At 35.8% G+C, this 230,686-nt stretch carries 193 protein-coding genes, 5 tRNA genes, 1 pseudogene and 1 riboswitch (1 of these 200 running past the window's edge); of the genes and pseudogenes, 92 read left to right on the top strand and 107 right to left on the bottom strand.

Annotation, left to right across the window (positions count from 1 at the left end; translation table 11 throughout):
• The 7 genes from thrA to G9Q29_RS09225 all read right to left on the bottom strand — a co-directional run.
• Nucleotides 1-1,981, bottom strand: the 5' portion of a protein-coding gene (thrA, locus tag G9Q29_RS09255; RefSeq protein ID WP_166136099.1) for a bifunctional aspartate kinase/homoserine dehydrogenase I. Its footprint begins 434 nt before the window's first position; 1,981 of the gene's 2,415 nt are visible here — the first part of the coding sequence; it begins with the start codon at nucleotides 1,979-1,981; its stop codon lies beyond the left edge, outside the window.
• Nucleotides 1,982-2,000: 19 nt separating this feature from the next.
• Nucleotides 2,001-2,963, bottom strand: a complete 963-nt coding sequence (locus G9Q29_RS09250) for an alpha/beta fold hydrolase (protein WP_225872921.1) — start codon at nucleotides 2,961-2,963, stop codon at nucleotides 2,001-2,003.
• A 77-nt stretch (nucleotides 2,964-3,040) separates the two neighbouring features.
• Nucleotides 3,041-3,148, bottom strand: a riboswitch (SAM riboswitch).
• Between the two features lie 232 nt (nucleotides 3,149-3,380).
• The gene (locus tag G9Q29_RS09245; RefSeq protein ID WP_166136093.1) at nucleotides 3,381-3,590 is read right to left on the bottom strand and encodes a hypothetical protein; all 210 of its coding nucleotides are present in this window, start codon (nucleotides 3,588-3,590) and stop codon (nucleotides 3,381-3,383) included.
• A 488-nt stretch (nucleotides 3,591-4,078) separates the two neighbouring features.
• Nucleotides 4,079-5,287 (bottom strand): sterol desaturase family protein, encoded by a 1,209-nt coding sequence (locus tag G9Q29_RS09240; RefSeq protein ID WP_166136090.1) that lies wholly within the window; start codon nucleotides 5,285-5,287, stop codon nucleotides 4,079-4,081.
• An 18-nt stretch (nucleotides 5,288-5,305) separates the two neighbouring features.
• On the bottom strand, nucleotides 5,306-6,412 hold the full coding sequence (locus G9Q29_RS09235; RefSeq protein ID WP_166136087.1) for a homoserine dehydrogenase family protein: 1,107 nt from the start codon (nucleotides 6,410-6,412) through the stop codon (nucleotides 5,306-5,308).
• Nucleotides 6,399-7,400 carry an alpha/beta fold hydrolase gene (locus tag G9Q29_RS09230; protein WP_166136084.1) on the bottom strand — a complete coding sequence of 334 codons (1,002 nt, stop codon included), beginning with the start codon at nucleotides 7,398-7,400 and terminating at the stop codon, nucleotides 6,399-6,401. Before G9Q29_RS09230 ends, G9Q29_RS09235 begins: the two co-directional genes overlap by 14 nt.
• Before the next feature lie 92 nt (nucleotides 7,401-7,492).
• Nucleotides 7,493-8,785 (bottom strand): O-acetylhomoserine aminocarboxypropyltransferase/cysteine synthase family protein, encoded by a 1,293-nt coding sequence (locus G9Q29_RS09225; protein WP_166136081.1) that lies wholly within the window; start codon nucleotides 8,783-8,785, stop codon nucleotides 7,493-7,495.
• A 649-nt stretch (nucleotides 8,786-9,434) separates the two neighbouring features.
• On the opposite strand from G9Q29_RS09225, the gene metK reads away from it, so the two are divergent.
• On the top strand, nucleotides 9,435-10,685 hold the full coding sequence (metK, locus tag G9Q29_RS09220) for a methionine adenosyltransferase (RefSeq protein ID WP_166136078.1): 1,251 nt from the start codon (nucleotides 9,435-9,437) through the stop codon (nucleotides 10,683-10,685).
• Between the two features lie 77 nt (nucleotides 10,686-10,762).
• Here the strand turns inward: metK and G9Q29_RS09215 are convergent, their stop codons facing one another.
• The 3 genes from G9Q29_RS09215 to G9Q29_RS09205 are packed head-to-tail and all read right to left on the bottom strand — an operon-like array spanning nucleotide 10,763 to nucleotide 15,290.
• Nucleotides 10,763-13,513, bottom strand: coding sequence for a carboxypeptidase regulatory-like domain-containing protein (locus G9Q29_RS09215; RefSeq protein ID WP_166136075.1), 2,751 nt, complete (start codon nucleotides 13,511-13,513; stop codon nucleotides 10,763-10,765).
• A 33-nt stretch (nucleotides 13,514-13,546) separates the two neighbouring features.
• On the bottom strand, nucleotides 13,547-14,383 hold the full coding sequence (locus G9Q29_RS09210) for a GLPGLI family protein (RefSeq protein ID WP_166136072.1): 837 nt from the start codon (nucleotides 14,381-14,383) through the stop codon (nucleotides 13,547-13,549).
• A gap of 13 nt (nucleotides 14,384-14,396) precedes the next feature.
• Nucleotides 14,397-15,290 (bottom strand): GLPGLI family protein, encoded by an 894-nt coding sequence (locus G9Q29_RS09205; RefSeq protein WP_166136069.1) that lies wholly within the window; start codon nucleotides 15,288-15,290, stop codon nucleotides 14,397-14,399.
• 114 nt (nucleotides 15,291-15,404) lie between these two features.
• On the opposite strand from G9Q29_RS09205, the gene G9Q29_RS09200 reads away from it, so the two are divergent.
• Complete coding sequence (locus G9Q29_RS09200; protein WP_166136066.1) at nucleotides 15,405-16,196, top strand: hypothetical protein; 792 nt, start codon at nucleotides 15,405-15,407, stop codon at nucleotides 16,194-16,196.
• Nucleotides 16,196-16,810, top strand: coding sequence for a deoxynucleoside kinase (locus tag G9Q29_RS09195; RefSeq protein WP_166136063.1), 615 nt, complete (start codon nucleotides 16,196-16,198; stop codon nucleotides 16,808-16,810). Before G9Q29_RS09200 ends, G9Q29_RS09195 begins: the two co-directional genes overlap by 1 nt.
• Before the next feature lie 68 nt (nucleotides 16,811-16,878).
• Here G9Q29_RS09195 and G9Q29_RS09190 read toward each other — a convergent pair whose 3' ends face one another.
• The 7 genes from G9Q29_RS09190 to G9Q29_RS09160 all read right to left on the bottom strand — a co-directional run bounded on the left by G9Q29_RS09190 (nucleotide 16,879) and on the right by G9Q29_RS09160 (nucleotide 25,350).
• Nucleotides 16,879-17,070, bottom strand: coding sequence for a CsbD family protein (locus tag G9Q29_RS09190; protein WP_166136060.1), 192 nt, complete (start codon nucleotides 17,068-17,070; stop codon nucleotides 16,879-16,881).
• A gap of 31 nt (nucleotides 17,071-17,101) precedes the next feature.
• Nucleotides 17,102-17,569: a Dps family protein gene (locus G9Q29_RS09185; protein ID WP_166136057.1), complete on the bottom strand. Its 468-nt coding sequence runs from the start codon at nucleotides 17,567-17,569 to the stop codon at nucleotides 17,102-17,104.
• Between the two features lie 193 nt (nucleotides 17,570-17,762).
• On the bottom strand, nucleotides 17,763-20,309 hold the full coding sequence (locus tag G9Q29_RS09180; RefSeq protein ID WP_166136054.1) for a sodium-translocating pyrophosphatase: 2,547 nt from the start codon (nucleotides 20,307-20,309) through the stop codon (nucleotides 17,763-17,765).
• Between the two features lie 110 nt (nucleotides 20,310-20,419).
• A complete protein-coding gene (locus G9Q29_RS09175) occupies nucleotides 20,420-20,950 on the bottom strand; it encodes an inorganic diphosphatase (RefSeq protein ID WP_086453321.1) in 531 nt (176 codons plus the stop codon).
• Nucleotides 20,951-21,050: 100 nt separating this feature from the next.
• Nucleotides 21,051-21,659, bottom strand: a complete 609-nt coding sequence (locus G9Q29_RS09170; RefSeq protein WP_166136051.1) for a DNA-3-methyladenine glycosylase family protein — start codon at nucleotides 21,657-21,659, stop codon at nucleotides 21,051-21,053.
• 93 nt (nucleotides 21,660-21,752) lie between these two features.
• The gene (locus tag G9Q29_RS09165; RefSeq protein ID WP_166136048.1) at nucleotides 21,753-24,236 is read right to left on the bottom strand and encodes a DUF5686 and carboxypeptidase-like regulatory domain-containing protein; all 2,484 of its coding nucleotides are present in this window, start codon (nucleotides 24,234-24,236) and stop codon (nucleotides 21,753-21,755) included.
• Nucleotides 24,237-24,369: 133 nt separating this feature from the next.
• Nucleotides 24,370-25,350, bottom strand: coding sequence for a pyruvate dehydrogenase complex E1 component subunit beta (locus tag G9Q29_RS09160; protein ID WP_166136045.1), 981 nt, complete (start codon nucleotides 25,348-25,350; stop codon nucleotides 24,370-24,372).
• Between the two features lie 289 nt (nucleotides 25,351-25,639).
• Here G9Q29_RS09160 and G9Q29_RS09155 point away from each other — a divergent pair, with 289 nt between their 5' ends.
• The 5 genes from G9Q29_RS09155 (at nucleotide 25,640) to G9Q29_RS09135 (ending at nucleotide 30,437) form a co-directional block, all read left to right on the top strand.
• Entirely contained in the window at nucleotides 25,640-26,386 is a 747-nt protein-coding gene (locus tag G9Q29_RS09155; RefSeq protein WP_166136041.1) for an electron transfer flavoprotein subunit beta/FixA family protein, read from the top strand.
• Nucleotides 26,387-26,459: 73 nt separating this feature from the next.
• Nucleotides 26,460-27,425, top strand: a complete 966-nt coding sequence (locus G9Q29_RS09150) for an electron transfer flavoprotein subunit alpha/FixB family protein (protein ID WP_166136038.1) — start codon at nucleotides 26,460-26,462, stop codon at nucleotides 27,423-27,425.
• 146 nt (nucleotides 27,426-27,571) lie between these two features.
• A complete protein-coding gene (locus tag G9Q29_RS09145) occupies nucleotides 27,572-28,195 on the top strand; it encodes a bifunctional nuclease family protein (protein ID WP_166136035.1) in 624 nt (207 codons plus the stop codon).
• Between the two features lie 112 nt (nucleotides 28,196-28,307).
• On the top strand, nucleotides 28,308-29,591 hold the full coding sequence (locus tag G9Q29_RS09140; RefSeq protein WP_166136032.1) for a metal-dependent hydrolase family protein: 1,284 nt from the start codon (nucleotides 28,308-28,310) through the stop codon (nucleotides 29,589-29,591).
• A gap of 21 nt (nucleotides 29,592-29,612) precedes the next feature.
• Nucleotides 29,613-30,437 carry a thymidylate synthase gene (locus G9Q29_RS09135; protein ID WP_166136029.1) on the top strand — a complete coding sequence of 275 codons (825 nt, stop codon included), beginning with the start codon at nucleotides 29,613-29,615 and terminating at the stop codon, nucleotides 30,435-30,437.
• A 24-nt stretch (nucleotides 30,438-30,461) separates the two neighbouring features.
• Here G9Q29_RS09135 and G9Q29_RS09130 read toward each other — a convergent pair whose 3' ends face one another.
• Nucleotides 30,462-30,758, bottom strand: a complete 297-nt coding sequence (locus tag G9Q29_RS09130) for an isoamylase early set domain-containing protein (protein ID WP_166136026.1) — start codon at nucleotides 30,756-30,758, stop codon at nucleotides 30,462-30,464.
• Nucleotides 30,759-30,995: 237 nt separating this feature from the next.
• Here G9Q29_RS09130 and G9Q29_RS09125 point away from each other — a divergent pair, with 237 nt between their 5' ends.
• From G9Q29_RS09125 to porT, 4 genes are all read left to right on the top strand, one after another.
• On the top strand, nucleotides 30,996-31,328 hold the full coding sequence (locus G9Q29_RS09125) for a 2TM domain-containing protein (RefSeq protein ID WP_166136023.1): 333 nt from the start codon (nucleotides 30,996-30,998) through the stop codon (nucleotides 31,326-31,328).
• Between the two features lie 13 nt (nucleotides 31,329-31,341).
• A complete protein-coding gene (locus G9Q29_RS09120; RefSeq protein WP_166136020.1) occupies nucleotides 31,342-31,827 on the top strand; it encodes a dihydrofolate reductase in 486 nt (161 codons plus the stop codon).
• Between the two features lie 568 nt (nucleotides 31,828-32,395).
• Complete coding sequence (gene ubiE / locus G9Q29_RS09115; protein WP_166136017.1) at nucleotides 32,396-33,127, top strand: bifunctional demethylmenaquinone methyltransferase/2-methoxy-6-polyprenyl-1,4-benzoquinol methylase UbiE; 732 nt, start codon at nucleotides 32,396-32,398, stop codon at nucleotides 33,125-33,127.
• Nucleotide 33,128: 1 nt separating this feature from the next.
• Nucleotides 33,129-33,845: a type IX secretion/gliding motility protein PorT/SprT gene (gene porT, locus G9Q29_RS09110; protein WP_166136014.1), complete on the top strand. Its 717-nt coding sequence runs from the start codon at nucleotides 33,129-33,131 to the stop codon at nucleotides 33,843-33,845.
• A gap of 35 nt (nucleotides 33,846-33,880) precedes the next feature.
• Here porT and G9Q29_RS09105 read toward each other — a convergent pair whose 3' ends face one another.
• Entirely contained in the window at nucleotides 33,881-34,606 is a 726-nt protein-coding gene (locus G9Q29_RS09105) for a TrmH family RNA methyltransferase (protein ID WP_166136011.1), read from the bottom strand.
• Nucleotides 34,607-34,642: 36 nt separating this feature from the next.
• Here G9Q29_RS09105 and tamL point away from each other — a divergent pair, with 36 nt between their 5' ends.
• The 3 genes from tamL (at nucleotide 34,643) to accD (ending at nucleotide 39,263) form a co-directional block, all read left to right on the top strand.
• Nucleotides 34,643-37,210 (top strand): translocation and assembly module lipoprotein TamL, encoded by a 2,568-nt coding sequence (gene tamL, locus G9Q29_RS09100; protein ID WP_166136007.1) that lies wholly within the window; start codon nucleotides 34,643-34,645, stop codon nucleotides 37,208-37,210.
• Nucleotides 37,211-37,270: 60 nt separating this feature from the next.
• On the top strand, nucleotides 37,271-38,338 hold the full coding sequence (fbaA, locus tag G9Q29_RS09095; protein WP_166136004.1) for a class II fructose-bisphosphate aldolase: 1,068 nt from the start codon (nucleotides 37,271-37,273) through the stop codon (nucleotides 38,336-38,338).
• Between the two features lie 67 nt (nucleotides 38,339-38,405).
• Nucleotides 38,406-39,263, top strand: coding sequence for an acetyl-CoA carboxylase, carboxyltransferase subunit beta (gene accD, locus G9Q29_RS09090; protein ID WP_166136001.1), 858 nt, complete (start codon nucleotides 38,406-38,408; stop codon nucleotides 39,261-39,263).
• A 60-nt stretch (nucleotides 39,264-39,323) separates the two neighbouring features.
• On the opposite strand, the gene G9Q29_RS09085 is transcribed toward accD, so the two are convergent.
• Nucleotides 39,324-41,513: a TonB-dependent receptor plug domain-containing protein gene (locus G9Q29_RS09085; protein WP_166135998.1), complete on the bottom strand. Its 2,190-nt coding sequence runs from the start codon at nucleotides 41,511-41,513 to the stop codon at nucleotides 39,324-39,326.
• Nucleotides 41,514-41,567: 54 nt separating this feature from the next.
• Nucleotides 41,568-42,818, bottom strand: coding sequence for an ABC transporter permease (locus G9Q29_RS09080; RefSeq protein WP_166135995.1), 1,251 nt, complete (start codon nucleotides 42,816-42,818; stop codon nucleotides 41,568-41,570).
• A gap of 184 nt (nucleotides 42,819-43,002) precedes the next feature.
• Here G9Q29_RS09080 and purH point away from each other — a divergent pair, with 184 nt between their 5' ends.
• From purH to rodA, 6 genes are all read left to right on the top strand, one after another.
• Nucleotides 43,003-44,529 carry a bifunctional phosphoribosylaminoimidazolecarboxamide formyltransferase/IMP cyclohydrolase gene (gene purH, locus G9Q29_RS09075; RefSeq protein WP_166135992.1) on the top strand — a complete coding sequence of 509 codons (1,527 nt, stop codon included), beginning with the start codon at nucleotides 43,003-43,005 and terminating at the stop codon, nucleotides 44,527-44,529.
• A gap of 53 nt (nucleotides 44,530-44,582) precedes the next feature.
• Complete coding sequence (locus G9Q29_RS09070) at nucleotides 44,583-45,611, top strand: rod shape-determining protein (RefSeq protein WP_086454445.1); 1,029 nt, start codon at nucleotides 44,583-44,585, stop codon at nucleotides 45,609-45,611.
• An 87-nt stretch (nucleotides 45,612-45,698) separates the two neighbouring features.
• Nucleotides 45,699-46,523 (top strand): rod shape-determining protein MreC, encoded by an 825-nt coding sequence (mreC, locus tag G9Q29_RS09065; RefSeq protein ID WP_166135989.1) that lies wholly within the window; start codon nucleotides 45,699-45,701, stop codon nucleotides 46,521-46,523.
• Nucleotides 46,516-47,022: a rod shape-determining protein MreD gene (mreD, locus tag G9Q29_RS09060; protein ID WP_166135986.1), complete on the top strand. Its 507-nt coding sequence runs from the start codon at nucleotides 46,516-46,518 to the stop codon at nucleotides 47,020-47,022. The genes mreC and mreD overlap by 8 nt, the downstream gene beginning before the upstream one ends.
• A complete protein-coding gene (mrdA, locus tag G9Q29_RS09055; RefSeq protein WP_166135983.1) occupies nucleotides 47,019-48,977 on the top strand; it encodes a penicillin-binding protein 2 in 1,959 nt (652 codons plus the stop codon). Before mreD ends, mrdA begins: the two co-directional genes overlap by 4 nt.
• Entirely contained in the window at nucleotides 48,974-50,209 is a 1,236-nt protein-coding gene (gene rodA / locus G9Q29_RS09050; RefSeq protein WP_166135980.1) for a rod shape-determining protein RodA, read from the top strand. The genes mrdA and rodA overlap by 4 nt, the downstream gene beginning before the upstream one ends.
• 159 nt (nucleotides 50,210-50,368) lie before the next feature.
• Here rodA and G9Q29_RS09045 read toward each other — a convergent pair whose 3' ends face one another.
• From G9Q29_RS09045 to G9Q29_RS09035, 3 genes are all read right to left on the bottom strand, one after another.
• The gene (locus G9Q29_RS09045) at nucleotides 50,369-50,890 is read right to left on the bottom strand and encodes a hypothetical protein (RefSeq protein WP_166135977.1); all 522 of its coding nucleotides are present in this window, start codon (nucleotides 50,888-50,890) and stop codon (nucleotides 50,369-50,371) included.
• A 48-nt stretch (nucleotides 50,891-50,938) separates the two neighbouring features.
• Entirely contained in the window at nucleotides 50,939-51,820 is an 882-nt protein-coding gene (locus G9Q29_RS09040) for a DNA/RNA non-specific endonuclease (RefSeq protein WP_225872920.1), read from the bottom strand.
• Nucleotides 51,821-51,969: 149 nt separating this feature from the next.
• Nucleotides 51,970-54,147, bottom strand: coding sequence for a carboxy terminal-processing peptidase (locus tag G9Q29_RS09035; RefSeq protein WP_166135974.1), 2,178 nt, complete (start codon nucleotides 54,145-54,147; stop codon nucleotides 51,970-51,972).
• 206 nt (nucleotides 54,148-54,353) lie between these two features.
• On the opposite strand from G9Q29_RS09035, the gene surE reads away from it, so the two are divergent.
• The 5 genes from surE (at nucleotide 54,354) to G9Q29_RS09010 (ending at nucleotide 59,242) form a co-directional block, all read left to right on the top strand.
• Nucleotides 54,354-55,133: a 5'/3'-nucleotidase SurE gene (gene surE, locus G9Q29_RS09030; protein ID WP_166135971.1), complete on the top strand. Its 780-nt coding sequence runs from the start codon at nucleotides 54,354-54,356 to the stop codon at nucleotides 55,131-55,133.
• Nucleotides 55,093-55,398 (top strand): hypothetical protein, encoded by a 306-nt coding sequence (locus G9Q29_RS09025; protein ID WP_225872919.1) that lies wholly within the window; start codon nucleotides 55,093-55,095, stop codon nucleotides 55,396-55,398. The genes surE and G9Q29_RS09025 overlap by 41 nt, the downstream gene beginning before the upstream one ends.
• Before the next feature lie 54 nt (nucleotides 55,399-55,452).
• Complete coding sequence (gene lpxB, locus G9Q29_RS09020) at nucleotides 55,453-56,568, top strand: lipid-A-disaccharide synthase (protein ID WP_166135968.1); 1,116 nt, start codon at nucleotides 55,453-55,455, stop codon at nucleotides 56,566-56,568.
• Between the two features lie 25 nt (nucleotides 56,569-56,593).
• Nucleotides 56,594-57,118: a C40 family peptidase gene (locus tag G9Q29_RS09015; RefSeq protein ID WP_166135965.1), complete on the top strand. Its 525-nt coding sequence runs from the start codon at nucleotides 56,594-56,596 to the stop codon at nucleotides 57,116-57,118.
• A 93-nt stretch (nucleotides 57,119-57,211) separates the two neighbouring features.
• The gene (locus tag G9Q29_RS09010; protein ID WP_166135962.1) at nucleotides 57,212-59,242 is read left to right on the top strand and encodes a ComEC/Rec2 family competence protein; all 2,031 of its coding nucleotides are present in this window, start codon (nucleotides 57,212-57,214) and stop codon (nucleotides 59,240-59,242) included.
• 5 nt (nucleotides 59,243-59,247) lie between these two features.
• On the opposite strand, the gene G9Q29_RS09005 is transcribed toward G9Q29_RS09010, so the two are convergent.
• From G9Q29_RS09005 to G9Q29_RS08985, 5 genes are all read right to left on the bottom strand, one after another.
• Complete coding sequence (locus tag G9Q29_RS09005) at nucleotides 59,248-59,706, bottom strand: thioredoxin family protein (protein WP_166135959.1); 459 nt, start codon at nucleotides 59,704-59,706, stop codon at nucleotides 59,248-59,250.
• A 47-nt stretch (nucleotides 59,707-59,753) separates the two neighbouring features.
• Nucleotides 59,754-61,265, bottom strand: a complete 1,512-nt coding sequence (locus tag G9Q29_RS09000; RefSeq protein WP_166135956.1) for a peptide MFS transporter — start codon at nucleotides 61,263-61,265, stop codon at nucleotides 59,754-59,756.
• Between the two features lie 2 nt (nucleotides 61,266-61,267).
• Nucleotides 61,268-62,926, bottom strand: a complete 1,659-nt coding sequence (locus tag G9Q29_RS08995) for a peptide MFS transporter (RefSeq protein WP_166135953.1) — start codon at nucleotides 62,924-62,926, stop codon at nucleotides 61,268-61,270.
• Between the two features lie 88 nt (nucleotides 62,927-63,014).
• Complete coding sequence (locus G9Q29_RS08990) at nucleotides 63,015-64,721, bottom strand: peptide MFS transporter (protein ID WP_166135950.1); 1,707 nt, start codon at nucleotides 64,719-64,721, stop codon at nucleotides 63,015-63,017.
• Nucleotides 64,722-64,754: 33 nt separating this feature from the next.
• The gene (locus G9Q29_RS08985) at nucleotides 64,755-66,926 is read right to left on the bottom strand and encodes a S9 family peptidase (protein ID WP_166135947.1); all 2,172 of its coding nucleotides are present in this window, start codon (nucleotides 66,924-66,926) and stop codon (nucleotides 64,755-64,757) included.
• A gap of 179 nt (nucleotides 66,927-67,105) precedes the next feature.
• Here G9Q29_RS08985 and G9Q29_RS08980 point away from each other — a divergent pair, with 179 nt between their 5' ends.
• Nucleotides 67,106-68,422, top strand: coding sequence for a hydroxymethylglutaryl-CoA reductase, degradative (locus G9Q29_RS08980; RefSeq protein WP_166135944.1), 1,317 nt, complete (start codon nucleotides 67,106-67,108; stop codon nucleotides 68,420-68,422).
• Nucleotides 68,423-68,464: 42 nt separating this feature from the next.
• A complete protein-coding gene (locus G9Q29_RS08975; protein ID WP_166135941.1) occupies nucleotides 68,465-69,379 on the top strand; it encodes a GYDIA family GHMP kinase in 915 nt (304 codons plus the stop codon).
• Between the two features lie 55 nt (nucleotides 69,380-69,434).
• On the opposite strand, the gene G9Q29_RS08970 is transcribed toward G9Q29_RS08975, so the two are convergent.
• The 7 genes from G9Q29_RS08970 to G9Q29_RS08940 all read right to left on the bottom strand — a co-directional run bounded on the left by G9Q29_RS08970 (nucleotide 69,435) and on the right by G9Q29_RS08940 (nucleotide 76,422).
• Entirely contained in the window at nucleotides 69,435-69,986 is a 552-nt protein-coding gene (locus G9Q29_RS08970; protein WP_166135938.1) for a hypothetical protein, read from the bottom strand.
• A 192-nt stretch (nucleotides 69,987-70,178) separates the two neighbouring features.
• Nucleotides 70,179-72,275 (bottom strand): peptidylprolyl isomerase, encoded by a 2,097-nt coding sequence (locus G9Q29_RS08965; RefSeq protein WP_166135935.1) that lies wholly within the window; start codon nucleotides 72,273-72,275, stop codon nucleotides 70,179-70,181.
• Nucleotides 72,276-72,383: 108 nt separating this feature from the next.
• A complete protein-coding gene (locus G9Q29_RS08960) occupies nucleotides 72,384-73,643 on the bottom strand; it encodes a hemolysin family protein (protein ID WP_166135932.1) in 1,260 nt (419 codons plus the stop codon).
• A gap of 3 nt (nucleotides 73,644-73,646) precedes the next feature.
• Entirely contained in the window at nucleotides 73,647-73,844 is a 198-nt protein-coding gene (locus tag G9Q29_RS08955; RefSeq protein WP_166135929.1) for a hypothetical protein, read from the bottom strand.
• 11 nt (nucleotides 73,845-73,855) lie between these two features.
• Nucleotides 73,856-74,410 carry an LPS export ABC transporter periplasmic protein LptC gene (lptC, locus tag G9Q29_RS08950; RefSeq protein WP_166135927.1) on the bottom strand — a complete coding sequence of 185 codons (555 nt, stop codon included), beginning with the start codon at nucleotides 74,408-74,410 and terminating at the stop codon, nucleotides 73,856-73,858.
• Between the two features lie 33 nt (nucleotides 74,411-74,443).
• Nucleotides 74,444-75,694: a hypothetical protein gene (locus G9Q29_RS08945; RefSeq protein ID WP_166135924.1), complete on the bottom strand. Its 1,251-nt coding sequence runs from the start codon at nucleotides 75,692-75,694 to the stop codon at nucleotides 74,444-74,446.
• Nucleotides 75,691-76,422: a type III pantothenate kinase gene (locus tag G9Q29_RS08940; RefSeq protein WP_166135921.1), complete on the bottom strand. Its 732-nt coding sequence runs from the start codon at nucleotides 76,420-76,422 to the stop codon at nucleotides 75,691-75,693. Before G9Q29_RS08940 ends, G9Q29_RS08945 begins: the two co-directional genes overlap by 4 nt.
• A gap of 98 nt (nucleotides 76,423-76,520) precedes the next feature.
• Between G9Q29_RS08940 and G9Q29_RS08935 the strand changes: the two genes are divergently transcribed.
• From G9Q29_RS08935 to acs, 10 genes are all read left to right on the top strand, one after another.
• Nucleotides 76,521-76,593, top strand: a tRNA-Phe gene (locus G9Q29_RS08935).
• Between the two features lie 315 nt (nucleotides 76,594-76,908).
• Nucleotides 76,909-77,328, top strand: coding sequence for a transposase-like zinc-binding domain-containing protein (locus G9Q29_RS08930; RefSeq protein ID WP_166135918.1), 420 nt, complete (start codon nucleotides 76,909-76,911; stop codon nucleotides 77,326-77,328).
• 102 nt (nucleotides 77,329-77,430) lie between these two features.
• Nucleotides 77,431-78,810, top strand: a complete 1,380-nt coding sequence (locus G9Q29_RS08925; RefSeq protein ID WP_166135915.1) for a porin — start codon at nucleotides 77,431-77,433, stop codon at nucleotides 78,808-78,810.
• 21 nt (nucleotides 78,811-78,831) lie between these two features.
• Nucleotides 78,832-80,370 (top strand): MFS transporter, encoded by a 1,539-nt coding sequence (locus tag G9Q29_RS08920; RefSeq protein ID WP_166135912.1) that lies wholly within the window; start codon nucleotides 78,832-78,834, stop codon nucleotides 80,368-80,370.
• A gap of 11 nt (nucleotides 80,371-80,381) precedes the next feature.
• Entirely contained in the window at nucleotides 80,382-80,606 is a 225-nt protein-coding gene (locus G9Q29_RS08915; protein WP_166135909.1) for a DUF6814 family protein, read from the top strand.
• Nucleotides 80,607-80,741: 135 nt separating this feature from the next.
• Complete coding sequence (locus G9Q29_RS08910; RefSeq protein ID WP_166135906.1) at nucleotides 80,742-80,936, top strand: hypothetical protein; 195 nt, start codon at nucleotides 80,742-80,744, stop codon at nucleotides 80,934-80,936.
• On the top strand, nucleotides 80,929-83,634 hold the full coding sequence (locus G9Q29_RS08905; protein ID WP_166135903.1) for a sensor histidine kinase: 2,706 nt from the start codon (nucleotides 80,929-80,931) through the stop codon (nucleotides 83,632-83,634). Before G9Q29_RS08910 ends, G9Q29_RS08905 begins: the two co-directional genes overlap by 8 nt.
• A 3-nt stretch (nucleotides 83,635-83,637) precedes the next feature.
• The gene (locus G9Q29_RS08900; RefSeq protein WP_166135900.1) at nucleotides 83,638-84,000 is read left to right on the top strand and encodes a response regulator transcription factor; all 363 of its coding nucleotides are present in this window, start codon (nucleotides 83,638-83,640) and stop codon (nucleotides 83,998-84,000) included.
• 16 nt (nucleotides 84,001-84,016) lie between these two features.
• The gene (locus G9Q29_RS08895) at nucleotides 84,017-85,915 is read left to right on the top strand and encodes an acetate--CoA ligase (RefSeq protein ID WP_166135897.1); all 1,899 of its coding nucleotides are present in this window, start codon (nucleotides 84,017-84,019) and stop codon (nucleotides 85,913-85,915) included.
• A 15-nt stretch (nucleotides 85,916-85,930) separates the two neighbouring features.
• Nucleotides 85,931-87,838, top strand: coding sequence for an acetate--CoA ligase (gene acs, locus G9Q29_RS08890; RefSeq protein ID WP_166135894.1), 1,908 nt, complete (start codon nucleotides 85,931-85,933; stop codon nucleotides 87,836-87,838).
• Nucleotides 87,839-87,900: 62 nt separating this feature from the next.
• Here acs and G9Q29_RS08885 read toward each other — a convergent pair whose 3' ends face one another.
• The 4 genes from G9Q29_RS08885 to G9Q29_RS08870 form a co-directional block, all read right to left on the bottom strand.
• Nucleotides 87,901-90,789 (bottom strand): alpha-amylase family glycosyl hydrolase, encoded by a 2,889-nt coding sequence (locus tag G9Q29_RS08885; protein ID WP_166135891.1) that lies wholly within the window; start codon nucleotides 90,787-90,789, stop codon nucleotides 87,901-87,903.
• Between the two features lie 64 nt (nucleotides 90,790-90,853).
• Nucleotides 90,854-91,966 (bottom strand): SusE domain-containing protein, encoded by a 1,113-nt coding sequence (locus tag G9Q29_RS08880; RefSeq protein ID WP_166135888.1) that lies wholly within the window; start codon nucleotides 91,964-91,966, stop codon nucleotides 90,854-90,856.
• Nucleotides 91,967-91,987: 21 nt separating this feature from the next.
• A complete protein-coding gene (locus G9Q29_RS08875) occupies nucleotides 91,988-93,589 on the bottom strand; it encodes a RagB/SusD family nutrient uptake outer membrane protein (RefSeq protein ID WP_166135885.1) in 1,602 nt (533 codons plus the stop codon).
• 17 nt (nucleotides 93,590-93,606) lie between these two features.
• On the bottom strand, nucleotides 93,607-96,549 hold the full coding sequence (locus tag G9Q29_RS08870) for a SusC/RagA family TonB-linked outer membrane protein (RefSeq protein ID WP_166135882.1): 2,943 nt from the start codon (nucleotides 96,547-96,549) through the stop codon (nucleotides 93,607-93,609).
• A gap of 236 nt (nucleotides 96,550-96,785) precedes the next feature.
• Between G9Q29_RS08870 and G9Q29_RS08865 the strand changes: the two genes are divergently transcribed.
• The 9 genes from G9Q29_RS08865 (at nucleotide 96,786) to G9Q29_RS08825 (ending at nucleotide 109,125) form a co-directional block, all read left to right on the top strand.
• Nucleotides 96,786-97,808: a LacI family DNA-binding transcriptional regulator gene (locus G9Q29_RS08865; RefSeq protein WP_166135879.1), complete on the top strand. Its 1,023-nt coding sequence runs from the start codon at nucleotides 96,786-96,788 to the stop codon at nucleotides 97,806-97,808.
• Nucleotides 97,809-97,997: 189 nt separating this feature from the next.
• Nucleotides 97,998-99,527, top strand: a complete 1,530-nt coding sequence (locus tag G9Q29_RS08860; RefSeq protein WP_166135877.1) for an MFS transporter — start codon at nucleotides 97,998-98,000, stop codon at nucleotides 99,525-99,527.
• Nucleotides 99,520-100,176 (top strand): beta-phosphoglucomutase, encoded by a 657-nt coding sequence (gene pgmB / locus G9Q29_RS08855; RefSeq protein WP_166135874.1) that lies wholly within the window; start codon nucleotides 99,520-99,522, stop codon nucleotides 100,174-100,176. Before G9Q29_RS08860 ends, pgmB begins: the two co-directional genes overlap by 8 nt.
• Before the next feature lie 105 nt (nucleotides 100,177-100,281).
• Nucleotides 100,282-102,585, top strand: a complete 2,304-nt coding sequence (locus G9Q29_RS08850; RefSeq protein ID WP_166135871.1) for a glycoside hydrolase family 65 protein — start codon at nucleotides 100,282-100,284, stop codon at nucleotides 102,583-102,585.
• Nucleotides 102,586-102,765: 180 nt separating this feature from the next.
• Nucleotides 102,766-104,601 (top strand): glycoside hydrolase family 13 protein, encoded by a 1,836-nt coding sequence (locus tag G9Q29_RS08845; protein ID WP_166135868.1) that lies wholly within the window; start codon nucleotides 102,766-102,768, stop codon nucleotides 104,599-104,601.
• 87 nt (nucleotides 104,602-104,688) lie between these two features.
• Nucleotides 104,689-106,341 carry an alpha-amylase family glycosyl hydrolase gene (locus tag G9Q29_RS08840; RefSeq protein WP_166135865.1) on the top strand — a complete coding sequence of 551 codons (1,653 nt, stop codon included), beginning with the start codon at nucleotides 104,689-104,691 and terminating at the stop codon, nucleotides 106,339-106,341.
• A gap of 80 nt (nucleotides 106,342-106,421) precedes the next feature.
• Nucleotides 106,422-107,099 (top strand): glycerophosphodiester phosphodiesterase, encoded by a 678-nt coding sequence (locus G9Q29_RS08835; protein ID WP_166135862.1) that lies wholly within the window; start codon nucleotides 106,422-106,424, stop codon nucleotides 107,097-107,099.
• Nucleotides 107,096-108,304, top strand: a complete 1,209-nt coding sequence (locus G9Q29_RS08830; protein WP_166135859.1) for a BaiN/RdsA family NAD(P)/FAD-dependent oxidoreductase — start codon at nucleotides 107,096-107,098, stop codon at nucleotides 108,302-108,304. Before G9Q29_RS08835 ends, G9Q29_RS08830 begins: the two co-directional genes overlap by 4 nt.
• 83 nt (nucleotides 108,305-108,387) lie before the next feature.
• Nucleotides 108,388-109,125 (top strand): hypothetical protein, encoded by a 738-nt coding sequence (locus G9Q29_RS08825; RefSeq protein WP_166135856.1) that lies wholly within the window; start codon nucleotides 108,388-108,390, stop codon nucleotides 109,123-109,125.
• A gap of 60 nt (nucleotides 109,126-109,185) precedes the next feature.
• Here G9Q29_RS08825 and G9Q29_RS08820 read toward each other — a convergent pair whose 3' ends face one another.
• The gene (locus tag G9Q29_RS08820; RefSeq protein WP_166135853.1) at nucleotides 109,186-109,662 is read right to left on the bottom strand and encodes a TspO/MBR family protein; all 477 of its coding nucleotides are present in this window, start codon (nucleotides 109,660-109,662) and stop codon (nucleotides 109,186-109,188) included.
• Nucleotides 109,663-109,772: 110 nt separating this feature from the next.
• Between G9Q29_RS08820 and G9Q29_RS08815 the strand changes: the two genes are divergently transcribed.
• The 5 genes from G9Q29_RS08815 (at nucleotide 109,773) to G9Q29_RS08795 (ending at nucleotide 114,407) form a co-directional block, all read left to right on the top strand.
• On the top strand, nucleotides 109,773-110,876 hold the full coding sequence (locus G9Q29_RS08815) for a diphosphomevalonate/mevalonate 3,5-bisphosphate decarboxylase family protein (RefSeq protein ID WP_166135850.1): 1,104 nt from the start codon (nucleotides 109,773-109,775) through the stop codon (nucleotides 110,874-110,876).
• A gap of 43 nt (nucleotides 110,877-110,919) precedes the next feature.
• Nucleotides 110,920-111,114: a hypothetical protein gene (locus G9Q29_RS08810; RefSeq protein ID WP_166135847.1), complete on the top strand. Its 195-nt coding sequence runs from the start codon at nucleotides 110,920-110,922 to the stop codon at nucleotides 111,112-111,114.
• A gap of 52 nt (nucleotides 111,115-111,166) precedes the next feature.
• On the top strand, nucleotides 111,167-112,105 hold the full coding sequence (locus tag G9Q29_RS08805; protein ID WP_166135844.1) for a mevalonate kinase family protein: 939 nt from the start codon (nucleotides 111,167-111,169) through the stop codon (nucleotides 112,103-112,105).
• Between the two features lie 89 nt (nucleotides 112,106-112,194).
• Nucleotides 112,195-113,151, top strand: a complete 957-nt coding sequence (locus tag G9Q29_RS08800) for a geranylgeranylglycerol-phosphate geranylgeranyltransferase (RefSeq protein ID WP_166135841.1) — start codon at nucleotides 112,195-112,197, stop codon at nucleotides 113,149-113,151.
• Between the two features lie 347 nt (nucleotides 113,152-113,498).
• Complete coding sequence (locus G9Q29_RS08795) at nucleotides 113,499-114,407, top strand: pseudouridine synthase (RefSeq protein ID WP_166136257.1); 909 nt, start codon at nucleotides 113,499-113,501, stop codon at nucleotides 114,405-114,407.
• A 77-nt stretch (nucleotides 114,408-114,484) separates the two neighbouring features.
• Here the strand turns inward: G9Q29_RS08795 and G9Q29_RS08790 are convergent, their stop codons facing one another.
• Nucleotides 114,485-116,632 (bottom strand): M3 family metallopeptidase, encoded by a 2,148-nt coding sequence (locus tag G9Q29_RS08790; protein ID WP_166135838.1) that lies wholly within the window; start codon nucleotides 116,630-116,632, stop codon nucleotides 114,485-114,487.
• 180 nt (nucleotides 116,633-116,812) lie between these two features.
• Here G9Q29_RS08790 and G9Q29_RS08785 point away from each other — a divergent pair, with 180 nt between their 5' ends.
• Both G9Q29_RS08785 and G9Q29_RS08780 read left to right on the top strand, forming a co-directional pair.
• Nucleotides 116,813-118,582: a DUF885 domain-containing protein gene (locus tag G9Q29_RS08785; protein WP_166135835.1), complete on the top strand. Its 1,770-nt coding sequence runs from the start codon at nucleotides 116,813-116,815 to the stop codon at nucleotides 118,580-118,582.
• A gap of 13 nt (nucleotides 118,583-118,595) precedes the next feature.
• Nucleotides 118,596-119,288 (top strand): hypothetical protein, encoded by a 693-nt coding sequence (locus G9Q29_RS08780; protein WP_166135832.1) that lies wholly within the window; start codon nucleotides 118,596-118,598, stop codon nucleotides 119,286-119,288.
• A gap of 96 nt (nucleotides 119,289-119,384) precedes the next feature.
• Here the strand turns inward: G9Q29_RS08780 and G9Q29_RS08775 are convergent.
• Nucleotides 119,385-119,466, bottom strand: a tRNA-Leu gene (locus G9Q29_RS08775).
• A gap of 111 nt (nucleotides 119,467-119,577) precedes the next feature.
• Here G9Q29_RS08775 and G9Q29_RS08770 point away from each other — a divergent pair.
• The 6 genes and pseudogenes from G9Q29_RS08770 (at nucleotide 119,578) to G9Q29_RS08745 (ending at nucleotide 125,208) form a co-directional block, all read left to right on the top strand.
• The gene (locus G9Q29_RS08770) at nucleotides 119,578-120,966 is read left to right on the top strand and encodes a dipeptidase (RefSeq protein WP_166135829.1); all 1,389 of its coding nucleotides are present in this window, start codon (nucleotides 119,578-119,580) and stop codon (nucleotides 120,964-120,966) included.
• A 480-nt stretch (nucleotides 120,967-121,446) separates the two neighbouring features.
• Nucleotides 121,447-121,860, top strand: a complete 414-nt coding sequence (locus G9Q29_RS08765; RefSeq protein ID WP_166135826.1) for a toxin-antitoxin system YwqK family antitoxin — start codon at nucleotides 121,447-121,449, stop codon at nucleotides 121,858-121,860.
• A 6-nt stretch (nucleotides 121,861-121,866) separates the two neighbouring features.
• Entirely contained in the window at nucleotides 121,867-122,238 is a 372-nt protein-coding gene (locus tag G9Q29_RS08760; protein ID WP_166135823.1) for a BlaI/MecI/CopY family transcriptional regulator, read from the top strand.
• Entirely contained in the window at nucleotides 122,235-123,596 is a 1,362-nt protein-coding gene (locus tag G9Q29_RS08755; protein ID WP_166135820.1) for a M56 family metallopeptidase, read from the top strand. The genes G9Q29_RS08760 and G9Q29_RS08755 overlap by 4 nt, the downstream gene beginning before the upstream one ends.
• A 53-nt stretch (nucleotides 123,597-123,649) precedes the next feature.
• Nucleotides 123,650-123,748 (top strand): annotated as a pseudogene (locus G9Q29_RS14880) (BlaI/MecI/CopY family transcriptional regulator); the annotation flags it as partial.
• Nucleotides 123,745-125,208: a M56 family metallopeptidase gene (locus G9Q29_RS08745; protein ID WP_166135817.1), complete on the top strand. Its 1,464-nt coding sequence runs from the start codon at nucleotides 123,745-123,747 to the stop codon at nucleotides 125,206-125,208. The pseudogene G9Q29_RS14880 and the gene G9Q29_RS08745, both read left to right, overlap by 4 nt.
• 71 nt (nucleotides 125,209-125,279) lie before the next feature.
• Here the strand turns inward: G9Q29_RS08745 and G9Q29_RS08740 are convergent, their stop codons facing one another.
• The 4 genes from G9Q29_RS08740 to G9Q29_RS08725 all read right to left on the bottom strand — a co-directional run bounded on the left by G9Q29_RS08740 (nucleotide 125,280) and on the right by G9Q29_RS08725 (nucleotide 129,796).
• Complete coding sequence (locus G9Q29_RS08740) at nucleotides 125,280-126,056, bottom strand: hypothetical protein (protein ID WP_166135814.1); 777 nt, start codon at nucleotides 126,054-126,056, stop codon at nucleotides 125,280-125,282.
• A gap of 212 nt (nucleotides 126,057-126,268) precedes the next feature.
• The gene (locus tag G9Q29_RS08735) at nucleotides 126,269-126,811 is read right to left on the bottom strand and encodes a hypothetical protein (protein WP_166135811.1); all 543 of its coding nucleotides are present in this window, start codon (nucleotides 126,809-126,811) and stop codon (nucleotides 126,269-126,271) included.
• A 168-nt stretch (nucleotides 126,812-126,979) separates the two neighbouring features.
• Nucleotides 126,980-127,459 (bottom strand): hypothetical protein, encoded by a 480-nt coding sequence (locus tag G9Q29_RS08730; RefSeq protein ID WP_166135808.1) that lies wholly within the window; start codon nucleotides 127,457-127,459, stop codon nucleotides 126,980-126,982.
• Between the two features lie 966 nt (nucleotides 127,460-128,425).
• Nucleotides 128,426-129,796: a saccharopine dehydrogenase family protein gene (locus G9Q29_RS08725; protein WP_166135805.1), complete on the bottom strand. Its 1,371-nt coding sequence runs from the start codon at nucleotides 129,794-129,796 to the stop codon at nucleotides 128,426-128,428.
• 185 nt (nucleotides 129,797-129,981) lie between these two features.
• Here G9Q29_RS08725 and G9Q29_RS08720 point away from each other — a divergent pair, with 185 nt between their 5' ends.
• The 3 genes from G9Q29_RS08720 (at nucleotide 129,982) to G9Q29_RS08710 (ending at nucleotide 133,304) form a co-directional block, all read left to right on the top strand.
• On the top strand, nucleotides 129,982-130,383 hold the full coding sequence (locus tag G9Q29_RS08720) for a DUF423 domain-containing protein (protein WP_166135802.1): 402 nt from the start codon (nucleotides 129,982-129,984) through the stop codon (nucleotides 130,381-130,383).
• A gap of 64 nt (nucleotides 130,384-130,447) precedes the next feature.
• Nucleotides 130,448-132,049: a phosphoenolpyruvate carboxykinase (ATP) gene (gene pckA, locus G9Q29_RS08715; RefSeq protein WP_166135799.1), complete on the top strand. Its 1,602-nt coding sequence runs from the start codon at nucleotides 130,448-130,450 to the stop codon at nucleotides 132,047-132,049.
• A gap of 154 nt (nucleotides 132,050-132,203) precedes the next feature.
• A complete protein-coding gene (locus G9Q29_RS08710; protein WP_166135796.1) occupies nucleotides 132,204-133,304 on the top strand; it encodes a DUF4407 domain-containing protein in 1,101 nt (366 codons plus the stop codon).
• 91 nt (nucleotides 133,305-133,395) lie between these two features.
• On the opposite strand, the gene G9Q29_RS08705 is transcribed toward G9Q29_RS08710, so the two are convergent.
• The 14 genes from G9Q29_RS08705 to G9Q29_RS08640 all read right to left on the bottom strand — a co-directional run bounded on the left by G9Q29_RS08705 (nucleotide 133,396) and on the right by G9Q29_RS08640 (nucleotide 147,108).
• Nucleotides 133,396-134,103 carry a PH domain-containing protein gene (locus G9Q29_RS08705; RefSeq protein ID WP_166135794.1) on the bottom strand — a complete coding sequence of 236 codons (708 nt, stop codon included), beginning with the start codon at nucleotides 134,101-134,103 and terminating at the stop codon, nucleotides 133,396-133,398.
• Between the two features lie 158 nt (nucleotides 134,104-134,261).
• Nucleotides 134,262-135,305, bottom strand: a complete 1,044-nt coding sequence (locus tag G9Q29_RS08700; protein ID WP_166135791.1) for a response regulator — start codon at nucleotides 135,303-135,305, stop codon at nucleotides 134,262-134,264.
• 163 nt (nucleotides 135,306-135,468) lie between these two features.
• Nucleotides 135,469-136,176, bottom strand: coding sequence for a LytR/AlgR family response regulator transcription factor (locus G9Q29_RS08695; protein ID WP_166135788.1), 708 nt, complete (start codon nucleotides 136,174-136,176; stop codon nucleotides 135,469-135,471).
• A gap of 12 nt (nucleotides 136,177-136,188) precedes the next feature.
• Nucleotides 136,189-136,506 carry an Hpt domain-containing protein gene (locus tag G9Q29_RS08690; protein ID WP_166135785.1) on the bottom strand — a complete coding sequence of 106 codons (318 nt, stop codon included), beginning with the start codon at nucleotides 136,504-136,506 and terminating at the stop codon, nucleotides 136,189-136,191.
• Entirely contained in the window at nucleotides 136,493-137,527 is a 1,035-nt protein-coding gene (locus tag G9Q29_RS08685) for a sensor histidine kinase (protein WP_166135782.1), read from the bottom strand. The genes G9Q29_RS08690 and G9Q29_RS08685 overlap by 14 nt, the downstream gene beginning before the upstream one ends.
• The gene (locus tag G9Q29_RS08680; RefSeq protein ID WP_166135779.1) at nucleotides 137,527-138,660 is read right to left on the bottom strand and encodes an FIST signal transduction protein; all 1,134 of its coding nucleotides are present in this window, start codon (nucleotides 138,658-138,660) and stop codon (nucleotides 137,527-137,529) included. Before G9Q29_RS08680 ends, G9Q29_RS08685 begins: the two co-directional genes overlap by 1 nt.
• Before the next feature lie 4 nt (nucleotides 138,661-138,664).
• Nucleotides 138,665-141,349 (bottom strand): PAS domain S-box protein, encoded by a 2,685-nt coding sequence (locus G9Q29_RS08675; RefSeq protein WP_166135776.1) that lies wholly within the window; start codon nucleotides 141,347-141,349, stop codon nucleotides 138,665-138,667.
• Between the two features lie 6 nt (nucleotides 141,350-141,355).
• Entirely contained in the window at nucleotides 141,356-141,898 is a 543-nt protein-coding gene (locus G9Q29_RS08670) for a heme NO-binding domain-containing protein (protein ID WP_166135773.1), read from the bottom strand.
• 1 nt (nucleotide 141,899) lies between these two features.
• Nucleotides 141,900-142,310, bottom strand: a complete 411-nt coding sequence (locus G9Q29_RS08665) for a response regulator (protein WP_166136254.1) — start codon at nucleotides 142,308-142,310, stop codon at nucleotides 141,900-141,902.
• A 120-nt stretch (nucleotides 142,311-142,430) separates the two neighbouring features.
• On the bottom strand, nucleotides 142,431-142,787 hold the full coding sequence (locus G9Q29_RS08660; protein ID WP_166135770.1) for an MmcQ/YjbR family DNA-binding protein: 357 nt from the start codon (nucleotides 142,785-142,787) through the stop codon (nucleotides 142,431-142,433).
• A gap of 2 nt (nucleotides 142,788-142,789) precedes the next feature.
• Nucleotides 142,790-143,545, bottom strand: coding sequence for a cyclase family protein (locus G9Q29_RS08655; RefSeq protein WP_166135767.1), 756 nt, complete (start codon nucleotides 143,543-143,545; stop codon nucleotides 142,790-142,792).
• Nucleotides 143,546-143,627: 82 nt separating this feature from the next.
• Entirely contained in the window at nucleotides 143,628-144,761 is a 1,134-nt protein-coding gene (gene hemW, locus G9Q29_RS08650) for a radical SAM family heme chaperone HemW (RefSeq protein ID WP_166135764.1), read from the bottom strand.
• 50 nt (nucleotides 144,762-144,811) lie between these two features.
• Nucleotides 144,812-145,366 carry a crossover junction endodeoxyribonuclease RuvC gene (gene ruvC / locus G9Q29_RS08645; RefSeq protein WP_166135761.1) on the bottom strand — a complete coding sequence of 185 codons (555 nt, stop codon included), beginning with the start codon at nucleotides 145,364-145,366 and terminating at the stop codon, nucleotides 144,812-144,814.
• Nucleotides 145,366-147,108, bottom strand: a complete 1,743-nt coding sequence (locus G9Q29_RS08640) for a WG repeat-containing protein (protein WP_166135758.1) — start codon at nucleotides 147,106-147,108, stop codon at nucleotides 145,366-145,368. Before G9Q29_RS08640 ends, ruvC begins: the two co-directional genes overlap by 1 nt.
• Nucleotides 147,109-147,163: 55 nt before the next feature.
• Here G9Q29_RS08640 and G9Q29_RS08635 point away from each other — a divergent pair, with 55 nt between their 5' ends.
• Both G9Q29_RS08635 and G9Q29_RS08630 read left to right on the top strand, forming a co-directional pair.
• Nucleotides 147,164-148,132: a lysylphosphatidylglycerol synthase domain-containing protein gene (locus tag G9Q29_RS08635; protein WP_166135755.1), complete on the top strand. Its 969-nt coding sequence runs from the start codon at nucleotides 147,164-147,166 to the stop codon at nucleotides 148,130-148,132.
• A gap of 6 nt (nucleotides 148,133-148,138) precedes the next feature.
• Nucleotides 148,139-149,242 carry a glycosyltransferase family 2 protein gene (locus G9Q29_RS08630; protein WP_166135752.1) on the top strand — a complete coding sequence of 368 codons (1,104 nt, stop codon included), beginning with the start codon at nucleotides 148,139-148,141 and terminating at the stop codon, nucleotides 149,240-149,242.
• Between the two features lie 143 nt (nucleotides 149,243-149,385).
• Here G9Q29_RS08630 and G9Q29_RS08625 read toward each other — a convergent pair whose 3' ends face one another.
• Nucleotides 149,386-149,862 (bottom strand): hypothetical protein, encoded by a 477-nt coding sequence (locus G9Q29_RS08625; protein WP_166135750.1) that lies wholly within the window; start codon nucleotides 149,860-149,862, stop codon nucleotides 149,386-149,388.
• Nucleotides 149,863-149,904: 42 nt separating this feature from the next.
• Nucleotides 149,905-150,294: a hypothetical protein gene (locus G9Q29_RS08620; RefSeq protein ID WP_166135747.1), complete on the bottom strand. Its 390-nt coding sequence runs from the start codon at nucleotides 150,292-150,294 to the stop codon at nucleotides 149,905-149,907.
• A 51-nt stretch (nucleotides 150,295-150,345) separates the two neighbouring features.
• On the opposite strand from G9Q29_RS08620, the gene G9Q29_RS08615 reads away from it, so the two are divergent.
• On the top strand, nucleotides 150,346-150,846 hold the full coding sequence (locus G9Q29_RS08615) for a DUF456 domain-containing protein (RefSeq protein ID WP_166135745.1): 501 nt from the start codon (nucleotides 150,346-150,348) through the stop codon (nucleotides 150,844-150,846).
• Nucleotides 150,847-150,911: 65 nt separating this feature from the next.
• On the opposite strand, the gene G9Q29_RS08610 is transcribed toward G9Q29_RS08615, so the two are convergent.
• The 6 genes from G9Q29_RS08610 to dnaE all read right to left on the bottom strand — a co-directional run bounded on the left by G9Q29_RS08610 (nucleotide 150,912) and on the right by dnaE (nucleotide 158,801).
• A tRNA-Asp gene (locus G9Q29_RS08610) sits at nucleotides 150,912-150,988 on the bottom strand.
• Nucleotides 150,989-151,221: 233 nt separating this feature from the next.
• A tRNA-Asp gene (locus G9Q29_RS08605) sits at nucleotides 151,222-151,295 on the bottom strand.
• Nucleotides 151,296-151,381: 86 nt separating this feature from the next.
• Complete coding sequence (locus G9Q29_RS08600) at nucleotides 151,382-152,320, bottom strand: DUF58 domain-containing protein (RefSeq protein ID WP_166135742.1); 939 nt, start codon at nucleotides 152,318-152,320, stop codon at nucleotides 151,382-151,384.
• A 166-nt stretch (nucleotides 152,321-152,486) separates the two neighbouring features.
• The gene (gene trxA, locus G9Q29_RS08595) at nucleotides 152,487-152,804 is read right to left on the bottom strand and encodes a thioredoxin (RefSeq protein WP_024980008.1); all 318 of its coding nucleotides are present in this window, start codon (nucleotides 152,802-152,804) and stop codon (nucleotides 152,487-152,489) included.
• Nucleotides 152,805-153,137: 333 nt separating this feature from the next.
• A complete protein-coding gene (locus G9Q29_RS08590; protein WP_166135739.1) occupies nucleotides 153,138-154,049 on the bottom strand; it encodes an outer membrane beta-barrel protein in 912 nt (303 codons plus the stop codon).
• 207 nt (nucleotides 154,050-154,256) lie between these two features.
• Nucleotides 154,257-158,801, bottom strand: a complete 4,545-nt coding sequence (dnaE, locus tag G9Q29_RS08585; RefSeq protein ID WP_166135737.1) for a DNA polymerase III subunit alpha — start codon at nucleotides 158,799-158,801, stop codon at nucleotides 154,257-154,259.
• A 726-nt stretch (nucleotides 158,802-159,527) separates the two neighbouring features.
• Between dnaE and leuC the strand changes: the two genes are divergently transcribed.
• From leuC to leuB, 4 genes are all read left to right on the top strand, one after another.
• Nucleotides 159,528-160,922: a 3-isopropylmalate dehydratase large subunit gene (gene leuC, locus G9Q29_RS08580; protein WP_166135734.1), complete on the top strand. Its 1,395-nt coding sequence runs from the start codon at nucleotides 159,528-159,530 to the stop codon at nucleotides 160,920-160,922.
• A 121-nt stretch (nucleotides 160,923-161,043) separates the two neighbouring features.
• Complete coding sequence (leuD, locus tag G9Q29_RS08575; protein ID WP_166135731.1) at nucleotides 161,044-161,640, top strand: 3-isopropylmalate dehydratase small subunit; 597 nt, start codon at nucleotides 161,044-161,046, stop codon at nucleotides 161,638-161,640.
• Nucleotides 161,641-161,739: 99 nt separating this feature from the next.
• Nucleotides 161,740-163,317 carry an alpha-isopropylmalate synthase regulatory domain-containing protein gene (locus G9Q29_RS08570; RefSeq protein WP_166135728.1) on the top strand — a complete coding sequence of 526 codons (1,578 nt, stop codon included), beginning with the start codon at nucleotides 161,740-161,742 and terminating at the stop codon, nucleotides 163,315-163,317.
• Between the two features lie 72 nt (nucleotides 163,318-163,389).
• The gene (gene leuB / locus G9Q29_RS08565) at nucleotides 163,390-164,451 is read left to right on the top strand and encodes a 3-isopropylmalate dehydrogenase (RefSeq protein ID WP_166135725.1); all 1,062 of its coding nucleotides are present in this window, start codon (nucleotides 163,390-163,392) and stop codon (nucleotides 164,449-164,451) included.
• A gap of 145 nt (nucleotides 164,452-164,596) precedes the next feature.
• Here leuB and G9Q29_RS08560 read toward each other — a convergent pair whose 3' ends face one another.
• Together G9Q29_RS08560 and G9Q29_RS08555 are read right to left on the bottom strand one after the other, a co-directional pair.
• Nucleotides 164,597-164,947 (bottom strand): RNA recognition motif domain-containing protein, encoded by a 351-nt coding sequence (locus G9Q29_RS08560; RefSeq protein ID WP_166135722.1) that lies wholly within the window; start codon nucleotides 164,945-164,947, stop codon nucleotides 164,597-164,599.
• A 164-nt stretch (nucleotides 164,948-165,111) separates the two neighbouring features.
• Entirely contained in the window at nucleotides 165,112-165,579 is a 468-nt protein-coding gene (locus G9Q29_RS08555) for a DUF6252 family protein (protein ID WP_166135720.1), read from the bottom strand.
• Between the two features lie 199 nt (nucleotides 165,580-165,778).
• Between G9Q29_RS08555 and G9Q29_RS08550 the strand changes: the two genes are divergently transcribed.
• The 5 genes from G9Q29_RS08550 (at nucleotide 165,779) to G9Q29_RS08530 (ending at nucleotide 169,896) form a co-directional block, all read left to right on the top strand.
• Complete coding sequence (locus G9Q29_RS08550; RefSeq protein ID WP_166135717.1) at nucleotides 165,779-166,327, top strand: 30S ribosomal protein S16; 549 nt, start codon at nucleotides 165,779-165,781, stop codon at nucleotides 166,325-166,327.
• Between the two features lie 15 nt (nucleotides 166,328-166,342).
• Complete coding sequence (gene rimM / locus G9Q29_RS08545; RefSeq protein ID WP_166135714.1) at nucleotides 166,343-166,867, top strand: ribosome maturation factor RimM; 525 nt, start codon at nucleotides 166,343-166,345, stop codon at nucleotides 166,865-166,867.
• Nucleotides 166,868-166,958: 91 nt separating this feature from the next.
• On the top strand, nucleotides 166,959-167,672 hold the full coding sequence (locus G9Q29_RS08540; RefSeq protein ID WP_166135711.1) for a tRNA1(Val) (adenine(37)-N6)-methyltransferase: 714 nt from the start codon (nucleotides 166,959-166,961) through the stop codon (nucleotides 167,670-167,672).
• 167 nt (nucleotides 167,673-167,839) lie between these two features.
• Complete coding sequence (locus tag G9Q29_RS08535) at nucleotides 167,840-169,018, top strand: acyl-CoA dehydrogenase family protein (protein ID WP_166135708.1); 1,179 nt, start codon at nucleotides 167,840-167,842, stop codon at nucleotides 169,016-169,018.
• A 92-nt stretch (nucleotides 169,019-169,110) separates the two neighbouring features.
• Nucleotides 169,111-169,896: a DUF3050 domain-containing protein gene (locus G9Q29_RS08530; protein WP_166135705.1), complete on the top strand. Its 786-nt coding sequence runs from the start codon at nucleotides 169,111-169,113 to the stop codon at nucleotides 169,894-169,896.
• Between the two features lie 49 nt (nucleotides 169,897-169,945).
• Here the strand turns inward: G9Q29_RS08530 and G9Q29_RS08525 are convergent, their stop codons facing one another.
• The 15 genes from G9Q29_RS08525 to G9Q29_RS08455 all read right to left on the bottom strand — a co-directional run bounded on the left by G9Q29_RS08525 (nucleotide 169,946) and on the right by G9Q29_RS08455 (nucleotide 183,065).
• Nucleotides 169,946-170,962, bottom strand: coding sequence for a hypothetical protein (locus tag G9Q29_RS08525; RefSeq protein ID WP_166135702.1), 1,017 nt, complete (start codon nucleotides 170,960-170,962; stop codon nucleotides 169,946-169,948).
• Nucleotides 170,940-172,463 carry an FAD-dependent oxidoreductase gene (locus G9Q29_RS08520; RefSeq protein WP_225872918.1) on the bottom strand — a complete coding sequence of 508 codons (1,524 nt, stop codon included), beginning with the start codon at nucleotides 172,461-172,463 and terminating at the stop codon, nucleotides 170,940-170,942. Before G9Q29_RS08520 ends, G9Q29_RS08525 begins: the two co-directional genes overlap by 23 nt.
• 82 nt (nucleotides 172,464-172,545) lie before the next feature.
• On the bottom strand, nucleotides 172,546-174,063 hold the full coding sequence (locus G9Q29_RS08515) for a polyamine aminopropyltransferase (RefSeq protein ID WP_166135699.1): 1,518 nt from the start codon (nucleotides 174,061-174,063) through the stop codon (nucleotides 172,546-172,548).
• Complete coding sequence (locus G9Q29_RS08510; protein WP_166135696.1) at nucleotides 174,056-174,271, bottom strand: DUF350 domain-containing protein; 216 nt, start codon at nucleotides 174,269-174,271, stop codon at nucleotides 174,056-174,058. Before G9Q29_RS08510 ends, G9Q29_RS08515 begins: the two co-directional genes overlap by 8 nt.
• 18 nt (nucleotides 174,272-174,289) lie before the next feature.
• The gene (locus tag G9Q29_RS08505; protein ID WP_166135693.1) at nucleotides 174,290-174,472 is read right to left on the bottom strand and encodes a hypothetical protein; all 183 of its coding nucleotides are present in this window, start codon (nucleotides 174,470-174,472) and stop codon (nucleotides 174,290-174,292) included.
• Nucleotides 174,473-174,475: 3 nt separating this feature from the next.
• Nucleotides 174,476-175,690, bottom strand: coding sequence for a DUF4178 domain-containing protein (locus G9Q29_RS08500; RefSeq protein ID WP_166135690.1), 1,215 nt, complete (start codon nucleotides 175,688-175,690; stop codon nucleotides 174,476-174,478).
• Nucleotides 175,691-175,694: 4 nt separating this feature from the next.
• Entirely contained in the window at nucleotides 175,695-176,057 is a 363-nt protein-coding gene (locus tag G9Q29_RS08495) for an S-adenosylmethionine decarboxylase family protein (protein ID WP_166135687.1), read from the bottom strand.
• 122 nt (nucleotides 176,058-176,179) lie between these two features.
• Nucleotides 176,180-176,497 carry a 2Fe-2S iron-sulfur cluster-binding protein gene (locus tag G9Q29_RS08490; protein ID WP_166135684.1) on the bottom strand — a complete coding sequence of 106 codons (318 nt, stop codon included), beginning with the start codon at nucleotides 176,495-176,497 and terminating at the stop codon, nucleotides 176,180-176,182.
• A 191-nt stretch (nucleotides 176,498-176,688) separates the two neighbouring features.
• Entirely contained in the window at nucleotides 176,689-176,928 is a 240-nt protein-coding gene (locus tag G9Q29_RS08485; protein WP_166135681.1) for a NifU family protein, read from the bottom strand.
• A 69-nt stretch (nucleotides 176,929-176,997) separates the two neighbouring features.
• Nucleotides 176,998-178,125: an Mrp/NBP35 family ATP-binding protein gene (locus G9Q29_RS08480; protein WP_166135678.1), complete on the bottom strand. Its 1,128-nt coding sequence runs from the start codon at nucleotides 178,123-178,125 to the stop codon at nucleotides 176,998-177,000.
• A 165-nt stretch (nucleotides 178,126-178,290) separates the two neighbouring features.
• Nucleotides 178,291-178,623 (bottom strand): MGMT family protein, encoded by a 333-nt coding sequence (locus G9Q29_RS08475; RefSeq protein ID WP_166135675.1) that lies wholly within the window; start codon nucleotides 178,621-178,623, stop codon nucleotides 178,291-178,293.
• Between the two features lie 24 nt (nucleotides 178,624-178,647).
• A complete protein-coding gene (locus G9Q29_RS08470; protein WP_166135672.1) occupies nucleotides 178,648-179,283 on the bottom strand; it encodes a LysE family transporter in 636 nt (211 codons plus the stop codon).
• 40 nt (nucleotides 179,284-179,323) lie between these two features.
• A complete protein-coding gene (gene trmB, locus G9Q29_RS08465) occupies nucleotides 179,324-180,001 on the bottom strand; it encodes a tRNA (guanosine(46)-N7)-methyltransferase TrmB (protein ID WP_166135669.1) in 678 nt (225 codons plus the stop codon).
• Nucleotides 180,002-180,077: 76 nt separating this feature from the next.
• On the bottom strand, nucleotides 180,078-180,596 hold the full coding sequence (locus G9Q29_RS08460) for a nuclear transport factor 2 family protein (RefSeq protein ID WP_166135666.1): 519 nt from the start codon (nucleotides 180,594-180,596) through the stop codon (nucleotides 180,078-180,080).
• Between the two features lie 12 nt (nucleotides 180,597-180,608).
• Nucleotides 180,609-183,065: an AsmA family protein gene (locus G9Q29_RS08455; protein WP_166135663.1), complete on the bottom strand. Its 2,457-nt coding sequence runs from the start codon at nucleotides 183,063-183,065 to the stop codon at nucleotides 180,609-180,611.
• 425 nt (nucleotides 183,066-183,490) lie between these two features.
• On the opposite strand from G9Q29_RS08455, the gene G9Q29_RS08450 reads away from it, so the two are divergent.
• On the top strand, nucleotides 183,491-185,062 hold the full coding sequence (locus G9Q29_RS08450) for a L,D-transpeptidase family protein (protein ID WP_166135660.1): 1,572 nt from the start codon (nucleotides 183,491-183,493) through the stop codon (nucleotides 185,060-185,062).
• Between the two features lie 101 nt (nucleotides 185,063-185,163).
• Here the strand turns inward: G9Q29_RS08450 and G9Q29_RS08445 are convergent, their stop codons facing one another.
• The 8 genes from G9Q29_RS08445 to G9Q29_RS08410 form a co-directional block, all read right to left on the bottom strand.
• Nucleotides 185,164-185,478 (bottom strand): HPF/RaiA family ribosome-associated protein, encoded by a 315-nt coding sequence (locus G9Q29_RS08445; RefSeq protein ID WP_166135656.1) that lies wholly within the window; start codon nucleotides 185,476-185,478, stop codon nucleotides 185,164-185,166.
• A gap of 205 nt (nucleotides 185,479-185,683) precedes the next feature.
• On the bottom strand, nucleotides 185,684-187,786 hold the full coding sequence (locus G9Q29_RS08440; protein WP_225872922.1) for a prolyl oligopeptidase family serine peptidase: 2,103 nt from the start codon (nucleotides 187,784-187,786) through the stop codon (nucleotides 185,684-185,686).
• 152 nt (nucleotides 187,787-187,938) lie between these two features.
• Nucleotides 187,939-188,496, bottom strand: a complete 558-nt coding sequence (locus G9Q29_RS08435; protein ID WP_166135650.1) for a type 1 periplasmic binding fold superfamily protein — start codon at nucleotides 188,494-188,496, stop codon at nucleotides 187,939-187,941.
• Between the two features lie 20 nt (nucleotides 188,497-188,516).
• Nucleotides 188,517-190,901 carry a TonB-dependent receptor gene (locus tag G9Q29_RS08430; protein WP_166135647.1) on the bottom strand — a complete coding sequence of 795 codons (2,385 nt, stop codon included), beginning with the start codon at nucleotides 190,899-190,901 and terminating at the stop codon, nucleotides 188,517-188,519.
• A gap of 73 nt (nucleotides 190,902-190,974) precedes the next feature.
• Nucleotides 190,975-191,319, bottom strand: a complete 345-nt coding sequence (locus G9Q29_RS08425) for a hypothetical protein (protein ID WP_166135644.1) — start codon at nucleotides 191,317-191,319, stop codon at nucleotides 190,975-190,977.
• A gap of 143 nt (nucleotides 191,320-191,462) precedes the next feature.
• A complete protein-coding gene (locus G9Q29_RS08420) occupies nucleotides 191,463-192,458 on the bottom strand; it encodes an aspartate-semialdehyde dehydrogenase (RefSeq protein ID WP_166135641.1) in 996 nt (331 codons plus the stop codon).
• 1,248 nt (nucleotides 192,459-193,706) lie between these two features.
• Nucleotides 193,707-194,084 carry a large conductance mechanosensitive channel protein MscL gene (gene mscL, locus G9Q29_RS08415; RefSeq protein ID WP_166135638.1) on the bottom strand — a complete coding sequence of 126 codons (378 nt, stop codon included), beginning with the start codon at nucleotides 194,082-194,084 and terminating at the stop codon, nucleotides 193,707-193,709.
• Nucleotides 194,085-194,170: 86 nt separating this feature from the next.
• Nucleotides 194,171-196,615 carry a bifunctional UDP-N-acetylmuramoyl-tripeptide:D-alanyl-D-alanine ligase/alanine racemase gene (locus G9Q29_RS08410; protein ID WP_166135635.1) on the bottom strand — a complete coding sequence of 815 codons (2,445 nt, stop codon included), beginning with the start codon at nucleotides 196,613-196,615 and terminating at the stop codon, nucleotides 194,171-194,173.
• Between the two features lie 188 nt (nucleotides 196,616-196,803).
• On the opposite strand from G9Q29_RS08410, the gene G9Q29_RS08405 reads away from it, so the two are divergent.
• The gene (locus tag G9Q29_RS08405) at nucleotides 196,804-197,415 is read left to right on the top strand and encodes a hypothetical protein (protein ID WP_166135632.1); all 612 of its coding nucleotides are present in this window, start codon (nucleotides 196,804-196,806) and stop codon (nucleotides 197,413-197,415) included.
• On the opposite strand, the gene G9Q29_RS08400 is transcribed toward G9Q29_RS08405, so the two are convergent.
• A complete protein-coding gene (locus tag G9Q29_RS08400) occupies nucleotides 197,410-198,111 on the bottom strand; it encodes a porin family protein (RefSeq protein ID WP_166135629.1) in 702 nt (233 codons plus the stop codon). The two genes, G9Q29_RS08405 and G9Q29_RS08400, sit on opposite strands and share 6 nt — an antisense overlap.
• 298 nt (nucleotides 198,112-198,409) lie before the next feature.
• Here G9Q29_RS08400 and G9Q29_RS08395 point away from each other — a divergent pair, with 298 nt between their 5' ends.
• The 7 genes from G9Q29_RS08395 (at nucleotide 198,410) to G9Q29_RS08365 (ending at nucleotide 206,461) form a co-directional block, all read left to right on the top strand.
• Nucleotides 198,410-199,054, top strand: coding sequence for a hypothetical protein (locus G9Q29_RS08395; protein WP_166135626.1), 645 nt, complete (start codon nucleotides 198,410-198,412; stop codon nucleotides 199,052-199,054).
• 274 nt (nucleotides 199,055-199,328) lie between these two features.
• Nucleotides 199,329-199,742 (top strand): hypothetical protein, encoded by a 414-nt coding sequence (locus G9Q29_RS08390; RefSeq protein WP_166135623.1) that lies wholly within the window; start codon nucleotides 199,329-199,331, stop codon nucleotides 199,740-199,742.
• 55 nt (nucleotides 199,743-199,797) lie between these two features.
• On the top strand, nucleotides 199,798-199,974 hold the full coding sequence (locus G9Q29_RS08385) for a hypothetical protein (protein ID WP_166135620.1): 177 nt from the start codon (nucleotides 199,798-199,800) through the stop codon (nucleotides 199,972-199,974).
• 314 nt (nucleotides 199,975-200,288) lie between these two features.
• Complete coding sequence (locus G9Q29_RS08380) at nucleotides 200,289-201,071, top strand: hypothetical protein (RefSeq protein WP_166135616.1); 783 nt, start codon at nucleotides 200,289-200,291, stop codon at nucleotides 201,069-201,071.
• A gap of 38 nt (nucleotides 201,072-201,109) precedes the next feature.
• On the top strand, nucleotides 201,110-205,276 hold the full coding sequence (locus tag G9Q29_RS08375) for a hypothetical protein (protein WP_166135613.1): 4,167 nt from the start codon (nucleotides 201,110-201,112) through the stop codon (nucleotides 205,274-205,276).
• A gap of 2 nt (nucleotides 205,277-205,278) precedes the next feature.
• Entirely contained in the window at nucleotides 205,279-205,866 is a 588-nt protein-coding gene (locus G9Q29_RS08370) for a hypothetical protein (protein WP_166135610.1), read from the top strand.
• A gap of 7 nt (nucleotides 205,867-205,873) precedes the next feature.
• Nucleotides 205,874-206,461, top strand: coding sequence for a hypothetical protein (locus tag G9Q29_RS08365; RefSeq protein ID WP_166135607.1), 588 nt, complete (start codon nucleotides 205,874-205,876; stop codon nucleotides 206,459-206,461).
• 204 nt (nucleotides 206,462-206,665) lie between these two features.
• Here G9Q29_RS08365 and G9Q29_RS08360 read toward each other — a convergent pair.
• The 4 genes from G9Q29_RS08360 to G9Q29_RS08345 form a co-directional block, all read right to left on the bottom strand.
• Nucleotides 206,666-206,752 (bottom strand) — tRNA-Ser (locus tag G9Q29_RS08360).
• A 56-nt stretch (nucleotides 206,753-206,808) separates the two neighbouring features.
• The gene (locus G9Q29_RS08355; protein WP_166135605.1) at nucleotides 206,809-207,840 is read right to left on the bottom strand and encodes an asparaginase; all 1,032 of its coding nucleotides are present in this window, start codon (nucleotides 207,838-207,840) and stop codon (nucleotides 206,809-206,811) included.
• Nucleotides 207,830-208,966, bottom strand: a complete 1,137-nt coding sequence (locus G9Q29_RS08350; RefSeq protein WP_166135602.1) for a 1-acyl-sn-glycerol-3-phosphate acyltransferase — start codon at nucleotides 208,964-208,966, stop codon at nucleotides 207,830-207,832. Before G9Q29_RS08350 ends, G9Q29_RS08355 begins: the two co-directional genes overlap by 11 nt.
• A gap of 246 nt (nucleotides 208,967-209,212) precedes the next feature.
• Nucleotides 209,213-209,980, bottom strand: a complete 768-nt coding sequence (locus G9Q29_RS08345; RefSeq protein ID WP_166136248.1) for a TatD family hydrolase — start codon at nucleotides 209,978-209,980, stop codon at nucleotides 209,213-209,215.
• A gap of 166 nt (nucleotides 209,981-210,146) precedes the next feature.
• On the opposite strand from G9Q29_RS08345, the gene G9Q29_RS08340 reads away from it, so the two are divergent.
• Entirely contained in the window at nucleotides 210,147-210,650 is a 504-nt protein-coding gene (locus G9Q29_RS08340; protein ID WP_166135599.1) for a retropepsin-like aspartic protease, read from the top strand.
• Here the strand turns inward: G9Q29_RS08340 and G9Q29_RS08335 are convergent.
• From G9Q29_RS08335 to G9Q29_RS08325, 3 genes are all read right to left on the bottom strand, one after another.
• A complete protein-coding gene (locus G9Q29_RS08335; protein ID WP_166135595.1) occupies nucleotides 210,547-211,794 on the bottom strand; it encodes a TCR/Tet family MFS transporter in 1,248 nt (415 codons plus the stop codon). The two genes, G9Q29_RS08340 and G9Q29_RS08335, sit on opposite strands and share 104 nt — an antisense overlap.
• An 88-nt stretch (nucleotides 211,795-211,882) precedes the next feature.
• Entirely contained in the window at nucleotides 211,883-213,136 is a 1,254-nt protein-coding gene (odhB, locus tag G9Q29_RS08330; RefSeq protein ID WP_166135592.1) for a 2-oxoglutarate dehydrogenase complex dihydrolipoyllysine-residue succinyltransferase, read from the bottom strand.
• A 158-nt stretch (nucleotides 213,137-213,294) separates the two neighbouring features.
• A complete protein-coding gene (locus G9Q29_RS08325; protein WP_166135589.1) occupies nucleotides 213,295-216,066 on the bottom strand; it encodes a 2-oxoglutarate dehydrogenase E1 component in 2,772 nt (923 codons plus the stop codon).
• Nucleotides 216,067-216,186: 120 nt separating this feature from the next.
• On the opposite strand from G9Q29_RS08325, the gene G9Q29_RS08320 reads away from it, so the two are divergent.
• Nucleotides 216,187-216,729 carry a hypothetical protein gene (locus tag G9Q29_RS08320; RefSeq protein WP_166135586.1) on the top strand — a complete coding sequence of 181 codons (543 nt, stop codon included), beginning with the start codon at nucleotides 216,187-216,189 and terminating at the stop codon, nucleotides 216,727-216,729.
• 12 nt (nucleotides 216,730-216,741) lie between these two features.
• On the opposite strand, the gene G9Q29_RS08315 is transcribed toward G9Q29_RS08320, so the two are convergent.
• Nucleotides 216,742-217,095, bottom strand: a complete 354-nt coding sequence (locus G9Q29_RS08315; RefSeq protein ID WP_166135583.1) for a hypothetical protein — start codon at nucleotides 217,093-217,095, stop codon at nucleotides 216,742-216,744.
• A gap of 138 nt (nucleotides 217,096-217,233) precedes the next feature.
• A complete protein-coding gene (locus tag G9Q29_RS08310; protein ID WP_166135580.1) occupies nucleotides 217,234-218,208 on the bottom strand; it encodes a polyprenyl synthetase family protein in 975 nt (324 codons plus the stop codon).
• Between the two features lie 260 nt (nucleotides 218,209-218,468).
• Here G9Q29_RS08310 and G9Q29_RS08305 point away from each other — a divergent pair, with 260 nt between their 5' ends.
• From G9Q29_RS08305 to G9Q29_RS08280, 6 genes are all read left to right on the top strand, one after another.
• Nucleotides 218,469-218,990, top strand: coding sequence for a YceI family protein (locus G9Q29_RS08305; protein ID WP_166135577.1), 522 nt, complete (start codon nucleotides 218,469-218,471; stop codon nucleotides 218,988-218,990).
• Nucleotides 218,991-219,145: 155 nt separating this feature from the next.
• Nucleotides 219,146-219,742: a TetR/AcrR family transcriptional regulator gene (locus G9Q29_RS08300; protein ID WP_166135574.1), complete on the top strand. Its 597-nt coding sequence runs from the start codon at nucleotides 219,146-219,148 to the stop codon at nucleotides 219,740-219,742.
• A 2-nt stretch (nucleotides 219,743-219,744) separates the two neighbouring features.
• On the top strand, nucleotides 219,745-221,085 hold the full coding sequence (locus G9Q29_RS08295) for a TolC family protein (protein ID WP_166135571.1): 1,341 nt from the start codon (nucleotides 219,745-219,747) through the stop codon (nucleotides 221,083-221,085).
• A gap of 4 nt (nucleotides 221,086-221,089) precedes the next feature.
• A complete protein-coding gene (locus tag G9Q29_RS08290; RefSeq protein ID WP_166135567.1) occupies nucleotides 221,090-222,157 on the top strand; it encodes an efflux RND transporter periplasmic adaptor subunit in 1,068 nt (355 codons plus the stop codon).
• Between the two features lie 43 nt (nucleotides 222,158-222,200).
• Complete coding sequence (locus tag G9Q29_RS08285; protein ID WP_166135564.1) at nucleotides 222,201-225,353, top strand: efflux RND transporter permease subunit; 3,153 nt, start codon at nucleotides 222,201-222,203, stop codon at nucleotides 225,351-225,353.
• A gap of 342 nt (nucleotides 225,354-225,695) precedes the next feature.
• Nucleotides 225,696-226,343, top strand: coding sequence for a hypothetical protein (locus tag G9Q29_RS08280; protein ID WP_166135561.1), 648 nt, complete (start codon nucleotides 225,696-225,698; stop codon nucleotides 226,341-226,343).
• A 94-nt stretch (nucleotides 226,344-226,437) separates the two neighbouring features.
• Here the strand turns inward: G9Q29_RS08280 and G9Q29_RS08275 are convergent, their stop codons facing one another.
• From G9Q29_RS08275 to G9Q29_RS08265, 3 genes are all read right to left on the bottom strand, one after another.
• A complete protein-coding gene (locus G9Q29_RS08275; protein WP_225872917.1) occupies nucleotides 226,438-228,396 on the bottom strand; it encodes an OmpA family protein in 1,959 nt (652 codons plus the stop codon).
• A gap of 12 nt (nucleotides 228,397-228,408) precedes the next feature.
• Complete coding sequence (locus G9Q29_RS08270) at nucleotides 228,409-229,326, bottom strand: PorP/SprF family type IX secretion system membrane protein (RefSeq protein WP_166135558.1); 918 nt, start codon at nucleotides 229,324-229,326, stop codon at nucleotides 228,409-228,411.
• A 35-nt stretch (nucleotides 229,327-229,361) separates the two neighbouring features.
• Nucleotides 229,362-230,686 (bottom strand): T9SS type B sorting domain-containing protein (locus G9Q29_RS08265; protein ID WP_166135555.1); only part of this gene is annotated, 1,325 nt, incomplete at its 5' end.

Below are 230,686 nucleotides of genomic sequence, written 5' to 3'. Positions count from 1 at the left end.
TTCCGCATAAATCCTCTCTTGGATCTGGCTCGGTATATCCATTATCGATGGCTTCTTTTAAAATCTCGCTAAACGGTACGTCTTTGGCCGAAAAATTATTGAACAAATAACTCAATGTTCCTGAGAAAACTCCTTTAATCTTTGTGATGTTTTCGCCAGAAAGATGCAACAATTTAATAGTATCAATCAACGGTAATCCTGCTCCAACATTGGTTTCATAAAGATACGTCTTTTGGTTTTCTGCCAGAACTTTTCGTAATTTTTTATAAAAACTATAACTCAACGTATTGGCTACTTTGTTTGACGAAATCAAATCGAAACTATTTTCTACTAACGAAATATAATTCGTAACAAAATCAGCACTTGCCGTGTTATCGATCGCTATCAAATTCTCTAAATGGTGCTCATTTGCGTAGGCAATCACATCATCAATAGTATATGAGAATCCGTTGGTTTGAATTTCGTTTTTCCAGTTAGGTGTCACGCCGTTTTTATTCAAAAGTACATTTTTAGAATTTGCAATGGCAAATACATTCAACTTAATGTCTTTTCTTTTTTCGATGGCTGCAGCCGATTCTAAAATTTGATTAATCAAGGTACCGCCCACCAAACCGTGACCGAAAACAGCAATATTTATTTTCTTGGCTACACCAAAAATCTCTCCGTGAATTACATTCAAGGCTTTGTGAAGTTGTGATTTTTTAACAACCAAACTCACATTCTTGCCCGTCACCGTATTGTTGAAAAGAATCGGAACAATTTTATTCTTGATTAATGCGGTGTAAGGTTTGTGAAACGTGCTTAAATCTTGTCCGATAATAGAGATGACAGCTACATCATCAGCCACGGTTATTTTATTGACATCTTTCGAATAGAAATCATTTTCGAATTCCTTTTCCAATTCAATCATGGCAGTAGTAGCTTTGTCAGCAGCCACAACCAAACCTATTCCACGCTCTGATGAACCTTGCGAAATGATACTCACACTGATATTGTTGTCGCCCATTACTCTAAAAATTCGAGCATCGACACCTGTTTTACCAAGCAAACCTCTTCCTTCCAAATTGACCAAAGCCACATTTTCAAGAACCGAAAGCGTTTTAATTCCCTCCTTGTTAGAGTTGGAAGTAATTAAAGTCCCTTTGTTTTCATGATTGAAAGTATTTAAAATTCGGAGCGGAATGTTTTTTTCTAATAACGGAATGATAGTTTTGGCGTGCAAAATAGTAGCTCCAAAATTAGCAATCTCATTCGCCTCATTAAACGATAGATGATCAATTTTCTTCGCATCGACAACTAAATCTGGATTGGCAGTATAAATTCCGTCAACGTGTGTGTAATTTTGTAATTCTTCGGCATTTAAATAATTCGCAATCAACGAAGCAGTATAATTACTACCGTTTCTTCCTAGAGTTGTAGTATCATTGTTGGTCGTAGAACCAATAAAACCTGTGATTACACTTACTGTATTTTCAGTATTTTGCTTAAAAAAAGCAACCACATTTTTCTTCGAAAGTTGTTCTAAGGGTTGTGCATCACCAAATTTAGCATCGGTTTTTATCAATTCACGCGTATCGGTAAAACGAGCATGAATTCCTTTTTCTATCAAGATTGCCGTTAGTAATTTTGCCGAAAGCAATTCGCCTTTAGACAAAATTTGGTCTTTGATTTTTTTACTATAATCGCCAATCAGACTTACACCTTCAAACAATTTTTCTAAAATGGTAAACTCCTCAGACAAATCAACAGCATCATAAACGTCTTGCTGGTATTTTTTAAAATCTTCAAAAATTGGTTTGTAATCTCCGTTTTGAGAAGCAATGGTTAAAATTTGCTCCAATTCATCTGTAGCGTTACCGCGTGCCGAAACCACAATTGCAATTTTCTCGCCCTGATTTACTTTGTCTGTTATTATGGCAATAACTTTATTTAATCCGTCACCATTTGATAACGACTTACCTCCAAATTTTAATATTTTCATTGTGTTGTTTGTTTGTAGCTTAGAATAAATCCTGAAGCAAATTGTGTAATTGTTTGTATTCTATCAAAAAAGCATCGTGTCCGTGAATGGAAACTATTTCTTGATAACTGACTTTTTTATTTAATTTTTGAAGTTGCTCAAAAGTGGCTTTATTTTCACTGGCTGTAAAAAACAAATCCGAATTGATGGCTATGATGTGAATTTCTGCCGTTACAGCTTCGATTGTATCTTCAAATGATGACCGATTGCGAGTGACATCAATGGTTTTCAATAATTGATTCATCATTTTATAGGATGCCAATTGAAAACGCTGTTGCAATTTTTCGCCGTGATGCAACAACCAACTTTCAACATTAAAAATGGCTAACTCCTCATTAGTGGTTCGCTGAAATTTTGCCGCAAATGATTCTGGAGTTCGGTAACATAACATCGCGTGTGCGCGGGCATCCTGAATGGGTTTAGATGAGTTATTCAGAATTTGTTCTTGCAAAAAACAATTGGCAATAAGCCAGTCTGTAGCTTTCCAATCGGTCGCAATAGGAATTAATTTTTGGGTTATTATTGGTTCTAATGCAACCATTTCCCAAGCAATTCCACCACCTACAGAACCTCCGATAATCGCGTAAAGATTTGTAACCTCAAGCAATTGAAGGCCTTCAATAAAAATCCTGGCAATATCTCTAGTAGTGAAATCCGAATAATTTTCAATTACAGCTCCATCAAATCCATTTCCGGGAACGTTAAAAGCAAGTACGGTATATTTGGTAGTATCGATAGTTTTGTTGGCGCCAATTAGGTCATTCCACCAACCGTTAGCGCCCACAACCTGTGAGTTACCGGTTAGCGCATGATTGACCAAAACGATAGGAGCTGTATGTAATGGCAACCCAAAAACTTGATAACTTAAGTTGAGATTGGCATAAATTGCACCCGACTCCGTGGTGAAATTGTGTAATGTAATTGTTGTTGGTTTATTTTCCAATTTCAAATCTGTTATAATTAGGACTTGTGTTTGGAAATATTAGAAAGAAAGCTAGGTGTTATCTAGACAAATTCTTAGTGTTATCTTTCCACGATGGGCGTGGTAGAATGCAGCACCTTCTTCGATAAATCGAAGGGTTGCTAAGGCTTCATCGGGTCTAATCCCTCTGCCTTTCTTTATAACATTTCAATACTGTTGAGAACTTTCTGAGTGCAAATTAAAGATTAATTTTGGTAACCACCAAATTTAAATACGCAATCGATTTTTCTGTTTCGCAAAGTAAGTGACTTTGGTACAGACATAAAAACATAGGAAGTCCTGACAAGGTAACATAGAACAAAACCATTTTTTTACCTTGCCAAAACAACCTTTTTACCTACTGTGTTAGCTATTTTCTTAACCTGAATAGTCATTGCATTAGATAAATAACTCTTCATTCTCTTGAGAATACATTAAAAAAAGCAATGAATTTGGAACTAACTTTTGAGCAATTGAATCATTAGTTGCAAACTCAAAACGTGGGTGAATTAAAACATTCACAGCTTCAACTGCTTTAATTTTTTTGTTTCGAAAATTGAACTTTCGTAAAAAACGAAACGGATCTGATAAACTTCTTTTTGTTTTCATACTATTGGTTGTTAAAATGTTACTATTGTTTTTCTGTTAATAAATTTCATAAAGCAAAAAACCCTTTTAGATGCAAATCCAAAAGGGTTTTAAGTAGTTTGTACTTATTATTATCCTTGGGATTCACGAATAGGGAGCGCCAAATGCGGCTTTTGCAACGCAATGCATCGAAATTTGGACTGACTGTTTTTTGTAATTATTTAAAATGTATTGAATCATGTATTTTTTGTATGGTGTTCGAATTTCTCAAAAAAAAAGCTTCCTTGTTCAGGAAGCTTTCATATATAATTTTAAATTAAAATTATGCTATAAGCATCCCTCAGGAATTTTCCTGTGCGACTTTATGCGAAAAGCGGATTGAAATTTTCATTTTGTTTTGATTTGAAATTCAAATATGCAACTTATTTTTTAAATATCCTAATCCGTCACATTAATTTTTGTAACCTAAAAACTAACCTCAAGTAGAAGAGAAAAAACAATACGCTAAATTAGTTTGAAAACAATAATTCTCTAGATCGCGAATGAATAGTCTGGTAAAACAAAACACTTATGACTCCTAGCAATACAAAGACAACAATCAAATATGGGTTTGAAAAAAAAGAAAGTGCCACATAACTAGCAACAGCAATTCTTACGAATTCTAAATGGAAAATCCATTTCTTTTGTTCGAGCATCGCGCCAGTTATTATTACACTAAGAATGATAAATCCTGTCATTACAAACAGTGCTACACCCATTAAATACTCCGAAAATAGAATTGTGAAAAACAAAACTGTGACTGTTACAATTGTTTGTGACACGACCGCTCGAATTAGTTTCTGTGAGTACTGAATGTCTGGCGCTTTTTGAGAATACTTTCTTTCTAGTAGTTGCCGAATTCTACCGTCAATATCGCTTGGTCCGCCAAAAATTACTTTTACTTTTTGACGAAAAGTTTTTGCCATTCTAAAAGCAACTACTAATTCCAAAACGTAATGAAAATGTTGCCATAAAAAACTATAACTGCCCAACGATTTGGTCAACCCAAAATGAGGTTCTGTGATTTCTTCGGCATACGTTCCAAAAATTTTATCCCAAATAATTAACATGTCACCATAATTTTTATCCAGGTATTCTGGGTTGCTACTGTGATGCACTCTATGATGAGAAGGTGTGACGATGATATATTCTAACCATCCTAATTTCCCGATCAGCTGCGTGTGTGTAAAAAAAGGATATGTACCGTGAATCAATAACAAAATGGTGATCATTTCTGGACTAAAGCCTATGATTGGCAAAGCACACCAAAACAAACCTCGAGCAACCGCTTGAAAAACCGTAATCCTTGCCGCTACCGTATAATTAAAATCGTCACTTTGATGGTGCACAATATGAGATGCCCAAAAAAGATTAACGGTATGACCAATTCTATGATACCAATACCAAAGTAAATCAGTTGCTAAAAACAACAAGACCCAAGTTGTAGGAGTCGATTTTATCGAGAAAATGGAATAATTTGCGTTCAGCCACGTAAAGATAAAGAAAAAACTTCCTGTTGTTAAAAGATCTGCTATACGTTCTGCTATACCGACATTAAGATTTGCTACACTTTCATTAAACTGATGCAGTTTTTTGCTTTTGTTTTTACTTATAAAGTATTCCAAAAGCATGAATGATACAAAAAATGGAATTGCGAATGCAATAAAATTTACTTTCATCTGATTTAATTGTTTGTTCTAAAGCCAAATTGTTTCTTTTGTTTTTATTTTTTCGGAAACTTTAAGAATATCGCTAAGTAAACCTCTAGCAATGGTTTCTGCTTTTTTTCCTGAATGATCACCATTAACTACAATTGGTAAATCTCCGCGAGCTTCTGTATAAATTTCGAACACGGTTGAAGCTCCCTTTAATTGTCCAATAGCTGAGTAAATGGTTTCCGAAATCAATTTGACTTCCAATTTATTATCTGGAATCGAAATTTCTCCAATATATCGAAGCACTTCATACTGCTTTTGATCGTTTTTTTTCTCACGAAAGACCCCGTCAACTGCTTCCAAATCAAATGGGAATTTTGATTTAGCGGCCGCTCTCTCTGAACAAAATTGTAAAAGAGGATTTATTTTTACATCAGAAAGATTGACATTACAGCCTAACTCTCTGGCTAATAACAATACTTTTTTTGCAACGCTAACACCTGAAAACTCCTCTTTGCTCTCTTTTGGTAATAAACCATTTTTTTTAGCTTCTTGAACTATGGTCGAAAAAGAAACTTCTTCGGATCCAAACCTATTTAAAATATAGCTTAAGGATTCTGAAAAGACACCTTTAATTTTTGTGATTTTTTCTCCTGAATAATACAGGTCGTTTACTATTTGTAGAGCTGGAATAGCTGCTTCAAAATTCGTTTCGTACAAAAACGATTTATCAAATTTCTTTAGGTTTCTTCTAATTTCTCTGTAAAAATCTATATGCGCTATGTTTGCGTTTTTATTAGCCGCTACAATATCAAATCCATTCTGAATGATAGGGATATACTGCCTTACCAAATCAGCACTTGCGGTTGCGTCTACCACAATCACGTTTTCTAACTGTTTGCGCTTAGCATAATCAATGATATCATCGATTGTAAAAGGAATTGCTAATTGGTCAAAATTAGATTCCCAAGCGTTTTTTACTCCCTCTTTTTCAAAAAAAGCTAAAGACGAGTTCGTAATTATAGGAAAACGCAAATCAATGTTCTTTTTTTCTTGAAAGAATTGCTGACTTTCAAAAATCTGATTAATCAAAGCACTCCCGACGTTACCAATTCCAAAAAGGATTAAATTTATTCTAAGCGTTGACATATTTTTTCTCAGTTTGGTAGTTAAAAATAGGTTTCAAAATATCCGATAATTGATTGAACTCAACTAAATAGGCATCATGCCCATGAATGGATTGAATTTGATGATAAAAAACATTTTGTTTCTTGTTTATTAATTCTCGGTACGTTTTACGAGTTTCTTCTGCAACAAAAAAATAATCAGTATCAACAGTTACAAGATGGATATTAGCTTGAATTTCGCCTGTAACAGTCAAAAAATCTTTTCTATTTCTAGTAATATCATTCGTTTTCAGCAAATAATTCATCAATTTATAAGATGCTAAACGATACCTTTCTTTTAACTTGAAACCATGATTAAGTAACCAATTTTCGATTTGCATAATAGAAGTATCGTCCAATTTATTTCTTTGGAACCTTTTATTAACGTATTCAGGAGTTCGATACAATAATGTAGCATGTAAACGTGCATCAACAATTGGATCATCGGAATTATTAAGTATTTGGTCTTGAATCAAAACATTTGCAATTACCCAATCAGTAGCTTTCCAATCGGTAGCAATAGGTATCAAATTATCAATTTTATCTCCCTGCAAAACAGCCATCTCCCAAGCGATTGCGCCGCCAAGGCTACCTCCAATAACTGCGAATACGTGATCAACTTTTAAAAAAAATAAGCCTTCCCAAAAAATTCTCGCAATATCGCGAATACTGTAATCGCGGTAATTATCGAGGCGGTTAACCGATACGTCTTCAAATCCATTACCGGGGATGTTAAAAGCGATAATCGTAAAACAATCCGTATCAACAGGCTTATGTTCTCCAACTACTCCACTCCACCAACCATTTTCTCCAGTAACCGTTGAATTCCCTGTCAAGGAATGATTGACAACCACCACGGGAGCTGTACCCAGTGGCTGACCAAACACTTGATAATACAAGGGTAGATAAGCCTTTTGTTTCCCTATTTCCAAATCAAAATTAAAGAGATCTATTTTTTCTAAATTTTTCATTTTGAATACTTTTATACCGTTAATTTTTAAAAAAACTACCTCAGAAAAAAAATACAACTAAGGTAGTTTTATAGTCAAAAAACAACAAATTGTTAAGCTAGATGCGGCGCTTTAATGGTTTCAAAGACAGCTTTCAAATCAGCTTTCAAATCAATTATATCTTCTAAGCCTACAGAGAGTCGAATTAAATCTTTAGAAACTCCTGTAGCAATTTGCTCCTCTTCAGATAATTGCTGGTGTGTTGTACTTGCCGGATGAATAATTAATGATTTGGTGTCGCCAATATTAGCAAGAAGAGAGAATATTTTAGTTTCATCAGCTACTTTTTTAGCCGCTTCAAATCCTCCTTTTAAACCAAAAGTAACCACGCCACTCTGCCCCTTTGGTAAGTATTCCTGGGCTAAGAGATAGTACTTACTAGATTTTAATCCAGGATAATTCACCCAAGCTACTTCCTCTTGCTGCTCTAACCACTGGGCTAATTCTAAGGCATTTTGACTGTGTCTTGTGATTCGGATTTCTAAAGTTTCTAATCCTTGAATAATTTGAAAGGCATTAAACGGACTCAAAGCCGCCCCAAAATCGCGCAATCCTTCAATTCGAGCTTTGGCAATAAAAGCGGCATTCCCAAATGCTTCATGATATATTAGACCATGGTAACCTGCAGATGGTTCTGTAAATTCAGGGAATTTGCCATTACTCCAATCAAATTTTCCTGCATCGATGATAACTCCTCCTAAAGATGTTCCATTACCTGAAATATACTTTGTTAAGGAGTGGATTACAATATCTGCTCCATGTTCGATTGGATTTAACAAATAAGGTGACGCTACAGTGTTATCAACAATTAACGGCACTTTAAATGATTTGGCCTCTTTAGAAATTGCTTTAAGATTCAATACATCTAACTTTGGATTACCCAAACTTTCTACAAAAAAAGCTCTTGTATTCTCTTGAGCAGCGCTAGTAAAATTTTCGGGATTTGTGGGGTCTATGAAAGTTGTAGTAATACCTAGTCTTGGGAGAGTTACTTTCAATAAATTGTAAGTTCCACCATACAAACTATTCGATGCTACAATATGATCACCTGCTTTTAATAAGACCAACAAAGCTGTTGAAATCGCTGAGGCTCCTGAGGCCGTAACAACCGCTCCAATTCCTCCCTCTAAAGTTGCCAATCGTTGTTCCAAAATAGCATTCGTAGGATTGTTTAATCGAGTATAAATGTATCCCGCTTCAGAAAGTCCAAATAAATTGGCAGCATGGTCTGAATTATTAAAAACATAAGAACTTGTTTGATAAATAGGAACTGCTCTGGTTCCTGCGGTTGTTGTTACGTCGTGCCCTGCGTGTAGTGCATTAGTTGCAAATTTTTGTGTGCTCATAGTTTTAGTTTTTAAAGGTTGAAGTTTTGTTTTACTATTTTGATTTGTGATTTGACTGTATTTTTTTGGAATAAAAAAACCCTTTTGGATTCGTTTCCAAAAGGGTTCATAGTCAAACTATAATAAAGATTAAATCTTTTTCTTTTGGGAATAACGAAACTCGACGCACATACGCATCATACAACAAACCAACATTATATTTTCCAAACTTCGCATCTCTTAATTATTTATAACCCAAAAACAGTAATCGATCCAGCTTGTAATTTAAAGGAGCTATAAAACCCTTGTTTACAAGCGATTCAATTCAGTTAATTACTTTTTGACGAGGCAAAAGTGCAAACTATTTTTTAAACTACAAAGCAAAAATCAATTTATTTATATAAATTCTATAGAATTAGTAGAGTTAGTTAAAAACGTCATAATAAATTTAAAAAAAACAAAAGTTTAATTTGCAATTCAAAATGGTTTCATACCTTTGCACCCAAATACAAGAGGAAAAATTTGAACTGATTGCAACCTCTTCATAATGAAATCAATTCATTGTGAATACTGAATAATTTTCAGTAAAAAAATGCTAAAGCAGGAACTCTCCTTTAGACCTTTTCAGCAATTATTTTTTCTCGCTTAATTTTATAAAATAATAAAACTTATGGCCTATTTATTTACGTCAGAATCTGTGAGCGAAGGACATCCAGACAAAATTGCAGATCAAATTTCAGACGCATTAATTGATAACTTTCTAGCATTTGATGCTGAATCAAAAGTAGCTTGTGAAACTTTAGTAACTACTGGTCAAGTTATTTTGGCTGGAGAAGTTAAATCAAATACATACTTAGACGTGCAAAATATTGCACGCGAAGTCATTCGAAAAATTGGTTACACAAAAAGTGAGTACATGTTTGAAGCTAATTCATGCGGTATTCTTTCGGCTATTCATGAACAATCTGCTGATATCAATCAAGGTGTTGACAGAGCAAGCAAAGAAGAGCAAGGCGCTGGTGACCAAGGAATGATGTTTGGTTACGCAACAAACGAGACTGAAAATTACATGCCATTGGCACTTGATTTATCTCATAAATTATTGCAAGAATTAGCTGTTTTACGTCGTGAGAATAACGAAATAACGTATTTACGTCCTGATGCTAAATCACAAGTAACTTTAGAATACAGCGACGATAACAAACCAACTCGTATTGATGCGATTGTTATTTCGACACAACACGATGATTTTGATGAAGAAGCTGCTATGCTTGCTAAAATCAAAAAAGATATTATCGAGATATTGATCCCAAGAATCATTGCTAAAAATCCTGAGCATGCTCATTTGTTTAACGATGCTATTCAGTATCACATTAACCCAACAGGCAAATTCGTAATTGGAGGACCTCACGGAGATACTGGACTTACAGGAAGAAAAATCATTGTGGATACTTACGGAGGAAAAGGAGCTCACGGTGGTGGTGCTTTCTCTGGAAAAGATCCAAGTAAAGTAGACCGTTCTGCTGCTTATGCAACACGTCATATTGCTAAAAATTTAGTTGCAGCGGGTGTTGCTGATGAGATTTTGGTACAAGTATCATACGCAATTGGTGTAGCTAAACCAATGGGTATTTTTATTGATACTTATGGAACTTCAAAAGTGAATATGACCAATGGTGAAATCGCTAAAAAAGTAGAAGCTATTTTTGATATGCGTCCGTACTTCATCGAACAACGATTGAAATTAAGAAACCCAATTTACAGCGAGACTGCTGCATACGGACACATGGGACGTACTCCTGAAACCGTAACTAAGACTTTCTCTGCTCCTGGTGGATTAACAAAAACAGTTGAAGTAGAATTGTTTACTTGGGAAAAATTAGATTTTGTAGATCAAGTAAAAGCTGCTTTTGGTTTGTAAAAAAACAAAACATAGTTTATAAAAAAAGGGGATTTAGCTACAACTAAATCCCCTTTGCTTTTTAAGTTAAATGAAGCTTACAAATTGTACTTCACTATGAAAGTTACAAATCGAGGTAGGATGATATTTTCATTGGCATTAAAACCGTTTACACTAAATGAGTTGTTCAATCTTGAACGGGTGTTCAAAAGATTATTCGCCTGAATGCGGTATTCAAACTTTGCATCTTTCTTGATGTAGTTCAAACTAGCAGTCATGATTTTAAAATCGTTTGATACACCATTAGTTTCATTTTTAAATCGGTTAAAGGCATAATCCCAATTAACATTCAAACCATTCAAGAAATAATAATTCAGTTTTACGGTCGGTGTTTGAGTGGTGAATTTATTGGCTGCTTGCTCTGAAAAATTCACGCGGTAACCCAAATCTACGTTTGGATATTTTTTGAACTGCGTTGCAAAAGCCAAGTTGTAAGAGTGATTTACATTTTCGATTCCTTGAATGAATTCTTGAGTCACTCCACCTTGAACTCTTCTGTTTAAAACAAAATTGCGATTCCAACCTGCATTGGCTCCAGCAGTAACTTTGTAATACTTTTTGAAGCTTTTAGAGTAAAACAAATTTCCGTTTAAATTTTCGTTTTCAGCATCTAAATTCAAACGGTCAGAGGTTGAATAAATACTTTGGAAAGAAACTCCATTAACGACTGGATCTTTGGTAGTTGTATAACTGATGTTTGCAAAAATCGTAGTAAAATTATACAAGTTGTACTTTGAATAATTCAAACGGTGGCTTGTCACTAATGAATTTTCTAATTGCGCATTTCCTCGTGACAAGCTGTTAAAATTGGTAAAAATAAATCCTTCAACCAAAGCATTTACATCATTAAAGCCGTTACGCATGTTGAAATTGTAGGTTACATTTTCTGACTTCTTCAAGTCCCAACGTGCAAACATATCAGGCAATAATCTAGTGAAATTAAGTTTGAATGGCGATGCAAATTGCTCGTTTGAAGTATTGTATTGGTGCAAAGAAAAACCAGGATTGAAAGTAAACTTGCCTCTGATAAACTTATAATGCAAACCTATAAAAGCATCGTTAAATAAGTAACGCACATCATTATTATAAGCTGCTTGCTCTACCGGATTTACTGAATTATCTTGAAGAATTTGCAAAATACTCGAGTTGTACGATTGGTAAGCATTCGTATTTCCTGCAGTTACATTCAAGATACTTTTGTTCGAGATTTGATAAAAATAGTCAACTTTGGCATCAAGTTTATTGGTTTTTACGAAACGAGATTGCTGTATGTTTAGGGCATTTTCATTTACAAAAACTGCACTTGGATCGTTCGGGTTTGTTGAATTTGCATTTTGGTATGGATTTACCGAAAGCTGCGGATTGTAAAAAGGATCTTCATCCTCGTATTGATGTTGCATTTCTAATACCCAAGTCGATTTTGGATTTTGGGTATAAAACATATTCAAACTCTGATTGAACGATGCTGGCGCTTGTTTTTGAAAAGCAATTACGGTATTGTTATTAGTTACCGTATTCCCGTTTGAAGTAGAAGTGAAATTAGTTTGACTATTATCTACATCTTGCTGATCATTTTTTCTAAAAAAAGCATCATAATCCAATTGAAAGTTCTCGTTGGCTTTGTATTTTGAACCAAATTTAGAGATGAAGGCATTGTTACGAGACTCGGTATTGTTTTTTCTGTTTTCTAAAGTCGCAATATTGGTGGTGTTCGGTTCAAAAATTCCGCGTTCTGAATTGGTAATAGACTGGTTGAACGTTGCTGAATAAGCCGCAAAACCAGACAATGTCCATTTTTTAGAAACCGAATGATTAATATTGATAGTCCCAAATTTATCACTCGCTTTGGCCACATTATCACCACCTGACAAACCAAAAAAGTTTCGATTAAGAGTTAATGAAGTACCGTTACGACCAATCGTGTTTCGTGCGCCTCCATTTATTCTGAAAAAATCAGCCGAAGTCAATGAAACTTCGCCAATGTTATTAAGGTTTACAATAGAGTTGATGCTTGTTTTTGGCGAATAATAAAACAATTTTGGGTTAAAAATATATCCTTTATCATTAGCCAAACCGCCACTTACGTCACCAAACCAAAATTTATCTTTACCTTTTTTAAGTTTGATATTAATAGCAATGTCGTCATTATTATTTTCAAGGCCTTTCATTTGCGAAACCTCGTTAAAATTACGAAGTACTTGCACTTTATCGACTGCATCAGATGGAATATTTTTTGAACCCAGTTTCGTGTCCCCTTCCATAAAAGGTTTTCCGTCTACAAAAAGTTTGGTCACTTTTTTTCCCTCTACTTGCACTTGACCGTCACCCGTTACTTCAAAACCTGGTAATTTTTTAAAAACGTCTTCTAGCTTACGTTCTTCTCCGGTTTTAAACGAATCAGTATTGTACACAATAGTATCCCCTTTTATAGAAACTGGCATTTCGCGGACAATTTCTACACCATCAAGTTCGATGCCACCCGATTCCATGGTGATATTTTGCACCATATTTTGAGCAAGTGTAGCAATGGTGACTTCCTTATTTTGCATACCCAGATAACTTAGTTTTAAAACATAAGTCGTGTTAGCTTTTAAGTTTAAAATAAACTTGCCTTTATCGGTTGTAATGGCATAAGCATCCATTGCTTTGGTAGTTTGATTCACGGCCATTACGTTGGCCATTTCTAAAGGCCCCGATTTAGAATCAGTTACGAGACCTTCTAATTTAACTGATTGAGCAAAAGAAATTGAGCTAACAAAAAATATTAAAAAAAGAAAAAATTGTTTCATGGGTAAAGTGTGTGGAATGTAAAACTTAATTTATTAATTACGTTGGATTATAACAGCCTCGCCATCGCCTTTCATGCTATCTATTTTTTCTTTTTCTAGAACATCAAATTGTGCTTGCGTGACTTTTTTCCCTGTGTTTGGTTTTTTAATTTCAGCTACTTCTTTGTTACTCAATGTAACTTTAGAGCAGAGCATAATCAAATCCCCCTCGTTTACCTCTAAAATTAATCCTGGTAAACCCCAGTAGTTTTTTGGTCCAAGACTTACAGGTATTTCTGGAGTGTACCATGCAGTAACAACCTTGTCTTTAGGCTCCTGCATAGGGAAAAGACTAGTTTTATTTTCTTGCTTCTTTAAGAAATCTTTATAGTCACTTTTTTGTTTCTCAGTTACTGGAATAACCACTTCTGCTTTGTAACAAGTATAATCACCAATTTTTTTTGTCTCATCTACCAACTTCCATTCTGGTTTTGTAAGTGCATCAACAATTAAAAATTTTTTACCAAAAATTTCATCTTCAACAATTTTTATTTTTCCTTTTGTATCTATATATGATTTCCCATCGCCCGAAAATGAGAAACTCACTACCATACCTGTACTTGGCGCTTTAGGTTTATCCAACGTTTGTATTTCTTCATAAAGACACTCTTGTTTATTAAAAGTGAGCAAGTACTTTTTTTCACTTGCCGATTTCATTAATTCTTTAAATGACACTGAAAAAGCTGCATCTTTAGCAGAGGCTTTGTCAGCACTCTCCGATGATTTTTTTAAAATAATTTTAGACAAGTATTCTGCCTTACCTTGAAATCCTTGCGCTTGTGAATAAAGTCCGATAAACAAACAAACTAAACTGATGATTGAAATTCTCATATTTTTAATTCAATTAATTTCCGAAACGCATTTGCATACCACCATTTCCTCCGCGACCTTGATTCATCTCTCTCCACTCTTCCATTTTTTTCATCACAGCATCGTCATACTCCTTTTGAGAAACTACTTTTCCTTTGGTAATGGCTTTAATCTCTACTTTATCTTTAGGGTTTAAAACTACTTTTGAACACAAAATAGTGGTGCGTCCGTCATTAACCTCCAAGATTAATCCTGGCAAACCCCAATAACCCTCAGGTCCTTGGCTCACTGGAATTTCGGGAGTATACCAAGCGGTAACCACAATTTCTTTTGGTACCTCAACGGCATCCAAGAAATTGGTTTTTTTCTCCTCAGTAGGTTTTGCTCCTTCTTTCTTTTCACCATCATCTTTACGAGGACGCATGTTTCTAAAATCAGTAGCACTTGGTTTTTTGATAGCGGTTGCTTTGTAACAAGTATAGCCACCAATCACACGAGTTTCTGCCTCCATTTTCCAATTCAAACTAGTTAAGGAATCTTTCACCATAAATTCTTTTCCCATGAATTCTTTGTCGTTGCTGTATTGTTTGTCTTTTACGTTTTTGTAATACGTTCCGCCACCACCGGCAAAACTTGACATCATACGAAAACCACCACCTTGAGCCGAAGCCTCAAGTTTTTCTTCTTCTTTATAAATAGAAGCCGTCTTGTTAAAATTGAGAATAAATGTTTTCTCGAACATTTTTTTCATGCGTTCTTCAATCATTTTTTGCATATCAGGCGTCATATTTTTGTTGCCTTCCAAACGAGTCTTCATTTCTGAAGTGCTGGTTTTACTCTCGTACACAGCCATTCCTTGAAACTCCTGCGCTTGCAACCCCAAGAAAGAGGCGATAGCGATTACTACAGTGTAAATTAATTTTTGCATTTTGATGGTTTTTAATAGATAAGAGTGAAAAATACTATTTTTGTTACAATGATAATGTTAAATAAATACTAAGACAATTAATACCAACTTTGGTTTAATCGTACTTTTACCTTTATGAAAAAATTAGTTTTTTTGATCCTATTTTGCTGGGCTACAATTGGTTTTTGCCAAAATCAAAATCCAACAATCAACAAATTGAACACTGTTGAATTGGATGCTGATGAATTTCTAGGATACGATTCTCTAGGTTACCTATATTACATAAAAAACAATGTGCTTTCTAAAAAAAAGAAAGCTGAATATTACAATTACAGCAATATTGCGCTGGGAAAAATTAGTGATGTCGATTTGCAAAATCCATTGAAATTAGTACTGTTTTACGAAGACTTCAATACGGTTGTTACTTTAGACAATCAGTTGAATGAAACTCAAAAAATTAACTTCTCCGAAAACGTCTTCCCTATTGTAACAACTGCTGCGGGTCTTGCAGCACAAAATCAGCTTTGGGTTTTTGATAGCAATACGCAGCAATTGGGCTTGTTTGATTATTTAAAAAACACTTTTAAAACACTCGCGGTGCCATTTGTGGATCGTATTAAATTTTACAGCTCGGACTTTAATACTTTTTATTGGCTGGATACCAAAAATAATTGGTTCAGTTGTGATTTGTTTGGAGCCGTTACATCAATAGGAATCATACCTGATTTTGATTATCTCGCGTTAATAAATTCATACCAATATATTTATGCCAAAGATGGCAAAGTAATATTTACTGATTTAAAAAAACAGCAAAACACAACCCTAGAAATTTCTGAAAAAACGTTTGTAAAAATATATTACAAGGACCAAATTTTATCTATTTTTACAACATCAGGAATTAGCAATTATAAAATCATAATACCATAATGCACATAGCAATAGCAGGAAATATAGGCTCAGGAAAAACAACCTTAACACGATTACTGGCCAAACAATTTAAGTGGGAACCTCATTTTGAAGATGTAGTTGACAATCCGTACTTAGATGATTTTTACCATCAAATGGAACGTTGGTCGTTTAATTTACAAATCTATTTCTTGAACAGTCGTTTTCGTCAAGTAATGCAAATTCGCGAAAGCGGTAAAAAAATTATTCAGGACAGAACCATTTATGAGGATGCTCACATTTTTGCACCCAATTTATATGCCATGGGTTTGATGACCAATCGTGATTTTCAAAACTATACTTCTTTATTTGAATTGATGGAATCAACGGTAAAGGCGCCTGATTTATTGATCTATTTGCGTAGCTCCATTCCAAATTTAGTGGGACAAATTCACAAACGAGGTCGTGAATACGAAAATTCAATTTCTATAGAATATTTGAGTCGCTTGAACGAACGCTACGAAGGCTGGATTCAAACGTATGATAAAGGAAACTTATTAATTATTGATGTAGACAACATCAACTTTGTAGACAATCCCGAAGATTTAGGAAACATCTTCAACAGAATTGATGCAGAATTAAATGGGTTATTCTAAAAATAAAAGCGCCGCTTCTAATTCAAGAAGCGGCGCTTTGTCAACCAAACCAAACCAATTTTTTATTTTTACTTTAGTTCTTCATTGTACCATTTGGTAATTTGCTCTTTGGTTTGCCCAATTTTTTGTTGCAAACGGCCAAACAATTCGTCTTCTTTACCTTCTTCGTACAACAAGTCGTCATCTGTAAGATCAGCGTATTTTTGTTTTAATTTTCCTTTTAACTCGTTCCAATTTCCTTTTAGCTCTGTAGTGTTCATAGTGTTATAGTTTTGAATTAATAATAGTGTTCTAGTTAATGTACTTGCGCAACATCCAAGATTTATCTTCGTGCTTTTGCAAAAGACCTATTACAAAATCAGCAGTACCAAAATCATCCGTTTCATCAAGACTTTTGATGAATTTTCGCAATTGTTTCAATACGGTTTCATGATCAATTAGCAATTCTTTAAGCATGTCTTTTTGCTGCAAATCAGTACTATTTTCTTTAAGAACAGATTGCTCAATAAACTCTTTCATCGTTCCGATTGCTCTGCCTCCTAGTTTACTGATACGTTCTGCAGTTGCATCAATTTCTTGTTCGAGAGCAGTATATTGCGCTTCAAAAAGTTTGTGTAATTCCATGAAACTGTTTCCAGAAACGTTCCAGTGAAATTGTCTTGTTTTGGTATAAAGCACCATCTGATTGGCCAATATAGTAGTTAGATAAGAGATGCTTTCGTCTAATTCTTTTTTTGTAATTCCGATTTTTGGTTCCATAGTACACGTTTTTTTTAGTTGACCTACAAGTCTTTTACAAAGATAAAGCGGTACTTCAAAGAATGCATTACACCATTTTTTAGGATTGTTACACAATTAAAGGATTTAGTAATTGAGGCTTAAAAACAGTACTTCTATAACGCAAAAAATGCCTTTCGATGGAAAGGCATTTCTTTATTTAATAGTATTCCTATTATTTTAAAGAATCAATTTTGGCTTGTACCTCGGCATCGGTGCCTTCAAAAGTTTGTTTTGTCGTTTTGCCATTCTCGGTCATTGTGACGGTCGCTTTAGTCTTTCCATTTTCATTAGATAGCTCTATGAGCAAATCTTTTGATGATGTCATTGAAACTGTTTTCGTACCACCGCCAGTGTACTTTCCAGCTGCATCATACATTGATAAGCATTTTTGAGTACATTCTTCTGAGCAACCATTCTTTTTACACATGGCTGCACATTCGTCTTTAGTCATGTTCGCCATTTTTTCGGGATCGCATTTGCCCATCTTGCAAACCATTTCTGTTGTATCCATTTTAGCACAACAAGAAGCCGCTGCACTATCGGAATGACCATTTCCTAAAATTGGAGCAATCACCAAACCTATTAAACAAGTCAATTTAATCAAAATATTCATAGAAGGTCCCGAAGTGTCTTTGAAAGGATCACCAACAGTATCACCGGTAACCGCTGCTTTGTGCGCATCAGAACCTTTATAAGTCATTTCGCCATTAATCATCACACCCGCTTCGAATGACTTTTTAGCATTATCCCAAGCGCCACCAGCATTGTTTTGGAAAACAGCCCACAACACACCCGAAACTGTAACTCCAGCCATGTATCCTCCTAGCATTTCGGCAATGAGTTGGTTGTTGTCCGCATAAACCAACTTACCAAGTAAAACAATCGCAATTGGGAAACCAATAGTCAAAATTCCTGGCAACATCATTTCGCGCAAAGCGGCCTTTGTCGAAATATCAACACATTTCGCATATTCCGGTTTTGCAGTTCCTTCCATAATTCCAGGAATTTCTCTGAACTGACGACGTACTTCATACACCATATCCATAGCAGCTTTCCCCACTGAATTCATAGCTAGCGCAGAGAAGACAACAGGAATCATTCCACCAACAAACAACATGGCCAATACTGGCGCTTTAAAAATATTGATTCCGTCGATTCCTGTAAAGGTTACATAAGCTGCAAATAATGCTAGTGATGTCAATGCTGCCGAAGCAATGGCAAATCCTTTCCCAGTTGCTGCTGTTGTATTCCCTACAGAATCTAAAATGTCGGTTCTAGTGCGCACTTCTTTAGGTAGTTCACTCATTTCTGCAATTCCACCCGCATTATCAGATATAGGTCCAAAAGCATCTATTGCTAATTGCATCGCTGTGGTTGCCATCATTGCTGATGCTGCCAAAGCCACTCCATAAAATCCTGCTAAAGCATAAGAAGTCCAAATCGCTGCTGCAAATAATAAAACTGTAGGGAAAGTTGAAATCATTCCCGTTGCTAATCCAGCAATTACGTTTGTACCCGCTCCCGTACTTGATTTTTGTACAATAGCCATAACCGGTTTTGTACCCAATCCCGTATAATATTCAGTAACCGATGATATAAACGCACCTACAACCAAACCTACAATTGTTGCGTAAAAAACACGCATAGATGAAATTTCTTTTGTTCCTTCTCCGAAGAAATCCATTTTCATGGTTTCAGGTAACATGTATTTTACGAGAAAGTAACAAGCTACTAAAGTCAAACCTATCGAAACCCAATTACCAATATTCAAGGCCTTTTGTACTTGTGCTTCTTTTGCATTGTCATCGGTGATTTTCACTAACATGGTTCCGATTATCGAAAATAAAATTCCAAAACCGGCAATTGCCATTGGTAATAAAATAGGTCCAATTCCGCCAAAAGCATCTTGAATACTTCCGCCCATATCTTTGATTACATAATTCCCAAGAACCATTGCTGCCAAAACCGTGGCTACATACGAACCAAATAAATCCGCTCCCATACCGGCAACATCACCTACATTGTCTCCTACGTTATCTGCAATTGTAGCTGGATTTCGAGGATCATCTTCTGGAATACCAGCTTCTACCTTGCCTACTAAATCAGCACCTACATCAGCCGCTTTGGTATAAATTCCGCCACCAACTCTTGCAAATAATGCTATTGATTCTGCACCAAGAGAAAAACCTGCTAAAGTTTCTAAAACAATAGTCATGTCTTCGGTCGTAGTCCAAACGCCGTTCATAAAAAAGTGAAAGAAAAATATAAAAAAGGTAGTCAAACCTAAAACTGCAAGACCTGCAACACCAAGTCCCATTACAGTCCCACCACCAAAAGAAACTTTTAAAGCTTGCGGCAAACTCGTACGAGCAGCCTGCGTGGTTCTAACATTGGTTTTGGTGGCTATTTTCATTCCCATATTTCCCGCAAGGGCTGAAAAAAAAGCACCAAAAATAAAAGCTACTACAATTAAGATGTGCGTAGTAGGAACAATAAACGAAACACCTGCCAAAACAATACTAGCTCCAATAACAAAAAAACTAAGTAAGCGATATTCCGCTTTGAGAAAGGCCAAAGCACCTTCGTAAATGTAATCTGAAATCTCCTTCATCTTTCCGTCGCCGGGGTCTTGTTTTAAAACCCATGCTCTTTTTGTAATCATAAACGCCAGTCCAATAAATGCCATGGCAATTGGCAAGTAAATCATAATTGTATTCATAATTCTGGTTTGGTTTTAGTTAATAATTATGGTGTAACCAAACGAATTTAAGCAAAAAAGCAATACTCCAAACGGAATATTGCTTTTTTTACAATTATTATGCTAAATTATTACTTAATACTAAATAAACCTTCTGGTTTGTTTTCGATAGCATTAAAGCGTTCTGTACATTCTTTGATGATTGCGTATGCTTCATTTACATCTCCCCAACCTTCAACATCTACTTTTTTGTTTTCAAGATCTTTGTACACTTGAAAGAAGTGCTCGATTTCTTTTAATAAGTGAGGATTGATATCAGAAAGGTTTTCTAATGAATTCCAGATTGGATCAGAAACCGGTACACAAATTACTTTTTCGTCTGGTCCTTTGTCATCCGCCATATGAAAAACTCCAATTGGCTTTACTTCCATTACGCAACCAGGAAAAGTTGGCTCGTTTACCAAAACCAATACATCTAATGGGTCACCATCTAATGCTAAAGTTTCAGGAATAAATCCGTAATCAGCAGGATACATCATTGAAGAGAACAACATTCTATCAAAACGCATTCTTTTTATTTCGAAATCATATTCGTATTTATTTCTACTTCCTCTTGGTATTTCGATTAAAACATCGAAAGTCGTTACTTTGTCTGCAGTCATTTTATTTTTCTTATCTATAAATTATGGTGCAAAAGTAATCAAACGCTGCGTTTTTGCAATAAAAAAACCTAGCTAACTGTAAATTAAACGCATAAAAAATTTAATACTGATAGGTAATTGTTCGGTTGCGCTTGTTTAGGTAGTAATGCCAGAGCAAATAGGTAGCAAAAGAGCGATAAGGACTCCATTGCGTAGCCAATTCTACCATTTCTTCTTTGCGCTCCAACTGCCATAATTCTTGAATGGTTCGCACTACGGCAACATCACCCAAGGGCAATAAATCCGGGGCTTGCAAGCAAAACATCAGGTAAATATCAGTGGTCCAATTACCAATTCCTTTTACTTTAAGTAATTCGTGGCGTACTTGCTCTGCACTTTTATGAGGTAATGTTTCAAGTTGCAACTCTTGGTTTTCAATGGCTGTGGCCAAAGCCTTGATGTAACTAGCTTTTTGTCGGCTTACGCCCAAAGCTCGGTATTGCTCCTCAGAAATGGGAATTAAAATACTGGGGTGAAATTGCCCTACGTGTTCGCGCAGACGCAAAAAAGTAGCTTTGGCAGATGCAATTGACACTTGTTGTTCTAATAACAATAACACCAAAGTCTCAAAACCTTGAGGTCTTGATGGCCGTTCAGGCAAACCGTATTTATCAATTATGGATTGAAAAATAGGATCTTTTTGTGTTAGAAATTCAAATGCTGTTTTCATTGTACTCGCGTTCTAGCCCGGATGGAAATGGCATCCTTTTTTGTGGGCTTTTTTTGCCCACAAAAAAGATATAATGTACAGCCGGATTAGCTCCTAAAAGTTAAAACCGAAAGCGCCTTTAATGGTAAATCGGTTGGTATCTGGCGTATTGAGATAATTACCCCGCCATGCAAAATCGATGCGGAATACCTTGAAAATATTTCCAATTCCAGCACTATATTCCCAATAGCCTCGTTCTGGAGCGTTGTAAACCAAGCCCGAAGCATTGATAGCTCTGTTTTGATCAGAAACCGAACCGTAAACTCCACGAACGGCGATAATTTCTCTCCAGTTGAGTTTTCGCATGAACGGAATTCTGGCAAAAATACGTCCGTTAAAGTTGTGATTCCATTGCAAAGTCATGTACTCATCTGAAACAAACTCGTAAAAATTAAGGTTGCTAAAAGTATTTTCAATGGTGAAATAGGTTTGGTTTCCTGGAATTACACTGAGTAAGCCGAGTGGCACTTTACCAAAAGTTTTACCGACTTCCATGATTAAATTGGTGCGCCCCAATGGCCCGATCACAATAGGCTGCTTGAAGTACAATTGCAATTTATCGTATTGAAAATCGCTATCCAACAAGCCTTTGAAACCATGGCTGTAATTGACAAAGAAACGGCTGTACGGACTATCAACTACATCTCGCTCTACCCCAAAACCAATTGTTTTACGTTTTGGTGAAAACTCAATTTGAAGATTGGCTTCGGATTGTTTGACGTCACTTTTGGTAATTTGGTTGGCAGCATCTGTAAAATAATCCAAACTAAAAGTTGGCGAAGCCGACTCTAATGTTCGGTACGAAACACCTGCTTGAAAAACTAAATTCTTAACCGGCTCTATCTCTACAGCGAGGTTCGTTAAGTTAATATTGGTCAACTTACCATTACTTCCTGAAGAAAAAACAGCCGATGACGCAAAACTTCTACCCAAAACATCATTGGTTGTAGTTAAACTGGCGCCTATTTGTTCAATATCGCGACGATTTCCACCGGATATAATTAAACGATTTTTTTTGTCGACCATCCATTTTCCTGATAAACCGTATTTTACTTTGTTATCATCAAAACCATAGGCAGTATACGCCTGCAAGCGCCATGGATCGTTAGGACCAAAATACGTTCGACCACCAGCACGCAAGCGCACGCCTTCGACTTCATTGTACCCGAAACTAGAAAATACTGGACCAAAATCGAAGTTCTTGAACTCGACATAGCCACTACCTAATATGGATACTAAACTGTAGAGTCGTCTGAATTTCTTGACGGTTTGCAAAGTGTCGAGCATTTTGTAAACACCCAACTCGTCTTTACTTAAATTCTCGAAGCGGTTTTCATCCCAATATTCATCGGATTTGTTATAAACTTCGTCATCCCGATAATTAACCTCCTCTTTATAGAAAGTTTGGGGCAGTTGTTTATTAAATTGATGGTTCCTGAAATAGGTAGTTCGTTTGCCATAAACCCCTTTGGAATTTTCTTTTTTGTTGAGCGCAAAGTCCGACATCAAATAATCCTTCGTAAGTAGAAAAACCGAGTCGCTCACTACTTCAAACTCTTGCTCTAAATAAATATCTTTTACCCAGTTGATGTTGGCGCTTTTGGTCACTGCCATATTGATTTTTTTAATGGCATACGTAGAATCGTTTACCCAAAAATCACCTTTAAAAGTAAGTTCGTTTTTACGACGCGGGTAAAAAACAATATTAAAACACCATTTTTTGTCAATGTACGCACTGTCTTTCAGCACATAGTTGTACACATCAATACCCGTGCGTGAAAGTGGACTTGTAAAACTCTTATCAAAAAAAGTGAGGTAGTTGTTGTAAATATTATAATCAGAATACAAATCCTTAACGAAAGACAAAATTTGCTGATTGCCATTAAAACCAGAAGTTTTATTAGCCTTCATTTTTTCTTTGACTTTTTTGATTGTATTGTCTCCGTACACATCAGCCAATGACTCGTTTATAAAAATTGGAAGATAGGTTTTTCCTGTAACGCGAGAAGTATCTACTTGGTTGAAGATAAACTCCATGCCTTTGAAAATTTTACTTTTCATGAAAGCACTATCAATAGAATTCATGTCAAATTCTACTTTTTCATACTTCTCCATTTGGTACTGATCAAATTGGTACAAACCATTCTTGCGTTTGCGTTCCCAAATTTTGCGTAAAATATCGAGTGCCGGGTTGTTCTTTTTCGAGGTTTTACCAGTAAAAACAACCACTTCATTTAAACTTTCGGCTTCTTTAAGTTGAATAACAAAATTGTAAGTAACTGCTTTTTCTAGTGTTATTTCTTTTTCAGAAAATCCCACCGACGATATTACAATTAAAGAATAATTCGATGCCGACTCTAAATAAAACTTCCCATCTTCATTCGTTACGATACCTTCACTTGAGCCTTTGAAAACTACATTAGCAAACGGAATAGGTTGATTTTGCTTATCAACTACTACACCACTCACTTTGGTTTGCGACCAAGACACGGCTGAAAAAGCCATAAAAACCAATACCAACAATAAAATCTTTTTCATACTCAATCAAAAAAAAACTTCACCAACTTAAACAATTGATGAAGTTTCAAATATAGTTAATTTAAGCCTTTAGCAGCGAAGACATTACCCAAAGCCATGTTAAAGTTTATAGGCAAATCCCGTTAGTAATAGCTTATTTTTTGTACATAACTTTTTTAACTGCTTTCACAACATCTGCAGCATTAGGCAACCATTCTTTTAATAAAACCGGAGAGTAAGGCGCAGGAGTATCAGCCGTTGTGATACGTTGAATAGGTGCGTCTAAGAAATCAAAAGCGCGCTCTTGAACAATATATGTAATCTCCGATGCTACACTTGCAAAAGGCCAAGCCTCTTCAAGAACCACCAAACGATTTGTTTTTTTAACCGAAGTTAAAATCGTCTCGTAATCCATCGGACGTACTGTTCTTAAATCTATAATCTCACAAGAAATTCCTTCTTTAGCCAATTCGTCAGCAGCAATATGAGCTTCTTTGATAATTTTTCCAAAAGAAACAATCGTTACATCAGTACCTTCACGCTTGATATCAGCAACTCCCAACGGAATAACATATTCACCATCTGGCACTTCACCTTTGTCACCATACATCTGCTCTGACTCCATAAAAATAACTGGGTCATTATCACGAATAGCCGCTTTCAACAAACCTTTTGCATCATAAACAGTAGATGGAACTACTACTTTTAATCCAGGTGTATTAGCAAACCAGTTTTCTAAAGCTTGAGAGTGTGTCGCTCCTAGTTGACCTGCCGAAGCTGTTGGTCCACGAAAAACGATTGGCACATTAAATTGCCCGCCACTCATTTGACGCATTTTTGCGGCGTTATTGATAATTTGATCAATACCTACCAAACAAAAGTTAAACGTCATGTATTCTACAATTGGTCTACAGCCGTTCATTGCTGATCCAACTGCAATTCCTGAAAATCCTAACTCAGCAATAGGAGTATCAATTACTCTTTTTTCACCAAACTCAGCAAGCATTCCTTTAGACGCTTTGTAAGCACCATTATATTCAGCAACTTCCTCGCCCATTAAGTAAATCGACTCGTCGTGACGCATTTCTTCGCTCATCGCCTCGCAAATCGCCTCTCTAAATTGTATCGTTCTCATATTATATGTTGTATGTGTCTAATTTTCGAAAGCAAAAATAAATATTTTATATCACTTAAAAGCATAAAATAAACTAAATTAATTCAAGATCTACGGGGTAATTTCTAGGAGCTTTTTCCGGCTATCCGCTGTATCTTCCTGTGCCTAAAGGCAGCACAGGAAGGATGCCGCTACTATCCGGGCTACGAAATCGATGTAAATTTGAAAAAATATTATGCACGCATAGTATATTATTCGAATTTATATTTTAAATTTGTAAAAGAAATTAAGAATACTTAAATACATACTTATGAAAATATTAGTTTGCATCAGTCACGTGCCTGATACTACATCAAAAATTAACTTTGTCAATGGCGATTCAGAGTTTGACACAAACGGTGTTCAATATGTAATTAACCCAAATGACGAATTTGGTTTAACACGTGCTATTTGGTTTCAAGAACAACAAGGAGCTAATGTAACTGTGGTAAACGTAGGTGGTCCAGATACTGAGCCTACTCTACGTAAAGCACTTGCAATAGGAGCAAACGAAGCAATTCGTGTAAACGCTACTCCTACTGACGGATTTTTTGTAGCAAAACAATTAGCCGAAGTAATTAAAAACGGCGCTTACGATCTAGTAATTGCCGGAAAAGAATCATTAGATTACAACGGCGGAATGGTGCCAGGAATGATCGCTGGAATTTTAGGATACAACTTCTTGAACTCTTGCGTTAGCCTTACAGTTGAAGGAACAGGTGTAAAAGCTGTTCGTGAAATTGACGGAGGTAAAGAAACAGTAGCTACTAGCCTACCATTAATTATTGGTGGACAAAAAGGTTTGGTTGAAGAAAAAGACCTTCGTATTCCAAACATGAGAGGAATTATGACAGCTCGTACTAAAGCTTTAACTATCCTTGAGCCAGTTGACGCTAACGTAAACACTACAGCTGTTAAATTTGAAAAACCAGCTCCAAAATCAGCAGTAAAATTAGTAGCTGCAGATAATTTAGATGAGTTAATCAATTTATTACACAACGAAGCAAAAGTAATCTAGTAATCAGTTTACAGTCACAGTTTACAGTTGCTCAACTTTAAACTTCAAACTTTAAACTTTAAACAAAAATAATATGTCAATATTAATATACGCGGAATACGCAGAAGGAAAATTTAAAAAAGTAGCTTTTGAGCTTGCTTCATACGCAAAAAAAGTAGCTGAGTCTCTTGGTACAACCGTAACTGCTGTTACTATCAATGCTGGTGATGTATCAGAATTAGCGCAATACGGAGTAGATAAAGTATTAAAAGTAACCAATGACAAACTTGCAGGATTTACTGCTAAAGCTTATGCTGATGTAATCAAACAAGCTGCTGCACAAGAAAATGCAAAATTGGTACTTTTATCATCTACAACAGATAGTATTTACTTATCATCATTAGTAGCAGTTGCATTGGAGGCAGGTTATGCTTCAAACGTGGTTGGTTTACCAATATCAACAGCTCCATTTCAAGTAAAGAGAACTGCTTTTTCAAACAAAGCATTCAACATAACAGAAATCAGTACAGATGTAAAAGTGATTGGCTTAGCTAAAAACTCATACGGAATTTACGAATCAGCTGTTGCTTTAACTCAAGAAGACTTCAATCCTACAATAGGAGATAACGACTTTGGTGTAAAAGTAGAATCAGTAGAAAAAGCATCTGGAAAAGTTTCAATTGCCGATGCTGATATCGTAGTTTCAGCTGGTAGAGGATTAAAAGGTCCAGAAAACTGGGGCATGGTAGAAGAATTAGCTACAACTCTAGGAGCAGCAACTGCTTGTTCTAAACCAGTTTCTGACTTAGGATGGAGACCTCACGGTGAACACGTAGGACAAACAGGAAAACCAGTTGCAACCAATTTATACATTGCTATCGGGATTTCAGGAGCTATTCAGCACATTGCAGGAATCAACTCTTCAAAAGTAAAAGTAGTAATCAATAGCGATCCAGAAGCTCCTTTCTTTAAAGTGGCAGACTACGGAATCGTAGGTGATGCTTTTGAAATTGTACCACAATTGATTGAAAAATTCAAAGCTTTCAAAGCGCAGAATTAAAAAGATTCCACAATCATACATTCATTTTAATGCTACTTAAAACAAGATATTTGTATCTTTGCTTTTGAGTAGCATTTTTGTTTTTACAGAAATGAACTCGGAAATTTATTAAAAAGAAGTACTCGTACTTTTCCAGACCCACAAATATGAGTTTAGTTAAATTATCGATTAAAGGAATTTCATACAGCCAAACCCAAAACGGAGCGTACGCATTGATCTTAAATGAGGTTGATGGAGAACGAAAATTACCTATTGTTATCGGTGCTTTCGAAGCCCAATCTATCGCCATTGCTTTAGAAAAAGAGATCAAACCACCGCGCCCTTTGACACACGATTTGTTTAAAAATTTTGCAGAGCGATTTGATATAGTGGTAAAACAAGTAATCATTCATAAATTGGTTGACGGTGTTTTTTACTCGAGTATCATTTGCGAAAGAGATAAAATTGAAGAAATTATTGATGCGCGTACTTCGGATGCAATCGCATTGGCTCTCCGATTCAAAGCACCTATTTTTACGTACAAAAACATTTTAGATAAAGCAGGTATCCACTTAAAAACGAATCCAAATGACGGGACTAAAGACCCGCAGGATTTAGACGAAGTATTATCGAACCCTGAAACATTTGGACATACTGAAGAAAGTAATACTGCAGGCGAAACGTACTCAAAACACAGTATTCAAGAACTGAATGAACTTTTAGAGCAAGCAGTTTCTGATGAAAATTATGAAAAAGCAGCCAAAATAAGAGACGAAATATCCAAACGTTAAATTTACCAACGTTTTAAAATACCTTAAATGAAGACACCTATACCGATTAGTAAGTTTAGGTTCTTCATTTTTTTATATCTTTGGTTTTAAGCATGAACCAAATCATTAAACCATGAAAATCAAATTACACTTTTATATTGCTACGCTGCTTTTGAGTGCATCAGCATTTGCACAAGATTACTACCTGCATTGCGGTAAAATCCTGAACACTCAAACTGGAAAAGAATCGAGCAACCAAACTATTGTCGTATCCAAAAATAAGATAGTCAAAATTCAAGATGGCTTTCAACCCAAAGCAAAATCTACTGATATTGAAGTTGACTTAAGAAACAAATACATCTTACCAGGATTAATCGACCTACACGTTCATATTGAAGGAGAGCACGACACCAAAAGTTACCTATCCAAATATCTAGAAAACGAAGCCGACGTAGCTTTTGAAGCCGTTCGCTGTGCCGAAGTTACGCTATTGGCAGGCTTCACTACTGTTCGTGACTTAGGCGGAACAGGGGTAAATATCTCTGTTCGAAACGCAATTAACAAAGGAGTGGTAAAAGGTCCTCGTATTTTCACAGCAGGAAAAGCCATAGCAACCACTGGTGGCCACGCCGACCCTACAAATGGTAGCAACCGCAAACTAGTTGGTGATCCTGGTCCACACGAGGGTGTAATCAACTCACCTGAAGAAGCAGTAAAAGCTGTACGTGAACGTTACAAAGAAGGTGCGGATGTAATTAAAATTACTGCAACAGGAGGCGTATTGAGCGTAGCGAAAAATGGTAAAAACCCACAATTCACTTTAGAAGAAGTAAAAGCCATCACGGCAACCGCTAAAGATTACGGGATGCTAACCGCAGCTCATGCTCATGGTGACGAAGGAATGCAACGCGCTATTTTGGGCGGCATTAAAACCATTGAACACGGCACTTTCATGAGTGAAGAGACTATGGAGCTCATGAAAAAATACGACAGTTACCTAGTTCCAACTCTCAGCGCTGGAAGAGAAGTAGAAAAAAATGCTGAAATTAGCGGTTATTATCCTGAAGTAGTAGTCCCAAAAGCAAAAGAAGTAGGACCGCAACTAAAAACTACATTTGCCAAAGCGTATAAAAAAGGCGTAAAAATTGCCTTCGGAACCGATGCCGGTGTTTTTGCACATGGCAACAATGCCAAAGAATTTGGATACATGGTTGACGCTGGAATGCCAGCGCTAGCTTCGATCCAATCGGCTACAATTACCAACTCATTATTGTTGGGCATGGATACCGAACTTGGTCAAATTAAAGAATCATTTCTAGCCGATATCATTGCAGTTGATGAAAGTCCGCTAACGAATATAAAAACTCTAGAAAAAGTAGTCTTTGTTATGAAAGACGGTAAAATTTATAAAAAATAATTACATTCAGAGCACTCACCAATGAAACAATATACAGACCTAGTGCGACACGTATTGGAAAACGGTTGTCAAAAAGGAGATCGAACAGGAACAGGAACCAAAAGTGTTTTTGGTTACCAAATGCGATTTGATTTGAACGAAGGATTCCCAATGGTGACTACCAAAAAACTGCACCTAAAATCAATTATTCATGAATTATTGTGGTTTTTAAAAGGCGACACCAATATCAAATACCTACAAGAACATGGTGTTAAAATATGGGACGCTTGGGCAGATAGCAACGGAGATCTTGGTCCTGTTTACGGACACCAATGGCGCAATTGGAATAGTGAAGAAATTGACCAAATTGCTGATCTAATTCAGGAGTTAAAAACAAATCCAAATAGCCGTAGAATGTTGGTATCCGCTTGGAACCCATCAGTTTTACCAGATACCAAAACATCTTTTGAAGAAAATGTAGCCAATAACAAAGCTGCATTGCCTCCTTGCCATGCCTTTTTTCAGTTTTATGTTGCCGATGGCAAATTATCCTGTCAACTGTACCAGCGTAGTGCCGATATTTTCTTAGGAGTGCCGTTTAACATTGCATCTTACGCCTTACTAACAATGATGATTGCTCAAGTTTGCGACTTAGCACCGGGAGAATTCATTCATACTTTTGGCGATGCACATATTTACAACAATCATTTCGAACAACTCGAATTACAGTTGTCTCGCGAGCCGAGACCGCTACCAAAAATGATTCTAAACCCTGCCATCAAAAATATTTTTGATTTCAGTTACGACGATTTTACTTTAGAGGGTTATGACCCGCACCCAACCATTAAAGGAAGCGTGGCGGTTTAACCAAATAAAAAATGGTGTTTTAGATTAAACTACTAAAACACCATTTTCATTTCCTGCAAAAGCATTCCATCTAAAAGAATCTGCTTCCGGTTCATTAATATATTCTCCGTCGATTATATATTTAAACTCGTATACAGCATCTTTATTCAAATCGAGTACCGTTTTGAAGGTTCCGTTTTTTAACTTATTCATTGTACCTTCTTCTACATCCCAATTATTAAAGTCTCCTACAACTGCAACTTGTTCAGCCTCCTTCGCAGCTACTGAAAATGTTACTTTACAAACCGGTTTTGTTTTTACAAATTGTTTTTTAATGGCCATAACTATTTCATTTATAAATTACTATCACAAAGTAAGCAAAACAAAACGAGCAAACCACAGCAAGACATCGATTTAGCAACTTAAACAAAACACTCCCACTTTATAATTAATTATGTAATTTTAATTGCTTTAAATTTTTAAATCAAAATCAGAAATCGTTTTCATTACCAAGAATCCTGAGTCAAGAATAGTGACTTTGCAAAATAAATTTTACCTTTATAATCTAAAAGTAGCGCAATGGAAAAAGAAATACACGAACAATACGAATATGCAAGACGCCGAATTAAACAAAAAAAACGTCTCTATTTTCATTTTGTAGTTTTTGTTTTAGGGAGTTTACTCTTGTTTATAACCAGCCTATTATCTGAAAATCCGCTAATTCAAAATTCGTACCTCTATGTAATAACGCTATGGCTATTTTTATTCATTTTGCATTTTATTAAAGTGTTTATAACTGATCGTTTCATGAATAAAAATTGGGAACGAGACCAAATTGAACGTCTAGTTGCCTTACAGCAAAAAAAAATAAAGGAACTCGAGACGAAAGTAGCTAACGACGAATTAAAATAAGCCCACACCTGACATGATTATAATGATAGCGGCTGTTGCCGAAAACAATGCACTAGGTAAAAACAATGATTTATTATGGCACTTACCCCATGATTTTAAACGTTTTAAAGCCATCACTACGGGACACCACATCATTATGGGAAGAAAAACATTTGAAAGTTTTCCTAAACCACTTCCCAATAGAACACATGTAATTATTACTCGCCAAAAAGATTATAAAGCAACCGATTGCATTGTAGTGTCAAGCCTTGAAGAAGCGCTATGCGTATGTCCTATTAATGAAGATGTGTTTATTATTGGTGGTGGCGAAATTTATAATTTGGCATTGCCAATTGCCGATAAACTGGACTTAACTAAAGTACATCACACCTTTGAAGCGGATGCCTATTTCCCTGAGATAGACCCAAAACAATGGAAACTTAAGAACAGTGAACATCACAGCAAGGATGAAAAACACCAATATGATTATAGTTTTGAGAGCTACGAAAGAATAGAGTAAAAAAAAAACATCCCAATGAGGATGTTTTTTTTTAAGAAAGAGAGGTGAGCTACTCTTGAAAGAGTATTTGATAACATAAAATAAAAATTACAAGCACTAACAAACCACCAGAAATGGTAAGTATCATGTTTGAAGATCTTCGAGAATACATCTCAAAGAAGCCCTTAATACCAAATACCACGAAGGCACTAAAGACAAAAAAAATTAAAATTTCCAAAAACAAATTTAATCCTAAGAACGTATGTTGCGTTTGTACATGCAAACTGTTTTTTAGAGTCGCATGCTCAAAACCACTAACAAGAACAAATGAAATAAGAAACGCAATAATTATCCATTTGATTTGGCCCACCCACTCTTTTGTAATCATTTAATATAGATTCTTTCTTGAAATACAAATTTGTACATAATATACAAGAGAAACAATACCCACTTTTAGTGATATTTCAAAAAATTTTCACTGCACGTTTTTAGTTAAAAAAACTAACATTTCATAAATAAAAACCATTTCAAATAAGTAAAGCGCACTGTAAATCTGCTGGTTTATCATATCTTTGTACAAATTAAAAACATGTCACAAAAGATCACTCCCTATAAAGACTCTGCTTTAGGCAAGAAAGAGCAAGTAGCTCAAATGTTCGATACCATTTCTGGAAATTACGATAATTTAAACCGCGTTATTTCATTTGGAATCGATATTAAATGGCGCAAAAAGGTGTTGCAATTGGTAGCGCAATCCAATCCTGAAATTATTTTAGACATTGCTACTGGCACAGGCGATCTTGCAATATTGATGGCGCAAACAAGTGCAAAAAAAATCATTGGTCTTGATATCTCAGCCGGTATGCTTGAGGTAGGCGTAAAAAAAATCGCTGAAAAAAAACTATCTAACACCATAGAGATGGTATTAGGAGACTCTGAGAAAATGCCTTTTGAGGACAATTATTTTGATGCTATAACTGTAGCATTTGGCGTTCGTAATTTTGAAAATCTAGAAAAAGGTTTGGCTGAAATTTTACGTGTTTTAAAACCAAATGGCGTTTTTGTAATATTAGAAACTTCAGTTCCAGACAAAACACCTTACAAACAAGGCTATCAATTTTATAGTAAAAACATTTTGCCGTTAGTAGGTAAACTGTTTTCTAAAGACAATGCAGCATACGGTTATCTCTCTGAATCGGCAGCGGCATTTCCTTATGGCGAAGCTTTGAACAATATTTTACGAAAAACAGGGTTTATAGATGTTAAAGCCATGCCACAAACTTTTGGTGTAGCTACCATTTATTCTGCTTCTAAAAAGTAATATGAAAAAAGTATTTGCTATTCTGTTTTTTATTGGTATCGGTTCACTGAGCTATAGTCAGAAATCTCAAGGTATTTTTGGGAAGGATCCTATAGTCAACCTTGAAAATTTTCAACAAAAAAAAATCTACTACGGGTTTTATTTGGGGTTTAATAATTTCGATTTTAAAATTGATTACAAGAGCCTGACGCAAGATATTCTCGTAAAAAAATCAACTGGGTTTAATGTTGGTATTATTGGTGATCTTCGATTACAGGAGTACATCAACTTGCGCTTTGAGCCGGGGTTGTATTATACCAAAAGAGATTTATATTATCCGCCAAATAGTGCTTTTGACTCACCAAGCGATGCGTTGCGTGAAGTGAATAGCACCTATATTCATTTTCCTCTGTTACTAAAATTCTCATCGCTACGTACAGGTAATGTGAGACCTTATGCATTAGGAGGATTATCTGCTACTTTAAATTTGTCAAGTAATGCCAAACTAGCTGATGACAATTTCCAGCAGCGTTTTCGGGTAAAATCTTGGACAACTAATTATGAGCTTGGATTTGGTATCGATATTTTTTCGGAGTATTTTATTTTCTCTCCTTCGATTCGCGGCGTATTTGGCATCGGCGATGAACTCATCCGTGACAACGACCCCAGTAGTCCCTGGACAGGAAATATTGATTCTTTAAAATCTAGAGCTGTTTTAATCAACTTTAGTTTCCACTAAGGTAATTTAAAACCTAAACTTTTCTGTTTAGAATCTTAACTTCTTCTAAATTCGCTTAAAATAATTGCAGTTGCAGTTGCTACGTTTAGGCTTTCTGTTTTTTGCAAGTCACCAAAACGAGGAATTGCCAAACGTTGCGTCACACTATTTTCAATAATTGAAGAAATTCCATTAGCCTCGTTACCCATAACGATAATACCGCTTTGAGGCAAGGATGTTTTATAGATTGAATCACCATCCATGAAAGTACCAAAAATTGGCAAATCAGTTCCTTTAATAAATTCATTCAAGTCTAAATAACTACAATTCACCCTGCCTAGTGAACCCATTGTAGCTTGCACCACCTTTGGATTGTAGCTGTCCACCGTTTCAGGAGAGCAAATAAGTTGGGTAATTCCGAACCAATCACACAAGCGGATAATTGTACCCAAATTTCCAGGATCTCTGATTGCATCTAGTGCAACAATAAGACCTTGATCTAAAATAGGTCTTGGTTTTGGTATTTTAAACAGCGCCAAACAAGAGTTAGGCGTTGCTAGAGCGGTCATTTTTTTTAAATCGGCACTATTAATTTGAGTTCTTTTATCAGCAGAAATTTTTTCAAAATCATCTTGTGTAGTATACAAATGCTCCAATTCAAAGTTAGAATCCAGAAGTTCTTGAATGCCTTTTACGCCTTCGGCAAAAAATAATTGGTGAGCTATTCTATATTTTTTTTGCTGCAAACTCGTTATAAGCTTTAATTGGTTTTTACTAACCATAAAAAAATGTACTTTTGAATTAAATATTGGAAACTCTTGAAAAAAATTTCTACAAAAATAACTGCATTTATTCTAATTGCAATACTAATTTGCGCATGTAACGCCGTAAAAAGAGTTCCAGACGGAAATTTACTGCTGACCAAAAACGAAATCATGGTGAACAATTCGCTTGTTCGTGATGAAAACGTATCCAATCAACTGTACCAAAAACCCAACAGCACACTATTGGGCTACCGATTGCGACTCAACTTATACAATTTAGCCAACTTAAACCCTGACTCCACTTATCAAGCCAAGTTTACTGCTAATCCAGGTAAATTGGAGCGTAAATCAAAATGGTTATCAGAAAAACAAGTCAACCGATTGGGAAAATCCTTTTGGTACCATGGCATTCATGATTTTTTAAAAAAAACTGGTGAACCGCCGGTAATTTTAGACAAAGAACGAGCCGATAAATCGCTTATTCGATTGAAATATTATTACTTTAACAAAGGTTTTTTTAATGTAAATGCCAGTTATTCAATTGATACTTTACCATCAAAAAAAGCACGTCTTGCCTATCAAATTGACACCGGAAAAGGATATTATCTTGACACTTTAAGCAAAACCATTTCGACTCCTAAACTTGATTCACTTTACAATCTAACAGTCAACAATAGTTTTATCAAATCCGGGAACCAATATGCAACAGAAGATTTTGAAAATGAAAAAAATCGAATAACTACTAATTTCCGCAACAATGGTGCTTATTATTTTCAGCCAAATTATGTCACTTTTGCAGTAGACACGATCAAGAAAGTCAATAAAGCAAACATTAACTTATTGATTAATAATTATTCGTATCAAGACGGAGACTCTACCAAAACAGAACCTTTTAAATTGTATACCATAAGCGATGTAAATATTTACACCGATTATAAAGCGAATAGCAACAAACAAATATTTAAAGACAGTACAACTTTTAATAATTTCAATTTATACAGTCAAGACAAATTAAAATACAAACCCAAAGCCATTACCAATGCCATTTTCATCAATAAAGGCGGGCTCTATGCGGATTATAAAACAGTCCTAACCACAAGATATTTGAATAACTTAAAAATTTTCAACTATCCCTCTATTCAATATGAACTTGACCCACGCGACAGTACGGCACAATCATTAATAGCAAAAGTATATCTCACTCCTCGAAAAAAATATAGTTTTGGTACTACCTTAGACCTTACTCATTCTAACATTCAAGACTTTGGTATTGGTTTGAGTATCTCTGAAACGATTAGAAACATCTTTAATGGAGCAGAAACTTTCGAAATTGCAGCACGAGGAAACATCGGATCGTCGCGCGATTTGGCCAATCCCAGAAATAATTTCTTCAACGTGTCTGAATATGGTGTCGATTTAAAACTTAACATCCCACGTATTTTCATGCCTTTTAAAACCGAAAAAATCATTCCTAAAAGCATGATTCCTTCTACGTTAATCACACTAGGTTTTGCCAAACAACAAAATATTGGTTTGGATAAAGAAAATTTCACAACAGGACTAACTTATAATTGGACTCCTAAACGAAACTACACCGCACGATTTGACTTGATCAATACGCAATATGTCCGAAACTTAAATCCTCAAAACTATTTTAATGTTTATGGATCATCGTACAATGCTTTAAACGCAATAAGCAAAAAGTACAACACCAACACGACCTATTACAATAATCCCATAGATCAAAATTTATTGGTAGAACGCGGTACAAAAGGCTTTACAAATGATGTATTGACTGGAAATGCTACTTTTTTGCGCCCGCTTGAACAAACTGATCTTGAGGCTGTGCGCAGTATTGAAGAACGCCGTTTGCGACTAACGGAAAATGACTTTATTTTGGCAACCAATTTTACGTTCTCTAAAACAACTAAAAAAGATTTAACTGACAACAATTTCTATCTTTTTAAAACCAAGCTAGAATCGGCAGGCACACTATTATCAGCTTTTGCATCAGCATCAGGGCAACGTAAGAATGCTACCGGTAATTATGAGATTTTTAATTTAGAATATTCAGAGTACGTTAAAACTGAATTCGATTTTATCAAACATTGGGACTTAACTAAGGAGAAAATTTTCGCATTTCGATCATTTTTTGGAATTGCCATACCGTTTGGAAACTCCGATTATATCCCGTTCTCACGAAGTTACTTTTCGGGTGGATCAAATGATAACCGGGCTTGGCAACCTTACGCTTTGGGACCTGGCAGCAGTGGCGCATTAGATGATTTTAATGAAGCCAACATGAAAATTGCAATAAGCGGAGAATACCGTTTTAAAGTTTTAGGTAGTCTAAAAGGCGCATTATTTGCAGATGCGGGAAATATATGGAACGTACTGGATAATGTCACAGATGAAAAATCAACTTTTACAAGCTTTAGTGATTTAAAAGATATCGCATTAGGTACCGGCTTTGGCTTGCGATACGATTTGAGTTTCTTTGTAATCCGATTTGATTTGGGATTCAAAACCTATAATCCAGCGAATGAAAGCAGCAAAAGATGGTTCAATGAATACAACTTTGCCAACTCAGTTTTAAATTTTGGAATAAATTATCCATTCTAATGCTAATTAATTCTTATTTTTGCAGAACTAAAAACTAAAAAAACAACTAAAAAAAGTACCATGGCACACAACATAAAACCGGGCGTAGCTACAGGAGATCAAGTCCAAGAAATTTTTAACTATGCTAAGGAAAAAGGATTTGCACTTCCGGCAGTAAACGTTACTGGTTCTAGCACAATTAATGGTGTTCTGGAAACAGCAGCAAAACTAAACGCACCAGTTATCATACAATTCTCAAACGGAGGAGCGCAATTTAATGCTGGAAAAGGATTGTCAAATGCAGGTGAAAAAGCAGCTATTGCTGGTGGAGTTGCCGGAGCATTACACATACACACGCTTGCAGAGGCTTACGGAGCAACTGTAATTTTGCATACCGACCACTGCGCGAAAAAATTATTGCCTTGGATTGACGGTTTGTTAGATGCCTCTGAAGCACATTTTGCTAAAACAGGAAAACCATTATTCTCTTCGCACATGATTGACTTATCAGAAGAGCCAATTGAGGAAAACATCGAAATTTGCAAAACGTACTTAGAGCGTATGAGCAAAATGGGAATGACACTTGAAATCGAATTAGGAATTACTGGTGGTGAAGAAGACGGTGTTGACAACTCTGATGTTGACAGTTCAAAATTATACACACAACCTGAGGAGGTAGCTTACGCTTACGAAGAGTTATCAAAAGTGAGTCCAAAGTTTACAATCGCTGCAGCTTTTGGAAACGTACACGGAGTTTACAAACCAGGAAACGTAAAGTTAACTCCAAAAATCTTGAAAAACTCACAAGATTTTGTACAAAACAAATTCAGCACCGGACACAATCCAGTTGATTTCGTTTTCCACGGAGGATCAGGATCTACTCTAGAAGAAATTAGAGAAGGAATTAGCTATGGTGTTGTAAAAATGAACATTGATACTGATTTACAATTTGCCTACACAGAAGGAATTCGTGACTATATGGTAAACAATTTAGAGTATTTAAAATCTCAAATTGGAAACCCTGAAGGCGCTGATGTACCAAATAAAAAATATTATGACCCAAGAAAATGGGTACGTGAAAGTGAAATCACTTTTAACGCAAGGTTAGAGCAAGCTTTTGCTGACTTAAACAACGTGAATACATTATAATTAAAAGTTTATAGTTTCAGGTTGAGGATATTAAAACTTTAAACCTGAAACAACAAAAACAATAAATATGGCTTGGTTTAAAAGAAAAGAAAAAGGGATTACTACTGCTACCGAAGACAAAATGGATATTCCAAAAGGGCTTTGGTACAAATCTCCAACAGGAAAAATTATTGATGCTGATGAATTGGCTCGCAACTTATTTGTAAGTCCAGAAGATGGTTTTCATGTTAGAATAGGAAGCGCTGAATATTTTCAAATTTTGTTTGACAACAATGAATTTGTAGAGTTAGACAAAAACATGACATCAAAAGACCCTTTGCATTTTGTTGATACAAAAAAATATGCAGATCGTTTGAAAGATGTAATGGATAAAACCAAACTAAAAGATGCCGTACGCACTGGTGTAGGAAAGTCTAAAGGAAAAGATTTAGTAATTTGCTGTATGGATTTTGCCTTTATTGGTGGATCTATGGGAGCAGTTGTAGGTGAAAAAATTGCAAGAGGAATTGACCACGCTATCAAAAACAAGATGCCATTTGTAATGATTTCAAAATCAGGTGGTGCACGTATGATGGAAGCGGCTTACTCTTTGATGCAATTAGCAAAAACATCTGTAAAATTAGCACAGCTTGCTGAAGCTAAATTGCCATACATTTCATTATGTACTGACCCAACTACAGGAGGAACCACTGCTTCTTACGCCATGTTAGGGGACATTAATATTTCTGAGCCAGGCGCATTAATCGGATTTGCTGGACCTCGTGTAGTAAGAGACACTACCGGTAAAGATTTACCAGAAGGTTTTCAAACAGCAGAATTTTTATTAGAACATGGTTTCTTAGATTTTATTACTCCAAGAAAGGAATTGAAAGATAAAATCAACTTATACATCGATTTGATCCAAAATAATGAAATTAGACAATAATTAAAGGTCTAAAAACTAGAAAGCCTGTTCATTACGAACAGGCTTTTTTATTGGTATATGTTAGAAAGTATATTGCAAACCTCCGTAAAAATTGCGACCGGGAGCATTAATTCCTGATGAAAAGGTTCGGTATTGCGTGTCTAAAATATTTTCGACACCGGTATAAACAATCGCCCCTTCAAACAATTTATAGCTTGATTTGAGTGAGTACGATTCCCACGCAGGCATACCATTAGCAGGTGCGTATTGCAAGTTATCTTCACCGCTGTTAGAATAATCTTTTAATGCCTTTTTACCATTGTACAACATGTAACCTTCAATCATACCTTTTTTGTAGGTGTAAGCGATTCCAACTTTTCCAAAATAAGGCGAAATATGATCCAGCGGCAGTAACTTTTGTTCAGATACAATGCGGCCCAAGTTATAATTGAACGATGCATTCATTTGTACAGCAGTAACAAGTTCCGCTTGAAGCGAAGTAGAAATTCCCGTAACAAATGCTTTTCCGCTGTTTTGATTAGCAAATATTTGGCTCAACGCACCATCATAAATCAAGGAAGATTGGCCATTATATAAAAACGGACTCGTTACAATGGCATCAAACATTTTGGTATAAAAATAGGTTTGTTCTAGTTTCCATCTTTTCGAAGTGGATTGAAAGACAAAACCCAAATCAGCAGTAACTGTTTTTTCAGGTTTTAAATCTTCATTAGGAACAATCAAAACACCACGCACTGTCTCAAAAATCTTTGCTAAATCATCGATATTTGGAACCCGATATCCTGTTGATAAATTCGATTTAAGTGAGACATTGCTCGACACATTTCGCACCACTCCAACATTAGCGCTGTAAGTGAAATTTTGCTGTTTAATTTTTGAAAAAGGCAATGGAAAGAAAGAATTATCCGCAATAGAACTATTCAAACCACTATAACCCAAACGCAAACCTGCATTCAAAAAAGTTTTCGAATCCCACTCTTGATTGTAAGAAGCATAGGCATCATAACGCCACATTGCATTTGCTCCATTCGGGTAACGGGTACTAATATTTTTTCGCTCCTTAGTATTTATATTAGAACTAAAAGCGGTAGAATTTAGAGTTTCATAATAGGACTCCAACCCGTACAACAAAGTCGCTGTTTTCCATTTTTTAGTTAAATCAACCGATAAACCGTATACATTAACATTCTCCAAACGGTTTTGCAGAACGTAATCTCCAAAACGTCGGTTGTGCCTACTCTCTTTTACATTTTGATAAGAAAAATTAGTACGCATATCAGCATTCCAAAATAGCTTCTTTTTGCTTAACGAATAGACTGCCAACAAACGCTCTTGTGGACCGTAATACCATTCTGCATGGCGTAAACCTGCTTTCCCACTTGGTTCCGTTAATCGATCATAGCGAGGAATATCAGAGCTGGTAGACCATTGAAAATTTATATCATGCATAAAACCATTTTCGGTTTTATAGGCTATTTTTTGCATTAAATTGTATTGCTTGTAGCCAGAATTTCTTTGTACAAACTTGTTATCATTAGGCTGAATAACATCAACTCCATTGGTAGTGGCAACAAAAAAAGGTCTTTCGCCAAAAAAATCACCATTATGATTTTTTTGTTTTCCCATTTTTAAATCTCCGAAGTCGTTAAAAGAAAAAGCAGTTAAGGAAGCCCAATTATTGGTTGCATAATTAATCTGCAAAGCAACTGATTTTTCTTGGTTGGCACTGCTATATCGTGAGGCTATATTTCCAGAAAAAGCATTAGCAACTTCTGATTTGAACTTAGCATTTTTAGTATTCATGGCTACGGTTCCGCCCAAAGCATCACTACCAAATAAAGTAGAAGTTGGCCCGTAAACAATGGCAGCATTGTCTAAAAAACTTTCGTCAACGGTAATTACGTTTTGCAAATGCCCTGCCCGAAAAATTAAATTATTCATTCGGACACCATCAACAACAAGTAACACTCTACTTGCCTCAAAACCGCGGATAGAAGGACTACCGCCACCTTGCTGTGATTTTTGTACAAATAGCGCCCCTGAATTAGAAAGCATCTCTGCCGTGGTTTGGAAATTTTGAAAATCAATATCAGCAGCAGTTATAAAATCAACCTGATAGGGCGACTTCAAGATTTGCTTCGGTATCTTTTGAATAAGCACTACATCGTCCAATTTTGTAGTGTCTTTTTTCATTTGCGCCAAGCCAACAAAAGTGCACAGTAACACTACAACGGAGAAAAAATTTTTCATTAAAAAACAACTAAGGAGGTGATTAATTGGGAAGTCATCAACTTCAATATGTTTTTACATTCCAGTACGAATAGCTTCAACTGGATCAAGTTTAGACGCCGAAATAGCAGGCAAAATTCCAGATATGAGTCCGATTATTGCAGCCAAAGAAGTTCCTAAAATCACATTGCCCATACCAAGAACAAATTCAAAATCGAACGCTTGGGTAACTATAAATGAAATAATCCAAACCAAAAACAAACCAATTAATCCACCAAAGACAGAAAGTATAATTGCTTCAAATAAAAACTGAAACAAAATAAACCTGTTTTTTGCGCCAAGCGATTTTTGAATACCAATTAAATTGGTTCTTTCCTTTACAGATACGAACATGATATTCGCAATACCAAAACCACCAACAAGCAATGAAAAGCCACTAATAATCCAACCAACTACGTTCATTTGACCAATAATACCATCTATTAAATCAGTAAAACCACTAAAAACATTGATAAAAAAGTTATCAATTTCTCCAGCTTTCAAGCCTCTATAATTGCGTAATTTTTGCGTTAACTCGCCTTTAAAAGCATCCATATCTACACCACTTTCTGGTTTGATCAAAATAGCATTGGTTAGCGATTCATTGTTATCACCATACAATTGGCGAACAAAATTAACTGGAATGTATGCTGTTGTATCGTTACTGTCTCCAAAAAGTCCAGCACCTTCCTTCTTTAAAACTCCAATAACCGTAAAACGTTTGCCATACAAGCGGATATTTTTCCCAATAGGATCAACACCTTCAAACAATGAATTAGCGATTTCATTTCCGATTACAATAACAGAGGCACCTGAATTGGCTTCGGAATCGTTATAAAAACGGCCTTTGTCAAACTCTAAACCTTGAATATCGATAAACTCTTGCGAAGAAGGAACAATATTTACATCGCTTACCGTTTTCGCATCATATTTTAACGATTCACGACGTGTAAAAATTTGAAAAGCAATAGCTTCAGCATTATTTAGTGAATTTTTCAAATAAGTATACTCATCGTATTTGATGTTTGGAAATTGCTCGCGTTTCCATTGCGGAATGTCAGATGGACCAAATGAAAACTTGATTAAGTAAATCGTATTTTTATCCAAACTACTAAGATCTTTAGTGATTTTACGATCTAAAGAATCAACAGCGGCAAGTACCGCAATGATTGAAAAAATACCAATGGTCACGCCTAACAACGAGAGTAAAGTTCTCAATTTATTATTGCTTAAGGCATTCATAGCAAAACCAAAACTTTCTTTTAATAATCGAAGGTAAACTAACATATATCTTGTTTTGTATTTAAAATGATTTAATCAAAAAGCCCAAAAAAGACTTTTCAGTATTGACACGCTTAGGATTTAAAAGCGTCGTAAAATAGAAGTGTCTTATTTGCAAATATCTCAATTTCGAATGCTTTAATTTCGACTTTAAAAACTATTTTTGCACCTTAAAAACACTAACTACATAATGAACACAACTAAAACAATCCAATCGGCATTAATCTCTGTCTTCTCAAAAGAAGGACTTGAACCGATAGTAAGACAACTAAACAGTCAAAATGTTACAATTTATTCTACTGGTGGTACCGAAGATTTCATAAAAAATTTAGGAATTCCTGTTGTACCCGTTGAAGATGTTACTTCATACCCTTCAATTTTAGGTGGAAGAGTAAAAACTTTGCACCCAAAAGTTTTCGGCGGAATCTTAAACCGTCAAGATAACAAAAGTGATGTACAGCAAATGAAGGAGTTTGATATTCCTCAAATTGACTTGGTAATTGTTGACTTATACCCATTTGAAAAAACCGTTGCATCTGGCGCAAGCGAAGCTGATATTATTGAAAAAATTGATATTGGTGGCATTTCTCTAATTCGTGCAGCAGCAAAGAATTTTAAAGATACGGTAATCGTTTCATCGATGGAGCAATACGGATTATTTTTAGAAACCATCATTAAACAAAACGGAGCAACTACTTTAGAGGACAGAAAATTGTTTGCCACAAAAGCATTTCATGTGTCATCACACTATGACGGAGCAATTTTTAACTATTTCAACACTGATGAAACTATTTACAAAGAAAGCATAGCCGATGGTCAAGTACTTCGCTATGGAGAAAACCCACACCAAAAAGGATTTTTCTTTGGAGATTTTGATGCCATGTTCAACAAAATTCACGGAAAAGAACTTTCATACAACAATTTACTAGACGTAGATGCCGCGGTTAATTTAATTCAAGAATTTAAAAACGACGGTCCTACATTTGCTATTCTCAAACACAACAACGCTTGCGGTTTAGCTACAAGACCAACAATCAGTGAAGCTTATTTAGCAGCTTTGGCTTGCGATCCTACTTCTGCTTTTGGAGGAGTATTAATTGCTAACACAACCGTTGATGTAGCTACAGCACAAGAAATAAACGCTTTATTTTGCGAAGTAGTAATTGCTCCAGCTTTTGATGCAGAGGCGCTTAGCATTTTACAGGAAAAGAAAAACAGAATCATTCTTGTTCAAAATGAAGTTGAATTACCTCAAAAACAAGTACGCACATGCTTAAACGGACTTTTAGTTCAAGACAGAAATAATAGTACCGATACTAAAGAGGACCTAAAAACCGTTACACTAACAGCGCCTACAGAGCAAGAGATAGAAGATTTAATTTTTGCCTCAAAAATTTGCAAAAACACAAAATCAAATACGATTGTTTTTGCTAAAAACGGTACGCTTATTGCTTCAGGTACGGGACAAACTTCAAGAGTTGACGCGTTAATGCAAGCTGTAGAAAAAGCGAAAAATTTCGGATTTGATTTACAAGGAGCTTCAATGGCTAGTGATGCTTTTTTTCCATTTCCTGATTGTGTAGAACTTGCCAAAAAAGCAGGAATCACAGCAGTAATTCAGCCGGGAGGATCGATCAAAGATGAATTAAGCATCAATTACTGTAACGAAAATAATCTTGCAATGGTATTTACAGGAACGCGTCATTTTAAACATTAATTTGTTTAACTTTGTCCGTCACAAATTTTTAACTTTTAACCCTTAAAAAACTTATGGGATTTTTTGATTTCATGACCGAGGATATTGCGATAGACCTTGGTACCGCTAATACTTTAATCATACACAATGATAAAGTCGTAATAGACAGCCCTTCGATAGTTGCACGCGATAGGATTTCTGGCAAAATCATTGCTGTTGGTAAAGAAGCCAACATGATGCAAGGAAAGACACATGAAAACATAAAGACAATAAGACCTTTGAAAGATGGTGTAATTGCAGATTTTGATGCATCTGAAAAAATGATCAGTATGTTTATCAAAAGCATACCTGCATTAAAAAAACGAATGTTCACTCCTGCATTGCGCATGGTAGTTTGTATTCCATCTGGAATTACCGAAGTTGAAATGCGTGCTGTAAAAGAGTCATGTGAGCGTGTAAATGGTAAAGAAGTTTACTTAATTCACGAACCAATGGCAGCAGCAATTGGTATTGGTATTGATATCATGCAACCAAAAGGAAACATGATTGTAGATATTGGTGGTGGTACTACTGAAATTGCGGTTATTGCTTTAGGTGGAATCGTATGTGACAAATCAGTTAAAATTGCAGGTGACGTTTTTACCAATGATATTGTTTACTACATGCGTACCCAGCACAATTTATTTGTGGGAGAAAGTACTGCTGAAAAAATAAAAATCCAAATTGGAGCTGCTATCGAAGATCTTGAAACTCCTCCAGAAGATATGTCTGTACAAGGTAGAGATTTGTTAACGGGTAAACCAAAACAAGTAGAAGTTTCATACCGTGAAATTGCTAAAGCTCTTGACAAATCAATTCAACGAATTGAAGATGCTGTCATGGAAACGCTTTCTCAAACTCCGCCTGAATTAGCAGCAGATATTTACAATACTGGTATTTACTTAGCAGGTGGTGGATCTATGTTGAGAGGTTTAGACAAAAGAATTTCTCAAAAAACAGACTTGCCTGTTTATATTGCTGAAGATCCTTTACGTGCGGTTGTGCGTGGAACTGGAATGGCACTAAAAAACATCGTAAAATTTAAAAGTATATTAATTAAATAATAGAGATTTACAACTCCAATACCTTTCAAACAGTATTGGAGTTTACCTCTTTTACATTAACTTATTTGACCTCTATAACCGAATACAATGCAGCAAATATTTAATTTTATTTTTAAAAACAGTAACAGAATACTGTTTTTGCTGCTTTTAAGCATTTCCTTAGCGCTTACAGTTCAATCTCACTCTTTTCACCGCAGCAAGATTATCAGCTCTGCCAATTTCTTAAGTGGTGGCGTTTACGAAAAACTGAACAACTTTGATGAATATTTGAATTTAAAGACAGAGAATGAAGCGCTAGCACAAGAAAACGCTCTACTTCGTAATGCTTTATTCAAAATTGAAGACACTGCGACTGTTAAACAAATTGACAGTGTTAAAGGAGTAAAACCAACCGATATCATTGTTTCAAAAGTAATCAGAAACTCCTATAATGTGTATGAAAACTACCTTACACTAAACTCAGGTGCTATAGATGGTGTAAAACCAGACATGGGCGTGGTTAACAGCTTGGGTATTGTAGGAATCATTGAAAATACATCAACCAATTACTCTACTGTAATTAGCATATTGAACAAACGTTCTCAAATTAATGCTAAAATTAAAAAATCAAATCATTTTGGTTCTTTGAACTGGGATGGTAAAAGTACTGGTTTTGTTCAGCTAACCGATTTACCAAGGTTAGCAATGATTAAAATTGGAGACACAATTGTAACTGGTGGACAATCAGTAATTTTTCCAGAAAACATCAACATTGGAACTATCTCAAAAATTTACAGAGACACAAAAACCAATTTTTATACATTGCGCGTAAAACTCTTTAATGACATGACTAACTTAGGTCACGTATACATCATCAAGAGAAAAGACAGACAAGAAATCATTAATTTAGAAAAAAGAGAAAAAGATGAATAGCACCTTGTTAGTCAATATTCTCCGTTTCATTTTGCTGTTAGCGCTCCAAATCATTGTTTTTAACAATATGAATTTCTTGGGCTACATTAGTCCGTTTCCTTATATTTTGTTTATCATTTTATACCCTGTAAATGGTAATAAAGCTGGACTTATTGCTGCGAGTTTTGCAATGGGTATTATTATGGATCTTTTTAGTAACTCTGGAGGAACACATGCAACAGCCTCGCTAATGCTTGCTTACCTAAGACCTTACTTGTTCAAGTTTGCTTTTGGACTAAGTTACGAATACCAAACCATTCGCTTAAATGATGTTTTGACACCTCAACGGTTTACATTTATTTTGCTCTCTGTAGTAATTCATCATTTTACCTTGTTTTTGTTAGAAGCGTTTCAATTGAGTTTTCTACTTGACACCTTAATTACCACGCTTTTAAGCACTGTATTTACGATATTAATTTGCATCATAATCATCTACCTTATTAAGCCAAACAAACGATGAGAAAAGCCTTGTTGCCCTCTTTGATCATAATCGCTACTTTACTGCTGGTAACCCGTATTTTTTATTTACAAATTGTAGACGAAACTTCAAAATTAGAGTCCGAAAACAACGCTATCAAAAAACAATACGAATATCCAGAACGAGGCTATATTTTTGACCGTTATGGTAAATTGCTTGTAGCCAACCAAGCATCGTATGATATCATGGTTATTCCGAGAGAAGTAAAAGAAACGGATACTACCGAGTTTTGTCAACTTTTGAATATCACCAAAGATGATTTTATCAAAAAAATCGAAAAAGCTAAGGTGTATAGCCCTAGACTTCCATCGGTATTCTTATCACAATTGAATAAAGCTGAGTTTGCAGCATTTCAAGAAAAATTACGAAAATACAAAGGATTCTATTTCCAAAAGCGTTCATTACGTGATTATGAAGTAAACTTTGGCGCGAATATTTTTGGATTTATCACCCAAGTAAACGAAAAATTGGTTGCAAAAAACCCCTATTACAACAGTGGTGATTTAATTGGCCGCCAAGGAGTTGAAGAAAGCTACGAAAATTTACTTCGAGGAGTTAAGGGTGTGAAATACATTCAAAAAGATAAATTCAACAGAGAAATAGGCTCCTATAAAAATGGCAAATACGACACGATTGCCGTTCAAGGAGAAGACATCAACCTAACGCTGGATGCCGAAATCCAAAAATATGGTGAAGAACTGATGATTAATAAGCGTGGCGGAATTGTTGCGATAGAACCAAAAACTGGTGAAATATTAGCATTAGTAACCGCTCCATCTTATGATCCCGGGATTTTAGTTGGTCGACAACGCTCTAAAAACTACACCGCTTTATACCGAGATTCTATCGCAAAACCTTTGTATGATCGTGGTTTATTAGCCGAATATCCGCCTGGATCACCTTTTAAAATTTTAACTGGACTAGTTGGTTTACAAGAAGGTGTTATTGATGAAAACACTACTGTATTCTGCCGTCATGGTTTTAGCTATGCGCGTGGCCGTTTTATGGGATGCCACTGCCACGGTGGAGCCTTACAATTGCATCGAGGTATTTATGAATCTTGTAATTCCTACTTTGCTACCGCCTACATGCGAACCATTAACAAATATGTAAAACCCTCTTATGCGGTTGATGTTTGGAGTAAGCATTTAAAGAGTTTTGGATTGGGAGAATTTATGGGCTATGATTTACCTACTGGAAAAAGAGGATTAGTACCAACATCTAAAACCTACAAACGCATGTACCCAAATGGAGGATGGCGCAGTACAGCAATTGTTTCAAACGCCATCGGTCAAGGAGAGGTTTTAATGACACCTATTCAATTAGCTAATATGATGGCGACAGTAGCCAATGAAGGTTATTACTACACACCTCATATTATCAAACGAATTGAAGGACACAAGATTGATGAAAAATTCACAACAAAACACGTTACTTCAATTGACAAACATTTTTTTAAGCCTATCATTAGTGGCTTGTTTGATGTATACAATTTAGGAACTGCAAGAGGTTTACGAGTAGAAGGAATTAACATTTGTGGAAAAACTGGTACTGCTGAAAACTCCGCAAGAATTGGTGGCGTAAAAGTAAAGATGGAAGACCATTCGATATTTGTAGCCTTTGCCCCGATGGAAAACCCAAAAATAGCAATCGCTGTTATGGTCGAAAACGGAGGATATGGAGCGACTATTGCAGGTCCTATTGCTAGTTTGATGATCGAAAAGTACCTTCGTAAAAAAATAACTAGAACTGACTTAGAAAAACGAATTTTAGAAACTAGCTTGCAATCTCGTTATGCTAAATTAGGAGGACTTTCAGATATTGTCAAAGCCCAACTGCGCGCTGCCGATTCTATTAAAAAATTGAAATCGCAACCTGCACAAAAAGTAAAAGTAGACACTACAAAAGCTAAAAAACAAGTTATAGCAGCAAAATGAAAAACCAAAGCATCACCAACAATATCGACTGGATAAGCATAATCATTTATGCTGTATTAGTTATTTTAGGGTGGCTCAACATCTACTCTTCCTCATTATCATCGATGGAAGGCACCTCTGATAAGCAGTTGATTTTTATTGTATTAACCATACCTTTAATTTTTACAGTAGTCTCAATTGACGGCAAATTTTATGAAAAATATGCCAGTATTATTTTTGGAGTTTCCCTATTGTCATTAATGGGTTTATTCTTATTCGGGAAAACTATTGCTGGACAACGTTGTTGGTACGCCATAGGTAGTTTTACCTTACAGCCATCTGAATTTGCAAAAGCAGCAACATCATTGGCATTAGCTAAATTTTTGAGTGACACACAAATTAATTTAAAAGAAACAAACAGGCAAATCCAAGCCTTAGCTATAATTCTATTTCCTGTATTACTTATATTGCCACAACCCGATCCTGGAAGTGCTTTGATTTACAGTATTTTTATAATCGTTTTGTACCGAGAAGGACTTCCTGCGTGGTACGTTTGGACAGGTTTCATTACAATTTTACTGTTTGTTATGACCTTAGTTTTTGAACCACAATACATCATTCTAGCCGCGCTAGCTGTTTTATTGTTCGTACATTTTAAATCACGATTGGCCGATCGAAATGCCATTATGAGTACGATTCTTCTCGTTTTAATTACTGGTTTTGTATTTTCTGTAGATTACATCTTTGATAATGTTTTTAAACAACACCACCGAGATCGATTTAATATTTTGCTAGGTAAATCCGTAGATATGAACGGAACAGGCTACAATACCAATCAATCTGAAATTGCAATTGGATCAGGTGGATGGCTCGGAAAAGGTTTTCTGGAAGGAACTCAAACTAAAGGTGGATTTGTACCCGAACAACACACCGATTATATTTTTACAACAGTAGGCGAAGAATGGGGCTTTGCTGGATCATTGCTGGTACTTGGTTTATTTGCTGGTTTACTTTTAAGAATTATTTACTTAGCTGAGAGACAAAAAACAAAGTTTAGTAGAGTTTATGGTTATTGCGTAGCTGGAATTTTGTTTACCCACTTTTTTGTCAATATCGCGATGGTATCTGGTATCTTCCCTACTATTGGTGTTCCGTTACCATTTTTCTCGTACGGAGGTTCAGGATTATGGGGTTTTACCATTTTGCTTTTTATTTTTATCAAAATGGACGCTAACAAAGTCAATGAATGGTAGTAAGCACCAACGTCCTGCCGCTACACGAGGTTTGATATTAAAGATGCGATATTTTTCCATTATCCACAAGTTTTCCTGAAACGAAACCAACTTTTTATTAAGCCAAATACCCAAATCTCGTGTAACGGCTGTTAGTTGCAGTTCGTGTTTTCAATTAAGTCATTCTTCAATTTGCAATTTGAGAATTACATTTTTGTTTCCATTGTTAAAATAACTAATTTTTACAAAAGCATTTGATTTAATTAGACCTCCTTTAACTAGTGACTTGTTATATCCATAATCACTTTCGTTATAATCTGAATATTCAAATTTAATATTGTTTACATCAAATCTTTCTGTATCATGACCACCAGCTGGCATTGGATGAAAATTCTGGACTTTACCTTCAACAGTTTTATATTTTTTCAGTTCGTAAAAACTTTTTGCCATGAAGTATTGATGAAGTTGAGACGAAATTGTTATTGTGGCTAAAATAGTTGCGAAAGAAGCATACATGATGCTAAAAATCATTTTATACTTTCTTTCATTAAAACCTAATGCAGTGTATTTTTTTGGGTCAGAATAATTTTTAGAATAATAATAAGTAACAATTCCAATAACAACAAAAATTAAGGGAGAAAGCATAAGTGGAATTTTCAGAGATTTTTCGGCAAAATCGTAAACTGTAATAAAGTTTTTCATTTAATGATATATTTCTACGTAATATTGGAAATTGCAACTAACTAATAGCTAGTATCTTTTATCCTCTAAAAAACGCCAAGACCGTATATTTGATTCGCTTTCGAGTTGGTTTTCTAGCGCATCTGTTAACTTAGGAAAAAAATCGATACGCGTTATTTTTTCGATAGCATCAACAGTCACTACATAATCTTCAAGAGGTAAATCGCTCGCTCGATTAGGAATCATAAAAGCTATCATCTTTGGCTTTTTCGCATTTCTGACGAATACAATTTTATAAAAATAGTCCGGCACAGCAACTTTTTCGCGACCAATTGTTTTTAAATTTGAGTTTAAAATACCTGCTGTAACCACCATAACCTTATCGTATTCCTTTGCCCAAAAGCGTACATTTTGCTCCAAAGAATTCCATATTCCTCCGTTAAAATCTTTCTCTTGAGGTGATATATTACTTGTCAAAAAAGTACTAGTGTAAGCGTCATAGTCAAATTCCATATCAGCAGCTGGACACAAATGTCCTTTGTCGTAATTTGTATTTTTATAATTTCTCCAGTCAGCGGAGCGAGTTTCTACTTTGTCATCTTCAATAAAAAAAGGCCTTTTAAAATCTCTATTCACTACATTTTCCTTTTTTAACTCATAGGCAACCCATTCTGCTTGCTCAAATTCTTCTAGATAACTTAGGATATAATATTGATGTTCAATGACTTCAGCAGTCGTTGATGTTGGAAGAAGTGTTTTCCAATTGTCAGTTTCATATATTGCGGAAGTATCCGTTTGTGCGGAATCATTAGCTTTATTTTGCACTTGCTCCTGAGAGGTATCCATTTCAGAACGTGTTTGTTCTTGCTTGCAAGACATTAACAAGCAAACTGTCGTTAAAGCCATTAAAAAAAACGATATTGGAGTGCTATTGCGAGGAAAAGTAAACATAGTAGTATGATTTGGTATCTTAATCCAAATATAGGTAAATATACAGCTATAAATTACACATTATTCGCTACTCAAAATAGAGCGTATAAAAAAACGCGCAAGGTACTTATCGTATCCTGCGCGCTTTATTAAATTTATCTTATATCAGATTATGACTTTGCTAGTTTGTCTTTTTTAATTTTAACAGGCATTGTCTTTTTTGCAACTGATTTACCTTGCAAATCATCTAAAACATTCAAAGCTTCCTCTACATAAATATCTTTTGCTAAAGCTTCGTGCCAGCGTTCTCTTTTTTCTTTTAGAGTTAAATCTTTACTCATAGCATCTTTCTCATACGGAAGGGAAGTAAACAACAAGTCGTTTTTATAATCAGTAATTGGCTTGTATTTTTTAGCTTTTTCCTCAATTTCAGTTTGTGCCACCTTAAATTTATCGATGTTTAAGCTGTATACATTTTCCTCGCTTCGGCTATCAATCCATTTTGCATTTTCCTCTATTAATTGGAACTGAGCATTGCTACTGATTCTAGATTTACTATTGGAAATAGCTTGGTTAAAATTGGCATTTTTGTTCCAAACTTGATAATCAGCCTGATCAATTTTATCCCATGGCATGGCATTGTCAACATCACGCTCTCCCATTTTTAAATAAGCATAACGGTCTGGCATAACAATATCACTAGACACACCTTCTAACTGAGTAGAACCACCATTAATTCTATAAAATTTTTGAGTTGTAGTTTTAATGGCTCCTAAATCACCTACTGAATTACTACGTACAAATTGATTCAAATCGATCACATTTTGCACTGTTCCTTTCCCGTAGGTTTGTTTACTACCAATAATCACACCGCGTTTATAATCTTGAATTGCAGCTGCTAAAATCTCAGATGCTGATGCTGAAAAACTATTCACCATAATTACAAGCGGACCATCCCACTCTATTTTTTTATCACGATCGTACAGAACTTCTTTTTTTCTACCTGCTGATTTAATTTGTACGATTGGTCCTTGCTCAATGAAAAGACCCGCTATATCAACTACTGTTGACAAAGATCCACCACCATCATCACGAACATCTAACACGATACCGTTTACACCTTCTTTTTTTAATCGATCTACTTCTAAAGCAATATCTTTTCCAGCATCACGTCCTTGAGGATTTTCAAAATCTATATAAAACTTTGGTAAATAAATTACGCCATATTTAGAATCGCCCTTTTGTACGATACTTGACTTTGCGTAAGTTTCTTCAATTTCTACAATATCACGAATAATTGATACTATTTTGATAGTTCCATCTACTTTTTTCACTGTCAATCGAACCTCTGAACCTTTTGGTCCTTTGATTTTTTTAACCACATCATCTAAACGCATTCCAACCACATCAACAGCTTCACCGTTACCTTGTGCCACTTTCATCACAACATCGCCAGCTTCTATTTGCTTTCCTCGCCATGCTGGACCTCCAGAAATCAATTCTGAAATTTCAGTCAAATCATTTTTCTTTTGCAAACGAGCGCCAATTCCTTCTAATTTACCACTCATACTCACATCAAAACGTTCCTTTTCTTCAGGAGCAAAATAATTCGTGTGCGGATCAAAACGTGCTGTAATTGAATTAATGTAAACTGAAAACCAATCGTTTCTATTCAATTCTTTAATAAAACCGAAATATTCATCAAGCGATTTTTCGGAAGTAGCTCTCGTTTCTTTTTCTAAATCTGTAAACGATTTTATTGTATACGAAGCATCATTCTTTTTCTTGTCTTCCTCTAACTTTTGTTTGTCAACCAATGAAGAAAGCGTTGAAAGTTTGATTTGCTTGCGCCATTTATCATTAAGTTCTTTAACCGAAGCACTGTAAGGCGCTTTTTCATAATCGATATTGAAACTTTCGTCAACAGTAAAATCAAATGGTTTTTTTAGAACTTCTTTATAAATTTTGGTGCTTTCTTCCATACGCTTCATCAATCTATTGTAAGTAAGATCGAAAAACGTTAAGTCTTTGTTCATAATTTGATCGTCTAGCTGCAACTCGTATTTTGCAAACTCGTCAATATCTGATTGTAAAAAGAAACGTTTTGAGGGATCTAAAGCCTCAATATAATCTTTATACACTCCTTTAGAAAAGTTGTCGTCTATGGTTGCAGGACTGTAATGCCCTTTTTCAATCACAAAAGTGAGTAACTCTAAAAGCAACTTATCCTTCTCAGGATCATTAGCCTTGGAGTTATTCATTTTAAAGGCAAACAATGTTATCGAAATACATGCGACAACAAGAATAATTTTATAATTTCTTTTCATAAAGTGAAGAATAGTATTCATGAATTTTTTATTCTAAGTTACGGTAAAAACTATGCCAGCGATGGCGCGGCTCCCATAAATTTTTGTTAAAGATATAAAATTGTTTTTTTTAAAACTTCAAAATAAATTTCAATAACAAATTTTTATCTTTTGTTCATTTTATCCCATTTGGAGTGAGTACATTTGTTGTATTTTTAAATATATTTCCTTTTTTTGAACTATTTGCCATGGATAAAAAAACACCCTTAATTTTAATTACAAACGATGATGGTATAAGCGCTCCTGGTATCAGAACACTAATTTCGGTTATGACACAATTGGGCGATGTTGTGGTAGTGGCGCCAGACAAACCACAAAGCGCTATGGGTCATGCTATAACCATAAACAGTACCTTATATTTAAACAAAATATCAAAAGACGGTGATGCTGTTACGGAATACAGTTGTTCTGGAACACCCGTGGATTGTGTAAAACTTGCCGTAAACGAAATTTTGAAACGCAAACCCGATCTTTGCGTGTCTGGAATCAATCATGGCTCTAACTCCTCTATCAATGTTATTTATTCAGGAACAATGAGTGCTGCCATGGAAGCTGGTATTGAGGGTATTCCTGCAATTGGTTTTTCATTAAGTGATTACAATTGGGATGCGGATTTTGAACCGACTAAAACATTCATAAAACAAATTGTTTCCCAAGTCTTACAGCAAGGCCTACCTGATGGCGTACTCTTGAATGTTAATTTCCCTAAATTAAAACAAGACGAAATAAAAGGTATAAAAATAGCGCGTCAGGCCAAAGCAATGTGGCAGGAGCGTTTTGATAAACGCCAAACACCGCATGGCAAAGATTATTATTGGCTTACCGGAGAATTCGTTAATCAAGACCACGGGCAAGATACAGATGAATGGGCATTGGCTAACGGATATATCTCAGTAGTTCCAGTACAATTTGACTTAACCGCGCATCATGCTATTCAACAACTTAACACTTGGAACTGGAATGAATAAAAAAGACTTACTACTTGGGTTTCTAATTGGGTTTGCAACCACTCTGTTCGGTAGTTATCTATTTGTAATTATCATGACAGAATATGATTTTATATCGGGAATACAAATCATAAAATCACAAGGCAATCTCGGAAAAATAATTACTCTTGGCTGCATTGCGACATTAGCCGCTTTTGGACTCGCATTAAAATTTAACAAAGAACTAATGGCCAGAGGTATGGTACTCGCTGTAATGGTTATTGCTTTGTTAACCTTGTTTATATAAAGCTATCTTTGCAAACATCTTGTACTTCAAATTAAAAATCGAATTCTACAAAAAATGAAATATTACATCATTGCAGGAGAGGCATCAGGTGATTTGCACGGTGCTAACTTAATGAAAGAGTTGCTACAAAAAGATCCACAAGCTGAAATCCGTTTTTGGGGTGGCGATTTGATGCAAGCCGTTGGCGGAACTTTGGTAAAACACTATAGGGAACTTGCTTTCATGGGTTTTGTTGAAGTACTTTTTAATTTGAGAACAATATTAAAAAATATTACAATTTGCAAAAAAGACATTCTTGCTTTTCAACCTGATGCGATCATCTTTATCGATTATCCTGGTTTTAATTTGCGTATTGCTAAATGGGCAAAAAAACTAGGTATTGCAACACATTATTATATTTCACCTCAAATATGGGCGTGGAAGGAAAGTCGAATTAAAGATATTAAACGCGACATTGACCACATGTATGTTATTTTGCCTTTTGAAAAAACATTTTATGAGGACAAGCACCATTATCCGGTTAGCTTTGTTGGGCACCCGCTTATTGATGCCATTCAACAGCAATCTCACACTGATAAACAATTGTTTCGCACCAACAACCAATTGAATGAGAAACCCATTATAGCTTTACTTCCTGGAAGTCGCAAACAGGAAATTACTAAAATGCTCGAGGTCATGCTTAGTGTGGTGCCAAAATTTCCTGAATATCAATTTGTCATAGCAGGAGCACCAAGCCAAGACTATTCTTTTTATCAACCCTTTATTACGCAGGAAAACGTTAAATTTATTTCTAATAAAACCTACGAGCTTTTGCAAAACGCAACTGCCGCATTGGTAACTTCCGGTACTGCAACGCTTGAAACAGCTTTGTTTAAAGTTCCCGAAGTTGTGTGCTACAAAGGCAGTTGGGTATCCTACCAAATTGCTAAAAGAATCATTACATTAAAATATATTTCGCTTGTAAATTTGATTATGGATCAAGAAGTGGTTACTGAACTGATTCAGGACGATTGTACCACCGAAACAATTACAAGAGAACTTCAATCCTTATTAGATCCTAAAAATCGAGATACGATACTTGAAAAATATGCGTTGTTAGAACAGCGCCTTGGCGGAGTAGGCGCCAGTTCTAAAACAGCGGCACAAATCGTGCAACACATCCGCTCATAAATTCTGTAATCTATTTTTTGCTTATATGCGCTTACAATCATTTTTGTTACCTTTTGTCCTGGCACTATTGATTGTCTCATGTAAAGGTACTTCACCAATAATCAATTCAAAAAACGAAGCAAACAAAAGCAAGTTTTCAAAGAACGAAAAACGAAAAACGGCGCAACTTATTGACGAATTGATTACTACTGCTGAAGAAAATATTGGAGTAAAATACAAATATGCAGGAACTTCTAAAGCTGGCTATGATTGCTCTGGCTTGATATATACCGTTTTTAAATCGCAAGATATTGTATTACCACGCAACTCCTACGAGCAAGCAAAAGTAGGGCAAGCAATAAATCTTAAAAAAGATCAGGCACAAAAGGGCGACCTCATTTTTTTTACTACTAATTCTAGCAGGCAAATCAATCATGTGGGTTTGGTTACTGAGGTTACAGATCAAGGAATCTCCTTTATACACTCCTCTACTTCTAAAGGTGTAATCATATCATCTACAAAAGAACCCTATTACAAACGAACCTTGATTCAAGTTAATCGTATTTTTTAAACAGATACAATCGATGGTGAATAAATCTTTTTAAAACAGTAATTTAGTTTACAATTAGATTCGTTTGTTACTTAAAATGTGTACTTTAGATTTATGAAAGTGCTACATTTCCCACTTACAAAACTAACCGTAGGATTTATTTTTGGCTTATTGCTAGCGCATTTATATGTCTTTTCGCCAACTATTATTGGGATTAGCTTGACCGTTTTGTTGTTACTCTTATGTTGCATAAATAGTTTTACTATTGGCAAACAGCAGCCCACTTTTTTCGGACTGGTCAGTTTACTGATAATGATTTTGATTGGAATTTATACAACAATTATTCACAACGATTCCTTTGACTCCAAACATTACAGCCATAACAAATCCGCATTTGCGAAACCAACTTTAATTACCCTAACTGTTCGAGAAAAATTAAAGAATTCATCATTTACCAGCAGGTATGTGGCCCAAATTACGCAGATAAAAAACCAACGCCAAAACGGTTCTATCATCTTAAATATCGCAACAGATAGCCTACCTATAACAATGCCTATTGGAAGTAAATTAAAAATCAACGGAATATTGATTGCTAATAAAACTGCTAGCAATCCAAACCAATTTGATTTTGGCAAATACCTTCTAAACAAGCAAATTTATGCGCAATTATACAGCAATCCTGAGGACCTATCTATTAGTACTTCCTGCGAGAAAGACATTTGGTATTACACGGCTCGCTTTCGCGAAAATCTAATTTCAAATTTAAAAGCCAACCAGTTCTCCAATCGAGAACTACAGGTGGCGATAGCATTAATTTTAGGTCAACAACAAGAAATTGATCCGGCTATCATTAGAGATTATCAATATGCAGGCGCCGTACATATTTTATCCGTATCAGGTTTACACATTGGGTTTATAATGCTTTTCATGACTTTTTTATTACGTCCTATACCAAACAACAAAAGAGGTTCTGCTTTGAAGCTAGTAATAATTCTGTTGAGCTTGTGGTTGTTTGGAATACTAGCAGGACTAGCGCCATCTGTAGTTCGTTCTGTTACCATGTTTTCATTTGTTGCAATTGGTAATCACCTGAGCCGAAATACATCTATTTATCACACTTTAATAGCATCAATCTTTATAATTTTACTTTTTGAACCTTCATTTTTATTCGATGTAGGTTTTCAATTAAGTTATATTGCCTTATTTTTCATTGTGTGGCTGCAGCCGCTGCTAGGAACTTTATGGAGTCCAAAATACAAATTAGTGCGCTATTTTTGGGACATTCTTACAGTTTCATTTGCTGCACAAATTGGGACTTTGCCACTCAGCATTTACTATTTCCATCAGTTCCCTGGATTGTTTTTTATTACCAATTTGATAATTATTCCATTACTTTTATTCATCATGGCGATAGGAATTATAGTCATGAGTTGGGCTGCTTTCACCGAAGTACCACGCGCGCTTTCACAAATTTTAGAATGGGGTATTTGGATTATTAATTGGATAATAAGTAAAATTGCATCGGTTGAGCAATTTATTTTGAAAGACATACCGCTACATTTTTATCTTTTGTTGTGCAGCTATTGCATCATTGTAACAGTAGTTTTATGGTGCAAAAAACCAAGTTTTTACAAATTACTGGCAGTATTGGTGAGTATAATTGTCACACAAAGTACGTATTTAGTATTGAAAAACCAGTTTGAACAGCAAGCTGAGATGATCGTCTTTAATACTCAAAAAAACACTTTAATCAGCAAGCGGAATGGAAATTTCATCCTTGCTTATTCTAGAAGCGACGTAAAAAATAACTCTTCATTAAACACTTTGAAATCGTACGAACTAGCTAATTTTAGCAAAATCAATTCTATAAAACCGCTTAAAAATGTACTTTTTTACAAAGGCAAAAAGATATTAATCTTGGATAGTTTAGCAGTTTGGTCACCTAAAGTAAAGCCAGACATTTTGCTTTTAACTCAATCTACTAGGGTAAATCTTGATCGCGTTTTAATACAATTGCATCCAAAAACAGTAATTGCAGATGGCAGCAATTTTAAAAAAGCAAGATGGAAATGGGAACAAAGTTGCCAAAAACAAAATATCCCTTTTCATGCCACTGCCGAAAAGGGATATTTTAAACTAAATTGATTGTATTATTTTTTTAGAAAACCATCTGCAACTGCCAACCAAGCTGTTGGTCCTCCTGGAACGTAACCAGTACTTCCAATACCTTCAAAATTAACTTTACCATCAACATCCTTTACGTTCGCAAATACAACCGTCGGGAAACCTTGTATTTGGAAAGCCATTTGCAACTCACTATTTTGTTTTTTAATTTCTTCTGTTTGTGGTGCTCGTCTTGGGTAATCTAATTCTACCAAAACAACATTATCTTTAGCCCATGTAGCAAATTCTGGCGTTTTTAAAACCTCTTTTTGCAAACGAATACACCAGCCACACCAATCGCTGCCTGTAAAAAACATTAGTAATGGTTTTTTAGTTGTTTTAGAAACCTCAATTGCTTTATTCACATTTGTTTCCCAAACTAATTCTTGCGCTTGAATAGCAAAGGAACCCATAACCAACATCAGCGCTAAAAATATTTTTTTCATATTTGAATTTTTTATTTTGTAAATCAAAAATAATACCTAATCATCACTTATTTCACATCTTGCATTAATTTTTTTACTAAAGGCGAAATAACAATTAATATTACACCTGCAGCCAACGCGTAATAACTCAACTGCAAGTATCCATCAGCATATACGTTTAATTTGACCAAGTTGGTTTCATTGGATGACGCTTCCGCAATATTCGCACCTAATAAACCAGCAAAATACTGACCATAAGCACTAGCTAAAAACCACATTCCCATAATAACAGCTTGTGTTTTTTGGGGCGAAAGTTTAGTCATAGCCGACATACCGATAGGAGACAAACACAACTCTCCAAAAGTAATGACCAACCATCCCATTGTAAAAATTCCTAAAGAAGTTTTTCCGTTAAAATCAGCAAAGAATTTAGTGTAATAAAAAATCCAGAAACCACCAGCCAGAAATAAAAATGCCAAGCCAAACTTGATAACCGTATTGGGCTCAATTTTGCGCTTTGCCATCCATAGCCAAACCAAACCTACTATTGCTGCAAAACCGATTACAAAAAAGGAATTGGCTGAATTATTGACTCCATTTGGACTCAATGTTACTCCTGCTATTTCGTTATTTAAATTATTGGCAGCAAACAAACTTAACGATCCGCCACTCTGCTCAAAAAATGCCCAGAAAAAAATAGAAAAAATTATAAAAACCAATGCTGCAATCAGCTTTTTGTTTTCGACAACAGTAAAATTCTCCATCTCATAAAACAAATACAAAACTGAAGCCGGCCCAATAAACAGCATAAAATAATCTGTGTAGCGTGTATTAGCAACCATTATAATAATTAACGGAACTACAGCCAGAGACGCTAGATAAGTAAGCATTTCTAAATTCCGCTTTTTAGTTCCCGTGAAGTGAGTAAGGGGCGAAAGACCAATTGGGCCTAATGTTTTTTGAGTTTGCGTGAATGTAAGTAGACTAACAATCATAACAACGGCTGCAAAACCGAAACCTACATTCCAGCGCAAATGTTCAGGAACAAGCGATTGCCACATGGAACCTTCGGCCACAGCAATACAAATATAACCACCTATTAACGCACCCAAATTCACACCCATATAAAAAAATGAAAATCCAGCATCACGTCTCGGGTCATTATTGGCGTACAACTGCCCTACCATTGAAGAGATATTGGGCTTAAAAAAACCCGTACCTACAATTGTGAATCCCAACCCGATAAAGAAGAAATTTTTAGGATCAAATGCCAGAATTGCACTTCCAATAATCATTAGAATTCCTCCCCAAAAGAGTGACTTGCGCAAGCCTAAAATTTTATCAGCAAACAAACCTCCGATAAAGGTAAAAGCATACACCCACGCCTGTGTGGCACCGTATTGTAAATTGGCTACCGTTTCGTTCATGGCCAAATGATTCACCATAAAAACTACGAGCATACCGCGCATTCCATAGAAACAAAACCGTTCCCACATTTCACTAAAAAACAAATACCACAATTGTTTTGGGTATTTGCCTTTAAAATTTTGAATTTGTTCTAAACTTTGCATCTGAGCCATACTTAATTTATTCCGTGATCTTTCATCACTTTATTTAGGTTTTTGACCAAGGCAAACATTAGCGCTGTTGCAAACATGAGCAAGCCAAAATTCAGCCAAAAGAAATTGGCCTTATCCTCGTAAGAATCCCACATACTAGCTAAAACTCCAGATAGTTTATTCCCAATTGAAGTGGCTAAAAACCATCCACCCATCATTAAAGCGGTAATGTTTTTTGGTGATAATTTAGATACAATTGACAATCCCATTGGACTTAAGAATAATTCTCCAATCGTGATTACACCATAATTTGCAACCAACCACCAAACTGATACTTTTTCAGTTCCGTTGTTACCTATATGCACAGCAGCAACCATTACCAAAACGGACAAGGCAGATAATAATAGTCCAAAAGCTATTTTGGTTGGTGTAGAAGGTTCTTTTTTTCTGCTTCGTAAAAATGTAAAAAAGGCAACTACTAGCGGAGTTAATAAAATAACCCATCCCGGATTTATGGATTGACTCAAATTAGCCGACCAAGTATAAATTTTACTTTCTTCTTCAGGTAATTTTTCTTTGGCTACATTCCGAAAATAAAGCGGATAATCAACCACTTTTACCACCTTGCCGTCTTCTTTTTGAATTCGGAACGCAGCATCGTAAAGCGCAACAGAATCTTTTTTATAAGTTAAAGTGTCTATTAAGAAAAGTTGTGAACCTACTTTTTGCGGAACGCCTACCAACTCACGATCTGTATATTTATCACCCCAATTGTTTAATGCTGAACCATTCAATTTGAATACGGCCCAAAACAAAATAACCACTGCAAAAATAGATAGCAACGCACCAATCGGACGCTTTTCAGCGGGCTTGGCTTTAAAATACAAACTGCTATAAAACCATACAATCGGGATACATGCAAAAATAAAGGCATCGGTACTATCTGACCCAAATATAGAGCTATCAGCATTAGTTGCTGTAGTAACTCCTTTGATAAACCAACCAATTACACCAAAAATAACCGATGGTACCAAAATGTACATTACAATTTTAGAGAACGGCATATCGCCTTCTTGAATTCCTTTCTTCTCCGTTTTGTCACCATAATGCTTGGTCCCTAACATGAACACTAGCACACCAATAAACATCCCTACACCCGCAGCCATAAAAGCCTCTTGCCAGCCGAAAAGAATTTTTAGTGCGGCTCCAAAAAAGTTACAAATGAAAGCACCTACATTGATTCCCATATAAAAAATGTTGTAACCCTCATCCTTTTTGTCTTTGTATTCCTCATCGTTATAGAAATTACCCAACAAAGTTGAAATGTTTGGTTTGAAAAATCCGTTACCAATTATAACAAGCGTCATGGCAACATACAGCATTGTTAAATTCGGGATTCCCATCATCATGTAACCCACAGCCATCATCAAACCACCAATAACAATTGATTTTTTGTAGCCCAAATAACGATCAGCAATTAAACCACCAATAAAAGGTGTTAAAAACACCAAGGCAATGAAAGTTCCGTACAAATCAGACGATTCTTTTTCGGTCATTGAAAACCCCGACTCAACATCTTTAAGGTACAACGTAAAAATTCCGATCATTAAATAATAACCGAAACGTTCCCACATTTCGGACAAAAACAAATAAGGCAAGGCTTTAGGATGACTTTTCCACATAATAATTCAATTTAAAAAAAACAAACCTACAAGTTCACAGTGGCGAATTGCAGGTTTGAAAAGTGTACAACTATTTTCATTTGACAAACTAGCCTAAGCCGTTCATCATTTTCTTTAATCTAGGAGAAATTACTGCAAGGATTACAGCAGCGATTCCACATAGAATAACAAAAACCATAAAGAACTCATATAAGTTATGAATTTCAAATCCTGCAAATGTGTTATTTGCCAGAGGTAATTGTTCTTTATTAAACAAGGCTACTTGCTCTGGAGTTAAAGTGATTTTTTTATCAAGAACATCCTGTAAATTGATTCCTAATTTTTCTGCCTTTTGGAATTTATCTCCTGTTGCTGGGATAATGGCTCCTAATGACCCTGCAAGAGCGTAACCTGCGGCATTCGATATAAAAAACACACCGTACAACAAAGAAGCAAATCGTTTAGGGGCCAATTTACCTACTAGCGACAATCCAATAGGAGACAGACAAAGCTCACCCATAGTTTGAATGAAATACAACAATACTAACCATTTAATAGCCAATAGTCCTGAGTTGCCTAGATCTTTAACATTGTATGCAATTATTAAATAACTCAAGGCAATCAACCCTAAACCTATGGCTTGTTTCATTGGCGATACAGGCTCTTTTCCTTGTGCACGAAGCTTATCCCACATTAGACTGAATGGAACTGCAAGGATTACAACAAAAAGTCCGTTGAAAATTTGAACCATCGAAGCTGGCATATCCCAACCAAATAAGAATGTTCTATCCGTCTGATTTGAGGCAATAAAAGTTAAAGAGGATCCCGCTTGTTCAAATGCAGCCCAAAAGAAGATAATAAAAAATGAGACAATGTAAATTACCCAAATTCTCTCTCTTTCAATTTTATTCTCCGCAGAGCTCATGATTAAAAACGCTAGAGAAATTCCAGCTCCATAAATAATCGGGTAAATAATTCCTTTTACCAAAGTACCGATTTCGAAATTTGAAAATCCAATTTCAGAAACCAAGAAATATCTAAAGGCAAAAAACAAAATCACAAATAAAACCGCTGCTAATCCAATTGACTTACTTGAAAATTTAGCTTGCTCTTCTACTTCTCCAACAGAAACATCTTTGTTTGGTTTTGCCCCAATTGGTAATCCTTCAGGCGAAATAACATATTTATCTTTCAAAAAGTAGAAAACCAATGTTCCTAAAACCATAGCCACACCAGCCATCAAATAACCCCACTTAAAAACGGTTGGATCTTGAACACCATCAACTTTAACATCTGCAAAAAGAGGAACAAAATATTGACTCAACAAAGCTCCAACATTAATTCCCATGTAGAAAATGGTGAATGCCGAATCTAATTTACTTTTTTCTTGGGGTGGATATAAACTGCCCACCATTGACGAAATGTTCGGTTTAAAAAATCCGTTTCCAAAAATTATTACAAATAGACCTAACCAAAACATTCCTTTTGATAAATCTAAACTGCTATCATAAATAGTTGCACTGTAGAATAATGAAAACTGACCGATGGCCATTAAAGTTCCACCCAACATAATGCAACTTCTATTTCCAAGATATTTATCAGAAATAAAGCCACCTAAAAGAGGCGTTAAATAACAAAGAGCTAAGAAACCACCGTAGATAATTGATGCATTTGATTCACCAAGCATTAAGGCGTTAACCATGAACAAAGTCAAAATAGCACGCATGCCATAAAAATTGAATCGTTCCCACATTTCGGTTCCAAATAATACCCAAAGTCCTTTTGGATGTCCTGATTTTGCTACTGATTCACTCATGTTATTTAATTTGGTTTGTTTTAATTAGTGTTATTATAAATTTTCTTTAATAAAATTGGTCATTTTGGTATACAACTGTACTCTTGTTTTACCTCCATAAATCCCGTGATTGTTGTCTGGATAAATTTGAGAGTCAAATTGTTTGTTCGCTTGAATTAAAGCTTCCATCATTTGCATTGTATTCTGAACATGTACATTATCATCTCCTGACCCGTGAATCAACAAATACTTTCCTTTTAATTTATTCACGTGATTTATTGGAGAGTTATCATCATAGCCACTTGCATTTTCTTGTGGGGTTTGCATGTAACGCTCTGTGTACACGCTATCGTAAAAACGCCAGTTAGTTACTGGAGCAACCGCAATAGCCATTTTGAACACATCATTCCCTTTCAAAATACAATTAGAAGCCATAAATCCACCAAACGACCAGCCAAATATACCAATTCTGTTTTTATCCACAAATGCATAGTCACCTATTACTTTAGCAGCATCAATTTGATCCTCCACTTCGTACTTCCCTAATTGCAACTGCGTCACTTTTTTGAAATCAGCACCTTTAAAACCGGTTCCACGTCCGTCAACACAGGCTACAATATAACCTTGTTGTGACAACATCATGAACCAATAATCATCTGTGCCATTCCAATCATTGTTTACTTGTTGTGAACCTGGACCAGAGTACTGGTACATAAATACTGGATATTTTTTTGCAGGATCAAAATCTTTTGGCTTGATCATCCAAGCATTCAACTCATTACCTTTAGCTGTTTTTAGAACAAAAAATTCTTTGGTAGGTAATTTGTACGCTTCTAGACGTTTTGAAAGTCCTTCGTTACTTTGAATTACTTGAATTTCTTTACCCACTTTTGACTCGTTCAAAGTGTATTTTGTTGGTATTGTTGCGCTTGAAAAAGTACTGATGAAGTATTGAAAGTTTGGACTAAAAGTAGCTCTTGTAGTACCTGTTGCTTGTGATAAACGTACTTTATTTTTACCATCCAAGCCAATACGGTAAACATCTCTATTAATAGAACCATTCTCTACCGATTGATAAAAAATAGTTTTTGTTTTTTCATCAAGGCCATAGTAGCTCGTTACTTCCCAATTTCCTTTAGTCACTTGATTTTTTAATTTTCCGTTTTTATCGTACCAGTAAATATGATTGAATCCGTCTTTCTCTGAGGTCCAAATAAAACTATTGTCTTTTAAGAAAGTTAAATTATCTGTTACATCAACATACGCTTTGTCTTTTTCGTTTAAAGCTACTTTTACGGAACCTGTATTTCCGTCAATAAAAAGTAAATCTAGATTATCTTGATGACGGTTTAAAACTTGTGCTGATAAAACATTGGCATCTGTTGACCATTTCAAACGAGCTATATAAAAATCTTTGTAATTTTTTAAGTCGATATCTTTTTTAGCTTTTGTAGCAACGTCATACACGTGCAAAGATACAGTTGCATTTTTCTCTCCTGCTTTTGGGTATTTGAAAGTTTGCATGAACGGATACAACTCTTTACCGAACATTGACATTGAAAATTCAGGAACTGCGCTTTCATCAAAACGAATAAACGCTACTTTTTTGCTATCGGCGCTCCAATCAAAAGCTCTTACAAAAGCAAATTCTTCTTCGTAGACCCAGTCGGTAATCCCATTGATAACACTATTCTTTACACCATCAGTAGTTATTGCTGTACTTGTCGCAGTCGCAACATCGTAAACAAATAAATTATTGTCACGAGCGTACGCTATTTTTTTTCCGTCAGGCGAAAAAGTAGGCTCTTGTACCTGAAAATCAAAAAGAGTAGTTAGCTTTTTAGTAGTTGTATCGTATAAAAAATAATCTGCTGTGAATGAATGACGAAAAATTGCATTGCTATTACAAGCCAAAAGAATCAATTTTTCACTTGCGTCAAAAGTATAACTGTCAATACCATTTGCTAATTCTTTGTACCCTTTGGTATCAATAAGTGTAGATACTTTTTTGAGTGTTGCAAAATCATATAGATCAATTTGCATGCTTCGGCTAGCCCTGTCTGCATTCAAAACGGTATATTGATTGGTATTTTTTAGGGACTGCAATTCGTCCATTCCTTGAGTTCGAAAAGTTCCGTTGTAAATTTCATCGATGGTAATTTTTTGTTGTGCAACAAGGTTCAAACACACGAACAAAAACAACACCATAATTTTTTTAGAATACATAATATATATTTAAAGATAAAAACCGTCAATTTTAGTGAAAAAATTACAAATATGAGCCATTTTATATGTTAAATGTAAAAAACAATCTCAAAAATAAAGCACGATTAGGATTCATTTAGTTGCTTTTTAAAACTGTCAAAAATGTATCTTTGTAGACATCATATTATAATCAATTGAGAATGAACAAGGCCATAAGTGGATTTTCGAAATTATCCAAAGAAGAAAAAATAAAATGGATTGCCGACACCTATTTTTCAACACCAAACGAGGCCATCGCTTTGTTGAAAAATTACTGGAACACAGACGAAAAAGTACAACAACTGCATGATGAATTTATAGAAAACACCATAACCAATTTTTATATTCCTCTTGGTGTGGCGCCAAATTTCCTCATAAACGATAAGTACACCACTATTCCAATGGCTATTGAAGAAAGTTCAGTAGTAGCAGCAGCCTCAAAAGCAGCCAAATTTTGGGCAACTCGAGGCGGCTTTAAAACCACTATTATTGATACTGAAAAAATTGGCCAAGTTCACTTTTTGTACCAAGGCGAAGTATCTAAACTCAATTTGTTTTTCGCTCAAATCAAAGAACAATTTTATACTTCCACAGCTTCAATCACCGCCAACATGCAAAAACGCGGTGGCGGAATAAGAAGTATTGAACTAAGAGACAAAACCGATTTGCTACCCAATTATTTTCAATTGCATGCCACCTTTGATACTAAAGACAGCATGGGAGCCAATTTTATCAATTCGTGCCTGGAACAATTTGCAAAAACTTTACAAGCAGAAGCCAAGAATTACAGCCTTTTTAATGAAACTGAGAGTGAAATTGAGGTTGTAATGAGTATTTTATCGAATTATGTACCTAATTGTTTGGTTCGTGCCGAAGTATCGTGCCCGATTGAAGATTTGATGGATAAAGAAATCCCGAATCCGCAAGAATTTTCTACTAAGTTTGTACAAGCCGTTCAAATTGCCGAGGTTGAGCCTTACCGAGCAGTAACACACAACAAAGGAATTATGAATGGTATTGATGCAGTCGTGCTTGCAACAGGAAACGATTTTCGCGCTGTAGAAGCAGGTGTACACGCCTATGCTTCACGAAAAGGTCAATATAGCAGTTTGTCACACGCAAAAATAGAGAACGGAATATTCACTTTTTGGCTTGATGTACCTTTGGCATTAGGCACTGTGGGCGGACTTACCTCTTTGCATCCTGTGGTAAAATTATCATTAGAAATGCTCGAAAAACCATCAGCTCCTGAACTGATGCAAATTGTGGCCGTGGCAGGTTTGGCACAAAATTTTGCTGCCTTGCGATCTTTAACCACAACAGGAATTCAAGAAGGACACATGAAGATGCATTTGAATAACATCTTGAATCAGCTAGAAGCAACGAAAGAAGAGCGTATTGCTATTCAAAAACATTTTGAAAACAACACCGTATCACATAATGCCGTAGTAGCTTTCACCGAAAGTTTACGCCAATAAGCACACTATTACGCCAATAAAAAAAGCGATAATATTAAGTACATGAAAAAGACATTTTATAGCAATGGCAAACTATTGATTACAGGCGAATACCTTGTCCTTGATGGCGCTCAAGCTTTTGCACTACCCACCAAACAAGGGCAAAATTTAATCATTGAAGAAGGTAATCAAAACCAAATTCATTGGAAAAGCATTGACTTTGATGGAACAATTTGGTTTGAAGACACATTATTATTTGAAGAAATAAAATCTGGTAAAACATCCGATACTTCATCTGTAAAAAGCACATTGATTGAGATTTTGCATGAAGGCTATAAAATGAATCCCAATTTTTTAAATGCGGAGCAAGGATACAAGGTGCGTACTGAACTTACTTTTCCTAAAAACTGGGGTTTAGGCACATCATCAACCTTGATCAACAACATTGCGCAGTGGTTGCAAATTGATGCCTTCACACTCTTAAAAAATAGCTTTGGTGGCAGCGGCTATGATATTGCTTGCGCTCAAAACAACTGTGCAATTGTATTTGAAATAAAAGCAGGACAACCAACAGTAAAGCCAATTGAATTTCATCCTGAATTCACCAAAGACCTTTATTTTGTATACCTGAATAAAAAGCAGAATAGCAAAACCGCTATTGAAGCTTATCAAAAAAATAAAAAAACGAACTTAGCAGAAATAATAACTGCTACAAACAATTTGACAATAGCAGCTTATCAAGCCAAAACGCTAGCTGACTTTGAAACTGTTTTAAGAGAACACGAAAACAATTTAAGTGCGATATTAGAAACTCCAACTGTGCAAAAACAATTGTTTCCCGACTTTGAAGGAACAATAAAAAGTTTAGGAGCTTGGGGTGGCGATTTTGTTTTAGCGGCCTCTACAACAAACCCGACAGCTTATTTTAATGCCAAAGGATTTGATATAGTAATTCCCTTTGAAGAAATGATTAAATAAAGAAAAAACCGTTTAAGTTTTTGACTTAAACGGTTTTTTCTTTATTTGAATAATTTTAAAAAGTATAACCAACTCTAATATGCAAATCAGCGGCAGTCTCCCATTCCTCTACATCAAAATAGTACTTTTTACCTAAGCCAATTCCCAATTCATAATTAAAATTACTTTTAGCTATTGCCCTTCTAATCCCCCATTTTGGAATTATAGTCATCTGATTTGGTACACTAACATTATCTCTATTCGCAATAACAAACCAATCTGGATAATAATTAAATCCTATTGTTAAAAAATTAGAACTATTATTTTTAGTATATTTTTTATTTCCCTCTCTTTTCAAAATATTGTAATACCACCTCGGTTCGATACTTAATTTTGGTGTGAGAGCAAAAATTGTTTTTCCAACGAAATCACCTCCCCGATAACCTAAATCTAATCCAACTTCGGTTCTAAGAGCTAATTGATTAGATAACTTAGTTTCACGATTTACCCAAACTCCGAGCAAACCAGTTTGTATATTATAATTAGAATTTTCAACACCCTTATTCTGAGCAAAAAGCAGCTGACAAAAAAAGAGTAAAATCAATAAAAAGGATTTGTTTAATTCCATAATTTTTATTTTAAAACTTAAACTAAAATAAGATATATTCTTACATACTTAAAAAGCTAATTTAAAACTTATTAACAATATAAAGTTTATAAAACGAATCATTATTAAAATCATCATCGTTTTCCTTACCAACTATAAACAAAAAACCCGATACTCAAAAAGTATCGGGTTTTTATATTCGGTAAGATTGAACTAGTAGTTAAATTCTAATCTGTTATCTTCAATTTTAGCGTTAGCTTTTAGAGCAGGAACTACTCTGTTTGCATCTCCAGCACTTTGTGCTTTTAACTTTGTAACGTAAGCAGCGTAGTTTTTAAGAGCTGGTGCTTTTACAGTACTCGTGTTCTTAACAACGTAAACACCTGTATTCGCTTCAATAGGAGCAGATACTTTATTTGCAGCTAGAGCAAATGCATTACCTACTACTTTTGGTTCTGGTCCTACATTAGGCAACATAGCATTTTCTAGGGTAATACCAGTAGCTTGTTGCACCGTTCCGCCAACTGCTTTTGCAATAGCTTCAAGAGACGAACCTGTCATTTTAGCTTTGATCAACTCGGCTTTCTTTTTGTTTTTCAAGATAGACTCTACATAAGGTCTTGCTACAGAAACAGCAACTAAACCAGAATTATCAATATTTTTCAATTTAGCAATTACGTGACCTACATTTGGAACTTCAAAACGTTTTACATCACCAACTTTTACTCCTTTTTCAAAAGCCCATCTTACAATAGTTCTTTGGTTTCCTAATGGTCCAAAGTTTTCGTCCATTGCTTTTACACTTGCAGCAGGTGCAACTGTAAGACCTAAACCATTAGCTACTTTAGCTAAATCTTGTCCTGCAGCGTCCATTTCTAATTTAGTAGCTTGTGTGAAAACTTTATCAGAAGTAGCTTCAGATGGCTCAATTTTTTGAGCTACTGTTGCCAAACGAATTCCGTCTTGCTTATCAGTTACTTTGATGATATGAAAACCAAACTGCGTTTCTACCAAACCTATTTTTCCAATTGGATTTGCGAAAACAAAATCATTGAATGGTTTTACCATTTGGCCAGGACCAAAAGTTCCTAAATCACCACCTTGTTGTGCTGAAGAATCATCTGAGTTAGTAAAAGCCAACATCATGAAACTTTCAGGATTTGCCTGAACTTGAGCTAAAAGAGCTTCTGCTTTTTCTTTTGCATCCTCTTTTGTTCTTTTTTCTTTTTGGCTAGGAGTTTGAGAACCTTCGTAACCAATTAAAATATGACTTGCTTTTGCATTTACTCCTGCTTTCATCCCTAAAGATTTAGAAATGCAATAGTATTTACCAAAAGTATAAGGCCCGTAAACTGCACCTGGAGCTAGGTTAAATAATTTATCAGCATCTACAGCAGGTAAATCTTTCTTAGCGATATAAGTTGAGTCGTAAGGAACATCAGAATTTGAGTTTACAAAATCAACTACATTTTTAGTAGTTCTGAAACCCGCAACAGTATCATTTTTACCAGTAGTTTGGTTGTACACCACGCTACCTGATAACAACGCATTAATTTTAGATTTCACTTCTGCTTCATCAGCTGCAGATGGCTTGTCTTCTATTAAAACATAATCCACTTCGCGAGACTCATCCGCTTTGTATTTCTTCTTGTTTTTCGCCATGAAATCTTGAATTTCGGCGTCAGTGATTTTTACATCACTATCTTTAATGGTAGAGTACAAACCTGCTACATATGCAAAGTTTACTTTATTTGACTCCATTTCGTATTTCAACTTTGCTTCGCTCTCAGTTGTGTACACAGCAGCTTTGATCATTGTGTTGTACATTTGAAACTTTGCGTTCAAATCAGCATCTTTCTCTCTATCTTTTAAGAATTGAGCTTGTTCTGGATTTGACTTGAAATATTGTTTGAATTTAGCAACATCAAAAACTCCAGCAGCATTCAAGAACAATGGGTTTCCACCGATGTTTTGATCTGCTTTTAACACCTCTAACAAATGTTTTTCACCTACTCTTAAACCCAACTTTTCGAATTCAGAAGTCAATAAAGCAATAGACACTTCTTGCTCCCAAACTCTATTCGCAGCTTGAGTAGACGTAATACCTTGGCCGCTTTTTTCTACGTTGCTTACTTTCACTCTGAAATCTTCGAATGAAATATCTTTTCCATCAATGCTTCCTACATCTTTTGATGTACTACTGAAACCACCACTATTGAATATATCACCTATGATAAATGCTAATAAACAAAACCCGATAACAAGTATCAAGAGAAGTGAACGTTGTCTAATTTTTTGTAAAACTGCCATTTTATTGTTGTTAATTTTTATATTCAGTTTGCGAAAATACAATTATCTAATTAATAATTATACTAGTAGCGTTTTATTTTACAAGAATTTTTGTTTTGCTAATAAAAATCAGTCTTGGGCATTCATTTTAATGATTTCTATTTTCTTATTTGATGCTGCAACAATGGTAAATTGAAACTTATCGATGGCAATAACAGTGTTTTTTAAGGGTGTTTCCTTTACAAAATCGACCAGATATCCACTAAGGGTTTCGTAAGCTTCCGACTCTGGAATTTGTAATTTATACGTTTGATTCAAATAACTCACTTCTAATCTTGCCGAGAAGACATATTCTCCCTTTCCTAAATCCTGCTCAATGAGGAGTTCATCAAGATCGTGTTCGTCTTCAATTTCGCCAAAAAGCTCTTCCACAATATCCTCAATGGTAAGTACTCCTGCGGTACCGCCGTATTCATCAAGTACAACTGCCATACTTTTACGTTTTTTTGTCAATAAGCTCAGCACATCTTTAATCAACATCGTTTCAGGAACAAACTCCGCTTTAATCATTACCGATTCAACTGACTCTGGTTTTTTAAACATTTCAAATGAATGGACGTAACCTAAGCAATTATCTAGTGAATCATCAAAAACCATGATTTTAGAATACCCAGTTTTAATAAAAGTATCCAATAACTTTAACACATCATCGGTGATCTCTACCGCAACAATTTCTGTTCTTGGCGTCATGACTTCTCGTGCTTTGACCCCCGAGAACTCTAAAGCATTTTGAAAAATTACTATTTCAGTGTCTATTTCAGTATCCTCATCAATCGAATTCATTTGCTCTGTGATATAGTCTCCTAATTCTATTTTGGTAAAAAATAAAGGACTACCATCGTGCGTATTTCTAAAAACCAACTTAGAAATAGCATCAGAAAAATAAATTAAAAGAAAAGCTATTGGCGAAAATAACAAGTAGAAAACATAGGCAGGAACAGCAAAAAACTTGATCAATGCGTTGGCGTATATTTGAAAAAAGACCTTCGGCAACCAACCAGCGGTGCAACCGTAAACCAAAACAGCTAAAACAATTTGAAGCCCAAAAAGAACTACCGCTGGCAAATTAAATTGTTGCTCTTCACAATACAATCGAATTGCATGACTAAACTGAATACCAAATATAACAATTGCAATGGCATTACCTGTTAGCATTGCCACGAGAAAACGAGATGGTTTTTCAGTAAGTTTATTTAGTATGGTAGAGAAGAAATTATCTTGCTTTTTTTCGATTTCAAGATAAATTTTATTAGAGGAAACAAAAGCAGCTTCCATACCGGTAAAAAAAGCGCTTAGTATTAAACACGATATGATAATACCAAACTCCACTTTTTAGACTTTTTTATTTCTATCCTCGAATTTACGAGCAAATTTTCTGCGGAAGAAAAACATAAACACTGCAAGAGCTGCAATCATAAAACTCAACCATGGCGAGCCTAGAGAGGGCTCATTTACTTTAGTAATACCATCATAAATTAAATAGGCAGCAAAAAAAAGATATACGTATTGAGTAAATTGTAAATATTTCATGATAGTTGGTTTTATTCGTTAGATTCTAATTCGCCAGTGATTTTTTGAGAGTTGATCACTTTAAAATCCTTACTGAAATCAATTCCTTGTCCGTTAGAAACGCCTTTAGGATCTGATAATTTAAATTTGCGTTCGGTAAAAAACCATTCGTTTTTTTGATCAAAATACAACTGCTCTGTTTCAAGCATTTGTCCTAGCTCGGTATAAATTTTTACTTTACCTTGTAAATCAATAATGTTGGTTCGTTTATACGAAACCGCATAATCTGCCTTGATAAAAGTTTTCTTTTGATTTTTATCAAACAAAGTTACATCAATACCCTTTGGAAACTCAGAAAAAGGAAAATCAACACTAGAGTAATCTAACATTTGTTTACTTACCAAAACAGCCGTTATTCGTCCCGAGTCAGTGTATTTTAAATCCACCATATCAGCATCGCTATTGGGAACAAATTCTGAAAAGTTGATTTTTTGAACTTCTTTAAAATTACTTTCACAACCAAAAATAACGAGTATAGCAGCACTCATCAACACCCATTTGCTACTATTTTTAAAAAATAAGTTCATAAGATAAGCTGCACCATTGGGCACAGTAGTTTATTAGTCGAATTTACGTCTTTGGAACCAACGGTCGTTTAATGAAAAACTGATGCTAACGTTAGCATAATTTTCTTGTACCAAGTTTGATTTAGTTGTACCACGTTGACCAAACTCTAAGCCAATATTAATATTAGAAAGCGTTCCGCCTAAAGGCATTCCTACTCCTAATGTTAAAGCCGCATCATTAACCGCTTGCGAATTAATTACCAAACCTGTGTTTTCGTATCTGAAACCACCTCTGTAAACAATACGTTTTGCGTAGCTTGAAAACGAATTGTAATCCGGAATAAAGTAACCACCTACTGTATATTTCGAAGCTTTTTCATAAGATACATTGGCAAGTGCATTGTAACTATTAGCTAACGATCCCGCATTTTGCATTGTGTATCCAACTCCAAAAAGCCATTTTCTAGCTTGACCAATACCAACTTGTGCAACGTACTTGCTTGGTATTTTTAATTTTCGTTCGGAAACTTCTTCATCTAAAACATCAACAATCGCTAAATCAAAGTTAGAGTTGTATAAAGCAGTAGCAATGTTTCGTGTATTTTGAGCTGTTAATGTACTCTCTAAACTATAGGTCACGCTACTAAAAAGAGACAATTTCTTATTTAACTTACGTTGATACATAAGCCCTGCATTAAAATTAACGCCTGACAAATCAACAGTATTCAACTCTCGAGTCCCAATAGCGACATCATTTACGTACTCAAAATTATTAGATTCAATTTTCCCGAAATTATAATTCACATCAGCACCAATGCTAAATGTTGGCGTAATTTTGTACCCTAAACCAAAAAAAACTTTATTCATTCCGCCTTTACCATCAAAACGACGACTATTAACAGCTGGATCTGTAGACTCCGAATTAATTTTATACCCTACAGAAGAGTACGGAATCAAACCAAAACCTACACCAAATTTACCCATAGGCAAACCTACAGCCAAGTAATCTAGTGCCGTTCTTCGGGCGCTCGCTGAGTTGCTATCCGACTTTAGTTTAGTTGTGTATTGTGTACCACCTAATGTAAAAGTGGTTAATCTTAAATGTGCATAACTTGCTGGATTTTGCAAATTCATATGAATACTGTCCTGCTCGACGGCAATTTCACCCATAGAACGAAATTCTAAAGTTCCTCTAAATCGCACATCCCCTATTCCATAAAACGAATATGGAGAAGAAGTTCCCTCTTGAGCCAATGAAACTAGAGACACTAGCAGACAGAAACTAACTAAAATTTTTTTGATCATTTTTTGATTTTATAATGAAATTGTTGGTTCAAACTTTCCAGCAGGAAATATGAATTGGCAAATATGGTATTTTTTAATCGTTTAGCCAAAAAATCTGTATCGCCACCCGTTAAAATTATTATAAAATTGGAATACCGTTTTTTATAGGCATCAATTGTACCATCAATTTCGGCAATCATACCATTGACAACTCCCGAATGAATGGCTTCATGCGTTGAACCACCAATTAAATCTTTTGGCTCTTCGGTGGGCAACAATGGTAACTTTGCCGTATAATGATGCAAAGACTCATAACGTAAACGCAATCCGGGCGCAATTGCACCTCCTAAATAACAATTAGCTGCATCAATAAAATCATACGTAATACAAGTACCCGCATCAATAACCAATCTGTTTTGCGCAGGGTACATTAAAACCGCACCTGTCGCCAACACCATTCTGTCTAAACCTAGAGTCTGAGGAGTTTCATAATTATTTTGAAAAGGAAAACCGTCCTCGCGTGAAATATAGTGTACGTTTATTCGATCTTGGAAGGTCAAAAAAAATTCTTTTTCGAGATCTGAGACTGAAGAAACCACCAAATCTTGCAGATTCTTGAATTTATTTAAAATATTTTCAAAATTTATTTTTGCTTCATTTTTCGAAAAGACAAAAAACTCTAAAATCGTAGCTCCCTCAAAAACAGCTGCTTTGATTCTCGAATTCCCCACATCAACCACTAGTATCATTTTGTGAAATTTAGAATGCCAAAGGTACGAATAGATTTTTTTTAAAAAATGTTTTGGAGAAACTAAAAAAGCTTCTATATTTGCACCCGCAATAGCGAGGTACCTTAGCTCAGATGGTAGAGCAATGGACTGAAAATCCATGTGTCCCTGGTTCGATCCCTGGAGGTACCACAAAACCCGAATAGAAATATTCGGGTTTTTTGTTTTTAATACTTTTTTAAAAAAACACTTCCGTAAAAACTTTCCTCTTCAAAGCATTCCATTTTTTATCGCAAACCGAAAGATTAAATTTCATTTGAAGTGAAATACTCTTCTTATCTGGAGTAACCACTACTTAATGCCGAGTGTATATTTCAACCTCAATTTTACTTATTACACAAGAAAAAACCAATAAAAATACAGTGTGTATAAATTTTTAGATTATTTTTTAGAGAATTCTAATTTACAATCATGCTAATTTGCTATATTTATGCAAATTTTATATACATGGAACTACTAGCCTGTCCAAAATGTCAAGGAAATCAGATAACAAAGAGCGGAATTGTAAACCAAAAGCAACGCTATTTATGCAAAAAATGCGCTTATTTTTTTACCGTCAACAAGCTAGGCAAGAAGATTGACGACTATTATGTTACCAAGGCGCTACAACTTTACTTGGAAGGATTGAGCTATAGAGAAATCGAACGAATCATAGGTGTATCACACGTTACGATAAGCAATTGGGTGAAATCATTTAATATCAAAAAACCTTCACACGCTAATTACCACCCTACTTATAAAATTTTAAGTCATTTAGAACTAATTGAATACCTAAAAAACAAAGAGTTATTATCTGGCGCAGGAATGATTATTACTGAATTAGGAGATAAGTTCATGCTCATAAAATGGGAACGTTTTAAAGATTAACTATACTACTTTACACGTATATATATTAAAATTTTTTTTAATGAGAAAAAATTAGAATTTGGTACTCAGTTAACAAACCATTTACTAACCAACCTTCTCATTATGAAAAAAATATTTTTTTCAGCCGCAGTACTCTTACTATCGCTAAAAGGTTTTTCTCAAGGCTCAACAGAATACGGAAGTGGTCTGAAATTCAATCTGAACGAAGACGGTTCTAAATTCATGCGAGTGATTGCTTGGAACCAAATTTGGATGCGCTCCTCTGAGATGAATCCAGGAACCATGATCAATGGCGAACCAACCTCAACTGCTACCGATATCGGAAATCGAAGACTTCGTTTTTTGGCTTACGCACAAATCTCAAAGCGCTACATGATTTTAACCCATTTTGGTATTAACAATCAAACTTTTACTAATGGTGGCGCAGCAGGTAGTTCTGGAACTGGAGCTTACGGCGCTGGTAAAAAACCAGGTCTTTTTTTTCACGATGCTTGGAATGAATACGCAGTTGTACTTCCTGAAAAAGATAAAAAATTCAGTATGTCATTAGGTGCTGGACTTCATTATTATATGGGCCTTTCTAGAATGACGATGGGATCTACACTCAACTTCCTTACTATTGATGCTCCTATTTTCAACTGGCCTTTAATTGAAAACTCAGATCAATTTGCACGACAAGTAGGTCTATTTGCCAAAGGTAAGTACGGAAAACTTGAGTACCGCTTAAGTTACAACAAGCCTTATGCAACCAACCTTGCGCCTGTAAACACAACAAATGCTGCAAATGCAGTTGCGGTAGACAATAGCGGCATAACCAAATGGTCTAAAGCAGGATACTTGGAGTATCAATTTTTAGATCAAGAAGCTAATGTATTACCATTTAAAGTAGGAAGTTATTTGGGTACCAAAAAAGTATTTAACTTGGGTGCAGGTTTTTATACCGCTCCTGATGCTACAAGAACTTCTGTAAATAACACCATCAACAAGCACGACATTACGCTATTATCTGCGGATGCGTTTATGGATTTACCTGTTGGAAAAAAAGAAAAGAAAATGGCGGTTACTGCCTACAGCGTTTTATACGATTACGATTTTGGACCAAATTACCTTCGTAACGTAGGAATCATGAACATTGGAAGTGTTGATCCTAATTTTACAGGAAATAGAGCCATTGCTGGAGCTGGCACCGCACAACCTACTATTGGATCTGGTACCATTTGGTACACACAAGCTGGTTTTTTATTACCAAACAAAGAGGTAAAACCAAAAGTAAGAATTCAACCTTTTGGGGCAGTTACGTACAAAGATTTTGACGCATTAGCACAGTCAAGCACACAATTTGACATTGGGTCTAACTTTTTCTTAGACGGACACCACGCCAAAATTACTGCTCAATATTCTACTAGACCTGTATATACTTCACTTATCAATCGATCAGGATCTTTAGGTGACTTTGTAGTACAACTTCAAATTTATTTATAAATCATCTTTAATACACATCATATGAGTACAAAATCAACAAAAGGAATTTGGAAAGTCATTTCCGCTTCTTCAATGGGAACCATGATCGAATGGTACGACTTTTATATTTTTGGGAGTTTAGCTGTAGTCTTGTCTACAAAATTCTTTCCATCGGATAATCCAACTGCAGCTTTCTTATCCACTTTAGCCACTTTTGCTGCTGGTTTTGTGGTGCGTCCCTTCGGAGCTTTATTTTTCGGTAGATTAGGAGATTTAATCGGAAGGAAATATACCTTCATGGTCACGCTAATGTTAATGGGTGGCGCTACTTTTGTAATTGGATGTATTCCGAGTTATGAAACTATTGGTTATGCCGCACCAATTTTAGTGCTAATATTACGTTTATTACAAGGTTTAGCCTTGGGTGGTGAATATGGTGGAGCTGCAACTTATGTAGCCGAACATGCTCCTGCTGGCGAAAAAGGCTATTGGACCTCGTGGATTCAAACCACTGCAACTGTAGGCTTATTCATCTCATTAATGGTAATTTTAATTACAAAAAGTGCACTTTCCAAAGAAGCTTTTGATGATTGGGGTTGGAGAGTACCATTTTGGGTTTCTATTTTAATGGTTTTCGTATCGTACTTAATTCGTAAAAACATGGACGAATCACCTGTTTTTGCTAAGACAAAAGCGGAAGGAAAAACATCAACAAATCCATTAAAAGAAAGTTTTGGTAATCGATACAATTTAAAATTTGTTCTTCTTGCTTTATTTGGAGCCACTATGGGACAAGGGGTTGTTTGGTACACCGGTCAGTTTTACGCTATGAACTTCTTGAAAACTGTACAATTTATCGATTCTTCTCAAGTAGATATGTTGCTGGGAATTGCGTTAATTTTAGGAACACCATTTTTCGTGTTCTTTGGTTGGTTGAGTGATAAAGTAGGTCGAAAATACATTATGATGGGAGGAATGTTAATTGCTCTTTTAGCTTACAGACCAATTTACAAACAAATGTATACCACAACAGACTTAACTTTAAAAACAGAAGTTGTTGCAAATACAAAAGTAGTTCCAACGATAAAAGAAGTAGATGCTACAAAAATGGATTCTATTTATACCACTACCAAAACGTTTACAGATGGCACAGCGGTAGAAGAAATTAAAACCAAACACTTCGAGGCTGGAAAACTAATGGTTGATGACAAAGGAAAAGATAAAATTGAAACCAAAATCACCAAAACAATTAATGAAAGCGATAAATGGATGTTAGTTTTTCTAGTTTTCATTCAAGTTATCTTTGTTACGATGGTTTACGGACCAATTGCAGCTTTCCTTGTTGAAATGTTCCCAGTAAAAATTCGATACACGTCAATGTCATTGCCTTACCATGTTGGAAACGGTATTTTCGGTGGACTACTACCAGCCATTTCTACTTATTTCGTAACTTCCGCAAAAGATGGTGGTAATCCTGAATTTTATCTAGAAGGTTTATGGTATCCAATAGGCATTGCAGCAGTTTGTTTCGTAATAGGAATGATTTACATCGACAGAAAAAATAATACACTTCACGACTAAAACAGAGTACTATGAATTCAATTAAAAAAATATTAGGTTTCGTTTGGATATTATTAGCATTGGCTACAGCATATTATTGTGTTGATATCTTTGGAGGAAAACTATCATCGGGTAAGCAAGACGATTTAGTTTTTGGAATTATCATCTTCTTTATTTTATTGCCTCTTATCGTTGCCGGATTAGTTACATTTGGGTATTACTCGATTATGGGTGATTATGACGATCAAAAGAATTAAGTGAATTTTTTGCAAAAACTTGCAATCTCTACATCTTCATGTGGAGATTGCTTGTTTTATACTTTGAACGGTCAAGTTACCTTACCAACACGGCAAATAAACCTTTCAAAACCAAAGCTATAACACCAAGTCAAAATGAAAAAAAGACACGAACAAAAATTGGTCATCCTCTCTATGCTGATATTAGCGGCATTGAATATTCCTTTGTTGTTATTGTTTGATAGCTCCAAAGCCTTATTTGGATTTCCTATTATCTACATTTACATTTTTTCAGTTTGGCTATTCTCAATTGCTATTTCATTTTTAATTATCAAAAGGTATTATGAATAGCATTGGACTTTTACTGATACTAGCGCTCTATTTGTCAATTCTTTTTTTTATTGCCTATTGGTCAGAGAAAAGGAACCATTCAAAATGGACCAATAATCCTTACGTTTACTCCTTTTCATTAGCTGTTTATTGTACCGCATGGACCTACTATGGCAGCATTGGCGTAGCAGCCGAATCAGGATTAGGTTATTTACCAATATATGTTGGTCCTATACTTGTGGTTCCAACTTGGATTATCATACTAAAAAAAATTATCCGCATATCTAGAGTCAATAAAATATCGAGTATTGCCGATTTTATTTCATTGCGATATGGCAACAGCCGCTTTTTGGGTGCTTTAGTAACTGTAATTTGTATCGTGGGTATTTTACCTTACATCTCTTTACAGTTAAAATCTATTTCAGATACTTTTCATATTGTTACCCAAACCGCTGCAACCGACAATATTTTTACGGATACCACCACTTATGTGTGCCTTGCCTTAGCCTTATTTGCTTCGTATTATGGAACAAAATATGTAGATGCCTCTGAAAAAAGACGCGGTATGATTACTGCCGTTGCGATGGAATCAATTTTGAAACTCGTTTTTTTCTTAGTCGTTGGTTTGTATGTAACTTATTTCGTGTTTGATGGCTTTGACGATATTTATACCAAAGCCGCAGTACTCAAAGACTTTGATAAAAAGAATACCATTGGCGGTATTACCAATGGTATCAATTGGTTTTTTCTATGTACTTTATCCATGTTTGCTATCTTTTTATTGCCGCGTCAATTTCACAGTGCTATTGTTGAAAACAACAAAGAAAGTCATGTTCGAACAGCAGTATGGCTCTTTCCGCTGTACTTGTTACTTTTTAACATTTTTGTATTCCCGATAGCTTGGGGAGGTAACATACTTTTTGAGGGACAAGGCCTGAACTCTGATACGTATTCATTGTTAATTCCGCAATTTTTTGACAACACCACTTTAACCGTTATGGTTTTTTTAGGTGGTTTCTCGGCTGCAATATCCATGATTATCGTTTCGTCAATTGCCCTAGCTACGATGTTAAGTAACAATTTGTTAATTCCGTACGGTTTTATCGGCTCACTAGAAAATGCTTCACAGCAAAAAAACAACAAACGCATTGTCAACAGTCGAAAAATAGGCATCTTTATGCTGATCATTTTGGCGTATGCCATTTATCGCATCTTCATTCTAGACTATTCATTGGTTTCCATTGGTCTTGTTGCTTTCGTAGTGATTGCGCAGCTGGCACCTTCCTTTTTTGGAGCTATTTTCTGGAAAAGAGGATCTAAAAACGGTGCTGTAACAGGAATTGTATTGGGTTTTCTGACTTGTTTTTATACCTTACTTATTCCTTACGCAATTGGCATTACAAAATCGACTAGTCTTTTTATTCAAGCAGGTCCGTGGGGAATTACGCTTTTAAAACCATTTCAACTTTTTGGATTGGATTATTTGGACCCAATTCCACATGCTTTTTTCTGGAGTTTACTAATTAATATTTTGAGTTACGCCGCAGTATCTGTAAGTTTTAAAGGCAATTACCGAGAACGCAATTATGCCGAAATGTTTGTAGATATTGACAAATACATTACCAATCACGAAAATGCATTTGTTTGGAAAGGAACCGCATACATCACCGATATTCAAAAAGTATTGCAACGATTCCTCGGCGAAGACCGAACCAAACGTGCCTTAACTATTTTTAACTTAAAGTACAATATCGATAAAGATGTAACCACTGCCGATGCCCGTTTTATCAAATTTGCCGAAAATTTACTTACCGGACACATCGGAACAGCGTCTGCCAAAATACTAATTTCTAGTGTGGTTAAAGAAGATAAAATCAGCTTACCCGAAGTTTTACGCATCCTCGAAGAGTCAAAAGAAAACATCATTATCAATAAAAAACTAACTGACACATCCAATGAACTAAAAATCATTTCGGAACAACTTAAAACGGCCAATCAAGAACTCGTAAACAAAGACATTCAAAAAGATGAGTTTTTAGATACCGTAACACACGAATTGCGTACGCCAATTACTGCTATTCGTGCTGCTAGCGAAATTTTGCATGACGATGACGAACTTCCGGAAGAATTACGTAAGCAATTTTTACAAAATATCATCTCGGAGTCGGATAGATTAAACCGATTGATCGACAAAATATTAGATTTAGAAAAGTTCGAAACCGGCAAGCAAAAAATCTATTTGTCAAAAAACAACTTATCCAAAACCATTTCAAAAACCATTAACTCGGTCAATCAGTTACTTAAAAACAAAAATATTCTCATTGAATTTAATGCTGCTGACTCAGAGATAAAGGCTTTTTACGATGAGGAACGCATTGTACAAGTAGTACATAATTTATTATCGAATGCCATTAAATTTTGTGCTACCACCAATGGTAAAATAACCATTTCGATAGAAGAAAAAGAGGAACATGTTGAAGTAAAAATGCACAACAATGGCAAATCGATTGCTGCTGAAGATGCCGATGCAATATTTGACAAATTTTATCAATCGCGAAATCAGAATATTAAGAAACCAATTGGTAGTGGATTAGGATTAGCTATTTGCAAACAAATTATCGAACACCATAAAGGAACTATTTGGGCCGAAAAGGAGCAGCAAGAAGGAGCGACTTTCGTTTTCACCCTACCCAATTACCACACCACCGAAAAAAATTAAAAGATGAAGAAGATTTTAATTGTAGACGACGAACCCAATATTGTAATGGCACTTGAATATACTTTCAAGAAAAATAATTTTGAAGTTTTTATTGCCCGAGATGGCCAAGAAGCATTGGATATTTTAAGCATTCAATTGCCGGATGTGATCATTTTAGATGTTATGATGCCCATGGTAGATGGTTTTGCTACGCTGGAACAAATAAAAAAAGACGAGCGACTCCAGAATTGTAAAGTCATATTTCTGTCGGCAAAAAACAAAGATAAAGATATCGAAAAAGGTCTTGCTCTTGGAGCCAATCTATATGTAGTAAAGCCTTTCTCCGTCAAAAAACTAGTAGAACAAGTTCATGAATTAATAGATTAATTACGCCTTATAAACCATGAAATACAACGAAATTTACAACCACAGCATAACCGAACCAGAAGCATTTTGGGCTGCACAGGCCGAAAAAATCGATTGGCTCAAAAAACCACAAACTATTTTATCCCAAGACAAAAATGGTTATCCGCAATGGTATCAAGATGGCGAATTAAATATTTGTTATCTCGCATTAGACAAGCATATTGCCGATGGATTTGGTGATCAAACAGCATTCATCTATGACTCGCCGGTAACACAAACCATACAAAAATTTACTTATTCAGAGGTTCATTCGGAAGTTGCCCGCCTAGCAGGAGGATTGTTGTCTTTAGGATTAAAAAAAGGAGACACAGCCATTATTTACATGCCCATGATTCCGCAAACGGCCTTTGCTATGCTAGCTTGTGCTCGTATTGGCGTGATACATTCTGTTGTATTTGGTGGTTTTGCGCCTCATGAATTGGCCATTAGAATAGACGATTGCAAACCTAGAGCCATCATTACAGCTTCATCGGGAATTGAAATCGACCGATTAATTGCATACAAACCATTGGTGGACGAAGCCATTGAACTCGCCAACCACCGTCCTAAAAAAGTAATTGTTTTTAATCGAAAACTTGGAGCAAGAATTCCCTTTAAAAAGTACGATGTTGATTATGATGCCTTAGTGTATGGCTCTAACGAAACACCTTGCGTGGCCTTACCTTCTAATCATCCGTTATACATTTTGTATACTTCAGGAACAACGGGTAAACCTAAAGGAATTGTGCGCGATACAGGAGGTTATGCAGTGGCTTTAACTTTTTCAATGAAACACATTTACAATGTGGAGCAGGATGAAACGTTTTGGGCAGCATCTGATATGGGTTGGGCCGTAGGACACAGTTATATTTTGTACGGACCTCTCTTAAACCGCAATACGACAATCATTTTTGAAGGAAAACCAATAAAAACTCCCGATGCCAGTACTTTTTGGCGCATTATTTCAGAGCATAAAGTAGGCACCATGTTTACGGCTCCAACTGCCATTAGAGCCATCAAAAAAGAAGATCCAGATGGAATTTTCATCAAACAATACGATTTAAGCTGTCTTAAAAATCAGTTTTTAGCAGGAGAACGTTGCGACCAAGCTACAATTGAATGGTACCAAAAACACATTTCAATTCCAGTAATTGATCATTGGTGGCAAACCGAATCTGGTTGGCCAATGATTGCAAATTCAATAGGAATTGAAGCACTTCCTGTTAAACCGGGCTCAGCAACAAAAGCAGTTTGTGGGTATGATATTAAAATTTTTGACGAAAACGGAAAAGAATTAGAAGCTAACGAAGAAGGCCTTGTAGTAATCAAATTGCCTTTGCCACCCGGAAATTTACTAGGAATTTGGGAAAATCAGAACCGCTTTCAAGCCAGTTATTTTAGCAAGTTTGACGGTTATTATTTGTCTGGTGACGGCGGTTACAAAGATGAAGATGGTTATCTGTTTATTACGGGTCGTACCGATGACGTAATTAACGTGGCAGGACATCGCTTATCAACTGCCGAAATGGAAGAAGTTGTTGCCTCACATACCAATGTAGCCGAATGTGCTGTAATTGGCATTCATGACGACTTAAAAGGCCAAGTACCGCTAGCACTAATTGTAGCCAAATCGGGAAGTACAATCGAGCAATTTCAGTTAGAATATGAAATTGTAAATCTGGTTAGAAAGCAAATTGGTGCTGTTGCTTCATTGCGAAGAGTATTACTTGTAGATCGATTGCCCAAAACAAGATCTGGTAAAATTTTACGCAAGATGATGCGCAGTATTGCTGATGGCGCCGAGTTTAGTACTCCATCTACCATCGATGACGAAGCCATAATTGACGAAATAAAAAACGCATTACAACAACATAAAATAGGAATATACAACACATAAAATACCTTACTAATCATGAGTTACTATCAAATAAACAACTTAGAAGAATACTTTAAGCACTACAAAAAATCTATTCGTGAACCCAAAAAATTCTGGGATAAAATTGCTGCCGAAAATTTTACTTGGTACCAGCAATGGGACAAAGTAGTCGACTTTAACATGGCTGAAGCCGAAATAAAATGGTTTACCGGTGCCAAAGTAAACATAACCAAAAACTGTATCGACAGGCATCTTGCTAAAAAAGGTGACAAAACAGCTATCATTTTTGAACCAAACGATCCTAATGAAGAAGCCTTGCATATTTCGTACAACGAATTGTACGAGCGCGTAAGCAAAATGGCCAACGTTCTTCGTGATCAAGGGATTGAAAAAGGAGATCGTGTGTGTATTTATTTGCCAATGATTCCGGAATTAGCCATTGCAACTTTAGCGTGTGCCCGTATCGGAGCAATTCACTCTGTTGTCTTTGCAGGTTTTTCGGCATCAGCAGTGGCAGCTCGAATTAATGATAGCGCTTGTAAAATGGTCATCACTTCAGATGGTGGTTACCGCGGTAATAAAACAATAGACTTAAAAGGCATTGTTGACGAGGCTTTGACAACTTGCCCAAGTGTTGAAAAAGTTTTGGTTGCTAAGAGAATTCACAGCGAAATTGATATGAAAGAAGGCCGCGATCAATGGCTACAACCTTTATTAGATGAAGCCATTGATAATAATGTGGCTGAAATCATGGATGCCGAAGATCCCTTATTTATTTTGTACACATCTGGCTCTACCGGAAAACCAAAAGGAATGGTACACACCACAGCGGGCTATATGGTCTACTCTGCGTATACGTTCAAAAATGTTTTTAATTACCAAGACAATGATATTTTTTGGTGCACCGCTGATATCGGATGGATCACAGGACATTCCTATATTTTGTACGGGCCATTGTTAAACGGAGCTACCACAGTTATTTTCGAAGGCGTTCCCTCCTATCCTGATTTTAGTAGATTTTGGCAAACCATCGAAAAGCATAAAGTAACGCAGTTTTACACCGCTCCAACAGCTATTAGAGCTTTGGCTAAAGAGAGTATCGAATATGTTCAAAGATACCAATTGACCTCCTTAAAAGTAATAGGATCTGTAGGTGAGCCAATCAATGAAGAGGCTTGGCACTGGTACAACAACCACGTGGGTGATAAAAAATGTCCTGTTGTTGATACGTGGTGGCAAACCGAAACTGGCGGTATTATGATTTCGCCAATTGCGTTTGTGACCCCAACAAAACCAACCTACGCCTCCTTACCATTACCAGGAATTCAACCTGTATTAATGGATCCAAAGCGAAATGAAATCGAAGGCAACCAAGTAACAGGTAGTTTGTGTATTAAATTTCCGTGGCCGGGAATTGCACGTACCATTTGGGGTGATCATCAAAGGTATAAAGAAACCTATTTTTCAACCTTTCCTGGGAAATATTTTACTGGTGATGGTGCTTTGCGAGACGAAGTTGGATACTACAGAATCACTGGCCGTGTTGATGATGTAGTCATTGTTTCAGGACATAATTTGGGAACCGCACCAATTGAAGATGCGATTAATGAACATCCAGCAGTAGCCGAATCAGCTATCGTTGGTTTCCCTCATGACATTAAAGGAAATGCTTTGTATGGTTTTGTGATTTTAAAAGAAACTGGAGAATATCGCGATAGAGACAACCTAAGCAAAGAGATAAACCAACACATATCCGATCATATAGGACCTATTGCCAAATTAGATAAAATTCAGTTTGTATCTGGGTTACCAAAAACCCGTTCTGGAAAAATCATGCGTCGAATTTTGCGCAAAATTGCCGAAGGAGATGATACCAATTTTGGTGACATTACCACTTTGCTAAATCCTGAAATCGTAGACGAAATCAGGCAAGGAAAACTATAACAGAAAACAAAAAAAGGCTGCTTTACAATTAAAGCAGCCTTTTTAAATTATAGCAAATAGGTTTAGTTTTTAAGTAACTTCAACACTTTTTCTGCATTATTTTCATTTGTAGCCTTTACGATATAAAGCCCTTGATTCAAATCGCTTACTGAGAAAGATTGTCCCACAGTTCCAGTCCCTTTGAAGCTTTTAACTAATTGACCCGTAATTGAATATATCTCTACTTTTACAATTGATTCATTCAATGTAAAAAACGAAGCTACTGGATTAGGATACAAAACCAAAGTTTCTGCTTTTTCATAGTCAGCAATAGCTAAAGTAGCCGTTTTATTACCAAAAATTTTGAATTCGCCAGGTTGCAAAGTAATGGTTTGCGTGGTACTAATTACTGTAAGTGGCGTATTGTCCATTAAATTATACCAAGTACCCGTATACGGAAAACCAGAAGGTACATTTTGAGCAATAACATTAAAGTTTGCCACAATCAACACATCTTTTAATTGAGTTGACGCAAGATCGTTATTGGTGATTTTAATATTTGGGAATAATGAACTACTGTTGTTAATAGTCGCCGTTCCTAAAAACACAGGCTCCATGGTTTTCAAAGTAATCATTTTAGCCCAATCATCGTAAATTTTACTTCTGTTGGTATCACCTAACCAATTGCCTGTCCATTGTGGTTGTGGTTTAGTGTCTAATTTACAATCTCCAGAAGTAGTGTCTGACGGAGAGTTTACAGTACCATTGTTACAAGAAAAGATTGATTTTTCCCATCCTAATTCGCCAAACTGCCAAATCATTTTTGGTCCTGGAACCAAAAGAGAAACTGCTCCTAGTGCTGACATTCTTGACAAGGCTATATTTAAATTCTTTACATCATGGTTTGCATTACTTGAGTTACCCGATTGTAGATTATTGTACATCAAACGTTCCTCATCGTGACTCTCCGCATAACCCATCAAACGGTGTGCGTTAAAACCACGGCTAGAAGCATTCATCCTAAAGATGTTTCCAGAGTTACCTTTTGAAAGATTGTTGTAATCAAAAGTCATAATTCCCCACATCATTACTCCTTTGCTAGGAGTTTCGTTCAAACGATAATTAGCCCATTGTTGCTCTTCATCATTACCTCCTAAATGTTCGAAAATAACGTAATGTGTAGGATCTAGATTCCAAGAATAATCAGCATACTTACGCAATACATCTACGCGATCTTGTTGTCTGTTTCCAGTACAATTTTCTTGACCACCAGCCACATTAGCAGGACAATTTTGTGTGAAACCTTTAGTTAAATCCCAACGGAAACCATCAATTTTATATTCTTCGACCCATTGTTTAATAACGCGTTGCACATAATTTTGAGTTCTTGGTTGTTGGTGATTAAAATCTTCACCTACACTATAACTATGCATTGCTGTGGTATTAAAATATGGATTCTCTGTAGATGGAGAACCCCAGCCATCACCATCAGGATCATTCATCCACATGCGAAGCATTGGATTTCTACCAAAAGCGTGATTCAAAGCCACATCTAAAATTACGGCGATTCCGTTTTGATGGCACAGGTCGATAAATTCTTTCAACTTATCTGATGTACCATAAAACTTATCCAATGCCATATGGAAAGAAGTATTGTAGCCCCAGCTTTCGTTACCTTCATACTCCATTACGGGCATTAACTCGATTGCATTAATTTTTAAATTCTTAAAATAATCTATTTTATTAATCAAATCTTGATAACTGCGGTTGGCATCAAAATCACGAACTAACAATTCATAAACTACCAATTTTTCTTTGGCGGGTTTAACAAAATTGGTTGTTGCTGCGCTCCAAGCATACGGTGTCTTGCCAGTTTGCAATACTGTTACCTCACGATCCTGACCCGCAGGATAAACAGGCATATTTGGATATTTTGCAGCAGGAATACCACCATCATCAAAAGGAGACAAAACTAAAGTAGAATAAGGATCAGCCGTTTTTACTAAAGATGGGGTTCCTGAAATTGGCGTTTGATCAACTACCCAATACTGATAGGTATAATTCACACCAGATGTTAAACCTGTCAATTCTAACCAAAATTTAGTAGAATTGGGATCTTTTTTCATGGCATAGGCTGTGGTTGGTTGCCAATTATTAAAACTTCCTGCTACATACACAAAGTCTTTAAAAGGAGCATCTAAAACCAATGTCGCTTTAGTTGCATCACTTGAATTGTAATTAATACCATCTACTAAACCCGCTGGAATTGCTTCACTCACTGCATTAGGATTTACAATAGCACTGAATTTTTTAATTATAACAGTGCTTCCTTGCGTTACTTGAAGTTCGTAATTTTGATTACCAGTGATATTGGTATGACTAAAAGTATAATTAGCAGTGGCAGTATTCGTATGAAGTGTTGCTCCATTTGCTTTAAGCACATAACTTGCAGTACCTCCGCTATTGTTGGCTGCAATATTTAGGCTCCCACCCGAGGCAATGATAGTAGAACTATTTTCAGAAGGACTAGTTAAGTTGACCTGAAAAGCACCTACATCAACTAAGTTATCTTGCGATTTTTTGTCGCCAGTTCCGTCTTTGGCCTTAACCAAAAATCCAATTCTACCAATTGATGCTCTGTTATAAAAAACAGTTGGTGTAAAAGTTATTGCGTAGGTATCAGTAGCTGAATTGTAGTTAAATCGGTTGGCTTCGTTAGAGGCGGTCCAAGAACCATTGGTAGGACAGTCTTGCAAATTGGCTCTATTGATATCGAAAGACCAAGACCAAAGATACAAAGCGTTTCCTGTGACACCCCATGCAGCCTCATTTACTGAAGAACCATTGATTGTAATGGTTATAGATGTAGTCGCTTCAAAAGAAGCTGGAGTAATTACATAAGGTATGTTTTGTTGTTGTGCTGAGACAGTAACTCCGAGGCACAAAAACAAAAAGAGTAGTATTTTTTTCATAGTTATAAATATTTGTGTAAGAAAGAAAAGGGCTATCAATTGACAGCCCTTTCTTAATAACAATTTATTTTTGATTTGGAATCATCAAGTAACTACCGTCTAAATCATTGAAGAAAATTTTATATTTAGACTTGGCAACTGGAATATCTCCTCCACTAGTACCATTGTTTGGGAAAGCTGAAAAAGCAGTATTACCACCCCAGTTTACATCCCAAGCATTGTTAGCTCTAAATTTAGCTTTTCCATCAACTAGTGCCAACACATCTATAGTCCAGATATGAGGATCAAATGTCGATTTAGTCATTGGAGTTGAAGCGTCCCATCCTAATGGTGTACTGTTTCCAATAATCCCCACTGTTGGGAAAGTTGCAGCTGTAGGAGCGTTGTAAGCAACTAAAGTATATTTAAGAGTTTCAATATTAACAGAGAAAGTATAGTAACCATCAGCAGCGATATCAAAAGTTGATGGATCTGCATCAGCCTCAGTTGGTCTAGCTACAATTGAACCATTATCACCTCTACCATACATTGGAGCCCATTGTCCAGGAGTTGAAATCAATTTAAATGCACCAGCTTTAAAGAAACCTGTATATTGGTATACTTTTGTATTAGTTCCACTTCTAAAAAGAGGTTGATTTTTATTGTTGTTGTTCCATCCAGAAGTTGTAGCATCACCAACAAAATACCAGTCTGTAAATGCATAAGGAACCAATCCTGTGTAAGCATTTACAATAATTGTAAGTGGTTTTTCAGACATCATTTTTTGAATACCAGCAATACTAGATACCACTTTTACATCATAAGAACCCAATGTTTCAGGAATTCCTCCTAATTGGATTACTGCTTGATTTAAAGTTTTCACACTTACCTCTGCTTGAGTTGAACCTGATGTACCACCTATTTCAACAGCTTTAGTAAAATCGCCACCTTTAACGTCAATTAAAAGTTTGTACCCAATTTCAACTGCACCATCGTAGTTTGCTTCTGTCCAAACGAAACGCTCTGCAACGTTGTTTGCATTATTTTCAAGTAAAACGTATGATTTATCATTTTCTGGAGCAACCATTTCTGGAGTGTCAATACCCTCAATTACTGGTCTGTCCTCTACATCTTCTACGTTACAAGACAAAGCAAGTACCGCAAATAAAGCAATTACTGATTTAGTTATATTTTTCATTTTGTTATAATTAATTGATTATTAATATCCTGGGTTTTGTTTTAGTTTAGAGTTTGATGCCAAGGCTATGGCAGGAATTGGAAATAAGTTTCTAAAAGCTTGAGTTGGTGCGCCACCTGCTACATTTCCTTTCCATGGCCATACGTACGTACCGCCTGTAAATCTGCCGAAACGAATTAAATCGGTTCTTCTGTGACCTTCCCAGTGTAATTCTCTTGCTCTTTCATCTAAAATCAAGGTAGCACCAGTAGCATCAGCGTTTAAAGATGCAACAGTTCCAGCATTAGCTCTAGTGCGTAAAGCATTCACATAACCTCTAGCAGTTGCTAAATCACCTACTCTACCAACAACAGCGCACTCTGCATACATTAAATAAGCATCCGCTAGACGAAACATTGGGAAATCAGAATCAGAAAAATCACCTGACTTATCGGAACCTTGAACACCATTTACATCAATATTTCTAAATTTTTGAATCGCATAACCCTCCGTGAAATTACCAATATCTTTGATTTCTTTAGTTTGACCATTTGTATAAAATTGGCCTCTGGCATCTGTAGTATTAGCATCAAACTTATCAACAAAAGCTGAAGTAGTTCTGATACCAGCCCATCCACCGTTGATCCCAAACTCTGCGGCATTCATTGAACCACCAACAGGTGCGTGTGTCAAGAAAGTTGTTCCTCCGTAAGTTTGTGTTCTTAAACCATCAAAAGCAATAGCAAAAATAAATTCGTTTTGAGCTCCGTTCTTGTCATTATCAGCATAAAACAATTGGTTGTAATTGTTGTGCAATCTGTATCCTGAAGCGATAACTTTATTGATTAATGGCAAAGCTCCTGCATAATTATCTGTACCAACATACACTTTTGCATTCATGTACAATTTAGCTTGCAACATCCAAGCTGCTGCTTGGTCAACGCGATATGCCTCGTTTGATTTTGGAGCTTTTAATTCTGGTGTAATTGCTGTTAACTCTTCGTCAACAAATTTATACAATTCAGCTCTCGTAGCATATTCTGGATAAAAGAAAGAAGTTGGAGAATTCTCTGTTACTAATGACCCTCCACCAAACATATCAATTAAGTGCCAATAAGTGATAGCTCTTAAAAAACGGGCCTCAGCTCTATAAGTTTTGATTTCTGTTAATAAAGCAGGATCAGTAACGCCTCTAGCAGCAAGTTTTTCATCAGTTGTTTGTCTTAAAAACTCGTTGCAGTTCACTACTTGAAAAGAGAATCGCGCGAAAGTAGCAGTAATAAAACGGTCTAATGAAGTCCAAGTCTGCGAATGTAAGTCTTTAATTGTACCATCATTCCAAGCGATAACTGCTTCATCAGTAGTCAACTCCTGCATTAACCAAAAACCTCTAATGTACTGGCTTTCACCTTCATCAATTCCAGAAATATCTGGTGAGCCTGCTGCAGACTGACCTGATGTAGCAAATCCAGCATACAATTTTGCTAAAAATTGCTTGTAGGATTGTGGCGAATTAAAAAATTCATCACCTGGAATGGCGGTATTTCCCTCTGGAGACTGTTCAAGATCATTGGTACATGAGGGGAATAACATCACCATCAGTAACAAAGAAACACCCAATAATTTGATTTGTATCTTTTTCATTTTTCTTATTTTTTGTATTAGAAATTAACGTTTAAACCTAACGTAAAAGTAATTGGTCTTGGATATAAGTTACTATCAATACCTCCACCAATTTCTGGATCTAAACCTTCGTATTTAGTAAGCACTAATACATTTTGTGCAGACAAAGTCATTTTTACCAATGAGGTTGATCTTTTGTTTTGATTAAAAGTGTAACCAACACTCACGTTATCTAGACGAATGAAGGACGCATCTTGAATGTAGTAATCTGATTCGAAACGTTTAGTATCATTTGATCTAAAATCAGTTTCTAACAAGTTTTCTACTCCGTTTGCTAAATCCGTATTACGTATGAGGATATTACTTGAAACTCCTTTACTGGAGTCTACGTTGTTGTAATTGTAGTTACCCCAAGATCCTCTCCAAGTCATACCAAAATCAATGTTTTTGTAGGTCAAGCTAGTATTGAAACCATAAAACACATCAGCTGCTGGTTTTTGAAAACGGTATTTATCTTCCTGGTTCACAATTCCATCTTCGTTGCGATCAATAAATACGCCGTCTAAAGGTTTACCATCAGCACCATAAGCTTGCTCATATACGAAGAAAGAATTTGGTGCAAATCCTACTTGGTGGTTTTGAATAGTATTACCCGTAGCTCCTTCATAACCACCCACACTGATACCTGGTGTATTTGGCAAAGTGGTACTTAATTTAGTAATTTTTGAATTTTGGAACGTTACGTTTCCTCCTACTCTCCACTCCCAATTGTCATTACGTACCGGAATTACTTCTGCCATAACCTCTAAACCTTTATTGTCGATAGATCCAACATTGTAGTTATCAGCATTAGAGAATCCGAAAAAAGATGGGTTTGGAGTAAATAACAAAAGATCATTAGTTGTTCTTTGATAAGCATCCACACTACCAGTAATTCTGTTATTGAATAAACCAAAATCAATACCTGCGTTTAATGTCGTAGTTTCCTCCCACTTTAAATTACTATTGTAAGGCAATGGTCTGTATGTGGTGAAAAAATCGCTTCCAAATTGGTACTGAGCAGCAGTATTCGAAGCCAAGTATAATGGAATAGATGGATAAACAGTACTTGCTATTTCTTGTTGACCAGTAATACCCCAACCTCCACGAAGTTTTAATGTCGAAATAGTCTTGACATTTTTCAAGAAGTTTTCATCATTTAATTTCCATCCTATTGCTACAGCAGGGAAATTTGCAGTACGGAAATTTTCTCTAAATCTTGAAGAGCGATCGCTTCTAATTGATAAGGTAACAAGGTATTTATCAGCTATAGATATGTTCGTTCTAGCAAACAAAGACTGCAAATTAAGTATTGAAGGGTAATTTGGCGGATTTGTAGTATTGTTACTTTGAAAATTAAAGTTTGTTGAAAAATAATTCTCTCTAAACTCTTGGTAATTATAACCAACTGTAACATCTACTTGCGTATTGATTGATTCGAATTTTTTATTGTAGTTCAAGTACAAATCCATTACTTTATTAAAACGAGACTGAGTTCTCAAATAAGTATTGTTATACCCTGATCCTGGAAGTCCGTTTAAATAATTAGCATCAGTATTCCCAAATGATCTTCCTGATAATTGATCGTATCCAAAGTTCGCTACCGCTTTCAATTCAGGTAAAAAATGCAATTTATACTCTGCTTGGATGTTACCAATGCTTCTGTATGATCTTCCAAAGTTATTTTGCTGCTCAATTAATGAAAGTGGATTTCTACCAGCTAACTGGTTAATTTCTGTTGGAGAAGTATACCACTGAAAAAGACTTCCATCAGCATTTCTAACAGATTGAGTTGGATCAAAACGAATAGCCGCACCAATTGCACCACGGTTACTATAGTCACTCTCTAATGCAGAAGTATTGTTATTCAACTCTATCTTTAAATGATTATCAAAAAAGTTACCCGTTACGCCCGCGGAGAAAGTAGTTCTTTGTAGATTATCTCTCTTTAAAATACCGTTTAAGTTAGCATATCCTAATGACGCTCTATATACGATATTATCTGTTCCACCACTTACAGCCACGTTATGATCAGTACCAACTGCCGTTCTGTAAATTTCTTTCTGCCAGTCAGTATCGGCTGTACCCATCAAAGCGATTTGAGCTGCTGATCCGTTTGCATTTACATAATCTCTAAATTGAGTTGCTGACAAAGCATCAACTTGATTTGTTACTTCAGACACTTGTAAATTAGCACTGTAGTTTACTTGCAAATCACCTGCTTTTCCTTTTTTGGTTGTGATAATGATTACACCATTAGAAGCACGTGAACCATAAATAGCGGTTGCAGAAGCATCTTTTAAAACCGTAACCGACTCAATATTATTTTGGTTGATTGTTGCTAATGGATTCCTGCTTCCTTCGACACCTCCATTAGAAACTGGAACTCCATCAATTACGAATAAAGGATCATTACTCGCAGATAACGAAGACCCGCTTCGGATACGAATACTGGCTCCTTCACCTGGTGAACCTCCACCGTTAATAATTTGCAAACCAGCTACTTTACCTTGAATCATTTGATCTGCAGAGGTTACTGGCCCTTTGTTAAAATCTTTTGAAGAGATAACGGTAACAGCACCTGTTGCATCTTTTTTCTTAACAGTACCGTAACCTACTTGAATAACTACTTCTTTTAACTGATTCGCATCCTCTTGTAAAGTTACATTAACCACTTTTTGAGCTACATAATCAATTACTGTGTTGGCATATCCAATGTATGAAAAGACAAGTTTATCGCCTTTTTTTACATTCCCAATTTGATATTTACCATCAAAATCGGTAGAAACACCATTGGCAGCACCCTGCACATTTACGTTTACTCCTGGAATAGGCTGTCCGGAAACTTTGTCCAAAACAGTCCCACTTACAGTACTCTGTGCAAGAACACTAAAAGGGAGTAGCAGTACTAAAATTAACAACTTTTTATAAATTGTTTTCATACTTTTTGTTTAATTTAATTTAATTTTTTGGTTGAGTTTTCACCCTTAACTATTACTTCGAATGTTAAATCTATGTAAAATTTATGATTCACAATACCCCTCCAATTTAATACAGTTACGAAAACGTAATAGTGTTGAAAACTTTCTGATTTATTGAAATTTTCAGTGCTTTATTTACCATTTGTAAAATTAAATTTTACCTTTATTACGAATTAAATTATCACACAACTCAAAGCATGAAAAGGAAGATAACGCTTAAACAAATCGCAAAGGAATTAGACGTATCTATCTCGACCGTTTCTAAGTCATTAAGAAACAGTCTCGAAATAGGCGAAGAAACCAGACTTAAAGTGCAAGCTTTCGCTAAATTTTACAATTACAAACCAAACAATATTGCCCTAAGCCTAAAGAACAGGAAAACCAAGGCAATTGGAATTATTATTCCTGAAATCGTACACTATTTTTTCTCTACCGTAATTAATGGTATCGAACAAGTTGCCAATGAGCACGGCTATAGTGTTATCATTTGCCTTTCGGACGATTCGTTTGACAAAGAAGTCCTTAATATGGAGATGCTTGCCAATGGTAGCATTGACGGTTTTATCATGTCATTATCAAAAGAAACACAATTTAGAGGCGATTTTCATCATATTACCGAAGTAATCAATCAAGGCATGCCAGTTGTCATGTTTGACCGTGTGACTAACGACATTTTGTGTGACAAAGTAATTATTGATGATCAATCAGCAGCCTATGAAGCCGTTCAAAGTTTAATAGACAAAGGCCGAAAAAAAATCGCTCTTGTTACCACCGTAGACTATGTTAGTGTCGGCAAGCTCCGTACCGATGGCTACACAAAAGCATTGCTCGACAACGACATCCCTTTTGATGAAAATCTAATTATCAAAATTGAAGATGTAGATACCTGCGAAATTACGATTGGTAAGTTACTTGAAGACAAAGCTATTGATGCCGTGTTTGCCGTTAATGAATTATTCGCAGTTACTATCATCAAAACAGCAAGTAAAATTGGTCTGAATGTACCTCGAGATTTAGCCGTGATTGCCTTTACTGATGGAATCATTTCTAAATACTCTACTCCTACTATAACAACTGTAAGTCAGAGTGGTATAAAAATGGGAAACAAAGCTGCAAAAATGTTAATTGACCGCCTTGAAGCCGATGAAGATGAAGAAGACGAAAATTATAAAACCGAAGTAATTGAGACTCATTTGATAGAAAGAGAATCAACTAATTAGCTTTTAAATGTTAAATTTTACGCAACTACAACCTTGTAGTTAAAAAAGTTCACTGGTATTCGAATCTGAAAAATAAAAGTTTGAAATATCTTTCTATATTTACCCCTCAAAACTTTAACTTTTACTTCGAAAATTAAGATAAGTTTTGATAAGCATAGCGCTTATCGTATTAATTTTTAAATTACGATAATGGAAAAGCGTAGATTAAGTTTCTGGCAAATTTGGAACATGAGTTTCGGATTTCTGGGAATTCAAATGGGTTTTGCTCTGCAAAATTCAAATGTTAGCAGGATATTTCAAACTCTCGGTGCTAACATTGATGACATTCCTATTTTATGGGTTGCCGCTCCAATGACTGGATTAATAATTCAGCCAATTATCGGATATTTTTCTGATAAAACATGGACTAAATTGGGAAGAAGAAAACCTTATTTTCTTGCTGGTGCCATTTTAGCCTCGGCCGCGTTATTCATAATGCCAAATTCTCCTCTATTATGGTTTGCTGCAGGTATGCTATGGATTATGGATGCTTCCATAAATGTTTCAATGGAACCTTTTCGTGCATTTGTAGGTGACAATCTACCAGATTCACAAAGAACCACAGGTTTTGCCATGCAAAGCTTTTTTATTGGAATCGGAGCTTATTTTGCCTCTAAACTTCCATTAATTTTTACGCATTTTGGAGTAAGCAATACCGCTCCCCTAGGTGTGATTCCTGATTCTGTTAAATATTCATTTTACCTTGGCGGAATAGCTTTCCTGCTAACAGTATTATGGACAGTTTTAACTTCTAAAGAATACTCACCAGAAGAATTAGAAGCTTTTGAAAACCACAACAAAGAAACTTATCAAAAAGAAACACATTCAAAAGAATGGTTTTTAGCAAATGGTAAATCTCATCTAAGTAAAGGATTATTATTCTTAGTAGTAAGTGCTGTATTCTCATTTGTAATTTATAATTATGATCTGAAAAAAGATTTATACGTTCTTTCTATCGGATTAATTGGTCTTGGTGGAATAGCAATGCTGATTTCTGGTTTAATGCAAAAAGCCAATAATACGGAGAATGGTTTTGTAACTATAATGAATGATTTTCAGTTTATGCCCAAAATAATGAAACAATTGGCTTGGGTACAATTCTTTTCTTGGTTTGCACTTTTTTCAATGTGGATTTACACTACACTTGCAGTTACACAACACATTTACAAAACAACAGACACAACTTCTGAAGCCTACAATATTGGCGCAAATCAAGTGGGTGAAATGTTTGCCAACTACAATTTAATTGCAGCTATAGCAGCATTTCTTTTGCCAGTATTAGCCAAATACACTAGCAGAAAATTTACTCATTTCGTGGCTTTAGTTTGTGGAGGATTAGGTTTAATTTCTGTTTATTTTATTTCTGAACCAACGGTTTTCACAATGGAATGGCTTCCGATGATTGGAGTTGGAATTGCATGGGCGAGTATTTTATCAATCCCTTATGCAATGCTTTCAGGTTCATTACCATCAAGCAAAATGGGATATTACATGGGAGTTTTTAACTTTTTTATTGTAATTCCTCAGTTAGTAGCAGCTTCTATTTTAGGGTTTTTAGTTTCTCAATTTTTCAATAGTGAACCTATTTATGCTTTACTAATTGGTGGAGCATCTATGATTCTTGCCGGACTAATAGCTTTAACCATTAATGACAAATCGAAAATTAATTTAAATGAATAACATTAAAGCATTTATATTCGACCTTGACGGCGTAATTGTAGATACAGCTAAATACCATTATTTGGCTTGGAAAAAAATTGCCAATTCACTTGATATCGATTTTACACACGAGCACAATGAATTATTAAAAGGAGTAAGCCGCGTGCGCTCTTTGGATATTATTTTAGATTTAGGAAAAGTTGATGCCACGCAAGAACAAAAAGACCAATGGCTTTTTCAAAAAAACGAAGACTACCTCTCCTTTTTAGTTGACATGGATGCCAGCGAAATTTTACCGGGAGTAGTTCCTGTTCTAGAATTTTTAAAAGAAAAAGGTCAAAAGATTGCCTTAGGATCAGCCAGTAAAAATGCAAGACCCATTTTAGAAAAAACCGGAATCGCTTCTTTTTTTGATGCCATCGTTGACGGAAATGATGTAAGCAATGCCAAGCCTGATCCTGAAGTGTTTTTAACCGCAGCCCGACTCGTAAATGCAGCTCCTGAAAACGCTATTGTTTTTGAAGACTCCGTAGCAGGAATTCAAGCCGCAAACATTGCCAACATGATTAGCGTTGGAATTGGTGATGCTGCAACCTTGCACGGGGCAAAATACATTTTTACCGATTTTACAGCAATGGATGAAAATTTCCTTGCCCAATTAATAGAATAAATAGAAAAAATATTTTTAAAGTTTTCGAGACTACTTGAAACCTTAGCCGAAGCGAAACCAAATTGTACGTAACGCAGCGGAACAAAACTTTAAACAGAAATTACAATGAATCAAGATTATATAAAAGCAGACAATTGGTCCATCATTGAAGAAGGATTTGATGTAGAGCGCGTAAAGTCATCCGAAAGCTTATTCAGTATCGGTAATGGCGCGATGGGACAAAGAGCTAACTTTGAAGAGCAGTATTCAGGCCACAGTTTTCAAGGAAGCTATATTGCCGGAATTTATTATCCTGATAAAACTAAAGTGGGTTGGTGGAAAAACGGCTACCCTGAATATTTTGCAAAAGTATTAAACGCTCCCAACTGGATTGGTATTGATATTGAAATCAATGACGAGAAACTGGACTTGAACACCTGTACATCTGTAAGCAACTTTCGTCGTGAATTAAATATGAAAGAAGGTTGGTACCACCGCTCTTTTGAAGCTACATTAAAAAATGGAACTCAAATTGCAGTTGAAATTCGTCGTTTTTTATCGTTAACTTTAGATGAAGTTGGAGTTATTAATTACCAAATTACTCCCTTAAATAAAGATGCTAAAATCATTTACAAACCTTATGTAGATGCAGGCGTGACCAATGAAGATGCCAACTGGGAAGAGAAATTCTGGGAAGTTTTAGATGTAAAAAAGAGTGCTAATGACGCCTTTGTAACGGCTCAAACCTTTAAAACGCACTTTAAAGCTACCACCTTCATGCACAACACCATTTTAACCAATGGTGAAAAAACAGCTATTTCACCTTCGCACATTGATGCTACTGCCGAAAAAATTCAGTTCAGCTACGATGTTATTGTTGGTCAAGGTCAAAAATCTTCTATTCAAAAAATTGGTGGTTACACGGTTTCTTTAAACCATGAAAACACTATTACTGCTGCCGAAAAAGCTATTCAAGCTGCCTTAGCATTGGGCTACGAGCAATTATTACAAGACCAAATTACTGCTTGGGCAAAAATTTGGGAAATGTCAGACATCACAATCGATGGCGATGTAAAGGCACAACAAGGAATTCGTTTCAATATTTTTCAGCTAAACCAAACGTATTTAGGAAAAGATTCTCGTTTAAATATTGGACCAAAAGGTTTCACTGGCGAAAAATATGGTGGTTCTACCTATTGGGATACTGAGGCGTATTGCATTCCGTTTTATATGGCGACCAAAGATCAAGAAGTAGCGCGCAACTTGTTAACCTACCGCTACAATCAGCTAGATAAAGCTATTGAAAACGCCGCTAAATTAGGATTTACAAACGGTGCTGCTTTGTACCCGATGGTAACTATGAACGGTGAAGAATGCCACAACGAATGGGAAATTACCTTTGAAGAAATTCATAGAAATGGAGCCATTGCTTTTGCTATTTATAATTTTTACCGCTACACAGGCGATTACAGTTACATTCCTGAAAAAGGATTGGAAGTCTTGATCGGAATTGCACGTTTTTGGCACCAAAGAGCTAATTTCTCTACCAAATTAAACCAATACGTAATCCTTGGCGTTACCGGTCCAAATGAATACGAGAACAACGTAAACAATAATTTCTACACTAATTATATTGCTAAATGGTGTTTGGATTATACCTATGAGCAAATTCAAAAAGTATCACTTGAATATCCTGCAGACCACAAACGTGTCACTGAAAAAGTGAATATTACTGATACCGAATTACAAGCTTGGAAAAAAGTGGCTGACAATATGTACTTCCCATTTTCAGAAGAGCACAATGTTTACTTGCAACAAGATGGTTTCTTAGATAAAGAATTGGTTCGCGTAGCTGACTTAGATAAAAGTCAAAGACCGATCAATCAAAAATGGTCTTGGGATCGTATTTTGCGCTCGCCTTACATCAAACAAGCCGATGTTTTACAATGTTTTTATTTCTTTGAGGATCATTTTACAACCGAGCAATTAAAGAACAATTTCGAGTTTTACGAATCGTTTACTGTTCATGAAAGTTCACTTTCTCCATGCGTACACTCTATTCAAGCAGCAGTTTTGGATAAAATGGACATGGCCTACACTTTCTATTTAAGAACATCTCGTTTGGATCTTGATGATTACAACAAAGAAGTTGAGGAAGGTTGTCATATCACCTCTATGGCTGGAACTTGGATGAGTATTGTAGAAGGTTTTGGAGGAATGCGCGTGAAAGAAAATGTGCTTCATTTTTCTCCAAAAATCCCAAAAGAATGGACGGCTTACTCTTTTAAAATCAATTTCAGAAATCAAATTTTAACGGTAAACATCAACCACGATCAAACCACTTTCTCAGTTGATGGCGACACGACTCTGGCGATTATGGTAAATGGTAATCCTGTTACTGTACAAAATTCAAACTTGGCCACTGCGTAGTAGAATAGTTCTATTTTACAGCAGCAAGAGTCAAAATGCTATACTAACAATCCCAATTTTAATTGGGATTGTTTACTTAAAACAGTTTTGAAAAGTGAATAAATTTCAAAACTAACGCTTACTAACTACTCGTTTCATTGAATAACTAGGTTTCAAGTACATTTTCAAAATAAAAGCTTAATGAAAAAATTAATCGTATTCCTTCTATTTATGACTAGTATCGCAAATGCACAAATTGAAAAAGTTGAACCGCCATGTTGGTATGCCGGTATGCAACACAGTGCGGTACAAATTTTATTTTACGGAAAAGACATCAACCAATATCAAGTTTCAGCCTCGAACAATATTGCGATAACCGATATTAAAAAAACTGAAAATCCAAACTACTTATTTGTCACTATCGACACCAAACAAGTAGCTGCCACTGATTTTGTTTTTACATTCAAACAAAAAGGCAAAAAAACACTGCAACAACCCTACAGCTTAAAAAACAGAAAAGCACAATCAGCAGAGCGCAAAGGTTTCGACTCTTCGGATGTAATGTATTTATTGATGCCAGACCGTTTTGCTAATGGCAATAAAAACAATGACAGTACATCAGATACCAAAGAAAAGTACAACAGAGAATTACCCGGCGGAAGACACGGTGGCGATATCGAAGGGATCATTAAAAACCTAGATTACATTGCTGCAACAGGCGCTACAACCGTATGGAGCACTCCGCTTTGCGAAGACAATGATGCTAAATTCTCGTACCATACTTATGGACAATCTGATGTGTATAAAATTGATCCGCGTTATGGCACAAATCAAGATTATGCTCGTCTAGCAGCGGAACTGCACAAACGCAAAATGAAATTGGTGATGGATTATGTCACTAACCATTGGGGAATTGAACATTGGATGATCAAAGATTTACCGACCAAAGATTGGATCAACCAATTTGAAAAATACACTCAAACCAATCACAAACGCACCGTTATTCATGACATCAACGCTTCTGAAATTGATAAAAAAGTAGCTATTGACGGTTGGTTTGTTCCATCGATGCCGGATTTGAATTTAAAAAATCCGCTTACTTTAAATTACTTGATTCAGAATGCTATTTGGTGGATAGAATTCGCAGATTTAGATGGATTGCGCGTAGACACTTATAACTATTCTGATCCAGCTGGAATTGCCACTTGGACAAAAGCAATCACCAATGAATACCCAAATTTTAATATTGTTGGCGAAGTTTGGATGCAAAGTCAAGCGCAGATGGCCTTTTGGCAAAAAGACAGTAAAATTGCAGCAATTCAAAACTACGATTCAAACTTGCCAAGTGTCATGGATTTTACACTTTACGAAGCCACGACAAAGGCATTCAATGAAGACGATACAGGATGGGACAAAGGCGTAATGCGGTTTTACGATAATTTCGCAAATGATTTCTTATATCCAAACCCAAACAATATTTTAGTCTTTGCCGAAAATCACGATACCAATCGCATCAACGAAACCTACAAAAACGACTTACGTAAATACAAAATGGCCATGAGCATTTTAGCGACTGTACGCGGTATTCCGCAAATTTACTACGGAAGCGAAATTGGTATGGCAGGTAACAAAGATAAAGGCGATGCAGCTATTCGTCAAGATTTCCCTGGCGGATGGGAAGGCGACACCAACAATGCTTTTACAAATGCAGGACGAACTGCTGAACAAAAGCAATATTTCGATTTTACGGCTAAATTATTTAATTGGAGGAAAACACAAACAGCCATTCATACTGGTAATATGACGCATTACATTCCAGAAAATAACATATACGTTTACTTCAGATATAATGCAGACGATACAGTGATGGTGCTTATGAACAACAGCAATGACAAAAAAACAATCGGAACTGATCGCTTTAAAGAAAATATCAAGAATTTTAAATCAGGAAAAGAAGTTATTACAGAACAAACTTTTGATATCACCAAAGAGGTAACGCTTGAACCAAAATCAGTTTTAATTCTGGAGCTGAGATAATATGAACCATATAAGTCATTTAAGAAACTCTAAAGCAACTTAATTGACTTATTTGTTTCAAAAAAACAATCATTTAATTCTAAAAAAATGAAAAAATACTCACTTTTACTATTGACTATAATAACTTTAAACAGTTGTTCCACTGCACAAACGGTTGTAAAAAACAACCAAACTCCATTTGTTTGGGAAGGTGCTAATGTGTACTTTTTGATGACGGATCGTTTTAATAATGGCGATAAATCCAACGACTTAAACTTTGACAGAAATAAAACCACGGGAAAACTGCGCGGATTTGAAGGTGGCGACATCAAAGGGATCTCTCAAAAAATTGACGAAGGCTATTTTGACAAACTCGGCATTAATGCTATTTGGTTTACTCCAGTGGTGGAACAAATTCACGATGGCGTTGACGAAGGCACCGGTTTGAGTTATGGCTTTCACGGCTATTGGGCGAAAGATTGGACGGCGTTAGACCCAAACTTTGGAACGAAAGAAGATTTAGCGGCATTGGTTCAAAAGGCTCATGCACACGGCATCCGAATTATTCTTGACGGTGTAATCAATCACACCGGGCCGGTTACTCTTATTGATACGGTTTGGCCGCAAGATTGGGTTCGAACAGGACCAACTTGCGATTACAAATCATTTGAAAACACAACCGCCTGCACGCTAGTAGCCAACTTACCTGATGTTAAAACAGAAAGCAATCAAGCAGTAGCTTTACCTCCTTATTTAATCGAAAAATGGAAAAAAGAAGGCCGTTACGAACAAGAAATGAAAGAACTCGATGCGTTTTTTGCCCGTACCGGATATCCAAGAGCACCAAAATATTACATCATCAAATGGTTGACAGATTATATTACGGAATACGGAATTGATGGATACCGCGGTGACACCGTAAAACATACTGATGAAACCGTTTGGGCCGATTTTAAAACCCAATGTGATTACGCATTTGAAACTTGGAAGAAAAATAATCCAACAAAAGTATTGGATAACAACTCCTTTTACACCATTGCCGAAGTCTATAATTATGGAATCAGCGGCGGTCAAGATTTTGATTTTGGCGATAAAAAAGTAAACTATTTTAAAAATGGTTTCAACAACATGATCAATTTCGAATTCAAATGGGATGCTCAAAAAGATTATGAATTCATTTTCTCTAAATATTCGACTAAACTGAACATTGACTTGAAAGGCTTTAGTGTTTTGAATTATATGTCATCACACGACGATGGTGCACCGTTTGATGCGAAACGAACTAAAAATAAGGAAACGGCAACCAAGTTATTACTTTCGCCTGGAGTTTCGCAAGTGTATTACGGTGACGAAAGCGCTCGTTCGTTAGCAATTGAAGGAACACAAGGTGATGCAACTTTACGTTCTTTTATGAATTGGGATGCCATAAAATCGAATCCTGAAACTCAGAAAACGTTGTTACATTGGCAAAAATTAGGTCAATTCAGAAAAAATCATCCATCAGTTGGAGCAGGAATTCACAAACAAATTTCAGCTCAACCCTATACTTTTTCTAGAACTTTCTCAAAAGAAGATTATACAGATAAAGTAGTAGTTGGCTTGGATTTAAAAAGTGGAACTAAAGAACTTTCAGTAGGAACAATTTTCGCTGACGGAACCAAAGTGAAAGATTTGTATTCAGGAAAAGAATCGGTAGTTGCTAATGGAAAAGTGACAATCGATACTGACTTTGACATTGTTTTATTAGAATTAAAAAAATAAGTCTAAAATAATTACACTAGAACGCCTTTAGAAATGAAGGCGTTTTTTTTATGTTTACCTTTGCCTCAAAACCGAAAACAATGCTCAAAATTGGACATCGCGGCGCAAAAGGATACGAACCCGAAAACACTTTGGTTTCCTTTCAAAAAGCATTGGACCTGCAAGCAGATGGCATTGAACTCGATGTGCATTTGAGTGCAGATGGTGAAATAATCGTAATTCACGACGAAACTATTGACCGAACAACAAACGGAAAAGGTTTTGTAAACGGATTATCTTTGCAGGAATTGAAGGCTTTTTTAATAGATGAAAAACACGAAATCCCCACGCTCGAGGAAGTTTTTGATCTAGTAAATCAAAAGTGTTTCATCAATATAGAACTCAAAAGTCATGATACAACTGATAAAGTAGTTACGCTAATTGAAAAATACGTGAACAAAAGAAGTTGGAAATACGACCATTTTTTAATTTCAAGTTTTGATTGGATTGCGTTGCAACAAGTGACATCGTTAAATGATAAAATTGGCGTTGGCGTTTTAACAGAAACCGATTTAGACTTGGCTTTGGCTTTCGCCGAAACGATTCAGGCAAAATCCATACACCCGTATTTTCATTTGATAACTCAAGAAAGTACAGCACTAATTCAGTCACACGGTTTTCAAGTTTTCCCTTGGACCATCAATGAATTAGAAGACATTCAAAAAATAAAAACATACAACGTAAACGGAATCATAACCGATTTCCCTGATAGAATATGAATCAAAATTTCGATATAATAATTGTAGGTGGTGGCGCAGCAGGATTTTTTACAGCGATTAATATCGTAGAAAAAAATCCAAAACTGAAAGTCGCAATTTTAGAACGCGGTGCAGAAGTATTGCAAAAAGTACGTATTTCCGGTGGTGGACGTTGTAACGTAACGCACGCATGTTTTGAACCAAATGAATTGGTAAAATTTTACCCTCGTGGCGAAAAAGAATTGCGCGGTCCTTTTCATCAATTTTGCTCTGGTGATACGATTGAATGGTTCGAGAAACATGGTGTTGAATTAAAAATCGAAGCTGACGGACGGATGTTTCCCGTTTCGAATTCCTCACAAACCATTATTGATTGTTTCTTGAAAGCAACGCAAAAACTCGGAATCGCAGTACTTACAGGACAAAGTGTACAATCTATTTACAAAAAAGAACACGTTTGGAAGATAGAAACACAAACCGAGAATTATCTTGTCGAAAAGTTAATTTTGGCTACAGGTAGCAATCCAAAAGTTTGGGAAATGCTACAAAATTTTGGTCACGCAGTTGTCAGCCCAGTTCCTTCCCTATTCACATTCAACATTAAAGATTCCAGAATAAAAGAATTACCTGGCGTTGCAGCACAAGTTACCGTAACCGTAAAAGACACTAAACTTTCATCCACAGGTCCTTTATTAATTACACATTGGGGAATGAGTGGTCCGGCAATTTTGAAACTCTCCGCCTGGGGAGCTCGAATCTTGCATGACAAAAATTATCAATTTACCATTTTCGTAAATTGGTTGAATGATGAAGACACAACGGATGTCGAAAAAAAGCTAAAAGACTTAAAACAAGAACACGCAAAAAAATCAGTTTCAAAAAAATCACCTTTTGAACTGACCAACAGGTTATGGGAAAGTTTGGTACTTGCTTCAGGAATTGAAGAAGAGACCAAATGGGCTGATTTATCGAAAACACAATTGCAAAATCTAGCCAATCAATTGACGAAAGGAACTTTTCAAGTTAATGGAAAAAGTACTTTTAAAGAAGAATTTGTAACAGCTGGCGGAATTGATTTAAAAGAAATCAACTTCAAAACTATGGAAAGTAAGTTGCATCAAAACCTCTATTTTGCTGGTGAAATTGTGAATATTGATGCTATTACAGGCGGTTTCAATTTTCAAAATGCTTGGACAAGTGGGTTTATTGTAGCTAACTCTATTTGATTTTAATTAACAAGAGTTTAAAACTTCAGTAAGTTTTATTTAAGATGATTCTGATACCTTTACTAGTCTATTATCAAAACTTTATGAAAACAAAATTACTCGCTTTACTTCTATTTGTGCTTTATCAAACTGGATTTTCACAAGTTACAGAACGCATTCAAGGGCAAATAGTTTTTGATAAAACTGTGGCAAACAAGGTCGAGGTTATCAATGCGACAAGTAAAAATGTCTCCTTAACAGATACCGAAGGTAAATTTACCATTACAGTTGAAGCCAAGGATCAATTGGTTTTTGTAGCCAAAAATCATGAAATAAAAGAATTGAAAGTTACAGCTGCAATTTTAAAACAAGGTTTCATCAACATAACTTTGGTCGCTAAAGTGGAAGAACTAAAAGAAGTAGTGGTACAAAACACTCCTTCAATCAAATTAAGTAAAGATGCCAAATGGGAACAAGCCAAACTGGATCAATACACATTAGAAAAAAATGCTAGCAAACTAAAAAATCCTGGGGTTTATGATGGCACTATTGAAAACGGCATGGATATAATGAGGATTGGCGGAATGGTTGCCAAGCTGTTCAAAAAGAAAAATACCGACCTTGAGACAAAAGGACCTGTATTACCGTTCATAGAGGCAGCAAAAACACAAATCGCAACAGAATTTTATACCGACACTTTACAACTTCGTCAAGAAGAAATTGCAACTTTTCTTGACTTTTGCAACAAAGACCCAAAGTCGAAAATAATTGCTGCGCAGCAAAATATACTTTCACTACAAGAATTCATGAGTAGTAAAATATTACATTTTAAAAGCTTATAAACTTTAAATTATTAAACAGACTGCTAACTGAGACTGACAACTGAGACTGAAAACCGTCAACTATCTATTCAACCACCAAATACTTCCGTTCAAAACCGCAGCAAAACTCACCCAAGCCAAATAAGGAATAAACAAATACCCAGCAATCTTGTTAATCTTTGAAAACTGAACATAGGTTTCGTAAATTATTAACCACAGCACAATAATTTCTAATCCTGCGAGCATTGGGTTATGCAAACCAAAAAACAAGTACGACCACAAAGCATTTAGACCGAGTTGTATCAAAAAGAAAATTAAGGCTTTTTTCACGACCTCTTCATTGCTTTTAATTTCGTTCCACACCAATCCTGCAGCCACACCCATCATAGCATACAAGGTACTCCATACCGGTGCAAAAATCCAATTGGGCGGATTAAAACTAGGTTTGATCAATGTAGGATACCAAGTTGTAATAGATGAGCGAGTCACCATTCCTGATGTATATCCAATAGCAAGACAAGCTGCGACCGCTATGATTATTTTGAGAAATTTGTTCATGAGACTTTTATTTTAACATCCAAAAGTACTCAAAACTTTGCAACTAATTGCGTACTAAACCAAGATACAAATACAGTAAAAAAAGTATCTTTGCGTAAATTTCTAATTTTATGATTGCAGCAAACGATTTTATTCCATCATCATATACCAATACTGTTGAAAGCGGTAATTTTCAATGGAGCGCACCCAGTAATATTGCACTTGTAAAATACTGGGGAAAAAAAGAGAATCAAATTCCAGCGAATCCATCGGTGAGTTTTACGTTGAATAATTGCAAAACGATTACCAAATTGGCTTTCGCCAAAAAAGACATTTCGACTGCGCTCAATGTGACGGATAATAATTTCTCTTTTGATTTGCTTTTTGAAGGGCAACCTAAAGAAGATTTCAAACCGAAAATTCAAAAGTTTTTGGAGCGAATAGAAATCTATTTGCCGTTTTTAAAAGACTATCATTTTACAATTGATACCGAAAATACCTTTCCGCACAGTTCCGGAATTGCGTCATCAGCATCAGGAATGGCTGCTTTGGCCATGAACTTGATGAGTTTAGAAAAAGCGTTAAACCCAGCCATGTCTGAAGATTATTTTTATCAAAAAGCGTCTGTACTTGCCCGTTTGGGTTCCGGAAGTGCTTGTCGAAGTGTAAAAGGACAAGTCGTGGTTTGGGGCAATCAGGCGAACATTCCTGGAAGTTCAGACTTATTTGGAGTGGAATTTCCGCATGCGATCCATCCTAATTTTTCGAATTTTCAAGATACAATTTTACTGGTTGATAAAGGTGAAAAACAAGTCTCGAGCACCGTTGGTCATGACTTGATGCACAACCATCCTTTTGCCGAAAGGCGATTTGCACAAGCGCACGAGAATTTAGATGCACTGATTACTATTTTTGAAAGTGGCGATTTAGACGCGTTTATCAAAATTGTAGAAAGCGAAGCCTTGACCTTGCACGCTATGATGATGACCTCTATGCCGTATTTTATCTTAATGAAACCAAATACATTACAAATCATTAATGCCATTTGGAAATTCAGGACTGAGACCAAAATACCTGTTTGTTTCACGCTAGATGCAGGTGCCAATGTACACGTTTTGTATCCCGAAAACGTTAGCGAAAAAGTTTTACAATTTATTAAGGACGAATTAGTTGGCTATTGTCAAAATGGGCAGTACATTTGTGATCAAATAGGAAACGGAGCAGCGCTTGTTTAATCTTTTTTTGTGTATCTTTAAACATTCTTAAAAAAAGAAGTTGATGGATATTCAATCAGAAAAAATAGAATTGATCAAAATGTTACTCGCAACTACTGATGCATCTTTATTAGTAGCAGTTAGAAACGTTTTTGAAAAACAACAACAAACTGTTTGGACGGAATTGTCACCTGAAGAGCAAGAACAAATTGAAATTAAAATCCAAGAAGACAATCGAGGCGATCAATTGGAGATATAAAATATAAATACATTATAATTACCAACCCCAAATTGTTAATTTAAAAATACATATGAAAGGACCACTATTTTACTCAAAAATATTACTATTTGGAGAATACGGAATCATTCGTGACTCAAAAGGGCTTTCTATTCCTTATAACTTTTACAACGGCGCTTTAAAAAGAGATGAAAATCCATCTGATGAGGCTATTAAATCAAACGGTCATTTAAAACGATTTGTAAGTTATCTAGAAACTTTGCAAACAGAGCAACCGGATTTGGTGACGTTTGACCTTGACTTATTAAAAGAAGATGTTAATACGGGAATGTATTTTGACTCTAGCATTCCACAAGGTTACGGCGTAGGTAGTAGTGGCGCTTTAGTTGCAGCTATTTATGACAAGTATGCGCACAATAAAATCACGGTTTTAGAAAATCTGACGCGTGAAAAATTATTGCAGTTAAAAAATATATTTTCTCAAATGGAGAGTTTTTTCCACGGGAAAAGTTCTGGTTTAGACCCTTTGAATAGTTACTTGAGTATTCCAATTTTGATTAATTCGAAAGATAACATCGAGGCAACAGGAATTCCTACTCAAAGTTTTGATGGCAAGGGCGCTGTATTTTTGTTAGATTCAGGTATTGTGGGTGAAACCGCTCCGATGGTCAACATTTTTATGGAAAACTTGAAAGACAAAGGTTTTAGAACCATGTTGAAAAATCAATTTGTAAAATACACTGATGCTTGCGTTGAAAATTTCTTAGGCGGAGACATGAAATCACTCTTCATGAACACTAAGAAACTTTCAAAAGTAGTCTTAAATAACTTTAAACCAATGATTCCTGAGCAATTTCACGGCATTTGGCAACAAGGTATTGACAGTAATGACTATTACCTGAAACTTTGTGGATCAGGTGGAGGTGGCTACATTCTTGGTTTTACCGAAGACTTAGAAAAAGCAAAAGCTTCTCTTAAAGATTACAAACTAGAAGTAGTTTATCAGTTTTAAAAAATACAAACTCCCTGACTTGTTAGTCAGGGAGTTTCTTAATACACTCATTTGTACCACGTACTTAAATACTCTTTAACCAAATTAAAATGTTAAGCAGACCAAACAAACTTCTTATAATGAAAATTGCAAGTTTGTTCTCTGTAGTGCGAGGATACAACATTCCTGTTATTATCATTGCGCAATATTTATCTGCTATTTTTATATTGGCTCCAGAAAAAAGAGCACTTGATCTTTTATTTCATCTCAACCTTTTTTTATTAGTTTTTGCATCGTCATTGACGATTGCTTCGGGTTACATCATCAATAATTTTTACGACAGTCAAAAGGATTTAATCAACAGACCGACCAAGTCAATGTTGGATCGTTTGGTGAGTCAAAAAACCAAATTGCAAGTCTATTTTACACTAAACTTTATCGTAGCTTTGATGGCACTTTTTGTTTCGTGGCGTGTTTTTTTATTCTTTTCAGGATATATTTTCTTCATCTGGTTGTACTCTCACAAACTAAAAAAACAGACCGTCATTGGTAATTTAACCGCAGCAGTTTTGGCGGTGATGCCGTTTTTTGCTATCCTACTATATTTTTACACACGCATCCCTTTTGAGGATATCGAAAATTACAAACAACAATTAGGTGTTATTTTTGCCCATGCTTCCTTTTTATTTTTGCTATTATTGGTCCGTGAAATGATCAAAGATTTAGAAAACCTACAAGGAGATTTAGCCAATGACTACCCTACTATTCCTGTGGTTTACGGTGAAAAAGCAGCTAAAAAAGTAATTAGTTTTTTGACATTTTTATCTATTCTACCCGTTTACATTTTAATTGACGTGTACGATGTGGGCTACATGGCGATATACTTTTACAGCAGCTGCATTGTCCTCATCTTTTTTGTATTGTACTTATGGAAATCATCAGTAAAAAAAGACTATTTGGCCTTGCATAATGTCTTGAAATTTTTAATTGTTGCAGGCGTATTTTGTATTGTCTTAATTAATCCTGCCGTTTTGTGGCATGGAAAAAAGCTATTAATGACTATTTAGTTTCTTTCTTGTTTTAACATTTCAAAAGATATTTAAATAGACAAGCAGACTTCCGATTGTCTAAATAGATATAACGGTAATTACTTCTTTCAGCAGATTTTTGCCAACTTTGTTCGTATTGGATTTTTTCTACCAAAAAGTAAAAGATGCAACCTATAGCGGCATATCGACAATTCAGCACAGCCAAACAGCTTCTAAAAAAACAACCCACTGATAGCAAGAACGCTAGCAATGAGTCGCTTGGTGTTTTTATAATTATCGGTTATTGATTGTCAAGTATATAAATAGTATCTTTGCACGCACTAGGTCGCAAAGATGGGACTGAAGAAGTAAATTATTGGAATATTATGAATAACAAGGAAGGCAATAATAAGAAAAGTGGTGGAAGAGCAAACAGCTCAAGACCCAATTCAAATAAGCCAAAACCTGCCATGCAGAAGCGCGCTCAAGGGCCTAAAAAAGTAAAAGTAACCACTAAAGTTGCCGATATTGCTGCTGAAAGAGTAGAGAAAAAACCAAATCAAGCGCCTAAAAGACCGAAAGTTAAAGACGAAATTCGTTTGAACAAATACATTGCAAACTCTGGAGCTTGTTCTAGACGTGATGCAGATATTTACATCCAATCTGGGACGGTAAAAGTAAACGGAATTCCGGTAACCGAAATGGGCTACATGGTAAAACCGGGTGATGTTGTAAATTTTGATGGAGCTACTTTAACTCCAGAGAAAAAAGTGTACATCTTGTTGAACAAACCGAAAAACTTTACGACAGCATTAGACGAAGGACAAGAATTTCGTAATGTTTTAGAATTAGTAAAAGGTTCAACTACCGCCAAAATTGGTCCGGTAGGAAGAATGGATAAAAATACAACAGGTTTGTTGTTGTTTACTAATGATACCGACATGATTCGTAAGTTTACCTTACCAAGTCAAAAATCATCTAAAATTTATCAGGTTTCTTTAGATAAAAATTTAAAGTTTGAAGATTTAGAAAAAATCCAAAAAGGATTAACACTAGATGGTCACCGTGTTTTTGTTGAAGAAGTTAGCTACATTGAAGGTGAAGCAAAAAGCGAAATCGGTTTGAAATTACGTTCTTCAAATGTGAAAGTAGTTCGTTCTATTTTCGAAAATTTTGATTACGATGTATTGCGTATTGACCGTGTGGCTTTTGCAGGATTGACTAAAAAGAATTTACCAAGAGGAAACTGGAGATTACTTACTGAACAAGAAATCATCAACTTGAAAAACGTTTAGTTTTTTATAGCTCTTAAAAATACAAAGCCCTCCAAAATTAATTTTGGAGGGCTTTTTGTTTGGAGAATGTTTTTATACTATCCTCTTATTTTTTTAACTGGCTCTGTTTTTTTGTCCAGACCACGTTTTCTTAAAAGTGGTTCAATGCTAGGCTCAGCACCTCTAAATCTTTTGTACAAAACCATCGGATCTTCAGTTCCGCCTTTTTCAAGTACATGAGTACGGAATAACTTAGCTTTTTCTGGATTGAATAATGAAGTCGACTTAAATGCTTCGAAAGCATCGGTATCCAAAACTCCTGACCAAATATAACTGTAGTACCCAGAAGAATAGCCGCCCGAAAAAATATGACTAAAATAGGTACTACGGTATCTTGGAATAATTGATGGAATTAAACCAATTTTTGTCATGGCTGCTTTTTCAAAAGCGTTGGCATCAACTGTAATGTCTTTGGTTTGCGAGTGATATTCTAAATCCAATAGCGAAGCTGCTAGGTATTCAGTAGTAGTAAAACCTTGATCAAAAGTTCCCGCTTTCTTCAATTTATTAACTAGCGTTTCTGGGATTACTTCGCCCGTTTTGTAGTGCTTCGCGTAAATTTTCAAAACCTCAGGCTCTGCTGCCCAATTTTCCATAATTTGTGATGGAAGCTCAACAAAATCTCTTGGAACGCTCGTTCCTGCCAAACTTCTGTAAGTTACATTAGACAATAAACCGTGTAAAGCGTGACCGAATTCATGAAAAAAGGTAGATACTTCATCAAAAGTTAACAAGGCAGGAGTTGTAGCAGTAGGTTTTGTGAAATTACAAACGATAGAAACTACAGGAGCAACACGCTTGCCATCAACCATTTTTTGGCTGCGGTAAGATGTCATCCAAGCACCTCCACGTTTCGACTCACGCGGGTGAAAATCCATGTACAAAACTCCTAAGTGCGTCCCATCTTTTTCGGTTACTTCCCAAGCAGTTACATCTTCGTGGTATGTTGGCACGTTGCTTAATGGTTTAATTTGAATACCGTATAAATTTTCAGTAACCTGAAAAACACCTTTACGAACTTGGTCTAAACTAAAATATGGTTTTAGCTCTTCCTCATCAAGATCAAAACGCTCTTTTCTGATTTTTTCGGTGTAATAACGCCAATCGTATGGTTGAACCGCACCTTTAATTCCATCTTTAACCATCATTTTTTGAATGTCGGCCGCTTCATTTTTAGCCATTTCAAGAGCTGGTTTCCACAAATCATTTAATAATTTGTTTACGTTTTCAGGCTTTTTAGCCATCGACTCTTCTAAGACATAAGTTGCATGTGAAGTATACCCCAACAACCGCGCTTTTTGACCTCTTAAATTAGCCAATTCTACCGCGTTTTTTTTGTTATCGGCTGCGTCATCGTGATTCGCTCTAGTTTGGTAGGCATTCCAAATCTGTTTGCGCAATTCTCTATTTGAACTATATTGCAAAAACGGCATCACACTCGAATTAGAAAGTGTAAAAACCCATTTGCCGTCTTTGCCCTTTGCTTTCGCATCTGCGGCAGCGGCATCAACAATTCCTTTTGGTAAACCTGCTAAATCTTTTTTATCTGCAATAACTAATTCATAACCGTTGGTTTCAGAAAGTATATTTTGTCCGTACTTTAAGCTCGTAAGCGATAAAGTTCCGTTGATTTTTCGCAAGGTTTCTTTATCTGCCGGAGACAAATTAGCACCACTTCTAACAAAATCTTTATAGGCATTGTCTAAAATTTTAGCTTGCTCTAAATTCAAACCCAAACTTTCTTTTTTATTCCAAAGCGACTTTACTCTAGAAAATAACTTTTCGTTCAAATAAATGTTATCGCGGTGTGCCGATAAATTGGGTGCTGTTTCTTTTGCAATATTTTGAATTTCCTTATTGGTATTCGCAGAGTTCAAATTAGAAAAAACCGTATTCACATCCGATAATAATTCGCCTGCGTTTTCCATTGCTAAAATGGTATTATCAAAAGTAGCAGGCTGCGTATTATTTGCAATAGCATCAATTTCAGCTTGATGTTTCGCAATTCCTTCTAAAATAGCAGGTTTAAAATGCTCGTTCTTGATTTTGTCAAACGGCGGAACATTGAAAGGCGTGTTGTAAGCCTGAAAAAATGGGTTCAAAGTAGTGTTTTCTTTTTTTTCTTGTGCTTGGATGGTGAGCATATTTCCGATGACTAGCATCAGAAAAAGGGATTTCTTTCTCATTTTAATTTGTTAATTAGTAAGGTAAATTTAACCTAAATCCTTTTCATAAACCAATCGACGCTTTGCCTTAACTTAATTTTATGATTAGGAAAACGGACTTGATAGAAAGGATTTTACGTTCACAATTTAAGTATTGAAATAAAATCAATACATTAGCTATTTAAATCACAAACCGAAATTATGAAAAAAATAACCGTTCTACTTTTTACAGTAACAACTGCCCTGCTATTGGTAAACTGTAAATCTGAAGATAAAAAGCAAGATTTTACTAGCTTAACCAAAAGCTATTTTGACGATAAAAACGCGCTAGATCCATTGAGTGCAACCCAAAGTGGTCAAAACCAGTACAACGATCAGCTGCAATTTGAAATGACGGATAGTTACAGAAAAACGCAAGCTGCTTTTTTTGACAAATACCAAACAGCATTGCAAAATATTAATGTAGCCGATTTATCTGAAGAAGAAAAAAACAGTTACAAAATCATCAAATGGGAAATTGAAGTTGGAAAAGAAGTGCTAGAACAGCCAACTAATTTAATCCCAGTTCATCAATTTTGGGGAACACACTTGACTATGGGTCAGTTTGCAGGTGGAACTGGTGCACAGCCTTTTAAAACAGAACAAGATTATACCAACTTTTTAAAACGAATGGACAAATATGCCGTTTGGATTGATTCGGCAATGGTGTACATGAAAAAAGGGTTAGACAAAGGAGTGGTTTTACCAAAAGCATTGACCGTAAAACTGATTCCACAATTTGCAGACATGGAAACTCCAAATATCGAAGACAATTTATTTTATTCGTCGATAAAATTAATGCCAGCATCGTTTCCTGAAAGCATCAAGAAAGACTTAACGGCAAAATACACGGAAACAATCACCACTAAATTGATTCCGAAGTACAAGAAAATGGCTGATTTTCTTAATAAAGAATACCTTCCAGCTTCTAGAAAAACGAGCGGAATAGGAAGTTTACCTTTTGGAAAAAAACTATACGCCGCTTATGTAAAACAATGGACTACCACCGATAAAACTCCTGAGGAAATTCATGAATTGGGATTGAAAGAAGTAGCGCGACTGACTGCCGAAATGGAAAAAGTAAAAGCACAAGTTGGTTTCAAAGGTACTTTGATTGAGTTTTTTGAAGAAGTGAGAAACAAGAAAGAATTAAAACCTTTTACCAAACCAGAAGAGGTCATCGCCAACTTTAACAGCATTTACACCCGAATTAAACCTAATGTTGACAAGCTATTTGCTTTGCAGCCAAAAACAAAATTCGAGGTAAGACGCACCGAAGCTTTTAGAGAGCAAACTGCAAGCGCCGAGTACAATCAAGGAACGGCAGATGGAACGCGTCCTGGCATTTTTTATGTTCCGATTCCGAATGTAAAAGAATACAACATGTATGGTGACGAAGATTTATTTTTGCACGAAGCCATTCCGGGACATCACTTTCAAATTTCATTACAGCAAGAAAACCAAAGTCTTCCAGATTTTAGAAAATTCAATTGGTTTGGTGCTTATGGTGAAGGTTGGGCTTTATACACCGAAAGTTTAGGTAAAGAGCTAGGTTTGTACCAAGATCCGTATCAATATTTTGGGATGTTGGGTAACGAAATGCACCGTGCGGTACGTTTAGTAGTTGATACTGGTTTACATTCGAAAGGCTGGACGAGAGAACAAGCTATTAAATATTCCTTAGCTAACGAAGCCGAAAGTGAAGCGAGTATTATTCCTGAAATAGAGCGTTACATGGCTATTCCTGGACAAGCATTGTCTTATAAAATTGGACAATTGAAAATAATGGAGCTTCGCAAAAAAGCCGAAACTAAAATGGGCAGCAAATTTGACATTAAAAAATTCCATGAAAAAGTATTGGAGTCAGGAGTGATGCCTTTGGCTTTATTAGAACAAAAAATTAATGAGTGGATAAATGAATCTAAACAATAAACATCGACAAATCATGAAAAAAAATCCAAGTTTCATCTTCCTATTACTAATCATAATTAGCTTTAACGGCTATTCGCAATTTATTATTGATAAAGTTGACCCATCAAATAGTGGTGCGTTGTTTAGAAATCCACTATTGAACAATTCTGATTCAGCTATAATTGAAGGCTCTCAATACATTAACAAAGAATTTAATTTAGCTGAGATTTCAGGAACTAGTCAAAAACTTTTGGTACGCTACAATGCATTTACTGATATGATAGAAGTTCAAAATGAAAAAAAAGAACTTTTCTCACTACCAAAAAACGACCCTTTCAATATCATAACTATTGCTCCTTTTTCTAATAAAATCAAACTTTTAAAGTACAAGACTAAAGAAAGAGTAGAAAATGGGTACTTAGTAGAATTATATAATCAAAACCAATTTTCCTTATATAGAAGAGATAGAGTTATCTTTCAAAAGGAAAAAGAGGCTAGTAGTTCGTATTCAGTTGCTATACCTGCAAGGTATGTTGAAGCAAGTGACGAGTATTATTTGAGTTTAAAAAACGAAACGGCTGTCATGATGCCAAAAAACAAAAAAGAAATGCTGCTTTTATTTCCAGAAAAAGCTGATGAGATTACAAATTATCTTAAGAAAAACGATTTCTCAATAAAAGACGAAACAAGCGTACTCAACATGGTTCGCTTTTTAGCTGGATCTTAAAAAAAAAGCTTCTCGTGGTGAGAAGCTTTTTTTATTGGTTTGAATAAAGCAAAATCAAAACACAAAAAAAGCCCAAACTTTCGTTTGGGCTTTTCGTGCGGATAATAGGACTCGAACCTACACGCCTTGCGGCACCAGATCCTAAGTCTGGCATGTCTACCAATTTCACCATATCCGCGTGCAATTGTGGGTGCAAAGATACACTTAACTTCGAATATTCAAAACAATTTTGACAAAAAATATTCATACTCTTTTTTGTACTTTTGAAAATATAAACAACATTCAACTAATGGAAAACATAAAAGCATACGTTCAAGAACACAAAGAACGCTTTATCAATGAGTTAATCGAATTATTAAAAATTCCGTCCGTAAGTGCTGATACTGCCTATTCGCACGATGTTTTTGAAACTGCCGATACCGTAAAAGCCAGTTTAGAAAAAGCCGGCTGCGATTTTGTCGAAATTTGCGACACACCAGGCTACCCAATCGTGTATGGCGAGAAAATCATCGACCCTAATTTACCCACCGTTTTAGTATACGGACACTATGATGTGCAACCACCAGACCCAATGGAGTTGTGGACGTCTCCTCCATTTGAACCCGTAATTAAAAAAACAGATATCCATCCCGAAGGAGCCATTTTTGCGCGTGGAGCCTGTGATGACAAAGGCCAAATGTACATGCACGTAAAAGCACTGGAATACATGGTACAATCAAACACTTTGCCTTGCAACGTCAAATTTATGATTGAAGGCGAAGAAGAAATTGGTTCCAAAAGCTTGAGCTGGTTTGTAGAACGCAACCAAGAAAAACTTAAAAACGATGTAATTTTAATTTCTGATACAGGAATGATCTCTAACCAGCAACCGTCTATCACAACAGGATTGCGAGGCTTGAGTTATGTAGAAGTTGAAGTTACAGGTCCTAACCGCGACTTGCATTCTGGATTGTACGGTGGTGCAGTAGCAAACCCAATCAACGTGTTGGCTAAAATGATTGCTTCGCTTCACGACGAGAACAACCACATCACCATTCCAGGTTTTTATGACAATGTTGAGGAATTATCACTTGAAGAAAGAGCCGAAATGGCCAAAGCGCCTTTCAGCTTAGAAAAATACAAAAACGCCTTGCAACTCAACGATGTGTACGGCGAAAAAGGCTATGTAACCAACGAAAGAAACTCCATCCGACCTACGCTAGACGTAAACGGAATTTGGGGCGGCTACACTGGCGAAGGTGCCAAAACAGTAATTGCCAGCAAGGCTTTCGCTAAAATCTCTATGCGTTTGGTACCTAATCAAGACTGGGAAGAAATCACGGAATTATTCACTAAACATTTCAACAGCATTGCCCCTGCAGGTGTAACCGTTTTGGTAAAACCACATCACGGCGGGCAAGGCTACGTAACCCCAATAGACAGCATTGGCTACAAAGCCGCAAATATGGCCTATGCCGAAACCTTTGGCGTACCAGCCATTCCCGTGCGTTCCGGAGGCAGCATCCCTATTGTAGCTTTGTTCGAAAAAGAACTGAAATCAAAAACCATCCTCATGGGATTTGGTCTCGACAGCGATGCCATTCACTCGCCAAACGAACACTTCGGGATCTTCAATTACCTCAAAGGAATCGAAACCATACCGTTGTTTTACAAGTATTTTGTAGAATTGTCAAAATAAATGCTGTCAAAACCCACATCATCCGCTCTCCACAGGGCGGATTTTTTTTTGGGCGTTCCCTTGTTGCACAAAATCCTTCTTGAAAAACACCATTAGTCAAGCAAAAAGGTCAGGCTGTACGTTCTCAATCTTTTTAGCCGCCGAAAAATGGCGCCTAAAAAGGATTTCCACTTCCATCCTTAACGCAAACCCTCGGTGATTTTCTAACCCATCCAATCAAGAAAATCTGCGAATTTGCGGTGAATTATATAGCGTCAAGCCAACTTCAACCACGATTCCAAAAACCTCTCCTGTTTTAGTGCGGCACGTTAGAAACGCTACGAATTGTTTTATGAAGCTATGTAGGCACTCGTTGCAAACGAGCGCCAGTAGGAAAATCAACTAACCCATAATTATTTTTTCTCAAAAAACTTGTTTGTTTAAAATTTTATTCTACATTTGTAGAGCAATGTTTTAATTTGTAGAACAAAAACGTAAGCCATGCGACATATTTATATTTTACTAGTTGTTGTACTTGCTGTTGTAAGTTGCAAAACCAATCAAACTAAGAACAAGTTGCGCGAAGGTCGTTGGATAGAGCATTACACGCAAGACAGCGCCAAATACAAATCAATTGGTACCTATCGCAAAGGTGATCCGGTAAAAAAATGGCGCTATTACCTTGACGGTAAAATTATAAAACGTGAAAAATACAAAGGAGCCATTTGCAAAACCGTTATCTATCATCAAAACGGTCAAATACAATCAAAAGGAATTTCAAAAATTGATATAACTGAAAAATATGCACATTGGTACTACAGCGGCAAATGGCTGTATTATGACGAAAATGGAAAATTAACCACCATTAGAACTTACGATAAGGGAGAATTACTATCAGACATACCACAAAATTAATATACGATGCAATTAACAAACTCAGAAGAACAACTCATGGAACACCTTTGGCAACTTGAAAAAGCCTTCATGAAAGATTTACTCGAAGCCTATCCAGAACCAAAACCCGCTACCACAACAGTTGCCACTTTGCTCAAACGCATGATCGACAAGCAATTTGTAGCCTATCGCGAATATGGAAACTCAAGAGAATATTATCCTTTGGTCAAAAAAACCGACTATTTCTCGAAACACGTCAACGGATTGATTAGTAATTTTTTCAACAATTCGGCATCACAATTTGCTTCTTTCTTTACCAAAGAAACCAATTTGTCGCAAACGGAACTCGAGGAACTCAAGAAAATAATTGACAGTGAAATTCTAAAAAAGAAAAAATGACCGACTTTCTAATCAAATCAACCCTCAGCCTTGTTGTGCTTTTAGGAGTGTATCACTTGCTGTTAGAAAAGGAAAAAATGCACCGTTTCAATAGGTTTTACTTGTTGTTTGCTTTGGTTTTTTCGATGGTGATTCCGTTTATAACTATTGAAGTTGTTCAGGAAATTACGCAACCCACAGTTACACCCGGAAATATCCAAATCCTACCAGTAACTGCCGTTGTAGTTGAAGAAACGAACTATGTGCCAATAGCGCTTTGGGGTTTGTATGGGCTAGTTACATTCGTTTTGGGGTTTCGATTCATGTGTAATTTGATGCAGATTTCAAAAAAAATGAAGTCCAATACTCCCATTGCATATCAAAATGCTCAATTGGTTTTGGTTCCCGAAAAAACGTTACCGCATACGTTTTTGAATACCATTTTCATCAACGAAACAGAATACAACAACCGCCAAGTTGAGGCCGAATTGTACACGCACGAGCTTACGCATGTGACTCAAAAACATACTTTAGACATTTTGTTTATCGAAGTATTGAAAACTATTTTTTGGTTCAACCCCGTTTTTATTTTTTATAAAAAAGCCATACAACTCAACCACGAATTTCTCGCCGATGAGAAAGTAGTGGATTCCTATAACGATGTTCCGTTTTACCAATCTTTGTTGCTTTCAAAGGCAAACGCGAACCCAACTTTTTACTTGGCCAGTAATTTGAACTATTTAATAACTAAAAAACGATTACTTATGATGACTAAAACCACATCAAGCTCAAAATCAATTGCGAAGAAAATGATTTTGATACCTGTTCTATCTGGACTATTTTTCCTGTTTTGTTTCAAAACTATTGCTCAAGTAAAAAATAATGCACAAGTTACCACCAAAACTAAACTTATAGCAACCAACGATTCCCGAAAAGATGAATACTTTGCCGGAGTAAGAGTGGTCATTCACGACCTTGTAAAAAACAAGAAAATTGACAGCAAATATGAAGATCTAAGTGAAGAGTACAAGAAAAAAGATTTATTCTATGTGCCAACTGCCTTTGAAAAAAAATCACCAACAACTCAAGAATTAGAAAACTTTAAAGATCCTAAAAAATACGCCATTTGGATAGATGGGGTTCACCAATCCAATAAATCACTAAACAATTTTAAACCTAGTGAAATTGCTTTTTTTCAAGGTAGTAGTGTTTCAAAAAATGCAAGAAGCAAGAAATACCCACAGCCTTACCAATATAATTTTTACACACATAATTATTTCGATAAAAATTTAAAAAACTCGCACAAGAAATTCGATGGAGAAAAATTAGAAATAACTATTTGTAAAGATAAAAATACGAGACCTATTAGAACAAAATAGTGGACAAGAACATAGACTAAAAAAAACTTCTATCTCCTTTCTGAATAAACCTTTATACTTATTTCTTTACCAAAGAAACCAATTTGTCGCAAACGGAACTGGAAGAACTCAAGAAAATAATTGACAGTGAAATTCTAAAAAAGAAAAAATGACCGACTTTCTAATCAAATCGACCCTCAGCCTCGTGGTGCTTTTAGGAGTGTATCACTTGCTGTTAGAAAAGGAAAAAATGCACCATTTCAATAGGTTTTACTTGTTGTTTGCTTTGGTTTTTTCAATGGTGATTCCGTTTATAACAATTGAGGTTGTTCAAGAAATTACACAACCCACGGTTGCACCTAGAAATATCCAAATCCTACCAACAACTGCCGTTGTAGTGGAAGAGACAAACTATTTTGCCATAGCGCTTTGGGGTTTGTATGGATTGGTCACTCTTGTTTTGGGGTTTCGATTTCTGCGTAATGTGGTGCAGATTTCAAAAAAGATGAAGTCCACTAAATCCATTGTATACCAGAATGCTCAATTGGTTTTGGTTCCCGAAAAAACGTTACCGCACACGTTCTTGAATACCATTTTCATCAACGAAACAGAATACAACAACCGTGAAGTTGAGGCCGAATTGTACACACACGAGCTTACGCATGTGACTCAAAAACACACTTTGGATATTTTGTTTATCGAAGTTTTGAAAACTATTTTTTGGTTTAACCCTATTTTCATTTTTTATAAAAAAGCCATACAACTCAACCACGAATTTTTCGCCGATGAGAAAGTAGTGCATTCTTATAACAATGTTCCGTTTTACCAATCTTTGTTGCTCTCAAAAGCAAACGCGAACCCAACTTTTTACTTGGCCAGTAATTTGAACTATTTAATAACTAAAAAACGATTACTTATGATGACTAAAACCACATCAAAAAGAAAAGCCATTACCAAGCAAGCCTTGCTCTTGCCTGCGATAACAGCGCTACTATTTTCATTATGCACTAAGGTTGTAGCGCAACAAACAGCTACCAAACAAAATGCGCAAACTAACAAATCAGAAGGTTTGTTTAAAACCTACTACGATAAAACGACATTTAAGGTAAAAGATGAAAAAGGAAAAATTGCCGCAGAAAAAAAGTACAATGACTTAACTCCTGCCGAAAAAAATGCGATCCCTTCGATAATTTCAAAAGAAGAAAAACTCCCAACCAACGAGGAACTTTTAGCTAAAATAAACAAAGGTGCTCCTGAGACAATCGAAATAGATGTGTTTAGCGCCGAGAAAAAAATCGTGAAAAAAGGAGAAAACGACATTTATAATACCGCAGAAATAAGCGAAAAACCAGATTTCCCTGGTGGAATGATGGAATTTTACAAATTTGTAGGTCAAAATTACAAAACTCCGGATCAACCCAATTTAAAAGGAAGAGTTTACATCACTTTCATTATTGAAAAAGACGGTAGTGTTAACGAAGTAAAAAGCGTTCGTGATATTGGTTACGGCACTGGTGAAGAGGCAATACGAGTAATGAACATTTGCCCAAAATGGACTCCTGGAAAGGTAAAAGGCGAAGCCGTGCGAGTACTGTACAGCTTACCACTAACGATACAATCAGCGAAACCGTAATTGAACAGAAAACCGCTTCAAGTCTAGACCTGAAGCGGATTTTTTATAGTAAAATCAGTTACTTTTTGCTGCTAACCCACTAAGGATTCGGTATATTTCAAGAACAAGTGATTTTTGTTTTGTACCAGCGCTACCAATGGATCAAAGGTGTTTTCGGCTGCATCGTATAATTGAGCTAAGTCGGCACTCAAATCTTGAACTGCAATTGGTTCTAAATTTTCGCTTCTGATAAATCCTAAAAAGGAAGCACCAATACCAAAGAGTTCGTAACCGTATTTTTCAAACAAATGTTTTGCCAAAGCGTAATTTTCAAAAGGATCTAAATCACTATGAAAATAACCGTTAGGAAAACCACAAATCCCCTCGTAGGATTGCGTTACCGGAATAATTTTAAGAACAATTTCTTTATCTAAAAACTCAAAAGGTGATTGATTGATTTTTTTTAGGATCTCCATTTCTTGATCATCAATCGTCAGACCTTTATCGCAAGCTTCCGCAAAATCGACATTTTCTGTATGTTTTAAGAAATTCTTCTTAATTACAAAAAATTCTTCCGGCGTAGAAAGATAACCTAAATGTTCCCCGTTTTCAAAACAAGCGGCGTCAAGACCAGACAAATCATATCCTTCTGTATCCTCGAGATCATTAGAATTCACTGCATGTGTGCTAGTATATTCTGCCTGACCTAAATCATCAAGCGTCACTATGATGGTTTTTTGGGGATTATTGTTCTTGTAGGTCTGATAAATATCCATCAGCTCTTCGAATGAATTTAAATTTTTGATAATAAAACTTTCAAACAAATTCTCACCTGCACTGTATGCTGAGATCGAAGCTTTTTTTTCCATAATTCTAAAATTGTCTAAATGACATTGTTTCTTTTGAAGCAATCTCAATTACTAGCAATATGTATGTTTACACAAAGTGAAAATTCCAGACGTTCAAGTTTGCTGCTTATGTCAATAGCGAACTTCGTGAACGAGTATTTGCCTTTAAAGAAAATGTTTCTTGCGGAAAATACACTTGAATTTATCACAATTTTTATCATTTCGTCAAACCCTTATTCTAGATTTAGTTGCTCATTTATCATCTTATTTTCACTTTTTCTCTCTGATTTTCTCCTTTCAGACTTTTGCTTTTGTACATACTTACAAATGTTTCCAAGAGCCATTTCGTATTCAGCCATAAACGAACCTTGTTTAATCATTATACCATTCATAGGACACGTTTCGTATCCACAATTATGTTTTGAATATTTTCCGAAATTTTGATGTCTTATTCGTTTTTGCTTTAATATTCTCTGTTGATTTTCACGTATTTTTCTCCACAATTCTTCCTTATCTCCATTTGTCAATTCCATTCCTAAAGTTTGTACTTTAAGATAAGTCCAAGGATCTTTTAATTGAAGAAAATCAAATGTTTTCTGAAATATTTTATTTGCGTAATCCCGAATAAAAATTTGTTCTTCGATGTTGATATTATTATTTTCACAAATAGAACGATAAAGCCCTAATGTATTAAAATCTGTATAATTTTTATGATTCTCAATGAAGAATTTATACTCTTCAAAATTTAGTTCGTTAAATTGCCTATTGATTTTCATAGTTTCTTTTTTACAGAAAGTTCAAAATAAGTTAGTGGTTAACGTCTCGATTCTACAAAGTTCTGAAACTAAATTAAGCCCTATTTTCGGATTTCTCTAATAATTCCACAAACAAAACCAACTTTCCATTAAGCTAATTGCCCAAATTGCTTGTAGCGTGCGTTGTACTTAGTTTTTTTCAATGTGTTCTATGTCTAATACATCGCTCAATTTATTTAGACTAGATTTCGAAAATCTTCGGAATGCAAATTCTATAAACAGGTATCTGATCATTAATATTTGCAGTAGAACAACAAGTACAAATATTATTGAGAACTCTTCTTTATTGGTAAAAAATTGAGCGATTAAACCAATGAAAGGAAAGCATAATAAAACGCTTAACAAAATTCGGAAAGCTTTGTTTATTTCAACATTCACCTGTCCGTTTTGATTGTTAATTTCACCACTTAAAACACAAAATGATCCTTTTCCAATTTCTGATGATATAATCCTAAATGTATTGTCTTTAATTATTCCACGAAATGATTTGTCAGTTATATTTGAAATGAAGCTTTCAGACAGTTCTGTTCTTCTTTTTAAACGTTCAATAGTTTCTGTTTCTTCTCCAATTATTTTGAAAGTATAATCGCTTTTTGGAAATATGCTCATTAGGTATTTCGTCTTTTAAAATTAGGTACAACGTTCCGCCGCTTGGCGAGGTTGGGGACTAAATTAAGATTTATTTATCGGTTAAGCACAAAATTTCCAAATACAAGACCAACTTTAAATTAAGCCTAAAACCCCAATCTTGCCAAACGCCTGTTAGCGGTTCGTTGTTATTTTTATACTTTTATTTTTAGTCAAAATCCTATTTTCTATTTTCACTTTTGAGTTATTGTGGTTACTGTTTTACTCCCTAATTTTAAAAATCTAAAAACAGTGTAGTTTTTCATTTAATGGATAAAATTTGGGTCTTAATAATTAAAAGAAACTACGAATTGTTATAAACGTACAAATAGTCAATGCTAAGATGCTAACTAATGTTAAGAAATTTTTTTTGTTTTTTATTAAAAATATTATTCCGATGATTAAAAAGACTATTTGTGCAAGTAAAAATGGTATTGTCAGTAATTCTCTAAAAACACCTATTAAAAGAAAGTCTATTTTATAAAAGTTAATAAAGTAAATAAGGATGAAATAGAATACAATTCCAAAATTTATAATTGTCAAATTTCTGTTGGTTATTAATTTATTCATATTTTCTTTTTTAGTTGTTTTTGTTACAATGATCACTAACTTGTAAATAAGCGAAAAAACACTTCATATCCACAACCAAACATGTGGAAATATTCTAAAGTTTGTTTCACTTTGAGTCTTCCAAATATATTAAAATTATCTTACAAATTATTAGAAAATCAGCAACTAAAAATCGGACTCGCGTGAAGGATGGCAGCGAAAATCCTTTGTGTTTTTTCTTTAAAAACACAAAGATTGCAGCGTACAGCCTGACCCGAAGTTTTTCACGGAGGGGCACGCCCTAACTTTGGCTGCGCTCAGTAGTAATAAAGGATTTTAAAAAACAAATCCGCTGCCTATACAAGGAACGGATTCATCAAACTAAAAATCTAAAAAAAACTAACTGAACTCTTTATCGGGGTTGTAACCCAAGTACGGCATGGCGGTTTCGTGAAACAGTACGCCGTAGGATTCTAACTCTTTTAGGATGGGTTGGTACACCTCTTTACGGATGGGCAATTGTACACCGGGCGTGGTGATTTTTCCGTTTAATATTAGCAAAGTAGCCATGGCTACCGGTAAACCAACGGTTTTGGCCATAGCGGTATGGGTTTGATCATCGCCGAGGCACACCATTTTGGAATCGATTTGTTCTTTTTTGCCGTTTAAAATGTATCCAAATTTATGGTACATGACAATCATGTCTTTATCGTCGGGCTGTAAAGTCCAGCTATCGGTTAAAATTTTTTCTAAAATTTGGGCTGGCGTGGCGTTTTTGAGTCCGACTTTTTTGTTGGGATTGAACAAATCGAGTTCTAACAACTTGTCCCACATGATATCGTCTTGGTCAATTTTGAGAATCAAACGCGTCTTAATTTCAACAGAATCGGTAGGATGATACGGCAGAAACGAGTTGACAAATTCGCGGTAGCTCATGTTCTCTGAGTTTTCCATGATGTAACTATCATCGGTCATGCCGAGTTGCACAAACATGTTCCAAGCTTTAGAAAAACCTACTCTACGGATAGTGCCGCGGTACAAGGTGAGTACATCATCAAGGCCATAAACAGAGCGGTATTTTAGGGAATCTCTGTTTGAATAGGCTTCAAAACGACCATATCCTTCTACTTGCAAAAACTCGGTTCTACGAAACAAATTGCAATAGGGTATGTACTTGTAGGTACCTTCTTGAATGAATTTAGCAGCGCCACCTTGACCTGCCAACACCACATTGCGCGGCGCCCAAGTGAATTTATAATTCCACAAATTCGTATCTGATTCTGGAGCGACTAATCCGCCACAAAAAGACTCAAACAAGATCATTTCGCCGCCTTTCTCCTTCACTTCATCAATTACCTTCATAGCACTCATGTGATCAATTCCGGGATCGAGGCCAATTTCGTTCATGAAAATAAGGTTGTTTGCTTTTGCCTCAGCATCTAATTCTTGCATGGCATCGCTCACATACGAGGCCGTTACCAAATGTTTTTTGTAGGTGATACAATCTTTGGCTACTTGAATGTGCAAGTGTGCGGGCAACATAGAGATTACAATGGTAGCATTTTGAATGGCCTGCTGACGCTGTTGCGCATCAAATATATCTAGCGCAATGGCTGTAGCATTGGGATGGTTGTTGGTTTTTTTTTGGGCCAAAGCCAATGACAAATCACCAATAACGAGATGCAACTGTTCTTCATCGGATTTTTCAAGTAAATACCGAATTAAAGACGAAGCCGACCTTCCTGCACCGATGATTAAAATTGTTCTCATTTTATATATTTATAACACAAACATACATAATTGTTGTATTTATAACAAATAAAACCTATTTATTTTGAACAGTTGCAGCAACTATTTGCAAAATCAATGGTGCGAAATCCACAGTAAACTAAAGTGAGAATGGTTTGTAAATAAACCTTAGATGAAATACTTTTGTACAAAACACCATGCCACTCATGAAAACAACATACATCAAAGCCGCAGCCGTTTTAGGAATGATTGCTATTATTTTAGGAGCTTTTGGCGCACATGCCTTGAAAAAAGTTTTATCTGTAGATCAATTGGCAACTTTTGAAACAGGAGTGCGTTACCAAATGTACCACGCCCTATTTTTATTACTAGTTGGGCAACTGGAAATGCTTTCACAAAAAGCAAGCAAAGCCATATATTACTTAGTTTTAAGCGGAGTTGCTTTATTTTCAGGATCGATATACCTTTTGGCAACGAATTCACTCACCTCATTCGATTTTAAAATTATCGGATTCGTAACACCAATAGGCGGTCTCTTACTAATTATTGCTTGGTTCGTATTATTAGCATCAATTTTTGATAAAAAATCACAAAATCATCAGAATTAAGAAGTAACTGAAATAATATTTCTATTTTTGCAGTCTATAAAAAGAAACTATAAACACAAAATTTATGGACAACAGCACGCTTTTCTCGCAATCGATTTCGTTAAAAGACCTAGGAATTGAAAATGCAAAAATTCAGTACCAGTTATCTCCTGAAGAATTACACGATATTACAATAAAAACAGCCCAAGGAATAGAAAGTTCAACTGGCGCACTAGCTGTAAACACAGGTGAATATACTGGACGCTCTCCACAAGACCGTTTTATCGTACGTGACGCTATCACCGAAGATAAAGTATGGTGGGGCAAAGTAAACATTCCGTTTGAGCCTGCTGCTTTCGAAAAGCTATACAATAAAGTTACTGCTTACTTATCAAATAAAGAAGTTTTCGTTCGCGATGCCTACGTATGTTCTGACCCAAACTACAGATTAAATGTTCGTGTAGTAACCGAAACGCCTTGGGCAAATTTGTTTTGCTACAACATGTTCTTGCGTCCTGAAGCATCAGAATTAGAAAATTTTACACCAGAATGGACTGTATTATGTGTACCAAGTTTTATGGCTGATCCTGCTGTAGATGGAACACGCCAAAGTAATTTTGCTATTTTAGATTTTACTAAAAAAGTAGCTTTAATTGGTGGAACAGGTTATACCGGCGAAATGAAAAAAGGAATTTTTTCTGCATTAAATTTCATTTTACCAGTTGACAAAAACACTTTGCCAATGCACTGTAGTGCGAATGTTGGAAAAAACGGTGATACTGCTATCTTTTTTGGTTTATCAGGAACAGGTAAAACTACTTTATCCGCTGATCCAGAGCGCAAATTAATTGGTGATGACGAGCATGGTTGGACAAATGAAAATACTGTTTTCAACTTTGAAGGCGGATGCTACGCAAAAGTAATCAACCTAACAGAAGAGAACGAACCAGACATTTTTAGAGCGATTAAAAAAGGTGCCATTCTTGAGAACGTAGTTTTTAAAGAAGGAACCAACGAAGTTGATTTTGAAGATGTTTCGATCACTCAAAACACACGTGTAAGTTACCCAATCTCGCACATTGATAATATTCAACCAGGGTCAATTGGTAACAACCCAAAAAATATATTCTTTTTAACAGCGGATTCATTTGGTATTTTGCCTCCAATTTCAAAATTAACTCCAGGTCAAGCAGCGTACCACTTCATTTCAGGTTACACCGCTAAAGTGGCAGGAACAGAAGCAGGAGTAACAGAACCTCAACCTAATTTTTCAGCTTGTTTTGGAGCACCTTTCATGCCGTTGCACCCAACGAAATATGCTGAAATGTTGAGCAAAAAAATGAAAGACGCTAACGTTACCGTATGGTTAATCAACACAGGTTGGACCGGTGGAGCTTACGGTGTAGGTAGCCGCATGAAATTAAAATACACAAGAGCTATGATTACTGCTGCGCTTAATGGCGAGTTAGATAACGTAGCTTACGAAGATCATAAAGTTTTTGGTATTGCTAAACCACAATCTTGTCCTAATGTTCCTAGTGAAATTTTAAATCCTAGAAACACTTGGGAAGACAAAGATTTATACGATCAAAAAGCAGTAGAGTTGGCGCAAAAGTTCAAAGAAAATTTTGCCAAATTCGAAGAGTTCGCTAATCCAGAGATCTTAGCGGGCGCACCAAACGCTTAAGTTAATATTAATTCAACAATTCTCCAGAGCCGTTCATTTTGAACGGCTCTTTTTTTTAGCATTTCTCTAAGTAAAAAGAAATCAACTATTTACAACAGAATTAAAAATTTGGCCTTAAATTTGCCATATCAATCACAATCAAAAATCACCAATCATGTTCAAACCCTTTTTTATCTTATGTTCAGGCGCCGATAGCGAGCTCCTAGACGGTTGTTCCCAAGGCGAACAAACCAAATATGTAGGCATTGGCGCTACAGTTTTTTTTACTGCTGTTATGGCTTTTCTGGCCAGTGCTTATGCCCTATTTACCGTATTCGACAGCATTTATCCTGCTATTGCTTTTGGCGTTGTTTGGGCCTTGCTTATTTTTAATTTAGATCGCTTTATTGTTTCTACTATCCGAAAAAGAGATCAGTTTGGCGCCGAATTTTTACAAGCTACACCAAGGATTATTCTAGCCATAATTATTGCTGTTGTAATCTCAAAACCCTTAGAAATTAAAATTTTCGAGAAGGAAATCAATACCGTTTTATTGAAAGAAAAAAACGCTATGGCTTTGGCCAATAAAAAAGAAGTAGCTACCTATTTCAAAAATGATTTAGACAAAAACAAAGCTGAAATTGACAAGCTGAAGTTAGAAATAGCAACTAAAGAAAAAGAGGTTAACACCTTATACGAAACCTATATAAAAGAGGCAGAAGGTACAGCAGGAACGAAAAAGCTAGGAAAAGGTCCTGTTTTTAAAGAAAAAATTGCCAAGCATGATCTTGCTAAACAAGAATTAGACACTTTGCAAAAAACCAACTTGGCTAAAATTGCTGAGATGGAAAAAAACACAAAAACGTTACAAGCTGATTTAGACAAAAAAGTAACCGAAACCCAACCAATTATTGACGGCTTTGACGGTTTAATGGCCCGAATCAATGCCTTAAACAAGTTGCCTTGGTTGCCATCGTTTTTTATCATGTTGCTATTTTTAGCGATTGAAACCTCACCAATTATTGCAAAAATTTTGGCTCCAAAAGGCGAATACGATTTTAAATTAGAGGATTTAGACACTGCCTTAAAAGCAACGATTGAGCAAGACAAATACCAGCGCTCACTGCTAGTAAAAACAAGTGAAGCCATGCATAACAAAGTATATGCTGACATCGCCGATGATAAAAAACTCTATGACTTACAGCGTAAAAACGCTATTGATTTACTAGAATTACAGTCTAATAATTTTGTAGAAAAACAGAAAAAAACATTGTAAAAAAGAAATTAGTAAGCATAAAAAAGTCCTAAAATCAAAAGTAAATTATCTTTTGATTTTAGGACTTTTGACTTTAAGACTCCAACATTATTTACATGTGACTCAAGATTTCTTTCTTGAAGGCATCGTATTCGCCTTGTAAAATTAAGCCGTTATCGAGTAGTTTTTTATAATTCTGTAGTTTTTCAAACAATTCGTCTTGAGATAAACCGGCAAGTCCTGCTTCCTTACTTGGTTCTGGAACTGATTGCGCTTGTTCATTTTCATAATTATAAACTGGTGGCTGTACTGCAGGCATGATTTCGGCAAAACTGGTTACTTCTTCGGTTTCCATTTCTTCTATAAATTCAACTTCTGGGGCAGTAGTAATTGCATCCGAATCATTAATGGTAGAGGTATTTCCCGCTTTTAAAATATCGAGTTGTTCTTTTGCGTAGGTAAAGATTTTACGCGCCTGTATTTTCGGAATATAATCAATCGATACTTCCATGTTGGTTCTTGTTGTAAATGAAAACTCTGAACCCAAAATATTTTCTTTCACGAAGGTTCCCACAATTTCATCCCACGTATAATCGATAAAATTCATAGAAAGTCCTAAGTTTTTCGGCTGGCAAATGATAATTCGTTTGTTAGTCATAACGATACTATCTGGCAAAACAGTCAAAGCTGGTTTTTTTTGAACAGCGATATAGCCTATCTCTTCGTTTTTCATTAATAAATCACTCAATTTAGAAGCGATTTTTTCTATGGCTTTTGGATCTTGTTCCTCGTTTAAAAATTTTTTAAATTGTTCTTTCATAAGTTGGGCAAATTATATTTCAGTGCTACTTTGTAATTTTTATTTTACTTTTAAACAACAAAAGTAATGCCTAAGTTACTACTATTATGGAAAGAAAAAAAATTACTACTGAAACGCTAAAGTAAAACTGCGCCAAAAGCCCCTTCAAAAATGAAATTCTACAGAAGATAAGGTTGTGCTCTTTGTTTAATTTCCTCTTGAAAATTTGAGTCAACTCTAAACGGACTTTGAAATACCTCTTTGACAATTTCGCTCGAAAAAATGGAAGTTTCAATTTTGTCTTGCTGAAAATAACCAAATTGTTTAATCAAATTACAAGGGATTCCCATAAAAAGCTTTTGAAAAATTTTATGAAAAAAACTAGAATCACTTACTATTGTAGTACCAATGTGGCTGTATTTACAATCCATTTGTAAAGCAATCTCAATTGCATCTTTGATGCCTACTTGGCTGTTCAAACAATAGGTATTACGCAATACAATAAAATCAAACTGATGTTTTTGTTCTAAATACAACACACCCAAACGAATCGCTTCTGCCTTTGTAACTGCTTGCTTAAAATTTAAAACTGTAATTCTTTTATTCATACTATTAAATTTTTCCAACTGATTGCAGTCGCAGTCGTGTCCCAAATTGTAATTGACCAAACAAATATGGTAGTTCAAATTTTGATTTACAAATTGGCTCCACTCCTCAACCCACACATCACCTGTTTTATAATTAAAGGGTATCACTATACCTATGCATGACTTTTGGATCATTCCAATTGCAGTTTTGTGTGCTTTACGTCGTTTTGCACTTCCTATTAACTTTTCGACGCGTGTACCAATTTCATTTAAACTAAGAGGCTTTACCATGTATTCATTGGCTCCCAAGGAAAATGCATTTGCAATCATATCCGCATTCTTGTTACCAGACAAAACCATAATAGGAATAGTACTTTTTTTTATCAATCTGATGTACTTTATGATTTCTAAACCCGATTTCTTTTTGATAAAATCTAATGTTTTATATTCGAAAGTTGAGTTAGGAATTACCGGCATATCGATATCTGTAATGACCAAGTCTGGTTCATAAGAATCGTAAACTTGAATACCATCGGCCATGTTATTGACAGATTGCACCAAATAACCTAGATCCTTTAATAACTTTTCAATGGTCAGTAACACTAATTCCTGATCATCTATAAGAAGCACTTTCATGATTTTTAATTTAGTTCTATAAAATTAAAAACGTATAATGAAGCCCTTTTGAATTTTCGCTGGAAGGTTAAAAAGTAACGGTAAATGGTTAGTTTCATTGGCTTTTATAAACCCACAAGTTAACACTGAAAGGCAAAAGCACTTTATGATTGGTGTGTTACCACTATAGGAGATTTAATCTTTTCATTAGCTCCGGTTTATTTGCTCTACTAACAGGAATGACCTCTTTGCCAATTAAAATACTATTATCTTCAATGTCAATTATTTTGCTAGTATTGATCACAAAAGAACGATGCACTTTCAAAAAAAATTGTGGAGGTAATTTATCTTCGATTTTCTTTAAAGTAGAATGTACAATGTAGTTTTTTGCATCCGTTTTGATATGAATATAGTCTCCTTTGGCTTCAACGATTATTATTGAATCGGTGTCAATCTTGATTAACCTTCGATCAATATTAATGTAAAAAACCTTTGCATCGTCTTCTACTACCTTTTTTACATCAGCTATGACAGGTGTTTTTGAATGAGAAGCTGCTTTTTGGATAGCCTTTTTAAATCGTTCTTCTGTTATTGGTTTGACTAGATAATCAACAATACAATCGTACTCGAAAGCTTCGATCGCGAAATTTTTATCACCTGTAACTAATATTACTTTGGGAGGATTTTTTAAAGTTTGAATAAAATCAAAGCCTGTAAAATCTGGCATATGAATATCTAAAAATATCAAATCTACCGCAATGCTATTTAAAAACTTAATTGCACCAAGTGCATTGGGAAAATCTTGAATAAATTTTACCCCTGGTGATACAGCAATCATTTGAGTTAGGATCGCTCTAGCTGTTTCTTCGTCATCAATAACAATACAATTCATATCAAAAAATTATTATAAGCAAGCTACAAACTCTTGCATGGATTTCAGAATAATTTCAAACTCAGGTTGCAAAATTTTGCTATTTAGCACCAAATTATCTTCATGATTTTCAGCAAGATAGTAACTTTCCTCTAATCCTAACATTGAAATTTTGTGCTTTAATTTATGTACTATTTGTGCAGCAGCTTCTATATTACCTGCTTCTATTTCCAATTTATAAGCATTAATTTCTTCAGGCAACTCTCTTTTTAAAATAGCGATTAGTTTATTTCTAAACTCATAATTCGCACCAGATAATTGGTCTATGTAATTGGTATTAGGCTTTTCCATCGTGCTTTGCTATTGTAAAATAAAATGTGGTTCCCGCCTCGAGTTGGCTTTCTAGCCAAATTGTTCCTTCATAAAATTCTACAATTTTTTTCACAATTGATAATCCAATTCCAGAAGAGGAATTATTGTTTTCTAATTTGAAAAAAATATCAAATATTTTCGATTGGTATTTATCAGGGATTCCAACTCCGTTATCTTTTATGTAAAAGTGGTGAAAATTAACCTCTTCTGTATGGCCAATTGTAATATTTATTTGTTTTTTATTGTTGTACTTGATGGCATTTTGAATGAGATTTTGAAACAATTGCATAAACCTTGTGTCATTACCCCAAACCTTTGGCAAAACAGTATCAAAATTAATGCTGATGTGTTCTTCGCTGTATAAACGACTAGTATCTTCTAAAATCAAATTTAAATCAATCCATCTGTCTAAACTGTCTTTGTTTTGTACTTCGGAATAATTTAAAATTCCTTTTATCAACAAATCCATTTTTTCAACATTAGAAAGCATTAATTGCATCGATTTTAAATTGCTCTCATTCATCATCTCCTTGTTGTCTTCAATAAACCAATTTATAAGAGCATCAATGTTCCGCAAAGGCGCTTTCAAATCATGCGAAACCATATGCGCATACTCGTTTAATATGGTATTTTGATTTTCGAGGTGCGCCACTAACTCTTCTCTTTGTTTGTTAATTTTTAAAATTTCTATTGATTGCTTTTTTATATATTCTGTAGAATTAAATGATCCTGCAGTATCAATTTGAGCCACATCCAAACTCATAGATTGCAAAATAAACTCTAAGTTTTTATTGATTTCTTTCAAACTTTCAGCCTCATCGCGAAGTTTTTGATTGGCTTTAAAAAGTTCATCAGAACTAATTTTCATTGCACGTTGAAGCAAGCTTATTTGACTCTCAAAATTTTCGTAAGACTCATTTACAGCCGCAAGAAAAATATCCAAATCATTTAACCCACCCCGCAGTTTTTTATCTATTTGTCTTTTCAATAAAGAATTCATTACTCACTTATTAAGGTTAAAGTCATGGTTTGATTGTGTAGTTCGCAAGTGGCACTACCATTAAATGGCGCTAATTCTCCGTAAGAGTAAAAACCTGTTATGGGCACTCGTTCGCCTATTACTTCACGTACTTGGTCTAGTTCCTCTTCTACTCTTTGGTCCATCACCAATTTGCGACCCACGCAACTAATAGCAAGTACGAACTCTGGTTTTGTTTTTCGGTTTTTCATACCAAATTCAGCGGCTTGTAAGGCTCCATCTGCAATATTATCTACGGAGGCCATCATGAGTTGTACTTTTGAATCTGTAGGAACATCGCCTGCTAAAATCATTGACGAGTTCGCATTATCAATATTCAAAATGGTTCGAACTACTGGCTCATTTCGGTCCTGTGGCGTTACATTTAAGGGGTAAAACAAAGAAGCTTTGGGTAACTCGCTTGCTTTGTCACCCAAATAATTTTTATAAAGATCAAGTGCTGGCTGACCATCAATTTCAAATAATACATTGCCTTGGGAACGGGTTACAATACGCTCTGGCCCAAAAGGGATCCAACCTCCAAAACTAGCAAAACTAATCTCTAAGGATGCTCCATAAAATCCAATTAGCACGACTTCTCCCTCTTTTGGGTTCTCTTTATAGGAGGCAATTGTTTTTTCAAAACGCGAATCATCTCCACACATTCCGCCGGTAATTCTAACTTGAGATTCTAAAGCACTTTCGAGGCCTTTGATAAGTGAACTTCCGTTTACAAAACTCCCTTCAGAAAGAACGAAAAGGTGTTTTAAGTCTTGCTTTGGGATTTTTTGATATAATACTTCACCCAAATCTTGTGCGTTTTTTTGATAATCTAAAATATTAGCTCGTTCTACGACAAAGGAACTATTCTCAAATTCGATGGCAGTTACAGTGATTGAATTATCATAAACATTACAACACAGAATTTCTCCTGCAGTAGACCCAAATACAAGATGTTCATATGGAAATTCTGCACGGATAGCATCAATTACTTGTTCATCTTCTAATAAAAATCGATTCCCAAAAACTAAAACCAACGGGTTATTGAGTTGTTTTTTTTCTTGAAAATAATTCCAATCTTGGTTTCCGACATTACTTGCTTGTATAACTTTCATGCTATTATTTTTTTATTTTGATAAAAAAGGTCGACCCAATACCCAATTCACTCTCTAACCAAATTTCACCCTTTTCAGCTTCAATTATTTTTTTTACAATGGCTAATCCAAGTCCAGTTGAGTTTTTATTTTGCGAAAAAGATTGAAAAGTATTAAATACCTTGTCATAATTTTCTTTATAGATTCCTATTCCGTTATCCTTAATCGAAAAAACAACACTATCTTGATATTCTTTAGCTTCAATTACTATTTTACCGAATTCTTTATCTATGTAATTAACGGCGTTAACAATTACATTTTGAAACAATTGCTGGATTCGATAACGGTTAACCAACAAAACTGGTAATTCTTTTTTTACATGAATGGTAATGTGTTTTGGAACATGAATTATCTCTATAATTGATTGAATTAATTCTTGTATGCTCACTTTCTCTTGCACGGAATCATCCTTGCCAATACGGGAATACGTCAAAATTCCATCTATGAGATGATCCATTTTTTCTACTTTATTTTCAATTAATTCAAAATATTGTAAAGTTTGGGCTGTAAATGCTACATCATTGTCCTCTTTTATCCATGCTAATAGAGAGTGAATACTATGCAATGGCGATTTCAAATCATGCGATACCATTTGCGCATAATGCTCTAATTCTTTATTGGTTTTTGCTAAACTTTCGACCAACTGCTCTTGTTGATTTTCGAGTTTTTTTTGATTAGTAATATTTTCCTGAATAGCAAAATACCTGACAATTTCATTTTTTTTATTGTAAAGAGCTTGACCTTGTACTCTAACCCAATATTTTTCTTTGGATTTAGTGTAATTTAGAATTTCACAATTAAAAGGATGACCTCTCCTAATTTGGTTTCGGATGTAGTTAATAGTTTCCGGTTTTGACTCAGGCCCTTGCAATACTTTTCCAGGAGTAAAGCCAATTAACTCTTTCTTGGTATAGCCTGACATGAGCTCAAAACTAGAATTTACCCATTCTATTTTACCGTGATTATCGCAAATTACTACCGAGTTGATATTTTTTTCAGCAATTAATGACAATAGATACAACTCTTCCTCTTGCGCTTTTTGATCTGTAATGTCTAAATGAATTCCTATCGAACCAATCATTTTACCACTCACATCATAATTAGGCGCGGCACTAATTAGCCAAGAACGTTCTTGTTGTTCTTTATTTTTAACTAAAATTTCATAGGAATCACTTATTCCTTCAGTACGCAATTTCATCTTAGCAGCTACCAGCGATTGGTTTTCATCAGTTTGAAAAAGGCCATTCACTTCAGCTCCCATTAATTCATCTATCTCGTAACCACTCATTTGACTAAAACTATGATTTGCAAACGTAATTTTATCTTTCATATTAACTTCAATCAAACCGAGATTCATATTAGCTATGATATTACTGTATTTTTCCTTTTCATTTTTTAAGCTATTTTCATATTTCTTTTTAATAGTAACATCAACATACGAGGTTAAATTACCCGAATAACGATCATCTAGAATGATAGGTACGAAGCTGCGTTCTATAATTCTTCCATCAGTAAGTTCTAATTCTTCATTTAAAACGGGCTCTTGATTATGTAATATTTCATCTAATCTTTCCAGATAAGATGTTGGCTCTACAAAATAATGTTTGGTTTGCTTCATAATTTGTAACGCATTATTTCCTATCAATGAATCAGAATTAGCATCAAAACCAAACATGGTTGAAAATTTTTTGTTTGCTAATAGAATTTGTCTGTTTTCATTTTCTACAATGATTCCTGTCTGTAAGTTTTTAATCAAAAAAGTCAATCTATTTTCGGACTCAATAAGCTTCAAATCAGATGCATTCTTTTCTGTAATATCTTCAATTACTGCAAAATATTGCGATGGCTGACCCTCGTGATCGCAAACAGGCTGTGCTTTAATTTTGGCCCAAAATGGTTTATCATTTTTACGAGCATAAGGCACCTCAACTTCAAACTTTTCTTTTTTAAAGAAAGGGTCTACGAGCTTTTTTAAATCCGTAATAGTCATTTGATCACACGAACCAATTTGCGCTGCTGTTTTACCAATGATCTCCTCTTTAGCACGACCTGTTAATTGCAAATAGGCAGCGTTGCACCAAAAAATTACTCCATTAAGATCTGTAAAAAAAACTCCATTTTCATTAGTACTTGCTACTAATGACAGTCTATTTAATGCTTCTTGATCTTTTTTTAATTTCTTCTTTTGATCATTAATTTTGACCAACAAAACTTTTAAATCCTCGTTGGTTATTTCTTGTACTTTTAAAACATGTAATAAATCTAATGAGGGATCATGAAAAGCAAAGTCATGAAGAGTTAAATTATTATGAACGACCTCTTCCATTGAAACAAACCATGGCGTGCCCACAAATAGTAAATAATTTTCATATGGTTGTAGTTGGCCACGAAGTTGAACTCCGTTTAACTGGGCCTCAATTACAATTAATTGGTTTGAAATGTTTTTTAAATTCTCAAAGTTCTGCTCTATCAAGAAGGGTCTTTTAATACTAAACTTCTGCAAAAAATTCTCGTTCAAATTAGTATCCGGAAAAATTTTCATTAAGCTCTTACCTATTCCTTTTATTGAAAGGCCATCATCAATAAGGATATAAAAGGGAAAGAGTTTATTGAAACTATTTTCATCAAAATTAAAATTGATTTTTTCCATTTTGACTTACCATGAGATGTTAAAAATTTCGTGAGTACTCCCGTGGTCACGAGCTTGAAGTAAAGTAATAACTACTGCTTTTTTGTAAATAATTCCTAAGCCTTGAATGAGTCCTCGAACAAAGTCTTGGAGACCCTCGCGCTTTGAAAAATAATGCAGTTGCAAACTATTTTCGGTGATTTGAGAAACTTTAAATTCAGGTGGAGTTAGTTTAGGGTAAATTAGCATCACCCGATTGTGAAATTGTGGTAAATTAATTAAAAATTCACGTAAATCTCTTCCGCCGGCTTCCATTAAACCACCATACTTGACCTTTGTGGTATTGACCACCCACCATTCGCCAAAACTTATTAAAACATTAGATAAAGTAGTATTAGTTTCCTCTGCAATTGCTCGAGCCAATGCGTAAGTCAAATCGTCATCATAAGGCTCGTTACTGATAAAGTAATCAACATCAACTCCACTTCGGGATTTCACGCGTTCCCAGCAATCTTCACCAAAATTAGCAAGAACTAAGTCCTCTATTGCTTTATTGACAATTCCATACATATTATTGAGATATTAGTTCGTTGCAACTCCAATACTCAATTAACTTATGAACGCGATTTTTATAGTCTTCATATTTTAGAGGCTTTAACAAATAACCAGCAATGCCAATTTTGTAGCACTCTAAAATATCTTTTCGACTGTTCGAAGTTGTTAATATGATGGCAGGAATATACTTGTACGCTTCCTTACTCTTAAGCTCCCGCAAAAACTCAATGCCATTAATTTTTGGCATATTCAAATCTAAAATTATAATATTGGGGATGAATGCCGCTTTCGCAATAATATTCAACGCTTCCTCACCGTTGTGGGCCTCAACAATTTTTTTTGGCACATTTATCTCATTCACAACCCTATTGAATTTCATTATTTCAATAGCATCATCTTCAATCAACAAAACATTTAAAACTTTCATTTCCATTACCTTATAATTTATCTAAATATACCTACCCTTTAAAATTATTTGATTTTATTTCGTTCAATAATCAATTTCCTTCGTTGAATGGTACTTTACGATAGATAAATGGAAATAGCTCTACAATTCTGATCTCTTTATTTTAGACAAACTATTGAAAACCAAATCATAGGAGTGATCTATTAGCTCCTTCAAAAGATCAGTTGGCAGTATATTGTTTATTGAAACGGTATTCCAATGCGTTTTACTCATATGAAAACCAGGCTGGATTGCATCGTACTCGGCGCGCAACTCCAAAGCTCGCTCTGGGTCACATTTCAAATTTACTGATGGCTCGCCTTTTTCCCATTGGCTCAGAGACGACAGCGCAAACATTTTTCCTCCTACTTTAAAAACCAAAGTATCTTGATCAAACGGAAAATGCTCCGTAACGCCTTTTTTAGACAGACAATATTCGTAGTAAGTTTCTAAATTCATAGCTATTGAATTTGATATAAAATAGGTTTACTTGGGCTGGCATCATTCTCAAAAGAAGCGATCTGTAAATTTAGTAAATAACCACCATCCATAATTTCATCAGCTACATAAATCATTTCCGTAATGGTACAATTCAATCGTGCATCACTATTGAGGTTATTGACATCAGTAACATTCCAAAAGGCTTTGTGAGCAAGCAATTTGCCTTCATCATGTTCTTTATCTACACTCGGTAAATCAATGAGTAAATGTTGAATTCCGCTTTCGCAAATGAAACGCGCAGCATCTTCAGCTAAATAAGGCGGATTGGTATTTGAATATTTTAAATGCTTTTTGGTTTTTAAATTGGGTATTGTTCTAATAACAATTGCCTCAGTAGTTTTCCCCATCAAAGCTTTTTCAATTTGATTTTTAGTAATCACCAAATCACCATCAATTGTTTCCGGGCGCACCGAAATAAGCTCGACCAAAAAGAAAAACTGTTTCAAACATTGATTAATGCTGTAAAAGTCACGCGTGATATGTCCCAAGCACTCCGTGTGTGTTCCGTGTCCGTGCGGATTGAAGAAAATATTGTTAAAGTTCGTCGATGATTTCCCCTCTGAAACTTTCCCGATCCAATCGCCAAAAACAACTGGTTCAATAACAGGTTTTTCAATATACCATGCAATTGGATTTTCATCGGTATTAGTCAGCGGAATCGAAATATCAATGGGTTTTGATAAGTCAACTTCAAAGTTGTTGATTTTTGCTTTCATAGTTTTTTAAACACTAAGTTCACAAAGAAGGCACTAAGGACACAAAAGATTAGTGAACTTTGCGAACCTTGCGGTTTAATAGTTATTCCAAATTTAAGTAAAATAAGTCTGAAGCAATTCCATCCGTCAAAAACTTTCCTTTGGGTGTTGGTTTCAACACATTATTTTCAATAAACACCAAATCATCATCGAGGAATTTTTGGGTTTGTTTTTTCAAATAGCTTAAATATTCGCTGCCAAATTCATTTTCAATTATTGTTAATGAAACACCCCAAATAGTTCGCAATCCCGTCATAATATATTCATTATAACGATCGGCAATAGATAAAACTTCGATTTCATTGGGCAAGGCATCCTCCTGAATCCCTTTCAAATACAGGGCATTATTGGCTATATTCCAACTACGGGAAACACCATCATAACTGTGTGCTGAAGGGCCAATTCCGAAGTATTTTTTCCCTAACCAATACGCCGAATTATTTTTAGAAAAATAGTCTGGTTTGCCAAAATTTGACAATTCATAATGCACAAAACCATTTGCCTCAAGCTTGTCAACCAAAATCATAAAATGCGCCTCGGCAACTTCATCTTTTGGAGCAGCAATGGCGCCGGTTTGTATTAGTTTTTTCAAAGCTGTTTTTGGCTCGACCGTTAAGGCATAACTGGAAATATGAGGAATGCCAAAACTCAAGGCTGTATCGATATTTTGCTCCCATTTTTCATTGCTCATAGCAGGAATTCCGTAAATCAAATCAAGAGAAATATTGTCAAAATATTGGCTGGCTATTTGTAAACATTTTTTGGCTTCCGCCGAATTATGAGCTCGATTCATTAACTGCAAATCTTCTTCAAAAAAAGACTGAATCCCAATACTCAAACGGTTGATTTTACTTTTTGATAATTCAATAATGCGCTCCTCAGACAAGTCGTCTGGATTGGCCTCCAAAGTAATCTCGGGATTTTCAACTACTTTAAAATTAGCGTATACCTCATTGATCAAAAAATTAATTTCGTCAGAAGTTAGCACACTTGGCGTTCCTCCACCAAAATAAATTGTTTCCACACTATCATTTTGAAACTCCGTTTTTCGCATTAGAATTTCTTTGGCCAAAGCCAAAACCATTGCATCTTTCTTCTTCATGGAAGTCGAAAAATGAAAATCGCAATAATGACACGATTGCTTGCAAAAAGGTATATGTATGTAAATTCCGCTCATTTCTACAGTATTCAGTTACAGTCGCAATTTACAGTTGCTGCGACTGAAAACTATTTCTTAACTCGTTCTTCATTTTGTTTCACAAAAGCGTCCCAACCGGTATAACTTTTTTCGCCAACGGTTTTACCCGAATTAAAAAAATGGCACACCGCGGCCGCCAAACCATCTGTAGAATCGAGATTTTTGGGCAATTCTTTCAATCCTAAAAGTTGCTGTAACATTTTAGCAACCTGCTCTTTTGAGGCATTCCCGTTTCCGGTAATCGCCATTTTTATTTTTTTGGGTTCGTATTCGGTAATCGGGATATCTCTGGAAAGTCCTGCAGCCATCGCCACACCTTGGGCACGACCCAACTTCAGCATCGACTGAACGTTTTTGCCAAAAAAAGGCGCTTCAATTGCAATTTCGTCGGGATTATGCGTATCGATTAACTCAATCGTTCGTTCGAAAATGATTTTCAGTTTTTGATAATGATTGTCGTATTTAGACAATTCCAATTCGTTTAATTGCAAAAAATGCATTTTTTTATTGACAATTTTGATCAACCCAAAACCCATAATCGTGGTTCCAGGGTCAATTCCTAATATGATGCGTTCGTTTGACATTATTGTTTTAAAAATTTCATTTCCATATCTATCATTTCTTTTTCTAGAGCCGAAATTTTATTTCGAATTACCTCGTTCTTGTTATTTATTACAAAAAAGCGCTCTTTTTTTTGGACATAAAACTCATTTACAATTTTATTTGGATAATTTGATGGGGAACAAATCATCTCATATTCAAATGGAATAACTAGTCTATTTTGTAGTGTTACAACTCCATATTTCCCATTCTTCAACAAAATAACACTTTGATCAGTAAGATAATATAACTTATCATAAACAGCCGGAATTACAACTTTTCCTTCTTTTGTAATCAATCCAAACTTCTCGTTTTTTGTAACAAAATGATAATTAGAACCAGGCCCGTACTCGACCCAGTTTGACATTTCACTATATTCAAAAGGAATAATAACTTTTCCCATTCTGTTAATTACACCGTATTTATCTTTTAACTTCACTATAAAGCGATTATCATGATCATAAGTACAAGGTGAAATATCCTGATAAATAAAATCAAAAAGAATTTTAAAGTTATAATCTACAATCCCAACCTTTTCCTTTTTCTTTATGATATAATATTTCTCATCCTTATATGAGTTAACATATTCATTGTCTATTGGCAAAACAATTTTATTCTTGGAATCTATCAATCCGTATTTTCCATTGTTTTTTACGACTGTTTTATTTAAACCTTCAAAACGCTCTATTTCTTGATACTTTAAAGGGATCAAAATGTTACCTCGATCATCAATTACTCCCGAAAGTCCGTCCATCCCTTGAACTTGATAGATAACTTTGATTTTATTATCTATCTTAACATGATCTTTAAAATAATCTCTTACCCTATCAATCAACATATTACCTTTTTCATCAAACAATGTAAGACTGTTTTTTTTGAACCCCACGTAACTATCTGACTCACTATACTCTTCTTGCAAATAACCTATAGAGTCAAATTGTGCTCTAATTACTTGACTGTCTTTCAAATTTATGAGTCCATAACGGTTGTTTACAGATACAATTGCTAAATCATTTTTATTAAAATTTGTAGCAAATTTATATTTACCAAATGGAATTTTTACCGCTAAATTAGAATCTAAAAACCCTAATTTGCTTTCCTTTCTCACTAAAACCAAACTGCTATTAGTGAACTTAATTTCATCGTATTCAAAACTCGACATTGGTTTTCCTGAAATGGAATAAAATGCCCATTTATTATTTTTACATACAGCAATTAACTTAACCGATTCTAAAACAATAATTTCTTGAAAATTGAAAGGAACAATAGTTTTTCCTTTTTTATTGATCAGTCCATAGTTAAATTTTTTTTTAACTAAAGCTAAACCTAAAGAATTAAAATCATCTGCTTGGTCAAACTTGAAAGGTATAACTTCTTTTCCTGTTCTATCTAAAAAACCATACTTACCCTTAATTTTTGCAGCAGCCAGCCCTTCTGAATACAAATCTAATTCATCATATATAATCGGAACAATTTCATTTTGATGAATATCTATGTAGCCCTTTTTATTTCCTTTAGTAGCATAAATCATATCATGATCGTCTATTGGATTCAAAAAAGCATATTTTCCTAAGGGTATTACAACATTACCTTTTGAGTCATTAAATCCCCATGAACCATCTACATTAACTCTCACATAAACAACTTGTTTGTCAACGATAATTTCTTTTTTACAAGAAAAAAACATCGCAGCTATCAGTAATACTATCAAAAAACGTTTTGCCAAAAGATTTGTTTAAAGTTTAAAGTTCAAAGTTCAAAGATTTTGTTACTTTGTACCAATGATTTCAATACCACACAAAACTAAGCAATTCCTTGTACTTCTTATCAAACTATTCATAGTTGGTGGTGCGTTTTATTTTATTTACAATCAACTAGCCAATAATGACAAACTAGACTGGCAAAAGTTCCTTGTTTTGTTTCAAAAAAACCAATCTGTTGGCGGAATTGCATTTATTTTATTGTTGAGTGTTTTGAATCGTTTTTTCGAGATATTGAAATGGCAAAACTTAGTACGATGTATCCATCCCATTTCACTTGGCGATGCTACAAAGCAAGTCCTTGGCGCACTTACCGCAGGACTTTTTACACCAAACGGCGTGGGCGAATATGCCGGAAAAGCGTTGTTTTTTCCTAAAACGGAAGCAAAAAAAGTAGTGTTTTTAAACTTGATTTGCAACGGAATCCAGATGCTATTGACCGTGCTTTTCGGGATTGCAGGTTTTTTGTATTTTAACATGCAATACCACATTGTCAGTAATCAAACTATGTTGCTAGCTTTAGGTGTTTTACTCTTACTCGGAATCGTTTTGTTTTTGGTAAAAAGAATAAAGATAAAAGGCTACTCTCTTGATAAATTACTCCAAAAAATCAATGAAATTCCAAAAGCCATTCATCAAAAAAATATTTTCCTTGGTTTGTGTCGATACTTAGTTTTCTCTCACCAATATTACTTTTTGTTTCTCGCCTTTGATGTCGATTTGCCTTACGGAATCCTGATAGCTGCTGTTACGAGTGTGTACTTTTTAGCTTCTTCATTGCCTACGTTTCAGTTTTTAGACTTTGCCGTAAAAGGTAGTGTGGCGGTTTATTTCTTTAGCCTTTTGGGTGTAAATGAATGGATTGTTATCTTTATTTCGACATTGATGTGGTTCCTTAATGTCGTTATTCCTGTTGTGATTGGTAGTTATTTTGTGTTGAATTTTAAAATTGTTGCTCCCGTACCAACAAACGAAAACCATCTAAATTAAACCCAGATGATCACAGCACTATTACTCTATTTGATTCTGCTGATTTATGCATTAGCCATCATGGCACTGATTTATGGTTTTACCAAAATTAAAACTACCAAGCATTTTTCAGGATTAACCAAAACATCATTTACCATTATTGTCCCGTTTAGGAATGAAGCACATAACCTTCCGATATTGTTGGATAGTTTTGCAAAATTAGAATATCCACCACATTTATTTGAAGTCCTTTTGATTGATGATAACTCAACGGATGGATTTGAATTGCACGATTTGCCTTTTAAAGCAACAGTACTTCAGAATCATAGAGCTTCGAATTCCCCCAAAAAAGATGCTATTACTGCTGCCATGAAAAGGGTATCTACAAATTGGGTAATCACCACTGATGCTGATTGTACCGTACCCACAAAATGGCTTACAACTTTAGACCAATATATACAAAATCACAATGTAAGCATGGTTGCCGGGGCAGTAACCTATACTGTTAACCATTCGTTTTTACATCACTTTCAACAGTTGGATTTAACAAGCTTACAAGGCGCTACAATAGGAAGTTTTGGTCTGGGAAAAGGATTTATGTGTAATGGTGCTAATTTGGCCTACACCAAAGCTATTTTTGAAGAACTCAATGGCTTTGAAGGGAATAATTTAATTGCTAGTGGCGATGATGTTTTTCTGCTTCAAAAAGCCATTGCACGCCATCCAGAGAAAGTACACTACCTTAAATCATCAAATAATATTGTTAAAACGCAAGCTGTGATTAGTTGGAAAGCTTTGTTTTATCAAAGAGTACGATGGGCCAGTAAAACGAGTTCGTACCAAAGTAGTTTTGGAAAAGCACTTGCCGTAATTGTTTTTCTAGGAAATTTAAATTTTATTTCCGTTTTGTTTCTAACTGTATTTAGCAGCCTGTCAATAGTGCATTTATTGATTGTATGCGTAGCAAAATTTATTGTTGATACCATTTTGATTTACCGAACTAACAATTTTTTGACCAAAACCAAAATTCGTTACTTGCTAGCTAGTAGTTTGCTTTATCCTCTTTTTAGCACGTTTGTAGCTTTGTATTCTATGTTTGGGAAATACGAATGGAAAGGCAGAAAGTTCTAGGAATTGCTATTGCCCTAGCGCAGAGGGTAGCGGCATCTCCCGATTTTAAAAAATAAGACTCTTTCGGCCCTAGTTTTTTTGATCGGGAATATAGCATATAGCTGGACATCGAAGTTTTAGCAAAGCTAAATAGCTCCTTAAAACTACTCTACTTTTAAAATCACAGGAAGAATAAATTGGGTTTTTACGGGGATTCCGCGTTTGATAGCTGGATTTATCTTGGGGAAATTCACCAAACGTACTTTTAAAATACTATCGATTTTAATTTTGTCATACGCCACAGAGTCTTTTGGAAACTGTGGTTCAAATTGCATCGTGCTATTAGGAAAAACGGTAACCTTTACCTCGATGGTATCGAGTTCCGGATAAAGAATTGAAAGCGTATCAATGCTTAACTTTTCTTGAATAAGTTGCGTTAAAACTTCAAAAAAACATTGTTGGCGTTGTTTTTTGTCATTGATTTGCTCACAATCAATAACCGACGGATATTCGTCAACTTCTTTCCAGTTGATTGCTTTGAGTTCTTTTTGCAATAATTCCTTTTCCGAAGGGACCTGCTTATCAACATATTGACAAGAATTGAGGAGAAGAAAGGCAAAAAAGAGAAAATACTGCTTCAAGGTTTTGTTTTTGAATTATACGAATACGCCATAAAAATACAATTATTTTTTTGGAGAGGCTTTTGAAAGCAAATAATCTTCGTAGTTTTCATCAAACCACTTTTGTTTGTTCTGAGCGGCAACTTCTTTTTGGTCGGGGTACAAAGTAGCCAAACGTTCCGAGAAAACGGCAATTTGCATGGTGTAGTTGTAAAACTCTTCTTTGGTTAAAATGAGTTTTGAGTCTGATTTTTTATCAGAGAATTCAAAGAAAAGCGCATCAAATTGTTTCAATGAAAAATTTAATACTTTTACTCTGTTCTTGTTATAAATGGATTCTTTGAGCAACTGATCCGCTGCGGATACTGTTTTATTTTGAGCATGCGCGCCTAAACCGCACAGTAAAAAAAGAAATAAAATAGAAAAAGACGCAAGTGTTTGAATTCGTTTCATAACCAAAGGAAGTTGCTTTTATTGAAAATCAAATTTACTAAAAAATTTATTATGGATGTGTTGCTTTTACTTTTGGGACTACTGAGCATTCTTTTGGGCATTGCTGGAAGTTTTTTACCTGTTTTACCGGGTGCAATACTAAGTTGGTTAGGACTTTTATTGCTCTATCTCATCGGTGCTGTTCCCATGAACTACTGGGTTGTAGGCATCACTTTTCTAATTACAATCGTTCTTTCAGTTTTAGATTATGTAATTCCGGCACAAGGTACCAAAAAATTTGGCGGTAGTAGTTACGGTATTTGGGGCACCAATATTGGGTTGGTTGTTGGCTTACTAGCACCAATACCATTTGGGTTTATAATTGGGCCATTTATAGGTGCGTTGGTAGGTGAATTACTTTACGACTCCAAAAACCAACAAAGAGCCGTAAAAGCCGCAGTGGGTTCATTGGTAGGTTTTTTGGCATCTAGTTTCATTCAGTTTGTTTTTGGCTGTATGTGCTTAAGTATATACCTGTGGTTGGTATGGGAAAACAGAGTGGCACTTTTTTAAAATTATATAAAGTACAAAATGCTGTAAAACAAAAAAAGTCTTTCTTTCGAAAGACTTTTTTGTACTGGCGGTCTGGACGGGACTCGAACCCGCGACCCCATGCGTGACAGGCATGTATTCTAACCAACTGAACTACCAAACCAGTATTGTAAGCTGTAACTTCTTGTTCTACAAATAGAACTGTATGCAGAAGTTTATATCAAGAGTACCCTCATTTTAATCAAAAAAGCTATTCGCCGAGGCGAAAAGCTTTTCATTGGTCTAACTACTAAACCCGCTACGAGTTACAAATTCGTAGCAAACAACACAACTAACGTTAAAAACCTTAAAGGGGCAAAAAAGCCTTTCTGTTACGAAAGGCTTTTCCCAATATTGCGGTCTGGACGGGACTCGAACCCGCGACCCCATGCGTGACAGGCATGTATTCTAACCAACTGAACTACCAAACCTCTGCGTTATTGCGGTGGCAAAGATACAACAGATTTCCGTTTACACAAGCGTTTTTGGTAAAAAAAATCAAAAAAAATATACACTTTTAGCCAAAGTTTTGTTTTTCAACTAAATAAGTAGTCATTATTTTTTCAAAATTTTCATCAACACGTACCGGAACATACTTAATTCTGTTCTGCGAGCAGGTCAATGCTATCTTTTTAAAGTACAATTGCATTTGTTTTTCGTATTCTTCTTTTACATTATCTGCAAAAAGCACTACTTCTTCACCTGTTTCTACATCAATAAATTGTCGTGGTCCGTTATCAAAATCAAAATTCAACTCCGTTTTAGCATCTATTACATGAAAAACAACAACTTTGTGCTTGTTGTGTTTTAAATGTTGCAACGCATTGAATAAAGCCTCCTCATCTACCGAATTAGGTCCTGACTGAAACATATCAGTAAACAAAACAATCATCGAGCGACGGTGCATCTTTTCGGCTATCTGATGCAAGTAGGTGACCGTATCGGTTTTCTTTTGAGTCATTGGCTTTGTCAACAATCCTTCGAGTGTACTCAAAATCATTCTGTGGTGGCGATCGCTTCCTTTTTCAGGCGCATAATACTCGTACGTATCCGAGAAAACACTCAATCCCACAGCATCACGCTGCTTTTTGAGCAAATTCATCAATACAGCCGATGCCAAGACTGAAAAACCAATCTTATTCTCGTAAAAATTTTGATCGCTACGCAAATTAGGATAATGCATTGACGACGAATTATCAATAACAATATGACACCGCAAATTGGTTTCCTCTTCATACCTTTTGGTGTACAAGCGATCGGTTTTGGCATACAGCTTCCAATCGATATGTTTGGTACTTTCGCCAGCATTATACACTTTATGCTCAGCAAATTCAGCCGAAAAGCCATGAAACGGACTCTTGTGCATTCCGGATATAAAACCTTCTACGACTTGATTCGCTAACAATTCCAGATGCTGAAAACGAGCTATTTGTTCTATTTGTGATTCCATCTTCATCTACCAAATATATTAAAAGATTGAAAGATTTAAAAATTAAAAAAGTACCCAAGCAAAACTTAATCAAGTGCCTAAAATCAATTCAGCTTAAACAAAAAAAGGCTTGACTTGCGTCAAACCTTTTTAATGAACCGCAATTGGCTCTATTTTAATTATAATCTATAGATTACAACAATGCGTCTAAACTATCAGCGTAAGTTTGCTTAGGAGCTACTCCTACTTGCTTTCCTACTACTTCTCCGTTATGAAAAACAAGAACAGTTGGAATGTTTCTCACTCCGTATTTTGCAGCAAATTCTTGATTTGCATCAACATCTACTTTTCCTACTACTACTTTTCCTTCATATTCATTACTAAGCTCGTCAATGATTGGACCTACCATTCTACAAGGTCCGCACCATGCTGCCCAAAAATCAACCATAACTGGTTTGTCTGACTTCAAAACTACCTCTTCAAAAGTAGCATCTGTTATTGCTAATGCCATAATATATATTTTAAGTTATCATTTGAAATTTTATCATTCAAACTAGATTACAAATTTAGAAATTAAAAACAAATCAACCACTATTCGCAAATTAGTTTTCCCTATTAATCCATTATCAACGCCTATATGCCAAAAGTATTTCTTTTTAGCTTAATTTTTTTGAAGCTATTTCCTGCTGTACGCTTTATCTTTTGGATTCCCTTCGTTCCTGCGGGAACCCAAAAGGATGCCGCTGCCATCAGGGCTAGGTGTGTCGATTTCAGTAGCACTTATCCAGCATAAAAAAAGGGATACCAAACAATGACATCCCTTGGTATTTTAATTATGATGGAACTACATACTGTATTTCAAACCTAAAGTCAAACCTAAACCACTGATCCCTACATAAGAGCTCAACTCATCCATTGGCTTGCTTGCGTCTAAACCATTAGGATTTGTTGCCGCATTGTTTGAATTTACATTCAAACGATCTACATAATTGGTATTAATTTGAGCGTTTGTTCTTGTTGATAGAGCGTTTTGACCATTTCTTTCGTACACAATCGTCTCCTTTGATTTACCATGAACTGTAAAGTTGCGGTATTCTAACTCCGCAAAAACAGCAAGTTTATTTCCCAAAGCGTAAGTAGTTCCTAAACTAGCCATAAAACCTACTGTAGGATTTTGCTTGATACGATCAACACTTTTCACCGCCACAGTGGCTGGACTTGCAACGCCTGTTGGAGCAATGGCATTAGTCGTAATCTCTAAATCTCCATGAATAGGAAGTAACAATCCCACTTTTGAATAGGGTTCAAAACCTTTCGATTCTCCTAGAAACAACACCAAAGCTGGCGCCAAATCAAATGCGGAAATTTGTCCCACCGATTTAAAATTGAATATCGGCCTACCTCCAGACATAAAAATTTGATCGGTAGTAGTTTGAGCCATGGTTTTATCAGTACTTGAATAATAATTCAAACCAAGTTCAAAACCAACACGAGCATTAAAGCGACGCCCTAATGTGACACCTGATCTAAAACCCTCACCAAAAGACCCAGTTATGCTTTCTTCTGCTACTAACTTACCTCCTACGTAGGTTTTATTTAAGGCTGCATTACCACCCACAGTAGGAAATTCTGTTGCCGCAGTTTGCATAAAATACGAACCGCCTGCTTTTAAATACCAACTCCCATTTTGTTTTGATTGCCCGATAATTAGCATCGAACTCAACATAAAACCAACTAAAAATAACTTCTTTTTCATAATATCTCTTATTAACGTAAAAGCAAAAATACGCCATAAAAGATAAAAATAATACATAAAAATGCCTCAAAACGATAACCGAATTACATAATATCTAACAATCAAGGTATTAGCACATAACTAAAAATGAGATTTTTTTCAATAATTTTGAATTGTACAAACCAATAAATTACTAAGAACAAGAATGCCAATTTGAACAACGATTGACTAATTCAGTTTGAAATTTATCTGCATTTTTTCTAATTCAACTAACAACTCATGAGAAATCTTGATTTTTAATTTCCTACTTGGCATGCTCAGTTTAGTCACCACCTTAACCTCTTCAATCTCTTCCATTTTTGCAGCAGCAGTTGAGGCTAATCCATCTGGACCAGAGTCGTCACTATCTTCTTGTTCGTCAACAAACGACTCATCATCCGCCTCGATAGTAATTGGCGCTACGGCAACTAAACGTTTGGTTTTTTCTATTTCCATTACTTCAAAGCTGACGGTATTGTCTCCTTTATTTTCTAGAAAAAGCCGACTCAAATTATGAATCACTTCTGTTTGTATGTCTTTAATATTCAGATATAATATTAGTTTTTTAGCAAATGTAGCCAGTACATCTTGCAGTTGTTTTACCTCAACAAATTGCATTCGAGGCTCGCTCTTTTTACCCGTATCTTGATTCACCCAACCTTCTTTAATTAAGATTTTCAAAAACACAAATTGGTTGTTGTATAAGAAATGGTAAAATTTGAGATACTCCTCGCCAAATATTTTAAATTCGAAACTTTCGTCGAAACCTTCTAAAGTAAAAATGGCCCAGTCTTTACCGTTTTTAGCCGTGCGCCTTTGGAAATTAGTTACAATACCAGCAAAAGTTAAATTTTTACCCACATATTGTTCCATACTGCGCAAGGCCTCTAATTTGGCGTTGCAGAAATATTTCATTTCATATCTAAAATCGTCTAGCGGATGTCCTGAAATATAAATCCCAACCACTTCCTTTTCGCGAGACAATTTTTCCATCGTACTCCAATCCTCGCAAGGCGGCACCACAGGTTCAGCAATTTGCACTTCGCTGGTATCACCAAACAAACTCACTTGCGAGCTGTTTTCGTTCTCTTGAAACTTGGCTCCGTAACGAATGGCTTTTTCGTAAAATGTGATTCCGTCGCCATCATCGTGAAAATATTGCGCACGGCTTGTTCCTTCAAAAGAATCAAATCCACCAGCTAATGCTAAATTTTCAAGCGCCTTTTTATTGGCTGCACGCAAATCAATACGCTTGGTCAAATCAAAAATCGACTTGTATTTGCCATCTTTTCTGTTTTCAACAATGGTAGCCACGGCTCCAGAACCCACACCTTTAATAGCACCCATACCAAAACGTACAGCATAGTCATCGTTAACGGTGAATTTATAAAAGGATTCGTTAACATCCGGACCTAGTACACGCAATCCCATACGCTTACATTCTTCCATAAAAAACGATACTTGTTTGATATCGCTCATGTTGTTAGAAAGTACCGCCGCCATATATTCGGCAGGGTAATGCGCTTTTAAATAAGCAGTTTGGTAGGCAATCCAGGCGTAACAAGTAGAGTGCGACTTGTTAAAGGCATAACTCGCAAACGCCTCCCAGTCTTTCCAGATTTTCTCTAAAATTTTGGCATCATGTCCTTTTGCAGCAGCTTGCTCAACAAATTTCGGTTTCATTTTATCCAAAACGTCCTTTTGTTTCTTACCCATTGCTTTACGAAGTACATCGGCCTCACCTTTTGTAAAATCAGCTAATGACTGTGACAAAAGCATCACCTGCTCTTGGTAAACGGTAATTCCGTAAGTTTCTCCAAGGTATTCTTCGCAAGCATCCAAATCGTATTTAATTTCTTCCTCACCGTTTTTACGACGAACGAAAGAAGGAATATACTCTAACGGTCCAGGACGATACAAGGCGTTCATGGCAATCAAATCACCAAATACAGTTGGCTTCAAATCCTTCATGTATTTTTGCATTCCAGGCGATTCGTATTGAAAAATCCCCACTGTTTCTCCGCGCTGGAACAACTCGTAGGTCTTGACATCATCAATAGGAAACTCATCTGGATTAAGATCGATGTTATTGCGGTATTTCACCAGCTTCACCGTATCTTTTATAAGTGTAAGGGTCTTCAAACCCAAGAAGTCCATCTTCAATAAACCTGCACTTTCTGCAACCGAGTTATCAAACTGGGTTACGTACAAATCAGAATCTTTCGCAGTTGTTACCGGTACAAAATTGGTAATGTCTGATGGGGTAATAATTACACCACAGGCATGAATACCAGTATTTCGCATCGAACCCTCTAAAATCTTAGCTTGCTGAATTGTCTCACCCGCTAATTCATCTGAATTGGCAATGGCGATTAACTCCTTTACATTATCAAATTCATCAGAGCGCAATGCTTTTTTGACATCCTCTTCCTTCTCTGAAATAAATCGAGCCAAATTCCATTTTGAAGGCATCATCCCCGGAATCAACTTGGCTATTCTATCCGCCTCAAACAGTGGTAAATCAAGCACACGTGCGGTATCACGAATGGCCGATTTGGTTGCCATTTTACCATAAGTGATAATTTGAGCTACCTGATTGGACCCGTATTTTTTAATTACATAATCCATAACTCGACCACGACCTTCGTCATCAAAGTCGATATCAATATCGGGCATGGATACACGGTCAGGATTCAAGAAACGCTCAAAAAGCAAATCGTACTTAATGGGGTCAATATTGGTAATTTTCAAACAATAAGCCACCGCTGACCCTGCTGCCGATCCACGTCCTGGACCAACCGAAACATCCATTTCACGTGCCTTGGCAATAAAATCTTGAACAATCAAAAAGTAACCCGGATAACCTGAATTGGATATCGTGAGCAACTCAAAATCCAATCGTTCTTGAATGGCTGGTGTAATTTCGTTGTAACGTTTTTTCGCTCCCTCCATTGTTAGATAACGCAAATAAGCATTTTCGCCTCGTACGCCATTATCTTGTTCATCTAATGGATCAACAAATTCTTGCGGAATATCGTACTTAGGCAATAATACGTCTCGATAGAGTGAGTAAATTTCGACCTTATCAACAATTTCTTGGATGTTGATAATAGCATCTGGCAAATCAGCAAAAAGTTGCTTCATCTCGTCACCAGACTTATAATAGTACTCTTGATTTGGCAAACCATAACGGTAACCACGACCACGACCAATTGGTGTAGCTTGCTTTTCGCCATCTTTTACACACAATAAAATATCATGCGCATTGGCATCTTGCTTGTTTAAATAATAGGTATTGTTGGTAGCAATGAGTTTTACTTGGTGTTTTTGCGCAAATTCTATCAAGGTTTTATTGACCCTGTTTTCATCCTCTTGATTGTGGCGCATAATCTCAAGATAGAAATCGTCACCAAACTGCGCTTTCCACCATAACAAGGCCTCTTCGGCTTGGTTTTCGCCAACATTTAAAATTTTACCCGGAATTTCACCATATAAATTTCCAGATAAAACCATAATATCTTCCTTGTACTGCTCGACAATACTGCGGTCAATACGAGGTACATAATAAAATCCGTTGATGTTGGCTATAGACGCCATCTTTGCTAAATTATGATACCCATTTTTATTTTTGGCCAACAGCACTACTTGGTAGCCATTGTCTTTCTTTGTTTTATCTAAATGGTTATCGCAAATATTAAACTCGCAACCCACGATAGGCTTCATTTCGGTTTCGGTTGGCTCCTCGCCGCTCTCCACCAACGCCTTATTTTTAGCGGAAGCCGATTTATTATGATTCATCACAGCGCTCACAAAATGAAACGCTCCCATCATGTTCGCTGTATCAGTCATGGCAACTGCAGGAAAACCATTTTTGGCGGTTGCAGCAACCAACGGTCCAATCCCAATTGTAGATTGCAGCACCGAAAACTGTGTATGATTGTGCAAATGCGCAAACTTAGCCTCAGCAAGTACTTTTTTATTTTCTAAAAGTTCACCTTTCGATTTTCCCGCTCCTTGCTTATCGCCAAATTGTTGACGAATTACGTCCGAAGCTTGCTTAAGATTGATATGCTTGAGTCCAATGAGCTGAATTTCTCTTGGATTTTTGGCTTGAAAATCTTTAAAATATGACGCTGGAACATCTAATTCTTCTTTCGTGAAAATTTCCTTTCTAACTAGCTCAAGAAAGCAACGCGTAGTTGCCTCCACATCGGCAGTTGCGTTGTGCGCTTCAGAAAAAGGCACGTTAAATAAATAACTGTGTAACTCCGTTAATGTTGGCAATTTGAATTTACCACCACGTCCTCCGGGCAGTTTGAGTAAACTTGCAGTCACCTCTGTACAAGTATCTAAAACGGGTAGACTTGCCACAGTAGACTCTACACCTAACCGATGAAACTCTGCCCCCATAATATTGACATCAAAACCTAAATTCTGACCGACAATAAACTTGGTTTTACCCAAGGCTGTATTGAATTTTTCGAGAACCTCAGCCAGCGGGATTCCGTTTTGCTGCGCTAATTCGGTCGATATCCCGTGAATACGCTCGGCATCATACGGAATATTAAAACCATCGGGCTGTACCAAATAATCTTGATGCTCGATCAATTTTCCCATATCATCATGCAACTGCCACGCAATTTGAATGCAACGAGGCCAGTTGTCCGAATCAGTAATAGGCGCATCCCAGCGTTTCGGTAATCCTGTAGTTTCGGTATCGAATATTAAGTACATAAGCTAAAGTAACAAAGATTAAAAATGTAAAAATGCAATTTAAAAAACACCGCAAAACATTGGTTTACTGATATCTAAAAAGCATCAAACATAACAATTGTGGAAGTTCAAATTTAGATGATTTTCAAGTAGAAACATAGTGAAGTTATCAACAATACCAGATGATTTTTACCCAATTTAAAATCAAATACAGATTGCTTTTCAATAACAATAACTAAATCAAATTATTAAAAAAACAACTTCTTACAATTGCAATGAAGAGTGAATTTAAATAGAAAAAAACCTAAAAATTCAACTTTGAACGTCGTAGTATTTCATGGTAAAGCAACTCGTAGAAACATCTAAAACAAGCATATTTCACAATCAAATCTGCAGTAGAATTAAAATTTAAAACAGTAACCCAACTCTCACTACTCTATGAAAAACAACAAATTCAGCACAATAAAATATTGATTTTACAAAAAAAATATCTTATACCGCCTCCAAAATATCAAATTGATAAAAATTAAAAAATACTGAATGACATTTAAAAACAATTATCCACTTACGAACTACACGAACATACAAAAAGCCAAAAAGTCAAAACAACAACTGCAATACCTTCGTTTTTAATTTGGGCATCGTATAAAATCAAATTAGGTACAATTAAAATCGCAAGTAGCTACTTAGTTTTGCCCTTTTAATGATCATCCTAGCACAAAGTTGCTGCAAAATAAAAATTTTAAAATGAATAAGACATTATTTGACAAAGTATGGGACGCCCATGTGATACGTAAAATTGAAGATGGACCAGATGTGTTTTTTATTGACCGTCATTTCATTCACGAAGTAACGAGCCCTGTTGCTTTTTTGGGTTTAAAATCAAGAAACATTCCTGTTTTATATCCTGAGCGTACCTTTGCAACCGCTGATCATAATACTCCAACAATTAATCAGCACTTACCTGTACAAGATGCTTTATCTGCGAATCAATTAAAAGCCTTGGCAGATAATGCTGCCGAGTACGGAATTTCGCATTGGGGTTTAGGACACGCACAAAACGGAATTGTACATGTTGTAGGTCCTGAAAACGGAATCACTTTACCTGGAGCTACTATTGTTTGTGGCGACTCGCATACCTCAACTCATGGTGCTTTTGGAGCTATAGCTTTTGGAATTGGAACTTCAGAGGTTGAAATGGTTTTGGCCACCCAATGCATCATGCAACCTAAACCTAAAAAAATGCGCATCAATGTTAATGGCACTCTTGGCAAAGGTGTAGGCCCGAAAGATGTGGCATTATACATTATTTCGCAATTAACTACTTCCGGAGGAACGGGCTATTTTGTAGAATATGCTGGAAATGTATTCGAAGAAATGTCTATGGAAGGCCGAATGACAGTTTGTAATTTAAGTATCGAAATGGGAGCTCGCGGCGGAATGATTGCGCCCGACCAAAAGACATTTGATTTCCTTGAAGGAAGATTATACACCCCAAAAGGTGAAGCTTGGGACAAAGCTGTGGCCTACTGGAAAACCTTAAAAACCGATACTGACGCCGTTTTTGATGCTGAACTAAATATCGACGCAGCAGCTATTGAACCTATGATTACTTATGGAACTAATCCTGGAATGGGCATCAGTATTTCATCAAAAATTCCTACAGCTAATCAAGTAGAAGGTGGAGCAGAAACATACAAAAAATCGCTTGCGTACATGGGCTTTGACGAAGCAGATGTGATGATTGGCAAACCAATTGACTTTGTTTTCTTGGGCAGTTGCACCAATGGCCGTATTGAAGATTTTAGGGCTTTCGCCGAAATTGTGAAAGGACGTAAAAAAGCAGACAACGTTACTGCTTGGTTGGTTCCTGGATCGCATGTAGTTGAAGCTCAAATTAAAGAAGAAGGGATTTTAGATGTTTTAACCGAAGCTGGATTTGTCCTGCGTCAACCGGGATGCTCGGCTTGTTTGGCAATGAACGACGATAAAGTACCCGCAGGAAAATATGCAGTAAGTACATCCAATAGAAATTTTGAAGGCCGCCAAGGACCAGGTTCAAGAACGCTACTTGCTAGTCCGATTATGGCAGCAGCGGCAGCCGTTACCGGAGTTTTGACAGACCCAAGAAATTTGTTCTAGTTGAATGTCAATTTCAATGGCAATATTTAAAGAGAATTAAAAATAAAAAGGTTTTAGTTTTTTAAAAGTTAATTTTTCAAAAGGAAAGTCTGAAATCTAAAATCATAAATCATAAATCACAATGGCATACGATAAATTCAATATACTAACGAGCAGTGCGGTACCGCTACCGATAGAGAACGTTGATACAGACCAAATAATTCCCGCACGTTTCTTAAAAGCAACAGAGCGAGTGGGCTTTGGCGATAACCTTTTTAGAGATTGGCGTTACAACAACGACGATTCACCTAAAACCGATTTTGTGCTAAACAATCCCGTTTTTAGTGGCAAAATATTAGTTGGTGGTAAAAACTTTGGTTCGGGATCTTCTCGCGAGCACGCCGCTTGGGCTGTCTATGACTACGGGTTTCGCGCTGTAGTTTCCTCTTTTTTTGCAGATATTTTTAAAGGAAATTGCTTAAACATAGGTGTATTGCCGGTACAGGTAAGCCCTGAATTTTCAGATAAAATTTTCAAAGCAATCGAAGCCGATCCTAAAACAACTTTAGAAATCAATCTTCCTGAGCAAACCATCACTTTAGTTGCTACCGGCGAAGAAGAATCCTTTGACATCAACGGCTATAAAAAGAACAACATGCTAAACGGTTTTGATGACATTGATTACCTCCAAAATATCAAACAAGAAATTGTAGGTTTTGCTAGCGCACTGCCTTACTAAATGAACAAATCTTTAACGGCTAAAAATCTAGTCGCCCTTTACAATAATGAAACGTTTTTGGAACAATCGGAATCCAGACAGTTGAGTATAATCTAAAAAATGAAAAAAAGGAAAATTGAAATCATGGACACCACACTTCGCGATGGAGAACAAACATCGGGAGTGTCGTTTTCGGCCGCAGAAAAACTTACAATAGCACAACTTTTACTAGAAGAACTTCATATCGATCGCATCGAAATTGCTTCTGCACGTGTAAGCGAAGGTGAATTTCAAGGAGTAAAAGGAATTATGGCTTGGGCCAATGAAAAAAACTATACCCACCGCATCGAAGTGTTGACGTTTGTTGATGGTGGCCTTTCTATTGATTGGATGTTAAACGCTGGTGCAAAAGTTCAAAATTTATTAACCAAAGGCTCATTAAATCATTTAGTTCATCAATTAAAAAAAACTCCCGAACAACATTTTGAAGAAATTGCGCAAACCATCAATTTGGCCCGTCAAGAAGGCATCGAAACCAATGTATATCTCGAAGATTGGTCAAACGGCATGCGAAATTCGCCAGAATATGTATTTGAATTTTTAGATTTTTTAACCCAACAAAACGTAAAGCGCATTTTGTTACCTGATACGTTGGGCGTTTTAATTCCGTCTGAAACCGCGACTTTTATTGCACAAATCATACAAAAATATCCCAATACTCATTTTGATTTTCATGCACATAACGACTATGATTTAAGTGTAGCCAACGTACTCGAAGCCGTCAAAGAGGGTATTCACGGCTTACATGTTACCGTAAACGGAATGGGAGAACGCGCTGGCAATGCACCTCTAGAAAGCACGGTTGCGGTCATCAACGATTTTTTACCCGAAATTGAAATCGGAGTTAAGGAATCTTCCTTGTATTCTGTTAGCAAACTAGTCGAAACTTTTACTGGCTACCGTATTCCTGCCAATAAACCAATTGTTGGCGATAATGTTTTTACCCAAACTGCCGGAATTCATGCCGATGGTGACAATAAAAACAATTTATACTTTAACGATTTACTACCGGAACGCTTCGGGCGCCAACGCAAATATGCCTTAGGAAAAACTTCAGGCAAAGCCAATATTGAAAAAAACTTGCAAGAACTTGGTCTCCAGTTGAATCCAGAAGATTTAAAACTAGTCACGCAACGCATCATTGAATTAGGCGACAAAAAAGAAACGGTCACAAAGGAAGATTTACCCTATATTATTTCAGACGTTCTTGACAGTCATTCGTACCAAGAACGCATAGTGGTCGAATCGTATATTTTATCGCACGCCAAAGGTTTGCGCCCTTCCACTACCCTATCATTAAAAATAAATGGTGAAATCATTGAAGAGCATGCGCAAGGCGACGGGCAATTTGATGCTTTTATGAATGCTTTGGCAAAAATTTACAAAAGTAAAAACTGGACTTTGCCTACCTTAATTGATTATGCAGTGCGCATTCCACCCGGAAGTAGCTCTGATGCTCTATGTGAAACAATTATCACTTGGGTAAATAACGGAAAAGAATTTAAAACACGAGGATTAGATTCTGATCAAACCGTAGCCGCAATCATTGCTACTCAGAAAATGCTGAATGTAATATCTGAAGAAAGATGCAAAGGATCAGTGAAGCAAAGGATCAAAATTTTTTCTTTATTGTTGTGACTCTGAACCTTTGAACCTATGAACCTTTGCAACTTTGCAACTTTAAACCTTAAAACAATAAATGCTTAAAACATGAAATTAAATATAGCCCTTTTAGCCGGAGACGGAATTGGTCCCGAAGTAATAAACGAAGCAGTAAAAGTGTCCGACGCGATTGCTAAAAAATTCAATCATGAGATCACTTGGACACCCGCACTGACAGGCGCCTGCGCTATTGACGCTGTAGGTGTTCCTTACCCTGACGAAACTCATGAAATTTGTATGGCTGCCGATGCCGTTTTATTTGGCGCAATTGGACATCCCAAATACGACAACGATCCCACGGCAAAAGTACGTCCAGAGCAAGGTTTGTTGTTGATGCGTAAAAAATTAGGATTGTTCGCTAATGTACGACCTACCTTTACTTTCCCTTCGCTCATTGACAATTCACCATTAAAAAGAGAACGTATTGAAGGAACCGACTTGGTTTTTTTAAGAGAGTTAACCGGTGGTATTTACTTTGGAGAAAAAGGTCGCAAAGATGACGGAGAAACTGCTTATGACAATTGTGTTTATACCAGAGCCGAAGTTAAACGTTTGGCAAAAAAAGGATTTGAGTTAGCCATGACCCGATCAAAAAAACTATGCTGTGTTGACAAAGCCAATGTTTTAGAAACATCGCGTTTGTGGAGAGAAACCGTTCAAGCCATGGAGAAAGACTATCCAGAAGTGGAAGTTTCGTACGAATTTGTGGATGCTGTTGCAATGCGATTGGTACAATGGCCGAACTCATACGATGTATTGATTACCGAAAATTTATTTGGAGACATTTTAACGGACGAAGCATCTGTAATTTCTGGATCAATGGGGTTAATGCCATCTGCATCAGTGGGCGAACATACTTCGTTGTACGAGCCAATACACGGATCTTACCCTCAAGCTACAGGTTTGAATATTGCAAATCCGTTAGCAACTATATTATCTGCCGCAATGATGTTTGAAGATGCTTTTGGTTTAACCGAAGAAGCAGAAGCCATTCGTGCTGTAGTGAACAAATCACTTGAAGAAGGAATCGTAACAGAAGATTTGGCTGCAAAAGGAACTAAAACCTATAAAACCAGCGAGGTTGGCGATTGGCTAGTAGCCAATTTATAACAATTAAAAAAGAGAGTGCTAGCAATACTAAACTTCAAAACAACACTTTTACAGCTAGCACTTATTTCTTTTTTCAACAAATTAACCGCAACAAAAAAGGTGCTCATTTTCATGAACACCTTTTTTTATATGATTGAAAAAAATATTAATATCTTCCTCTGTCTCCACCACGGCTATCTCCACCACGGTTGTTTCCGTAACCACCGCGTGAATCACCACCACGGTTGTTGTTAAAACTTCTTCTTTCACCTTCTGGTTTAGGCTCAGATTTGTTTACAACAATTGCACGTCCTTGAACAGTAGCTCCGTTCAATTCGTCAATAGCTTTTTGAGCATCGTCATCATTTGGCATCTCAACAAAACCGAATCCTTTACTTCTTCCTGTAAATTTATCTGAGATAATTTTAACTGAATCTACTGCTCCGTAAGCCTCGAAAGACTCTCTTAAATCTGCTTCCTCAATACTGAATGGAAGGCTTCCAACAAAAATGTTCATATGTACTTATTTAAATAATACAACAAATGTAGTGCTAATTTTCTCTAATCTACTACATATTAGCTTATTTGTGATTTTATTTTAATACGTTCAACAAAACAGTTCTCATAAAGCTCACTCGAAGTACTTAAAAAACACTTTACCTTTTCGCTTTATAGCGTTACTTATTTAATTGGTATTTTATAAAAAACACCTTCTCTGAAAACCACGGTGTTTCCCACCAGAAGACTTCCGCTTGCACTTTCAACGCTGCAACGAAATGTCCCAGAAACAGTTTTAGCAGCTGTGTCATACTCGGTAATTACAATTTGACCACTTGCAGCATTAGTTCCTGTTTCATATTCAAATTGACCTTCAGTAGCTATAATTTTGTAAGTCACATTACTTGCATTTCCCTCCCCTAAAACATAACGTTTTATAGCAGTCTCAGCCGTTTGCAATTGAAAGACTTCGTCTCTTGTTTGTCCCTCAATTAACAAGGAACCATCGGCTTGAACAGTAGCTGTTGTATTCAACGCTCGCCAAAAAACATTGTCTTTTAAAGCCTGCATCGAAGGATTATTAAAACGAATATCCTCTTCACAACTAGATAAAGCTAATACAAGAAACAGTAGAACCGAAAATTTTTTCATTTTTAAATGCTTTTGAAAAACAAAAATAAAACAATACTGTATTAAAAAGCATAAAACAACTGGTCTTTTTATAAAATCGCTACGCCAACCAACTCAACTTCATAAAATTATTAGCAACAGTAGTATATATCTAGAAAAAATGTATCTTTGCACCCTTAATTAATCGAGGTCGAGTACCTCAAAATTTAATCACACGATTATGTCAGTAAAAATTAGATTACAAAGACACGGTAAAAAACAAAAACCTTTTTACTGGGTTGTAGCTGCAGATGCACGCTCAAAAAGAGATGGTAAATACCTTGAAAAAATTGGTACTTACAATCCAAACACAAACCCTGCAACTATCGAATTAAACTTGGATAGCGCTGTAAAATGGTTGCACAATGGTGCACAGCCAACTGACACTGCTAGAGCAATCCTTTCTTACAAAGGAGCTTTATTGAAGCACCACCTTGATGGAGGTATTCGTAAAGGAGCTTTAACTCAAGAACAAGCTGATGCTAAATTAGCTGCTTGGTTAGAGGCAAAAGCTGGTAAAGTTGATGCTAAAAAAGAAGGTTTGACAAAAGCACAAGCTGATGTTAAAGCAAAAGCATTAAAAGCAGAACAAGAAGTTAACGCTAAACGTTTAGCTGCTGCTGCACAAGCAGAGGCTGACGCAATTGCTGCTGCAACTCCTGCAACTGAAGAAGTTGAAGCTGAAGAAGCTCCAGCAACTGAAGAAAACAACGAAACTACTGAAGCATAATTTTAGCTAGCGACGATGCGTAAAGAAGATTGTTTCTACTTAGGTAAAATCGCTAAAAAATTTAGTTTCAAAGGGGAAGTTCTTGCCTATTTAGACACGGACGAACCCGAGTTATACGAAAATCTGGAATCAGTGTTTGTTGAATGCAACAAACACTTGGTTCCTTTTTTTATTGAAAGCAGTTCGCTGCACAAAAATGACTTTCTTCGCATTCGTTTTGAAGATGTCAATACTGAGGAAGACGCCGATGCTATTGTTGGCAACGACTTATATTTGCCTCTAAAAATGTTACCAAAACTTAGCGGTAACAAATTCTATTTTCACGAAGTAATTGGTTTTGAAGTTGAAGACAAACGCCTTGGCGTTGTTGGAAAAATCGAATCAATCAACGACACTACCGCACAACCTCTATTTGAAGTGCTCAACAAAGGAACTGAAATCTTAATCCCTATGATTGACCATTTTTTGGTTAAGATAGATCGTGAAAACAAAAAAGTGATCATGGATTTACCAGAAGGATTAATTGAAATGTACCTTTAATTTATTTTTTTGAACCATTAAGAAATTAAGGTTCATTAAGTTTTTCTCTCAATTCCCTTAATTTCTTAATGGTTTAATTTATCTTATTTTCATGTCTAATTTCCAATTCAAACAATTTGCTGTTGAACAAGACCGATGTGCTATGAAAATTGGCACTGATGGAGTTCTTCTTGGCGCTTGGACTCCAATAAGTAATAATCCTTTTAGTATTTTGGATATTGGTGCCGGAACTGGAATCATTGCATTGATGCTTGCGCAAAGAAGCAACGCTGAACAAATTGATGCTTTAGAGATTGACGAGGATGCGTATGAGCAAGCAACAGATAATTTCGAAAATTCGCCTTGGAGCGATCGCTTATTTTGTTATCATGCTGGTCTAGACGAATTTGTTGAAGAACCCGAAGACGAGTACGATGTAATTGTTTCTAACCCACCATTTTATACCGAGGACTACAAAACAGAAAATGAGCAGCGTGATTTGGCCCGTTTTGCTGATGCTATGCCTTTTGAAGAATTAATTGAGGCGGCCGATTTATTACTTTCTGAAAACGGAATATTCTCCGTAATCATTCCTTACAAAGAAGAAGGTAACTTTATTGCTTTGGCCAATGAATACGAGTTATATCCCTTAAAAATTACTCGTGTAAAAGGAACACCAACCACTGAAATCAAACGTAGTTTACTCGCATTTACTCGAAAAGAAACTATTGATTATACAGTTGACGAATTAATTATCGAAACTGAAAGACACATTTACACTCCAGAATATATTGCCTTGACAAAGGATTTTTATTTGAAGATGTAAAAAACTTCGTTTAAACAAATCCCAAATTTTCAAATTGCGCAATGTATTTGACTCATTGTTTGTACTTTTAAACTTCAAATTAGCCTCAAATTATAAAAATATAACAATTGTTAATGGTTTTGTTATATTTCTTTATGTAAATTTGTAGCTATAAAAAGTACTAAACCATGAAACCAGACTTATTTCAATCACCAGATTATTATAACTTAGACGATTTACTAACCGAAGAACACAAACTTGTGCGCGATTCTGCACGTGCTTGGGTAAAAAAAGAGGTATCGCCTATCATTGAAGACTATGCACAGCGTGCTGAATTCCCGAAACAAATTATAAAAGGTTTGGGTGAAATTGGTGGTTTTGGTCCATACATCCCTGTTGAATATGGCGGTGCTGGTTTAGACCAAATCTCATACGGTTTAATCATGCAAGAAATTGAGCGCGGAGACTCTGGTGTTCGTTCAACTTCATCTGTTCAATCATCGTTAGTAATGTATCCTATTTGGAAATACGGTAACGAAGAGCAACGTATGAGATATTTACCAAAATTAGCTACCGGAGAATACATGGGTTGTTTTGGCTTGACCGAACCTGATCATGGATCAAATCCTGGCGGAATGACAACCAACTTTAAAGATATGGGCGACCATTACCTTTTAAATGGTGCCAAAATGTGGATATCAAATGCTCCATTTGCTGATATTGCCGTAGTTTGGGCTAAAAATGAAGAAGGCAGAATTCACGGTTTGATTGTAGAGCGTGGCATGGAAGGTTTCACCACTCCAGAAACGCACAACAAATGGTCGCTTCGTGCTTCGTCTACAGGAGAATTAATTTTTGACAACGTAAAGGTTCCAAAAGAAAACCTTTTACCAAATAAATCAGGTCTTGGCGCACCACTTGGTTGCTTAGACTCGGCTCGTTACGGAATTGCTTGGGGCGCTATTGGTGCTGCTATGGATTGCTACGATACTGCTTTGCGTTATGCTAAAGAAAGAATTCAGTTTGACAAACCGATTGCGGGAACACAATTACAACAAAAGAAATTGGCTGAAATGATAACCGAAATCACCAAAGCACAATTACTAACTTGGAGACTTGGTGTTTTAAGAAACGAAGGAAGAGCTACTACAGCACAAATTTCAATGGCCAAAAGAAACAACGTTGAGATGGCAATCAATATAGCTCGTGAAGCCAGACAAATTCTAGGCGGAATGGGAATTACAGGTGAATACTCTATCATGCGCCACATGATGAACTTAGAATCCGTAATTACATACGAAGGAACACACGATATTCACTTACTTATTACAGGTATGGACATCACCGATATTCCAGCTTTTAAGTAGTAATAAACGTTTATTAAAGTATACTTAAAAATGATAATAGAAGCTTCTTGGAAACAAGAAGCTTTTTTATCTTTACAAAAAAAATCCTGCACATGAATATTGCTACCATCAACAATAGTATTCAGCCCCAAAAAGAACTATTGTTACAACATTCGCTCTATAATAAAGTAAAAACAATTGCTGATTTACAATGTTTTCTAGAAAACCATGTTTACGCAGTTTGGGACTTTATGTCGCTTTTAAAGGCATTACAATCTAAATTGACTTGTACCTCTACTCCTTGGTTTGCCACACCAAATCCGGAGACGAGATATTTAATCAATGAAATCGTGTTGGCGGAAGAGTCTGATTTGACTTTAGACGGAAAGCGTTCTAGCCATTACGAAATGTATATCGAAGCAATGGAAGCGTGCCAAGCAGACACCAATGGCATCAAAGCTTTTTTACAAGAAGTAGATTCGTTAAAAAACATTTTTGTTGCGATTAAAACAAGTAATCTTCACCCCAACATAAAAGCATTTTTAGACTTTACTTTCCGAGTTATTGAAGAAGGAAAAGCACATGAAATTGCAGCAGCTTTTACTTTCGGAAGAGAAGATTTGATTCCGAGTATGTTTACTGAAATCCTGAGAAATTTTCAAGCTAATTTCCCTGAAACCGACTTGAGTAAACTTATCTATTATTTTGAAAGACATATTGAACTTGATGCCGACGAACACGGACCAATGGCCATGACAATGATCACTGAATTGTGTGGTAATGATGCTCAAAAATGGTCAGATGTTGAAGAAGTATCGAAGCAAGCATTAGAAAAACGCATCGGGCTTTGGGATGCTATAGAAGAGCAATTACAAGTCGAACACTTGATGACAACTTAAAAAAAACGCAAAAAGTCCTGATATTTCAGGACTTTTTTTTGTCTCACAATTATTTAGATTTCCAGATAAATCCGTCTAAGAGATAATGGGTAAATTGAGGAACTGTCAATAAAGGAACGATTATAATTTGCCATTGTGCCATATCCAAACTAGGACTTGAAAAATGTTCCTGCCAAACTAAAACTTCCCATAAATATTCTTCTGAAAAGGCTATCAATACCAAAACTCCGATAAAAACAAGCCAACCTTTACCACCTTTGGCAAAAGCTACAATTCCAGACCCGCGGCTTTGCTTAAGATGTATTTCGTTAAGATAAATCAGCGCCATATAAGGAATTCCGTGCGCTACTACATTAAGCAAAGTAAAAATAAGATCGTTGTTGTAATACACAATTCCTAAATACCAAGATAAAAATGTACCTACAATAATTGCATTTTTTGGAAGATTAAAAAACTTTTGTTGGTAGGTTTGAAAAGCCGTTCGAAGCACATAAAACAAGAGAACAAAGCCATAAATCCATCCCAAAACTTCGAGCGTAAATCTATTTTCGACTCTAAAAAAATCATGTTCAGTAAACCATGTAAAAGCACGTGGACTGGATAAAAACCAGTACAACATCGGATACACAGTTGCCGAATAAATAAACAAATTATCAAAAAACACAGTCCACTTTGTTTTCGTTTCTAAACGCGAAAACAGTCGCATGAAACCATACTGTTGTCTGATAAAATGAAACACCGCGATGTAGGCCAAACACGACCAAAAAACAGTACTACCAAAACTAAAAAGCAGCATCCCAATCAAAAAACACACTAATGGCAAAACCAGCAGCAACGTACGTCGTGCTTTGAAAGCGTCAGGTACAAAATACGTTTTAAAAAGTGTAGCATAAACGTGCGCTACATCTATAAAAACAATCAAAAAAAGCCAGGTATAAAAAGAATATTGGTCCTCAATAACTCGAAAAGTATCATGAAAAATAATGACCAACAACGATACAAAAAAAGCTGGAGCCAATATAAAAACGCCATCTGTGAGTGGCTTATGTATCCAAGGTTGACGCATCGAGTATTTGATTTACGGCATGAATGCCTTGGTGAAACGCTTCTTCAAAAATAGAAATTCCGGCCAGATCAGAGTGAGCAAAGAAAATACGATTAGCTATAGCTTTGGCTGCTTCTGCTTTGGCTTTGCCAAAAATAAAACCCGGAACCGGACTAATCATTCCGTGACCTAACAAGTGTACATTAATTTCCTCTGTTTTCGATTCTATATCCGGATGAGCCAGACGCAAATCATCAAAAACTAATTTCTTCCAATGTTCCTTATTTTTATAATACAACTCCTTTCGGCTTTTGGCGCAATTATCACTTGAAAAACTGTAGTAATAAGTAATCACTTTTTTAGCATGCACTTGCTGAACAGATTGTTGTTGGTCGTAAATATACCCCAAGCCTTTGGCACCTTGAATAACATTATCCCAACACAAAGGATAACTGCCATTATCACCCAAATCAGTCACGACCAAAGTGGCCAACAACCAGGGTGCATAATGAAACTCTTGAGCCAATTGTTTGCGTTCAGAAAGCAAGTACTGATTAACAAATTGCGGACAAGCCATAATGACTTTTTCTGCAGTAATTTGAATCGATTTATTGTTCAAAGCATCAAAAACCTTTACTTCAACGCCATTATTATCAGTAGTTATTTCGTATACCAAATGCGATTGTAAACTTTTGCCTTTTACATATTTTTTCAAGTGTTGCGCTAATCGGGCATTGCCTTCGGGCCAAGTCAAAACAGTATCAGCGCCCTTGGGAGTACTGTCGTGTTTTCGCCCTGCGAAGTAATGAATTCCCGCCCAAGCAGAAACAAACTCGATACCCAAACCAAAATCGTCTCGGCAACAATAATTAATACATTCTAAAAGCAAAGGTGAAGTAAACTCATGTTGACAGCACCACTCAGCCATCGTCATTTGGTCAAGCGCACGTGTTTTGCTATCAGTCGAGGATTTCACCAAAGGGATATCAAAAAGAAATTTCCCATCTGCACCTTTAGCGAGTCGAAACTTTTCCATTTGCTCAAAAAAACGCTGCATTTGCGCTTCATCCTCGGGTGTATTCCCAATTCGAGGTAGCAATCCTTCTTGCCAACTGTTACGGTAAAATAAACGTTCGCTCGGGGCAAAAGTCAACTGAGCCTCATCAAAAACAGGGAAACTTTGGGAGTCATAACCTTGAATAATATTTTCTTCCTGCAAAAACTGCAGTAATTTAGTATCTGATTTATTAGGCAAAGGCAAATAATGCGCTCCCAAAGGAAATTTTGAATATTGATTTTCGCCGTTTGATGAATTGCCTCCTATTCCTTTTTCAAGTTCAACGAGTAAAAAATCAGTTTCGCCTCGTTTGCTGAATTCTCGCGCGGCACTCAAACCAGAAATTCCCCCTCCAACAATCAGGTATTTTACTTTTAATTGTTCACTTACCTTTGGAAAATTCTTGGTGCGTAAGCGGTGTCCTAGAATATGATTGGTACCTGTGATTCGAAATATAATTGACAATGCCTTCTCTTTACACGCTTGCAAAAAGGGAGTAATCAACACTGCTGCCGCAGCTGATTTTAGAAAAAATCGCCTCGAGAACTTATAATTTTCCCCACTCTTCATCAAAATAGCGTACTAAGATTTGGTTGTCTAAACGATTAATTTCGACTTCATTCGAAATCATGTCTTTAGCAAAATAATTGAATTGGTCGAACTGGTAATTGTAAAAACGCAGCTTATCAGCTCGCCTGTTTACGGTATTAAAAGTAGTTTCGAAACTGTTTATTGCAATCGAAAATCCCCATTCGCCAAACGAAGGAACATACGCATGGTAAGCATCAACCTGCGGAAAAGTTTCAGCCAAGGTTTTGTTGATACACCAAAAAGACTTCGGGGCAAAAAACGGAGAGGTAGTTTGCACTACGATTACCGCATCTTTAGCCAAAATCGATTTTATAGTGTTGTAAAAGTTCAAAGAATACAACTTGCCCAAGCTATAATTAGACGGATCCGGGAAATCAATCACCACCACATCAAACTTTGATTGGGTACTTTTGGCCCAGACAAAAGCGTCTTGATTCAGGACCTGTACCTTCGGATCGTTTAGTGCATTTTCATTAAAACCAGTCAAAATAGAATTGGTTTTAAATAATTTAGTCATGCCCTCATCTAAATCTACCAGCGTAATTTTTTGAACTTCGGGGTATTTCAAAATTTCGCGTACCGCAAGTCCGTCGCCACCACCCAGAACTAAAATATTTTTGGCGTTTTTTGCCATTGCCATTGCAGGATGCACCAAGGCTTCATGATAACGGTACTCATCTTTAGAACTGAATTGTAAATTGTTGTTCAAATACAAGCGGTAATCACTTTTATTATGGGTTAGCACAATGCGTTGGTAAGGCGTTGTGTTGGAGTAAATGATATTTTCGCCGTACAAATTGCCTTCTGTGTAGGACAAAATCGAATCAGAAAAAAAAGCGACTACAACTAAAGTTACAAAAGCACCAATAGCTTTAAATCGCAATAGGTACACATTTTTAAGCTCTTTTTTTAAACTAAAGCACAATACAATAGCAATACTGATATTGATCATTCCAAAGAACAAAGACGTGCCCATTATTCCCAATTTAGGAACCAAAACCAACGGAAATAAAATAGAAGCCAACAGCGCTCCGATGTAATCAAAAGTAAAAACATTGGATACTAAATCTCTAAAGGCTACTTTATCTTTAAGAATATTCATCAAAAGCGGAATTTCGAGCCCAACCAAACAACCCGTGATAAAAACCAACAAGTACAAAATGAGCTGAAAAGAATATACACTTTCGAACAATAAAAAAAGCACTACCGAGCTCAAACTACCAATAAGACCTACGAGAATTTCGATTTCAACGAAGGTATTGAGCATGTTTTTGGTTAAAAACTTCGCAAAATAAGAACCTACTCCCATTGCAAATAAGTACACCCCAATAATGAACGAGAATTGTTTTACCGAATCACCAAGCAAATAACTCGCCAAAGTACCGGCCACAAGTTCATAAACCAGTCCGCAGGTTGCGATGGTAAAAACTGCAAAAAGAAGTAAATATTCAAATTTTAAAAATTTTTTACCCATGAATTGCGGCACTAATAATCATAGAAAAACCAATAATAAGTGCACCAAATACAATGGCAACGGCTGTATTATTCTTTTCGGTGATTTCTTTCCAAGTATTTTCAGGAGTTAGTTTCTCGATGATAAAATAAGCAATCAAAAGAATTACAATTCCTAAAAGAGAAAATACCAAAGAGTTTAAAATAGGTTTTGATGTAAGAAAGTCCATAGGTTGAGATTTTAAAAATTATTTATGATAAAAACGGTTAATGCTACCGCGTGCATTTGACTCGGGTTTGTATTTTTCGGTTGTTTCGCAATCGCACAACTGATTTCCTGATGTATTGTAATACACAAACAAGAGGTAAAAAAACAAACCAATACCCAATGACAAGTAGTTATTTTTAATGTAGTTTAGTATATTTTCCATGCTTTAAGAGTTGTATTCAGAGTAACTGCTATCGGCCCAGCGGCGTTCTTCGAAATTGCGTTCTAAGTAAAATAAACCTACCAAAACCACAATCATGCAAATTAAAACAATCCAGATGTTGCGTGATGAAGGTTCGCTCCAAACTGCTTTCACTTTGATAAAATCGCTGGTTACATCCTCAGGAGCTTTCATCGAGCTGATTGTTAAATGGTATTGACCAGCAGGCACACCACACAAATTAAAACTCTCGCTATTTGAACCTTCGGACCAGGACTCGCCTTCGGTATAACCAGAATAGTATTCAATGTCTTTGCTGGCATAAACCTCATCGCCTGTTTTTTCGTTTACCAAAGCCACTTGTACATTCACCCACGAATTACTAACGGGTGCATACAATTCGACCGAGAGTGGCGCCGCACTACCTTGAAGGGTAAAACTTGGACTTACAAAATCTTTAGTTGTAGCGCTAGCTAATGGCAACTGCGTATCGAGGACATTGGCTGCCACTCTATCCTTATTGAAGTACCAATTGGAGATGATAATTAAAAGCGCTACTACACAAAAAGTGATCGCCAATTGACGCAAATCAATCAGGAAAGGTTGCACCAAACCTACACCTGCTTTATTAGGTAAAGTTGGGTTATCAAAAGCTTTTTTGACTACTGATTTTTTGATGTGCTCGCCTTTGTAGGCAGTTTGTACATTTGATTTTCGTTCAAAGGACAAAAGAAAAGGAGGATTAATATACTCAATCAACTCAGCCTTTTCGAAGATATCAAAATCAAAAAAACCACGAGCGGCTCTCAGTTTTGGATACGAATACGAATAACAAGTGTAACTTAAGTCTTCGTGATCAACCGTTTTTGGATGGTTGCCAACCTTTTTATCAAACTGAATTTCTTCAAGCCAAATCCAATGACCTGCAGCTTCAGATAAATAAGCAAAATCATCTTTGCTTTGCAACTGGTACTCTGCCCAAGCAAAACCGTCGTATTCTTTAATGAGTAAACCCGTAACGGTGTACTCTTTATCATTAAAAACACCTATTTGACCTACCTCCAAGTGTTCATCAAAAACAAAAGGTCTAAGTTGGTCTCTAAATCGCAAACCATCTCGATCTTGATATACGTATACGCAATTAGTACATGCGTAAATATTGACATCAAAATTCAAATCCAACTTAGTGGTATGGTTGCAATTGCTACAAGTAACCTCCATACTATTATCTATTAATTTCGAAGTCTTTTAAAACAATTCCTTGAAAATATTCCACATACTGCGCCATTACTGCTTTGACTTTTTCGGTATTATCCTGTAAATAATTACACAAATACACATCAAGAGTAAGTTGATTGAATTCGGGCCAAGTATGAATGCAAATGTGAGATTCTTTGAGGCAAACGGCTATGGTGAAACTATCGTTCTCGAAATCATGCACCACAGCACCTACTTTTTCGAGGGCGTGTTGTTGCAAAACAGCATCAGTAAAAGCCATGAAACCGGCGCTATTAGTGAGCTTGGATGAGTCAGGAACGCTTAAGGTGACTAGTTTATGCAATCCTGGCGAATAAGAAGTAAGCTCCATAGCACTTATTAGTAATTGAAAATCAAAAAAATATTGTACGAATATATCTCTTTCAATTGAATAAAAAAAGCCTCAAAATATTTTTACATATTTTGAGGCTCTACCTTTAATTTTGATTGCTTTTAATATTCTGGTGCCAATTCGAGTTCTAATCCTTCTAAGTCCTCCGTGATTGGAATTTGACAACCCAAACGGCTGTTTGACTTTACATAAAACGCTTCGGATAACATGGCTTCTTCATCATCGCCCATTTCTGGCAGAGGCACTTCGTTCAAAACGTAGCACTGACAAGAGGCACACATGGCCATACCACCGCAAGTTCCTTCAACTGGCAATTCGTAGGCTTTACAAAGCTCCATGATATTCATTGCCATATCCGTTGGTGCTTGTAGTTCGTGAACAACTCCTTCTCTGTCTTTGATTTTGATTAATACGTCCATGTTATTGGTTTTGTGAGTGTTTTACAAATTTTGATTGGTATTGGGGTTCGCGTAAAGGATGGCAGCGGCATCCTTTTATGGAGCCTGCGGAATAAAAGATACAGCGAACAGCCTGACCGTTTTATAAAAATAGGCCCTTCAGTACTACTACCGTTGGCCTATTTTTATAAAAGGGTTACGCCCAAATGCCTCTATAAAATATTGACAACTGTTTCTATTTGCGGTGCAAATTTTTTGATTGTAGTTTCAACGCCGGCGCGCAAAGTCATTTGATTGACGCTGCATGCGGTACAAGCACCTTCAAGACGGACTTTTACGTGCTTGTCATCTTCGATAGAAATAAGTGTAATATCGCCACCATCGGAATTTAAAAAAGGTCTAATTTCCTCGAGCGCTTTTTGAACTTCAATTGTTAATTCTTCTGTTGTCATTTTCTTTATTTAAAGATTGTAAGATTAGAAAATTGAAAGATTGAAAATCATTTTCAAAAGTTTCTAATTTTATTTTTTTACAGCAGAACAACCTGCCATTGTTGTAATTTTTACTGCCTCAGTTGGTGGTAAACTTTCGTTTCTTGCCACAACTTCGCGCACTACATTACGAGTCACTTCGTCAAAAATGTTTTCAACCGGTGAAGCGATTTGCATGGCCGCTGGGCGTCCGTAATCACCAGCTTCACGAATGGATTGCACGATTGGGATTTCACCTAAAAATGGTACTCCTAAATCGTCAGCTAGGTTTTTAGCTCCTTCTTGACCAAAAATATAATATTTGTTATCTGGTAATTCAGCTGGTGTGAAATACGCCATGTTTTCAATAATTCCTAAAACCGGTACATTGATCGCTTCTGACAAGAACATCGAAACTCCTTTTTTAGCATCGGCTAAAGCTACTGCTTGCGGAGTACTCACGACTACTGCTCCTGTAATCGGCAACGATTGTACGATAGAAAGGTGGATATCACCCGTTCCTGGAGGTAAATCAAGTAACATAAAGTCTAATTCGCCCCAATCAGCATCAAAAATCATTTGGTTTAATGCTTTGGAAGCCATTGGTCCTCTCCAGATTACGGCTTGACTTGGAGAAGTAAAGAATCCAATAGAAAGAATTTTTACTTCATAACTTTCGATTGGTTTCATTTTTGATTTTCCATCAACCGTTACTGAAACTGGTTTTTCACTTTCGACATCAAACATAATTGGCATCGATGGTCCGTAGATATCAGCATCAAGAACACCTACTGAAAAGCCCATTTTTGCAAGCGTTACAGCCAAGTTTGCGGTTACAGTAGATTTTCCTACTCCACCTTTTCCTGAGGCTACTGCGATAATATTTTTGATTCCAGGAATCGATTTTCCCTTAATTTCTGGCTTATCAGCAACCTCAACTTTGGTGTTGATTTTAACTTTAGCTTCGGGCGAAACTTTTTCTAGGATTGTTTTTTTAATATCGTCTTCGGCTCTTTTTTTGATGTGCATTGCAGGCGTGTGCAATACTAAATCAACAACAACCTCATCTCCAAAAGTGATAACATTGGTAATAGCACCACTTTCAACCATATTTTTACCTTCGCCGGCAATGGTAATGGTCTCTAACGCTTTAAGAATTTCTTTTCTATCTAATTTCATTTCTAATTCGCTGTTTTCTATTGGCATTTGCATACCAGAACATTATCTTTATTTAAACTGATTTCAGATTGCAAATATAGCATGAAAAGTTCTTATTTTAAAGGATTTGTATCGCATTTATTGATGCGTACATTAGTGCGTGCTATGAGGGAGTTATGCTAGAAATTATTCTTCTGTTGGGATTGTTGGCGTCCAGAAATGAGCCTCAAAATCAACAATTTGGTTGTCGCGTACTTCAATACCTTCGTTTTCTAACAATTGTTGCATTAAGTTAGATCCGTCAAAATGCATTTTGCCAGTAAGCAAACCGTTTCTGTTCACTACACGATGCGCAGGCACATCTTCAAGCGTATGCGAAGCATTCATGGCCCAGCCTACCATTCGGGATGATTGTGCCGAACCTAAGGCTCTAGCAATGGCGCCGTAGGAAGTCACTTTTCCGTATGGAATTTGCCGAACTAGGTCGTAAACTCTTTCAAAAAAATTTTCGTTTGCCATGCTTTTGATTGCTAAAAAAACAGTTTAACCAAAGTAATACCGAACTATATTCACGAGAGTAAAAAGCGCTATTAAACCTGTGATTGTACCGATGATTCCGTTCATGTTGCGCATCAAGAAGTCTGTCTTGTTTTGGATTTTTTGAAAAAAAGTAATGTAAAAATAAAACACCAAAAAAGAACCAGAAACAACACCCGCCACAAAAGTAAAAACATGAGTAGCCTCAAAGTAAAAAAGATTGTAAGATGCCAGTGTAATACTAACAAAAACGTAATACGGAATAGGAAAAAAATTGAGCGCCGAAAGTAGCATACCGAGAAAAAAGCGAGTGGAAGTACTTCTTTTTTTGATGCTTCCCATTTTTTTGACTGGCTTTTTGGCAATGAACAAAAAATAAACCGTAAGCACAGCAAAAATCCCGAAACCTACTTCGCGCAATAGCACGACCACATCTGGGCGTTCTTTGATAAATCGTGCAAAGAAAATAGCTAAAGATGCCTGAAAAAAAATGATGATCACCGCGCCAAGAACAAACCAATAAGCGCTACTTTTTCCTTCTTTCAGGTTCACTTTTGCCGCCGTCATGTTGATTAAACCGGGAGGAGTAATACCTACGAAAGCGGTTATAAAACCCAAAAATAAGGAAGTGATTAAATTCATAGGCACAAAAAGAGATTCAAAATCGAAGTCAAACATAAGACTATTCTTTGATTCTGAATCGAATATAGGTAATTGCTTTATTAATTTCTAAGTATTGTTTCTCGTAAAAGGTCTGAAAAGCAGTAACTTCTTCCGGACTACCTTCATTTCTGTACACATTGTGATTTGCATATAAAACCTCGTGACCTTCGCCGTGCAGTAATCCTAAGGTGTACCCGTGCATGAATTCACTATCGGTTTTTAAGTTTACTACTCCGTCTTTTTTGAGGATTTTTTTATACAATTGTAAGAACTGTGAATTTGTCATTCTGTGTTTAGTACGCTTGTATTTGATTTGTGGGTCTGGAAAAGTAATCCAAATTTCATCGACTTCGTTTTCGGCAAAAATATGATTGATCAACTCAATTTGAGTTCGGATGAATGCAACATTATACAAACCTGTTTCAACAGCTGTTTTGGCACCACGCCAAAAACGCGCGCCTTTGATATCAATTCCGATGAAATTTTTATTTGGGTAACGTTCAGCCAAGCCAACAGAGTACTCTCCTTTTCCGCACCCTAATTCGAGTACCAAAGGATTATCGTTTTTGAAAAAGTCGGTATTCCATTTTCCTTTCAACGGAAATAAATCGCCTACTACTTCTTCTCTAGTTGGTTGAAAAACATTGTTGAATGTTTCGTTTTCCTTAAATCTCTTTAATTTATTTTTGCTTCCCACTTTTCTTAAAATATTTATGCTTCGTACCGTTCGATTTGACGGTTTCAGCTGGCAAAATTAAGGAAATATATATGAACTATTTGCCTTTTTTGGATTGAAGTGTTTTCAAAAGAGCATCTTCGGTAGCTGATTTGGCTTGAATTACCGTGTTCGAATGTTCATTTGGTACCGTCATTGACAAAACGTATTGTTTTATTTTCCATTGTCCATCCACTTTGACCAGAACTCCTGAACCTCTGCAAATTTTCATTTGGGTGTTTAACAATTCGTCAAACCAAGCTAGATTTCCGCTGGCATCAAAAAAAACATGACGCTCCACAGCGCTAAAACTCCACGCCTTTCCTTTGTCAAAATGTGGTTTGGCATAGGCTTGAAAATCTTTTTTGTTCCAATTTTCAGTTGCATCAGTACCAATAAAAACCGCATCCTCGGCTAGAGCATCAAAATATTCCGTAAAGTTGGCTTTAGCGGCTGCTTGATGCCAATTGTCTAAAACTTGGTTGACCTCAGTCGTTGCATTTTTTGAAGATGAAATATTGGTTTTACATCCCAAAACCATCAATAACAGTACAGGTAATAGTAATTTAAAGCGCATCTGATTGTATTTTTATTCGTGATTTTTATTCCATTTAATTTTAATTTTCCCATCAACATCTTGTGCCAAAAGGTGTAAAACCAAACCTTTGTAACGTTTAGCTAAACGTTTTTCCTCATCGGAAATTAGCGTGTCTTTTCTAGGATTTCGAAGCGGAATGGTCATGGCCAAATTGGTTCCGCGTTGAAACGAATATACGCCATTTACATCAAAATTTAAAACGTTTGAACTCACTTTTAATTTTTTGATTCCCACCCGACCATCATTAATTTTAAAATCGCCAACCAAATCACTTAACACAATATTGTTGACATTTCGAAACGGAAAAGCAAATTTTGCTACAGCGGTTATGGGTTTAAAATTGATCAAAGCCCCGTCGGACAATTTGAAATTAACATTACCAGCAAGCGTTTCCGTTTGTAATGCACCTCCGGCAATCATCAATCCTTTGACGTAAGCAGTGGCATTTAGTGTTCCCTCGACATTTGCTGGTTGAAAAGATTTGATTCCAAAATTATCCATAGCCGTTAAAAACTGAGTTACGTTGATGCTACTTAATTTTACATTAGAAGCTACTTTAAAATTCTTGCTTTCGCGACTCATCTTTCCGACAACCTCAATACGACCACCGCAAGTTTCGAGCTTGGCTTTTTGCACAATAAACGAATCATTAATCAATGCTACTGAAGCCAACACTCGGGATGCGTTCCATTTACCATAGTTAATTTTATCGGCCTTAACATCCATTATTACTTGCGATTTATGGATAGCATCGTATAATTTTGCCGAAAAAGGATCTGCTACAGCAACCGCCTTCGCTTGCTTTGGATTATCAGTTGTTATGGCGCCTACAAATTGTTTCACATCTAAATACGGAGCGTATACTTGCCAATTAACAATCATTTTTTGGGGACTGTCGTAATACAAAGTCATGAAATTGTCTATTTTACCCTCCATAAAAACAGCACTTTTTGCATTTTTAAAAGTAATGTTTTTGAGCAATAATGCTTTGTCTGTAAAATCGAGCTCTATATTGGTTTTTAGGAAAGCAAAATTCTTTGGACCGTAGTTCAGCAGTGCCTCTTTTACAAAAACACGGCCTTTGAATTGGGGTTTCTTAATTTTTAGACTCGCCACATCAAACTTAAACTCTAATTTGACGGTAGCATCTCCGCCCGTAAAATACAATATTTCTTTGTCGATTAATTTATTGAGGCGTTGCATTTTAAAATTAGCGCGAAAATTTCCGGTAGCAATAGTTTTTTCAAAATTAGCAATTACACCTTGAGGAATTCGGAAAGGAATGGTTTTGTATTGGCCTGCAAAATTGGTGAGGCGTATTGCTGAATTAATATCGTTACAACCCAAACCTTTTTTGAAGTTATTGGTAAATTGACCCGTAAACGAACAATTTGTGATAATTCCATCAGGAATAGTTAGCCTATCATTTTTCACGCGCGCCAGCACCACAATTTCAGGATCGCCCATTGTATTCAAATCGCCAATAATCGAACAACGCACTTGTAATGGCTTTTGGAGATCGAACTGATCCAAACGTTTTTTGATATTTCCACTCAAAATAGCGGCTGCATTGCGCCATAAAATATTGGTTTGAATGCTAATATCAAACGGAGCTTGGTCTTCTTGAATTCCGAAATGCGCTTGAACGGCAAACACATCGGCACCTATGAAAAGCTCATCAGCCTTTACAGAAATCTTTTTACTTAATTCATCGTAATTCGCTTCCAATACTGCCTGAATTACTTTGTTCTGAACAAAACTTCCTCTTTGTGTATTAAAAGCCATACTATTAGCCTTTGTTTTTATGGCAACCTTTGACTGCCAATTGTAACCGTCAAAAGTAAAATTGCCTTTGAGGTATTCTACATCAAAATCGAATAATTTTTTTCCTTTTTGGTTTTCAGAAATCAAGCGGACATTTTTAAAAATAATTTCTTTGACCGCTGTATCAGTGGAACTTTTAGATTGGGTTTTGTCTTTTTTACTTTTAAAAATAGAAGTATTTACCACACCATTTTTTGATTTGAAAACATGCAAATTCGCATTTTGAACCTCTATTTTATCAATAAACAATTCGTTACCCAACAACTTTAAAACATTTACGCGCAACTTAATACGCTCTGCTTGCAGCAAGGTACGCTTGTGTAATGGCCATAAACTATCTTTGACTTGTACTTGGTTTAATGCCAAAGTCATGTTGGGAAAACCTTGAAAAAACGCATAATTAACATCCTTTATCACGACTGAACCCGAACAATTTTCGTTGATTTGTTCATTAATTTGCTGTACTATTTGCGCTTTGTTGCTGTCAAAATAAACCGAAAAACCAACACAAAGCAGCAACACAAAAGCTACAAAAGCCAATGCCAAAACACCCAAACTTTTGAGGATTTTTGAAGGGGTCAAACGGTCTAAAAAATTTCGAATGGGTGACCAAATAGTAGGCATAGGCATTTTATTCTGATTTAAAAAAGGCGACTTTGGAGTGGATTACTTAAGAGATATTATACCAACATATCTTGAACAATTCCTAATTTTTAAACCCTATTTTTAATAAAAAACCTGGTTTATATTTTTTGTAAAATTACGCTAGCTAAGCCGGATCAACTTTACATGTGAATACAACAATTGTTGTATAATTCACAGATTTAAGCTTGTTAAATATACTCTTAAATTTGTTTTTAAAAAATAAAACGAATACAAATCTCTTATTATCAATAATTTATTATTTTTATTACGCCTTTATGAGCTTATGATTTTTTAACACTTGAGCGCTCGACAAATACCGAACGCTTAAAGTGGAAGACTTGAAAGCATCTTTTTGATGTATTTTTGTGTTGACATAAACCACTAGAATTTCAAAACCAAATACAATGAGAAAATTATACGCTGCTTTTTTGATTCTCATCTCGTTAACAATTGTTTCTTGTAAAAAAGATAAAAGCAAAGCCATTTCCCAACTCAAAAATACTACTACTAACTATTTAGAAGTGTCCTTTGATAGCACACAGATTGCTCCATTTTTCGAATCGTATCCCGACCTGAAAGCCTATCAAACAAAAGTGGAGGAATTGTATCGAAAGCGCCAATTCCATTATATTTGGTTTGACAAAGATGGTATAAATGAGTTTGCTGGCGTTTTGTACAATAAAGTAAACACCATCAATCAAGAAGGTGTAGAAGCCAAAATACCTTATCAAGAAAAATTTGATGCTATTTTTAAAGATCCTAAAAAATACAAAAAAGCGAGTGTTGAAACTGAATTGCTTAACTCAGCACTATTTTTCTTTTATGTTGACAAAGTTTATGATGGAATAGCACCCGAAAAAACCAGAGATTTAGGATGGTTTTTGCCTAGAAAAAAACAATCGTATGATGCCTATTTGGATTCGCTTTTGATCAATCCATCTTTAATTCACAAGGAAGAAAAAGGCTTACTCAAACAATATTTTTTACTCAAAAAAGCATTGGCTAATTATAGAACAATCGAAACAAAAGGCGGTTGGTCAAAAATAACGGTAGATTCTCTTGTAAAAAAATACCAACCGGGTGATAGCGCACAAGTGATCGCCCAAATTAGAACCCGACTTTTTACGACCAACGATTTAGAGCAAGATTCTAAAAGCGCTATTTATGATGAGGAGCTAGAAAAAGGCGTTTTAAATTACAAAAAAAGACACGGAAATGCATGGAATAAAAGCATCCTGCCTGAACACATAAAGAGCATGAATGTTCCCGTGCAAGAACGCATCAAAACCATTATGCTCAACATGGAACGTTGCAGATGGGTGTCAAACGACATTACCAAATCAAAAGAATTGGTGGTGGTTAATATTCCGGCCTATGAACTCACCTTTTTTAGAAACGGGCTAGCGGAACTAAAGTCGAAAGTTGTGGTAGGAAAAGCATTGAACAAGACAGTTATTTTTAGTGCACCCATGCGTTATATTGTTTTTCGCCCGTACTGGAATGTACCAACAAGTATACTTAAAAACGAAATTTTGCCCGCCATAGAAAAAGACCCGAACTATTTAGCAAAACACAACATGGAATGGAACAATGGCTCCGTCAGACAAAAACCGGGAGCATCAAACTCTTTGGGATTGGTAAAGTTTTTATTTCCAAATTCGAATGCTATTTATTTGCATGATACGCCCTCGAAAGGGTTGTTTACTCGCGAATCAAGAGCATTCAGTCATGGTTGTATTAGAGTAGCAAAGCCCAAACAACTAGCCGAAGCCTTGATGAAAAACGACCCGAAATGGAATATGGAGAAAATTGAGGAAAAAATGGCTGCTGGTGATGAATATTGGTACACTTTGCCTGAAAAAATTCCAGTTTACATTGGTTATTTCACCTCTTGGGTTGATGCTGATGGCAACTTGTCTTTTTATGAAGATGTATACGAGAGAGATCCTGCTTTGGCGGCTTTGCTTTTTAAATAAATCCTTTGAATTGTAGTTTTCTAAAAAATGACACACTAGTTGATAAGACAAAAAAAGACACTTTTCTCAAAGTGTCTTTTTTTTATCCTACGCAAATAAAATTAGTGTGTTTTCATTTTATCAAAAGTAGTCCCCAGTACTTTTTTTATTTTATCTAAAGCCCCGTGAAATGCTTTTTCAGTGGTTTCTGCATGATGCGTTACCGCTAGTGGTTGGCTGTTTACTGGTCGGGCTTCAATGAGACATCTTTTATCGTTAACTCCTGATTTATCGCTATTTTCGTCTCCAAGATGTACTTCTAGTCGGGTTACTTTATCCTCAAAACGGGCCAAAGCTGTAGCTACCTCATCCTGAATATACAATTTTAGGCGTGCATGTCCTTCTACATTATTGTCTGTGTTGATTTGTACTGTCATGATGTTTTAAATTTTAAGGTTGTTTCTCAAATTTACGAAAGCCCCTTCATAAATACGAGTGCATTAGTAAAACATTATGAAAATAAAACCACCGAAAATAAGCGCCATACTTGATTTTATCCTAATTTTTTGAAACAAAAAAAACGCTATTCTTTCGAATAGCGTTTCAAATATTTATCGATAAGTGCACCAAATCAAAAGATTACTAATCTAACTCGGGCAATAAAACAACACCCATATTAAACAAAGTAAACGCTTGTATATCTACATTTTCTTGAATAGTAGCTGCTACTGATTTTCCAGCTCCATGCCCTGCATTAATATCAATTCGAATTAGAGTTGGGTTACTTCCGGTTTGTTTTTCTTGCAATTCAGCTGCAAATTTAAAACTATGAGCAGGCACTACGCGGTCATCGTGATCACCAGTTGTTACCATAGTTGCAGGATACTGAATACCTTTTTTTACGTTGTGAACAGGAGAATACCCTTTAATATAATTGAACATTTCTTTGCTGTCTTGTGACGTACCGTAATCATACGCCCAACCTGCACCTGCTGTAAAAGTATGGTAACGCAACATATCCATTACACCTACCGCTGGCAAAGCTACTTTCATTAACTCTGGGCGCTGTGTCATAGTTGCGCCTACTAACAATCCTCCGTTTGATCCTCCGCGAATAGCTAAATAATTCGGAGAAGTATACTTTTGCGCAATTAAATATTCGGCTGCTGCAATAAAATCGTCAAATACATTTTGTTTTTGCATTTTGGTTCCTGCATCGTGCCATTTTTTGCCGTATTCGCCACCACCGCGTAAATTAGGAACTGCGTAAATACCTCCGTTTTCCATCCAAACCGCATTCGCAATGCTAAAACTTGGCGTTAAGCTCACATTAAAACCACCATAACCGTACAACATAGTTGGATTGGTTCCGTCTAGTTTTAAACCTTTTTTATGCGTAATGATCATCGGGATTTTTGTACCATCTTTTGAAGTATAAAACACTTGTTTTGACTCGTACAAATCACTGTTGAAATCTACTTTTGGTTTTTCGTAAACTTGCGACACTCCTGTTGCTACATCATACGAAAAAGTTGAACCTGGTGTGATGTAATTAGTGAAAGAATAATATAGTTTTTGTTCTGATTTTTTACCACCAAAACCACCTGCTGTTCCTACGCCTGGCAATTCAATTTGACGAACTAGCTTACCATTGTAATCGTATTGTTTTACTACAGAAACTGCATCTTGCATATAATTGGCAAAAAAGTAACCACCGCCAGTTGACGGAGACAAAACGTTTTCAGTTTCGGCAATAAAGTTTTTCCAATTTGCAGGAACCGGATTGCTTACATCAACAGTTACGATACGCTTGTTTGGCGCATTTAAATCGGTTTCAATGAACAACTTCGAACCTTCATTCTCGATGATATTATTATCGGTTTTAAAATTATCAACAATAGTTAAAATAGCACTTTTAGGCTTGCTTAAATCTTTGATATACAATTCATTTCCGTAGGTCGAATTAGCTGCAGTTATTACCAAATAACGATCGTCCTCGGTAACGTACCCTCCTACATAACGGCGTTTTGTATTAGCACCAAAAATCACTAAATCGCTTTTTTGAGCGGTACCTAATTTATGGAAATACAATTTGTGCTGATCTGTTTTGGCAGATAACTCGCTTCCAGTTGGTTTGTCATAACTAGAATAATAAAACCCTTCGTTTCCTAACCACGAAACGCCACTAAACTTTACATCGACAATTGTATCGCCAATAATTTTTTGCGTCTCGGCGTCCATAACTACAACTTTACGCCAATCACTTCCACCTTCTGAAATGGCATAAGCTACTTTAGACCCGTCTTTAGAAAAATTTAATCCACCTAAAGAACTTGTACCATCTTTAGAAAAAGTATTTGGATCTAAAAAAACCGATTCCTTTCCTTGAGCATCTTTGCGATATAAAACCGATTGATTTTGTAATCCGTTGTTTTTATAGTAATAGGTATGTGCACCTTCTTTGAACGGAGCTCCTATTTTTTCATAGTTCCAAAGTTTTTCCATACGTGCTTTAATCACGTTACGAAATGGAATTTGCCCCAAATAATCATAAGTTACCTCGTTTTGAGCTTTTACCCAAGCTCCCGTTTCAGCTGATTTGTCATCCTCTAACCAACGGTACGGATCGGCCAATTTAGTATCAAAATATACATCTACTGTTTCGCCTTTGTTAGTCTTTGGATACTGCAGTTTTTTAGGCGTATTATTTTGCCCAAAAGATGCTACCGCTGATGATATAGCCATTATTAAAAAAGTTTTTTTCATTAGTTAAATTTTAAGGTTGTTACAAAAATAGCAATAAGTTTGTCTAAGCCTTGCGAATAGTTCTTAAATAAAACAAAAAAACGCTACCAATAGGATAGCGTTTTGTCTTTGATAAAATAATCGATTGAGACTTATTTTAACGTTACCGGATATGTAATCAACGCATCAGTTGCTCCACCAGCATTCGTAATTGAACCTGTAGCAACACCATCAGCTGTTTTTACTGGTTCATGTCTTAAAGTTACCGTGATTGAGCCTGTTGTAGCAGTCGCTCCTGTTTTTAAAGTAAATTTTAAACCAATTGGCTTTCCATTAGCATCTGCATCTGCATAAGTAAAAGCACCTACTGCCGCTGGTGCCTGAAAAAATAACTGGTGCTCAACTCCTTCTTCTAAAATTTCTGCTGTAATATTATCAGCAGGAGTTACTGATTCATTTAAAAAACTAACTGCTCCTGTATAAGTAGTATTTAATGCTAGTTCACCTGAAACAGTAATCACAGGCATATTAGGACCATCACCATCAAGATCTTTTGAAGTTAATGTAATTGTTTGGTTTCCTGCAGTTAATGTGGTTGTTACTGTAGTAATCAATTCTTCTTCATTAACCGCAATTGGATCGTCGTTATTACAAGATGAAAAGCTTACTAATGTGATTAATGCAAAGGCTAAAATTTTAAAATTTTTCATTTTTTTTTTTGTGTTTACTTTTAATAATTAAATTTGATTTGTAGTTGTATGTTTCTACCCATTTCGTCAGCAAAAAGCCGCTGTCTATTCAGGTAATCACGATACGAAGTGTTTGCTATATTTTGAACAGAAAATGCTACCGTAGTACTCGTTTTTCCAAATGTTTTGAATGTCATTTCAGAATAAAAATGCAACAAATGATAACCTGCTGGCGGAGTGCTAATATCTACCACAACGGGAACCAACTCATTATTTTCGATAATATTGGTGGTGAAGTTATAGTTTGGAAATTGCTTTTGACGCAACATCAACTCGCTTTTTAATTCCAGTTTTAAATCGTGCCAAGCCGATTTTGTGAACTGAATTTTATTGCTCAAACCCAATGGAGGCATATCAATAAGAGCCGTGCGGTTGCTAACATCCCTACCGTTTACATAAGAAACCATTAGTCCGTGTTGCCATTCTTGATTAATTTTCCATTGTGTTTGCAAGTCAGCTCCAAACAATCTGGCTTGTTTTTGCTGGTAATCATATACAGGGAAAGCACCACGAATCGTAGTTTCAAAACCAACTGGTCGTAGAAACATAAAGTTGCGAATGCTGTTCAAGTACGGATTGAATTCCACCGAAAAACGATTCCATTTTTTTTGTAAAGTAGTCGATAATTTAACGGCTTGCTCTTGGTCTAAAGCCAAATCTCCCAACTCAATAACTCCTGTAGAATGATGCAAACCATCACTAAAAAATTCAGACGGATTCGGATTTCTAGCAGCTAAACTTACATTGCCATACCAGTGCAAATCGTTTTCAAATTCGCGGTGAAAGCCTAAACTTGCCGATACGTTGTGAAAGTTAAACGATGGTTTTGTAAGCCACTGATTGCCCTGTTCGCCAACGATAAAGTTTGAAAATTCAGGATCGTAACCACGCTCATCCCATCTTGATTTCAAATAAAACTTGGTAGCATTGGTTTGCGAAAAATCATAACGTACTCCAGCATCTACCGAAAAATGATCTGAAAAATCGTAATTAAAAATGCCGTAAGTAGCCAATTCAAAACGATCGAAGGTTGGTATCAAAGGTTTTATACCCGTTGCTGGATTGGCAAAATTGCTTTGCAATGAACTACTAACACCTGATTTGAAAGTCCAATCATGAAGTGTTTTTTTATAATCAACTTGCATGGCGTGTGTGGCCAACTCCAAATCTAAAGCGGCGCGCGAACTGAAATCACCTCTGCGGACATCAAACTCTAATCTTTTGTTGAATTGAAAAGAATATTGCGCTGCGATTGATGCCGTTTCGTCTAGCAAGTAATTAAAATTCACCTTAGCTAAATGATGTTGCACCTCTTGCTTTGGGTTTCGAATGGCATATGTAAAATCATTAACAACCGATGGCCTTTTGTTGGTTATCGAATTGTACAAATCATTAACATTACCAATATGCGACGCACTCAAAATTCCGATAGTAGTGTTGTAATAGCTGTAATACGCACCAATGTCGTATTTTTTCGCAGTATACTTCACATCACCTGAAAAATTGGCCTCGCGATTTCCGGTATTTGAAAGAACATAGGTTGGTGTTTCGCGATCGCCCATATACTTAAATGTACCTAACGCATTCCAACTCCATCCTTTATCATTGCCTTTGTGCAAACTCGAACTAATCGAACCACCGCGACCATTGGAAACCATATTTAAAATAGTTTTTCCAAAAAGTGTGTCTTTTTTTACGGTTAGCGGCTCAATGACAACCAAACCACCAACGGCATCTCCGCCGTATTGCAATCCGGATGCACCTTTGATTACCGTTATTTTTCCTGCGGCATTCAAATCAAAATTAGGAGCGTGTTCCGTTCCCCATTGCTGGTCTTCGAGTCGCACATTATTATTGATTATCGGCACTCTGCTCCCAAACAATCCGTTGATAATTGGTTTTACGACAGTGCTACCTGTTTTTAGACTAGAAACACCATTCACCTCCCTTAGCACTTCGCCCAAGGTTTGATTACTGAACCTTTCAATAGTCTCTGTTTTGATTTTTTGCTCCAGCAAAGATTTGTTGAGCGTATTGTTTTTTTGACGCACGACCACTTCTTGAAGCTTATCTGCTTTTTCTTTTAAAACAAAATCAAAAACAAGATCCTCTGATATGTTTACCAAAGTATCTACCGACTGAAAACCAATGTACGAAACGTGTATTTTTTGGCTTCCTGAAGGGAGTTTTTTAAGCAAATAATTCCCATCAGCATCAGCTGAAACTGTTTTTTTACCAATATGAATGTGACTTCCCACAAGCGGAGTTCCGGCCTGAGAGGTTATTTTTCCGCGTACAGTGCTTTGTGCAAATGTGATAGTGCAAAAAAGACTGAGACAGAAAAAAAGATAGCTTTTTTTGTGCATGTTCTTTGTTCAAGAGATAGAAACGATTAATACATTTTCTAAATTCGAAAATGTATGATAATAAATATTCGTTCTAGGACAAAGGTGGTGCTCGAAGCGCAAAAAGGCTCCCTTTATAGAAACTGTTGATTTCAGTGGAAATAACAACGGTTTTTTGTGTTACTAAATCAAAGTTTTCAATTGAAATTTTAGATGGAAATAAAAAAGTAAAAGTACTTACTTTAAAAGCGCAAATACCGCAAAAGTCATAACCATCATGTTGGTGTGTGATTTCAGTAGCTGATTTTTTTTCATGTGTACAATGAACTTCCGCAAGTTGTGTAGCTATATGCTCGTATTTGTGCACAGATTGAAACAGCATTGAGCACAATACTGTCACGGTGAGCACGAGACTTACGATAGAAAACTTGTTTTTCATGGTGGGCAAATATAACAATCCTAAAACAGAAATCCATTTGTTTTCACAAAATATAAACTTTGTTTCAACAAATGGATTCTAAAATCGCAAAAAAAAGAGACACATTTAACAATTTTGCTAATCAAATGTGATCAATTTGTGTTTTATACTAATTTATTGGCAACTAAATATTCAGCAATTTGAATGGTATTTGTAGCAGCACCTTTACGCAAGTTATCAGCAACTATCCACATGTTTAAGGTGTTTTCTTGGCTTTCGTCACGACGAATTCTACCTACAAAAACAGCATCTTTACCTTCGGCATACAACGGCATTGGATAAGTAAACGCATCGATATTATCTTGAAGTACCACACCATCTGTGTGGTGCAAAATAGAACGTACTTCGCTCAAATCAAAATCATTTGAAAACTCTACATTTACCGCCTCACTGTGTCCACCTACAACAGGAACACGCACGGCGGTAGCCGTTACAGCAATCGTATTATCACTTAAAATCTTTTTGGTTTCGCGCACCAATTTCATTTCTTCTTTAGTGTAACCGTTCTCTTCGAAAGAGTCACATTGTGGAATAGCGTTTCTGTGAATTGGATATTTGTAAGCCATATCGCCTTGCACTCCTGCGTACTCGTTCTCTAATTGTTGCACCGCTTTTACTCCCGTTCCAGTGATCGATTGGTAAGTAGAAACAATGACACGTTTGATATTGTATTTACGGTGCAATGGCGCTAACACCAACACCATTTGAATAGTAGAGCAATTTGGATTCGCGATGATTTTGTCATCAGCCGTAAGTTGGTCAGCGTTGATTTCAGGTACAATCAATTTTTTAGTTGGATCCATTCTCCAAGCAGAAGAGTTATCAATTACGGTAGTTCCTGCTGCTGCAAATTTTGGAGCCCACTCTAAAGAAGTTTCTCCTCCAGCCGAAAACAAAGCAATATCCGCTTTCAAATCGACTGCAGTTTGCAAACCAACTACTGAATAATTTTTTCCGTTAAAAGCAATTTCTTTCCCTACAGAACGTTCAGAAGCCACAAGAATTAATTCGTCTGTTGCTCCAATAAAATTGCGCTCTGCAAGCACTTTTAACATCACTTCACCAACCATTCCGGTGGCACCAACAACTGCTATTTTCATAGTATATTTTTGATTGAGTATTACATTTAAAGGACAAAAGTAAACATTATTGACTGTACCACAATTGCATTCACAAAAAATAACAAAATGTTTAATTTGTAACAATTCAGACTTAATCACTATTTGTCAATCAACAAAACTAAAGTTATTGAAAAACAATCTTTAATAATGGAGCAACAAACAATACATTTAAAATTTCTTGAAACATTAAGAAAAATAAATATATCAAGGAATTTAAATAGCGAGAAAGATATATGATCGCAATCAATCGAATTTTGCCACAGATTAAAAGGATTAAAAAGATTTCTAAAATTACATAACCAACTAATCTGTGAAATCTGTGGCGGAGAAAATTTGACATTAAATTTTTTGCTTTTATTTGAGCCGGTAGACATTTACCTAAAATTATTAAAAAGAGTTTTGCCACAGATTAAAAGGATGAAAAAGATTTCTAAAATTACACAACAAGCTAATCTGTGTTAATCAGTGAAATCTGTGGCGGAGAAAATTTGACATTAAATTTTTTGCTTTTATTTGATCCGGTAGACATTTACCTAAATTATTATAAAGAGTTTTGCCACTGATTAAAAGGATGAAAAAGATTTCTAAAATTACACAACAAGCTAATCTGTGTTAATCAGTGAAATCTGTGGCGGAGAAAATTTGACATTAAATTTTTTGCTTTTATTTGAGTCGGTAGCCATTTACCTAAATTATTAAAAAGAGTTTTGCCAAAGATTAAAAGGATGAAAAAGATTTCTAAAATTACACAACAAGCTAATCTGTGTTAATCAGTGAAATCTGTGGCGGAGAAAATTTGACATTAAATTTTTTGCTTTTATTTGATCCGGTAGACATTTACCTAAATTATTATAAAGAGTTTTGCCACTGATTAAAAGGATGAAAAAGATTTCTAAAATTACACAACAAGCTAATCTGTGTTAATCAGTGTTAATCAGTGAAATCTGTGGTAAAGAAGAATAATTACTTATTTAAAATGCGACTTTTTGACCGAGTGTTGCGTTAGGGATTGAAGTGGAAATCCTTTTTGAGGCTTTTTAGCCGAAAAAAGATTGCAGCGAAAAGCCCGACCCGCCGCGGCGGGAAACGTCATACAAAGAAAAACTATTGACTTTTTGGTACATATGACTGGAGAAAAATTTAGTTGGTTTTTCTAGTCAATATAGCGCAAAGAAAAACCGCCACAATTACGTGGCGGTTTAGTTAGAATATATAATGTAGCGGAAATTACTTTTTTAACAAGTCTCTAATTTGCATTAACAATTCTTCTTGCGTTGGTCCAGCAGGAGCAGCAGGAGCTGGCACCTCTTTTTTCTTCATGCTGTTTATTGCTTTTACAATTAGAAAAATTACAAATGCAATTACTAGAAAACTAATAACAGCTGCAAGGAATTTACCGTATAAAATTCCGCCATCTGTTTTTAGTTCAGCTAAATTTTCAACTTGTGCAGCTTTTAATGCTGGATTTAATAATGCAGGCGTAATTACGTCAGCTACTAATGAATTTACAATGGCGCTGAAAGCAGCTCCAATGATCACTCCGACTGCTAAATCCATTACATTACCTTTTGCAATAAATTCTTTAAATTCTGAAATCATTCCCATACGTTTCTATTTTAGGTTAAGTTTATTTGTGAGACGAACTTAGTTAAAATTTTAACATAAGCCTAAAAATTTTAACAAAAAAATAACTAAACACGATAAAACACTCTTTTTACGCGCTGTGAAATGGCCGTAAGCACTTCGTAAGCAATCGTATGTAAACGATTTGCAATGTAAGTCACTGATAAATTTTCGCCAAAAACAACCACAATATCGCCTTCTGAGCAGTCAATATCGGTTACGTTTACCATTAGCATATCCATACAAACACTGCCAATGATTGGTGCTTTTTTGTTTTTAATCAAAACATGGCCTACTTCATTACCCCATGCTCTGGAGATTCCGTCGGCATATCCTATTGGGATGGTGGCAATCTTTGTAGGCACTTCAGCCATGAATCGTCTGCCATAACCTACGCTCTCACCTGCTGAAATCGTTCTAATTTGTGAAATAATAGACTTTAATGTTCCTACATTTTCTAATTTTTTTTGTTCTTCGGGATCATTTGAGACACCATACAAACCAATTCCTAAGCGAACCATATCAAACTGCGCATTTGGAAAATTACTAATTCCCGAAGTATTCAAAATATGCCGAAATGGTTTTATTTTTAACTCATTGCAAATTTGAGTTGACAATTCGTCAAAAAGTGAAATTTGTTGCTGCACAAAATCAAAGTGTTTGGCATCATCACTCGTGGCTAAATGGGATAAAATGCTTTTAACAGTCACGTGCTCGTTGTCGTGCAAAGCAGCTATTAAATCAGGTATTGTGTCTTTCTCAAAACCCAAGCGATGCATTCCGGTATCGATCTTGATGTGAATTGGAAAACGGCTTAAGTCTTTTTGTTTGGCTAATTTTAAAAATGCCTGTAGTCCTTTTAAAGAATAAATCTCGGGCTCAATGCCATGCTGAATAATCGCTGAAAAGCTAGTACTCTCTGGATTTAAAACCATAATTGGCACTTTAATCCCCCCATTTTTAAGCACTATTCCCTCATCGGCGAAGGCCACACCTAGGTAATTCACCTTATTGAATTCTAATAATTTGGCAATTTCAAGACCTCCGTTTCCGTAGCCAAAAGCCTTAACCATCACCATTACTTTAACATCAGCTTGTAACTTTGATTTAAAAAAGTTCAAATTGTGCGTGATGGCATTCAAATTAATTTCGAGTACGGTTTCATGGGTTTTCTCTTCGAGCAATTGTACAATTTGTTCAAAGGCAAAAGAGCGTGCTCCTTTTATCAAAATGGTTTCGTTCGAAAAATCAAGTTGTTCAAAATCGGCAATAAAAGAGGCTGTATCTGGATAAACAGTGGCTTGGCTAAACTGATTTTGAAACTGCGAAATGGTTGTTCCAATACCAATTACCCGATCTATTTTATTGGCCACAATTAACTTGGCCACTTTTTCATAAAGTTCCTCTTGCGGCAATCCGCTTTGGAAAATATCTGATAAAATGATGGTTTTCTTTTGGTATTGCTTTTGACTTTCTAAAAAATCCAAAGCAATTTTCAACGACTGATAATCAGAGCTGTAACTATCATCAATCAAACTGCAGTTGTTGATTCCGTTTTTTACTTTCAAACGCATTTCAACTGGATACAGCATGGCCATTCGTTGTTGTATAGTTGCTGCATCATACTTTAAATGCAATAAAACCATCAAGGCTGAAACTGCATTTTCGATAGAAGCTTCGTCTTGAAAAGGGATCTCCACTTCAAACTGAATTGCTTCATAAGTCACAAGGAGTTGCGTACCGTTGTCAATCTCCTTTTTTGACAAAAATACAGTGGCAGTGGTATCTTTAAAACTCCACGAAAGTGCTTTTATGTTTTTTGGAAGATACAAATCAACAACTGAATTTTTGTTGTAAATAATTACCTCAGCATTTTTAAAAAGTTGTAGTTTTTCAATAATTTTTTGTTCACGACTCGTAAATCCCTCATCATGAGCCGAGCCAATATTCGTGAGAACGCCAATAGTAGGTTGCACAATTTGCTGCAATTGTTGCATTTCATTTATGGTAGAAATCCCGGCTTCAAAAATTCCCAGATTATGTTTTTCGTTAATCCCTAATACCGAAAGTGGGACTCCAATTTGCGAGTTATAACTCTTTGGGCTTCGAATAACATTAAAATCAGGGCTCAATAAAAAATTCAGCCATTCCTTAACGATTGTTTTTCCGTTGCTTCCCGTAATACCAATAATAGGAAAATGAAAAAGCTCGCGATACTGCGCTGCCACTTCTTGCAAAGCTTTTCGCGTGTCCTGCACGACATAAAAGTGAGCTGAATTTTGATACTCAGGCGATATATGCTGAACTACAAAATGCTGTACCCCTTGCTGAATCAAATCTGGAATGTATTGATGCGCATCATTATTACTCCCTGCCAATGCAAAGAAAAGCGTTTGCTTGCCATTTTGAAGTGATCTACTATCAATTGAAATGTGATCTAACAACGAACCATCAGCAGTAACAATACCTTTTTTGGTTATTTCAAAAGCAATGGGTAAAGAATTTGAATTCATGAGTACGGACGGATTATAAAAATCTAAGTTAACGGGCGAAAAAGCCAATTAAAATATAGTCAAAAATACCATTCTTTTTAGGATTAAATGAATCAGCACCTTTAAAAAAAATAGTTTACTTATTGTTAAACTGATTCGAGGTGAGCTGCCAATCATTTGACTTTTGTTATATTTGTTTTTTGACCAAAATGACTTTAAAAAAAATACTTCCACTATTTTCCTATATTTTTCATCCGATATTTATACCGGCAATGGCTGCGTTGTTCTATTTTTTCGGGACTGACATTGATTTTTCTACAACTCAAAGACTATTTGTTTTTGGACAAGTGCTTGTAACCACAGTTTTACTGCCAATAGTTGCCTACTATTTACTGCGCGCTACTGGACAGATAAAAACCATTATGGCAAAAAACATTGGAGAAAGGAAAATTCCACTTGTTTTACATTGTTTTTTATTGCTGTTACTGATCAAAAAAAACATTACCATTATTGATTATCCTGAATTCCACTTTTTTTTATTGGGCGGACTTTTGAGTAGTTTGATCGCGCTTTTGTTACTTTTTATACGCGTAAAAGCCAGTTTACACCTGATAGGAATCAGTTCATTGACTGTTTTTGTAATTGGATGCAGTATGCATTTTCAAATACCGTACATTTTTTTGATCGCCTTACTTATTGTTACGAATGGCTTGGTAGCATCTTCTCGCTTAGAGATGAACGCGCATACGTACAAAGAGTTGTTGATTGGGTTTTTTATAGGATCAATTCCGCAGTTATTACTACTGAATCTCTGGTTATAAAATATAAAAAATGACTCCAAAATTGAGAGCCTGTAATGCAAAAGACTCTGCCGTGGTGGTTCGCGCCTCCAATAAAGGATTCAAGCCATAATAAACATACAAGTTGATCGTATTGTAACCCGCGCTTAGGTACGCTCCGTATTGTAGTTTGTTAAAATCTTTATTCCCAGAAATTTTAGTTTTACCTGCAGCTCCATCAAAAATAGCGTTATCCACTAGTAAATAACTAAATTTTAATCCGCTGTAAATACGCCAAAACTTATGACTTTCGTACGTTGAAGTGCGCCATCTGAACTCCAAAGGCACATCAATAGTTAAAGTTGAAATTTTATTTTTATCAAAAGCTGTGTTTGCACCGATTACTTCATAAGATGGATTTTGTGCACTGCCTGATACGGCTAAATTTTGATTATAATTATTGTACGTAAAACCTAAACCTGTAGCAACAGCAACTTGTCTGTTTTTTGAAATAGGCATATCACGCAAAAAACCAAAAGAAATTCCAGATGAAAATTTACTTTGACTCACCCCATTTGGTTTTTTAGAAAGCGTATTATAAGTCAGGCTAAAATAAAATTGATCTTCACGGTATAAAGAATCCACCTTGACCACAAGGCTATCTTGAGCCACTCCTTCGGCCTGTGAGTAGAGTTTACAAAACGACAAAAGCAAAAAACCAAGGATAGTGAAACGCATATTGCTATTAATTTGAAGTGAGAATCGAAAAATAGGTTAGATTAATTCCGTTTAAAACTAGTACAGAACAAAGATAGCACTAGATTCCTAAAAATATCTTTCAAGACATACAAATAAAAATCAAACTCCTTAACGAGTAGCCAGACATTTGTTAGTAACTAAAAATCTTGATCGCCCAATCTACTCAACACTACTTTTAACAAACTCAACTATACTAAACTGTTATTCAACGAATAACAAATTATTTTATGGAACATCAAATTAACTTTGACTCAATAAACCCATAAAACCTATTACTATGAAAAATTTTAATCTACTATTGTTAAGTGTTGCTGGATTATTTGCAGCACAAGTAAATGCGCAAGACAACACTGATGTAAACACTGCGACACACCTTTTAAATGTGAGCGTACCAGAAATTGCCCTGATAGACATTTATGACAGTAACACCGGAACAGAAGCTGCAACCGTTGTATTCAACATGGCGAATGCTACACAATCTGGTGTCAATCGTGAAGCAGGTTTGTATGCATTTTCTGCCTTGAGTTACACAAATTTATATTTGAATTACACTAGTGTTGTAGCTACAGCAACAAACTCTAACGGATACGACTTAACCCGTCAGATCAATGTTCAGTTAGAAGCAGGTAGTACATTTCCAGCTAGTTTAGATTTAAGAATTACACCTGTAGCTCCGTCAATTATTGCTAATGGGGGTACAACAGATTCTGCAGGAACAGTAACTGCTGCAGGAGTAGCTCTAGGAGTGACCAATGCAATTGGTGTAGATGCGCTATTAGTAACAAGTATTGAAAGTGTATACACCGGTGATTTAGCTAGAGGTGTAAGATTAACCTATACTTTAGAACAAAATGGAAACTTTGCGGCTTACCGTGCTGGAGATTATAGTGCAACTATTAAATATACTTTGACTGATATTTAATGCACTACACCTCTACTTACAACCTACAGTTAAAGGTTCTTTACATGATGTAAAGAACCTTTATTTTTTGGTAATCAGGATGCTGATTAGGTAATCACAAATGGTTAATAAGAAATCTTAATTTTTACCATTAAAATAAGCCCACATTATTTACAGCAAGGCTTTTAAAAGATCTTATTCATCTATACTTCAATGCAGTATAACGAAAAACCAAACCTAGCAACAATCTTAGGTTGTAATTTTGAAATATATTAATAATCAAAAAACCCATATTATGAAAAATGTTAACCTACTATTCGTAGCCGTTGCCGCCCTATTTGCTAGCAACGCAAATGCTCAAGACAACACTGATGTAAACACAGCTACACACCTCTTAAATGTGAGCGTACCAGAAATTGCCCTGATAGATATTTATGACAGTAATACCGGAACAGAGGCTGCAACCGTTGTATTCAACATGGCTAATGCTACACAATCTGGTGTCAACCGTGAAGCAGGTTTGTATGCTTTTTCAGCCTTGAGTTACACAAATTTATATTTGAATTACACTAGTGTTGTAGCTACAGCAACAAACTCTAACGGATACGACCTTACCCGTCAGATCAATGTTCAGTTAGAGGCAGGTAGTACATTTCCAGCGAGTTTAGATTTAAAAATTACACCTGTAGCTCCAATCAATTATTGCTAATGGCGGTACAACAGATTCTGCTGGAACGGTAACTGCTGCAGGAGTACGTTTAGGAGTGACCAATGCAATTGGTGTTGATGCACTATTAGTAACAAGTATTGAAAGTGTATACACTGGCGATTTGGCTAGAGGTGTAAGATTAACCTACACATTAGAACAAAATGGAAACTTTGCATTGTATCGTGCTGGAGATTATAGTGCAACTCTTAAATATACTTTGACTGATATTTAATGCACTACATTTCTTTTTTACCATTACCAAGAGAGGTTCTTTACACAGTGTATAGAACCTCTCTTTTTTAGGATTGATTCTAAAAACACCCTTAGCAGCAACTCAGCAGGCTTATTTATAAAACGTAGTCAATAAAAAATAGACCACATCAGTATCGTGCTGACTTATCTAAATAGTTCGTAGACTAAATAATACCGTTTAACTACAGTAACAAGCTAGCTATCGAAAATCACCATCAATTTCCCAACTTAGAAGTTAACTTTATTATGGAATAAGAAATCTCTATCTCAATTATTTTCTCAATAACCATAAAAATGAAAAAAATATACTTAATTATCGCATTATTTTTATTCGTGAATTTGACCTACTCCAGTGTTGTTGTAACAAACGGGTTAACACATATTTATTCTGGAATCTCTGGCACTCAAATCCAGGGCGAAGTTATTCTACTCAATAGTTCAGATGATCAGCAAACAGTCTCCTTTAGTTTACAAGAAGCTATTTTTTCTTGCATGGGAGATCGAACATTTTCAACAACACAATCCCACTTAAAATCGTCTTTAAACTGGTTTGATGGTAGTTTAATGGATAAGGTACTGAATCCAAAAGAACAATATAGCTATCGATTTACAATCAACATCCCAAAAGACCAAGCAATAAGAGGTACCTTCTGGAACATGTTAATGATTGACATAGACAAACCTATTAAAAAAGAAAAACTTGCTCACAACATAGGTCTGAATACAAAAATGAGATATGCTATTGCATTAATCACAAACGTAAATAGCCTTGATGAAGTAAGCTTAGATTTTCAAAAAGTTGACATTGACAAGACTACAGATAACAAAAACTTAGTAGTTAAAATTGCTAATCAAAATTTATTTATCGAAGGCGTAAAATTGTCTTTAGAGATTTATGATTCAGAAGGAAAAAACATCTTTCAAAAAACAACAATTAGAGGCTTAGTATTCCCTGGTTTTTGCAAAGATTACACCATCAACATTTCTGAACTACCAAAAGGAAATTACACCTGTCTTTTGGTCGCTGATTCAAGAGAAAAATTTGTAGGTACTAACGTTAGTCTTGCTATAGACTAAAGCTTAGGATTTCGCTCCATTAATTATAATCCACTACTATGAAAACTGTATATAAACTCATCTATCTACTTCTACCTCTCTACATAGGATGTGGGATGGGAGTGCAGTCTGAAGATTTGGATACAGTAAGTGTGAGTTCTACCTCAACACCTAAAACCACACCAATTCAATATGAAGATAATGACTCATCGAATTACTATAAGAAACAGGGAAGTGAGAGATCAAATGCTGAACCAAAATCAAAAATTACAGAAAAGAGACCTTATGCTGATGCTTCTAACCAAAACGATGTAAAAAAATTTACAGAAGAAGAAATTAAAGTAATGCAACGTGCTTTCGCAAAAGACAAAACTCAAGCAAATTCTGATTCAAATGAAACTGCTCCAACAGCTGCGTCAAAAACGAATAGTAACACAACTACGAATGCTACAGCGAGTATCAAAAAACAAAATGATGTAAAATCGTTTACTGAAGAAGAAATGAAAGTAATGCAACGTGCTTTCGCAAAAGATAACAATCAAGCAAACGCTGATTCAAATAAAACTGCTCCATCGGCTGTGGCAAAAACGAATAGTGCTGCTACTGAAACAAACACGACTAAAAATGCCATAGCAGATAACAAAAAACAAAATGATGTAAAATCGTTTACCAAAAATGAGATGCAAGAAATGCAACGTGCTTTCGCAAAAGATAAAACCCAAACAAACTCTGATTCAAATGAAACTGTTCCTGTGGCAGTAGCAAAAACGAACACTAATGCTACCGAAACAAACAGGATTAAAAATACTATTGCGGATAACAAAAAACAAAATGATGTAAAGTCGTTTACTGAAGAAGAAATAAAAGTAATGCAACTTGCTTTCGCAAAAGAAAAAACTCAAACAAACTCTGATTCAAATGAAACTGTTCCTGTGGCAGTAGCAAAAAGGAATAATAATGCTACTGAAACAAACAGGACTAAAAATCCTATTGCGGATAACAAAAAACAAAATGATGTGAAATCGTTTACAAAAAATGAGATACAAGAAATGCAACGTGCTTTCGCAAAAGATAAAACTCAAGCAAACTCTGATTCAAATGAAACTCCTCTTGTGGCAGTAGCAAAAACCAATACTAATGCTGGTGGAGTTGCAGCTGTAAAAGAGGCGCAGTCAAAACAAGACGATAAAAAATTAGCATTAAATACCGTAAAAAATACCGCTACGAGTTCATCAATAAAAGCACCAGCACAAGGAGCTAATGCAAAACTCGCTGCTACAAACGGATTGAAATCAAGCTTATCAAAACAAAATACTGTAAAGAACAACAGTATCGCGAGTGAAAAATCAAGTACAAAACAAAACACTAAAAACAATATAGTTCCTGAAAAAGGAAACACTAGTAACCCTAAGACTGTAGACAAACAGAAAGTTGCACCAGCAACTAATTCAAAGGAAGATTTAGCTAAAGGAACTTCTGAAAGTAATAAAAAAAGTGTAACCGCTGCCGAAAATATCAAGGTTTCTACTGCCACAATTGTGGAAAAAAAAGAAAAAAAACAAAATGCTTCAGGAATCGAACAAATCAAAATTCGTGTTGTAAACCTTAAAGAAAGTTATCCAACAAATAAAAGCCACACGTTAATTATCGAAATTGAAAACGGTGAAAACAGTACCTCTAATTTAAAACTTATAGCTGAATTGCCTCGCAATTGGAGCTTGATTTCTATAAGTGATATTGGAGTCTTGGAAGCTGATCAAAAGAAAATGGTGTTAATCAGTTTCAATATACCGGTAGACAATCCATCAGGAAATACTGCTGCGACTTTTATCATTAAAAACTTAAATGGAAGTAAAATTGGCTCAAAAGAAGTTGTTTTTAACATTGAACCAAACTTAGACCTAGAGGTGTACAACTTGTTCACTTCTGGCAAAGTACAAGCGGGAGAAATAATAGAGGCCAAATATGAAATTAAAAATAGAGGTAATGTGGAACAAGAAATCTCGATATCCTCAACAAACACCATTAAGGGAGGGAAATTGATTAAACTAGGCCCAAATATGACAGCAACAGTTGAAATAATACAAAAAACTGATGCAAAGTATTATGATTTTACTACTATCACAACTTCTTTGACTGCGTTGAGTGTAACTTCTGGCAAGTCATACAAAGCATACGGCAATACAAAAGTGTTTCCCACAAAACTCAAACAAGCAGATCCGTTTTTTAGATATCCTGTGCGCTTAAGTGTTAACTATATTAGTAATACATTTCAAGACCAGAATTTTTCAGCAATTTCAGGGGAATTATTAGGTGATGGGTTTTTAGATTTAAAAAGAAAACATTACTTGAATTTAATCATTAGAGCACCTCAACAAAAAAATCTTATCAATTTCGGTATTACAGATCAATATAGTTTAATCTATAAATACAATAATAACACGACCTTGTATCTAGGAGATCACGCCTATTATATCAATCGATTAGGTTTTGATAGCCGCTTTGGAATGGGATTTAGGGTTGATCAAAATATAAATGATTGGACACTATCTGCTTTTTTTACGAAGCCGAGATTGTACAGCTTTAATTCAGAGGCGCTTTTTGGCTTTAAATCTGTTTATCGTTTTAATAAGAACGCCTTATTAGGCTTTGCAGTAGAAAGCTCTAAAGGAACTGTTATGGGAGCCAACAGAAACATAGAGGCTAACTTGGATGAAAAAGGTCAAATTGGTACTGCTAATTTTGAACTAAGATCAAAAAATACGTTTATCAACGCAGAGTCTTCACTAAGCGTTACTAACAAAAATGTTGATCAGGCTCATTTCTTTAACCTCGTCCAAAAGATGAACGGTTTGACTTATAGTGGGAGTTTTACATTTTCAGGTAAAAATTACTTTGGAATCATTAGAAATAGTATTGAGTATAACAATAGCTTATTCTATAAATTTAGAAAATTCGATTTTGTTGTCGGACAAACCGTTTCCAAAGTAAATAAGCGGTTAAACCCATTATTTTTTGCTGCTGAACCCTATTTTGAAAACTATTTCGGAAGAATAGGATATCGTTTTGGGCCTAAAAGTTATTTTGATATTCGCGTAGATAGAAGAACAAGAGAGGATCAACTTGAGCCCAAAAGCTATTTTTACAAAGAATCTGGAATCGATTACAGATATATTTTCTCTGGTAAGGCTTTCGCTTTTGGATTTACTGGAAGAATAGCCGAAACACAAAATTTATTAAGCAACGATTTGCAATACAGAACGACATATGCTAATACTGTAGATGCCTCTTATCGGTTCTCAAGTCATTTTTCACTTAGAAGCGGTATTAATCACAATTACAGCAATCGATATAATGAGACTAATGCAAATGAAAACTTCTATACTTACAGTGTTGGTATTGACTATAATTTCAACAGAAACTTTAGATTCAATACCACATACAATAGTGGTTTCAGCCCAGAAGACACCTACTTAAGACGTGATTTTATAAATGCAATGTTAATGATTACTCTAGCTAAGAATCATTTATTTGAAATCCGAGCGAATTATTTTGAAAATCCTGGAGTGACCAATAAAAAGGAACTACTTGCCTTTGGAACCTACACCTATTCGTTTGGAGTTCCAATAAAAAGAATTTTAGAGCAAGGTGGAGTAAATGGTTTAATTCAAGTCAACGATAAAAGCATAGATGTAAAAGGAATAAAAATCATAGCTGCTGGAAAAAGTATTGTAACCAATTCCAAAGGAGTTTTTGAGTTAAACAACTTACCTCTTGGAAAGAATTACATCTTGATGGATGAGTCTACCCTTCCATTTGGAATAATTCCCGCTACAAAAACGCCATTTCAAGTTACTATAGAAAAGGATAAAAAAGCAGAATTAAACATAACAATTGTACGTGCATCGTCAATAATAGGAACTCTTGTTTTTCCAGAATTGTCAAGACCCAACGGTAATAATCTAGAAGGATATTTAAAAATTGAAAATGAGAACTTCACATACAACGTAGAGTCTAATGCGCAAGGCGTTTTCAAATTTCAAAATATCGTTCCAGGAACATACAAATTAAAACTTATGCGCTACAAAGGAAAAGAGTTTTTTGAAATTGAAAAAGAAACTCAAATCACTGTAAAAGAAGGAGAAAAAGCTACAATAAATGTACCTGTAAAAGGCAAAGAACGCAAAGTACAATTCAAAAGTAAAAACTTTACAATAGGAGGGTAATTATGAAAAATACAGACTATATACTAGCGGCTCTTTTTACCTTATGCTTCTTCGTTTGCGGGGCACAGGAAATATTGAATGTTACAATTAGTAGTAATTTCATTTTTGGAGGAGGACAGCAATCTAACTTTGCAACTTTGAGCCTTCAACCCATTGCTATTATTGATGCAGAGCCAGACCCTAGCAACACTATTACCTTTGGTCTTAACAGCACTACCTTAGAAGCAGGTTTACCTGCAACTGGCGTTGGCGGAATTGCAACAAATGAGAACATTTGGTTAAATTATACCTATCGAGCATCAAATTTAGCTAATGCTAAAATTTATGTTCGCACGAACCAAATAGTTCCTGCTGGCATTGTGTTAAAAATTCAAGTTATAGCTGCAAGAAGTATTGGTGGGTCATTTATCGCTAATCAAAACAGTAGCCCAATTACCTTGAGCACCACGGAACAAATCTTGATAAACAGTTTCGCAAGCGGCTACACTGGCAATGGATTAGGCACTGGTTATAATCTTCGTATTACTGTAGAGAATCAAAGTGGATTATCATTACCCAGTGGATTTGAAATTATTTATGAAATTAAATAGACCCAAAATGAAAAATTTATTTATCATAACAGTATCTTTCTTACTGTCGTTTAGCTATTCACAAGCCCAAATTTTAGCAGGAACTTTGAATGTTACAGGAATGCCGAGTTTTACGCAATCAGTTAATGCAGTTGTAGTAGAGGCAGGTATTGATGACGGCACAGTAGGATTCGAAAGTAATTTTGACGCCACTAAAATTGGTTTTGTTCTAAATCCAATATTATTACTCTCGTCGTCTCTTCTCTGTGAACAAAATGTATATCGATATAAAGTCTACATCAATTCAGTTAATGCACCAGCAAACTTAATTATTGAAGCAAAAACAACTGTAAACAGCGGACAACGATTCCCAACAGTGAGTATTTATGATACTTTATTAATCAAACCTTTAGGTCAAAGAAACTTAATGCCATCTAATGGAGGTAATTACATTGCTGTTCCCAACAACGCTACCCAAGCTGTAAAAATTATGGAATTCATTGGCTGTAGAAAAGATATACCGATTCAATTTAGGATTAAACCAAGCTCTTTATGTCCAGCAGGCACCTATAATATCGAAATCAAATATACTGTAGTAGCAAGTTTAACATTATAAAAAACATTCTTTTCGCATAACATTCTATTTACGCAGAGGAGAAAGAGTTAACTCCGTTGATCCCAAAAAGGGTGTCTTCCAATAAAATTAATGCTCTGCATTGCATGCCTGATCCTTTTTTGTTGTACAGCTTAGACAAACTAAAGAGTTTGCCACGCTTTAAAACAAAAAATGCTCTCCTTGCGGAAAGCATTATTTTTTTTGCAGAGAGGAAGGGATTCGAACCCTCGATACAGTTACCCATATACTAGCTTTCCAGGCTAGCTCCTTCAACCACTCGGACACCTCTCTAAAATTGGTTTGCAAATAACCTAAAAAAATATGACTTACAAAAGCAAAACCACATATTAAATCATCTCGCCACGCAAAGAAGTTTCAAATATTTCTTTAAAATCCTTAGCCGGAATGTCTTGTCCCAAAAGGTACATCAACTTTGTAATGGCAGCCTCAGTAGTGATGTCTTTTCCTGAAATCACGCCTATTTCTTTCATGTTAGTACTGGTTTCGTATTGCCCCATATTCACGCTTCCGCCTGAGCATTGGGTTACATTCACAATATGCAAACCGCTGCTAATAGCTTTTTGCAATAAGTCTAAAAACCAATCTTCAGTAGAAGCATTTCCTGCACCATAGGTTTCGAGTACAATTCCTTTTAAATTCGGAATATTTACTATTGCGGTAAGTACTGCTTCGCTCATGCCCGGAAACATCTTCACTATTGCTACATTGTTATCTAGGTTTTTATGAACCAAAAGTGGCGCAGTAGATTGCGGACTCGTCCAAAACAACTCTTCATTCCATTTTAAATGTACTCCTGACTCTACCAATTGCGGATAATTTGGCGAGGTAAAAGCGCGAAAATGCTCTGCGTTAATCTTGGTTGTACGGTTGCCACGATAGAGCTTGTATTCAAAATACAAGCCTACTTCACTAATCACAGGACCATTTTCGGTACGTAAGGAGGCAATTTGTATGGCAGTAATCAAATTTTCTTTCGCATCCGTACGCAAATCACCTATTGGCAATTGCGAACCAGTGAAAATTACAGGTTTAGCCAAATTTTCGAGCATAAAACTCAATGCCGATGCGGAGTACGACATAGTATCAGAACCGTGTAAAACTACAAAACCGTCAAACAATTGGTAATTATCTGCAATAATCGTAGCAATTTTAGCCCATTCTTGTGGGTTCATGTTACTAGAATCGATTGGGTTTTCGAACGAAATAGTTTCGATTTCACAATCTAATTGCTTCAATTCTGGTATGCGTTGCAATAATTTATTAAAGTTAAAAGCCTTGAGCGCACCCGTCTCAAAATCCTTACTCATACCAATAGTACCGCCCGTATAGAGTAATAATATTTTAGCTTTATACGACATCGTGGTATTTTAATTGATTGGTAACCGGATTAGCGTACATGGCTAAAAATCCATCAAGGGCCACTTGATTGTCATGATCAATACGCATTTCTAATCGACGTTCGAATAATGATTTTTCGTTTTCAGTGTATTTGTGTGCGTATTCATTGCTTTTGTGTACCAAATCATGAGCAATAAAATTGGTTGGCCACAGCTTGTAATTACTCAAAATAGCGTCATCAATCACTTGAGCTAGCGCTACTACTTGCTTGTTAGCACTATCATTAGCTGCTTTGATAGTATCAATTTCAGTATCGATAACCGTTCCTACATGTATGTGAATTCTTTTTTTCTGTCCCAAAGCACCACTCAAAATAGTCATGAAGTCTTCGTTTTTATCCTTTACATACACTTCATTATTGGCTTCAGCCATGAGCTGCGGCATTTTTAGCGCATCCGTAGGATCGTATTCATACGAAATAGCCACTGGAACTATTTTTAATTTCTTAAAATAATCCATCGGTTCTTTTTCATCAGATGCCATACCAAGCATTTTTAAAACTCCAGGATTGGTAGCGTCATTTCCGTCTTTGGTGCGTCCTTCGCGTTGCGCAATCCAAACCGAACGATTTTCATGAACCAATAAATTACCGATGTATTCTGATAGCAATTTAGAACTTTGTAGCATCTCACGAGGCGTTAAACCGCGTTGCACCAAAAAATTTCTATTGAGTTTAGCGAGTGTGTTTAAAAATGCTTTTTTAACTAAATTATCGCCAATTGCCGATGCGGTCATCACCAAACCATGCTCAAATAATGCTGTGTTGAGCAAAGTAGTATCTAACAAAATATCGCGGTGATTCGAAACGAACAAATAGGAAGTGTTGGGTTCTAAATTTTCAAAGCCCGAAGTGGTAATTCCTTCTGAACTTTTTTCTAGAACCTTTTGCACCGATTGGTATATAAAATTACATTGAAAATCACGAATGGAGTGCGTTTTACGAAGTTGCTCTTTCCAAACGGAATCCTCAACATCAGGAAAGGTAAAATTCATCAAAGCTTTCATCATCGGATGATTAGCCACATTATGAAGTGCTTCGTTTATTTCGGAGTCATAAAAAGGACGAATAGCGTCAAATTTCTGCATTTTGATTCTCAATTTTTGTGTGGGCAAATGAACAAAAAAAATATGAAATTAAGGTCAATTCTAGTTTAAATCCTAAAGTCAGCCCCTGATTTTTGCATAATTAATACAAAATTCCCGTTATTTTGTTTTATTTCTAATTTTAATCAAAGACCAATGAAAGCTTGTTTCCTAAATTTATTGATTAATTTCATTTGGTAAAACACTTTTTAACATCAAAACTTCTAGTGAGATGAATTACACATGAAGTTATATTCCAAATACGATTATAGAATTTGCGGTAGTTTGGGTTGCAATTTCAGCTACAGTCAAGCCGTAAATTTGCGCTAGTTTCTCTGCAACACTAACAATGTAACTACTCTCGTTTCTCTTGCCTCGGTATGGAACAGGAGCCAAATACGGTGCATCCGTCTCCAAAACAATATGCTCTAAATCGATTTGATTTAAAAATTGATCAATTTTTCCATTTTTAAAAGTAACCACACCGCCAATACCCAGTTTCATATTATACGAAATGGCCTGTAAAGCTTGCTCATAAGTACCCGAAAAGCAATGAAAAATACCAAACAAATCAACTGATTTTTCTTCTTCTAATATTTCAAAAATTTCGTCAAAAGCCTCTCTACAATGAATCACTATTGGCAATTTATATTGCTTGGCTAACTTAATTTGCCTTCTAAAAGCGTCTTGTTGCTGTGGTAAATGGGTTTTATCCCAGTACAAATCGATTCCTATTTCGCCAACCGCATAAAACTTTCGCTTGGCTAATTCTTGGGCCACGTGTTGCAATTCGTCTTCGTAATTATCTTTTACATAAGTAGGATGCAAACCCATCATCAAGAAAACATTTTCTGGATAGTTTTTCTCCAACTTATACATAGCCTCTGTACAAGTAGAATCGATTGCGGGAATAAAAAAACGGCTTACTCCTGCATTTATAGCGCGTTGCATCATCTCGTGTTGATCTTGCTCAAATTCTTCTGAGTACAAGTGGGTGTGTGTATCTGTGATAGTGATATCAGTTTCCAAAAGTTGTAATTTTAAGGTTGCAAAATTACATGAATAAAACCGGGCTAGGAAATGCTTTTAAAAAGATTCTTTTGGCATTCGAAAAGTTGAACAAATAATTAATGGTTCGCCTATATTTGTATTTCAATGCTTTTGTAACCCAAGCCTATCGCTAATGAAGAACCTACACGAAATTCTGAAAAAAGAAAACTACCAAAAAGTAAAATTTACAATTACCAAAACGCAACATTTACTGATAAAAGCTAAGATAAATGGCATTGTAGGAAGTTTTATTCTTGACACAGGAGCTTCAAACAGTTGTGTGGGTTTTGAAAGTATTGAATTGTTTTTACTACAAGCCAAAAACTCTAAAACAAAAGCAGCTGGCGCTGGTGCTACTGGTATGTACACACAACAAGCAATGCACAATCACTTGCAATTGGGTCGATGGAAAGACGATGCATTCAGCCTTGTTATTTTTGATTTGTCGCATGTAAACGAAGCTTTAACCCAACACAAGGCCAAACCAGTACACGGCATCATTGGCGCCGATGTGTTACAAAAAGGAAAAGCAATTATTGATTACTACAACCACTGCTTGTATTTGAAACATTATACTTTTTCAACGAAAAATAAGCAACAACACCACTTATCATCATCAATAAACCCCCAAGAATAAATGGCATTCCCGCAAATTCAAAGGGCGCGCCTTTATGTGTAAAATAATAAAATAGACCTGACATTACTGGCGGACCAATAATTGTTGCAGCGCTCATTAAACTTGCAATTGTACCTTGAATTTCCCCTTGCTCTGATGGTAAAACATGGTTTGAAATTATAGCTCGCAATGCTGGACCAGCAAGACCAGCAAGACAATATGGAACCAAGAAGAGAAACATCATCCAACCCGCTGAAGCAAAAGCAAACAAAAGCATTCCAATCGTATATAATATCATACCAACATAAATACTTTTTTCATTTCCTAATTTTCGGCTAGTCCATCGTATCAATCCACCTTGAACAAGACTAACTAAAACCCCAACAACGCCGAGCGAAATGCCTACCATTTTTTCGTCCCAACTAAATTTGTACATCGTGAAATAACTCCAATTGCTTTCTACAGCGTGTGATCCAACATAAATCAAAAACAAAGCAATCAATAATCCATATAACGATGGGTATTTCTTTAAATTCAAAAAAGCACCAATTGGATTGGCTCTTTTTAAATTAACGGGTCTCCTATTTTCTTTTGATAATGACTCGGGCAAAATAAAATAACCATACAAGAAATTTAACATACATAAGACGGCTGCCGCATAAAACGGAATTCTAGATCCGAATTGCCCCAAAACTCCTCCAATAACAGGTCCAATTATAAATCCGAGACCAAAAGCCACACCAATCATTCCGAAGTTTTTAGCTCTGTTTTCTGGCGTACTCACATCGGCTATGTATGCTGAAGCGGTTGAAATACTCGCTCCTGTTAATCCTGCAATTACTCTTCCTACGAATAACCATGTAATCGTTGGGGCAAACGCCAACAATATATAATCTAGTGAAAAGGCAAAAAGCGAAATTAAAATTATGGGTCTTCTACCAAATTTATCACTTAAATTACCAATTAAAGGTGCAAACATAAATTGAGTTATTGCGTAAGCAAATGTTAACCAACCACCATATTTTGCTGCATCACTAACATCACCATTAATTAATTCTTTAATCAATTTTGGAATAACTGGAATTATAATTCCCCAACCAGTTATATCAATTAACATTGTAATGAAAATAAAGCTGATAGCGGCCTGTTTTTTTTTTGATGCCATAAATAGTAGTAGTTAGTATTACAAATAAATAAAAAATCCTGTTTAGAAACACTAAACAGGATTTTTTATTTATTCTAAAACTTTAAAACTATAGTTCTAAAGCCTTTTTAGGATTGTTATCCATCAATAATTCCATTGGGTTTTCTAAAGCTTCTTTAACAGCTACCAAGAAACCTACAGACTCACGGCCATCAATAATTCTGTGGTCATAAGAAAGTGCCACATACATCATTGGGTGAATTTCAACTTTACCATTTACAGCAATTGGACGCTCAATAATGTTGTGCATTCCTAAAATTCCTGATTGTGGTGGGTTGATGATTGGAGTTGATAACATAGAACCAAATACACCACCATTAGTGATTGTAAATGTTCCACCTGTCATATCATCTACAGTGATTTGACCGTCACGCGCTCTTAAAGCCAAACGCTTAATTTCAGCTTCAACACCACGGAAAGTTAAATTCTCCGCGTTACGAACTACTGGTACCATTAAACCTTTTGGTCCAGATACAGCAATAGAAATATCGCAGAAATCGTAAGCTACTTTGTAATCGCCATCCATCATAGAGTTTACATCTGGATACAATTGCAATGCTCTAGTTACCGCTTTTGTAAAAAACGACATGTATCCTAAACTTACACCACCATGTTTTGCTTTAAAAGCATCTTTATACTCGTTACGAATCAAGTTTATTGGCGTCATGTTTACTTCGTTAAAAGTAGTCAACATGGCCGTTTCGTTTTTAGCAGCTACTAATCGCTCTGCTACTTTACGGCGTAACATTGATAATTTAGTACGCTCTGTACCACGAGATCCACCTGTAGGCGTTCCCATAGAAGGCACTGCATTTACAGCATCTTCCTTAGTGATTCTTCCTGCTTTACCTGTTCCTGTTATGGATTCTGGAGCTATATTTTTTTCGTCTAATATTTTTCTTGCTGCTGGAGATGTCGTACCTGAAGCGTATGTTGTTGCCGCTGGAGCTGCAACTGGTGCAGGCGCAGCCTCCACTTTTTTAGCTGCGCTCGATTCGGCTGCGCCTCGGGTCTCTTCAACAGGAGCTGGTGCTACTGGAGCTGGTGCAGCACCGTCTGGTTTTGCTGCAGCAGTATCGATATGGCACACAACAGCGCCAACTGCTACTGCATCGCCTTCTTCTGCTTTTAAAGTAATGATTCCGCTCGCTTCAGCAGGCAATTCTAATGTAGCTTTGTCTGAATCAACCTCAGCAATCGCTTGGTCTTTTTCTACATAATCTCCGTCTTTAACTAACCAAGTTGCAATTTCAACTTCTTTTATTGATTCCCCTGGCGATGGGACTTTCATTTCTAAAATCATGTTCTATTATTTTAAATTATGAATTTTAATTTTTTTCTTGTTATTGCACCTCTTGTGAGCAGTGCTTGGATTTTTTCTAGCCCTGATCGAAGCGATATCCTTTTTCTAGCTTCTTTAGCTAGGAAAAGATTTAGCGTAGAGCAGGAAATAGCTCCTTATTATCTAAATAAATTTTTATCAAAAACCATTCTGATGGCATCTGCATGACGGCGTTTTGCTCTGGTGTAACTACCTGCCGCTGGTGCTGCATATGCTTTTAATGAAGCCAATCTCCATTTTACCAAATCAAAATTCATCAACATATAGCTATAAGCTCCCATGTTTTTAGGCTCTTCTTGTGCCCAAACATAATCATCAGCATTAGGATATTGAGCGATAATTGCTTTTAATTGCTCCACTGGTAGCGGAAACAATTGCTCAATACGCACTACTGCAACATCAGTACGCTGGTTGTTTTCGCGCTCAGCGGTAATATCATAATAGAATTTACCAGTACAGAACACCAATGTTTTTACAGCCGCTTTGTCAACTGTGTTATCATCAATGGTTTCTTGGAATTCTCCGTTGGCTAGTTCTTCAACGGTAGAAACACATCTTGGGTCACGCAACAAACTTTTTGGTGAAAACACCACAAGCGGTTTGCGGAATTTGGTTTTCATTTGGCGTCTCAACAAGTGAAAAAAGTTGGCTGGAGTTGTACAATCAGCTACGTACATGTTGTGACGCGCGCACAATTGAAGGTAACGCTCCATTCTTGCTGAAGAGTGCTCTGCTCCTTGCCCTTCGTAACCGTGAGGCAATAGCAATACAATTCCGTTTTGGTTGTTCCATTTGTCTTCCCCACAAGAAATGTATTGGTCAATCATAATTTGCGCACCGTTAGAGAAATCTCCAAACTGTGCTTCCCAAATGGTTAATGCGTTCGGGTTAGCCAATGCATATCCGTAATCAAAACCTAAAACTCCGTACTCAGAAAGGAAAGAGTTGAAGATACGAAAATTTCCTTTTTTGTTTTGGATATGATCCAACAAAACTACTTCTTCCTCAGAATCTTCGACTTTTACCACTGCATGACGGTGAGAAAAAGTACCACGTTCTACATCTTGACCAGAAATACGAACATCAAAACCTTCGGTTAATAAAGAACCGTAAGCTAGTGTTTCTGCAGTACCCCAATCGATGGTGTTGTTATCGTAACCTGTTTTTCTGTCGGTTACGATTTTATTGATCTTGTTAATGAACTTTTTATCTTTTGGCAAGCTCGATACGGTTTCGATGATAGAATCAAGCGTAGCTTTCTCGACTTTTGTATCGAATTTTTGAAGCATCACATCATTGGACACTTGCTCAAAACCGCTCCATTCGTTTTGCATGAATGGTGTGATGATGGTCAAATCTTTTTTGCGCGAAGCTTCTAAATTTTGATCTAAATCCGATTTGTATTCTTGCTCCAACCCTTTTACATAATTAGCATCAATTACTCCATCAGCAAGTAATTTATCCATGTAAAGGTCTCTTGGATTTTTGTGTTTAGCAATGATTTTGTACAATACTGGCTGCGTGAATCGAGGTTCATCACCTTCGTTGTGACCGTATTTTCTATATCCTAATAAATCAATAAATACATCGCGACCAAATTCCATTCTGAAATCTAAAGCAAATGACATAGCGTGAACTACTGCTTCTGCATCATCAGCATTTACGTGCAGTACTGGCGAAAGGGTAACTTTTGCCACATCCGTACAATACGTTGATGACCTTGCATCTTGGTAATTGGTTGTAAAACCTACTTGATTGTTAATTACAATATGAATGGTCCCTCCGGTTTTGTAACCATCAAGTTGAGCCATTTGCACGATTTCGTACAAAATACCTTGACCAGCGATAGCCGCATCTCCGTGTACTGCAATTGGCAATACTTTTGAGAAATCATCTGCGAAATATTTATCTTGTTTGGCTCTTGTGATTCCCTCAATAACCGCACCTACTGTTTCAAGATGCGAAGGGTTTGGAGCCAAATTAATGTTGATTTTTTTACCTGAGCTTGTTTCTTTATCAGCTGTTAGACCTAAGTGGTATTTTACGTCACCATCAAAATACTCTTGATCGTAATCTTTACCATCAAACTCGCTGAAAATATCTTGAGTCGATTTGCCGAAGATGTTTGCCAACACGTTCAAACGTCCGCGGTGCGCCATACCCATTACGAACTGCTCCACTCCTTTTTCGGCTGCTTTTTCAATCAAAGCATCAAGTGCAGGAATTATTGATTCACCACCTTCTAGTGAAAAACGTTTTTGACCTACATATTTGGTATGCAAAAAGTTTTCGAAAGAGACCGCTTGATTTAATTTATTTAGGATTTTTTTCTTTTCGTCTAATGAAAATTTCGGTTGATTGTCATTAACACCCAATTTATTCTGGATCCAAGAAACTACTTCTGGGTTACGAATATACATATACTCGATTCCAATATGCTGGCAGTAAATCGCATCCAAATGGTTGATGATTTCCTGTAAAGTACATGGCTGGATATGGATGACTTTTGCCGCATCAAAAACCGTATTTAAGTCTGATACTGACAATCCAAAATTAGTATAATCTAAATTAGGAGAGGAAACACGTCTTTCACGCACTGGGTTTGTTTTGGTAAACAAATGTCCGCGGGTACGGTAGCCGTCAATTAATTTAAGAACATTAAATTCTTTATGTATTTTATCTGAAACTAAACTTACATCAGCATTATTTGCGGCAAAGTTTGCTATTTGTGATGCAGGATTTTCTTCGTTATAATTAGTCATTCCAAAGTCAAAACCTTGAAAAAAACTCCTCCAACTTGGCTCTACGCTATCTGGATTCTCTAAATATTGATCGTATAACTGGGCGAAAAATTCTGTGTGTGCTGCGTTTAAAAATGAAAACCTATCCATAATATTTAGTGAATATATTTTTTTTGTTAAAATAGTTTTGCAAAAGTACGATAATACAATAAATTTATAATTTATTTTAAGATACTTTTACATTGATAATTGTTAAAAAACCAGAAACTCATGACTAAATCTTGCATTTTGAATACATTCAATACTATCTTTTTACTTTTTTTAGTTTTTTCTTGCAACGCAGTTTTTGGACAACAAAATACTACCTCCGTGCAAAATGAACCTAAATTTTGGGATCATGTACAATTTGGTGGTGCTGTTGGTTTGGGATTTGGAACTGGCTTTACCGATATTGTCCTTGCACCGAGCGCCATTTATAATGTAAATGAGTATGTCGCTTTGGGTGCGGGACTTCAATACAAATTTTTGAGACAAAAAGATTTCTACACTTCACATCTTTATGGCGCAAGTGCTATTGGACTTTTAAATCCAATTCCTGAAATTCAATTATCAGCAGAGGTTGAGCAACTGCGTGTAAACCTTCGTTTTGATGGCAATACTACTCCATCAGAAAATTTTTGGAACACAGCTTTGTTTGTGGGTGCGGGATATCGTTCTGGTAATGCTACTGTAGGTGTTCGATACAATGTTATTGAGGATAAAAACAACTTATACGGCAGTGCGTTTATGCCTTTCGTACGTTTTTACTTTTAAGTTTAAAAACAATTATCGGTACTTATTTCTGAACCAAACTTTTTGCCATTCTCTTTTTAAAACTAAGAATGAAATTTGCTCTGCAAGCTGCACCAAATCAGATCCGTCTAGTTTTTTAACTTCATCTTCGGCTACATCAATAATATAAAGCAGGTTTAAATATTCGGCAAATTTATACTGGATGAGTCGGTAAATTTTTTCATGCAACTGAATTTTCAGCTCTTCTGGAGTGATGCTTTTGGGAAAATCAACCGCTTCATTGGCAAGATTAAAATCTTTATTGAGCTGTTCAACCAATTGCAAATACAAGTTATCTGCCGAGGCCTCGGCAAGAAGTAAATCTGTATTTTTTGGAACTATAAACATATTTTTAAAATTTCAATAGCCGTAGTAATTTTCAATATTATGTAGGTACAATTTACTTATTATTCAACTTAAAATAACAATTTCCAAAACCAACATTGCTATTAATTATTGAAATTAATAATTGTCATTGAAATTAAATCATACTTTTCGTCCCATAAGGTTTTCACCAAATGCTTTGAGCATTGCTTTTTTATCAGCACTAACATTCAATTGATCTAACATTTGAAATGCTTTAAAAGTGTAGTCTTGTATCGCGTCTTGAGTAGCTTTTGATGCTCCTGAAGCATTGAATAATTCTTTTACACGCTCAATTTTATCGGTATTATCTTCTAATTGAACAGCGAATAAATCACGTAGTTCTTGCGCTTCTTTTTCTGCAGAAAAAGCAACCGCTTTCAGATACAAATAGGTTTTCTTATTTTCGATGATGTCACCTCCCACTTGTTTCCCGAAAGTTTCCGGATTCCCAAAGGCATCTAAATAATCATCTTGCAATTGAAAAGCCAAACCTAAATTTAAACCAAAATCGTAGATTAAATTGGCATTTTCAGCAGATGTTTCAGCTATAATGGCGCCCATTTTCATGGCAGCAGCTACTAAAACCGCTGTTTTATATTGAATCATTTTGAGGTATTCCTCAAGAGTAACATCAGTGCGCTCTTCGAAATCAACATCCCATTGCTGTCCTTCGCAAACCTCAAGAGCTGTTTTACTGAACAACTTGGCTAAGTCTCTAAAAATGACAGGCTCGTACTGCTCAAAATATTGATAGGCCAAAATAAGCATCGCGTCACCAGATAAAATTCCGGTGTTGATGTTCCATTTTTCATGTACTGTTTCGTTTCCTCTTCGCAAAGGTGCATCATCCATAATATCGTCATGTACCAACGAAAAATTATGAAAAACCTCAACTGCCAATGCTGCTGGAAGTGCATTTTTATAATCGGCACCAAAAATCTCAGCGCTCATTAAGGTCAACACTGGGCGCATGCGTTTACCTCCCAAATCAAGAATATAATGAATAGGTTCATATAAATTTCTTGGCTCTTTGGTCTCGTATTGCGATTGCAAATAGTCGGCTAAAAACTCCTGATATTGAGAAATGGTGTGCATTCGTATTTTGTTTATCGGTTACAACTGCAAAATAAGCGGTTTGGTGCAACCGAAGCTTTTGCTTGCACAAAGAAACTCAAAAATCTTTAAACTAGCTAAAATGTTAAAGTTACTCAAATGTTAAATAAATCAAAAAACACAGGAAACTATTTTGGTATTCAAAGTTTCCGATATACATTTGCATCGAAAAAAAAGTGCTTCGTGAAACTGAATTTTAAAAAGTATTGCGCACATTTTTTCACCTAAACCAACCCCTCATTATGAAAACTACTTGGAAAATAGATGCAGCACAATCTGATGTACAGATTAAAATGAGGCATTCGATAATTGCTTATTTAGCGGGAACAGTAAATAATTTTGACGGGCATATTGACCTGAACGATGACCAATTAGAAGATGCCTCAATCGCTTTTTCGCTAGATGTTGCTAACAAGCACAGTAAGCTTGAGCAAATAGATACCCACTTAAAAATGAATGATTTGTTTGATGTGACAGAATATCCACTGATTAGTTTTCAGTCGACTTCATTTGAAAAAGTTACTCCAAACATTAACTTTCTTAAAGGTAATTTAACCATCAAGAACATAACAAAACCAGTAGAGTTAGATGCTGCTTTTATCAGTGTTGATGCGCACAACGGAAGTAAAAAAGCTGCTTTTGAAATTACAGCCAACATCAATAGAAAAGATTTTGGACTTACCTACAACGCATTCCATTATTCGAACGGAATCGCACTAGGACAAGATATTAAATTGATTGCCAACTTAGAATTTTGCATTTAAGCAACTGTAGTTATGAATGTTAAATTATCAACAACAAACAAGAAACTATTTTAGTTTTTATAGTTTCCTGATTACATTTGCACCGATTTTCAAGCTAGGCATATAAACTAGAGAAGATTTTATTAATACGACTATAGCAACAAAGAAACCAAATCATGAAAGAGAAAATTATAGCTACAGCGAAGGATTTGTTTTTAAAACTAGGTTTTAAAAGCATCACCATGGATGACATTGCAGGAGAAATGTGCATATCAAAAAAAACTATTTACAAGTACTTTGCAAATAAAGAATTGTTAATAGAAGAAAGTGTTCAAGTACTGCATTCAGATGTGAATAATTTGATAAACAACGTTACCTCACAAGATTTTAATGCCATTCAAGAAAACTTTGAAATCAGACGCATGTTTGACGAAATGTTCAAATCGACCGATACTTCGCCAGTATATCAATTAAAAAAGCACTATCCGGAAGTGTATCAAAAAGTACATCAGGTACAAATAGAAATGTGCCAAGCTTGTTTTAAAAGAAACATAGTTAAAGGTATTGAACAAGGATATTACCGTAAAGAAATTAATATTGATGCCTACGTTGATTTTTATTATTCATTGATATTTTCTATCAACGAAAACATTAAATCAGAACGAGAAGCCTTTGCTCTTGAAATGCAAGCCTTAGAATATCATACGCGCGCAATGGCAACAGAAAAAGGAATTATTGAACTAAATAGAAATTTACTAAATCCAATTACATAAAAATGAGAAAAACGATAATATTAATGACCGTGCTGCTTTCCTTAGGCATACAAGCACAAGAAATAAAAAGTCTCACCCTAAAAGATGCTATTACGTACGCACTTGAAAACAAAGCCGATGCAAAAAAGGCAAGATTACAAGTTGAAAGAGGAGAGTACGAAATTCAAGAAGTACGTTCAAGAGCTTTGCCTCAAATTGCAGCAAATGGTAGCTTAAACTACAACCCAATTTTACAAACTACTGTAATTGACGGAGCTGGTTTTGGTCAACCTGGCACTACAATTCAAGCTGCTTTTGGTCAAAAATGGAATTCAACTGCAGGAATTTCTCTTAATCAGGCGTTATATGACCAGGCTGTTTTTATAGGTTTGAAGGCGGCAAAATCTACTCGTGAGTTTTACCAAATAAACGCACAATTGACTGAAGAGCAAGTGATAGAGCGCGTAGCCAATGCTTACTACCAAGTTTACGTAACGCGTCAGAACTTAACTGTATTGGATAACAACCTTAAAAATACTCTTAAAGTTAAGGACATCATACAAGGACAATATAATAACGGACTGGCCAAAAAGATTGATTTGGATAGAACCTTAGTTCGTATTTCAAACATTAATACACTTCGCCAACAAACTCTGAACGCTGTTACACTACAAGAAAACGCTTTGAAATTTTTTATGGGCTTAGCTGTTGATACGAATATTTCTATTCCAGAAACTGAATTTGAAGTTACTCCAAGCGCACTTTCACTAGCTCCGGATACAACAACCAGAACAGAATATTTGTTACTTAAAAAGAACGAACAATTACTGGAGTACCAAAAAAAATCTATTGAAGCGGCTTATTATCCAAGTTTATCGCTTACGGGTGGGTATAACTTCATTGGTCAAGGTCCAGAGATGCCTTGGTTCAAAAAACCTTCGGATGGAGTTTATTGGTCAGACTTTGCTTCAGTAGGTTTAAATTTACGCGTACCAATTTTTTCAGGATTTGGAACTAAAGCAAGAGTAAGCCAAGCTAGTAACAAACTTGCTTCGATAAAAGTAGATTTGGAAGAAACAAAACTGGCATTGGATTTAGAATACAGCAATGCAAAAACGCAAATCGAAAATAGTATTGTATCAATCAACAATCAAAAAGAGAACGCAAAACTTGCTCAAGAAGTTTTAACAAATACCAACAACAACTACATTCAAGGTTTAGCATCACTTACTGATTTACTTGAAGCAGAAAGTGAACTTGTTGTGGCTCAAAACAATTACACATCGGCGTTATTAGATTACAAACTAGCCGAAATACAATTAATCAAATCTAAAGGAGAACTAAAATCACTTATAAATAACTAATACCATGAAAAAAATTATAATTACCGCTGTTATCATCATAGGCAGTTTAGGTGTAATTGGATATATTTTAACCAATAACAAAAAAGAAAACGAAGCCAAAACAGCTATTGTTGCTGAAAAAAATGCAACAGTATCCGTACGAACTGAGGTTGTAAAAACAGAAGTTGTTTCTCTTGACTTTGTTTCAAACGGAAATTTTGAACCTGTGCAAGAATTAAAATTCTCTGCTGAAAAATCAGGTAAAATAACCAAAATACTAGCCAAAGAAGGTGATTATGTGAGCGTAGGACAAACTCTTGCTATTGTACGTAGTGATGTTGTGAATGTAAACGCACAAAATGCAAATGCCGTTTACCAAAATGCAGTTGCTGATTACAACCGATTTGAAAACGCATTCAAAACAGGTGGTGTGACTAAACAACAGTTAGACCAAGCCAAACTTCAAATGGTAAATGCTAAATCGCAATTAACACAAGCAAACATCAACGTAGGAGATACTAGAATCAAAGCTCCAATAAGCGGATTCATCAATAAAAAATATATTGAAGTAGGTTCTATCATTACAGGAATGCCTGCTACTGAATTATTTGACATTGTAAACGTTTCCAAGTTAAAATTAAATGTAAGCGTAAACGAAAGTCAAGTTGCTACTTTAAAAGTTGGTAATTCAGTTAATGTAACTGCGAGTGTTTATCCAGATAAATCATTCTCAGGAAAAATTACTTTTATCGCTGCAAAAGCAGATCAATCATTGAATTTTCCTGTGGAAATTGAAATTACAAATAATGCCACTAAAGATTTAAAAGCTGGAATGTATGGTACGGCTGCATTTGCCTCAAACCAACAAAAACAAGCTTTGAAAATTGTTCCTAGAAATGCCTTTGTAGGTAGTGTAAGCAGTAATCAAATATTTGTAATTGAAAATGGAGCTGCAAAATTAAAAACGGTAACTGCGGGTAAAATTCTAGGCGATAAAGTCGAAATTTTAAACGGTCTTGAAGATGGTGACCAAGTAATTGTAACCGGACAAATCAATTTACAAGACGGAACCAAAGTGGAGGTTATTAAATAAGTCTTAAAGTCGAAAGTCTTAAAGTCATAAAGAAAAACAACTTATGAAATTAGCAGAAATATCCATAAAACGTCCCTCGTTGGTAATTGTATTGTTTACAATTCTGACCCTTGGTGGACTGTTCAGTTACAGTAATTTGGGTTACGAATTGATTCCAAAATTTGAAACCAATGTAATTACTATCGCTACCATTTACCCGGGAGCATCGCCTAGTGAGGTAGAAAACACCGTTACTAAAAAAATTGAGGACGCGATTGCCTCTCTTGAAAACATTAAAAAAATAGATTCCAAGTCGTATGAAAGTTTATCAACCGTATCGATCACATTGACTTCTACAGCCGATGTTAATATTTCGATGAACGATGCGCAACGTAAAATAAATGCCGTTTTAGGAGAACTACCTGATGATGTAGAAACACCCTCATTGACCAAATTTTCCTTGAGTGATTTACCAATTATGACTCTTGGTGCCAATGGAAACATGGACGAGGTAGCTTTTTACGATCTTGTTGACAAAAAATTAGCTCCTGTTATTTCACGTGTTGAAGGTGTGGCTCAGGTAAATGTTATTGGTGGTCAAGAACGTGAAATTCAAGTGAATCTGGATGCAGTAAAAATGCAGGCCTACGGACTTTCTATTCCGCAAGTACAACAAAATATTCTTTCCTCTAATTTAGATTTCCCTACGGGAAACATTCAAACTCGTGAGCAAAAAATATTAATTCGTTTAGCGGGAAAATACAAAAATGTTGACGAATTAAGAAACCTAATTGTTTCCTCTAGAAATGGCATTCAAGTGCGCCTTGGTGATATTGCTGACGTACAGGATACCCAAAAAATCACTGAGAAAGTTGCACGCGTGAACCGAAAAAGCGCTATCATTTTACAGATTATCAAACAATCTGATGCGAATGCGGTTGCGGTAAGTGAGGAATTGGTGAAAGCCATTGCTAAACTTGAAACGGATTACAAACCAGTAGGTCTAAAACTTGCAGTAGCTAAGGACAGTACTGTTTTTACACTTGAAGCAGCTGACGCAGTAGTGCATGATTTACTTATTGCGGTACTTCTTGTGGCGCTTGTAATGTTGTTTTTCTTGCACAGTATCAGAAACTCATTGATCGTAATGGTATCTATTCCGGCCTCGTTAATTGCAACGTTTATCGGGATTTATTTGATGGGCTATACCTTAAACTTAATGAGTTTATTAGGATTGTCTCTTGTGGTAGGTATCTTGGTGGATGATGCCATTGTGGTACTCGAAAATATTTATAGGCACATGGAAATGGGCAAGAATAAAGTGCGAGCGGCTTATGATGGTACTGCCGAAATTGGTGGAACCGTAGTATCGATTACCTTGGTAATTGTGGTAGTATTTTTACCTATCGCTATGAGTACAGGTTTAGTATCAAACATTATCACGCAATTTTGTGTAACTGTAATTATCTCAACCTTGTTATCATTGGTAGCATCGTTTACTATTATTCCTTGGTTGTCTTCAAGATACGGTAGATTAGAGCACATAACTGGTAAAAATCTTTTTGGAAGAATCATTCTTGGGTTTGAAAGTTACTTGACTCGTTTTACAAACTGGATCTCTAGATTATTAGAATGGTGTTTGGATCATTATGTAAAAACCTTAGTGATTATAGTTGTGATCTTTTTTGGATCGATGATTAGTTTATTAGGTGGTGGATTCATTGGTGGAGAATTCTTCGCAGCTTCTGATAGTGGTGAGTTCTTGGTTCAAATAGAAATGCCAAAAGATGCGTCATTAGAGCAGACCAATTTTATGACTCAAAAAGCAGAAGATTTCCTATCTAAAGAAGCCTATGTTTTTAGTCAAATTACAACTGTAGGACAAAACAGTACTGGACTAGGTGCTTCTCAAGCTACGGCTTACAAAGCAGAAATCAACGTGAAAATGGTAGGTCTAGACAAGCGTGATGAACCTGCAAATGTATATGCAGCTAAGACCAAACGTAAACTAGAAAAAGTTTTAGTGGGTGCCAAGGTAAAAACAGTTCCTGTTGGTATTTTAGGTACTGCGGAAGATGCTACTTTGAATTTAATTGTAACTGGACCCGATGTAGCTAGCGCTATGCTTTTTGCGAAAGCGGCCGAAAAAGAATTACGCACAATTCCTGGAGCTACCGAAATTGAATTATCTGTAGAAGACGGTAATCCAGAAGTGAACGTAAAAGTAGATCGTGATAAAATGGCTGCTCTTGGGTTGAACCTACAAACAGTAGGTATCACCATGCAAACGGCGTTTAGCGGAAATACTGACGGACGTTTTAGAGCGGGTGAATATGAGTACGACATCAACATTAAATACAACGCTTTTGACAGAAAAAGTATTGCTGATGTAAGTAACTTGATCTTCATAAACGATATGGGTCAGCAAATTAAATTGAATCAATTTGCGACCGTAACCGAAGGTTCTGGACCAAGTCAATTAGAGCGTAGAGACAAATCAGCATCGGTAACGGTGAAGGGTCAAAACGTAGGAGTTGCCTCTGGTACCATTGTGGGAATGTGGCAAGAAAAAATTGATAAGCTCAAAAAACCTGTTGGGGTAAATTACATTTGGGGTGGTGATCAAGAAAACCAAGCTGAAGGTTTTGGAACGCTAGGAATTGCATTATTAGCGGCTATTATTTTGGTTTATCTGGTAATGGTTTCGTTATATGACAGTTTTGTGCATCCATTTGTTGTATTGTTTGCCATTCCGCTTTCGTTTATTGGAGCAATGTTGGCTTTGGCCTTGACCAATAATACATTGAACATATTTACCATTTTGGGTATCATCATGCTTATTGGTTTGGTTTGTAAAAATGCGATCATGTTAGTAGATTACACCAATCAAAGACGTAAAGCTGGTGAAACAGTAAGAACGGCCTTGATTCAAGCCAATCATGCAAGGCTACGTCCTATTTTGATGACTACAATTGCGATGGTATTTGGTATGTTCCCAATTGCATTAGCATCAGGAGCTGGAGCCGAATGGAAAAACGGTTTGGCTTGGGTAATTATTGGTGGATTAATATCGTCTTTATTCTTAACGCTTGTTGTGGTTCCCGTAATTTACCAAATTATGGAGAAAATCATAAATAGAGTTTCTAAAGGTGAAAAAGTAGATTACGAAGCTGAAATGGTTGCTGATTACGAACACAGAGAAGTGAGCGAGCACTAAACAATAGATCATTTTTTAATACAAAACCGACCTGCTCTTGATAGATGCAGGTCGGTTTTTTTGTTTTGAAAATAATTAACAAAGTAGAAAAAACATACCTGATATCCCTTTCAACAATAGGTCAACTAAAAAAATTTCCTTCAATTGAAATCAAAAATTCAGACAGCACTAAGATATTAAAGTAATAAATTACAATACTTTAAGCGCTTTTTTTCTTAACTAAAATAAATCAGTACTACAGCAATATTTTTTTTGGCACGCTACTTGAATATCTCTTAGTAAATAACTTAAAGCGGCAACCGAAAAGCTAACGAGTAGGTACCAATCAAAAAATGAAATGTCATGAAAAAAATTACTCTTTTAGTTGCAAGTATCTTTGTTTTGGGAGGCGGTATCGCTACGGCCACTGCAGCAACAACTTCTAGCATTGGTGGAAAATCAATTATCGATTTCAATAATGAAGATCCAATTGTGTTTATAGAACGCGGTATCGAATTTTATGTATTCCCTGATGGGCAAATAGATTTTAACACAAGACCAGATGCCAAAGGCGGTATGTATTACAGAACATCTCCAAGTCGCGGCACTAACAAAACGTACGGCGCTCCAATGAATAACAGAAAAGGAGATTATGGGGTACGCGTTTCCCACGATAATTTGGGTCGTGTTCGTCAAGTAGGTAATGTTTTTATAAACTATGATGCCTTTGACCGTGTAAAACGAATAGGCTCTGTATACATGTCGTATAACCGTTATGCCTTAGAGCGCGTAGGTGGTTTAGAACTTATCTACAACAGACGTGGACAAATTGTTGATCTTGTTGGTTCTGTAAAAGGAGGTCGTTCCGTTTATGGCAGTAAAGGCGACTATGATGACCGCTACGAGTCTAAAAACGATGACACGTACTATTATAGAAGCGACCGCAATACGAGCGCTATCGAAGCAAAAGTAGCTGCAAATACAGCAATAGTTCTTAATAGAAATAAATAGTTTGGTTTGGTTGAAAATTGATTAGTTAAAAAAACCCCGTTGAAATTGTATCAACGGGGTTTTGCTTTTAACACGCTTAGCGTTTCTTGTATTTTTAATCCATAGAAATAATAACAAATTCACTTCTACGATTGGCTTGATGTTGTTCCTCTGTACAGTTTGATTTGTTCGTTGGTTCACATCCACAATCATTAACAAGCTGCGATTCGCCGTATCCTTTTGCAGTTAATCTATTTGCGTCTATGCCGTTTTTGATCAGCCAAGCCTTTGTAGATTTTGCTCTTCTATCAGATAGCGCTTGGTTGTAAGCAACCGTTTGTCTACAATCGGTATGAGATCTAATATCAATTTTCATTTTTGGGTATTGCTGCATAACCGCTAATACTTTCTCTAATTCAAAAGCGGCATCCTTTCTGATAAATGATTTATCTAAATCAAAATATAAAATCGGAATATCTAATGTTTTGGCTAAATCAGTACCAACATCAACACGTTTTTGACGCGGTTCAAGTGCTAAAGGCTGTTTAGTTTCGCCAGACGTTTTCGCAATAGCTACCATTTGTTCTTTAGTTTCGTAATCTGCTTTTTCTCCGCGTAAGTAATACGATTTTCCACAGTCAACTGTAAATGAATAAGCACCATCATTACCAACGGTAACTTCTTTAATCAATTTAAAAGAGCTATCAAACAAACTCACTTTGGCATTGGCCAGAACTTGTCCACTTTCTTGATCAGTTATAACACCGGTTAGTAATTGCTCACAAACGGGAACAGGCAAAGCTGAAAAAGTATAAATATCATCAGATCCTAAACCACCTTCTCTATTTGAAGTAAAGAAACCTTTTGTTTTATTAGCATTCATCAACAAAGCAAAATCATCCTTGGAACTGTTTATTGGCGCTCCGATGTTTTGGACTCCATCAACAGTATTTGATGCATTTATTTTAGAACTAAATACATCTAAACCTCCTAAACCAGGATGACCATCACTAGCAAAATACAATGTGTTGTCGGCAGCGATAAACGGAAAAGTTTCGCGCCCTTCAGTGTTAATTGAGATACCTAAGTTTTGAGGAGTTCCATAACTATCATCAGAATTAATAGTAACATACCATAAATCTGACAATCCTTTTGTACCCGGCATATCAGATGCAAAATATAATAGTTTTTCATCCAAACTCAATGTAGGATGTGCCACACTGTATTCATTGCTGTTAAATGGCAACTCTTGCACATTGACCCATTTACCATCTTGCTTAGTTGCTTTGTACAATTTGAGCAAGGTTACTCTACTTTTATCTTTTTGTTTTTTACCGTTTAAATAGTTGTTTCTGGTAAAATACATGGTAGATCCGTCTTTAGTAAAAACAGGAGTCGACTCATGAAACTTAGTATTAATTGTTGTATTAAATAGTTTTGGATTACTAGCCTTACCATCTGTATCAACTGGAGCAATATACAAATTTGTAAAAGCCTCGTTATTCCATTTGAAAACTTTTTTTGCTACTCCACCAGTATCTCTTGCTGAAGCGAACAATAATGAATTATCTAAGAATGAACTTCCATAATCAGAATAAGGCGAATTAATTCCTGCATCTGCAACTTCAAAACGTCCTGAATTTGCTTTAATATCCTCTAAGTAATCCTTTTGATTTGAGAAAAGCTTAGCTCTTTGATCATTAGCGGCTAGAGCCGTAAATTTTTCAAGTATCACATTGGCTTTGTCGTACTGACCAACAGCTTTTAAAGTTTGTGCGTAGCGGTAATAATATTCTGGTTGTTGAACTTGGTTCATATTAAAAAGTTCAGTGTACCATTTTTCTGCAGCTACTAGATTAGCAATGAAATAATAAGAGTCCCCCAATTTTCGGAACATCTTTTCATCTTTATAGCCTTTTCCTGCAACTTTTTCGTAGGTCGCAATGGCATCTACAAAAGAATAATTGTCGAACTTTTTGTCGGCTTGAATCACTTCCTTATTCTGACCCCAAGAACTTAAGGCCACCAATACAAGTAGAAAAGCGAGACTGTAGGATTTCATATTTGTTTTCATAATGAACTTATTTTAGAAGAATCTTGGAGAGGTAATTCTGTTGTATTTATTAAAGATCTCATAACGTAGAAAAATCTCATGCGAACCAGAGTTGTAATTAGCTAAACGAGTTGTTTCTAGGTCATAACCATAGCCAATAAACCAAGAATCAGAAACTTGAAAACCTACTAATGCACTTAAAGCAGCGCTCCATCTGTAAGCGACACCTGCAGTAAACTTTTCATTAAACATAAAATTGGCTGACAAATCAACTTGTAATGGCGCACCTTGAACCAACTTAGTCATCATAGCAGGCTTAAACTTTAAATTATAAGTCAAATCAAAAACATGACCCGCTGTAAGATAATAATTAACTCTTTCGCGAGCGATGTAAGAAGTAGATCCTTGGCTTGCCGTACGATCAAAATGTTTTGTTTCTAGCAAATTTGGCGCTGATAAACCAACGTACGTGTTGTCAGAGTACCAATACAATCCAACTCCAATATTAGGAGAAAATCGATTATCAATGTTGCCTTCTAGAACATTTTCATATTGTTTGAGTTTACTGAAATTAACCGATAACAAGTTCGCTGATGCTTTCATACCAAAAGCCAACTTAAAATCTTCAGAAGTGTTGATGTAGTATGAAAAATCAACAGCCAAATTACTCTCATCAGAAGGACCGATTTTATCATTAATTACCGATACTCCAAGTCCTACTTTAGACTCATTAATGGGAAAATTAATGGATGCAGTGTTTGTTACTGGTGCACCGTCAAGACCGACCCATTGCGTTCTATACAATGCAAAAATACTCATCGATTGACGTGATCCTGCATAAGCAGGATTCACGTTAATAGTGTTATACATATATTGTGTAAACTGAGCATCCTGTTGCGCGCTTATTGTGGCAGTAAACAACAGTAAAATAGCTATTAGTTTTGTTTTCATGTTCTATCGTTTTAGACTTAGCAAATTAGTGTTGATTATCTATTGATGTATAAGTATCCTGCTTTTTCAAAATTATTACCAGCACTATCCTTGTATTTCAAGATGTAGTAATAAGTTCCTTCTGGCAGTTCTTCAGATTGTTTTACAGTTACTCTTCCTTCTGAAACACCTCTAAAGGCTCTATCATCATTATTGTAACTGTTTCTTTCAAATACTAGTACACCCCAACGGTTGTATATTTCTACTCTATTGTCTTGATAACATTCTAATCCTCTGATTCTAAATATTTTGTTATCACCTGCGCCATTTGGAATAACGGCGTTGAACACTTCAATTTGACAGCCATTAACTCCTAATACGGTAGGACGATCATCAACCGTACTTGAATCATCAGAAAGATCCGTTACAACAACTCCCAATGGAGTAGTTCCACGTACTTGAGCTTGATTAGAGACACTACCAAGATTAATATCACTTTGTTTTAAAGCGTATACTCCTTGGTATGCAGTAGTATTGGTTTCATTAATGTTTAGAACAGCAATTGGAGCACCAGTCAATATTAATCCTGGTAGATTATCTGTTACAACCACGTTATTCAACACAACATTTCCTGAATTTGTCACTTCAAATCTGTAAGTAATAGTTTCTCCTGCTTGAGCAAAACCATCTCCATTTTCATCATTAAACACTGCTGTTTTAATGATTGATATTTTAGGAGATTCTGGAACCACAACTGTTGCCGTTGCAGTGGTACAGTTTGCTGGTACAGCACCAGTCTCACAAATTTGATATCTAATAGTATATGTACCTGCAGCTGTATTTGGAGCAACTGTTAAATTACCTTCAGCATCAATACTCAACGGACCGTCAGTTACAGGAGTCACATCAGTGGTAGCTGCTGTTACACGTTGACCGTTTAAAGTATCATTATCAGTAACATTACCTCCAGTAGCTGGGAATACATTGTTATCTGCAACTATTGGATTAAAAATCACGATGGTTACCATTGCTGTAGTACAATTTGCTGGAACAGCGCCAACTTCACAAATTTGATAAACAATTGTATAAGTACCACTTGGCGTATTTGGAGCAACAGTAACATTACCTGCTGCATCGATACTTAATGGACCATTTGTTGCCGGTGTAACTGCTATCATTCCTGCAGGAACTGGCTGACCATTTAATGTATCGTTGCCTAAAACATTACCTCCTGTTCTTGGAAGAGTATCGTTACCTGCTACAATTGTTGGGTTATTAATCACAACAGTTACAGTAGCTATTGTACAATTCGCTGGGGTAGCACCTGCCTCACAGATCTCATACGTTAAAGTATATGTTCCGCTTGGTGTGTTTGGAGCTA

Source organism: Flavobacterium turcicum, from assembly GCF_011365745.1.
GTDB lineage: Bacteria > Bacteroidota > Bacteroidia > Flavobacteriales > Flavobacteriaceae > Flavobacterium > Flavobacterium turcicum.
Note: the sequence above shows the minus strand (reverse complement) of the source record. Positions and strands in the feature narration are given on the sequence as shown.

Coding starts and splice junctions, on each gene's coding strand:
- G9Q29_RS08910 (WP_166135906.1), top strand. CDS start 80,742: ATGAAAAAAAGACACGAACAAAAATTGGTCATCCTCTCTATGCTGATA.
- G9Q29_RS08365 (WP_166135607.1), top strand. CDS start 205,874: ATGAAAAATTTATTTATCATAACAGTATCTTTCTTACTGTCGTTTAGC.
- G9Q29_RS08920 (WP_166135912.1), top strand. CDS start 78,832: ATGAGTACAAAATCAACAAAAGGAATTTGGAAAGTCATTTCCGCTTCT.
- G9Q29_RS08560 (WP_166135722.1), bottom strand. CDS start 164,947: ATGAACATTTTTGTTGGAAGCCTTCCATTCAGTATTGAGGAAGCAGAT.
- G9Q29_RS08815 (WP_166135850.1), top strand. CDS start 109,773: ATGATTGCAGCAAACGATTTTATTCCATCATCATATACCAATACTGTT.
- G9Q29_RS08725 (WP_166135805.1), bottom strand. CDS start 129,796: ATGAGAACAATTTTAATCATCGGTGCAGGAAGGTCGGCTTCGTCTTTA.
- G9Q29_RS09105 (WP_166136011.1), bottom strand. CDS start 34,606: ATGGTTAGTAAAAACCAATTAAAGCTTATAACGAGTTTGCAGCAAAAA.
- G9Q29_RS09170 (WP_166136051.1), bottom strand. CDS start 21,659: ATGAAAACAGCATTTGAATTTCTAACACAAAAAGATCCTATTTTTCAA.
- G9Q29_RS08460 (WP_166135666.1), bottom strand. CDS start 180,596: ATGCGCTTTAAATTACTATTACCTGTACTGTTATTGATGGTTTTGGGA.
- G9Q29_RS08755 (WP_166135820.1), top strand. CDS start 122,235: ATGACCGACTTTCTAATCAAATCAACCCTCAGCCTTGTTGTGCTTTTA.
- G9Q29_RS08615 (WP_166135745.1), top strand. CDS start 150,346: ATGGATGTGTTGCTTTTACTTTTGGGACTACTGAGCATTCTTTTGGGC.
- G9Q29_RS08495 (WP_166135687.1), bottom strand. CDS start 176,057: ATGGAGCTTACTTCTTATTCGCCAGGATTGCATAAACTAGTCACCTTA.
- G9Q29_RS08895 (WP_166135897.1), top strand. CDS start 84,017: ATGAAATACAACGAAATTTACAACCACAGCATAACCGAACCAGAAGCA.
- ubiE (WP_166136017.1), top strand. CDS start 32,396: ATGTCACAAAAGATCACTCCCTATAAAGACTCTGCTTTAGGCAAGAAA.
- G9Q29_RS08635 (WP_166135755.1), top strand. CDS start 147,164: ATGATTTCAATACCACACAAAACTAAGCAATTCCTTGTACTTCTTATC.
- G9Q29_RS08410 (WP_166135635.1), bottom strand. CDS start 196,615: ATGAATTCAAATTCTTTACCCATTGCTTTTGAAATAACCAAAAAAGGT.
- G9Q29_RS08870 (WP_166135882.1), bottom strand. CDS start 96,549: ATGAAAACAATTTATAAAAAGTTGTTAATTTTAGTACTGCTACTCCCT.
- trxA (WP_024980008.1), bottom strand. CDS start 152,804: ATGGCATTAGCAATAACAGATGCTACTTTTGAAGAGGTAGTTTTGAAG.
- G9Q29_RS09040 (WP_225872920.1), bottom strand. CDS start 51,820: ATGTTTACTTTTCCTCGCAATAGCACTCCAATATCGTTTTTTTTAATG.
- G9Q29_RS08355 (WP_166135605.1), bottom strand. CDS start 207,840: ATGTCGTATAAAGCTAAAATATTATTACTCTATACGGGCGGTACTATT.
- G9Q29_RS08975 (WP_166135941.1), top strand. CDS start 68,465: ATGAAAAAGACATTTTATAGCAATGGCAAACTATTGATTACAGGCGAA.
- G9Q29_RS09015 (WP_166135965.1), top strand. CDS start 56,594: ATGCGCTTACAATCATTTTTGTTACCTTTTGTCCTGGCACTATTGATT.
- G9Q29_RS08945 (WP_166135924.1), bottom strand. CDS start 75,694: ATGATCAAAAAAATTTTAGTTAGTTTCTGTCTGCTAGTGTCTCTAGTT.
- G9Q29_RS08450 (WP_166135660.1), top strand. CDS start 183,491: ATGAGAAAATTATACGCTGCTTTTTTGATTCTCATCTCGTTAACAATT.
- G9Q29_RS08270 (WP_166135558.1), bottom strand. CDS start 229,326: ATGAAAACAAAACTAATAGCTATTTTACTGTTGTTTACTGCCACAATA.
- G9Q29_RS08440 (WP_225872922.1), bottom strand. CDS start 187,786: ATGGCTATATCATCAGCGGTAGCATCTTTTGGGCAAAATAATACGCCT.
- G9Q29_RS08335 (WP_166135595.1), bottom strand. CDS start 211,794: ATGGCATCAAAAAAAAAACAGGCCGCTATCAGCTTTATTTTCATTACA.
- G9Q29_RS08925 (WP_166135915.1), top strand. CDS start 77,431: ATGAAAAAAATATTTTTTTCAGCCGCAGTACTCTTACTATCGCTAAAA.
- G9Q29_RS08740 (WP_166135814.1), bottom strand. CDS start 126,056: ATGGAAAAAAAAGCTTCGATCTCAGCATACAGTGCAGGTGAGAATTTG.
- G9Q29_RS08350 (WP_166135602.1), bottom strand. CDS start 208,966: ATGCAGAAATTTGACGCTATTCGTCCTTTTTATGACTCCGAAATAAAC.
- G9Q29_RS08475 (WP_166135675.1), bottom strand. CDS start 178,623: ATGGCAAACGAAAATTTTTTTGAAAGAGTTTACGACCTAGTTCGGCAA.
- odhB (WP_166135592.1), bottom strand. CDS start 213,136: ATGATTTTAGAAATGAAAGTCCCATCGCCAGGGGAATCAATAAAAGAA.
- G9Q29_RS08800 (WP_166135841.1), top strand. CDS start 112,195: ATGTTAAGCAGACCAAACAAACTTCTTATAATGAAAATTGCAAGTTTG.
- G9Q29_RS08555 (WP_166135720.1), bottom strand. CDS start 165,579: ATGAAAAAATTTTCGGTTCTACTGTTTCTTGTATTAGCTTTATCTAGT.
- fbaA (WP_166136004.1), top strand. CDS start 37,271: ATGGCACACAACATAAAACCGGGCGTAGCTACAGGAGATCAAGTCCAA.
- G9Q29_RS09230 (WP_166136084.1), bottom strand. CDS start 7,400: ATGAAAAATTTAGAAAAAATAGATCTCTTTAATTTTGATTTGGAAATA.
- G9Q29_RS08700 (WP_166135791.1), bottom strand. CDS start 135,305: ATGAAAGTGCTTCTTATAGATGATCAGGAATTAGTGTTACTGACCATT.
- G9Q29_RS08315 (WP_166135583.1), bottom strand. CDS start 217,095: ATGTTTATAGTTCCAAAAAATACAGATTTACTTCTTGCCGAGGCCTCG.
- G9Q29_RS08570 (WP_166135728.1), top strand. CDS start 161,740: ATGAAAAAAAGGAAAATTGAAATCATGGACACCACACTTCGCGATGGA.
- G9Q29_RS08905 (WP_166135903.1), top strand. CDS start 80,929: ATGAATAGCATTGGACTTTTACTGATACTAGCGCTCTATTTGTCAATT.
- G9Q29_RS08860 (WP_166135877.1), top strand. CDS start 97,998: ATGGAAAAGCGTAGATTAAGTTTCTGGCAAATTTGGAACATGAGTTTC.
- G9Q29_RS08930 (WP_166135918.1), top strand. CDS start 76,909: ATGGAACTACTAGCCTGTCCAAAATGTCAAGGAAATCAGATAACAAAG.
- G9Q29_RS08295 (WP_166135571.1), top strand. CDS start 219,745: ATGAGAAAAACGATAATATTAATGACCGTGCTGCTTTCCTTAGGCATA.
- G9Q29_RS08675 (WP_166135776.1), bottom strand. CDS start 141,349: ATGGAAAAAATCAATTTTAATTTTGATGAAAATAGTTTCAATAAACTC.
- G9Q29_RS08720 (WP_166135802.1), top strand. CDS start 129,982: ATGAAAACAACATACATCAAAGCCGCAGCCGTTTTAGGAATGATTGCT.
- G9Q29_RS08840 (WP_166135865.1), top strand. CDS start 104,689: ATGAAAAAATACTCACTTTTACTATTGACTATAATAACTTTAAACAGT.
- pgmB (WP_166135874.1), top strand. CDS start 99,520: ATGAATAACATTAAAGCATTTATATTCGACCTTGACGGCGTAATTGTA.
- G9Q29_RS08850 (WP_166135871.1), top strand. CDS start 100,282: ATGAATCAAGATTATATAAAAGCAGACAATTGGTCCATCATTGAAGAA.
- lpxB (WP_166135968.1), top strand. CDS start 55,453: ATGAAATATTACATCATTGCAGGAGAGGCATCAGGTGATTTGCACGGT.
- G9Q29_RS08420 (WP_166135641.1), bottom strand. CDS start 192,458: ATGAAAATAGCAGTTGTTGGTGCCACCGGAATGGTTGGTGAAGTGATG.
- G9Q29_RS09045 (WP_166135977.1), bottom strand. CDS start 50,890: ATGAAAAACTTTATTACAGTTTACGATTTTGCCGAAAAATCTCTGAAA.
- G9Q29_RS08875 (WP_166135885.1), bottom strand. CDS start 93,589: ATGAAAAAGATACAAATCAAATTATTGGGTGTTTCTTTGTTACTGATG.
- G9Q29_RS08770 (WP_166135829.1), top strand. CDS start 119,578: ATGGAAAACATAAAAGCATACGTTCAAGAACACAAAGAACGCTTTATC.
- G9Q29_RS08980 (WP_166135944.1), top strand. CDS start 67,106: ATGAACAAGGCCATAAGTGGATTTTCGAAATTATCCAAAGAAGAAAAA.
- G9Q29_RS09125 (WP_166136023.1), top strand. CDS start 30,996: ATGGAAAAAGAAATACACGAACAATACGAATATGCAAGACGCCGAATT.
- G9Q29_RS09070 (WP_086454445.1), top strand. CDS start 44,583: ATGGGATTTTTTGATTTCATGACCGAGGATATTGCGATAGACCTTGGT.
- G9Q29_RS08685 (WP_166135782.1), bottom strand. CDS start 137,527: ATGAATTCTTTATTGAAAAGACAAATAGATAAAAAACTGCGGGGTGGG.
- G9Q29_RS08510 (WP_166135696.1), bottom strand. CDS start 174,271: ATGGACTTTCTTACATCAAAACCTATTTTAAACTCTTTGGTATTTTCT.
- G9Q29_RS08310 (WP_166135580.1), bottom strand. CDS start 218,208: ATGCACACCATTTCTCAATATCAGGAGTTTTTAGCCGACTATTTGCAA.
- G9Q29_RS08830 (WP_166135859.1), top strand. CDS start 107,096: ATGAATCAAAATTTCGATATAATAATTGTAGGTGGTGGCGCAGCAGGA.
- G9Q29_RS08485 (WP_166135681.1), bottom strand. CDS start 176,928: ATGACAACAGAAGAATTAACAATTGAAGTTCAAAAAGCGCTCGAGGAA.
- G9Q29_RS08325 (WP_166135589.1), bottom strand. CDS start 216,066: ATGGATAGGTTTTCATTTTTAAACGCAGCACACACAGAATTTTTCGCC.
- G9Q29_RS09145 (WP_166136035.1), top strand. CDS start 27,572: ATGAGTTTAGTTAAATTATCGATTAAAGGAATTTCATACAGCCAAACC.
- G9Q29_RS09005 (WP_166135959.1), bottom strand. CDS start 59,706: ATGAAAAAAATATTTTTAGCGCTGATGTTGGTTATGGGTTCCTTTGCT.
- leuD (WP_166135731.1), top strand. CDS start 161,044: ATGGCATACGATAAATTCAATATACTAACGAGCAGTGCGGTACCGCTA.
- G9Q29_RS08780 (WP_166135832.1), top strand. CDS start 118,596: ATGAAAAAAAATCCAAGTTTCATCTTCCTATTACTAATCATAATTAGC.
- lptC (WP_166135927.1), bottom strand. CDS start 74,410: ATGAACTTATTTTTTAAAAATAGTAGCAAATGGGTGTTGATGAGTGCT.
- mreD (WP_166135986.1), top strand. CDS start 46,516: ATGAATAGCACCTTGTTAGTCAATATTCTCCGTTTCATTTTGCTGTTA.
- G9Q29_RS08425 (WP_166135644.1), bottom strand. CDS start 191,319: ATGAAAAACAAGTTTTCTATCGTAAGTCTCGTGCTCACCGTGACAGTA.
- G9Q29_RS09210 (WP_166136072.1), bottom strand. CDS start 14,383: ATGAGAATTTCAATCATCAGTTTAGTTTGTTTGTTTATCGGACTTTAT.
- G9Q29_RS08505 (WP_166135693.1), bottom strand. CDS start 174,472: ATGGAAAATATACTAAACTACATTAAAAATAACTACTTGTCATTGGGT.
- G9Q29_RS08735 (WP_166135811.1), bottom strand. CDS start 126,811: ATGAAAATCAATAGGCAATTTAACGAACTAAATTTTGAAGAGTATAAA.
- G9Q29_RS08620 (WP_166135747.1), bottom strand. CDS start 150,294: ATGAAACGAATTCAAACACTTGCGTCTTTTTCTATTTTATTTCTTTTT.
- G9Q29_RS08810 (WP_166135847.1), top strand. CDS start 110,920: ATGGATATTCAATCAGAAAAAATAGAATTGATCAAAATGTTACTCGCA.
- G9Q29_RS09185 (WP_166136057.1), bottom strand. CDS start 17,569: ATGGAACCAAAAATCGGAATTACAAAAAAAGAATTAGACGAAAGCATC.
- G9Q29_RS08865 (WP_166135879.1), top strand. CDS start 96,786: ATGAAAAGGAAGATAACGCTTAAACAAATCGCAAAGGAATTAGACGTA.
- G9Q29_RS08695 (WP_166135788.1), bottom strand. CDS start 136,176: ATGAATTGTATTGTTATTGATGACGAAGAAACAGCTAGAGCGATCCTA.
- G9Q29_RS09085 (WP_166135998.1), bottom strand. CDS start 41,513: ATGAAAAATTTTTTCTCCGTTGTAGTGTTACTGTGCACTTTTGTTGGC.
- G9Q29_RS08630 (WP_166135752.1), top strand. CDS start 148,139: ATGATCACAGCACTATTACTCTATTTGATTCTGCTGATTTATGCATTA.
- G9Q29_RS08655 (WP_166135767.1), bottom strand. CDS start 143,545: ATGAAAGCAAAAATCAACAACTTTGAAGTTGACTTATCAAAACCCATT.
- G9Q29_RS09195 (WP_166136063.1), top strand. CDS start 16,196: ATGCACATAGCAATAGCAGGAAATATAGGCTCAGGAAAAACAACCTTA.
- G9Q29_RS09165 (WP_166136048.1), bottom strand. CDS start 24,236: ATGAAAAAGATTTTATTGTTGGTATTGGTTTTTATGGCTTTTTCAGCC.
- G9Q29_RS08885 (WP_166135891.1), bottom strand. CDS start 90,789: ATGAAAAAAATACTACTCTTTTTGTTTTTGTGCCTCGGAGTTACTGTC.
- pckA (WP_166135799.1), top strand. CDS start 130,448: ATGGACAACAGCACGCTTTTCTCGCAATCGATTTCGTTAAAAGACCTA.
- metK (WP_166136078.1), top strand. CDS start 9,435: ATGGCCTATTTATTTACGTCAGAATCTGTGAGCGAAGGACATCCAGAC.
- G9Q29_RS09190 (WP_166136060.1), bottom strand. CDS start 17,070: ATGAACACTACAGAGCTAAAAGGAAATTGGAACGAGTTAAAAGGAAAA.
- rodA (WP_166135980.1), top strand. CDS start 48,974: ATGAAAAACCAAAGCATCACCAACAATATCGACTGGATAAGCATAATC.
- G9Q29_RS08845 (WP_166135868.1), top strand. CDS start 102,766: ATGAAAAAATTAATCGTATTCCTTCTATTTATGACTAGTATCGCAAAT.
- G9Q29_RS08970 (WP_166135938.1), bottom strand. CDS start 69,986: ATGGAATTAAACAAATCCTTTTTATTGATTTTACTCTTTTTTTGTCAG.
- G9Q29_RS08940 (WP_166135921.1), bottom strand. CDS start 76,422: ATGATACTAGTGGTTGATGTGGGGAATTCGAGAATCAAAGCAGCTGTT.
- G9Q29_RS09200 (WP_166136066.1), top strand. CDS start 15,405: ATGAAAAAATTAGTTTTTTTGATCCTATTTTGCTGGGCTACAATTGGT.
- G9Q29_RS08745 (WP_166135817.1), top strand. CDS start 123,745: ATGACCGACTTTCTAATCAAATCGACCCTCAGCCTCGTGGTGCTTTTA.
- G9Q29_RS08600 (WP_166135742.1), bottom strand. CDS start 152,320: ATGAAGATGGAATCACAAATAGAACAAATAGCTCGTTTTCAGCATCTG.
- G9Q29_RS08795 (WP_166136257.1), top strand. CDS start 113,499: ATGAATAACAAGGAAGGCAATAATAAGAAAAGTGGTGGAAGAGCAAAC.
- G9Q29_RS09000 (WP_166135956.1), bottom strand. CDS start 61,265: ATGGCTCAGATGCAAAGTTTAGAACAAATTCAAAATTTTAAAGGCAAA.
- G9Q29_RS08300 (WP_166135574.1), top strand. CDS start 219,146: ATGAAAGAGAAAATTATAGCTACAGCGAAGGATTTGTTTTTAAAACTA.
- G9Q29_RS08790 (WP_166135838.1), bottom strand. CDS start 116,632: ATGAGAAAGAAATCCCTTTTTCTGATGCTAGTCATCGGAAATATGCTC.
- G9Q29_RS08820 (WP_166135853.1), bottom strand. CDS start 109,662: ATGAACAAATTTCTCAAAATAATCATAGCGGTCGCAGCTTGTCTTGCT.
- G9Q29_RS08390 (WP_166135623.1), top strand. CDS start 199,329: ATGAAAAATGTTAACCTACTATTCGTAGCCGTTGCCGCCCTATTTGCT.
- G9Q29_RS08280 (WP_166135561.1), top strand. CDS start 225,696: ATGAAAAAAATTACTCTTTTAGTTGCAAGTATCTTTGTTTTGGGAGGC.
- G9Q29_RS08400 (WP_166135629.1), bottom strand. CDS start 198,111: ATGCGTTTCACTATCCTTGGTTTTTTGCTTTTGTCGTTTTGTAAACTC.
- G9Q29_RS08445 (WP_166135656.1), bottom strand. CDS start 185,478: ATGACAGTACAAATCAACACAGACAATAATGTAGAAGGACATGCACGC.
- G9Q29_RS08900 (WP_166135900.1), top strand. CDS start 83,638: ATGAAGAAGATTTTAATTGTAGACGACGAACCCAATATTGTAATGGCA.
- G9Q29_RS08730 (WP_166135808.1), bottom strand. CDS start 127,459: ATGAGCATATTTCCAAAAAGCGATTATACTTTCAAAATAATTGGAGAA.
- G9Q29_RS08515 (WP_166135699.1), bottom strand. CDS start 174,063: ATGGGTAAAAAATTTTTAAAATTTGAATATTTACTTCTTTTTGCAGTT.
- G9Q29_RS08760 (WP_166135823.1), top strand. CDS start 121,867: ATGCAATTAACAAACTCAGAAGAACAACTCATGGAACACCTTTGGCAA.
- rimM (WP_166135714.1), top strand. CDS start 166,343: ATGCGTAAAGAAGATTGTTTCTACTTAGGTAAAATCGCTAAAAAATTT.
- G9Q29_RS08285 (WP_166135564.1), top strand. CDS start 222,201: ATGAAATTAGCAGAAATATCCATAAAACGTCCCTCGTTGGTAATTGTA.
- G9Q29_RS08470 (WP_166135672.1), bottom strand. CDS start 179,283: ATGAATTTAATCACTTCCTTATTTTTGGGTTTTATAACCGCTTTCGTA.
- porT (WP_166136014.1), top strand. CDS start 33,129: ATGAAAAAAGTATTTGCTATTCTGTTTTTTATTGGTATCGGTTCACTG.
- G9Q29_RS09025 (WP_225872919.1), top strand. CDS start 55,093: ATGCTATTCAACAACTTAACACTTGGAACTGGAATGAATAAAAAAGAC.
- G9Q29_RS09205 (WP_166136069.1), bottom strand. CDS start 15,290: ATGCAAAAATTAATTTACACTGTAGTAATCGCTATCGCCTCTTTCTTG.
- G9Q29_RS09215 (WP_166136075.1), bottom strand. CDS start 13,513: ATGAAACAATTTTTTCTTTTTTTAATATTTTTTGTTAGCTCAATTTCT.
- G9Q29_RS08915 (WP_166135909.1), top strand. CDS start 80,382: ATGAATTCAATTAAAAAAATATTAGGTTTCGTTTGGATATTATTAGCA.
- G9Q29_RS08320 (WP_166135586.1), top strand. CDS start 216,187: ATGACTAAATCTTGCATTTTGAATACATTCAATACTATCTTTTTACTT.
- G9Q29_RS09035 (WP_166135974.1), bottom strand. CDS start 54,147: ATGAATACTATTCTTCACTTTATGAAAAGAAATTATAAAATTATTCTT.
- G9Q29_RS08880 (WP_166135888.1), bottom strand. CDS start 91,966: ATGAAAAATATAACTAAATCAGTAATTGCTTTATTTGCGGTACTTGCT.
- G9Q29_RS08785 (WP_166135835.1), top strand. CDS start 116,813: ATGAAAAAAATAACCGTTCTACTTTTTACAGTAACAACTGCCCTGCTA.
- leuB (WP_166135725.1), top strand. CDS start 163,390: ATGAAATTAAATATAGCCCTTTTAGCCGGAGACGGAATTGGTCCCGAA.
- G9Q29_RS08340 (WP_166135599.1), top strand. CDS start 210,147: ATGAAGAACCTACACGAAATTCTGAAAAAAGAAAACTACCAAAAAGTA.
- G9Q29_RS08710 (WP_166135796.1), top strand. CDS start 132,204: ATGTTCAAACCCTTTTTTATCTTATGTTCAGGCGCCGATAGCGAGCTC.
- G9Q29_RS09240 (WP_166136090.1), bottom strand. CDS start 5,287: ATGAAAGTAAATTTTATTGCATTCGCAATTCCATTTTTTGTATCATTC.
- G9Q29_RS08805 (WP_166135844.1), top strand. CDS start 111,167: ATGAAAGGACCACTATTTTACTCAAAAATATTACTATTTGGAGAATAC.
- G9Q29_RS08835 (WP_166135862.1), top strand. CDS start 106,422: ATGCTCAAAATTGGACATCGCGGCGCAAAAGGATACGAACCCGAAAAC.
- mreC (WP_166135989.1), top strand. CDS start 45,699: ATGCAGCAAATATTTAATTTTATTTTTAAAAACAGTAACAGAATACTG.
- G9Q29_RS09225 (WP_166136081.1), bottom strand. CDS start 8,785: ATGAGCACACAAAAATTTGCAACTAATGCACTACACGCAGGGCACGAC.
- G9Q29_RS09130 (WP_166136026.1), bottom strand. CDS start 30,758: ATGGCCATTAAAAAACAATTTGTAAAAACAAAACCGGTTTGTAAAGTA.
- G9Q29_RS08680 (WP_166135779.1), bottom strand. CDS start 138,660: ATGAAAGTTATACAAGCAAGTAATGTCGGAAACCAAGATTGGAATTAT.
- G9Q29_RS09155 (WP_166136041.1), top strand. CDS start 25,640: ATGAAAATATTAGTTTGCATCAGTCACGTGCCTGATACTACATCAAAA.
- G9Q29_RS08490 (WP_166135684.1), bottom strand. CDS start 176,497: ATGGACGTATTAATCAAAATCAAAGACAGAGAAGGAGTTGTTCACGAA.
- G9Q29_RS08480 (WP_166135678.1), bottom strand. CDS start 178,125: ATGAAATTAGATAGAAAAGAAATTCTTAAAGCGTTAGAGACCATTACC.
- G9Q29_RS08825 (WP_166135856.1), top strand. CDS start 108,388: ATGAAAACAAAATTACTCGCTTTACTTCTATTTGTGCTTTATCAAACT.
- G9Q29_RS08305 (WP_166135577.1), top strand. CDS start 218,469: ATGAAAACTACTTGGAAAATAGATGCAGCACAATCTGATGTACAGATT.
- G9Q29_RS08430 (WP_166135647.1), bottom strand. CDS start 190,901: ATGCACAAAAAAAGCTATCTTTTTTTCTGTCTCAGTCTTTTTTGCACT.
- G9Q29_RS08590 (WP_166135739.1), bottom strand. CDS start 154,049: ATGAAAAAGAAGTTATTTTTAGTTGGTTTTATGTTGAGTTCGATGCTA.
- G9Q29_RS09010 (WP_166135962.1), top strand. CDS start 57,212: ATGAAAGTGCTACATTTCCCACTTACAAAACTAACCGTAGGATTTATT.
- mrdA (WP_166135983.1), top strand. CDS start 47,019: ATGAGAAAAGCCTTGTTGCCCTCTTTGATCATAATCGCTACTTTACTG.
- G9Q29_RS08995 (WP_166135953.1), bottom strand. CDS start 62,926: ATGTGGAAAAGTCATCCTAAAGCCTTGCCTTATTTGTTTTTGTCCGAA.
- G9Q29_RS09180 (WP_166136054.1), bottom strand. CDS start 20,309: ATGAATACAATTATGATTTACTTGCCAATTGCCATGGCATTTATTGGA.
- G9Q29_RS08550 (WP_166135717.1), top strand. CDS start 165,779: ATGTCAGTAAAAATTAGATTACAAAGACACGGTAAAAAACAAAAACCT.
- leuC (WP_166135734.1), top strand. CDS start 159,528: ATGAATAAGACATTATTTGACAAAGTATGGGACGCCCATGTGATACGT.
- hemW (WP_166135764.1), bottom strand. CDS start 144,761: ATGAGCGGAATTTACATACATATACCTTTTTGCAAGCAATCGTGTCAT.
- G9Q29_RS09140 (WP_166136032.1), top strand. CDS start 28,308: ATGAAAATCAAATTACACTTTTATATTGCTACGCTGCTTTTGAGTGCA.
- G9Q29_RS09160 (WP_166136045.1), bottom strand. CDS start 25,350: ATGAGAACGATACAATTTAGAGAGGCGATTTGCGAGGCGATGAGCGAA.
- G9Q29_RS08275 (WP_225872917.1), bottom strand. CDS start 228,396: ATGAAAACAAATATGAAATCCTACAGTCTCGCTTTTCTACTTGTATTG.
- G9Q29_RS09235 (WP_166136087.1), bottom strand. CDS start 6,412: ATGTCAACGCTTAGAATAAATTTAATCCTTTTTGGAATTGGTAACGTC.
- G9Q29_RS08705 (WP_166135794.1), bottom strand. CDS start 134,103: ATGAAAGAACAATTTAAAAAATTTTTAAACGAGGAACAAGATCCAAAA.
- G9Q29_RS08530 (WP_166135705.1), top strand. CDS start 169,111: ATGAATATTGCTACCATCAACAATAGTATTCAGCCCCAAAAAGAACTA.
- G9Q29_RS08660 (WP_166135770.1), bottom strand. CDS start 142,787: ATGAATTTAGAAACTTACTACGAATATTGTCTGTCTAAAAAAGGCGTT.
- purH (WP_166135992.1), top strand. CDS start 43,003: ATGAACACAACTAAAACAATCCAATCGGCATTAATCTCTGTCTTCTCA.
- G9Q29_RS09120 (WP_166136020.1), top strand. CDS start 31,342: ATGATTATAATGATAGCGGCTGTTGCCGAAAACAATGCACTAGGTAAA.
- G9Q29_RS08435 (WP_166135650.1), bottom strand. CDS start 188,496: ATGAAAAATTTTAAAATTTTAGCCTTTGCATTAATCACATTAGTAAGC.
- accD (WP_166136001.1), top strand. CDS start 38,406: ATGGCTTGGTTTAAAAGAAAAGAAAAAGGGATTACTACTGCTACCGAA.
- G9Q29_RS08290 (WP_166135567.1), top strand. CDS start 221,090: ATGAAAAAAATTATAATTACCGCTGTTATCATCATAGGCAGTTTAGGT.
- G9Q29_RS08380 (WP_166135616.1), top strand. CDS start 200,289: ATGAAAAAAATATACTTAATTATCGCATTATTTTTATTCGTGAATTTG.
- G9Q29_RS08525 (WP_166135702.1), bottom strand. CDS start 170,962: ATGCGTCAACCTTGGATACATAAGCCACTCACAGATGGCGTTTTTATA.
- G9Q29_RS08370 (WP_166135610.1), top strand. CDS start 205,279: ATGAAAAATACAGACTATATACTAGCGGCTCTTTTTACCTTATGCTTC.
- G9Q29_RS09150 (WP_166136038.1), top strand. CDS start 26,460: ATGTCAATATTAATATACGCGGAATACGCAGAAGGAAAATTTAAAAAA.
- G9Q29_RS08990 (WP_166135950.1), bottom strand. CDS start 64,721: ATGAGTGAATCAGTAGCAAAATCAGGACATCCAAAAGGACTTTGGGTA.
- G9Q29_RS08665 (WP_166136254.1), bottom strand. CDS start 142,310: ATGAAAGTTTTAAATGTTTTGTTGATTGAAGATGATGCTATTGAAATA.
- G9Q29_RS08395 (WP_166135626.1), top strand. CDS start 198,410: ATGAAAAATTTTAATCTACTATTGTTAAGTGTTGCTGGATTATTTGCA.
- G9Q29_RS09175 (WP_086453321.1), bottom strand. CDS start 20,950: ATGACTGCAGACAAAGTAACGACTTTCGATGTTTTAATCGAAATACCA.
- G9Q29_RS09135 (WP_166136029.1), top strand. CDS start 29,613: ATGAAACAATATACAGACCTAGTGCGACACGTATTGGAAAACGGTTGT.
- dnaE (WP_166135737.1), bottom strand. CDS start 158,801: ATGTACTTAATATTCGATACCGAAACTACAGGATTACCGAAACGCTGG.
- G9Q29_RS09080 (WP_166135995.1), bottom strand. CDS start 42,818: ATGTTAGTTTACCTTCGATTATTAAAAGAAAGTTTTGGTTTTGCTATG.
- G9Q29_RS09245 (WP_166136093.1), bottom strand. CDS start 3,590: ATGAAAACAAAAAGAAGTTTATCAGATCCGTTTCGTTTTTTACGAAAG.
- G9Q29_RS08985 (WP_166135947.1), bottom strand. CDS start 66,926: ATGTATTCTAAAAAAATTATGGTGTTGTTTTTGTTCGTGTGTTTGAAC.
- G9Q29_RS08765 (WP_166135826.1), top strand. CDS start 121,447: ATGCGACATATTTATATTTTACTAGTTGTTGTACTTGCTGTTGTAAGT.
- G9Q29_RS08965 (WP_166135935.1), bottom strand. CDS start 72,275: ATGGCAGTTTTACAAAAAATTAGACAACGTTCACTTCTCTTGATACTT.
- G9Q29_RS08500 (WP_166135690.1), bottom strand. CDS start 175,690: ATGGAGGTTACTTGTAGCAATTGCAACCATACCACTAAGTTGGATTTG.
- G9Q29_RS08455 (WP_166135663.1), bottom strand. CDS start 183,065: ATGCCTACTATTTGGTCACCCATTCGAAATTTTTTAGACCGTTTGACC.
- ruvC (WP_166135761.1), bottom strand. CDS start 145,366: ATGTCAAACGAACGCATCATATTAGGAATTGACCCTGGAACCACGATT.
- G9Q29_RS08405 (WP_166135632.1), top strand. CDS start 196,804: ATGACTTTAAAAAAAATACTTCCACTATTTTCCTATATTTTTCATCCG.
- G9Q29_RS08535 (WP_166135708.1), top strand. CDS start 167,840: ATGAAACCAGACTTATTTCAATCACCAGATTATTATAACTTAGACGAT.
- G9Q29_RS08955 (WP_166135929.1), bottom strand. CDS start 73,844: ATGAAATATTTACAATTTACTCAATACGTATATCTTTTTTTTGCTGCC.
- G9Q29_RS08690 (WP_166135785.1), bottom strand. CDS start 136,506: ATGGAAAAGCCTAATACCAATTACATAGACCAATTATCTGGTGCGAAT.
- acs (WP_166135894.1), top strand. CDS start 85,931: ATGAGTTACTATCAAATAAACAACTTAGAAGAATACTTTAAGCACTAC.
- mscL (WP_166135638.1), bottom strand. CDS start 194,084: ATGGGAATGATTTCAGAATTTAAAGAATTTATTGCAAAAGGTAATGTA.
- G9Q29_RS08670 (WP_166135773.1), bottom strand. CDS start 141,898: ATGTATGGAATTGTCAATAAAGCAATAGAGGACTTAGTTCTTGCTAAT.
- G9Q29_RS08375 (WP_166135613.1), top strand. CDS start 201,110: ATGAAAACTGTATATAAACTCATCTATCTACTTCTACCTCTCTACATA.
- G9Q29_RS08540 (WP_166135711.1), top strand. CDS start 166,959: ATGTCTAATTTCCAATTCAAACAATTTGCTGTTGAACAAGACCGATGT.
- surE (WP_166135971.1), top strand. CDS start 54,354: ATGGATAAAAAAACACCCTTAATTTTAATTACAAACGATGATGGTATA.